Origin of the sequence: Micromonospora sp. NPDC093243 (assembly GCF_044753725.1) — a bacterium.
GTDB lineage: Bacteria > Actinomycetota > Actinomycetes > Mycobacteriales > Micromonosporaceae > Micromonospora.
Genome location: NZ_JBIVNT010000007.1, coordinates 166,404 through 391,185, shown reverse-complemented (window position 1 = coordinate 391,185; position 224,782 = coordinate 166,404). Strand labels below are relative to the sequence as shown.

General features: G+C 72.7%; 214 protein-coding genes, 2 pseudogenes and 1 riboswitch (1 of these 217 running past the window's edge). Of the genes and pseudogenes, 102 read left to right on the top strand and 114 right to left on the bottom strand.

The window, feature by feature from the left end:
- The 3 genes from ACIP9D_RS25190 to ACIP9D_RS25180 form a co-directional block, all read right to left on the bottom strand.
- Positions 1-430: the 5' portion of an HAD family hydrolase gene (locus tag ACIP9D_RS25190; protein ID WP_350873332.1), read on the bottom strand. Its footprint begins 242 nt before the window's first position; the window shows 430 of its 672 coding nt (coding positions 1-430); the start codon lies at positions 428-430; its stop codon lies off the left edge, out of view.
- 77 nt (positions 431-507) lie between these two features.
- On the bottom strand, positions 508-984 hold the full coding sequence (locus tag ACIP9D_RS25185) for a RidA family protein (RefSeq protein ID WP_350873331.1): 477 nt from the start codon (positions 982-984) through the stop codon (positions 508-510).
- A gap of 142 nt (positions 985-1,126) precedes the next feature.
- Complete coding sequence (locus ACIP9D_RS25180; RefSeq protein ID WP_350873330.1) at positions 1,127-1,387, bottom strand: YciI family protein; 261 nt, start codon at positions 1,385-1,387, stop codon at positions 1,127-1,129.
- Between the two features lie 49 nt (positions 1,388-1,436).
- On the opposite strand from ACIP9D_RS25180, the gene ACIP9D_RS25175 reads away from it, so the two are divergent.
- On the top strand, positions 1,437-2,090 hold the full coding sequence (locus tag ACIP9D_RS25175) for a Crp/Fnr family transcriptional regulator (protein ID WP_350873329.1): 654 nt from the start codon (positions 1,437-1,439) through the stop codon (positions 2,088-2,090).
- 34 nt (positions 2,091-2,124) lie between these two features.
- Here ACIP9D_RS25175 and ACIP9D_RS25170 read toward each other — a convergent pair whose 3' ends face one another.
- Together ACIP9D_RS25170 and ACIP9D_RS25165 are read right to left on the bottom strand one after the other, a co-directional pair.
- Positions 2,125-2,811, bottom strand: coding sequence for a DNA alkylation repair protein (locus tag ACIP9D_RS25170; protein ID WP_400451047.1), 687 nt, complete (start codon positions 2,809-2,811; stop codon positions 2,125-2,127).
- 89 nt (positions 2,812-2,900) lie between these two features.
- Positions 2,901-3,857 (bottom strand): helix-turn-helix domain-containing protein, encoded by a 957-nt coding sequence (locus ACIP9D_RS25165; RefSeq protein ID WP_350873328.1) that lies wholly within the window; start codon positions 3,855-3,857, stop codon positions 2,901-2,903.
- Between the two features lie 98 nt (positions 3,858-3,955).
- Here ACIP9D_RS25165 and ACIP9D_RS25160 point away from each other — a divergent pair, with 98 nt between their 5' ends.
- Entirely contained in the window at positions 3,956-5,068 is a 1,113-nt protein-coding gene (locus tag ACIP9D_RS25160; protein ID WP_350873327.1) for a saccharopine dehydrogenase NADP-binding domain-containing protein, read from the top strand.
- On the opposite strand, the gene ACIP9D_RS25155 is transcribed toward ACIP9D_RS25160, so the two are convergent.
- The gene (locus tag ACIP9D_RS25155; protein ID WP_350873326.1) at positions 4,999-5,718 is read right to left on the bottom strand and encodes an SDR family oxidoreductase; all 720 of its coding nucleotides are present in this window, start codon (positions 5,716-5,718) and stop codon (positions 4,999-5,001) included. The genes ACIP9D_RS25160 and ACIP9D_RS25155 overlap by 70 nt on opposite strands.
- A gap of 185 nt (positions 5,719-5,903) precedes the next feature.
- On the opposite strand from ACIP9D_RS25155, the gene ACIP9D_RS25150 reads away from it, so the two are divergent.
- From ACIP9D_RS25150 to ACIP9D_RS25115, 8 genes are all read left to right on the top strand, one after another.
- Positions 5,904-6,794 carry a LysR substrate-binding domain-containing protein gene (locus tag ACIP9D_RS25150; protein WP_350873325.1) on the top strand — a complete coding sequence of 297 codons (891 nt, stop codon included), beginning with the start codon at positions 5,904-5,906 and terminating at the stop codon, positions 6,792-6,794.
- Between the two features lie 116 nt (positions 6,795-6,910).
- The gene (locus ACIP9D_RS25145) at positions 6,911-7,672 is read left to right on the top strand and encodes a GNAT family N-acetyltransferase (protein ID WP_350873324.1); all 762 of its coding nucleotides are present in this window, start codon (positions 6,911-6,913) and stop codon (positions 7,670-7,672) included.
- Between the two features lie 62 nt (positions 7,673-7,734).
- Complete coding sequence (locus ACIP9D_RS25140; protein WP_350873323.1) at positions 7,735-8,463, top strand: tetratricopeptide repeat protein; 729 nt, start codon at positions 7,735-7,737, stop codon at positions 8,461-8,463.
- Between the two features lie 336 nt (positions 8,464-8,799).
- Positions 8,800-9,807 carry a LacI family DNA-binding transcriptional regulator gene (locus tag ACIP9D_RS25135; RefSeq protein WP_350873322.1) on the top strand — a complete coding sequence of 336 codons (1,008 nt, stop codon included), beginning with the start codon at positions 8,800-8,802 and terminating at the stop codon, positions 9,805-9,807.
- Between the two features lie 279 nt (positions 9,808-10,086).
- Positions 10,087-11,229, top strand: coding sequence for a multiple monosaccharide ABC transporter substrate-binding protein (gene chvE, locus ACIP9D_RS25130; RefSeq protein WP_350873321.1), 1,143 nt, complete (start codon positions 10,087-10,089; stop codon positions 11,227-11,229).
- Positions 11,230-11,311: 82 nt separating this feature from the next.
- Positions 11,312-12,850: a multiple monosaccharide ABC transporter ATP-binding protein gene (gene mmsA, locus ACIP9D_RS25125; RefSeq protein ID WP_350873320.1), complete on the top strand. Its 1,539-nt coding sequence runs from the start codon at positions 11,312-11,314 to the stop codon at positions 12,848-12,850.
- Positions 12,847-14,097: a multiple monosaccharide ABC transporter permease gene (mmsB, locus tag ACIP9D_RS25120; protein WP_350873319.1), complete on the top strand. Its 1,251-nt coding sequence runs from the start codon at positions 12,847-12,849 to the stop codon at positions 14,095-14,097. The genes mmsA and mmsB overlap by 4 nt, the downstream gene beginning before the upstream one ends.
- Positions 14,098-14,268: 171 nt before the next feature.
- Complete coding sequence (locus ACIP9D_RS25115) at positions 14,269-14,784, top strand: hypothetical protein (protein ID WP_350873318.1); 516 nt, start codon at positions 14,269-14,271, stop codon at positions 14,782-14,784.
- 3 nt (positions 14,785-14,787) lie between these two features.
- On the opposite strand, the gene ACIP9D_RS25110 is transcribed toward ACIP9D_RS25115, so the two are convergent.
- Positions 14,788-15,282, bottom strand: a complete 495-nt coding sequence (locus ACIP9D_RS25110) for a helix-turn-helix domain-containing protein (protein ID WP_350873317.1) — start codon at positions 15,280-15,282, stop codon at positions 14,788-14,790.
- 98 nt (positions 15,283-15,380) lie between these two features.
- Here ACIP9D_RS25110 and ACIP9D_RS25105 point away from each other — a divergent pair, with 98 nt between their 5' ends.
- Both ACIP9D_RS25105 and ACIP9D_RS25100 read left to right on the top strand, forming a co-directional pair.
- The gene (locus ACIP9D_RS25105) at positions 15,381-16,832 is read left to right on the top strand and encodes an MFS transporter (protein WP_350873316.1); all 1,452 of its coding nucleotides are present in this window, start codon (positions 15,381-15,383) and stop codon (positions 16,830-16,832) included.
- A 20-nt stretch (positions 16,833-16,852) separates the two neighbouring features.
- Positions 16,853-17,341: a pyridoxamine 5'-phosphate oxidase family protein gene (locus tag ACIP9D_RS25100; RefSeq protein ID WP_350873315.1), complete on the top strand. Its 489-nt coding sequence runs from the start codon at positions 16,853-16,855 to the stop codon at positions 17,339-17,341.
- Positions 17,342-17,383: 42 nt separating this feature from the next.
- Here the strand turns inward: ACIP9D_RS25100 and ACIP9D_RS25095 are convergent, their stop codons facing one another.
- Both ACIP9D_RS25095 and ACIP9D_RS25090 read right to left on the bottom strand, forming a co-directional pair.
- Entirely contained in the window at positions 17,384-18,895 is a 1,512-nt protein-coding gene (locus ACIP9D_RS25095) for a leucyl aminopeptidase (protein WP_350873314.1), read from the bottom strand.
- Between the two features lie 36 nt (positions 18,896-18,931).
- The gene (locus tag ACIP9D_RS25090) at positions 18,932-19,867 is read right to left on the bottom strand and encodes a DMT family transporter (protein ID WP_350873313.1); all 936 of its coding nucleotides are present in this window, start codon (positions 19,865-19,867) and stop codon (positions 18,932-18,934) included.
- A 246-nt stretch (positions 19,868-20,113) separates the two neighbouring features.
- On the opposite strand from ACIP9D_RS25090, the gene ACIP9D_RS25085 reads away from it, so the two are divergent.
- Positions 20,114-21,361 carry an MFS transporter gene (locus ACIP9D_RS25085; RefSeq protein ID WP_350873312.1) on the top strand — a complete coding sequence of 416 codons (1,248 nt, stop codon included), beginning with the start codon at positions 20,114-20,116 and terminating at the stop codon, positions 21,359-21,361.
- 23 nt (positions 21,362-21,384) lie between these two features.
- Here ACIP9D_RS25085 and ACIP9D_RS25080 read toward each other — a convergent pair whose 3' ends face one another.
- Positions 21,385-21,633: a hypothetical protein gene (locus ACIP9D_RS25080; RefSeq protein WP_350873311.1), complete on the bottom strand. Its 249-nt coding sequence runs from the start codon at positions 21,631-21,633 to the stop codon at positions 21,385-21,387.
- An 8-nt stretch (positions 21,634-21,641) separates the two neighbouring features.
- Between ACIP9D_RS25080 and ACIP9D_RS25075 the strand changes: the two genes are divergently transcribed.
- A complete protein-coding gene (locus ACIP9D_RS25075; RefSeq protein ID WP_350873310.1) occupies positions 21,642-22,238 on the top strand; it encodes a hemerythrin domain-containing protein in 597 nt (198 codons plus the stop codon).
- Positions 22,239-22,286: 48 nt separating this feature from the next.
- On the opposite strand, the gene ACIP9D_RS25070 is transcribed toward ACIP9D_RS25075, so the two are convergent.
- The 3 genes from ACIP9D_RS25070 to ACIP9D_RS25060 form a co-directional block, all read right to left on the bottom strand.
- Positions 22,287-23,618, bottom strand: a complete 1,332-nt coding sequence (locus tag ACIP9D_RS25070; protein ID WP_350873309.1) for an alpha/beta hydrolase — start codon at positions 23,616-23,618, stop codon at positions 22,287-22,289.
- 154 nt (positions 23,619-23,772) lie between these two features.
- Positions 23,773-24,600, bottom strand: a complete 828-nt coding sequence (locus ACIP9D_RS25065; RefSeq protein WP_350873308.1) for an isocitrate lyase/phosphoenolpyruvate mutase family protein — start codon at positions 24,598-24,600, stop codon at positions 23,773-23,775.
- The gene (locus ACIP9D_RS25060) at positions 24,585-25,046 is read right to left on the bottom strand and encodes a carboxymuconolactone decarboxylase family protein (protein WP_350873307.1); all 462 of its coding nucleotides are present in this window, start codon (positions 25,044-25,046) and stop codon (positions 24,585-24,587) included. Before ACIP9D_RS25060 ends, ACIP9D_RS25065 begins: the two co-directional genes overlap by 16 nt.
- A gap of 47 nt (positions 25,047-25,093) precedes the next feature.
- Here ACIP9D_RS25060 and ACIP9D_RS25055 point away from each other — a divergent pair, with 47 nt between their 5' ends.
- The 4 genes from ACIP9D_RS25055 to ACIP9D_RS25040 all read left to right on the top strand — a co-directional run bounded on the left by ACIP9D_RS25055 (position 25,094) and on the right by ACIP9D_RS25040 (position 29,475).
- Positions 25,094-26,482: a PLP-dependent aminotransferase family protein gene (locus ACIP9D_RS25055; RefSeq protein ID WP_350873306.1), complete on the top strand. Its 1,389-nt coding sequence runs from the start codon at positions 25,094-25,096 to the stop codon at positions 26,480-26,482.
- 95 nt (positions 26,483-26,577) lie between these two features.
- Complete coding sequence (locus tag ACIP9D_RS25050; protein ID WP_350873305.1) at positions 26,578-27,507, top strand: bile acid:sodium symporter family protein; 930 nt, start codon at positions 26,578-26,580, stop codon at positions 27,505-27,507.
- Between the two features lie 59 nt (positions 27,508-27,566).
- Positions 27,567-28,544: an aldo/keto reductase gene (locus ACIP9D_RS25045; RefSeq protein ID WP_350873304.1), complete on the top strand. Its 978-nt coding sequence runs from the start codon at positions 27,567-27,569 to the stop codon at positions 28,542-28,544.
- 136 nt (positions 28,545-28,680) lie between these two features.
- Positions 28,681-29,475: a serine protease gene (locus ACIP9D_RS25040; protein ID WP_350873303.1), complete on the top strand. Its 795-nt coding sequence runs from the start codon at positions 28,681-28,683 to the stop codon at positions 29,473-29,475.
- A 95-nt stretch (positions 29,476-29,570) separates the two neighbouring features.
- On the opposite strand, the gene ACIP9D_RS25035 is transcribed toward ACIP9D_RS25040, so the two are convergent.
- On the bottom strand, positions 29,571-29,900 hold the full coding sequence (locus ACIP9D_RS25035; RefSeq protein WP_350873302.1) for a nuclear transport factor 2 family protein: 330 nt from the start codon (positions 29,898-29,900) through the stop codon (positions 29,571-29,573).
- Positions 29,901-30,126: 226 nt separating this feature from the next.
- Between ACIP9D_RS25035 and ACIP9D_RS25030 the strand changes: the two genes are divergently transcribed.
- From ACIP9D_RS25030 to ACIP9D_RS25015, 4 genes are read left to right on the top strand one after another with little or no spacing between them, the layout of a single operon-like run.
- Positions 30,127-31,074 carry a phosphatase PAP2 family protein gene (locus tag ACIP9D_RS25030; RefSeq protein ID WP_350873300.1) on the top strand — a complete coding sequence of 316 codons (948 nt, stop codon included), beginning with the start codon at positions 30,127-30,129 and terminating at the stop codon, positions 31,072-31,074.
- Between the two features lie 40 nt (positions 31,075-31,114).
- Positions 31,115-31,810 (top strand): response regulator transcription factor, encoded by a 696-nt coding sequence (locus tag ACIP9D_RS25025; protein ID WP_350873298.1) that lies wholly within the window; start codon positions 31,115-31,117, stop codon positions 31,808-31,810.
- Positions 31,807-33,273: a HAMP domain-containing sensor histidine kinase gene (locus tag ACIP9D_RS25020; protein WP_350873297.1), complete on the top strand. Its 1,467-nt coding sequence runs from the start codon at positions 31,807-31,809 to the stop codon at positions 33,271-33,273. Before ACIP9D_RS25025 ends, ACIP9D_RS25020 begins: the two co-directional genes overlap by 4 nt.
- Positions 33,270-33,773, top strand: a complete 504-nt coding sequence (locus tag ACIP9D_RS25015; protein ID WP_350873295.1) for a hypothetical protein — start codon at positions 33,270-33,272, stop codon at positions 33,771-33,773. Before ACIP9D_RS25020 ends, ACIP9D_RS25015 begins: the two co-directional genes overlap by 4 nt.
- Here ACIP9D_RS25015 and ACIP9D_RS25010 read toward each other — a convergent pair.
- The 4 genes from ACIP9D_RS25010 to ACIP9D_RS24995 form a co-directional block, all read right to left on the bottom strand.
- Complete coding sequence (locus ACIP9D_RS25010) at positions 33,724-34,755, bottom strand: D-alanine--D-alanine ligase family protein (protein WP_350873294.1); 1,032 nt, start codon at positions 34,753-34,755, stop codon at positions 33,724-33,726. The genes ACIP9D_RS25015 and ACIP9D_RS25010 overlap by 50 nt on opposite strands.
- Complete coding sequence (alr, locus tag ACIP9D_RS25005) at positions 34,755-35,894, bottom strand: alanine racemase (RefSeq protein WP_350873293.1); 1,140 nt, start codon at positions 35,892-35,894, stop codon at positions 34,755-34,757. The genes ACIP9D_RS25010 and alr overlap by 1 nt, the downstream gene beginning before the upstream one ends.
- Complete coding sequence (locus ACIP9D_RS25000; RefSeq protein ID WP_350873291.1) at positions 35,891-36,964, bottom strand: acyltransferase; 1,074 nt, start codon at positions 36,962-36,964, stop codon at positions 35,891-35,893. The genes alr and ACIP9D_RS25000 overlap by 4 nt, the downstream gene beginning before the upstream one ends.
- Before the next feature lie 400 nt (positions 36,965-37,364).
- A complete protein-coding gene (locus ACIP9D_RS24995) occupies positions 37,365-38,285 on the bottom strand; it encodes a hypothetical protein (RefSeq protein ID WP_350873290.1) in 921 nt (306 codons plus the stop codon).
- Between the two features lie 197 nt (positions 38,286-38,482).
- Here ACIP9D_RS24995 and ACIP9D_RS24990 point away from each other — a divergent pair, with 197 nt between their 5' ends.
- The 5 genes from ACIP9D_RS24990 (at position 38,483) to ACIP9D_RS24970 (ending at position 40,726) form a co-directional block, all read left to right on the top strand.
- Entirely contained in the window at positions 38,483-39,022 is a 540-nt protein-coding gene (locus ACIP9D_RS24990) for a phosphoribosyltransferase family protein (RefSeq protein WP_350873289.1), read from the top strand.
- Positions 39,023-39,136: 114 nt separating this feature from the next.
- Positions 39,137-39,595, top strand: coding sequence for an SRPBCC family protein (locus tag ACIP9D_RS24985; RefSeq protein ID WP_350873288.1), 459 nt, complete (start codon positions 39,137-39,139; stop codon positions 39,593-39,595).
- On the top strand, positions 39,592-39,942 hold the full coding sequence (locus ACIP9D_RS24980) for a metalloregulator ArsR/SmtB family transcription factor (RefSeq protein WP_350873287.1): 351 nt from the start codon (positions 39,592-39,594) through the stop codon (positions 39,940-39,942). Before ACIP9D_RS24985 ends, ACIP9D_RS24980 begins: the two co-directional genes overlap by 4 nt.
- Before the next feature lies 1 nt (position 39,943).
- Entirely contained in the window at positions 39,944-40,387 is a 444-nt protein-coding gene (locus ACIP9D_RS24975) for an SRPBCC domain-containing protein (protein WP_350873286.1), read from the top strand.
- Between the two features lie 108 nt (positions 40,388-40,495).
- Positions 40,496-40,726 carry a DUF2188 domain-containing protein gene (locus tag ACIP9D_RS24970; RefSeq protein WP_350873285.1) on the top strand — a complete coding sequence of 77 codons (231 nt, stop codon included), beginning with the start codon at positions 40,496-40,498 and terminating at the stop codon, positions 40,724-40,726.
- 179 nt (positions 40,727-40,905) lie between these two features.
- Here the strand turns inward: ACIP9D_RS24970 and ACIP9D_RS24965 are convergent, their stop codons facing one another.
- The 11 genes from ACIP9D_RS24965 to ACIP9D_RS24915 form a co-directional block, all read right to left on the bottom strand.
- Positions 40,906-43,167: a catalase gene (locus ACIP9D_RS24965; RefSeq protein ID WP_350873284.1), complete on the bottom strand. Its 2,262-nt coding sequence runs from the start codon at positions 43,165-43,167 to the stop codon at positions 40,906-40,908.
- Positions 43,168-43,394: 227 nt separating this feature from the next.
- Positions 43,395-44,279 carry an alpha/beta hydrolase gene (locus ACIP9D_RS24960; protein WP_350873283.1) on the bottom strand — a complete coding sequence of 295 codons (885 nt, stop codon included), beginning with the start codon at positions 44,277-44,279 and terminating at the stop codon, positions 43,395-43,397.
- Between the two features lie 113 nt (positions 44,280-44,392).
- Positions 44,393-45,343: a sigma-70 family RNA polymerase sigma factor gene (locus ACIP9D_RS24955; RefSeq protein WP_350873282.1), complete on the bottom strand. Its 951-nt coding sequence runs from the start codon at positions 45,341-45,343 to the stop codon at positions 44,393-44,395.
- 144 nt (positions 45,344-45,487) lie between these two features.
- Positions 45,488-46,510 (bottom strand): DUF4331 family protein, encoded by a 1,023-nt coding sequence (locus tag ACIP9D_RS24950; protein ID WP_350873281.1) that lies wholly within the window; start codon positions 46,508-46,510, stop codon positions 45,488-45,490.
- A gap of 135 nt (positions 46,511-46,645) precedes the next feature.
- Entirely contained in the window at positions 46,646-46,933 is a 288-nt protein-coding gene (locus tag ACIP9D_RS24945) for a DUF1905 domain-containing protein (protein ID WP_350873280.1), read from the bottom strand.
- A gap of 84 nt (positions 46,934-47,017) precedes the next feature.
- Positions 47,018-47,722, bottom strand: a complete 705-nt coding sequence (locus ACIP9D_RS24940) for a dihydrofolate reductase family protein (protein WP_350873279.1) — start codon at positions 47,720-47,722, stop codon at positions 47,018-47,020.
- 121 nt (positions 47,723-47,843) lie between these two features.
- Positions 47,844-48,500 carry a spermidine synthase gene (locus tag ACIP9D_RS24935; protein ID WP_350873278.1) on the bottom strand — a complete coding sequence of 219 codons (657 nt, stop codon included), beginning with the start codon at positions 48,498-48,500 and terminating at the stop codon, positions 47,844-47,846.
- Positions 48,501-48,566: 66 nt separating this feature from the next.
- On the bottom strand, positions 48,567-50,132 hold the full coding sequence (locus ACIP9D_RS24930; protein WP_350873277.1) for a Na+/H+ antiporter: 1,566 nt from the start codon (positions 50,130-50,132) through the stop codon (positions 48,567-48,569).
- Between the two features lie 134 nt (positions 50,133-50,266).
- The gene (locus ACIP9D_RS24925; RefSeq protein WP_350873276.1) at positions 50,267-51,388 is read right to left on the bottom strand and encodes a PQQ-dependent sugar dehydrogenase; all 1,122 of its coding nucleotides are present in this window, start codon (positions 51,386-51,388) and stop codon (positions 50,267-50,269) included.
- 209 nt (positions 51,389-51,597) lie between these two features.
- A complete protein-coding gene (locus tag ACIP9D_RS24920) occupies positions 51,598-51,978 on the bottom strand; it encodes a YccF domain-containing protein (protein ID WP_350873275.1) in 381 nt (126 codons plus the stop codon).
- 76 nt (positions 51,979-52,054) lie between these two features.
- The gene (locus ACIP9D_RS24915) at positions 52,055-53,095 is read right to left on the bottom strand and encodes a cation transporter (protein WP_350873274.1); all 1,041 of its coding nucleotides are present in this window, start codon (positions 53,093-53,095) and stop codon (positions 52,055-52,057) included.
- A 126-nt stretch (positions 53,096-53,221) separates the two neighbouring features.
- Between ACIP9D_RS24915 and ACIP9D_RS24910 the strand changes: the two genes are divergently transcribed.
- The 3 genes from ACIP9D_RS24910 to ACIP9D_RS24900 all read left to right on the top strand — a co-directional run bounded on the left by ACIP9D_RS24910 (position 53,222) and on the right by ACIP9D_RS24900 (position 56,044).
- Positions 53,222-54,541 (top strand): hemolysin family protein, encoded by a 1,320-nt coding sequence (locus ACIP9D_RS24910; protein WP_350873273.1) that lies wholly within the window; start codon positions 53,222-53,224, stop codon positions 54,539-54,541.
- 56 nt (positions 54,542-54,597) lie between these two features.
- Positions 54,598-55,671 carry a hypothetical protein gene (locus ACIP9D_RS24905; protein WP_350873272.1) on the top strand — a complete coding sequence of 358 codons (1,074 nt, stop codon included), beginning with the start codon at positions 54,598-54,600 and terminating at the stop codon, positions 55,669-55,671.
- Between the two features lie 103 nt (positions 55,672-55,774).
- Positions 55,775-56,044 (top strand): GlsB/YeaQ/YmgE family stress response membrane protein, encoded by a 270-nt coding sequence (locus ACIP9D_RS24900; RefSeq protein ID WP_350873271.1) that lies wholly within the window; start codon positions 55,775-55,777, stop codon positions 56,042-56,044.
- Between the two features lie 101 nt (positions 56,045-56,145).
- Here ACIP9D_RS24900 and ACIP9D_RS24895 read toward each other — a convergent pair whose 3' ends face one another.
- The 4 genes from ACIP9D_RS24895 to ACIP9D_RS24880 form a co-directional block, all read right to left on the bottom strand.
- On the bottom strand, positions 56,146-57,495 hold the full coding sequence (locus ACIP9D_RS24895; protein WP_350873270.1) for an endo-1,4-beta-xylanase: 1,350 nt from the start codon (positions 57,493-57,495) through the stop codon (positions 56,146-56,148).
- A 344-nt stretch (positions 57,496-57,839) separates the two neighbouring features.
- The gene (locus ACIP9D_RS24890; protein WP_350873269.1) at positions 57,840-59,015 is read right to left on the bottom strand and encodes an alcohol dehydrogenase catalytic domain-containing protein; all 1,176 of its coding nucleotides are present in this window, start codon (positions 59,013-59,015) and stop codon (positions 57,840-57,842) included.
- Complete coding sequence (locus tag ACIP9D_RS24885) at positions 59,012-59,740, bottom strand: YoaK family protein (RefSeq protein WP_350873268.1); 729 nt, start codon at positions 59,738-59,740, stop codon at positions 59,012-59,014. The genes ACIP9D_RS24890 and ACIP9D_RS24885 overlap by 4 nt, the downstream gene beginning before the upstream one ends.
- A 175-nt stretch (positions 59,741-59,915) precedes the next feature.
- Positions 59,916-60,521 (bottom strand): TetR family transcriptional regulator, encoded by a 606-nt coding sequence (locus tag ACIP9D_RS24880; protein WP_350873267.1) that lies wholly within the window; start codon positions 60,519-60,521, stop codon positions 59,916-59,918.
- A gap of 110 nt (positions 60,522-60,631) precedes the next feature.
- Here ACIP9D_RS24880 and ACIP9D_RS24875 point away from each other — a divergent pair, with 110 nt between their 5' ends.
- Both ACIP9D_RS24875 and ACIP9D_RS24870 read left to right on the top strand, forming a co-directional pair.
- The gene (locus ACIP9D_RS24875; RefSeq protein WP_350873266.1) at positions 60,632-61,099 is read left to right on the top strand and encodes a MarR family transcriptional regulator; all 468 of its coding nucleotides are present in this window, start codon (positions 60,632-60,634) and stop codon (positions 61,097-61,099) included.
- Complete coding sequence (locus tag ACIP9D_RS24870) at positions 61,096-62,739, top strand: MDR family MFS transporter (RefSeq protein WP_350873265.1); 1,644 nt, start codon at positions 61,096-61,098, stop codon at positions 62,737-62,739. The genes ACIP9D_RS24875 and ACIP9D_RS24870 overlap by 4 nt, the downstream gene beginning before the upstream one ends.
- A 142-nt stretch (positions 62,740-62,881) precedes the next feature.
- Here ACIP9D_RS24870 and ACIP9D_RS24865 read toward each other — a convergent pair whose 3' ends face one another.
- Positions 62,882-64,213: a low temperature requirement protein A gene (locus tag ACIP9D_RS24865; protein WP_350873264.1), complete on the bottom strand. Its 1,332-nt coding sequence runs from the start codon at positions 64,211-64,213 to the stop codon at positions 62,882-62,884.
- A 168-nt stretch (positions 64,214-64,381) separates the two neighbouring features.
- Between ACIP9D_RS24865 and ACIP9D_RS24860 the strand changes: the two genes are divergently transcribed.
- The 4 genes from ACIP9D_RS24860 to ACIP9D_RS24845 all read left to right on the top strand — a co-directional run bounded on the left by ACIP9D_RS24860 (position 64,382) and on the right by ACIP9D_RS24845 (position 68,600).
- Entirely contained in the window at positions 64,382-66,148 is a 1,767-nt protein-coding gene (locus tag ACIP9D_RS24860; protein WP_350873263.1) for a thiamine pyrophosphate-dependent enzyme, read from the top strand.
- Positions 66,149-66,296: 148 nt separating this feature from the next.
- Positions 66,297-66,713 (top strand): GntR family transcriptional regulator, encoded by a 417-nt coding sequence (locus tag ACIP9D_RS24855; protein WP_350873262.1) that lies wholly within the window; start codon positions 66,297-66,299, stop codon positions 66,711-66,713.
- Positions 66,714-66,723: 10 nt separating this feature from the next.
- Positions 66,724-67,614: an ABC transporter ATP-binding protein gene (locus tag ACIP9D_RS24850; protein ID WP_350873261.1), complete on the top strand. Its 891-nt coding sequence runs from the start codon at positions 66,724-66,726 to the stop codon at positions 67,612-67,614.
- The gene (locus ACIP9D_RS24845; protein ID WP_350873260.1) at positions 67,611-68,600 is read left to right on the top strand and encodes a transporter; all 990 of its coding nucleotides are present in this window, start codon (positions 67,611-67,613) and stop codon (positions 68,598-68,600) included. The genes ACIP9D_RS24850 and ACIP9D_RS24845 overlap by 4 nt, the downstream gene beginning before the upstream one ends.
- A 109-nt stretch (positions 68,601-68,709) precedes the next feature.
- Here the strand turns inward: ACIP9D_RS24845 and ACIP9D_RS24840 are convergent, their stop codons facing one another.
- Positions 68,710-69,999, bottom strand: coding sequence for a PHB depolymerase family esterase (locus ACIP9D_RS24840; protein ID WP_350873259.1), 1,290 nt, complete (start codon positions 69,997-69,999; stop codon positions 68,710-68,712).
- Between the two features lie 238 nt (positions 70,000-70,237).
- On the opposite strand from ACIP9D_RS24840, the gene ACIP9D_RS24835 reads away from it, so the two are divergent.
- Positions 70,238-71,440 carry a low temperature requirement protein A gene (locus tag ACIP9D_RS24835; protein WP_350873258.1) on the top strand — a complete coding sequence of 401 codons (1,203 nt, stop codon included), beginning with the start codon at positions 70,238-70,240 and terminating at the stop codon, positions 71,438-71,440.
- Positions 71,441-71,518: 78 nt separating this feature from the next.
- Here the strand turns inward: ACIP9D_RS24835 and ACIP9D_RS24830 are convergent, their stop codons facing one another.
- The 4 genes from ACIP9D_RS24830 to ACIP9D_RS24815 all read right to left on the bottom strand — a co-directional run bounded on the left by ACIP9D_RS24830 (position 71,519) and on the right by ACIP9D_RS24815 (position 79,126).
- Positions 71,519-73,825 (bottom strand): M64 family metallopeptidase, encoded by a 2,307-nt coding sequence (locus ACIP9D_RS24830; protein ID WP_350873257.1) that lies wholly within the window; start codon positions 73,823-73,825, stop codon positions 71,519-71,521.
- 219 nt (positions 73,826-74,044) lie between these two features.
- Entirely contained in the window at positions 74,045-74,683 is a 639-nt protein-coding gene (locus ACIP9D_RS24825) for a TetR/AcrR family transcriptional regulator (protein ID WP_350873256.1), read from the bottom strand.
- A gap of 131 nt (positions 74,684-74,814) precedes the next feature.
- Positions 74,815-76,194: a glucose-6-phosphate dehydrogenase gene (gene zwf / locus ACIP9D_RS24820; protein WP_350873255.1), complete on the bottom strand. Its 1,380-nt coding sequence runs from the start codon at positions 76,192-76,194 to the stop codon at positions 74,815-74,817.
- A 139-nt stretch (positions 76,195-76,333) separates the two neighbouring features.
- Positions 76,334-79,126 carry a M14 family zinc carboxypeptidase gene (locus ACIP9D_RS24815; RefSeq protein WP_350873254.1) on the bottom strand — a complete coding sequence of 931 codons (2,793 nt, stop codon included), beginning with the start codon at positions 79,124-79,126 and terminating at the stop codon, positions 76,334-76,336.
- A 264-nt stretch (positions 79,127-79,390) separates the two neighbouring features.
- Here ACIP9D_RS24815 and ACIP9D_RS24810 point away from each other — a divergent pair, with 264 nt between their 5' ends.
- Positions 79,391-80,551, top strand: a complete 1,161-nt coding sequence (locus ACIP9D_RS24810) for a zinc-dependent alcohol dehydrogenase (protein WP_350873253.1) — start codon at positions 79,391-79,393, stop codon at positions 80,549-80,551.
- Between the two features lie 121 nt (positions 80,552-80,672).
- On the top strand, positions 80,673-81,902 hold the full coding sequence (locus tag ACIP9D_RS24805) for a zinc-dependent alcohol dehydrogenase (protein ID WP_350873252.1): 1,230 nt from the start codon (positions 80,673-80,675) through the stop codon (positions 81,900-81,902).
- A gap of 69 nt (positions 81,903-81,971) precedes the next feature.
- On the opposite strand, the gene ACIP9D_RS24800 is transcribed toward ACIP9D_RS24805, so the two are convergent.
- Both ACIP9D_RS24800 and ACIP9D_RS24795 read right to left on the bottom strand, forming a co-directional pair.
- On the bottom strand, positions 81,972-83,840 hold the full coding sequence (locus ACIP9D_RS24800; RefSeq protein WP_350873250.1) for an adenylyl cyclase: 1,869 nt from the start codon (positions 83,838-83,840) through the stop codon (positions 81,972-81,974).
- A 174-nt stretch (positions 83,841-84,014) separates the two neighbouring features.
- The gene (locus ACIP9D_RS24795) at positions 84,015-84,521 is read right to left on the bottom strand and encodes a helix-turn-helix domain-containing protein (RefSeq protein ID WP_350873248.1); all 507 of its coding nucleotides are present in this window, start codon (positions 84,519-84,521) and stop codon (positions 84,015-84,017) included.
- A gap of 184 nt (positions 84,522-84,705) precedes the next feature.
- On the opposite strand from ACIP9D_RS24795, the gene ACIP9D_RS24790 reads away from it, so the two are divergent.
- The 4 genes from ACIP9D_RS24790 to ACIP9D_RS24775 all read left to right on the top strand — a co-directional run bounded on the left by ACIP9D_RS24790 (position 84,706) and on the right by ACIP9D_RS24775 (position 89,027).
- Complete coding sequence (locus tag ACIP9D_RS24790; protein WP_350873247.1) at positions 84,706-85,029, top strand: nuclear transport factor 2 family protein; 324 nt, start codon at positions 84,706-84,708, stop codon at positions 85,027-85,029.
- A 53-nt stretch (positions 85,030-85,082) separates the two neighbouring features.
- Complete coding sequence (locus tag ACIP9D_RS24785) at positions 85,083-85,877, top strand: FkbM family methyltransferase (protein ID WP_350873246.1); 795 nt, start codon at positions 85,083-85,085, stop codon at positions 85,875-85,877.
- An 89-nt stretch (positions 85,878-85,966) separates the two neighbouring features.
- Positions 85,967-88,366, top strand: coding sequence for a PEP/pyruvate-binding domain-containing protein (locus ACIP9D_RS24780; RefSeq protein ID WP_350873245.1), 2,400 nt, complete (start codon positions 85,967-85,969; stop codon positions 88,364-88,366).
- Between the two features lie 70 nt (positions 88,367-88,436).
- Positions 88,437-89,027: a TetR/AcrR family transcriptional regulator gene (locus ACIP9D_RS24775; RefSeq protein WP_350873244.1), complete on the top strand. Its 591-nt coding sequence runs from the start codon at positions 88,437-88,439 to the stop codon at positions 89,025-89,027.
- A gap of 13 nt (positions 89,028-89,040) precedes the next feature.
- Here the strand turns inward: ACIP9D_RS24775 and ACIP9D_RS24770 are convergent, their stop codons facing one another.
- Positions 89,041-89,508, bottom strand: coding sequence for a helix-turn-helix domain-containing protein (locus ACIP9D_RS24770; protein WP_350873243.1), 468 nt, complete (start codon positions 89,506-89,508; stop codon positions 89,041-89,043).
- Positions 89,509-89,600: 92 nt separating this feature from the next.
- Between ACIP9D_RS24770 and ACIP9D_RS24765 the strand changes: the two genes are divergently transcribed.
- A complete protein-coding gene (locus ACIP9D_RS24765) occupies positions 89,601-90,314 on the top strand; it encodes an SDR family oxidoreductase (protein ID WP_350873242.1) in 714 nt (237 codons plus the stop codon).
- A gap of 205 nt (positions 90,315-90,519) precedes the next feature.
- Here ACIP9D_RS24765 and ACIP9D_RS24760 read toward each other — a convergent pair whose 3' ends face one another.
- The 4 genes from ACIP9D_RS24760 to ACIP9D_RS24745 all read right to left on the bottom strand — a co-directional run bounded on the left by ACIP9D_RS24760 (position 90,520) and on the right by ACIP9D_RS24745 (position 96,216).
- Complete coding sequence (locus tag ACIP9D_RS24760; protein WP_350873241.1) at positions 90,520-91,323, bottom strand: ABC transporter permease; 804 nt, start codon at positions 91,321-91,323, stop codon at positions 90,520-90,522.
- Positions 91,320-92,297, bottom strand: coding sequence for an ATP-binding cassette domain-containing protein (locus tag ACIP9D_RS24755; protein WP_350873240.1), 978 nt, complete (start codon positions 92,295-92,297; stop codon positions 91,320-91,322). The genes ACIP9D_RS24760 and ACIP9D_RS24755 overlap by 4 nt, the downstream gene beginning before the upstream one ends.
- Positions 92,298-92,354: 57 nt before the next feature.
- Positions 92,355-95,534, bottom strand: coding sequence for a BTAD domain-containing putative transcriptional regulator (locus tag ACIP9D_RS24750; protein ID WP_350873239.1), 3,180 nt, complete (start codon positions 95,532-95,534; stop codon positions 92,355-92,357).
- Between the two features lie 100 nt (positions 95,535-95,634).
- Positions 95,635-96,216, bottom strand: a complete 582-nt coding sequence (locus ACIP9D_RS24745) for a type 1 glutamine amidotransferase domain-containing protein (RefSeq protein ID WP_350873238.1) — start codon at positions 96,214-96,216, stop codon at positions 95,635-95,637.
- A 203-nt stretch (positions 96,217-96,419) separates the two neighbouring features.
- Here ACIP9D_RS24745 and ACIP9D_RS24740 point away from each other — a divergent pair, with 203 nt between their 5' ends.
- The 3 genes from ACIP9D_RS24740 (at position 96,420) to ACIP9D_RS24730 (ending at position 99,988) form a co-directional block, all read left to right on the top strand.
- Entirely contained in the window at positions 96,420-97,544 is a 1,125-nt protein-coding gene (locus tag ACIP9D_RS24740) for an FUSC family protein (RefSeq protein WP_350873237.1), read from the top strand.
- A gap of 123 nt (positions 97,545-97,667) precedes the next feature.
- On the top strand, positions 97,668-98,363 hold the full coding sequence (locus ACIP9D_RS24735) for an SDR family NAD(P)-dependent oxidoreductase (RefSeq protein ID WP_350873236.1): 696 nt from the start codon (positions 97,668-97,670) through the stop codon (positions 98,361-98,363).
- The gene (locus ACIP9D_RS24730; RefSeq protein ID WP_400450977.1) at positions 98,357-99,988 is read left to right on the top strand and encodes an MFS transporter; all 1,632 of its coding nucleotides are present in this window, start codon (positions 98,357-98,359) and stop codon (positions 99,986-99,988) included. The genes ACIP9D_RS24735 and ACIP9D_RS24730 overlap by 7 nt, the downstream gene beginning before the upstream one ends.
- A 91-nt stretch (positions 99,989-100,079) precedes the next feature.
- Here ACIP9D_RS24730 and ACIP9D_RS24725 read toward each other — a convergent pair whose 3' ends face one another.
- Positions 100,080-100,574: a MarR family transcriptional regulator gene (locus tag ACIP9D_RS24725; protein WP_350873234.1), complete on the bottom strand. Its 495-nt coding sequence runs from the start codon at positions 100,572-100,574 to the stop codon at positions 100,080-100,082.
- Between the two features lie 114 nt (positions 100,575-100,688).
- On the opposite strand from ACIP9D_RS24725, the gene ACIP9D_RS24720 reads away from it, so the two are divergent.
- Both ACIP9D_RS24720 and ACIP9D_RS24715 read left to right on the top strand, forming a co-directional pair.
- On the top strand, positions 100,689-101,063 hold the full coding sequence (locus ACIP9D_RS24720) for a DoxX family protein (RefSeq protein WP_350873233.1): 375 nt from the start codon (positions 100,689-100,691) through the stop codon (positions 101,061-101,063).
- A 191-nt stretch (positions 101,064-101,254) separates the two neighbouring features.
- Positions 101,255-102,322 (top strand): cation diffusion facilitator family transporter, encoded by a 1,068-nt coding sequence (locus ACIP9D_RS24715; RefSeq protein WP_400450973.1) that lies wholly within the window; start codon positions 101,255-101,257, stop codon positions 102,320-102,322.
- Between the two features lie 4 nt (positions 102,323-102,326).
- On the opposite strand, the gene ACIP9D_RS24710 is transcribed toward ACIP9D_RS24715, so the two are convergent.
- The 5 genes from ACIP9D_RS24710 to ACIP9D_RS24690 all read right to left on the bottom strand — a co-directional run bounded on the left by ACIP9D_RS24710 (position 102,327) and on the right by ACIP9D_RS24690 (position 107,075).
- Positions 102,327-102,707, bottom strand: a complete 381-nt coding sequence (locus tag ACIP9D_RS24710) for a hypothetical protein (RefSeq protein ID WP_350873232.1) — start codon at positions 102,705-102,707, stop codon at positions 102,327-102,329.
- Between the two features lie 111 nt (positions 102,708-102,818).
- Positions 102,819-103,499 (bottom strand): hypothetical protein, encoded by a 681-nt coding sequence (locus tag ACIP9D_RS24705; RefSeq protein WP_400450970.1) that lies wholly within the window; start codon positions 103,497-103,499, stop codon positions 102,819-102,821.
- The gene (locus tag ACIP9D_RS24700; RefSeq protein WP_350873230.1) at positions 103,496-104,569 is read right to left on the bottom strand and encodes a Gfo/Idh/MocA family oxidoreductase; all 1,074 of its coding nucleotides are present in this window, start codon (positions 104,567-104,569) and stop codon (positions 103,496-103,498) included. Before ACIP9D_RS24700 ends, ACIP9D_RS24705 begins: the two co-directional genes overlap by 4 nt.
- 128 nt (positions 104,570-104,697) lie before the next feature.
- A complete protein-coding gene (locus ACIP9D_RS24695) occupies positions 104,698-106,038 on the bottom strand; it encodes a hypothetical protein (RefSeq protein ID WP_350873229.1) in 1,341 nt (446 codons plus the stop codon).
- 98 nt (positions 106,039-106,136) lie between these two features.
- Positions 106,137-107,075, bottom strand: coding sequence for a superoxide dismutase (locus tag ACIP9D_RS24690; RefSeq protein ID WP_350873228.1), 939 nt, complete (start codon positions 107,073-107,075; stop codon positions 106,137-106,139).
- Between the two features lie 182 nt (positions 107,076-107,257).
- On the opposite strand from ACIP9D_RS24690, the gene ACIP9D_RS24685 reads away from it, so the two are divergent.
- The 3 genes from ACIP9D_RS24685 (at position 107,258) to ACIP9D_RS24675 (ending at position 110,115) form a co-directional block, all read left to right on the top strand.
- Positions 107,258-108,157 carry a LysR family transcriptional regulator gene (locus ACIP9D_RS24685; protein WP_350873226.1) on the top strand — a complete coding sequence of 300 codons (900 nt, stop codon included), beginning with the start codon at positions 107,258-107,260 and terminating at the stop codon, positions 108,155-108,157.
- Positions 108,158-108,306: 149 nt separating this feature from the next.
- Positions 108,307-109,050, top strand: coding sequence for an SDR family oxidoreductase (locus tag ACIP9D_RS24680; RefSeq protein ID WP_350873225.1), 744 nt, complete (start codon positions 108,307-108,309; stop codon positions 109,048-109,050).
- Positions 109,051-109,176: 126 nt separating this feature from the next.
- A complete protein-coding gene (locus tag ACIP9D_RS24675; protein WP_350873224.1) occupies positions 109,177-110,115 on the top strand; it encodes a MerR family transcriptional regulator in 939 nt (312 codons plus the stop codon).
- Positions 110,116-110,134: 19 nt separating this feature from the next.
- Here the strand turns inward: ACIP9D_RS24675 and ACIP9D_RS24670 are convergent, their stop codons facing one another.
- From ACIP9D_RS24670 to ACIP9D_RS24660, 3 genes are all read right to left on the bottom strand, one after another.
- Positions 110,135-110,434 (bottom strand): putative quinol monooxygenase, encoded by a 300-nt coding sequence (locus ACIP9D_RS24670; protein ID WP_350873223.1) that lies wholly within the window; start codon positions 110,432-110,434, stop codon positions 110,135-110,137.
- Between the two features lie 128 nt (positions 110,435-110,562).
- Positions 110,563-112,173 (bottom strand): ABC-F family ATP-binding cassette domain-containing protein, encoded by a 1,611-nt coding sequence (locus tag ACIP9D_RS24665; RefSeq protein WP_350873222.1) that lies wholly within the window; start codon positions 112,171-112,173, stop codon positions 110,563-110,565.
- A 310-nt stretch (positions 112,174-112,483) separates the two neighbouring features.
- Positions 112,484-113,959, bottom strand: coding sequence for a S1 family peptidase (locus ACIP9D_RS24660; protein WP_350873221.1), 1,476 nt, complete (start codon positions 113,957-113,959; stop codon positions 112,484-112,486).
- A gap of 233 nt (positions 113,960-114,192) precedes the next feature.
- On the opposite strand from ACIP9D_RS24660, the gene ACIP9D_RS24655 reads away from it, so the two are divergent.
- The 5 genes from ACIP9D_RS24655 (at position 114,193) to ACIP9D_RS24635 (ending at position 118,829) form a co-directional block, all read left to right on the top strand.
- Complete coding sequence (locus ACIP9D_RS24655; protein ID WP_350873220.1) at positions 114,193-114,606, top strand: hypothetical protein; 414 nt, start codon at positions 114,193-114,195, stop codon at positions 114,604-114,606.
- A 28-nt stretch (positions 114,607-114,634) separates the two neighbouring features.
- A complete protein-coding gene (locus ACIP9D_RS24650) occupies positions 114,635-115,219 on the top strand; it encodes a cell wall protein (protein WP_350873219.1) in 585 nt (194 codons plus the stop codon).
- 83 nt (positions 115,220-115,302) lie between these two features.
- Complete coding sequence (locus ACIP9D_RS24645; protein ID WP_350873218.1) at positions 115,303-116,169, top strand: MauE/DoxX family redox-associated membrane protein; 867 nt, start codon at positions 115,303-115,305, stop codon at positions 116,167-116,169.
- 35 nt (positions 116,170-116,204) lie between these two features.
- On the top strand, positions 116,205-117,374 hold the full coding sequence (locus ACIP9D_RS24640) for a peptidoglycan DD-metalloendopeptidase family protein (RefSeq protein ID WP_350873217.1): 1,170 nt from the start codon (positions 116,205-116,207) through the stop codon (positions 117,372-117,374).
- 63 nt (positions 117,375-117,437) lie between these two features.
- On the top strand, positions 117,438-118,829 hold the full coding sequence (locus ACIP9D_RS24635) for an N-acetylmuramoyl-L-alanine amidase (RefSeq protein WP_350873216.1): 1,392 nt from the start codon (positions 117,438-117,440) through the stop codon (positions 118,827-118,829).
- Between the two features lie 114 nt (positions 118,830-118,943).
- Here the strand turns inward: ACIP9D_RS24635 and ACIP9D_RS24630 are convergent, their stop codons facing one another.
- Positions 118,944-119,696 (bottom strand): methyltransferase domain-containing protein, encoded by a 753-nt coding sequence (locus ACIP9D_RS24630; RefSeq protein ID WP_350873215.1) that lies wholly within the window; start codon positions 119,694-119,696, stop codon positions 118,944-118,946.
- A 28-nt stretch (positions 119,697-119,724) separates the two neighbouring features.
- Between ACIP9D_RS24630 and ACIP9D_RS24625 the strand changes: the two genes are divergently transcribed.
- Entirely contained in the window at positions 119,725-120,222 is a 498-nt protein-coding gene (locus ACIP9D_RS24625; protein ID WP_350873213.1) for a MerR family transcriptional regulator, read from the top strand.
- A 79-nt stretch (positions 120,223-120,301) separates the two neighbouring features.
- Here the strand turns inward: ACIP9D_RS24625 and ACIP9D_RS24620 are convergent, their stop codons facing one another.
- The 3 genes from ACIP9D_RS24620 to ACIP9D_RS24610 form a co-directional block, all read right to left on the bottom strand.
- The gene (locus ACIP9D_RS24620) at positions 120,302-120,625 is read right to left on the bottom strand and encodes a TraR/DksA C4-type zinc finger protein (RefSeq protein ID WP_350873212.1); all 324 of its coding nucleotides are present in this window, start codon (positions 120,623-120,625) and stop codon (positions 120,302-120,304) included.
- Positions 120,626-121,008: 383 nt separating this feature from the next.
- Positions 121,009-121,776 carry an ABC transporter permease gene (locus ACIP9D_RS24615; protein WP_350873211.1) on the bottom strand — a complete coding sequence of 256 codons (768 nt, stop codon included), beginning with the start codon at positions 121,774-121,776 and terminating at the stop codon, positions 121,009-121,011.
- Between the two features lie 69 nt (positions 121,777-121,845).
- Positions 121,846-123,345 carry an MFS transporter gene (locus ACIP9D_RS24610; protein ID WP_350873209.1) on the bottom strand — a complete coding sequence of 500 codons (1,500 nt, stop codon included), beginning with the start codon at positions 123,343-123,345 and terminating at the stop codon, positions 121,846-121,848.
- 123 nt (positions 123,346-123,468) lie between these two features.
- On the opposite strand from ACIP9D_RS24610, the gene ACIP9D_RS24605 reads away from it, so the two are divergent.
- Positions 123,469-124,122, top strand: a complete 654-nt coding sequence (locus tag ACIP9D_RS24605) for a TetR/AcrR family transcriptional regulator (protein WP_350873208.1) — start codon at positions 123,469-123,471, stop codon at positions 124,120-124,122.
- 151 nt (positions 124,123-124,273) lie between these two features.
- Here the strand turns inward: ACIP9D_RS24605 and ACIP9D_RS24600 are convergent, their stop codons facing one another.
- Positions 124,274-124,726, bottom strand: a complete 453-nt coding sequence (locus ACIP9D_RS24600) for an Lrp/AsnC family transcriptional regulator (protein ID WP_350873207.1) — start codon at positions 124,724-124,726, stop codon at positions 124,274-124,276.
- 110 nt (positions 124,727-124,836) lie between these two features.
- On the opposite strand from ACIP9D_RS24600, the gene ACIP9D_RS24595 reads away from it, so the two are divergent.
- Positions 124,837-125,466 (top strand): LysE family translocator, encoded by a 630-nt coding sequence (locus ACIP9D_RS24595; RefSeq protein ID WP_350873206.1) that lies wholly within the window; start codon positions 124,837-124,839, stop codon positions 125,464-125,466.
- A gap of 34 nt (positions 125,467-125,500) precedes the next feature.
- Here the strand turns inward: ACIP9D_RS24595 and ACIP9D_RS24590 are convergent, their stop codons facing one another.
- The 8 genes from ACIP9D_RS24590 to shbA all read right to left on the bottom strand — a co-directional run bounded on the left by ACIP9D_RS24590 (position 125,501) and on the right by shbA (position 130,575).
- On the bottom strand, positions 125,501-126,004 hold the full coding sequence (locus ACIP9D_RS24590) for a hypothetical protein (RefSeq protein WP_350873205.1): 504 nt from the start codon (positions 126,002-126,004) through the stop codon (positions 125,501-125,503).
- 81 nt (positions 126,005-126,085) lie between these two features.
- Positions 126,086-126,244, bottom strand: coding sequence for a hypothetical protein (locus ACIP9D_RS24585; protein ID WP_350873204.1), 159 nt, complete (start codon positions 126,242-126,244; stop codon positions 126,086-126,088).
- A gap of 17 nt (positions 126,245-126,261) precedes the next feature.
- Positions 126,262-127,257: a peptidoglycan-binding protein gene (locus ACIP9D_RS24580; protein ID WP_350873203.1), complete on the bottom strand. Its 996-nt coding sequence runs from the start codon at positions 127,255-127,257 to the stop codon at positions 126,262-126,264.
- Complete coding sequence (locus tag ACIP9D_RS24575) at positions 127,254-127,802, bottom strand: hypothetical protein (protein WP_350873202.1); 549 nt, start codon at positions 127,800-127,802, stop codon at positions 127,254-127,256. The genes ACIP9D_RS24580 and ACIP9D_RS24575 overlap by 4 nt, the downstream gene beginning before the upstream one ends.
- Complete coding sequence (locus ACIP9D_RS24570) at positions 127,799-128,368, bottom strand: MauE/DoxX family redox-associated membrane protein (RefSeq protein WP_350873201.1); 570 nt, start codon at positions 128,366-128,368, stop codon at positions 127,799-127,801. The genes ACIP9D_RS24575 and ACIP9D_RS24570 overlap by 4 nt, the downstream gene beginning before the upstream one ends.
- 6 nt (positions 128,369-128,374) lie before the next feature.
- Positions 128,375-129,082 carry a hypothetical protein gene (locus tag ACIP9D_RS24565; RefSeq protein ID WP_350873200.1) on the bottom strand — a complete coding sequence of 236 codons (708 nt, stop codon included), beginning with the start codon at positions 129,080-129,082 and terminating at the stop codon, positions 128,375-128,377.
- 99 nt (positions 129,083-129,181) lie between these two features.
- The gene (locus ACIP9D_RS24560; protein ID WP_350873199.1) at positions 129,182-130,000 is read right to left on the bottom strand and encodes an anti-sigma-D factor RsdA; all 819 of its coding nucleotides are present in this window, start codon (positions 129,998-130,000) and stop codon (positions 129,182-129,184) included.
- Positions 129,997-130,575, bottom strand: a complete 579-nt coding sequence (gene shbA, locus ACIP9D_RS24555) for an RNA polymerase sigma factor ShbA (protein ID WP_350873198.1) — start codon at positions 130,573-130,575, stop codon at positions 129,997-129,999. Before shbA ends, ACIP9D_RS24560 begins: the two co-directional genes overlap by 4 nt.
- A gap of 182 nt (positions 130,576-130,757) precedes the next feature.
- Here shbA and ACIP9D_RS24550 point away from each other — a divergent pair, with 182 nt between their 5' ends.
- Genes ACIP9D_RS24550 through ACIP9D_RS24500 form a run of 11 tightly spaced genes read left to right on the top strand, consistent with a single transcriptional unit; the run spans position 130,758 to position 141,944 of the window.
- Positions 130,758-131,759 carry an ABC transporter ATP-binding protein gene (locus ACIP9D_RS24550; protein ID WP_350873197.1) on the top strand — a complete coding sequence of 334 codons (1,002 nt, stop codon included), beginning with the start codon at positions 130,758-130,760 and terminating at the stop codon, positions 131,757-131,759.
- Positions 131,756-132,526 carry an ABC transporter permease gene (locus ACIP9D_RS24545; protein ID WP_350873196.1) on the top strand — a complete coding sequence of 257 codons (771 nt, stop codon included), beginning with the start codon at positions 131,756-131,758 and terminating at the stop codon, positions 132,524-132,526. The genes ACIP9D_RS24550 and ACIP9D_RS24545 overlap by 4 nt, the downstream gene beginning before the upstream one ends.
- Before the next feature lies 1 nt (position 132,527).
- Positions 132,528-133,331 carry an ABC transporter permease gene (locus ACIP9D_RS24540; RefSeq protein WP_350873195.1) on the top strand — a complete coding sequence of 268 codons (804 nt, stop codon included), beginning with the start codon at positions 132,528-132,530 and terminating at the stop codon, positions 133,329-133,331.
- Between the two features lie 2 nt (positions 133,332-133,333).
- Positions 133,334-134,650, top strand: a complete 1,317-nt coding sequence (locus ACIP9D_RS24535; RefSeq protein ID WP_350873194.1) for an MCE family protein — start codon at positions 133,334-133,336, stop codon at positions 134,648-134,650.
- A complete protein-coding gene (locus tag ACIP9D_RS24530; protein ID WP_350873193.1) occupies positions 134,647-135,681 on the top strand; it encodes an MlaD family protein in 1,035 nt (344 codons plus the stop codon). The genes ACIP9D_RS24535 and ACIP9D_RS24530 overlap by 4 nt, the downstream gene beginning before the upstream one ends.
- Positions 135,678-136,658 carry an MCE family protein gene (locus ACIP9D_RS24525; protein ID WP_350873192.1) on the top strand — a complete coding sequence of 327 codons (981 nt, stop codon included), beginning with the start codon at positions 135,678-135,680 and terminating at the stop codon, positions 136,656-136,658. The genes ACIP9D_RS24530 and ACIP9D_RS24525 overlap by 4 nt, the downstream gene beginning before the upstream one ends.
- The gene (locus ACIP9D_RS24520; RefSeq protein ID WP_350873191.1) at positions 136,658-137,905 is read left to right on the top strand and encodes an MCE family protein; all 1,248 of its coding nucleotides are present in this window, start codon (positions 136,658-136,660) and stop codon (positions 137,903-137,905) included. The genes ACIP9D_RS24525 and ACIP9D_RS24520 overlap by 1 nt, the downstream gene beginning before the upstream one ends.
- A gap of 8 nt (positions 137,906-137,913) precedes the next feature.
- A complete protein-coding gene (locus ACIP9D_RS24515; protein WP_350873190.1) occupies positions 137,914-139,338 on the top strand; it encodes an MCE family protein in 1,425 nt (474 codons plus the stop codon).
- The gene (locus ACIP9D_RS24510) at positions 139,335-140,573 is read left to right on the top strand and encodes an MCE family protein (protein ID WP_350873189.1); all 1,239 of its coding nucleotides are present in this window, start codon (positions 139,335-139,337) and stop codon (positions 140,571-140,573) included. The genes ACIP9D_RS24515 and ACIP9D_RS24510 overlap by 4 nt, the downstream gene beginning before the upstream one ends.
- Before the next feature lie 26 nt (positions 140,574-140,599).
- Positions 140,600-141,397, top strand: coding sequence for a hypothetical protein (locus tag ACIP9D_RS24505; protein WP_350873188.1), 798 nt, complete (start codon positions 140,600-140,602; stop codon positions 141,395-141,397).
- Positions 141,398-141,413: 16 nt separating this feature from the next.
- Positions 141,414-141,944 carry a hypothetical protein gene (locus ACIP9D_RS24500; protein WP_350873186.1) on the top strand — a complete coding sequence of 177 codons (531 nt, stop codon included), beginning with the start codon at positions 141,414-141,416 and terminating at the stop codon, positions 141,942-141,944.
- Between the two features lie 17 nt (positions 141,945-141,961).
- Here the strand turns inward: ACIP9D_RS24500 and ACIP9D_RS24495 are convergent, their stop codons facing one another.
- The 3 genes from ACIP9D_RS24495 to ACIP9D_RS24485 all read right to left on the bottom strand — a co-directional run bounded on the left by ACIP9D_RS24495 (position 141,962) and on the right by ACIP9D_RS24485 (position 144,059).
- Entirely contained in the window at positions 141,962-142,363 is a 402-nt protein-coding gene (locus tag ACIP9D_RS24495) for a DUF2267 domain-containing protein (RefSeq protein ID WP_350873185.1), read from the bottom strand.
- Positions 142,364-142,465: 102 nt separating this feature from the next.
- Positions 142,466-143,731, bottom strand: coding sequence for a GAF domain-containing SpoIIE family protein phosphatase (locus ACIP9D_RS24490; protein ID WP_350873184.1), 1,266 nt, complete (start codon positions 143,729-143,731; stop codon positions 142,466-142,468).
- 10 nt (positions 143,732-143,741) lie between these two features.
- On the bottom strand, positions 143,742-144,059 hold the full coding sequence (locus ACIP9D_RS24485; protein WP_350873183.1) for an STAS domain-containing protein: 318 nt from the start codon (positions 144,057-144,059) through the stop codon (positions 143,742-143,744).
- 200 nt (positions 144,060-144,259) lie between these two features.
- Between ACIP9D_RS24485 and ACIP9D_RS24480 the strand changes: the two genes are divergently transcribed.
- On the top strand, positions 144,260-144,628 hold the full coding sequence (locus ACIP9D_RS24480) for an ATP-binding protein (protein WP_350873182.1): 369 nt from the start codon (positions 144,260-144,262) through the stop codon (positions 144,626-144,628).
- A gap of 361 nt (positions 144,629-144,989) precedes the next feature.
- Here ACIP9D_RS24480 and ACIP9D_RS24475 read toward each other — a convergent pair whose 3' ends face one another.
- From ACIP9D_RS24475 to ACIP9D_RS24450, 6 genes and pseudogenes are all read right to left on the bottom strand, one after another.
- Positions 144,990-145,184 carry a hypothetical protein gene (locus ACIP9D_RS24475; protein ID WP_350873181.1) on the bottom strand — a complete coding sequence of 65 codons (195 nt, stop codon included), beginning with the start codon at positions 145,182-145,184 and terminating at the stop codon, positions 144,990-144,992.
- Between the two features lie 185 nt (positions 145,185-145,369).
- Positions 145,370-145,498, bottom strand: a pseudogene (locus tag ACIP9D_RS24470) (MerR family DNA-binding transcriptional regulator); the annotation flags it as partial.
- Entirely contained in the window at positions 145,495-145,824 is a 330-nt protein-coding gene (locus tag ACIP9D_RS24465) for a hypothetical protein (RefSeq protein ID WP_350873180.1), read from the bottom strand. The pseudogene ACIP9D_RS24470 and the gene ACIP9D_RS24465, both read right to left, overlap by 4 nt.
- 136 nt (positions 145,825-145,960) lie before the next feature.
- Positions 145,961-147,550 (bottom strand): MDR family MFS transporter, encoded by a 1,590-nt coding sequence (locus ACIP9D_RS24460; RefSeq protein ID WP_350873179.1) that lies wholly within the window; start codon positions 147,548-147,550, stop codon positions 145,961-145,963.
- 35 nt (positions 147,551-147,585) lie between these two features.
- Positions 147,586-148,209: a TetR family transcriptional regulator gene (locus tag ACIP9D_RS24455; protein ID WP_350873178.1), complete on the bottom strand. Its 624-nt coding sequence runs from the start codon at positions 148,207-148,209 to the stop codon at positions 147,586-147,588.
- Positions 148,210-148,270: 61 nt separating this feature from the next.
- Positions 148,271-148,438: a hypothetical protein gene (locus ACIP9D_RS24450; protein ID WP_350873177.1), complete on the bottom strand. Its 168-nt coding sequence runs from the start codon at positions 148,436-148,438 to the stop codon at positions 148,271-148,273.
- A gap of 223 nt (positions 148,439-148,661) precedes the next feature.
- Here ACIP9D_RS24450 and ACIP9D_RS24445 point away from each other — a divergent pair, with 223 nt between their 5' ends.
- Both ACIP9D_RS24445 and corA read left to right on the top strand, forming a co-directional pair.
- On the top strand, positions 148,662-149,693 hold the full coding sequence (locus ACIP9D_RS24445) for a PHB depolymerase family esterase (RefSeq protein ID WP_350873176.1): 1,032 nt from the start codon (positions 148,662-148,664) through the stop codon (positions 149,691-149,693).
- A 125-nt stretch (positions 149,694-149,818) separates the two neighbouring features.
- Positions 149,819-150,943 (top strand): magnesium/cobalt transporter CorA, encoded by a 1,125-nt coding sequence (gene corA / locus ACIP9D_RS24440; RefSeq protein ID WP_350873175.1) that lies wholly within the window; start codon positions 149,819-149,821, stop codon positions 150,941-150,943.
- Between the two features lie 45 nt (positions 150,944-150,988).
- On the opposite strand, the gene ACIP9D_RS24435 is transcribed toward corA, so the two are convergent.
- Together ACIP9D_RS24435 and ACIP9D_RS24430 are read right to left on the bottom strand one after the other, a co-directional pair.
- Positions 150,989-151,174 (bottom strand): hypothetical protein, encoded by a 186-nt coding sequence (locus tag ACIP9D_RS24435; RefSeq protein WP_350873174.1) that lies wholly within the window; start codon positions 151,172-151,174, stop codon positions 150,989-150,991.
- Between the two features lie 178 nt (positions 151,175-151,352).
- A complete protein-coding gene (locus ACIP9D_RS24430) occupies positions 151,353-151,868 on the bottom strand; it encodes a 2'-5' RNA ligase family protein (RefSeq protein ID WP_350873173.1) in 516 nt (171 codons plus the stop codon).
- Positions 151,869-151,951: 83 nt separating this feature from the next.
- Between ACIP9D_RS24430 and ACIP9D_RS24425 the strand changes: the two genes are divergently transcribed.
- From ACIP9D_RS24425 to ACIP9D_RS24415, 3 genes are all read left to right on the top strand, one after another.
- Positions 151,952-152,461, top strand: a complete 510-nt coding sequence (locus ACIP9D_RS24425; RefSeq protein WP_350873386.1) for a DinB family protein — start codon at positions 151,952-151,954, stop codon at positions 152,459-152,461.
- Positions 152,462-152,614: 153 nt separating this feature from the next.
- Positions 152,615-153,040, top strand: a complete 426-nt coding sequence (locus ACIP9D_RS24420) for an SCP2 sterol-binding domain-containing protein (RefSeq protein ID WP_350873172.1) — start codon at positions 152,615-152,617, stop codon at positions 153,038-153,040.
- Entirely contained in the window at positions 153,037-155,100 is a 2,064-nt protein-coding gene (locus ACIP9D_RS24415; RefSeq protein ID WP_350873385.1) for a glycogen debranching N-terminal domain-containing protein, read from the top strand. Before ACIP9D_RS24420 ends, ACIP9D_RS24415 begins: the two co-directional genes overlap by 4 nt.
- A gap of 22 nt (positions 155,101-155,122) precedes the next feature.
- Here ACIP9D_RS24415 and ACIP9D_RS24410 read toward each other — a convergent pair whose 3' ends face one another.
- The 3 genes from ACIP9D_RS24410 to ACIP9D_RS24400 form a co-directional block, all read right to left on the bottom strand.
- Positions 155,123-155,815: a hypothetical protein gene (locus ACIP9D_RS24410; RefSeq protein WP_350873171.1), complete on the bottom strand. Its 693-nt coding sequence runs from the start codon at positions 155,813-155,815 to the stop codon at positions 155,123-155,125.
- Between the two features lie 31 nt (positions 155,816-155,846).
- Positions 155,847-156,599 carry a hypothetical protein gene (locus ACIP9D_RS24405; protein WP_350873170.1) on the bottom strand — a complete coding sequence of 251 codons (753 nt, stop codon included), beginning with the start codon at positions 156,597-156,599 and terminating at the stop codon, positions 155,847-155,849.
- Between the two features lie 105 nt (positions 156,600-156,704).
- Complete coding sequence (locus tag ACIP9D_RS24400; protein WP_350873169.1) at positions 156,705-157,211, bottom strand: DinB family protein; 507 nt, start codon at positions 157,209-157,211, stop codon at positions 156,705-156,707.
- A gap of 141 nt (positions 157,212-157,352) precedes the next feature.
- Between ACIP9D_RS24400 and ACIP9D_RS24395 the strand changes: the two genes are divergently transcribed.
- Positions 157,353-158,261, top strand: coding sequence for a DUF72 domain-containing protein (locus ACIP9D_RS24395; RefSeq protein WP_350873168.1), 909 nt, complete (start codon positions 157,353-157,355; stop codon positions 158,259-158,261).
- A gap of 80 nt (positions 158,262-158,341) precedes the next feature.
- Here ACIP9D_RS24395 and ACIP9D_RS24390 read toward each other — a convergent pair whose 3' ends face one another.
- Both ACIP9D_RS24390 and ACIP9D_RS24385 read right to left on the bottom strand, forming a co-directional pair.
- Positions 158,342-158,710, bottom strand: a complete 369-nt coding sequence (locus ACIP9D_RS24390) for a hypothetical protein (RefSeq protein ID WP_350873167.1) — start codon at positions 158,708-158,710, stop codon at positions 158,342-158,344.
- Positions 158,711-158,883: 173 nt separating this feature from the next.
- On the bottom strand, positions 158,884-159,516 hold the full coding sequence (locus tag ACIP9D_RS24385; protein ID WP_350873166.1) for a hypothetical protein: 633 nt from the start codon (positions 159,514-159,516) through the stop codon (positions 158,884-158,886).
- Between the two features lie 194 nt (positions 159,517-159,710).
- Between ACIP9D_RS24385 and ACIP9D_RS24380 the strand changes: the two genes are divergently transcribed.
- Complete coding sequence (locus tag ACIP9D_RS24380) at positions 159,711-159,881, top strand: hypothetical protein (RefSeq protein WP_350873165.1); 171 nt, start codon at positions 159,711-159,713, stop codon at positions 159,879-159,881.
- A gap of 3 nt (positions 159,882-159,884) precedes the next feature.
- On the opposite strand, the gene ACIP9D_RS24375 is transcribed toward ACIP9D_RS24380, so the two are convergent.
- From ACIP9D_RS24375 to ACIP9D_RS24365, 3 genes are all read right to left on the bottom strand, one after another.
- Complete coding sequence (locus ACIP9D_RS24375; RefSeq protein ID WP_350873164.1) at positions 159,885-160,748, bottom strand: alpha/beta fold hydrolase; 864 nt, start codon at positions 160,746-160,748, stop codon at positions 159,885-159,887.
- A gap of 163 nt (positions 160,749-160,911) precedes the next feature.
- Positions 160,912-162,171: a hypothetical protein gene (locus ACIP9D_RS24370; protein WP_350873163.1), complete on the bottom strand. Its 1,260-nt coding sequence runs from the start codon at positions 162,169-162,171 to the stop codon at positions 160,912-160,914.
- A gap of 253 nt (positions 162,172-162,424) precedes the next feature.
- Complete coding sequence (locus ACIP9D_RS24365) at positions 162,425-162,601, bottom strand: hypothetical protein (RefSeq protein WP_350873162.1); 177 nt, start codon at positions 162,599-162,601, stop codon at positions 162,425-162,427.
- A 328-nt stretch (positions 162,602-162,929) separates the two neighbouring features.
- On the opposite strand from ACIP9D_RS24365, the gene ACIP9D_RS24360 reads away from it, so the two are divergent.
- Together ACIP9D_RS24360 and ACIP9D_RS24355 are read left to right on the top strand one after the other, a co-directional pair.
- A complete protein-coding gene (locus tag ACIP9D_RS24360; protein WP_350873161.1) occupies positions 162,930-164,987 on the top strand; it encodes a DNA topoisomerase IV subunit B in 2,058 nt (685 codons plus the stop codon).
- A 53-nt stretch (positions 164,988-165,040) separates the two neighbouring features.
- Positions 165,041-167,524: a DNA topoisomerase IV subunit A gene (locus ACIP9D_RS24355; RefSeq protein WP_350873160.1), complete on the top strand. Its 2,484-nt coding sequence runs from the start codon at positions 165,041-165,043 to the stop codon at positions 167,522-167,524.
- Positions 167,525-167,678: 154 nt separating this feature from the next.
- Here the strand turns inward: ACIP9D_RS24355 and ACIP9D_RS24350 are convergent, their stop codons facing one another.
- A complete protein-coding gene (locus tag ACIP9D_RS24350; RefSeq protein ID WP_350873159.1) occupies positions 167,679-169,025 on the bottom strand; it encodes a solute carrier family 23 protein in 1,347 nt (448 codons plus the stop codon).
- A gap of 359 nt (positions 169,026-169,384) precedes the next feature.
- On the opposite strand from ACIP9D_RS24350, the gene ACIP9D_RS24345 reads away from it, so the two are divergent.
- Entirely contained in the window at positions 169,385-169,798 is a 414-nt protein-coding gene (locus ACIP9D_RS24345) for a TrmH family RNA methyltransferase (RefSeq protein ID WP_350873158.1), read from the top strand.
- Between the two features lie 67 nt (positions 169,799-169,865).
- Here the strand turns inward: ACIP9D_RS24345 and ACIP9D_RS24340 are convergent, their stop codons facing one another.
- The 7 genes from ACIP9D_RS24340 to pseB form a co-directional block, all read right to left on the bottom strand.
- Positions 169,866-170,501, bottom strand: coding sequence for an alpha-ketoglutarate-dependent dioxygenase AlkB (locus ACIP9D_RS24340; protein ID WP_350873157.1), 636 nt, complete (start codon positions 170,499-170,501; stop codon positions 169,866-169,868).
- 45 nt (positions 170,502-170,546) lie between these two features.
- Entirely contained in the window at positions 170,547-171,605 is a 1,059-nt protein-coding gene (locus ACIP9D_RS24335) for a spore coat protein (RefSeq protein ID WP_350873384.1), read from the bottom strand.
- Positions 171,602-172,330, bottom strand: a complete 729-nt coding sequence (locus ACIP9D_RS24330; protein ID WP_350873383.1) for a glycosyltransferase family protein — start codon at positions 172,328-172,330, stop codon at positions 171,602-171,604. The genes ACIP9D_RS24335 and ACIP9D_RS24330 overlap by 4 nt, the downstream gene beginning before the upstream one ends.
- An 80-nt stretch (positions 172,331-172,410) precedes the next feature.
- Positions 172,411-174,249: a class I SAM-dependent methyltransferase gene (locus tag ACIP9D_RS24325; RefSeq protein WP_350873156.1), complete on the bottom strand. Its 1,839-nt coding sequence runs from the start codon at positions 174,247-174,249 to the stop codon at positions 172,411-172,413.
- The gene (locus ACIP9D_RS24320) at positions 174,239-175,081 is read right to left on the bottom strand and encodes a hypothetical protein (RefSeq protein WP_350873155.1); all 843 of its coding nucleotides are present in this window, start codon (positions 175,079-175,081) and stop codon (positions 174,239-174,241) included. The genes ACIP9D_RS24325 and ACIP9D_RS24320 overlap by 11 nt, the downstream gene beginning before the upstream one ends.
- Positions 175,082-175,091: 10 nt before the next feature.
- Entirely contained in the window at positions 175,092-176,243 is a 1,152-nt protein-coding gene (locus tag ACIP9D_RS24315) for an aminotransferase class I/II-fold pyridoxal phosphate-dependent enzyme (protein ID WP_350873382.1), read from the bottom strand.
- A gap of 5 nt (positions 176,244-176,248) precedes the next feature.
- A complete protein-coding gene (pseB, locus tag ACIP9D_RS24310) occupies positions 176,249-177,232 on the bottom strand; it encodes a UDP-N-acetylglucosamine 4,6-dehydratase (inverting) (protein ID WP_350873154.1) in 984 nt (327 codons plus the stop codon).
- Between the two features lie 378 nt (positions 177,233-177,610).
- On the opposite strand from pseB, the gene ACIP9D_RS24305 reads away from it, so the two are divergent.
- Complete coding sequence (locus ACIP9D_RS24305) at positions 177,611-179,341, top strand: hypothetical protein (RefSeq protein ID WP_350873153.1); 1,731 nt, start codon at positions 177,611-177,613, stop codon at positions 179,339-179,341.
- Between the two features lie 118 nt (positions 179,342-179,459).
- Here the strand turns inward: ACIP9D_RS24305 and ACIP9D_RS24300 are convergent, their stop codons facing one another.
- Positions 179,460-179,969: a GNAT family N-acetyltransferase gene (locus tag ACIP9D_RS24300; RefSeq protein ID WP_350873152.1), complete on the bottom strand. Its 510-nt coding sequence runs from the start codon at positions 179,967-179,969 to the stop codon at positions 179,460-179,462.
- 100 nt (positions 179,970-180,069) lie between these two features.
- On the opposite strand from ACIP9D_RS24300, the gene ACIP9D_RS24295 reads away from it, so the two are divergent.
- The 4 genes from ACIP9D_RS24295 to ACIP9D_RS24280 are packed head-to-tail and all read left to right on the top strand — an operon-like array spanning position 180,070 to position 182,776.
- Positions 180,070-180,321, top strand: coding sequence for an acyl carrier protein (locus ACIP9D_RS24295; protein ID WP_350873151.1), 252 nt, complete (start codon positions 180,070-180,072; stop codon positions 180,319-180,321).
- Entirely contained in the window at positions 180,318-181,586 is a 1,269-nt protein-coding gene (locus ACIP9D_RS24290) for an AMP-binding protein (RefSeq protein WP_350873150.1), read from the top strand. Before ACIP9D_RS24295 ends, ACIP9D_RS24290 begins: the two co-directional genes overlap by 4 nt.
- The gene (locus ACIP9D_RS24285) at positions 181,579-182,334 is read left to right on the top strand and encodes an SDR family NAD(P)-dependent oxidoreductase (RefSeq protein WP_350873149.1); all 756 of its coding nucleotides are present in this window, start codon (positions 181,579-181,581) and stop codon (positions 182,332-182,334) included. Before ACIP9D_RS24290 ends, ACIP9D_RS24285 begins: the two co-directional genes overlap by 8 nt.
- A complete protein-coding gene (locus tag ACIP9D_RS24280; protein WP_350873148.1) occupies positions 182,318-182,776 on the top strand; it encodes a hypothetical protein in 459 nt (152 codons plus the stop codon). The genes ACIP9D_RS24285 and ACIP9D_RS24280 overlap by 17 nt, the downstream gene beginning before the upstream one ends.
- 153 nt (positions 182,777-182,929) lie before the next feature.
- On the opposite strand, the gene pseI is transcribed toward ACIP9D_RS24280, so the two are convergent.
- From pseI to ACIP9D_RS24265, 3 genes are all read right to left on the bottom strand, one after another.
- Positions 182,930-183,982, bottom strand: a complete 1,053-nt coding sequence (gene pseI / locus ACIP9D_RS24275) for a pseudaminic acid synthase (RefSeq protein WP_350873147.1) — start codon at positions 183,980-183,982, stop codon at positions 182,930-182,932.
- A 136-nt stretch (positions 183,983-184,118) separates the two neighbouring features.
- Entirely contained in the window at positions 184,119-185,276 is a 1,158-nt protein-coding gene (locus ACIP9D_RS24270) for a glycosyltransferase (protein WP_350873146.1), read from the bottom strand.
- 89 nt (positions 185,277-185,365) lie between these two features.
- Positions 185,366-186,691, bottom strand: coding sequence for a polysaccharide pyruvyl transferase family protein (locus ACIP9D_RS24265; RefSeq protein ID WP_350873145.1), 1,326 nt, complete (start codon positions 186,689-186,691; stop codon positions 185,366-185,368).
- A 305-nt stretch (positions 186,692-186,996) separates the two neighbouring features.
- Here ACIP9D_RS24265 and ACIP9D_RS24260 point away from each other — a divergent pair, with 305 nt between their 5' ends.
- From ACIP9D_RS24260 to ACIP9D_RS24240, 5 genes are all read left to right on the top strand, one after another.
- Positions 186,997-188,235, top strand: coding sequence for an acyltransferase (locus ACIP9D_RS24260; RefSeq protein WP_350873144.1), 1,239 nt, complete (start codon positions 186,997-186,999; stop codon positions 188,233-188,235).
- Between the two features lie 92 nt (positions 188,236-188,327).
- Positions 188,328-188,678: a hypothetical protein gene (locus ACIP9D_RS24255; RefSeq protein ID WP_350873143.1), complete on the top strand. Its 351-nt coding sequence runs from the start codon at positions 188,328-188,330 to the stop codon at positions 188,676-188,678.
- A 177-nt stretch (positions 188,679-188,855) separates the two neighbouring features.
- Positions 188,856-189,626, top strand: a complete 771-nt coding sequence (locus ACIP9D_RS24250) for a hypothetical protein (protein ID WP_350873142.1) — start codon at positions 188,856-188,858, stop codon at positions 189,624-189,626.
- Between the two features lie 285 nt (positions 189,627-189,911).
- Positions 189,912-190,053: riboswitch (cyclic di-AMP (ydaO/yuaA leader) on the top strand.
- A gap of 228 nt (positions 190,054-190,281) precedes the next feature.
- A complete protein-coding gene (locus ACIP9D_RS24245; protein ID WP_350873141.1) occupies positions 190,282-191,127 on the top strand; it encodes a C39 family peptidase in 846 nt (281 codons plus the stop codon).
- Positions 191,128-191,278: 151 nt separating this feature from the next.
- Positions 191,279-192,025, top strand: a complete 747-nt coding sequence (locus ACIP9D_RS24240; RefSeq protein ID WP_350873140.1) for an alpha/beta fold hydrolase — start codon at positions 191,279-191,281, stop codon at positions 192,023-192,025.
- 27 nt (positions 192,026-192,052) lie between these two features.
- Here the strand turns inward: ACIP9D_RS24240 and ACIP9D_RS24235 are convergent, their stop codons facing one another.
- The 4 genes from ACIP9D_RS24235 to ACIP9D_RS24220 all read right to left on the bottom strand — a co-directional run bounded on the left by ACIP9D_RS24235 (position 192,053) and on the right by ACIP9D_RS24220 (position 197,174).
- The gene (locus ACIP9D_RS24235; protein WP_350873139.1) at positions 192,053-193,768 is read right to left on the bottom strand and encodes a CDP-glycerol glycerophosphotransferase family protein; all 1,716 of its coding nucleotides are present in this window, start codon (positions 193,766-193,768) and stop codon (positions 192,053-192,055) included.
- Positions 193,769-193,811: 43 nt separating this feature from the next.
- A complete protein-coding gene (locus ACIP9D_RS24230) occupies positions 193,812-195,320 on the bottom strand; it encodes a bifunctional cytidylyltransferase/SDR family oxidoreductase (protein ID WP_350873138.1) in 1,509 nt (502 codons plus the stop codon).
- A 146-nt stretch (positions 195,321-195,466) separates the two neighbouring features.
- Complete coding sequence (locus ACIP9D_RS24225; RefSeq protein ID WP_350873137.1) at positions 195,467-196,285, bottom strand: ABC transporter ATP-binding protein; 819 nt, start codon at positions 196,283-196,285, stop codon at positions 195,467-195,469.
- Positions 196,278-197,174 carry an ABC transporter permease gene (locus ACIP9D_RS24220; RefSeq protein WP_350873136.1) on the bottom strand — a complete coding sequence of 299 codons (897 nt, stop codon included), beginning with the start codon at positions 197,172-197,174 and terminating at the stop codon, positions 196,278-196,280. The genes ACIP9D_RS24225 and ACIP9D_RS24220 overlap by 8 nt, the downstream gene beginning before the upstream one ends.
- A gap of 218 nt (positions 197,175-197,392) precedes the next feature.
- Here ACIP9D_RS24220 and ACIP9D_RS24215 point away from each other — a divergent pair, with 218 nt between their 5' ends.
- The 3 genes from ACIP9D_RS24215 to ACIP9D_RS24205 all read left to right on the top strand — a co-directional run bounded on the left by ACIP9D_RS24215 (position 197,393) and on the right by ACIP9D_RS24205 (position 202,158).
- Positions 197,393-197,992 (top strand): TetR/AcrR family transcriptional regulator, encoded by a 600-nt coding sequence (locus ACIP9D_RS24215; protein ID WP_350873381.1) that lies wholly within the window; start codon positions 197,393-197,395, stop codon positions 197,990-197,992.
- 167 nt (positions 197,993-198,159) lie between these two features.
- On the top strand, positions 198,160-200,223 hold the full coding sequence (locus ACIP9D_RS24210; RefSeq protein ID WP_350873135.1) for a DUF6077 domain-containing protein: 2,064 nt from the start codon (positions 198,160-198,162) through the stop codon (positions 200,221-200,223).
- A gap of 177 nt (positions 200,224-200,400) precedes the next feature.
- The gene (locus tag ACIP9D_RS24205) at positions 200,401-202,158 is read left to right on the top strand and encodes a CDP-glycerol glycerophosphotransferase family protein (protein WP_350873134.1); all 1,758 of its coding nucleotides are present in this window, start codon (positions 200,401-200,403) and stop codon (positions 202,156-202,158) included.
- A gap of 19 nt (positions 202,159-202,177) precedes the next feature.
- On the opposite strand, the gene ACIP9D_RS24200 is transcribed toward ACIP9D_RS24205, so the two are convergent.
- Positions 202,178-202,516, bottom strand: a complete 339-nt coding sequence (locus ACIP9D_RS24200) for a DUF952 domain-containing protein (RefSeq protein ID WP_350873133.1) — start codon at positions 202,514-202,516, stop codon at positions 202,178-202,180.
- Positions 202,517-202,648: 132 nt separating this feature from the next.
- On the opposite strand from ACIP9D_RS24200, the gene ACIP9D_RS24195 reads away from it, so the two are divergent.
- The 3 genes and pseudogenes from ACIP9D_RS24195 to ACIP9D_RS24185 form a co-directional block, all read left to right on the top strand.
- The gene (locus ACIP9D_RS24195; protein WP_350873132.1) at positions 202,649-202,960 is read left to right on the top strand and encodes a hypothetical protein; all 312 of its coding nucleotides are present in this window, start codon (positions 202,649-202,651) and stop codon (positions 202,958-202,960) included.
- A 516-nt stretch (positions 202,961-203,476) separates the two neighbouring features.
- Positions 203,477-204,133: a response regulator transcription factor gene (locus ACIP9D_RS24190; protein WP_350873131.1), complete on the top strand. Its 657-nt coding sequence runs from the start codon at positions 203,477-203,479 to the stop codon at positions 204,131-204,133.
- A gap of 10 nt (positions 204,134-204,143) precedes the next feature.
- Positions 204,144-205,505, top strand: a pseudogene (locus ACIP9D_RS24185) (ATP-binding protein); the annotation flags it as partial.
- A gap of 155 nt (positions 205,506-205,660) precedes the next feature.
- Here ACIP9D_RS24185 and ACIP9D_RS24180 read toward each other — a convergent pair.
- The 4 genes from ACIP9D_RS24180 to ACIP9D_RS24165 form a co-directional block, all read right to left on the bottom strand.
- Positions 205,661-206,632, bottom strand: coding sequence for a TAXI family TRAP transporter solute-binding subunit (locus ACIP9D_RS24180; RefSeq protein WP_400450935.1), 972 nt, complete (start codon positions 206,630-206,632; stop codon positions 205,661-205,663).
- Positions 206,633-206,676: 44 nt separating this feature from the next.
- Positions 206,677-207,306 (bottom strand): hypothetical protein, encoded by a 630-nt coding sequence (locus ACIP9D_RS24175; protein ID WP_350873380.1) that lies wholly within the window; start codon positions 207,304-207,306, stop codon positions 206,677-206,679.
- A 145-nt stretch (positions 207,307-207,451) separates the two neighbouring features.
- Positions 207,452-208,249, bottom strand: a complete 798-nt coding sequence (gene yaaA / locus ACIP9D_RS24170; protein ID WP_350873129.1) for a peroxide stress protein YaaA — start codon at positions 208,247-208,249, stop codon at positions 207,452-207,454.
- A gap of 9 nt (positions 208,250-208,258) precedes the next feature.
- The gene (locus tag ACIP9D_RS24165) at positions 208,259-209,878 is read right to left on the bottom strand and encodes a hypothetical protein (protein ID WP_350873128.1); all 1,620 of its coding nucleotides are present in this window, start codon (positions 209,876-209,878) and stop codon (positions 208,259-208,261) included.
- A gap of 96 nt (positions 209,879-209,974) precedes the next feature.
- Here ACIP9D_RS24165 and ACIP9D_RS24160 point away from each other — a divergent pair, with 96 nt between their 5' ends.
- On the top strand, positions 209,975-211,045 hold the full coding sequence (locus ACIP9D_RS24160; protein WP_350873127.1) for a phosphatase domain-containing protein: 1,071 nt from the start codon (positions 209,975-209,977) through the stop codon (positions 211,043-211,045).
- 51 nt (positions 211,046-211,096) lie between these two features.
- On the opposite strand, the gene glgB is transcribed toward ACIP9D_RS24160, so the two are convergent.
- The 3 genes from glgB to glgA are packed head-to-tail and all read right to left on the bottom strand — an operon-like array spanning position 211,097 to position 216,542.
- Positions 211,097-213,199, bottom strand: a complete 2,103-nt coding sequence (gene glgB / locus ACIP9D_RS24155; RefSeq protein ID WP_350873126.1) for a 1,4-alpha-glucan branching protein GlgB — start codon at positions 213,197-213,199, stop codon at positions 211,097-211,099.
- Entirely contained in the window at positions 213,187-215,283 is a 2,097-nt protein-coding gene (locus ACIP9D_RS24150; RefSeq protein WP_350873125.1) for a maltotransferase domain-containing protein, read from the bottom strand. Before ACIP9D_RS24150 ends, glgB begins: the two co-directional genes overlap by 13 nt.
- 38 nt (positions 215,284-215,321) lie before the next feature.
- A complete protein-coding gene (glgA, locus tag ACIP9D_RS24145; protein ID WP_350873124.1) occupies positions 215,322-216,542 on the bottom strand; it encodes a glycogen synthase in 1,221 nt (406 codons plus the stop codon).
- A gap of 70 nt (positions 216,543-216,612) precedes the next feature.
- Between glgA and glgC the strand changes: the two genes are divergently transcribed.
- Both glgC and pgm read left to right on the top strand, forming a co-directional pair.
- Positions 216,613-217,845 (top strand): glucose-1-phosphate adenylyltransferase, encoded by a 1,233-nt coding sequence (gene glgC, locus ACIP9D_RS24140; RefSeq protein ID WP_350873123.1) that lies wholly within the window; start codon positions 216,613-216,615, stop codon positions 217,843-217,845.
- A gap of 32 nt (positions 217,846-217,877) precedes the next feature.
- The gene (pgm, locus tag ACIP9D_RS24135) at positions 217,878-219,521 is read left to right on the top strand and encodes a phosphoglucomutase (alpha-D-glucose-1,6-bisphosphate-dependent) (protein WP_350873122.1); all 1,644 of its coding nucleotides are present in this window, start codon (positions 217,878-217,880) and stop codon (positions 219,519-219,521) included.
- A gap of 86 nt (positions 219,522-219,607) precedes the next feature.
- On the opposite strand, the gene ACIP9D_RS24130 is transcribed toward pgm, so the two are convergent.
- Positions 219,608-220,537, bottom strand: a complete 930-nt coding sequence (locus ACIP9D_RS24130; protein WP_350873121.1) for an NAD(+)/NADH kinase — start codon at positions 220,535-220,537, stop codon at positions 219,608-219,610.
- A gap of 139 nt (positions 220,538-220,676) precedes the next feature.
- On the opposite strand from ACIP9D_RS24130, the gene ACIP9D_RS24125 reads away from it, so the two are divergent.
- The gene (locus ACIP9D_RS24125; RefSeq protein ID WP_350873120.1) at positions 220,677-221,987 is read left to right on the top strand and encodes a hypothetical protein; all 1,311 of its coding nucleotides are present in this window, start codon (positions 220,677-220,679) and stop codon (positions 221,985-221,987) included.
- A 132-nt stretch (positions 221,988-222,119) separates the two neighbouring features.
- Here the strand turns inward: ACIP9D_RS24125 and ACIP9D_RS24120 are convergent, their stop codons facing one another.
- On the bottom strand, positions 222,120-223,355 hold the full coding sequence (locus ACIP9D_RS24120; protein WP_350873119.1) for a hypothetical protein: 1,236 nt from the start codon (positions 223,353-223,355) through the stop codon (positions 222,120-222,122).
- Between the two features lie 146 nt (positions 223,356-223,501).
- Positions 223,502-224,776, bottom strand: coding sequence for a glycosyltransferase family 4 protein (locus tag ACIP9D_RS24115; RefSeq protein ID WP_350873118.1), 1,275 nt, complete (start codon positions 224,774-224,776; stop codon positions 223,502-223,504).
- Positions 224,777-224,782 lie beyond the last annotated feature (6 nt).

The window sequence follows — 224,782 nt, the reverse complement described above, 5'->3', positions numbered from 1 at the left end:
TGACCCGCTCGAAGAAGGCCGGTGACGGCTTCTCCACGCCCCAACCGTGCGACGTGCCGATCACGTCCACGCAGAGGTCGAGCGCGCGCAGGATCCTTTCCGCGTGAGCTGGCTGGTTGCCGGCCAGGCCCACGAACAGGCCCTGATCCGTCAGGGAGGTCAGGCACGGTCGTGCGTCGGGGTAGAGATCTTCCTCGCCGAACGTCTCCGGCTTGTCGGCAGCTGCTCGGCGCTCGAGCTCAGTCGCGAGATCGAAATCGGGCCGGAAGGCCCGGAACGTCTCCTGATAATCCAGACCCCTGGCGATCACCGCCCCGAAGACCGCCGAAAACGTGTGTCGTGGAACGCCGAGCCACTCCGCCCAGGCGTCGAACTCGCGGGACTCGTCGAGAATCGTCCCGCCGATATCGAAGAAGACCGCGTCGATCACTTGCGTTCCTCCGTCAGGGTCGCCCTGCCGGTGGATCCTAGACGCGGGGGCGCTCTATGGCCGTCCCGCCCACGGCCTCACCGCGGCACCACAGCGATGACGTCGATCTCAATCAGCATCCCGTCCAGCGCCAGGGCGGGCACCGGGATCAGAGTCCATGCCGGCTTCCGGTCCCCCCACACACGATCGAACTCCTGTCTCACCACCCCAAACTTCTCCTCGTCGTGGTCGACGACGAGGAGGTTGAACTTCGCTACGTCCGACATCGTGGCGCCGGCGGCTGCAAGCACAGTCGCCGTGTTCGCCAGCGCTTGCCTGAGCTGCGTCCCGAAGTCCTCCGCCAGAACGCCGTCTTCGGTCTCGCCACCTTGTCCTGCTGGAAGGATCATCCGCCAGCCGGCAGGGAACACCGCAAGGTGCGAGTAGGCGTTCGGCCGAGGATCGTAGAGACCTTTGGGGTTGATGAACTTCAGTCCGTCAACTTCTCCCGTGTGAACGTCATGGGCCACGTCGTTCTTTCCCTCCGCGCCTGCTGTGAGGACGTCAGCACTCAAGGACCTGCGGTGGTCGCGATGAGTGCTTGCATCGTTACCTACCGTCATCGCGAGCTTAGTGCTCCAGCCGTGGCTGGTGGAGTCGGAGTCCGCGCAACCCGCCAATCCGCCCCCGCATCCGGCGCCGGGGACCGGAGAACTGCTATTGCAGGAACGGATGCCAGTTACGGATCTGTGCGACCGCGACGCCCGGGGTGGTGAAATAGGGGTCGGCGGCGATCAGCGCGTCAACGGACTGCCGGTCGGGCGCGTCAATGATGATCAGCGCTCCGCTGTCGTCGGCGAAGGGACCCGCCAGCCGAACGGTTCCATCGCCGTGGAGGGCGGCGAGCCGGCTGCGATGGGCGGCCCGTGCGGCCAGGCGTTCGGGGGCACTGGTGAAGGTCAACTCTACGATCCACACACGGGCACGCTAGGACGTCGGCGCCGTGCGGCGCTGTATCACTTGATACATGACTTCGTTGGATCTCATCCCGGCGCTACGAGCGCTGTCCCCGGTCGAGCTGGAGGCGGTTGCCCGGGACAGTCGCGCGGTACGGTTCGGCGCCGGGGCGCTGATTCGACCGGCCGGTGAGCAGGCGAGTGCCGTGGTCCTGCTGCTGTCCGGCACCGTGGTTGCCACCCACGCCGCACCCACCGGCGTCGAGGTGTGGCCCGATCAGTGGACGGGCCCGGCGATCGTGGACAAGTCCGCCGTGCTGGATGGCGGTACGCCCTCAACCGGGTTGGTAGCGATTACCGGGGTCACCGCGCGCCTGCTGCCTCGCATCCGGTTTCTGCGCCTGCTCGACGACGAACAGTCGGTGCGTAGGCATGTGCTCGGACAGCTCGCGCGGGACGCCATGGCCGGTCGGCAGCGGCTCGCGCAGGCCGTCACGCTACCGGCGGTCGCTCGAGTGGCTGCCTGGCTGAACGCGCAGGATCCGGCGGATCGGGTGGCCTGGCGAGGATCGCAAGAGCAGTTGGCGCGCATGCTCGGGCTGAGCCGGGTCACCATCAACCGGGCTCTGGCGCGGCTGACCGCTGCTGGCGCCGTCCGGCTGACCGAACAGGGAATTGTCATCGACGATCGCGGGCGTCTGGACTTCTTGTCGAACGATTCCTGACCGGCAGACAGTCGCCCGGGGTCGCGGATCCGTCCTACCTTTCGTGCTGCCGGCGCACCATTTCGTTGATCCAGGTGGGCGCGAACGGAGACGTGCAGCCCGGGGAGGTGGGGTAGTCCTTGAGCACTTGCAGGCGCTCACCGATGCCGATCGCGCGGGCCCGGTGCTCGGCGTGCTCGATCCCGATCTGAGCCAGGCAGTGGTTCATCGCCCACTGCAGGCGATCGGGGGCGTCCTTCATCTTCGTCTCGATGACGTCGAGCAACCCGGCGAGGTCGAGGCCCTCGGGTTTCCTCGCCACGCGTTCGGTGGTCAGCGCCCAGCCGGCACTCGCGACCACCGGATCCGGATCGGCGGACCAGGACAGGCGCAGCTCTTCGGAGTGCGGGTTCTTCTTCACCACATAGTTCACGAGCCAGTCGTGCAGCTTGGGTTTGCGCGCCTCGCGCAACATGACGTCCAACTCGTCACGCTCGAACGCCTTCGGGCGGCAGATCAGGAGCGCCAGCAGTCTCGCCGCGGTGTCATCGGTCGCCCAGAGCCGGCGCGCGAGTTCCTGCTGCGTCTTCAGCCGCTTCGCGAGCGCGCGCAGCTTGCCGAGGTTCACGCCGTGATCGTCACCGTGTTTCTCGTTCACCTCGCGTGTCTTCGGGTCCTCGAGCGCTGCCAGCTCGGCCATCACCTCGGCCACCGTCGACTCGCTGAGCGTCGTTTCGGTCACCTCAGCCTCCTGTCCGTCACATGCGATGCAGCCTACGACTTCGCCGCGCGCCAGCGTGTCCGACGCGAGGACGCCTACGCGTACGTCGATCACGATCCTGACGAGGGCCCGACGCTGCGGAAGGTGCGGCGATAGGCGTCCGGAGGTACACCGACGGTGCGGTGGAAATGTCGGCGCAGCGTCGTGGCGGTCCCCATGCCGGCCGCCTGCGCGATGGCGTCGATGCTGTTGTCGGTGTTCTCCAGCAGCTCCTGGGCCCGGCGGATCCGCTGCGTCGACAGCCAGTGCAGTGGGGTGGTGCCCGTCACCGACTTGAAGTGGCGGGCCAGGTTGCGCGAACTCATTTTCGCCTGGCGAGCCAGGTCCTCCACGGTCAGCGGACGGTCCAGCCGTTCCATCACCCAGGGAAGCACGTGGGCGAGGGGATGGTCCTCGCGGGCGGGCACCGGGGTGGTGAGGAACTGGGCCTGGCCGCCGGCACGATGCGGAGGTACGACCAGGCGGCGGGCGACGGCGTTGGCGACCGTCGAGCCATGGTCGCGGCGGATCAGATGCAGGCACAGGTCGATCGCGGCGGCCTTGCCGGCAGAGGCGAGCACGTTGCCGTTGTCGACGTAGAGCACGTCCGGGTCGACCTTCACCCAGGGATAGCGCGCTGCCAGCGCCTCGGTGTGGGCCCAGTGCGTGGTCGCGTGCAGCCCGTCCAGCACCCCGGCGGCGGCCAGCACGAACGCACCGGTGCACAGCGAGACCATCCGAGCGCCCGCCTGGTGGGCCGCCCGGACGGCGTCGAGCAGGTCGGCCGGCACCTCCGCGTCGATGTCCTCGACGGAAGGAACGATCACGGTGTCGGCGCGGGCCAGTCGGTCCAACCCGGCGTCAGGTTCCATCCGGAACCTGCCGACCCGGACCGGGCCCGGGCCGCAGACCACGAGGTCGTACCACGGGTCCGCCAGGCCCGAGGGGTCGCGGACGAAGACCTCGCAGGCCATGGCGAGCTCGAAGTGCAGCATCCCGTCGGTGGCGGCGAGCGCGATCGTGGCCATGTCCGAAACTGTACGGGTAATGGCGTTCCAGACACTAGGCCAGGGCCGGCCGCACGGAGAGGATCTCCTTGGTCGATCTTTCAAGGGGAGGAGCCGTGATGGGTTCGAATCAGACCGTGGCGGTGTTCGGTGCGTACGGGCACACCGGGCGGTTCGTGGTGACGGAGTTGCGCGATCGCGGATTCGTCCCGCTCCTCGTCGGTCGCGACGCGGGCAAGCTCCAGGCGCTGGCGACGGCCCATCCAGGGCTCGCTCACCGGGTCGCGTCGGTCGACGACCCGGCCTCGCTCGACCAGGCACTGAAGGGCGCCGCTGCCGTCATCAACTGTGCGGGACCGTTCGCCTCGACCGCGGCCCCCGTGATCGAGGCCGCCCTGCGCGCCCGGATCCCGTACGTGGATGTGGCGGCCGAGATCGAGGCCAACCTCGACACGTTCACGCACTTCGCCGAGCGCGCCCGGAGCGCCGGCGTCGCGGTGGTCCCGGCGATGGCCTTCTTCGGCGGACTCGGCGACCTGCTGGTCACGACGGCGATGGGCGATTGGACCGCGGCCGACGAGGCGCACGTGGCGTACGGACTGAGCAGTTGGCACCCCACGGCCGGGACCCTCTTCTCCGGCACCGTCTCCCGGGAGCGGCGCGGCGGCCAACGGGTCCGCTACACCGGTGGCCGGCTGGAGTACTACGTCGACGAGCGCGGTCTGCCGACCCTGGACTGGGACTTTCCCGCCCCGATGGGCCGCCGGAGCGTCCTCGGCGAGTTCTCGATGGCCGACATCGTCACCGTCCCCAGCCACCTGTCCATCCCCGAGGTGCGTACGTACATGACCACCGACGCGGCGCGGGATCTGGCCGCCCCCGACGCACCCGCGCCGACCGCGGTCGACGAGCGCGGCCGGTCCGCGCAGACGTTCACCGTCGACGTCATCGTGCGCTCCGGCGACACGCAGCGACGCGTCGTCGCCAGCGGCCAGGACATCTACGCCATCAGCGCACCGCTGGCGGTCGAGGCGGTCCATCGCCTTCTCGATGGTCGGACGAGGACGAGCGGCGTCGCCTCCGCCGGCGAGATCTTCGACGCGCCCGACTTCCTCCGCGCGCTGTCCGCGCACGTCACGCTCGAACCGCACCACGAGCCTTCTCAGGCGATCAGGGTGCCACCGTCGACGGTCACCACCGTGCCGGTGGCGTACGTCGCCCGCAGCAGGTAGACGAAAGCCTCGGCGACCTCCTCGGGCTCGCCCACCCGACCGAGCGGGAGCGCTTCGCTGAGCTGGGCGTACATCTGCTCGCGGGTGTCGTCGGGCAGCGAGTCCCAGAGCGGCGAGCGGATCACGCCGGCGGAGACGGCGTTGACGCGGATCGGGGCGAGCTCGACGGCGAGTGCGCGGACCAGCGCGTCGATCGCCCCGGTGATGCTGGCCGCCACCGACCAGCCCGCGCTCGGCCGGTAGTTGGCGGTGCCGGTCATGAGCGTGATCGACCCACCGGGCCGCAGGTACGGGACTGCCGCGTTGACGGCCGACAGGGAGCCGAAGTAGCGCAGTTCGAACGCGGCGCGGGCGGCGGTCAGGTCGAGGGCGTCCACGGACATCAGCGCGAGCGGTTCGCCGGCGGTGTAGATCAGATGGTCGAACGGGCCGAGGCCCTCGAAGAGGCGGGACACGTCGCCCGGGTTGGTGAGGTTGGCGACGTATCCCGCGGTGCCCGTCGGCAGGGCCGACAGGGCGCGATCCACGCTGCCCTGGTTGCTGGAGGCGACCACGACCTGGGCGCCCTCGCGGGCGGCCAGGGTGGCGGTGGCGAGCCCGATCCCGGAGGTTCCGCCGAGTACGACGACGCGCTGGTCGGTGAGGGCCATGGTCCTGTCCTTCCTGATCCTGTCCGATGGTGGTGGAGCCGGTTTCCACCCTGCGCCGGCCACCACACCCACGTCCAAGACCTCTTTCACCTCCTGTGATGCTCGTTGGGTATCGTCCCGGTCATACCCGGCGGGTATCGGGGAACGTCGGGAGCGAACACCGAACAGACCGGGACGGGGGCGCGGTGGACGTCGATCTGCGTAAGCTCCGCTACTTCGTGGCGGTCGCCGAGGAGTTGCACTTCGGCCGGGCCGCGACGCGGCTGCACATCGCCCAGCCGGTCCTGTCGCGTCAGATCCGGGCCTTCGAGCACGAACTGGGGGCCGAGCTCTTCGTCCGGGACCGCCGCTCCACGGTGCTGACCGAGGCCGGCCGCCAGTTGCTGGCCGACGCCTACCCGCTGCTCGCCTCGGCCGAGGCACTGCATCGGCGGGTGCACCGGGCCGCGCACGGCAGGCCGACGTTCACCATCGCCTTCATGCCCGGCATCATCGTGACCGCCGAGGCCCGCGTCATCGCCCAGCGGCACCCCGACCTGTCCGTCGGCGTTTTGCGCACCTCCTGGAACGACCAGGTCGAGGTGGTGCACGAGGGGCGGGCCGACGTCAGCTACGTACGGCTCCCGGTCGACCAGCGCGGCCTGCGCCAGCGCCCGTTGTTCACCGAGCCCCGCGTCGTGGTTCTGCCCAGCGACCACCGCCTGGCCGGCAAGGCGTCGATCGGCCTGGCCGAACTGATGGAGGAACGTCTGCTCCAGGACCCGGACGCGGTACCGGAGTGGCGTGACCTGCCGAACCGGCCGGCCGACCTCGATCCCCGCCCCCGGCCCGCGCTCAACTCGGTCGAGGAGAAGCTGGAACACGTCGCCGCGTACGGCGGGGTGGTGATCCTGCCCCTGTCGACGGCGAGGTTCTACACCCGGCCCGACGTCGTCCACCTGCTCGTCGAGGACCTTCGGCCCAACCAGGTCTGCCTGGCCTGGGCCGAGAGCAACCGGTCACCCCTGGTGCACGAGTTCGTCGACATCGCCGCGCGGCAGGCACCCGTCGGCCTTGACCGGCCGCCGAGCACCTGACGTACGACCGGGCGCAGGCGGCCGTGAGATCACCCACCGAACGGGTTCGCGCCTGGAGTGTGCCGGGTCGCCCCCGCTAGGTTGCTGCGGGCCGCGGCAACCCGAGGGAGACAGCCATGAACACCACCGCCGATCGGATGGCGGCGGCGTACTTCGACGCCATCGAGTTCCTCTGCGGGGTGACCCCGAAGGGCTGGTACGCCGAGAAGGGCACCGCCCGCGCGGCGGTGACCCAGGCCGGCGTCGCGACGCTCAACGTGGCGTACGACACGACGCCGGAGCCGGATCTCGGGTCGCTCGACGCGATGGCGATCGAGGTCGGCCGGCAGGCCGCACACTGGTCGATCATGGTGCGTGGCGAGGCGGGCGACGAGGTCGCCGATCTCGCCGCCCGGCACGGGCTGGTCGAACGCAGCGACCTGCCGTTGCTGGCCTGCGCCGCGGAGGAGATCGTGTTCCGGGCCACCGAAGCGCAGCGGAGTCTGGTGCGACAGGTCGGCGCGGTCGAGAGCGACCTCTACACCGAGGCTCTCACCCGGGGCTTCGAAGCTCCCGAGGGCGTCTTCGGCTCGCTGATGGGCGGTGGGGTGCTCGACGCCGACCGGATCACCGGCTATCTGGCCGAGGAGTGCGACCTGCCCGCCGGCACCGGGCTCGGGATGCGGACCGGCGGGGTCATCGGCGTGTTCAACATCGCCGTCGTTCCGTCGGTCCGGGGCAACGGCCTGGGCCGGGCGATCACCGAGACCGTGCTGCGCGACGGCCTCGCCGCCGGCGCGGACGCGGCCTACCTGCAGTCCAGCACGATGGGCCGCCCGCTCTACGAGTCGATGGGCTTCCGTCTCGTCGAGACCTGGACCGTGTTCCACTCACGGTGACGGGCGAGACCCTCCAGCCGTCGAACACCGTGCCTGGCTGGCACACCTGTGGGAGAGGACCCATGAACTTCAGTGACAACGTGCGCTCGGCCTTCCGGCGCGGTGAGACCGACGCCGTGGTGCGCATGAGCGAGGCCGAGATCGAGCGGGCCCAGGCGGCGGGCGACCCGGCGGGCGAGGTGGAGGCCCGGTACAGCCTGGCCCGGGTCGCCATCCGCGGCGGCGACCTGCCGGGCGGGGAGGCTCGGGCCCGGGAGGCTCTTGAGGTCGCGCTGCGCTCCGGCGACCGCAGCCTCGAGGAACGGCCGCGGCACGTGCTGGCCGCCGTGGCGCGGATGTCCGGCGATCTGTCCCGCGCGCGGGGCCTGTACCTGGACAGCATCGCGCTCAACGAGTCGCTCGGCCAGTCCAAGATTGTCAACTCGGAATATCACAACCTCGCGTTCTGCGAGCTGGGCCTGGGCAATCTCGACGTGGCGAGGAAGCTGTTCGCCGAGGGTCGCGAGCGGGTGTTCCGCAACGGTTGGACCGACTTCGTGCCGTACGTCTGCGTGGCGGGCGCCGCGCTCGGCTCGGCCGACGGCGATCACGCTCGGGCGGCGCGGATGATCGGGGTCGCGGATGCCTCGTTCGCGTCACTCGGCCAGGTCCCGGACCCGGACGACGCGGCCGACCTCGCCAGGGCGCGCGCCGCCGCGATCGAGGCGCTCGGCCCGGACGCCTTCGGCGAGGAGTACGCACGAGGACAGCTCCTCGACCCGCGTACGGCCTTCGCCGACGACCGACGCTGACGCGACGATCCGTAGGGCAGCCTCGCCGCCGGTCATGTCAGCGGTCGGTCTGCAGTCATCGGATCGCCGTTCCCCGACGGAAGCGATGTTAGCGATCACATCATGAGCCTGCCCTGATCGGAGCCCTACCCGGCGCCGCGGGCGCCGTCCCCCACCGCCCTTCCACCGTCGCGTCGCTCGGCCGGGGCTCGCCCGCGGCTGACGTAGACTGCTGGCGGTTCAGCGATGATCACCTGGCACTCGGCACCGGTGTGGTGGGCTGAGCGAGAGGGATCGGGCCGGGCCGCTCCAGTCAACGTCGACGGGCCGCGGATCGGACGTGGGCGGAGGAGTGAAATGGCCGTGCGCAGTCCGGCGATGACCGACGTTGCTCGTCTGGCCGGTGTCTCCCATCAGACGGTGTCGCGGGTGCTCAACGGGCACCCCAACGTCCGTGAGCAGACCCGGTTGCGGGTACGGGCGGCGATCGCCGAGCTCGGCTACCGTCCGAACGGCGCCGCGCGCGCGTTGGTGACCGGCCGATCGCAGGTCATCGGCGTGGTGGCGCAGAACACGACCCTCTATGGTCCGGCGTCGCTGTTGGCGGCATTGGACCAGACCGCCGCGGAAGAGGGTTTCGCGGTCAGTGTGGGCAGCGTGCGGAACCTGGACCACCATTCCATCTCGGCCGCGGTCGAGCGGCACCTGTCGCACCGGGTCGCCGGCATCGTGGTCATCGCGCCGGTGGAGTCGGCCGGTGAGGCGCTGGAGCGCCTACCCAAGGACGTCCCGCTGGTCACGGTCGACGGCGACCCGCGCCGGCCGGTGCCGTTGGTGACGGTCGATCAGGTGGCGGGTGCCCGAGCGGCGACCCAGCATCTGCTCGACGCCGGGCACCGCACCGTCTGGCACGTGTCGGGGCCGGCCGACTGGTTCGACGGCGCCGGTCGGATCGAAGGCTGGCGGGCGGCGCTGCTGGCCGCGGGGGTGGAACCGCCACCGTTGATGCCGGGGGACTGGTCCGCGGCCTCGGGTTACCGGTGTGGGCGGTTGTTGGCACGGATGCCCGAGGTCACCGCGATCTTCACCGCCAACGATCATCTCGCGCTCGGCGTGCTGCGGGCACTGCACGAGTCCGGTCGGCGGGTGCCGGACGACATCAGCGTGGTCGGCTTCGACGACGTGCCGGAGGCCGCGTACTTCATTCCGCCGTTGACAACCGTCCGGCCGGACTTCGACGCGGTGGCGCGGGCGAGTCTCCAGCTGCTGCTGGCCCAGATCGAATCGGGCACCGGCGGGGCGCCACGGCAGACCATCGCCCCGACCCTGGTCGCCCGCGGTAGCGTCGCACCGCCCCGCCACTGAGCCGCCCGGGCGCCCCGGCCACCGCCGCACCGGGGCTACCTGAGGTACGGGTTGGGCAGTAACCTCGCCCTGATTGCCGGCAACGCCGGTCAGCCGCTGCCAGCTATGTCCGTTGTGGACGGGGGCGGGTGGGGCTTCGCCGGCGGGTGCCTCCGTTACGAGACCGTGACGCCGGTATTTCGGAGTAAGTGTTGACGTGTGGCATGTGAGCGCTAACACTACCCGGAAAGGTGACAGGTGGCCCCGGTGATCGGCGGGGAGTCCAGAGAGGAGACGCCCGTGGGCAGGAAATTCCTGGTTGCTCTCGGCGGTGCGGTGTTGGCGCTCAGTCTGGCGGCGTGCAGCGGTGAGGGTGCCGGCGGTGGCGGTGACACCAGCGGTGAGAAGCCCGGCGACCTGACCATCGGCGTCTCGATGCCGACCCAGACCTCCGAGCGGTGGATCGCCGACGGCAACGCGGTGAAGCAGAAGCTCGAGGCGAAGGGCTACAAGGTCGACCTCCAGTACGCGGGTGACGACATCCCCACCCAGTCGCAGCAGGTCGACCAGATGATCACCCAGGGCGCGGACGTCCTGGTCATCGCGGCGATCGACGGTACGGCGCTCAGTGGTCAGCTACAGGCCGCCGCCGACGCGAAGATCCCGGTCATCGCGTACGACCGGTTGATCCGCGGCAGCAAGAACGTCGACTTCTATGTCAGCTTCGACAACTTCAAGGTCGGCGTCGCTCAGGCCACCGCACTGCTCGTCGGTCTCGGCCTGCAGAACAAGGACGGCTCGAAGGGCACGGCGAAGGGTCCGTTCAACGTCGAGTTGTTCGCCGGGTCGCTCGACGACAACAACACCCAGTACTTCTTCGGCGGGGCGATGGAGACGTTGAAGCCGTTCGTCGACGCCGGCACGCTGCGGGTGAAGTCGCGCCAGACCGCCATCGAGCAGGTGGCCATCCTGCGGTGGCAGCAGGAGACCGCGCAGAAGCGGATGGAGGACCTGCTCACCTCCAGCTACAACGACGGCGCTCTGGTCAACGGGGTCCTGTCGCCGTACGACGGCATCTCCCGCGGCATCATCACCGCGCTGCAGAACGCCGGCTACGGCGCCGCGGGTAAGAAGATGCCCGTGGTGACCGGCCAGGACGCGGAGATCGCCTCGATCAAGCTGATCAACGACGGGGTGCAGAGCTCGACGGTCTTCAAGGACACCCGACTGCTGGCCGACCAGGCCGTGAACGCCGCCGAGGCGTTCCTGCAGGACAAGCAGCCGCAGGCCAACGACTCGCAGACGTACAACAACGGTGTCAAGGTCGTCCCGGCCTACCTGCTGCCGATCGCGACCGTCTACAAGGACGACATCAAGGCTACGCTGATCGACTCCGGCTACTGGACGGCGGAAGAGGTCGCCGCCGGCCAGGCCAAGGGCTGAGCCGTCCACCGGGCCCGGCGGTCACCGCCGGGCCCGGTGTCATGACGTACCGCGTCCGGATCTGACGATGAGGACAGTGACCATGGACGACACCATCCTCGAGATGCGTCGCATCACGAAGACCTTCCCCGGGGTGACCGCGCTCGAGGACGTGAACCTCGCGGTGCGCCGGGGGGAGATCCACGCCATCTGCGGCGAGAACGGTGCCGGCAAGTCCACCCTGATGAAGGTGCTGTCGGGCGTCCACCCGACCGGCTCGTACGACGGTGAGATCCTCTTCGAGGGCAAGCCGATGCAGTTCCGGGGCATCCGGGACAGCGAGGCCAACGGCATCGTCATCATCCACCAGGAACTCGCCCTGGTGCCGTACCTGTCGATCGCCGAGAACCTCTTCCTCGGCAACGAGCGGCGCGGCCGCGGCGGGCTCATCGACTGGAACCGGGCCAACGCCGATGCGGCGGAGCTGCTGGCATCCGTCGGGTTGCACGAGAATCCGGTCACCCCGGTCATCCAGCTCGGGGTGGGCAAGCAGCAACTGGTGGAGATTGCCAAGGCGCTGTCGAAGAAGGTGCGCCTGCTCATCCTGGACGAGCCGACCGCCGCCCTCAACGAGGTCGACTCGGCTCACCTGCTCGACCTGTTGCGGCAGCTCAGGGACCAGGGGATCACCTGCATCATGATCTCCCACAAGCTCAACGAAATCACCGCCATCGCCGACTCGACCACCGTCATCCGCGACGGACGTACCGTCGAGACCCTCGACATGCGCGCCGACGAGGTGACCCAGGGACGGATCATCCGAGGCATGGTCGGGCGCGACCTGGACAGCTTCTACCCCGATCGGGAGTCGTCGCCGGGCGCGGAGGTGTTCCGGATCGAGGACTGGACGGTGCGACATCCGGTCCAGGACCGGATGGTCGTCGAGGGCGTCGGCCTGTCCGTGCGGGCCGGTGAGGTCGTCGGCATCGCGGGGCTGATGGGGGCTGGCCGGACCGAGCTGGCGATGAGCGTGTTCGGCCGGTCGTACGGCCGCGACGTCAGTGGACGGCTGTTCATGCACGGGCGGGAGGTCCACGCCCGTACCGTCACCGAGGCGATCGACCACGGCATCGCCTACGTGACCGAGGACCGCAAGCGGTTCGGCCTGAACCTCATCGACGACGTCCGCCGCAACGTCTCCGCCGCCGCGTTGGCCAGGCTGTCCCGGCTGGGCTGGGTGAACGGCAACGAGGAGATCAAGGTCGCCGAGCAGAGCCGGCGGGAGATGAACATCAAGGCGCCCAGCGTCATGGCCGTGGTCGGCAAGCTCTCCGGCGGCAACCAGCAGAAGGTTGTGCTGTCGAAGTGGCTGTTCACCGACCCGGACGTGTTGATCCTGGATGAACCGACGCGCGGGATCGACGTCGGGGCGAAGTACGAGATCTACACGATCATCAATCGGCTCGTGGCCGACGGTAAGGCGGTGATCATCATCTCCTCGGAACTGCCGGAGCTGCTCGGGATGTGCGACCGCATCTACACCCTGGCGGCCGGCCGGATCACCGGTGAGCTGCCGGCGGGCGAGGCGACCCAGGAAAGCCTCATGGAGCTGATGACCAAGGACAAGGAGCTCATCGGATGACCAGCACCAAGACCCCTTCGACGGAGCGCCCGACGCCCCCCGACGGCACGCCGGCCGCCGCCCTGCACACCGGGACGAGCGACCTGCGGGCCCTGGTGCTGAACAACCTGCGGCAGAGCGGGATCTACGTCGCCCTGGTCGTCATCGTCGCCCTCTTCGCGGTCCTGACCGACGGGGTGTCGCTGAGCCCCGGGAACATCACCAACGTCGTCCTCCAGTACTCGTACATCCTGGTCCTCGCGATCGGCATGGTCATCCTGATCATCGGCGGGCACATCGACCTGTCGGTGGGGTCGGTGGTGGCGCTGACCGGCGCGGTCTCCGCCGTCCTGGTGATCCAGCAGGGCTACCCGTGGTGGGTCGGCATCCTGGCCGCGCTTGTCGTCGGCGTCGCGGTCGGCGCGTGGCACGGCTTCTGGGTGGCGTACGTCGGCATCCCGGCCTTCATCGTGACCCTCGCCGGGATGCTGCTGTTCCGCGGCCTCACCCTGCGCGTGCTCGACAACATCTCGCTGTCGCCGTTCCCGGCCGAGTATCAGCGCGTCGCGGCGGGATTCCTCAACGGCCTGCTCGGCGGGCAGGGCTACGACGCGTTCACGCTGCTCATCGGCGCCGTGGCCGTGGCCGGGTACGCGGTGAGCGGCTTCCGCACCCGCGTCGCGCGGATCCGGTACCAGCAGCCCGTGGAGTCGTTCCCGCTGTTCGTCGCCCGGGTCGCCGTGGTCGGTGCGGTGATCATGTACTTCGCCTGGCAGCTGGCGCACGCCCGTGGGCTTCCGATCGTGCTGATCGTGCTGGCCGTCCTGGTGCTGGTCTACGGCCTGCTCACCCGGCGTACCGTCTTCGGTCGGCAGGTCTACGCGATCGGCGGCAATCTCTCGGCCGCGGCGCTGTCGGGGGTGAAGGTCCGCACGGTCAACTTCTGGATGTTCGTCAACATGGGCTTCCTGGCAGCGGTGGCCGGCGTCATCTACTCCTCGCGGTCCAACGGGGCGCAGCCCGCCGCCGGCAACATGTTCGAGCTCGACGCGATCGCCGCCGCCTTCATCGGTGGCGCAGCGGTCACCGGCGGGGTGGGCACGGTGGTGGGCGCGATGGTCGGCGGTCTGATCATGGCGGTGATGAGCAACGGCATGCAGCTGATGGGGGTCGACCAGTCGACGCAGTCGGTGGTGAAGGGGCTCGTCCTGCTCGTCGCCGTGGCCTTCGACGTCTACAACAAGCGCCGGGCCGGCACGGCCCGCTGAGGCTGTTGCGACGCCGCCCGTCTGAGACGGATCGCCGATGTCCTGAGTCGGCGGGCGGCGTCTGTCCGCCCGTGCTGTTACCTTGCCGGCCGTGAACGATCAGCTGACGTGGATCGACCCGATCGTCGACGTCACCGGATGGCGCCACGAGGCTGCGGATGGTGCGAGCGGGTGGAGGCCGAACTCGGCGTCACGCTGCCCGGGGACTTCAAGGAGTTGTGCCGGCGGTTCGTGCCGGGCCTCTTCATGGCGCACCTCGACCTGCTGCGACCGACCACCGATCACGACTCGACGTCGATGCTCCGGTGGTGGAACTCCATGCGGCACTGGTTGGGCGAGCGTGACGACTCCCGGGCGGACTGGTACGCCCCCTACGAGCTGTACGAGCCCGGCGTGCGCCCTGGCCTGATCGAGTGGGGTCACGACTCGGCCGGCGGTCAGTACTACTGGCTCGCGGACCGCTCCGTGGCGCCTGAGCGGTGGCCGATGGTGGCTCGGCACGACCCTCCTCATCCGTGGCACCGGTTCGACATGCCGATGACGGAGTTCGTCTACCGCATGCTCGCGGACCCGGAGTTGGCGTCCTTCTCGATGGTCACTCCGGCGTGGCGGCCGTTCTACCTGCCGTACTGGCAGCCGTTTCCCACCACCGCCGAGGAGTGGGACGCGCTCAGCGAGCCGACCTGAGGTTCACCGCCGGCCGGTCGACACGCTCCGGGCGATGAGCTCGCGCTGTGCGGCCTCCCGCTCGGCCTGCGACTGTTCGTTCGCTATCCGGACGTCGTAGGCGGTCCGCGCGGCCGCGATGTCCTTCTGGTGCGACTCCGTCCAGGTGACCAGGGCACGAATGGTCTCGTGCAGGGTCGCGCCGAGCGGGGTGAGCTCGTAGTCGACCCGCGGCGGCACCGTCGGATATACCGTCCGCCCGACCAAACCGTCGCGCTCGAGGTGGCGCAGGGTGCGGGCGAGCATCCGTTGGCTGATTCCGTCGATCTCCCGGCGCAGCTCGGTGAAGCGCAGGGTCCGGCGGTCGAGCAGGGCGATGACGAGCAGGGACCACTTGTCCGCCACCCGGTCGAGGATCTGTCGGACCTCGCAGTCCTCCCGGGTGTCCCACTGCAACACGTCGTAGTCGGCGTCGGTATCCCCGCAGTAACCGAGGGACTGGGAAGTTCCGTCTTCCATGGCTCCCGATGGTGCCCGACGATTCTGCTGGTTACAAGAAGGAACCGGCATGCACTGGAAGAACCACGTGGGTCGCCGGTCTTCGAGGGGAGTCGATGATGGCTACGCCGAGCGGTCGGATGGACGGACGGGCGTGGGGGGTGCTGTTCGTGCTGTGCGGCGCGATCTTCCTGGAGGGGATCGACGTCGCGATGCTGAACGTGGCACTGCCGGCGATCCGCGAGGATCTCGGGCTGTCCACCGGGACGCTCAGTGGAGTGGTGAGCGCGTACGTGCTCGGCTACGGCGGCTTCATGCTGCTGGGCGGCCGGGTCGCCGACCTGCTGGGTCGCCGCCGGATGTTCCTGTTCTGGCTCGCCGTCTTCCTGGTCTTCTCCGGTCTGGGCGGACTCGCCACCGAGGGCTGGATGCTGCTCGTGGCCCGCTTCGTCACCGGCGTCGCCGCCGCGTTCATGACGCCCGCCGGGCTGGCGCTGGTCACCAGCAACTTCCCGGAGGGCCCACAGCGCACCAAGGCGCTCGGGGTGTACGCCGCCACCGCCGCGGGAGGCTTCTCGCTCGGGCTCGTCGCCGGCGGTCTGCTGGTGGCAGTCGGATGGCGGTGGGTGTTCTTCGCGCCGGTCATCCTCTCGGCGGTGATCCTGCTGGCGGCCATCCCCCTGCTCAAGGAGCGCGGCGGGGCGAGGTCGCGGGCCGGCGGGTTCGATCTGGCCGGCGCGCTCAGCATTACCGGGGCGATGCTGCTGCTGGTCTACGGGGTGGTCCGCCTGGAGCACGGGGGTGACGGCCTGGGCGCCACCCTCGGGGTGTTCGCGGCGGGCGCGGCCCTGGCGATCGCCTTTGTCGTGACCGAGCGGCGATCGGCCAGCCCGCTGGTGCGGCTGGGCATCCTCCGCTCCGGGTCGCTGGTCCGAGCCAACCTCGGCGCGCTGTTGTTCCTCGGCTCGTTCGCCGGCTTCCAACTCCTGGCCACGCTGTACCTGCAGGAACTGCGGGGTTGGAGCCCGTTGCAGACCGGCCTGGCGATGCTGGTCATCGGCATCGACACGATTCTCGCCCCCACCCTCACGCCGCGGCTGGTGAACCGCTTCGGCAACGTCCGGGTGCTCTTCGGGGGGCTGTTGTCGGCCTCGTTGGCCTACGCGTTGTTCCTGCCGGTCGGGTCGGACTGGACGTACGCCGCCATGCTGCCGACCATGCTGCTGCTGGGCCTGGCCTTCTCGCTGACCTACGGCCCGCTGACCATGGCCGCCACCGACGGCATCGACGAGCAGGAGCACGGCTTGGCCGGCGGTCTGCTGTACACGTCGATCCAGTTCGGCACCGCCCTGGGCATCTCCGCCGTGACCGCGGTCAGTGTCGCCGCGAGCGACGGCGCAGACGCGACCGGGCTCGAGCTGGAGGCGATCCGCGCGGCCCTGGTCGTACCGCTCGTCGTCGCGGTCCTGGCCGCCGCCATCACCGCGGTCGGCCTCGGTCGCCGCACGGTGACCACGGCCGCCGACGTCGAGACCGCACCCGTGCCGGCAGCCACCGAGGCCTCGGCCTGACCCACCCGGGAGGTACGTCCATGGCAAGCAGGGTTTCGTCCTTCGCGGCGATCCAGGGCCAGTTCGACGACTACTTGAGCGACATCGTCTACGCCACCATGACCACGGTTGATGCCAAGGGGCGACCGCGGGCCCGGGTGCTGATCGCCGTGTGGGAGGTCGTCGACACGAGGCCGGTCGGCTGGCTGGCGACCTACCGGACTCCGGTGAAGGCGGCGCATCTCGCCGCCAACCCGCACGCCACGTTCTCCTACTGGAGTCCCCGGCAGAACGCGGTGGCGATCGACACGGTCGCCGAATGGGTCGACGACCTCGGAATCAAGCAACACGTGTGGGAGCTGTACCGCGACGGCAGCCCCGGTCGGGTCGGCTACGACCTCGGCCGGTACTGGAGGGCCGGGCCCGCCGATCCGCAGCTGCACGTCCTCCGCCTCACGCCGTGGCGTGTGCAGGTCATCCGGGGCGCCGACCTGCGCAGCAGGATCTGGCGGGCGGACAGCGTCGACTGACGGCCGGCGAACGCCGGGCACGCCGCCCGGGGATGCCACGTTTCACGAGGCATCCTGGCCACCGACCTCGATGTCCTGCGCCAACCGCACCAGGGTTCGAACCGCACAGCCGGTGCCGCCGTTGGGGGTGTAGCCGCGCGGCTCACCCTCGTGAAAGGCAGGTCCGGCGATGTCCAGGTGCGCCCAGGGGATTCCGGTAGGCACGAACTCCTGAAGGAACAGGCCGGCCACCAGGCCACCACCCATCCGGTCGCCGTAGTTGGCGATGTCCGCCACCCGCGAGTTCAGGCTCCTGCGCAAACCGGTGGGCAGTGGCATCGGCCACGCCGGCTCGCCGGTCCGGTCGGCCGCCGCGAGGATCCGGTCGCGGAAGGCGTCGTCGTTGGACATCACCCCGAAGAGTTCGTTACCCAGGCCGAACCGCATCGCAGCGGTCAGCGTGGCCACATCCACGATCGCGTCGGGGCGTTCCTCGCTCGCGCGCACCAGCGCGTCGGCGAGCACGAGACGACCCTCGGCGTCGGTGTTGAGCACCTCGACCGTTCGGCCGCCGTACATGCGCAGCACGTCACCGGGTCGCAGGGCGGACCCGGACGGCATGTTCTCGGCCAGCGCGAGCCAGCCGGTCAGGTTGACCCTCAGGCCGAGCCGGGCGATGGCCAGCACCGCGGCGAACACCGCTGCCGCCCCGGACATGTCGCGCTTCATGATCTCGTTGGCGCCGACCGGCTTCAGGGAGATGCCGCCCGAGTCGTAGGTGATGCCCTTGCCGACGAAGGCGAGACTCGTGGTCGCTTCGGGGTGCGTGTGGGCGATCCGCACCAGCCGCGGCGGACGGACCGAGCCCTGCCCGACGCCGAGGATGCCGCCGAACGCGCCCGCCACCAACGCCTCCTCGTCGAGCACCCCGACCGCCAGCCCGTACTCGTGGCCGGCCCTGACCACGGCGGCGGCGAAGCTCTCCGGATGCAGGTCGTTGGCCGGCGTGTTGATCAGGTCGCGGGCCCGGTTCAACTCCTGGCCGAGCACGGTGGCCCGGCGCACGGCGGCTTCGGCGTCGGTCCGGCCGTCGCGGTCGGCGAGGATCACCATCTTCCGGACCGGGGTCGCGGCGTGGCCGGTGGAGCGGTAGGCGGTGAAGGAGTAGGCGCCGAGCAGGCTGCCCAGCGCCATCGCCTCCACCGCCGTGTCGGTCCCGGCCGGCAGCGCCAGGGCGACCGTCTGTGCGCCGGCGAGAGTCCGGGCGGCGACCCCGGCGGCACGCCGCAGCGCTTCGTCGTCGTAGCCGTCGTCGTCGGCGGCGTCACCGAGGCCGACCGCGAGGACGAGCCCGGCCTCGACGCCGCGGGGTGCGGGGAGCTTGACCGCCTCGCCCTCGGCGCCGGTGACGCCGAAGGTGTCAAGGAGGCCGGCGAGCGTGCCGTCGAAGGCATCGGCCACCGCCCTCGCTCCGGGCGCCAACACCGGCCCGGTCGGGCCCTTGGCGATACCGATCACGATGCAGTCCGCGGGCAGCGAAGCCACGGGGGTCGTACTTACCGTCAGTGCGGTCACTGTCGTACGGTCCTCTCTTTCTCGCGAGGCGGTGGGTCAGGTCCTGGGCGCGGCCATGGCCCGGGGGTCCACCGGCGCCGGTGCCGGCGACCGATGCCGCCAACGGGTGAGGCCGACTCCGACGAGTACGACCGCCATCCCTGCCGCCGCCCGGAGGCTGAAGGCCTCGTCGAGGACGATGACGCCGAGCGCCACCGAGACCACCGGCAGCAGATAGCCGACGGTCGCCGTGTTGGTGGCGCCCTCGGCGGCGATGGTCCGGTAGGTGAGGTGGAAGGTGATTCCGGTGGCGACGACGCCCAGGATCACCACGGCGATCAGGGTCTGCGGGCCGAGCACGGGCACGGCCAGGCCGCCGGCCGGCAGGGTCAACGCGGTCAGACCGGTCGCCGCGACGAGCTGCGCCGCGGACAGTGAGATGGTGGGGATGCCCCTGCCGACCAGGTTGCGGCCCATGTACGCGAAGCCGGCGGCATAGCTGGCCGCGGCGGTGAGGACGGCGAGCGCGCCCCAGCCGACCGGCCCCGTGGTCTGCCACGGCGCGAAGATCAGCACGACCCCGGCGAACCCGAGGAGGAGCCCGGCCAGCCGGACCGGCCGCAGTCCCCGCTCGGCGCCGATCAGCACGCCGATCAGCAGCGCCCACAGCGGGGTGGTCGCGTTCAGTACGCCGGCCAGACCGGAGTCGATGCTCTGTTGGCCGATGCTGAACATGGCGAAGGGCAGGGCGTTGCAGAGGAAGGCGGCCACGACGAGGTGGCCCCAGGTCGCCCGGTTCCGGGGCAGCCGCCGGCCGGAGGTGAGGCAGGCGACCAGCAGCGCGGCCGAGCCGAGCACGCACCGACTGAGGGTCACCTGGACCGGGGTCAGCGCGTCCAGGGCCAGCTCGATCCAGAGGAAGGTCGATCCCCACAACAACGCGAGCACGCCTATCCGCGCCGACGCCCACGTCCTGCCCCTGACAGCGTTCACCGTGATCTCCTTGATCGGCCGACCTGAACGGTGCCGCGCCCGACCTCGGTAGGACAAGCGACAGATTCTGCATCTCCGTTAAGTTCCGCTACATATTGCGGGCCCGGCGACTGCCGGTTCCGCAGGTAATTCGCGTCACCCGGCCACCCGTCGTTGAGTGATCGGTAACAACCGAGGGGCACCATGGCCCGAGCCCCGCCTCCATGCCGTCGTGGAAGTTCGGTCCCTTCGCGGGGCGGTGACGCCATGGCGAGCGGAGACAGCATCGTGAGCACCACCCAGGTCCGACCCACGCGGCAGGACGCGCCCGACGCACGCGGTCCGGCCGGGGCGGCGTTGTTCGCGCTGGCGATCGGCGGCTTCGGCATCGGCACCACCGAGTTCGCCACCATGGGCCTGCTGCCCCAGATGGCCGACGAGATGCACGTCTCCATCCCGGTGATGGGGCACGGCATCACCGCGTACGCCCTGGGAGTCGTCGTCGGCGCTCCGGTCATCGCGGCCCTCGCGGCCCGGGTCCCGCGGCGCGGGTTGTTGCTCGTGCTCATGCTCGCCTTCGTGGTGGGCAACGCGCTGACCGCTCTCGCCCCGGGCGTCTGGACGCTGGTCGGCGCACGGTTCCTGACCGGTCTGCCGCACGGCGCGTACTTCGGCATCGCCTCCGTCGTGGCGGCCGGGCTCGTTCCGCCGGAGCGCAAGGGCCGGGGAGTGGGGCGCGTCATGGTCGGGCTGACCGTGGCCAACATCGTCGGCGTGCCGTTCGTCACGCTCGCCGGGCAGGTGTTCGGCTGGCGCGCCTCGTACGCGCTGGTGGCCGGGATCGGCGTCGTGACGATCCTCGCGGTCCGGCGGTGGGTACCGCCCGTGGCCGCCGTGGCCGGCGCCAGCGTCGCCCGGGAGCTGGGTGCGTTCCGCCGGGTACACGTCTGGATCGCGCTGCTCACCGGCACCGTCGGCTTCGGCGGCATGTTCGCGGTCTACAGCTACGTCGCGCCGACCCTCACCGACGTCGCGGGGATGCCGACCCGGGCGGTGCCGTGGGTTCTCGCCGTCTTCGGCCTCGGGATGACCGTCGGCGCGCTGCTCGGCGGCCGGCTGGCGGACCGGTCGGCGCTGGGCACGCTCATCGGCTCGCTCGTGGCGATGACCGCGGTCCTCGCGCTCTACGCGCTCACCGCCTCGTCACCGGTGGCCGCGGTGCTGCTCATCTTCGCGATCGGGCTGGTGTGTCAGGTGCTCGGCGCGGGGCTCACCATCCGGCTCATGGAAGCCTCGCCGGACGCGCCCGCGCTGGCGGCGTCGTCGAACCACTCCGCGCTCAACCTGGCCAACGCGATCGGGGCGTGGCTGGGCGGCGTGGTGATCGCGGGCGGCCACGGGTACCTGGCGACGGCGTGGGTCGGCGCCCTGCTGTCGATCGCCGGACTGCTGTTCGTGGGCGGCACGACGCTGGTGCCGCGCCTGGCCCGCAGGCGCGCTGCGGGTCGCGCCTGACACAGCCCCCGCCCGCGGATCACTCAGCCGGCGAGCGCCGCCTCCGCCTCCGCGAGCCAGCGCGGCGACTCCCATCGACGCGCCACCTCCGCGGTGAGCGTGAAGTGCCGCTTCGCCTCCTCCGTCTGGCCGCGCAGGCGGAACAGCTCGCCGAGGGTCAGCGCTATCGGTCGCAGCGCCACCGTGGTGCTGGAAAAGCCGGCGAGCTGCTCGCGTGCCGGAAGCAGCGCGTCGATGACAGGCTGGGCCAGATCTGCGCGGTCCAGTGCCACCGCAGTTGGTGCGCGACGTCGTGCCGGGTGACGCCAAGCGCGCGGAGGTCGTCGGCGCCCACGCCGACCTGGTGTATCGCATCCTGCACAACCACCACGAGGGGGAGGACCTGCTGCTCTGGCCGCGGCTGCACGAGCGCGGCGGGGCGGAGGCCGCAGCCATCGTCCCCACGATGGAGGCGCAGCACCACGCCATCGAGGAGGCCGGCGGCGCGGTCGCCCGGCTGCTTCCCGGCTGGCGCGCCACCGGCCGGGGCGGCGACGAGTTGGCGGACGTCCTGGAACGGCTGTACGCGGTGCTCCTGGAGCACATGGACCTGGAAGAGGCGGAGATCCTCCCGCTGGCTCAGCGGTACGTCACCGCGAGCGAGTGGAACGAACTTGGCGAGCACGGACTCAAGGCGACTCCGAAGAAGCAACTTCCGCTGACCTTCGGCATGGCGATGTACGAGGGCGACCCCGAGGTGATCAAGCACGTCCTCGCCGAGGCCCCGTTGCCGGCTCGGTTGCTCATGCCGATCATCGGACCCCGCCTCTACGCCGCCCACGCCAAGCGCGTCCATGGGACCGCCACGCCGCCACGCAGCCACGCGATCTCGCGCTGATCCGGAGCGCGGCCACCCGTCGCGGCTCGTCCGGCCGGCGGCTCCCGCTCAGAAGTCGTCGACGTTCACCGTCACCCGATGCTCGCTGGACTTCCAGTTGGGCACGTTGACCACGTCGTAACCGCCGCCGCGATGGCGCACCGCGACCGAGACGAGGCCGAGGTGCGCCGGGGTGGCCGGGATGAACACGTCCATGCCGGTGATGAAGGTCTGGCTGAAGAACTCCGGCAGGGGAGCGGACAGGTCGGTGACGCCGTCGCTGCCGTCGTCGAACGCGAAGAGCGCGATCGTCCGCTTGACGCGCGGTGTGTTCGCGGGGTTCAGGACGGACCGGCCGTTGATCCAGAGGTCGTCGCCGGCGTCACCCTGGTCACCCCACCACTCCTTCTGACGTTGGATCGTCAGCGCGGTGTGCCGGTCGCTGGTGTCGACCAGGCCGCTGAGGCCCTCGCCCGGCCGGCTGGTCGCCAGGCGTACGAACGAGTCGGACCGCAGGAACGGTTGGAAGTAGAAGTGGTGCGTCGCCGCACCGGCGCGCACGATCGCGAACTCGTAGCGGGCGGTCGCGAGTACCGGCAACGGTCCGAACGAGCCGTCGCCGGTCAGTGTCGCCCGGTGCGTGGGCCGGTTCGAGAGCCGAGCGCCCGTCAGCGGGCTGACCGGGTAGACCTCGAGCGTCGCGTCGGTGACGCCGGCGTTGCTCGGAAAGAGCACCGCGCGGCCGGACACCCGGGCGGTGCCGAAGAGCTGGGGCACGATTCGCGTCGTGTGTGGCGCCCGGCCCCGGAAGAACCGGAAGACCTCGCCGAACGATTCCGCTGACGACACGATCTGTGTGTGGGACTGCTCCGGGAAGTGCACGTTCGTCGCGTCCACGATGGCTCGGGCCGGGTCGCCCTCGCCCCAGATCGCGAGCGTCGGCACGCCACCCGGTGGTGCCGCCGCGACGCGCCCGTCCAGGTTCACGTAGTGCGCGACCCGGGCGGCCCGGGCCGGCGAGCTGGTGAGGTAGCCCTGCATGACAAAGGTGCCGAGGGAGTGCGCGAGCAGGTCGACCTTGTCGGCGCCGGTCGCCGCCAGCAGGCGGGAGATGCGCGCGTCCAGTCCCGCGTACACCTGGGGCAGGATCGTGGCGATGTTCGGTGAGTCGTACTCGTGCGCCTCGATGATGTCGATCGGGTAGCCGTTGCTGGCCAGGCGCTTGGCCTGGGTCTGGAACTGCGACGCTGGTCCGGCGCTGCCGTGCACGAAGATCACCGGGCGGTACGCGGGTGCGGCGGTGCCGGCCTCGGCGGCGGACGGTACGGCGGTGACGGCGAGGCCGGCGGCGAGCGCTGCCCCGGCCATCAGGGCGAGCACTCCTCGGCGACGAGAATGCATCGATCCTCCAGGTGGTGGACGGAGTTTCTGCACTGAGAGCGCAAGTATCTTCTCAGTGCGGAGGCCGGCGGTCCACACCTTCGCTCCGTTGGAAGAACGATGGCGGTGAGTGTGGACCGCTGCCGAAGTCGCCCGCGGCGGCTCCGGCAGCGGTTCAGCGAGGGTTGGCGAGCTCGCCGATCAGGCCCGCGAGGTGGGCGCGGGTGCTCTGGTAGAGCTGGGCGCCGAAGCTGATCCGGGCCACGCCGAGCCCGGCCAGCCGGGCGACGGTGAGCCCGTTGCCGGCGAGGATGTTGACCGGCACGCCGGCGGAGGCGACGAGCTCGGCGATCTCGGTCTCGTCGCGAAGCAGGATCGGGTAGACACAGTCGACGCCCGCCGCTCGGTAGCGGTGCGCCCGCCGGATCGTCTCAGCCGCGCGGGCGCCCGGTTCGCGGTCGGACCCGGCCAGGTGGGTGTCGATCCGGGCGTTGACCACCAGGTCGATGCCGGCCGCCGTGGCCGCGGCCCGTACCGCGGCGAGGAAGTCCGCCTGGCGCTCGGCGTCGACGAGGGCGCCGGTACGCGGATCCGAGTCCTCCAGGTTGCAGCCCGCCGCGCCGGTGGCCGCGAGGCGTTCCACCAGCTCGGCCGCCGGCATCCGGTACCCGCGCTCCAGGTCGGCGGTCACCGGCACCCGCACCGCGGCGACGATGCGACTGATCGCGTCGAGCATCTCGGCGACCGGGGTGGCCTCCCCGTCGCGGTAGCCGAGGCTGTCGGCGATCGCGGCGCTGCTGGTGGCCACCGCGGGCTGCTCGGCCGCCTCGACCAGGCGCGCCGACAGGCAGTCCCACGCGTTGGGTAGCACCAGCGGCGCGCCCGGCTGATGCATGCCGCGCAGCGCGTTTGCCCGGTCGTTGGCGGCCGCGGCGGGGTCGCTGGTCTCCCGATCCTGCGCATCGGGAGACCAACGACTGGGCGGGGTCACGACAGTGGCCACGGCCGGGCGGTGGCGCCGAGCAGGTTCCAGGCGTTGATCACGGTGACGGCCCAGATGAGTTCGGCGAGCTCCGTCTCGGTGAAGTGCTCGGCCGCCTGCGCGATCGTCTCGTCGCCCACCGGTGCCTCGCTCAACCGGGTCATCGCCTCGGTCAGCGCCAGGGCCGCCCGCTCCCGGGCGGTGAAGAACGGGGTCTCGCGCCAGACGGGCAGCGCGTGCAGCCGGCGGGGATCCTCTCCGCCAGCGGTCGCGTCGCGGGTGTGCGTGTCGACGCAGTAGGCGCAGCCGTTGATCTGCGACGCGCGGGCCCGGACCAGTTCCAGCAGACCGGCCTCCAGCTGGGTGCGGCGGGCCGCCGCGTCCAGGGCGTTCATGGCCTTCTCGATGTGCGGGGCGAGGTCGCCGACGGCGACGCGGACGGGGACTTCGGTGCTCACGTTGCTCATGACGACGACGGTACGGTCAAAGTGGCACCCTGTTAGGCTCCAATACTGTGACTGTTGATTGGGCCAATTCTGGCGTCGACCTTCACCTCGACCTGGATCCCGCCGTCGGTCGGCGGCTCGGCCTGGAACGGGCGCTGCGCGAGGCGATCCGGTCCGGCCGGCTCGCTCCCCAGACCCGGCTGCCCTCGACCCGGGTGCTCGCCGCCGAGCTGAAGCTGGCCCGCAACACCGTGGCGGCTGCCTACGAGCAGCTCGTCGCCGAGGGTTATCTCGCCGCCCGTACCGGGTCGGGCACCACTGTGGTCGGCGTCCCCCGGCCGGCGGGCCCGGTCACGCGCCGCGTTCCGGAGCGGGCACCGCGCCTCGACCTGCGCCCCGGCAGCCCCGACGTGGCCACCTTCCCCGTCGACGCGTGGCTTCGCGCGACCCGTCGTGCCCTGGCCGGCGCGCCCGCCTCGGCCTACGACTACGCGGACCCGCAGGGCCGCATCGAGCTGCGCTCGGCACTGGTGGAGTACCTGGGGCGTGCCCGGGGCGTTCTCGCCGACCCGACGCGCATCGTCATCTGCTCCGGGTACGTCCAGGCCCTCTCGCTGCTGGCCGGCGTCGTCGGCGGGGCGATCGCCATGGAGGACCCCGGCCTCCCCTTCCACCGCGACGTCGTACGCCATGCGGGCGCCGACGTCCTGGCGCTGCCGGTCGACGCGCAGGGCGCGCGGACCGACCTGCTCGGGTCGGGCGGCCTGGCCGCGGCGCGGGCGGCGGTGCTCACCCCGGCGCACCAGTACCCGACGGGCGTGACGATGCAGCCCGGGCGGCGCCACGCGGCGGTCGCCTGGGCGCAGGAGCGCGACGGGCTGATCGTCGAGGACGACTACGACGGCGAGTTCCGCTACGACCGGCAGCCCGTCGGCGCGCTGCAGGGCATGGCCCCCGAGCACGTCGTCTATGTCGGCACCGCGGCGAAGACGCTGGGACCAGCCCTGCGGCTGGCGTGGATGATCCTGCCCGAGCGTCTGGTCGAGCCGGTCACCCGGGCGAAACGCCTCACCGATCTGCACACCGAGACCATCGGCCAGCTCGCGCTCGCCGACCTGATCACCGACCACGGGTACGACCGACACATCCGCGCCTGCCGGCTGCGCTACCGCCGGCGCCGAGATCTGCTCATCGAGCGCATCGGCCGCCGCCACCGGCTGCACGGCGTCGCTGCCGGCCTGCACGCCCTCATCCAGCTGCCCGACGCCGGCCCCACCGAGGACCGGGTAATCGAGCGAGCGGCCGCGCAGGGCCTGGCCCTCAACGGTCTGCGTGCCCACTGGCACGTCCCCGGCGGCGTCGACACCCGCGGCATCATCGTCGGCTACGCCACCCCGGGCCAGGCCAGCTACCCCGCCGCGCTGGACACCCTGGCCCGGGTGTTACGGGCGAGCTGACCGCGCCGGCACGGTCGACGGGTCGGCGGCCGGCGGTCGTGCCGAGCCGGATGGGGGATTGTGGGGGCGTTACCGGGTGGTAACGATGTGGTGTCATGGACTCGGCCCTGACCCTGATCGGTCTGCCCATCGCCCTCGGCATCATCATGCTCGGCCTGGGTCTCGGGCTGACCACTGAGGACTTCCGTCGGGTGGCCCAGCATCCGAAGGCCGCCGTCATCGCGCTGGTGTGCCAGGTGGTGGTGCTGCCGGTGATCTGTTTCGGCCTGGTGCTCGCCTTCGATCTGGCACCGGAGCTGGCCGTCGGGATGATGCTGCTGGCCGCCTCGCCCGGCGGCACCACGGCCAACCTCTACAGCCACCTGTTCGGCGGGCACGTCGCCCTGAACATCACCCTGACCGCCATCAACTCGGTGATCGCCGTGTTCGTCCTGCCGATCGTGGTCAACCTGTCGGCGGCCCACTTCCTCTCCGACGCGACGAGCATCGGCCTGCAGTTCGACAAGGTGCTGCAGGTGTTCGCCATCGTGCTCGTCCCGGTCGCGATCGGCATGCTGATCCGGGCCAGGGTGCCCCGCGTCGCCGAGCGCCTGAACCGCCCGGTGCGGATCCTGTCCGTGGTCGTGCTCGTCGCGGTGATCGCCGGCGCCGTGCTCGGCGAGCGCGAGAACATCGCCGACTACTTCGTCTCGGTCGGTCTGGCCGTGCTCGCGTTCAACCTGCTCAGCCTCGCGATCGGGTACGGGGTGCCGCGGGCGGCCGGGGTCGACCGGAGGGCCGCGACGGCGGCCGGGTTCGAGATCGGCATCCACAACAGCACCCTGGCCATCACGATCGCGCTCAGCCCGGCGCTGCTCAACAGCACCCAGATGGCCGTCCCGGGCGCCGTCTACGGCATCGTCATGTTCTTCACCGCCGCGGCCTTCGGCTATCTGGTGACCCGCGGCGGCGGCCGGCCCGCCGGCACCGAGGCGCCCGGCAGTCGTTCCGAGCAACTTCCGCCGCAGCGGCACGACCTGGTGTAGCGGAGCACGGGTGGCAGCGGCGACTGCCGGACCGCCGGGGGCGCGCTAGCGTTGCCGCCATGCGTACCACCACGCTCGGCGAGAACGGCCCCGAAATCGGCGTGATCGGCCTGGGCTGCATGGGAATGAGCCACGGCTACGACCTCAAGGCCGCGCGGGACGACGACACGTCGATCTCGGTCATCCGGCAGGCGCTCGACCTGGGCGCCACGCTGATCGACACCTCGGACGTCTACGGTCCGTACACGAACGAGCGTCTGGTCGGCCGGGCGCTGGCCGGTGGTCACCGCGACAGGGCCGTGCTGGCCACCAAGGTCGGCCTGGTGGTGACGTCGCCGACCGGTGGACCGGGCAACTCGCCGCGGATCGCGCCCAACGGCCGCCCCGAGCACATCCGCGCGTCGATCGACGAGAGCCTGCGGCGACTCGGCACCGAGCACGTCGACCTCTACCAGCTGCACCGGGTCGATCCGCAGGTGCCGATCGAGGAGTCCTGGGGGGCGATGGCGGAGGTCGTCGCGGCGGGCAAGGCGCGGCAGATCGGCCTCTCCGAGGTGAGCGTGGAGCAGATCAGGCGCGCGCAGTCGGTGCACCCGGTGGCCTCCGTGCAGTCCGAGCTGTCGCTGTGGACCCGCGACCCGCTGGCCGAGGTGGTGCCGTACTGCGCGGAGCAGGGCATCGCCTTCCTGCCGTTCTCCCCACTGGGTCGCGGCTTCCTCACCGGCCGCTTCACCTCCTTCGACGACCTGCCCGAGGACGACTTCCGCCGCGGCCTGCCGCGTTTCCAGCAGGAAGCGCTGCGCGCGAACCTGGGCATCGCCGCTCGGGTGCGGGAGATCGCGGACGGTGCCGGTCGGACCCCCGCACAGGTCGCGCTGGCCTGGGTGGTCGCGCAGGGCCGGTACGTGGTGCCGATCCCCGGCACCAAGACGCCGAAGTACCTGCTCGACAACGTCGCGGCCGGTGACCTCGAACTCGGCCCGGCGGAACTGGCCGAGCTGGACGCCCTGCCCGCCCCGGAGGGCAGCCGCTACTAGGACGGCAGCCGACTTCCATAACGTCGGGATACGACCCAGAGGATATGCCCAGTCGATCCATTGATCTCAATATGATGTCCGCAATCTTGAAGCAGGTGCGCACCCGAGGCGTGCCGGTCCTGATGCGGAGGAACGTATGGTTCGCTGGCGCACCCTCACCGGCCTGTTGGCCGCCGCGTTGGCTGCGGTGACCGCGGGCAGCCTCACTCTCGCGGCGCCCGCCGCCGCGGCCGACCCGACGGTCACGCCGAACGTCGTCGGCGGCACCCGCGCCGCCCAGGGCGAGTTCCCGTTCATGGTGCGGCTCTCGATGGGCTGCGGCGGCGCCCTGTACAGCTCGCGGCTGGTCCTCACCGCGGCGCACTGCGTGGGTGCCACCGGCGCCAACACGAGCATCACCGCGACCCTCGGAGTGGTCGACCTTCAGTCGTCGAGCCGGATCACCGTGCGCTCGAACTACGTCTACCGGGCCCCCGGCTACAACGGCAACGGCCGGGACTGGGCGCTGATCCGGCTGGCCACGCCGGTCACCGGGTTGAGCACGCTGAAGATCGCCAACACCACCGCCTACGACAGCGGCACCTTCACCGTCGCGGGCTGGGGCGCCGCCCGGGAGGGTGGCGCGCAACAGCGTTACCTGCTCAAGGCCACCGTCCCGTTCGTCAGCGACTCGGCCTGCAACTCGTACTACGGCGGCCAGATCATCGCCGCCGAGGAGATCTGCGCCGGCTACGCCAGCGGCGGAGTGGACACCTGCCAGGGTGACTCGGGCGGTCCGATGTTCCGCCGCGACGCCAGCAACGCCTGGATCCAGGTCGGCATCGTCAGCTGGGGCAACGGCTGTGCCCGCCCCAACTACCCGGGCGTCTACACCCAGGTGAGCTACTTCGCCTCGGCGATCGCCTCGGCCGCCGCGAGCCTCGGCGGCTGACCCGTACGACCGATCGGGCGGCCCGGCTGGTCACCAGCCGGGCCGCCCGCGCGTCTCGTCACCGGCGCGGCCGGACGGCGTGACCGGCGCGCCCGTCAGCCGATGCGCAGGCTCGCGATCAGGCCGTCGCGCAGTTGGACGTTCATCGGGCCGGTGCCGTTGTAGCCGTTGCCGGTCACCGTGAGGGTGACGACGTAGCTGTCGGCGTCGGGCCCGGGCTCGATCGCGACGAGGTCGAAGTGCGACTGCACGCCGATGTTGTCGCTGCCGTCCCAGTCGCGTACGCCGTCGCGGCCGCGGAACTCGCGGCCCCAGTCGTTGAGGTACGCGTCGTCGGTGAACGCTTCGACGAAGGCAGCCGAGTCGCCGCGGTTGGTCGCCTCGATGAGGGCCCGGATCGCGGGAGGCAGGTCGGTGGTGGTCATCAGCCAATCCTGCCCTGACTCGGTGACGGGGGATCGCGACCGGTCCCGCGGTCACCCGACTTGATCGGCGGCCGACCGGAAACTGTGACAGAACGAAGACAATTCCCGGACGGCACCCGGACGTGCCCGACCGAGGATGGCCGGTATGCAACCCGGATCGCCGCACTCACTCGGCCGGCGGCCCGTGCCGGCCCCGCCCGCCGCGCGACGGCTGCCATCCGGCCGGGTGGCCGCGTACCCCGGGCGACCGTTGCTCGGCGCCGCGCTCTGCTACCTGATCGCCCTGGGACTGACCTGCCTCTTCTTTCTCTTCACCCGGGTCGGTCAGTGGCTGGACGGCCTGCTTCTGCCGCGCGCCGAGCGGGGTGGCGGCTACCAGCAGCAGACCGTGCTGGTGGGTCCGGCCAAGACGGTGCTGGCCCACTTCGGCAACCCGCTGCTGCTGGCTGCCCTGCTCGGCGCGGTGCTGCTGGTGGCGCTTCTCCGCCGGCGCCCGGTGGCCGGTGTGGTGGCCGTCGGCCTGGTGCTCGGCGCGGTGGCGGTGGCCGGTGCGGCCAAGTCGGTGCTGCCTCGGCCGGATCTCCAGGTGCAGAGTTCGACCACCCACAACAGCTTCCCCAGCGGCCACGTCGCCGCCGCGACGGCGCTGCTGCTGGCCTTCATGCTGGTCCTGCCCGGGTGGGCGCGCCGGTGGCTCGCGGTACCCGGCGCGGTGGGTGTCTCCGTGGTCGCCTCGGCCACCATGATCGCGGGGTGGCACCGCTTCAGTGACGCGTTCGGCGGCGTCCTGCTGAGCGTGGCGTTGTTCTGCCTGGCCGCTGCCGTGCTGGAGCACCGGCGGACCGCGGCCGCGCTGGAACACCGGCGGGCCGGCGGTGGCCCGCGCGGTGGCGTCGAGCCGGACGGTGCGGCCGGATCCTCCGGCGAGACCGAACCGCAGGGCGGGTCGTTCGGTGGCCGGGTGCCGGGCGGGCTGGTCGAGGCGGCGGTGGGAGTGGTCGTGCTGGTCTGGGCGCTTCTGGCGGTCGGGCCCGGCCTGACCGAATCGGTCGACCGCGGGCCGCTCATCGCCATCGTGGCGGTGACCGGGTCGACGACGCTGGCCGTGGGCTCGGCGGTGCTCCTGCTGGGCGCGGGGGAGGGATGGCGCGGCCGGCCCGATGTACGAAAATGAGGAGAATGCGAGCTTTTCCCGTGGTGCGATACTTGGCGACATGTCCCGAGTCCTGTTGATCGAAGATCACCAGACGGTGCGTGACGGGCTCCAGCTGGCGCTGACGCGACAGGGACACACGGTGGTGGCCGTGGCGACCGGCGAGCAGGGGCTGGAGCGGCTGCACGCGGCCCCGTCCGACGTCGTGATCCTCGATCTCATGCTGCCCGGGATGGACGGGTTCGAGGTGTGCCGTCGGATCCGGGCCCTCGGCGACCTGCCGATCATCATGCTCACCGCCCGCAACGACGACATGGACGTGGTGGCCGGCCTGGAGGCGGGCGCCGACGACTACGTGGTCAAGCCGGTGCAGGCCCGGGTGCTCGAGGCGCGGATTCGCGCGGTGCTGCGGCGGACCAGCGGTGAGTCGCGGCGGGCCGGCGGCGAGAAGTCCGGCCCGGAACAGCACGCTGTCCTGACCATCGACCGGGAAGCGCTGGTGGTCAGCAAGGCCGGGGTCCCGGTCAGCCTCGCGCCGACCGAGCTGCGCCTGCTGCTCGAACTCTCGCACACCCCGGGCCGGGTGCTCAGTCGCCAGCAACTGCTGGAGGCCGTGTGGGAGCACGGCTACCTCGGCGACTCGCGGCTGGTGGACGCCTGCGTGCAGCGGCTGCGCGCGAAGATCGAGGACGATTCGTCGGCGCCGGTCTTCGTCCAGACGGTGCGCGGCTTCGGATACCGGTTCGGTCCGCTGTGAGCGGTTGGCGCCGCGCCGCCGCCCGGGCCTCGGGCCTGCGGCTCCGGCTGCTGCTGGCCTTCGCGCTGCTCGGGCTCACCACCACGGCGGTGGTCGCCAGCGGCAGCTACTTCCAGGCCCGGCGGGTCATCCTGCAACAGGCGCAGGACGCCGCGGTGGTGTCACTGACCAACGAACTCGCGACGATCTACCCACTCCACAAGCTTCCGCCCACCCAGCGCGACCTCGACATGCTCGCTCAGCGTCTCTCCGGCCGGGACGGCTACGCGGTGGTCTTCTACCACGACCTGCGAGCGCAGGGCCTGACAGTGGCGGACCCGCTCACCCCGGAGCTGCGGCAGGCGGTCCGGAACGGCCGTGTCGCCTGGCAACGGGTCTCCCGCGACGGAGAGCCCGTTCTGCTCATCGGCACCCAGCTGCGAATCGACCGGTCGGGCGGCGCGTCCAGGCCGTCCGGGATCGAGGTCTACACCGTGCGCAGCCTGGTTCCGGAGCAGCAGAGCATCGACCGGCTCGCCACCCTGGCCTGGGTGACCGGTGGGCTCTCCCTGGCCCTCGCCGTGCTGCTGGCCCTGCTCGCCGCCCGCGGCGTGCTGCGGCCCGTACGCGAGCTGGGTCGGGCGGCGCAGCGGCTCGGCGAGGGCGACCTGACCACCCGGCTGACCGTGCGGGGCAGCGACGAGCTGGCCGACGTGGCACGGACCTTCAACGACACCGCCGGAACGCTCGAGAGGCAGGTCGGTGAGCTGCGTCGAATGGAAGCCGACGCCCGGCGCTTCGTGGCCGACGTGTCGCACGAACTGCGTACGCCGCTGGCCGCGATGACGGCCGTCACCGATGTCCTGGACGAGGAGGCCGACCGGCTGCCCGGGGATGCCGGTCGGGCCGCCCGGCTGGTCAGTGAGGAGACGCAGAACCTGACCCGGTTGGTCAACGACCTCATCGAGGTCAGCAGGTTCGACTCCGGCACGGCGCGACTCGCCCTCGACGACATCGACGTGGCCGCGGCGGTGACCGCGACCCTGCGGGCACGGGGCTGGATCGACCGGGTGCACGCGGAGCTACCACCGGGGATCATCGCCCGGCTGGATCCGCGTCGGCTGGACGTGATCGTCGCCAACCTGGTCGGCAACGCGTTCCGGCACGGCGCGGTACCGGTGACGGTGCGGCTGCACGCCGAGCCGGACTGGATCGTCATCGAGGTCGCCGACCACGGGCCGGGGTTGGACCCTGACGTGCTGCCGCATGTCTTCGACCGGTTCTACAAGGCGGAAACCGCGCGGACCCGCTCCGAGGGCAGCGGTCTGGGCCTCGCCATCGCGTGGGAGAACGCGCGGCTGCACCGGTCCGCCGGGCAGCGGGGCAGCCTCGTCGCCGGTAACGCGTCGACCGGCGGTGCGGTGTTCACGCTCCGCCTGCCACGCGCGGCGGCGGACCAGGCGGCCACCGGAGGCGTACGGTGACCGGCCGGCGGGCGACCCGGGCGCTGCTCGCCGGCGGCGCCCTGCTCGCCCTGCTGTCGGCCAGTTGCGGGGTCCGGCCCAGCGGGGTCATCAACGGCGGCCCCGCACCGGTCGGGCAGTCCGCCGGGGTGGGCGTCTACCTGGTCCGGCACGGCGAGCTGGAGCTGACGATGCGCCAGAGCGGGGCGCAACCCGCGCCCGCCGAGACGCTCAAGTTGCTCGTGGCCGGTCCGGACGAGGCCGAGCGGGACCAGGGGTTCACCAGTGAGGTCCCGGCCGACCTCCTCCCGGTCGCCGCGGTGACGGCGACGACCGATCCGCCCGGCCTCGCGGTGACGATGTCCGGCGCGGTGACCACGCTGTCGGCGACCGCGGTAGACCAGATCGTCTGTACGGTGACCGACGCCGTGGCGGCCAACGGTCAGGGCGCGGTGTACTCCCCGGTGACCCTCATCGGGCCCGACGGGACCCGAGGGCCCCGGCGCTGCCCGATAAAGTGACCGGTCGGCGCCGGCCGCGCTCGGCCAGCGCGCCGCTGATCAGGATGTCGAGCAGGGCGGCGAACTCGACGCCGGCCTGCTGCCAGATCCGCGGATACTGCGATGCACTGGTGAACCCGGGGAAGGTGTTGACCTCGTTGACGATCGGCTCGGGAGATCCCGCCGCGGGCAGGAAGAAGTCGATCCGGAGCAGCCCGCGGCAGTCCAGGGCGTGAAAGGCACGGACCGCCCGGTCCTGCAGCAGTTCGGTGGTGGCGGGACCGAGCGGGGCGGGGATGTGGAACACCGCCCCGCCGTCGTACTTGGCGTCGTAGTCGAAGAAGTCACCGCCGGTCACGCTGATCTCCAGGGGCGGCCCGGCCTCCACCCGGCCGTCGGGGTGCTGCAGGACCGCCACGTCGATCTCGCGTCCGATCGCCGCCTTCTCGACCAAGACCTTCGGGTCGAGAACCCGGGCCTGGCGCAGGGCCGTGGGCAGCTGCGCCCAGTCGTCCACTCTGGTGACGCCGAGGCTGGAGCCGGCCCGGGCGGGTTTGACGAAGACCGGCAGGCCCAGCCGTTGCCGGTCGGCCGGGGTGACGTCCTCGCCGGCTCGCAGGGTCACGCCGGGGCTGACCCGCAGGCCCTCGGCGGCGAGGAGCTTCTTGGTGACGGCCTTGTCCATGCCGGCCGCGCTGGCGAAGACCCCGTTGCCGACGTACGGCACGCGGAGCCATTCCAGCAGCGAGGCGACCGTGCCGTCCTCGCCGTACGGGCCGTGCAGGGCCGGGAAGACCACGTCCTGGGCGCCCAGCACCCGCATCGCCGGGGCGAGCGGTGTGGCGCGGCCGTCGACCTGCCACCCGCCGTCGAGGCCGATGAGCACCTCGGTCACCTCGTAGCGGTCGCGGTCCAGCCCGGCGAGGATGCTCGCCGCCGATCGGCGCGACACCTCGTGCTCGCCGCTCTGCCCGCCGTAGAGCACAGCCAGTCGGGTTCTCATCAGGTCTCCGCCTTCTCGTGAAGATGTACGCGGGCCACCCGGGCCCCGACGCCCGTCAAGATCTCGTGCGGGTTGGTGCCCGCCCACCGCGCCCACTCGGCGACCGTCGGCGCAGCGTGGCCATCCTGCTCGGGGGCGAACACCACGACCGGGTCGCCGACCGACACGGGCAGGTCGCCGACGTCGACCACGCACTGGTCCATGGCGATGCGGCCGACGACCGGGCACCGCCGGCCGGCGAGCCACACCTCGGCGCGGCCCTGCGCGGCCCGGGGCAGGCCGTCGGCGAAGCCCAGCGGCAGCAGGGCCAGCGTCGTCGGACTCCCGGTGACGTACTCGGGTCCGTAGGAGACGCCGGTGCCGGCCGCCACCCGCTTGACGTTGACCACGCTGGACCGCAGCGTCATCGCGCCCCGCAGCCCGAACTCACCGGGCCCGGTCGCGCCGAACGGGTCCACTCCGTACAGGGCCACCCCGATCCGGCAGAGGTCGAAGCGGGCCGCCGGCGCGCGGAGCGCTGCCGCCGAGTTGGCCAGGTGGACGAGGTCGGGGTCGAGGCCGGCGCGCCGGGCGAGCCGCAGCGCCTCCTCGAAGGCCACCACCTGCCGGGCCAGCGCGGGGCTCCCCGGTACGTCCGCGTCGACCAGGTGCGACCACACCCCGCGGACCCGGACCCCCGCGTCCCGTTCGTACTTGCGGGCCCAGCCGACCAGTTCGGGCCAGTCGTGCTCGCCGGCCCCGTTGCGGGACAGCCCGGTGTCGACCTTGAGCTGCACCGTCGCGGGCACACCGAGTCGGTGGGCCGCGTCGGCGACCGCGTGCAGGTGGGTCGTCGTCGACACGCCGACGTCGACGTCGGCGGCGACCAGCGCGCGGAAGTCCTCGTCGGGGTGGTGCAGCCAGCTCAGCGTCGGTGCGGCGATGCCTGCCGCGCGCAGGGACAGCGCCTCGGCCGCCGAGGTCACCCCCAACCAGCCGGCGCCGGCGTCCAGCGCGGCCCGGGCGACCATCGGCGCGCCGTGGCCGAAGCCGTCCGCCTTGACCACGGCCATCAGTTCGGTACCGGCCACCGCGGCGATCGTCCGCACATTGCCCGCGACCGCCTCGAGGTCGACCACCGCCTCGGCCAACGCGGTCATCGGGCCGCCGCCACGGGCCGTGGGTTCGACCGGCGTACGCCGGGAAGGTCGAACAGCCACGGCGCGGGGACCGCCGTCAACCCGCGGTGGATGGCCAGGCTCAAGCCGAGCACCAGCCCGGTCAGCACCGCCGGGTATCCGACCGCGACCAGGAGCTGGCCGGTCCGGTCGAGCCCGGAGAGCGGCCCGAGGAGCAGCCCGTGCAGCAGGGCCAGGACCGGCATGTGGATGACGTACACGGGCAGGGTGTTGCGGCCGAGCGTGGCGAGCGGCCGGCTGAGGGCGGGCCACCGGGCCAACCGGGCGGCGGCGGTGATGCCGAAGGCGACCGCCACGACGGAGACCAACGGCCACACGCCGAGCGACTGCTGGGCGCCGGTCGCGGCCGTCGCGGCGAGGGCGAGGGTGTAGGCGGCGGTGGTCAGCAGGAGCCGGCGCCGGGTCGCGGTGGCCGCCCACCGTTCGATCTGTGGTCGCAGGTAGAGGCCGGCGAGGAAGAAGACCAGGTTCTGGTAGAAGCCGGCACGGTTGCCGGGGGTGGCGAGCAGGCCGGCGGCGGCGACGGCGGAGAGGGCCGCGGCGGGGGCGAGGACCAGCGGGCGGGGGACCCGGCGTACGGCCTTGGCGACGGTGAAGTAGAGCGCCAGGGCGTACAGGTACCAGAGGTTGGAGGGGGTGATGGTGAGCTGTTCCAGCAGGCCGAGGGGGGACGTGGCGCGGTCTGTCGGGAAGTTTGGGGCCGCGGCGAGGATCGCGGTGTGGATCAGCAGCCAGGCGGCGTACAGGTAGAGGAACTTGGCGATCCGGTTCCGGGCGACGACCCGCCAGGGACGCTGGACGGCGTTCGCCGCGAAGAGGCCGGAGATGACGAAGAAGAGCGGCATCCTCAGCGGCAGGAACTGCTCGCCCAGCGCGCCCCACAGCCCGGGCACCGGTACGCCGAGGTGCCAGTCGATCTGCAGGTAGTGCTTGACGACGACGTGCCACCCGACGACGAGGATGATGCAGAGGCCCTTCGCGGCATCGGCCCACTGGGCTCGCTGCGGCTGCCCCTGGACCGGGCCCGACACGGCCCGCTGTCTGCGGTGGCGGAACCGGACGCGTGGCGCCTCGGGTGCCTGCTCGGCGGGCCGTGCGGCGAGGGTTGACGGCTGTCGGATCACCCCTCAGAAGTTGTCAGCCGCATGTCCGCACCCGATCCACGAATTGTCACGGGCCGGTAATGGACCTGGCCGGCCGGGTCAGGGTGGACTGTCACCTCGCCAGCAGTGACCATAGGTAGCTGTTCGGATGCGATGAGCTACGCCGGGGGGCTCGTGCTTCCCCGGCCCCTACCGCCCCACGAGCGACGACCGACGCACCGCGTCCTGAGGAGGCACGTCCGTGACCGGAGCCGGTACCCAGACGCAGTCGACCCCGACGGAGCGGCCCGGTGCGGCGCCGGCCAGTGGCCCTGGGCGGCCGCCCCGGTTACCTGTTCACGAGACTGCGCAGCGCCCCGACCGCCGCCCGGTCGCTGACCTCGGCGTAGATCTTCTTGTCGGGATAGACCATGACGACGGACGGGCACGCCTGGTCGTCGCCCTTCAGGGCCTTGTCGAGCAGCTTGCGGCCGGTCGCCACCTCGTACACCCGAAGGCGCCACCCCGCCCGCAGCAGCGTCACCGTCTCCGGCTTCGGGTCGTCGTACTTGCAGCGGCGGATCGTCGAGCCGGTGCTGACCCGATCCAGGCAGGCGACCATCTGCACGTTCTTCGGGTTCTCCGACGCCCAGGTCTGCTCTGCCCGCTTCGACAGGCCCTCGGAGTAGTAATAGGTGCCGTCCTGGAAACGGATGTCCCCGCCGCCCATGCCGTCCGCGACGAGCAGGACCACCGGGTGCGGCGCCTTGCCGGCGCGCTTCGGTGACTGCGGGTAGTAGACGTCCTCGTCACAGACCCGGTTCAGGTCACGGATCTCCGTGGCGGCGTCCGCGCTGGCCGCCGGCCCCTTCGGCGCGGGCGGCTCGCTCTCGGCGGGCTCGGCGCTGGCGGTCGGGCCACCGCCGGTCGTGGGAGACAGCGGGGCCTCGGACACCGGGCTGGACGCGGCGGTCTTCGCGGAGCGCAGCAGCAGGAAGCCGCCGCCAACGCCGATGCCGGCCAGCAGCAGCACCGCCGCCACGGTCACCGCGGCGATGAGCGCGGTGTTGTAGCGGCGGGTGGGCGACGGCGGGGCGGTGGCCCACGGGACGCTCGCCGGTGCGGGACCGGGAGTCGCGCCCGGGGTGGGAGCCGGCTGCGGGTTCGGCACGGAACCGGGCGTCGACGCCTCGGGGACGGGTGCCGCCGCCGGCACCGGTACGGGGTCCGGCGTCGGGGTCGCGCCAGGTTCACTCCCGGTGCCGGTCATGCTGGTGTCCTCTTCTCGATCAAGGGGGAGCGCGACTGTATCAAGTCCGAGCAGCGAGAACTGACCCGTTATCGGGGCTCGGCGGCCGTCCGCCGGGCGGACGGTCCGGTTGCTGGTGTCCACAATGGACGGTTTCGGGGCGAGCGCCGGACAAGCGAGGCGAGCAGGCGCGCCTCGGCGTGTCAGGATGTCGTTCCGTGAACCTCGATGAGCTCGCCCGCCAGGTCCATGCCACGTCCCGGTTGACGGGTCGCTTCGTCCTCCGCTCGGGGCGGGTGGCCGACGAGTACTTCGACAAGTACCAGTTCGAGGCGGATCCGGTGCTGCTCGACGCACTGGCCGGGCGGATGGCGGCCCTGGTGCCGTCCGACACGCAGGTGCTCGCCGGGCTCGAGATGGGTGGCATCGCGGTGGTGACGGCCCTCGGTCGGCACACCGGCCTGCCGTGCGCGTTCGTCCGCAAGGCGGCGAAGCCCTACGGCACGGCACGGCTGGCCGAGGGCGCGGACGTGGCCGGGCGCCGGGTGCTGGTCGTCGAGGACGTGGTGACCTCGGGCGGCCAGGTGGTGATCTCGACTGGGGAGCTGCGGCGTCTCGGCGCCCGGGTCGACGCGGCCCTCTGCGTGATCGACCGGCAGGAGGGCGGGGCCGCGGCCCTGGCGGCGGCGGGCATCTCCCTGCGGGCCCTGCTCACCCGGGCCGATCTCACCGCCCACGCCGAGCATCCGACGGCCTGAGGCGCGGGTCGACGGCCGGGCCTGACTGCTGATCCAACCTGCAACCAAAGGTTGCGCATCGCGGCATGACTGCGGTAGCTTTACGCAACCAAAGGTTGCGAAAGGTTGGTCAACATGGAGCACGGATCCATCGAGCGCGACATCCACGTCGACGCCTCGCCCGAGGTGGTCTTCGAGGTGGTCAGTCGGCCCGAGCACATGCGGGAGTGGTGGCCCGACGACGCGCGGTTCGAGCCGGTCGTGGGCGCGCCCGGGGAGCTCGTGTGGCGCGACGCGGCCACCGGCGAGACCACGAGCGTCGCCCTCGCCGTCGTCGAGGTCGACCCGCCGAAGCGGTTCTCCTTCCGGTGGTGCTACTCGGAGCCGGACCGGAGCGGGCACTCGTTGCTCGTCACCTTCGACCTGGTCCCCGCCGGCGCGGGGACCAGGATCCGGATGACCGAGACCGGGTTCCGGGAGATGGGCTGGGAGATCGCTCGCCTCGAGGAGCAGTACCGAGACCACGAGAGCGGCTGGGAGCACTACATGGGCGAACTGGGCGGGTACGTCGCGCGGCTGGTCGCCACCTCATGAGCACGGCGGTCGACGATGACCTCTGGTCGGCGATCGGCGACCCCATCCGGCGCACGATGATCGACCTGCTGCTGGCCGGGGGACCGGGCACGGCCACGTCCCTGAGCGAGCGACTACCCGTCACCCGCCAGGCCGTCTCGAAGCATCTTGCCGTCCTGGACCGGGTCGGTCTGGTGCACGCCGCGCCGGCCGGTCGCGAGCGTCACTACCAGGTCGACGAGGCGCAGCTCGCCCGCGCCGTAGCCCAGTTGTCGGCGGTCGGCGCCACGTGGGACGCCCGACTGCGCCGGATCAAGCGGATCGCCGAGGCGATCGAACGCGACCGGACCAACAGCGAAGGAGAATGAGATGGTCGACATCCTGCACCGGGTCGGCGTCGTCGCTCCGCTCGACGACGTCTATCGAGCAGTGGCAACTCCCGAGGGCATCGCCGGCTGGTGGACGACCGACACGGTGGGCAGGAGCGAGGTCGGCGGGCGGCTGGCCTTCCGGTTCGGCGACCTCGGTGGCTTCGACATGGAGGTCCTCGAGCTGGACCCCGCCGGCCACGTGCGGTGGCGGGTCACCGACGGCCCCGGGGAGTGGATCGGGACCGAGATCGACTGGCGTCTCGACCAGCGTGACGAGTACACGGTCGTCCAGTTCAAGCACGAGGGCTGGCGCGAGCCGGTCGAGTTCATGCGGCACTGCAGCACGAAGTGGGCGACGTTCCTGATGAGTCTCAAGGAGCTGGTGGAGACCGGGCGCGGCAGGCCGGCGCCCGACGACGTCAAGATCGGCGACTGGCACTGACCTCCACTGTGTCCGTTCGTCGGCTCGTCCGGCGGCGGCTGCGGGTTTGGCCGACGGGACTCGGGGCAACGTATCCACTGGACAGTCAGACGCAGGGAGGAGCCGGCGATGGCCAAGGGCGACGTCGAGACGTACCAGCAGGACGGGCAGTGGAAGAACCGGCCCGAGGGCAACGAGCGGGCCAGCAGCACCCACGACGGCAAGGCGGACGCGCAGGCCCACGGTCGTGAGATGGCGGCCGACCGGGGCGTCGAGCACGTGATCAAGAAGCAGGACGGCACGATCGGGGAGAAGAACACCTACCCGCGCAGCCGCGACCCGCGAGACATCGAGGGCTGAGACCCTCCTGCTCACTGACCTCTTCGGCCCGCGCGCCGGAGAGGTCAGTTGGCGTTCCGGACCGGCCGCGCCGGGCGAGCGGGCCCGGCAGGGCGACGCGCAGGACCATGGTTGGCAGACGGCGATCGACCTCCCCGGGGCAGGCCGGGGAGGTCGATCATCGATCAGGGCGGACCGCGTCAGGCAGCCGGAACGGGGAACCGCTCCCACACCCGGTGGGCGGCCATCAGCTGGTGAACCGCGGTGAGGACGTCGCTGCCGGAGTCACCGGCGACGACGCCCGGCGTACCGGCCACCCCCGCCCGCTCCAGCACGGTCACCCCGGCACCCCAGGCGCCGATCGCCTTGGCGTGCCGCCAGCACTCCTCGACCAGGAGCAGGACGCGGGGATCCACCGCCGGTGAATTCGCCGCGCCCGCCTTCTCGTCGCGCGCGGGCGTCGCATCCGGTGCCGGCGCCGGTGCCGCGGCCAGCAGGAGCGCGTCGAACTCGACGGACCGGCCGGTGGCGAAGGTCCGCTGCACGGGCAGGTCACCGACCATGCCACCGTGCGGGGCGACCAGGAGCGGCACCATGCCGGCGGCGAAGACCGCACGGCGCACCTCGCTGACGCCGTCGAGGTCGGCGTCGGCGTCGACGACGATGCCGACGACCCGACCGTCGGACGGCCACTCCCGGCCGAGCTGCGACAGCGCCGGGCTGGGCGCGGCGTCGGCCAGCGGCACGGTCGGCTCCGGCGCGGGCAGGCCCAGGCCGGTGGCGACCTGCGCGCAGAGCACCGGGTCGATGTTGGCCAGGCACTGCAACTGACGTTCCTTGATCGCCTGGTGGTAGCACTTGCCGAGTTCGAAGGTGTAGGCGCGGATGATGTGCTCCCGCTCGACCGGCGACATGCTCTGCCAGAAGAGCCGGGCCTGGCTGAAGTGGTCGTCGAACGAGGCCGGGTTGGCGCGGATCTTCGGTGCCTCCGCCACCTTCACCGGCAGGTCGGCGAACGCGTTGTCGCCGTCGCCGGCCGGGAACGGGTTGCCGCCGTCGAGCGAGTTCGGCCGGTAGGGCGCGACGCCCGCGTGGACGGCGTGCTGGTGGAAGCCGTCGCGGAGCATGTCGTTGACCGGGGCGTGCGGGCGGTTGATCGGGATCTGCGAGAAGTTCGGCCCGCCCAGCCGGGTGAGCTGCGTGTCGACGTACGAGAAGAGCCGGCCCTGCAGCAACGGGTCGTTCGTGACGTCGATCCCCGGGGGCAGATGGCCGAGGTGGAACGCGACCTGCTCGGTCTCGGCGAAGAAGTTCGTCGGCGTACGGTTGAGCGTCAACCTGCCGACCGGCTGCACCGCGGCCAGCTCCTCCGGCACGATCTTCGTCGGGTCGAGCAGGTCGATCCCGGCGAAGGTCTCCTCCGGAGTGTCGGGGAAGACCTGGATGCCGAGCTCCCACTCGGGGAACGCGCCGGCCTCGATCGCGTCGTAGAGGTCGCGGCGGTGGAAGTCCGGGTCCATGCCGCCGAGCATCTGCGCCTCCTCCCAGGTCAGGGAGTGCACGCCCAGCTTGGGCTTCCAGTGGAACTTGGCCAGCACCGTCTCTCCGGCGTCGTTGACGAGCCGGAAGGTGTGCACTCCGAAGCCCTCCATCGTCCGGTACGAACGCGGGATGCCGCGGTCGGACATGTTCCACATCGTGTGGTGCTGCGCCTCGGTGTGCAGGGAGACGAAGTCCCAGAAGGTGTCGTGCGCGCTCTGAGCCTGCGGGATCTCCCGGTCCGGATGGGGCTTGGCGGCGTGGATGATGTCGGGAAACTTGATGGCGTCCTGGATGAAGAAGACCGGCATGTTGTTGCCCACGAGGTCGAAGGTGCCCTCGTCGGTGTAGAACTTCGTCGCGAAGCCACGGGTGTCGCGGACGGTGTCGGCCGACCCACGCGAGCCGAGGACGGTGGAGAACCGGACGAAGACCTCCGTCTCCCTGCCCTTCTTCAGGAAGCCCGCCTTCGTGACGGTCTCGCCGGTGCCGTAGCTGGTGAACACGCCGTGCGCTCCGGCGCCACGCGCGTGCACCACGCGCTCGGGGATGCGCTCGTGGTCGAAGTGGGTGATCTTCTCGCGCAGGTGGTGGTCCTGGAGCAGGACCGGTCCGCGTGGCCCGGCCTTGAGCGAGTGGTCGGTGTCGCGTAGCCGGGCCCCCTGCGAGGTGGTGAGGAAGGCGCCCTGCTGACCGTTCGCGGTGGTGGGCGCGCCGGTCTCCGCTCCGGTCGGCGTCCGCGTCTGCGGAGCGCCCTGCTCCTCCTTCGGCGGCAACGGGTCGTGTGGTGCGGTCGGCTCATCGAGGCTCGGCGGGGCGCTGCCGGGTGCGCCGGGAACCTCCGGGGTCAGGGCATCGGCCACCTTCCCCGCGGCGTTCTCCACGACATCCTTGATGGCCTTGGCGGGCTTGCTGGAATCCACGGGTCGATCCCTCCACGGTGCGACTACGAGCAGGCCCAGAAGGCCCTACCCTGAGCCGGACCGGCGAAACGGGTGGATCCGGCGTTACGCCCTATTCGTCGCGGAGGCGTCGGCGGACCGACGCTGACCCGCCGCGACGGTTAGTCGCCTCGGGCGGCTCCGGCCCCGCGGCCCGCCACGACCGCGCGGGGCGGCGTGCGAGCTGCGGGGCCGCCACGCTCGGCGGTTCAGCGATCGAGCAGCTCCGCCACAACCCGGTTGAACTCCGCCGGCTCCTCCACGTGCCCGAAGTGCCCGCTCTGCTTGAGCACCACCAGGCGCGAGTCCTTGATGCCCTCGTGCAGTTGTTCGGCCCACCGGACGCCGCAGATGAAGTCGTGCGCCCCCACGATCACCACGGTCGGCACGACGATCTCGTCGAGGCGGTTCCGCACGTCGAACGGCGTCGGGTCCTGCGCCCCGGCCGGCTCCGCCCAGACCCGCACCGCCGCCTGGAACGGGGCGAACTCGTCGCGCCGGCCCCAGAAGTCCGCGAAGTAGACCGGCACGGCGGCGCGTAGGCCGGCGGTCAGGGTCTCGTCGTCGGTGGCGGTCACGGCCTGCTGGAACGCGGCCGGGATCGCGGCGGCCTCCGGCTGGTCCGGGTACCGCTGCGGGTACGCGGCCAGGCCCGCCATCGCCTCGCCCCAGAACTCGGCGCCGGTGACCGGGGAGGTGTCGTACAGCGCGAGACCGGCGACCCGGTCCGGATGGTCCAACGCGTACCGCTGGACCACGAAACCGCCGTGCGAGTGCCCGAGCAGGTAGACCCGGGGCGCGCCGAGGTGGTCGACGACGGCGTCGAGGAACCGGACGTACGTGTCGAGCCGGTAGTCGGCCCGGTCGGCGAGCCGCCCCGAGGCGCCGGTGCCGACCGGCTCGACGTAGACCATCGTGAAGTGCTCTTCGAGGCCGGACATCCGCAGGTAGGCCCATTCGATGCCGGGGCCGCCGGAGTGCACCACGCACACCGGGCCGGTGCCGGCGACGTGGTAGACCTGCCGAACGTCGCCGACGGTGAACTCGTGCACACCCGAGGCGAGCGCGTCGGCGTCGTGGCTGGTGGAACCCATTGACTATCTCCCGATCCGTTGCCCCGCGCGGCGCCTGTCCGCGCGGGTGACTGGCGATGACAGGGACCGGATGCGTCGCAGGCGCGGAAAGTTCGCTCGCCGCGAGGGTTTTTTCAGGCGGCCGGACGGGCGACCGCCCGCGGCGGCGCCGGGTGGAAGAGGGTGAGCTGCCGGACCCGCCCCTCCCGCAACACCTGCAACCAGAGCGCGCCGGGCGGGCAGTGGCCCGGGTCGTCGGGCGGGCTGATCAGGTCGGTCTCCCAGATCAACACGTCGCGGCTGGCCACCACGTTGCGCAGCCGCTGGCGTACCCCGTCCGTCAGGTCCTTCTCCATGCCGCGCAGGGCGAAGTCGGTGCCGCCGCGCAGCCCGGCCGCCGGCACGATCATCTCGGCGTCGGGGCACCAGTTCTCGCGTACCACCCGGTCGAACTCGCCGCGCATGGCCGCGCCGAGCATGTCGCGGCCCTCATCCCACCGGGCCTCGGCCGCCGCCGCCGTGTCGGCGTGCGCCGCTGTCGCCGTCGCCCGCAGGCCGCCGGCGAGCGCGCGGCGGGCGTGGCTGAGGCGGCTGCGGACGGTGCCCACCGGCACCCCGCACACCGCGGCGATCTGCTCGTAGGAGGAGGCGTCGCTGAAGTGGCGCAGCAGGGTGACCAGCCGGTCGGGCTCGGAGAGCTCTCCGATGGCGTGCCACACCCAGTCGCGCAGCGCGCCCCGGTCGAGCGCCTCCTCGGGGGTGGGGGTGCCGGCGGGTCCGGCGAACCATTCCGGGTCGGCGACCGGGAGTGCCCGGGGCCCGCGCAGCGACATCCGGGCGTTGTTGCGGACGACGGCCTTCAGCCACGGGCCGATCGCCGTCGGATCGCGGAGCTCGCCGATCCGGCGCAGCGCGGCCACCATCGCGTCCTGCACCGCGTCGTCGGCGTCCGGACCGTAGCCGAGCAGGCTCAGCGCGACCGCCCGCATCTCGGCCTCGTGTCGCGCCAGCAGCACGCCGAGCGCCGCCGCGTCGCCCGCCTGCGCGAGCAGGACGAGATCAGCGTCGCCTTCCGCCACGCCCATGGTTCTCTCTACCCGTTCCCGATCGACATGCCCCCGGACTGCGTCGACCGGTTCCCGATCGTCCGGTCGACGGCGTCGCCCGTGGAAGGGTACGTCGGGGGCGACCCGGCGGCGGGCGGTCGGGTCAGAGCGCCGGGTGGCAGATCAAGCGGGGATCACGTACGGGAAGGTGTCGGAACGCGCGTCCTTGGTCGTTTCCGAGGTGAGGCCGGAGGTGATCGCGGTGTTCAGCACCATGGAGAACATCACCTCGGGCGGGTTGTCGGCCATGGTGCGCCCGTTGCGGACCGCGAAGCCGTAGTTCGCCGGCGTCCCGACCTGGTACGACAGCAGGTCCGGGTAGACCTGCCGGGCCACGCTCCAGCCGTACGCGTCCGGGTCCGTCGCGGTCCCGTTCGCGGCGACCACCCGGGCCACCGTCGCGGCGATCCCCTGGGCGTCCGCTCGCAGGTCGTCGCAGGGGTGCCGGACGTTGGCCGGGTCGGAGAAGTCGGTGTCGGTCGGCCAGAAGATGGGCCACATCATCGGGTGCCCGGCCCGGTTGATCTGCCGCCACCCGCCCGCGTCCGTGGCCAGCATGGTGCGGCACCAGACGCCGATCTGGATGCCGTCGCGCAGCATCGGCTCGTCCCGCGAGATCTCCAACACGATCGACTCGACCGTGGTGCCGGCGAAGCTGTTCTTCGCCTTCTCCGGTCGCCATTTCGAACGGTCGAGCTTGGCCCCGTCCTTGAACGCGGCGTTGACGGTCGCCAGCTGGTCGAGGTCGATGTAGAAGGGGTCGTTGATCCGCCCGGCCCAGACGCGCAGGTTGGTGCCCTCCGCCATCTCGCCGGTCCGCCCCTGCAGGAGCATCGTGCCCGTCGCGCCGTCGTCGCGCGCCTCCGCGGCGGTGAGCGCGTGCACGGTCAGTGACTGCTGCCCCGAGCCGTCCGGCTCGCCGAAGGCGACCCGGTAGGTCAGCTCCTCCAGCTCGGCGCCGTTGAAGTGAATCTTGAACTCGTACCGCGCTTCGTGGTGGAAGCCGCGCTTGATGTCCGCCTTCGTCACCGAGCTGTTGACGTCCATGACGAGCACCGTGCCGCGTTCGCCCTCGAACACGAACAGGTCGTCAATGAAGAGCTGGCCGCTCTTTGCGGCGAGGGGGGTGTCGAGATGGTGCGACATCTGGCCACTCCAGGCTGTTCCCGGCTTTTCGGACTATCCGAACATAGCGGCTCGCCCCGCCGCGCTCGCATCGTTGGCCGAATTCCGCCCCCCGCCCCGCGGGCGACCGTTGGCCCGATCCCGCCGAGGGTCTGGTCAGACGTCCACGGTCAGGTGGACCAGCACCACGTCGCCGACCTCGAGCCCTTCGGCCCGGCGTACCGACGTCCGCAGCGGCACGACGTACCGCCCGTCCTTCGGGTACAGCGACGTCTGCCATCCGGTGTCCCCGATCCGGGCGGCGACCGGAATCATGCCCCAGCCGTACGTCACCGACCCGGACGCGGCTTCCAGCTCACCGCTCTGCGACTCGGGGACGGTGACGAAGTGCCACGGCGCCGGCCCCCGCCAGAACCAGATCTCGCCGCTGAACTCCAGCTCCATCCGGTCAGGATAGGAGGCGGCCGTCGGTGCCGGTCGATGTGCTCCGGTCCGCCGGCCTCTCTCCGACGACGAGATCGGGGCGCGTCACCCGGTGATCTTCGTCGGGCCACCTCCGGAGCCCCGGTCGTCCAGCACCAGCGGGGCGCGCCCGCCCACCGCGTACCGGATGTGGGTGACCTGCGGTGTGGGGATGACGCGGGTCGGCGTCAGCTCGATCGCCTCCTTCTCGCCCAGATCGAGGTCGGCGTCGAGGAGCCGCAGACCCGTGCCGAGCACGACCGGTACGACGTGCAGCTCCAGTTCGTCCAACAGGCCCGCCTTCAGCACCTGGCGGACCAGGCTGCCGCCGCCGGCCACGGCGACGTCCCGGTCGCCCGCGGCGGCGCGCGCCTGCTCGACGGCGCTGGCCACGCCGTCGGTGACGTAGGTGAAGCTGGTGCCGCCCGCGCGCAGCAGCGGCTGGCGGGGGCGGTGCGTGACGACGAAGACCGGCGCGCGGAACGGCGGCTCCTCGCCCCAGGGCACCTCGCCCCCGTCGGCCATCCGCCGCCCCATCACGTACGCACCGGCCGCGCCGAACGACTCGGCGACCACGTCGGAGTTCGTGTCCCGCTCTCCGCCGGCGAAGCCCTGCCGCTCGCGCCACGCCATCGCGTGCGTGACCCAGCGGGTGATCCGGAAGAATCCGGCGCTCTCGGCCGACTGCATCCAGTCGCCGTCCCCGGTGTGCCGTGGGCCGGCGTAGAACCCGTCCACCGACACCGACAGCTGTGCGGTCACCTTCGTCATCTCGGATCGTTCCCCTCGGTCGGGCGGCACCCGGCCGGGTGCCCGCTCACCGGGTGGTCGGCGCTGGCCGGGGGATGCCGACAGGAGATTGATGTGACGGCGGTCACATCATCCGACGCGGCTAGGCCAGGCGCCGGGCCAGATAGACGACGTCCGGCTCGCCGCGGGTGACCGTGACCGGGTGGGTGGTGACCGGGCCGATCACCGCCGCGAGCCGGGCGGCGTACGCCGGCGCCGCCGCCGCGCTCCAGATGGCCAGCACGCCACCGTCGCGGAGACGGTCGCGCAGCAGGGCGGTGCCGTCCTCGTCGTACAGCGCGTCGTTCTGCTGGAACACCGTCCAGTCCGGGCCGTTGTCGGTGTCGAGGCAGATCGCGTCGAAGAGTTCGGGGGTGTGCCGCAGCCAGGTCACCAGATCCTCGTTGACCACCCGTACCCGGGGGTCGTCGAGCGCGTTCGCGCTGAAGGCGGCGAGTTCGCACCGGTGCCAGTCGATGATCGTTTTCTCGATCTCCAGCACCACGATCTCCGCGGGCAGCGCGGACGCGGCCGCCTCGGCCAGCGAGAAGCCCACCCCGAGCCCGCCGATCAGCAGCCGGGCACCGGGCCGTAGTAGGCGCAGCGCTTCCCGTACGAGCAGTCGCTCCGACGCGCCGGCGCGGGTGTCCATGAGGAACACCCCGTTGCTGATGATCTCGTAGTGGCCGGCGCTCTCCCGAAGGACCAGCTCGCCACGCGTGGTGAGCGCGCGATCGACCACGGTAGCCGCTTCCCCCATCGCGCCAACGTACGTCAGCCCGGGGCGAGGTGGCACGGGGTTTCCCGGGCTCACTCGCGGTCGTGCTCAGTCCGGTGTCTCGCGTCGGGTCAGGCGGATCTCCTCGATGTCCAGTCGGCTCTGCACCTGGCGCAGCACGTCGTCGTCGATGCGCCGCTCGTCGCGGAGTGCAACCACGGTGGCGCGCTTGTGCGCCAGCACGGCCAGGCGCAGCGCGGTGTACTGCTCGTCATACCGCAGCGCCGGCTCGTCGTCGGCCTCGCCGCGGGTGGCGCGCAGCAAACGCAGGCGCTTGTCGAACTCGCGGCGCAGCCGGTCGACGACCTGCGGATCGGTGTCGAGGTCGGCGGCGAGTTGCGGCAGCGCGGCGAGCGCGGACTCGGTGGCGACCCGGTCGGCCAGGTGCCGCTCCTGCTCCGTGGCGGCGTCCTGGGGCAGCCGGGCCCAACGGACCACGCCCGGCAGCGCCAGGCCCTGGAGCACCAGCGTCGCCACGATCACCCCGGCGGTCACGAACACGATCGTGTCGCGGTCGGGAAAGGGTGCCCCGGAGCCGAGGGCCTGCGGTACCGCGAGCGCGGCGGCCAGCGACACCGCGCCCCGGAACCCGGCGAGCCCGCTGACCACCCGGGCGCGCGCGCCGACCCGGCGCAGCCGCTGCTGCGGTCGCCGGTCCAGCAGGCGGATCAGGTACGGCGTGGTGAAGTGCCAGGCGAAACGGGTGCCGATGACCGTGGCCGAGACGGCGGCGACCGCGACCAGCCCGCGGGTCAGGTCGAAGCTGGTCAGGCCGCGGACCGCCGACTGCACCTCCAGGCCGACGAGGACGAAGAGCGCACCGTTGATCATGAATGCGGAGAGCGACCAGAAGCCCTGCCCCTGCTGGCGGGTGTCCGCGCGCACCTCGCGTGGTCCGGCCTGGCTCAGCCAGAGCCCGCTGACCACCACGGCCACCACGCCGGAGGCGTGGATCGACTCGGCGGCCAGGAAGGCGCCGAACGGGGTCAACAGGGTGATCAGGTTGTCGTGCAGCGGGTCGTCCAGATAGCGGCGGATCCGCACCAGGAGCCAGGCGCTCGCCGCGCCGACCAGCGCTCCGCCGCCGTACGCGAGCAGGAAGAGCCAGCTGACGTGCGGCGGGCTCAGCTGCTCCTGGCCCACGGTGATGCCGACGGCCAGCCCGTAGATGACCAGGGCGGTCCCGTCGTTGACCAGGCTCTCGGCCCGCAGCACGGTGACCGTGCTCCGGGGCAGCGCACGGGCGAGCACCGTGACCGCCGTCGCGTCGGTCGGTGCCACGGCCGCGCCGAGCACCCACGCCGGCCCCCACGGCAGCCCGAGCGCGTGCGCGGTCGCCGCGACCGCCCCGGCCGTCGCGATCACCAGCAGGGTGCTCATCAGCACGATCACCCGTAGGTTGTTGCGGATCTCCCGCAGCGAGGTGCTCAGGCTCTCCCAGAACAGCAGGGCGGGCAGGAAGAGCAGCAGCACGATCTCGGGAGGCAGATGCACCTCGCGTAGCGCGGGCACGAACCCGAGCAGCACACCGCAACCGAGCAGCAGCACCGGCGGGGCGACCCGCAGGCGTCGGGCCAGCACGCTGGACACCAGCAGCGCCAGACCGATGACCACGACGAGTTCGAGACCGAGCAGGACCTACCTCCACGGGGCGGCGGACCCCACCATCATCGCCGGTGTTGATCGGGCACGGTGCCGATCGGGCACGGCGCCGGCCAGCCAGGTTGTCGCCGGCGCCCCCGGCGGGACTAGCGGGCCGGGAACCGCAGGATGCGGTCGTCGCCTTCGCGGACGTCACCCCGGCCGTCCGTGTTGGAGGTGGTGACCCAGAGCGCCCCGTCCGGCGCGACCTGCACCGTACGCAGCCGCCCGTAGCGCTCCGCGAGCTGCGCCGACGGATCACCGACCCGGTCGCCGTCGAGCGGAACGGTCCAGAGTCGCTCGCCGCGCAGGGCCGCCACGTACGCCGTGTCGCCCGCGATGGCGATGCCCGACGGCGAGGCCTCCCGGACCGGCCAGGTGACCAGCGGATTGGTGTACCGCCCGCCGTCCGTGTCGCCCTTGCCCTCCACCCGGGGCCAGCCGTAGTTGCGGCCCGGCTCGATGCGGTTCACCTCGTCCAGCTCGTTCTGCCCGAACTCGGTGGCGAAGAGCCGGCCCGTCGAGTCCCAGGCCAGGCCCTGCACGTTGCGGTGCCCGAGGCTGTAGACCGGCGACCCGGCGGTCGGGTTCCCCGGTGCCGGAGCGCCGTCCGGCGTCAGGCGCAGGATCTTGCCGTTGGGGCTGGCGGGATCCTGGGAGCGGTCGGTCTCACCGGCGTCCCCGGTGCCGACGTAGAGCATCCCGTCGGGGCCGAACGCGATGCGTCCGCCGTTGTGGAATCCGGCCTTGGCGATGCCGTCGAAAATCACCTCGGGCTGCCCACCGTCCAGGCGAAACCGGACGATGCGGTTGTCCCGCTCGGCGGTGAAGTAGGCGTAGACCAGGTTGTCCGTGGCGAAGCCCGGCGAGACGGCGAGCCCGAGCAGCCCGCCCTCACCCCCCGCCGCCACGCCTGACACCTGGTGCACCTGCCGGGGCGCCGCACCGCCGAGCGCCAGCCGCAGCACCCGGCCGGTCTCCCGCTCGGCGATCAGGGCGTCACCACCGGGCAGGAAGGCCAACCCCCAGGGCACGTCGACGCCCTGTGCGACCTGCTCGCCCGCGTCGAGGTCGGGCTTCCCGGCCGGGGCGCTGGCCGCGTTGCTGGTGGCGGGGCCGGTCGGGGAGGACGGAGCCGGGTCGCCACCGTCGCATCCGGCGGCGGCGCCCACCGTGAGCAGCGCGGCACATGCCCAACGCCAACGGTTGCCTGCCCTGATGCCTGCCATGCTCATCCTCCGAAGCTGATGGGTGGGGTCGGTCCCGGCTCGCGCGATCCGTCCGTTGCCCCGTCTAGATTGCCCGACGTTGATCGGTGCCGCCGAGCGCCGGCGACGCCAAGATCCGCGCAACATCCCGTTGGTTGCTGCCTTTCACGGCTCGGAAGGCGACATCTTCGGGGAAGTTGCGCGGATCTTGCGTGCGCGCACCCGGCGGGCTAGGGCGCGTCGATCACCTCGCGGCCGAGGGGCCAGAACGCCGCCGGGACGAGCTTGAAGTTGGCGATGCCGAACGGGATCCCGATGATCGTGATGCAGAGCGCGATGCCGGCGACGATGTGGGACAGCGCGAGCCACCAGCCGGCCAGCACCACCCAGAGGACGTTCGCGAGACCCGAGCCGACCCCGGCGCCCGGCTTCGGGACCAGGGTGCGGCCGAAGGGCCAGAGCGAGTAGGACGCCAGGCGCAGCGACGCCACCCCGAACGGGATCGTGACGACCAGCAGGAAGCAGATCAGCGCCGCGATTCCGTACCCGATGGCCAGCAGGATCCCGCCGCCGAAGATGAGCCACAGCACGTTGAGCAGAAAGCGAATCACCCTCTCAGCATGACCACCGTCCGCCACCGGTCGCCCGGTCGGTGAGTCCGTGCGCCCGTCCCCCGGCAACCCGCGCTCAGAACGCGAGGATGGCCGTCATGGCGGCGTAGCTGGCCAGCAGCAGGACGCCTTCGAAGCCGAGTCGGCCCCAACCGCAGGTCTGGCGGATCAACAGGCCACCGAGGAGGACGGCGGTCATGAAGAGACTGGTGGTGGTGGCGAGCAGTTCGTCGTCGCCGGCGGTGTGATAGATCGACCCCTGCCGGTAGGCGAGGTCGCCGGCGACGAGGGTGAGCACGTCGAGGATGTTGCCGCCGAGGACGGCCGCGATGGCCAGGGTGACGGCGCCGCGGCGGACGGCCGCGATGGCGGTGACCGTCTCCGGTAGCGCGTTGACGATCCCCATGAGCACGCCGCCGACGAACCCGGTGGTGAGGCCCGTGACGTCGACGAGGCTCTTGGCGGCGAGCGCCACCAGCCAGCCGCCGGCGGCGACGAGCAGCCCGACCACCGCGAAGCGGCTCCACAGCCACCGTGGCGAGTGCCGGTTCAACGGGCTCTCGTTGTGCGGGACGTCCGGCTGAGTCTCGGCGGTGGCGATCGCCTGCCACATCGGCTGCGCGCCGGCCCGCCGGATGAGGACCAGACCGCCCACGTAGGTGCCGACCAGCACGGCGGACATCGGGTCGACCCCGGCGACGGTGGTCTCCGGGATGTAGCTGGCCAGCAGCGCGAGGGCGAGCAGGGCGATGAGAAGGCAGCCGGAGAGCAGGTTCGACAGCGAGGCGGCGGCGTGCTCGAGGTTGACCCGCCGGTGAAAGGCGTCGGCGACGGCGACGGCGGTGGTCTGGGCGGCGATGCCACCGACGGCGTTGCTGTAGCCGAGGCCGGCCTCGCCACTGCCCGCGGCGACGATGGTCATGATGATGCCGGACAGACCGGTGACGACGCCGAAGAACACCACGCCGAACAGCGCCTCGCCCCAGCCGGTGCGGTCGGCCAGGGCGTCGCCGAGGCCGGCCAGCCGGATGCTGCCGGCGACGGTGATCGCACCGGCCAGCGCGAACACGGCGATGCTCCACGGCAGGGGCCAGGGCAGGCTGGTCGGGTCCGGCACCGGCCGGGGATTCCCCGATCCGGGCGGGTGATGCCTCGATGTGCCCGATGGTCCGTTCGGGGCATGGCTGCCGCCGTTACGGTTGATGCTCCGGAGGGTCCGGGCCAGGGAGGCGTCGAACAGGCCGTGGGCGGCTATGGCGTGCAGGTCGCGCTGGTGCTCGTGTTGGTGCTGGTGAACGCGGTGTTCGCGGGTAGCGAGATGGCGCTGGTGTCACTGCGCGAGGGTCAGTTGCAGCGCCTGGAGCGTGCCTCCCGGGGCGGACGGGTTCTTGCCCGGTTGGCGCGCGACCCGAACCGGTTCCTGGCCACCATCCAGATCGGGATCACGCTGGCGGGCTTCCTGGCCTCCGCGGCGGCGGCGGTCTCGCTCGCCGCGCCGCTCGTCGATCCGCTCGGGTTCCTCGGTTCGGCGGCGAGACCGGTGTCGATCGTGCTGGTGACGGTCGTGCTGACCTTCATCACCCTCGTCCTGGGAGAGCTGGCGCCGAAGCGGATCGCCCTGCAGCGCCCCGAGGGGTGGGCGTTGCTGGTCGCCCGACCCCTGGACGCGCTGTCGACGTTCTCCCGCCCGGCGGTCTGGCTGCTCGGCCGGGCCACCGACGTCGTGGTCCAGTTGACCGGCGGTGACCCCCGCGCCCGGCGTGAGGAGGTCACGACCGAGGAGCTGCGGGACATGGTGGCCGCGCAGCGCAGCCTGACCCCCGAACACCGGATGATCATCAGCGGCGCGTTCGAGGTCGCCGAGCGGATCCTGCGGGAGATCCTGGTGCCCCGCCGGGAGGTGGTCACCCTGTCGGCGTCGCTCTCCGCCCGCGAGGCCCTACGGGAGCTGGGCGGCTCGGGGCACACGAGGGCGCCGATCGTCGGGCGTGGTGGCCTGGACGACACGCTCGGCGTGGTGCATCTGCGCGACCTGCTCGACGCCGGCGGGCCGGTCGGCGAGCGCGCGCATCCGGCCCTCTACCTGCCGGAGACCCTGAAGGTCACCGAGGCGATCCGGGAGCTGCGCCTGCAACGTCAGCAGTTCGCCCTGGTCGTCGACGAGCGAGGCTCCATCGACGGCATCGTCACGATGGAGGACCTCATCGAGGAGATCGTCGGTGAGATCTACGACGAGACCGACCGCGACGTGCAGGCGGTCGTCCGGGCCCCCGACGGGTCGCTGCTGCTGCCCGGCGGTTTCCCCGTGCACGACCTGCCCGACGTGGGCGTCGAACTCGACGAGGAGACCATCGAGGGGGGCGACTACACCACGGTCGCGGGCCTCGTGCTGACCCACCTCGGCCACATCCCGAAGACCGCCGGGGAGGTTGTGCAGTTGCCCGGGTTCACGGCGGAGGTGACCGAGGTGACCGGCCGCGCCATCACCCGTGTCAGGCTACGTCCGGGCTCGTCGGCGGCGGCGGACGGTGGCCGGGACGACGAGGACCGGGCCGGCTCCTGACGACGCCGACACCGGGGGCGGCGACGGGTCCGGAAGGCGACAGGAAGGGGCGGGCGATGTGGCCAGGCGCGGGAAGCGTACGGAGGCTGCGCGCCGGGGTCGGCGCGGTGGCGATCCTCGCCGGCGTGGCGGTGCCCGGCCGGGCGGTCGCGGAGCCGTCGCCCGCTCCGGCCCCGGCGACCCCGGTCTGCGAGCTGGGTGATCGCCGGCTGGCCGAGATCTCCGGGATGGTGGCCACCGACGACGGGTTCGTCATGATGAACGACGGCGCCGACGACGAGGCCCGCCGCCGCATCTTCTTCCTGGATTCCGCCTGCGCGGTGGCGCGGGCCGTGCCGTACCCCTCGCGGCCACGGGACACCGAGGATCTCGCCGTCGGCGCGGACGGCACGATCTGGGTGGGCGACATCGGTGACAACGACCGCACCCGGCAGACCATCGCGGTGTGGCGGCTCGCCCCGGGCGCCGACCGACCGGTGCTGTACCGGATGTCCTACCCGGACGGCGCGCACGACGCCGAGGCGCTGCTGGTGACCGGCGACGGCCGGCCGGTGATCGTGACCAAGTACTCGGCCGTGCTCTACACCCCGAGCGCCGCCCTGCGGCCCGGCGCGACGGTGCCGCTGACCCGGGTCGGGCAGGTGCGGCTGCCTACCACCACGACCAGCAACCCGTACGGCGTCCTCGGTCGGTCCTCGGTGACCGGTGCGGCGACCGCCTCGGACGGGCGCCGGGTGGTGCTGCGGACGTACGCCGACGCGTTCGAGTTCGACGTCACCGGCGGCGACGTGATCACCGCCCTGACCACCGGAACCCCGCGGATCACGGCCCTGCCCGACGAGCCGCAGGGCGAGTCGATCTCCTACAGCCGGGACGGGCGTTCCCTGTTCACGGTCTCCGAGGCCGCCGTGGCCGGCACGCGGCCGGTGATCCTGCGATACCCCCTGGCGGAGCCCGCGCCGGCCGCTTCGCCGGGCACTCCGACACCGGCTGCCGGCACGGCGGACGACGGCCACAGCAGCGACGGCGGCCTCGGCACCGCCATGGTGGCGGCCGGTGGATTGGGGCTGGCGGTGCTCGTCGCCGGACTTGTCGCGGTGACCCGGTCGCGTCGCGCCGGGCGGCGGTAGCCGGCCTCGGCCGCCCGGATTTCGCGAGCGGTACGCGGGTTTCGGAGCATGTTGCCCAGGGCAATGATCGGGCCGTCAACACCCCTCGGAAGGGACGGCTCTCGTGGAAGTCACCGGCATCTTCACCGCCATCATCATCGGTCTGATCATCGGCGCGTTGGGTCGGCTGGTCGTACCGGGCAAGCAGAACATCCCGATCTGGCTCACCCTGCTCATCGGCGTGCTCGCCGCCATCCTCGGCACCGTCGTGGCCGGTGCGCTCGGCGTCGACGACACCAGCGGCGTCGACTGGATCGAGCTGATCATCCAGGTCGTCTTCGCCGCGATCGGCGTGGCCATCGCCGCCGGCGCCTACGGCCGCCGCCGCGTCTGACGGCGCGACCGGGCCAGCCGGCACCGGGCGGGGGCACCGCGCACGAAACGGGGCGGCGACGGGAAACCGTCGCCGCCCCGAACCGCGCGCGGGCTTGGTGGTCAGGACGCGGTGCAGGAACGGACCTGTGGGCGGGTCCAGGTGCCGTTGGCCATGGTGGTGAAGCCGAAGACGTTGCCGCTGCCGTTCGACCGCATGGTCAGGACGTTCCCGCTGGTGTCCCAGCTCGGGGTGCCGTTCCAGGTGGACGAGATCTTCTGCGGCGGGGTGACGGCGACGACCACCGTCCAGTTGCTCGCCCCGCTGACCGTCACCTCACTGTTGAAGCGGTCGCTCCAGCGGGTGGCGTCGCGCAGGGTCGCGGTGCAGCCGCCGCCCGGTGGCGGGGTCGGCGGTCCGGTGGTCGGCGGGGCCGAGCCGCCGTTGAGCGCGGCGAGGACCGCGTCGTACGCCGGCTTCTTGGCGCCGCTGCCGGTGAAGAGCAACGGGTTCTGCGAGGCCCGCCACGAGTCGGTGTCCCGGATGCCCCAGACGGTGATGCCGGTGCAGCGGGAGACGGCGAGGCAGTCCTGCACGACGTTGCGGTAGGTGGCCGCCGGCGCGCCCTCGATGTCCAGCTCGGTGATCTGCACGTCGACGCCGAGCGCCGCGAAGTTGGACAGCGTGGTGCGGTAGTTGCCCGGGTAGGGCGAGCCGCTGTTGAAGTGCGACTGGAGGCCGACGCAGTCGATGGGCACGCCGCGCTGCTTGAAGTCGCGTACCAGGTTGTAGACGGCCTGGGTCTTGGCGTGCGTCCAGTCGTCGGTGTTGTAGTCGTTGTAGCAGAGCTTCGCGCCCGGGTCGGCGGCGCGGGCGGCCCGGAACGCGGCCTCGATCCAGTCGTTGCCGGTGCGCTGGAGGTTGGAGTCGCGGCGGGCGCCGGAGCTGCCGTCGGCGAACGCCTCGTTCACCACGTCCCACGCCACGACCTTGCCGCGGAAGTGGGTCGCCACCTGGGTGACGTGGTTGAGCATCGCCTGCCGCAGCGCGCTGCCGGACATGTTCTGCATCCAGCCGGGCTGCTGGGAGTGCCAGGCCAGGGTGTGACCGCGCACCTGCATTCCGCGGCTGCGGGCGTGGTTGACGATCTGGTCCGCCGCGCCGTAGCTGAACTGGCCCTGTTGCGGCTCGGTGGCGTCGATCTTCATCTCGTTCTCGGGGGTCACCGAGTTGAACTCGCGGTTCAGGATCGTGGCGTAGGTGTTGTCGCTCAGCTTGTTCGCGGCGACCGCGGTGCCGAAGTACCGGCCCCGTTCCGCCGCCGACGCGCCCAGGGTGGTCCCGGCGCTCGCCGTGCCCGGCAGGAACGCGGCGGTGGTCACGGCGAGCAGACCTGCGGCGGCGAGGACGACCGCCGTACGCACTGGGGGACCGGATCTCGGACGAATGTTCCCCTGGCACCTCTCGATCATGATTGTCCCTTCTCTGGGAACCAGGCCGGGCCGTGGGGGCGGCGGCCTGGGGTGGTGGTGGCCGGGTCGAGACCGTCGAGCTGACCGCACCCGGGACGGGGTGCGCACCCTCGGAACATCGACCCTGGTGGATGTGGAGTATGGCAGCGGAGCGCATAGACGAGCAAGAATTTCCGGAAAATTAACGAGAGCTAAGTCGCTGCTCTGGCCAACATGGAGCGAGAACTGCCAGTTCGGGGGAGCTAGCCAGCTGACAACGGCGGAGACGCGATCAGTGATCGCCGGCCGATGAAGTGCTGTGAGTCGCGGATGTTCCGGAACTGTTCCGCAACGCCAACACCCGGCTACGGGTGCAGCACCGCCTTGATCACGCCGTCCTCGCGCCGGTCGAAGCGGCGGTACAGCTCGGGCGCCGCCGCGAGCGAGGCGTGGTGGGTGACGACGACGCCGGGTCGGGCCCGGCCGGAGACCACCAGGTCACGCAGTCGAAGGGTGTAACGGCGGTCGTGGGTACGACCGAACCGGACCGACACGCCCTTGCTGAACAACGTTCCCCACGGCGCGGTCAGGTCCTCGTGCCCGCTCGCGCCGGGAGCCGGGTGCGGGTCGTTGTCCGGGTACACCCCGGCGACGCCGATCGCGCCCGTCGGGTTGACCAGCCGGGCCGCGTCCGCGATCACCTGGTCGGGGCGCTCCCGCTCGGGACGCTCCCGGTCACGGGCCTGGAACCCGACCGCGTCGATGACCTTGTCCACTCCGCCCAGCTTCTCCTCGCCGAGTGGCAGCCCGGCCCGGGCCCGGTCCGCGCGGATCTGCTCCACCGGGTCACCGTGGCGGAAGTCGACAGGCGTCGCCCCGATCTCACCGGCCTTGTCCAGGCGGGCGTCCACCCCGTCGACGCAGTAGACCGCGCGGGCACCCAGGATCGCCGCCGAGTACGCGCTGAGCAGACCGATGGTGCCGGCGCCGAACACGGCCACCGTGTCGCCCGCCTCGACCCCGGCAAGGGTGGCGGCCGCGTGCCAGCCGGTGACGAACGCGTCGGCGAGCAGTACGAAGTCGTCCTCACGGGCGTCGCCGGGCTCGCCCGGCAGGCGTACGCAGTTCGCGTCCGCCCACGGCACCCGGAGCAGGTCGGCCTGGGCGCCCCGGTAGGGGCCCATCCCGGCATAGCCGTACGCGGCGCCCGGCCCCTCGGCCCGGGCTCGCAGACAGGCGGCGGAGAGCCCTCGGGCGCACATCGGGCAGGTGCCGCAGAAGAGGTGCGTCGGGATCACCACCCGCATGCCGGGCCGGATGGTCTGCACCGCACCGCCCACCCGTTCGACCACGCCCAGCGGCTCGTGACCGAGCACCAGGCCGGCGTTCGCCCCGGTGCGCCCGTCGTACATGTGCAGGTCCGTGCCGCAGAGCGCGCTGGAGGTGATCCGGATCAGGGCGTCGGTCTCCGCCTCCAGGGTCGCGTCGGGCACCTCGTGCACCCCGACCCGGCGGACGTCCTCGTAGACGACGGCTCTCATCCGTGCCTCCCTCGCTCTGTGGTCACGCCCCGCCGGGCCAGTCCCACGGCGACGACCACGACCGCGACCACCAGCGCCGCCGCGAGCGCGGGCGCCCACCTCGGTGCCACCGTCAGCGTCAGCGCGCCGAGCACCGCGCCGGCGAAGAGCCCCAGCAGCCGGGAGATCCCGCCCGCGCCGACGGTGATCCGATGCGGGTCGAGCACCGCGCCACGGACCACCTCGGTCAGCGAGCCGGTCAGGTACGTGGTCGCCGCACCGCGGATCCCGGCGCTGAGGGTGATCACGCTCTGCACCCCGCTCGCCGCCGACGCCACGCCCAGCAGCGCCAGACCGAAGGCGTATCCAGGCCGCCCGCCGGTGCCCCACCAGCCCGCCGCGACGCTGGCCAGCAGCACCGACTGGACCACCGCCACCCCCGCGGTACGCCGACCCCAGCCCGACCCGAGCCGGCGCAGCGGCAGCGTTCCCCCGGCCACGCCCAGCGCGTAGCCGCCGACGGCCGTGGCCCCGCCGGCCATCAACTGCGTCTTCGTCGTGGCGACCGCGTGGCCGAGTTGCACCAGGTTGCCGGTGATCACGCTGGCGAAGAAGCCGCCCAGTCGGGTCACGCAGAACACGTCGATGCAGCCCGACGCGGCGGCCAGCACCACCAGCAACCGGAGCACCACCGGCCGGGACAGCGCGGGACCGTCGAGCTGCCCGGCGCTGACCGGTCCGGTCACCCGGTCCGCTCTGTTCCTCGTACGACTGCCTCCCCACCGTCACCCACCGTGGCGAAGGGCTTCTTCCCGGGCGTACGCCGTTCATGCCGCCGGGGAGGAGGCGGGAAGCCCGCGCGAACGCCCGGTGCGCCGTCGCAGCCGCCCCACCGTCGCCGGGTCGGCCGTCGGGCGCGGCTCAGGCGACGGGAGCGCCGGTCGAGGCGGGGGCGACCGCGTCGAGCGCGGCGCGGACCGTGTCGATCAGCGAGCGCTCGGGGTGCTCGTACCAGTGCTGGACGGCGACCCGCACGGTGGTCAGGAAGGTCGACGCCAGCACCCGGGACCGCAGCGTCACGTCGGCGCCGGTCAGCCGGAGCGCGAGCTCCGCGGCCACCTCACGCTCGATGGTCGCGTACGCCGCCACCTGGTGGGCGGCCAGGCCGGGGTGCCCGCGCAGTTGGCGGCGGCGGGTGAGCCAGGACGGGTCGGCGTCGTGGAACGCCTCCTCGGTCAGGCGTAGCGCCGCCCGGGTCAGCGCCGGCCACGGCTGCTCGTCGGTCGGCTGCTCGCGGATCAACTCCAGCATCCGGCTCAGCCGCATCGTGTCGCCGTGGAAGAGGGCCTCCTCCTTGCTGGAGAAATAGTTCGAAAACGTACGCCGGGAGACGTTCGCGGCATCCGCGATCGCCTCGACCGTCATCCGGTCGAGCCCCTCTTCGATGGCGAGCCGCAGGGCCGCCTCGTGCAGGGCGAGGCGGGTGGCTGCCTTCTTGCGTTCCCGCAGCCCCGTGGTCTCGTCCATGGCTCCCAAGGGTACGTGGCCGTGATGGAGTTCTCAACGAGCAAACTTGCCCGATGGGCAAGATTGGCAGATGATTGTTTGAGGCAACCATCTCGGCTCGGGGAGGGAACGTGGACGAATCCGTACGGGACCTCGGTCTCCGGCTGCACGGTCTGCTCAACGGCGTCCGACTGATCAAGCAGCGTCGGGCCGACGAGCGGCCGGCTGTGCCGTCCGGCCTGGTCGGCATCCTTCTGCAGATCGACCGGCTCTCCACCGGCTGCCACGCCCGGGAGCTGGCCCAGCGGACCCGGCTCGACCCGTCAACCGTCAGCCGCGCCGTCGCCGCCCTGGTCGCGCACGACCTGGTCCAGCGGCGACCCGACCCGGACGACAGGCGGGCCAGCTTCCTGTCGCTCACCCCGGCCGGCCGGGCCGCGCTGACCGACACCTTCGACTGGTACGGCGAGGTGCTCGACCGGGCGCTCGTCGACTGGACTCCCGGCGAGGTAACGGCGCTCAGCGCCGCGCTCGACCGGTTCACCCGCGACATCGAGATCGCCCTCGGAAACCACGACAACCTGGAGGCAGCGCGATGAGCGCACCCACCACAACCGTCGGCGCCGCGCCGATGACCCACCGGCGGACGCTGGAGGCTCTCAGCGGCCTGCTGCTGGTGCTCTTCGTCGCCATGCTCAGCAGCACCGTCGTCTCGACGGCACTCCCCAAGATCATCGGCTCGCTCAACGGGTCGCAGACCCAGTACACCTGGGTGGTCACCGCGACCCTGCTGACGGCGACGGCCACCACCCCGATCTGGGGCAAGCTCGCCGACCTGTTCAACAAGAAGTCCCTGGTGCAGATCGCCATCGTCGTCTTCCTGCTGGGCTCGGTCGTCGCCGGCTTCTCGCAGAGCGCCGGCCAGCTCATCGCCGCCCGCGCGTTCCAGGGCATCGGCGTCGGCGGGCTGCAGGCCCTCGTCCAGGTGGCGATCGCCGCGATGATCCCGCCGCGCGAGCGCGGCCGGTACAACGGCTACCTCGGCGGCGTGATGGCCGTCGCGACGGTCGGCGGCCCGCTGCTGGGCGGCCTCATCGTCGACACGTCCTGGCTCGGCTGGCGTTGGTGCTTCTTCGTCGGCGTGCCCGTCGCCCTCGTCGCGCTGGTCCTGTTGCAGGCCACCCTTCGCCTGCCCACCGTGCGCCGGGAGAATGTGAAGATCGACTACCTGGGCGCGACGCTCATCGCCGCCTGCGTCAGCGTGCTGCTCATCTGGATCTCGTTCGTGGACAGCTCGTTCGCCTGGGTCTCCTGGGAGAGCGCGGCCATGGTCGGCGGCTCACTCGTCCTGCTCGCGCTGGCGGTCTGGGTCGAGTCCCGGGCGGCAGAGCCGGTCGTCCCGCTGTCCGTCGTCCGGGAGCGCACCACGGCGCTGGCCATCCTCGGCAGCCTCGCGGTCGGCATGGCCATGTTCGGCGGTGCCGTCTTCCTCGGCCAGTACTTCCAGATCGGTCGCGGCTACAGCCCGACCGAGGCCGGCCTGCTCACCATTCCGATGATGGCCGGCGTCCTGCTCTCCTCGATCGTCGCGGGTCGGCTGATCACCAAGAGCGGGCGGATCAAGCCGTACATCGTCGGCGGCTCGATCCTGCTCGTCGCCGGCTTCGCGCTGCTCGGCACGATCGACCACGAGACCTCGCTCTACCTGGTCGGCGCGGCCATGTTCATCGTCGGCACCGGCGTCGGCATGACCATGCAGAACCTCGTTCTCGCCGTGCAGAACACCGTGGCGCTCAAGGACATCGGCGCGGCCAGCTCCACCGTCGCGTTCTTCCGCTCGCTCGGCGGCACCATCGGCGTCTCGGTGCTCGGCGCCGTCCTGGCCCGCCGGGTCAGCGACCGGATCACCCACGACCTCGCGGCGTCCGGGATTCCCGCCGGGGGCGGCTCGGGCGAGACCAGCAGCCTGAACCTCAACGCGCTGCCCGAGGCGGTGCAGCACATCGTGCGCGCCGCGTACGGCGACGCGACCGGACACATCTTCCTGATCTCCGCCGCCATCGCCGTCGTCGGTGTCATCGCCGGTCTCCTGCTCAAGCCGGTGACCCTGCGGACCAGCCTCGACCTGCCCGACGCGGCCCGCTCGGCGGCCGTCGCCGCGGACGCGGTCGACGGGGCGCCCGCGCTCGACCAGGTCCCCGTCGAGGGGACGCCCGAGGGCGTAACCACCCGCCGCTGACCTGCGACGCACCACCCGGGGCCGCCACCGTCGTCAGACGGCGGCGGCCCCGGCCGTTTTCGGGCGGGTGCCCGGCGGCCCGCAGCGGCGGTGCCGGCCCACTCGGGTGGCGCAGGCGGGACCTCGGCCGGACCGTCGGTGCTCAGTCCATCGGGGTGGGCGGCTCGCCCTCGTGCCAGCGAGCGCGCCAGGCGACCTCGTGCGCCTCGTGCGCGGTCTTCTCCTCGAGGATGGCCGCACGCAGGGCGCGCCGGGAGTCCGCGAAGACCACCGCCTCGATCGTCACCAGCGCCACGCAGATGGCGGTGAGCAGGGCGAGGGCGGCGAGCGCGGGCAGCTCACCGCCGATCGGCAGCGCGACGGCCAGGATGACCAGCACCCCGATCCGGGTCCACGAGACGGTGTGCAGGGTGCGCAGCTGGAACGCCAGGTCGGCCGCGAGGTAGAGCATCACCCCACCGAAGAGCATCGGTACGGCGGGACCGTGGGCCGGCTCGCCCACTCCGCCGGCCGGGTCGGTGATGACGCGGATGACCTCCTCGGCGCCGATGGCGAACAGGATCACGCCGGCGATCATCGGCAGGTAGAGGTAGGCGTAGGCGTCCCGGGCCATCGCCACCCGGGGGCCGTTCTTGGCCGCGTGCAGCGCGATCCGGGCGGCCGGCCCGACGAAGTCGAAGTGCGCCCACCACAGGGCCGCGGTGAAGATGATCCCGAGCATGGCTGCCGGGATCGCCTGCCAGGTGACCGGCTTGCCGAGCAGGTTGCCGCCGACGCCGACGGAGATGACCGACTCACCCAGCGCGATGATCAGGATCAGGTCGTAGCGCTCTGTCCAGTGCTCTGCGGAGGGGAGTTCCCAGCCCCAGGTGCCGGCGAGGAGCCCGCTGCCGTACTGGATGATGACGACCGCGACCCACAGGCCGTCGCGGACCAGCGCCGCCAGCCCCGGATCGTCGAGGTGCTGCGGAAGCACCGCGGCGACGATCAACAGCACCGTGGTGACCGCCATCTCCGGCACGAACTGGAGCATCTTGCGACGTGAATTCGCCTTTCCCCGTACCGCGTGCAGGTAGAGCAGCAGATGGACGAGGCGGATCGCCACGTAGCTGACCGCGACCAGCATGGGCCCGGCGCCGCCGTGCTGCGGGTGCTCGAACGCCTGGGGCAGGGCCAGCGCGAAGGTGAAGAGCGCCGCCATGCCGAGGACCATCGCCACCGGGACGAAGCCCTCACCGAGCCGGACCCGGCTGGCGACGACGCTGTGCACCACCCAGCACCACCAGAGCACGGCGAGCACCAGCAGCGCGTGCAGCAGCTCCCGGGGGGTGACGTTCGCCGCGGTGGCCCGGGTGATGATGAAGAACGAGACCACGAAGACCAGGTCGAAGAAGAGCTCGAACTTGTCGGCGCGGGTGCCCGGGGCGATGGGCACGGCCGGCCCCAACGTCCCCCGCCACCGGTAGCGACCCACCGGACGAGTCTCCCAGCGCCGGCGCGGGTCGCGGGCCGAATCGCTACCGACTGCGTCCCGCCGCCCCGGCTGGCCGGCGCCGTCCCGTTCTTGCGTCCTCGTGGGGTTTGCCCGCGACGACGACGGGTAGCCGCCGTCGCCCGGGCACCCACCACCAGGAGGAATGACGTGCAGGAGATCGTTGGCGAGAGCCTGGCCCGCCGGCTCGTGGAGTGGGGGGTCGACACCATCTTCGGGCTGCCGGGCGACGGCATCAACGGCCTGATGGAGGGCTTTCGCCGGCAGCGGGAGAAGCTCCGGTTCATCCTGGTGCACCACGAGGAGGCGGCGGCCTTCATGGCCACCGGTTACGCCAAGGCGACCGGCCGGCTCGGCGTCTGCTGCGCCACCTCCGGGCCGGGCGCCATCCACCTGCTCAACGGCCTGTACGACGCCAAGCTCGACCACGTGCCGGTGCTCGCGATCACCGGCATGCAGGAGACGTCCGTGCTCGGTACGCACTACCAGCAGGAGGTGCACACCCAGCTGCTCTTCCAGGACGTGGCGTCGTACAACCTGATCGTCACCAACCCGCAGCAGGTGCCGGGCGTGGTGGACCTGGCCATCCGCGACGCCCTCGGCAAGCGGACCGTCGCGCACCTGACCTTCCCCAACGACCTCCAGGTCGCCCCGGCCTCCGCCGATCCCTACCGCAACGTCGGCCCGGGCAAGCCGCCGATGAGCGCGGCCGGCATCGCGTACCCCCGGCTCTCGCCGGACCCGGCGGAGATCTCCCGGGCGGCCGAGGTTCTCCGGCAGGGCAGCAAGATCGCCATGCTGGTCGGGGTGGGGGCCCGCGGCGCGCGGGAGGAGGTGCTCGCGGTGGCCGACGCCCTGGGCAGCCCGATCGTCAAGACGCTGCCGGGAAAGATGGTGGTGCCCGACGACCATCCGCTCACCACCGGCGGTCTCGGCCTGCTCGGCACCCGACCCAGCGAGGAGCTGATGGAGGAGTGCGACACGCTGCTCATGGTCGGCACCTCCTATCCGTACGCCCAGTACCTGCCCAAGCCTGACCAGGCCCGGGTGGTGCAGATCGACGTCGACCCGGGCCTGATCGGCATGCGGCTGCCGGTGACCGCGGGGGTCTGCGCGGACGCCCGGCTGGCGCTGCGGCACCTGCTGCCCCTGGTCCAGCACCAGCCCGACCGGTCGTTCCTGGAGAAGTACCAGCACAAGACGCAGGCGTGGCGCCGTGACATGGCCAGCCTGCAGGATTCGCGGCGGCACCCGATCGCCCCGCAGTACCTGATGGCCTGCGTGGACGAGGCGGCGACCGACGACGCCATCCTGACCAGCGACTCCGGCACCATCACCACCTGGTCGGCACGGCACTGGACGATTCGGGGCGGGCGGGAGTACTACCTCTCCGGCAATCTGGCCAGCATGGCTCCCGGCCTGCCGTACGCGATCGCGATGCAGCACGCGTACCCCCGCCGGCAGGTCATCGCGTTCGTCGGGGACGGTGGGTTCGCCATGCTGATGGCCGAGTTCCTCACCGCCGTGCGGCACGAGCTGCCGATCAAGGTGGTCATCAACAACAACAACGCCTACGGCGAGATCCTCTGGGAGCAGATCATCCTCGGCTACCCGGAGTACGCCGTACGGCACCGGCAGCCGGAGGGGGACTTCGCGGCCTGGGCCCGGGCCTGCGGCGCGTACGGCGTCAAGGTCACCGACCCGAAGGCGGTGCCCGCCGCGATCCGGGACGCCCTCGCGCACCCGGGGCCGGCGCTGGTGGACTGCGACGTCAACCCGAACGAGCCGCCGATGCCCGGCAAGATCCGCTACGAGCAGGCGAAGTACTTCACCGAGGCCTTCCTGCGCGGGCAGGGGCACCGGCTCAGCACCCTCGCCTCGGTCGCTCGCGACAAGATCAACGAAATGCGGTCCTGACCGGCGACCGCGCCGCCGGGCGGCGCGGCGCGAGGTTGCTGGTCGACACGCGGCGGGACGCGCCGACAAAGCCCTTGACAGCGACTCTCCTCGAGGCGATGCTTCGACTTGTCCTACTGCCGTAGGACAATAGAGAGGATCATCTCGAGTGATCGAGTTTGTGCTGGACAGTCGGTCCAAGGTGAACACCTACATGCAGCTGGTGCAGCAGGTGAAACAGGCGCTGCGGGTCGGCCTGTTGGTGCCGGGCGACCAGCTGCCGAAGGTTCGCGAGGTCGCGCAGTCGCTGGCGATCAACCCGAACACGGTGCTCAAGGCGTACCGAGAACTGGAGATCGAGGGCCTGGTGGCCGGCCGACCCGGGATCGGGACGTTCGTGGAGCGCACCCTGGCCGGCGCGTCGCTGCCCAACCAGGCCGAGCTGCGCGCCGACCTGGAGGCCTGGCTGCACCGCGCGCGGGCGGCCGGGCTCACGCCGGAGGACGTGATCGCCCTGGTGGAGACCACCATGCGGGCCGCACTCGCCGACGACACACCGCAGAAGGAGTCCGCGCGAGCGGAATGAGAGGACAGAGATGGACGTGGTCCTGGAGGCCGACCAACTCGGCAAGCGGTACGGAAAGACCTGGGCGTTGCGGGACTGCTCGCTACGCCTGCCAGCCGGGCGGATCGCCGCCCTCGTCGGCCCGAACGGCGCCGGCAAGAGCACGCTGCTGCACCTGGCGGTCGGCCTGCTCCGGCCCGACGCGGGGGCGGTCCGGGTGTTCGGCGGCTCGCCCTACAACAACACGGAGAGTCTCGCCGACATCGGGTTCGTCGCCCAGGACACCCCGCTGTTCCGGGACTTCACCGCCGCGGAGCTGGTCACCGCGGGCGAGAAGCTGAATCGGCGGTGGGACGGAGCGCTGGCCCGTAACCGGCTGGCCCAGCTGGGCGTCCCCCCCGACAAGCCGGTCGGCAAACTCTCCGGCGGCCAGCGCGCGCAGGTGGCCCTCGCGCTCGCACTGGCCAAGCGCCCCCGGCTGCTGCTGCTCGACGAGCCGGTGGCCAGCCTGGACCCGCTGGCCCGGCGGGAGTTCCTCCAGTCGCTGATGGGCAGCGTCGCCGACGCCGGCACCACGGTCCTGCTCTCCTCGCACCTGCTGGCCGACCTGGAACGGGTCTGCGACTACCTGATCGTGCTGAACGCCGCCCGGGTGCAGCTCGTCGGCACGGTCGACGAGATCGTCGCCGGCCACCGGCAGCTCATCGGCCCCCGGCACGACGGTGGCCCGCTGGGCGGGGTCGCGGCGGTGGTCCGGGCCAGCCACACCGACCGGCAGTCCACGCTGCTCGTCCGCACCGACGGGCCGATCACCGATCCGTCGTGGACGGTCCGCGAGGTCAGCCTGGAGGACCTCATCCTGGCCTACCTGGCCGACGGCGACACCACGGCGAGCCACACCGAGTGGGGGGTACCGGCATGATCTGGCTGGCCTGGCGGCAGCACCGCAAGCAACTGCTGTTCACCCTCCTCGGGTTCGTGCTCCTCGCCGCCGTGATGATCCCGATCGGTGTGGCGATGCGGAGCACCTTCGCCGATCTCGGGCTGCCCGCCTGTGTGCGCGACCTGGCGCGGGCCGACGTGGCGCCGGCGACGGTGGAAGCCTGCGAGGCGGGATTCCGCCGGTTCACCAACCGGTACGGCGCCCTGAACCTGGTGGCCGTGCTGCTCGTCATGCTGCCGATGCTGGTCGGCCTCTTCTGGGGCGCGCCGCTGGTCGCCCGCGAGGTGGAGCAGGGCACGCACCGCTTCGCCTGGACCCAGGGGATCAGCCGGCGGCGGTGGGTCCTGGTGAAGTTCGGCTTGGCCGGCGCGGTCGTGCTGACCGCCGCGGTCGGCTACGGGCTGGGCATGTCGTGGTGGGTCGACCCGCTGACCCGGGCCGCTCACGAGGGCCGGCTCGGCTACATCGTCTTCGACCTGCAGGGCATCGTCCCGATCGGCTACACCCTCTTCGCGGTGGCGCTCGGCATCTTCGCCGGCACCCTCTGGCGTCGGATGCTGCCCGCCATGGCCATCACCCTGGTCGGCTATGTGGGCGTACGGGCGGCGGTGGCCGTGCTGGCGCGACCCCACTACCAGCCGGCCCGCACGCTCACCTTCCCGGTGACGGGAACCGGCGAACCGATTGGCGACCGCGGCAACTGGATCCTCTCCAGCGGCGTCCGCAACCCCGACGGACAGATGGTGGTGAGCGACACCCGGATGCAGTGCCCGCCAGGCGCCCTGGGGCCGACCGGCCGGGGCTGCGGAGCCGAGCTCGGCGTCGAGCCCGGCGCCTACAACTGGCAGCTGTACCAGCCGGCGGGGCGGTTCTGGCTGTTCCAGGGCATCGAGGCCGGCATCTTCGTGCTCCTGGCGCTGGTGCTGGTCTACGTCGCGGTCCGGGCGATCCGCCGCATCGCGTAGCGCGGACCGACCGAAGGCGGCACCCGGTTCGGGTGCCGCCTTCGCGGCTTGCCGTCCACCCGGGCGGGGGCCGGAACGTCCGGCCGACCCACCGCCGCGCGCCGATGGGTCAGGCGACCGCGCAGTTCGCGCCGTTCAACGTGAACGACGCCGGCCGCCCGGCGTCGCCGGTGTGGGTGGCCTGGAAGCCGATGTTCACCGACGCGAGGGGCGCGATGGTCCCGTTGTAGGAGGCGTTGCGGGCGGTCACCGCGCCGCTGGTCGGAGCGTACGAGGCGTTCCAGCCGCTGGTGATGCTCTGGCCGCCGGGCAGGGTGAAGGCGAGGCTCCAGCCGTTGACCGTCGTGGCGCCGATGTTGGTGATGGTCAGCGAGGCCGTCAGTCCGCTGTTCCAGGCGTTCACCGCGTACGCCACCCGGCAGGCCCCGCCGCCCGGCGGAGGAGTGGTCGGCGGTGGTGTGGTGGGCGGCGGCGGGGTGGACGTGTCCAGGCCGAAGAAGCGGATCGCCTGGGCGGCGTCGACCGGCAGGTTGTGCGAGACACCCTGCATGCTGATCGCCTCGACCGGCGCCGTGCCACCGCTACCGCCGTAGCGGGTCCGGGTGTAGCCGGGCTGCGGGGTGTCGGTGTACGTCGGCGTCTGGCCGAGACCGTGCAGGTTGGTCCACTGCTTGATCTCCTCGGTGAAGTTCGGATAGCGCAGCGTCTCGTCGTTCGTACCGTGCCAGAGCTGCATCCGTGGCCGCTCGCCGGTGTATCCGGGGTACGCGTTGCGCACCAGGTCGCCCCAGGCCTGCGGGGTCCTCACGACCTGGCCGTTGGCGCACTCGCTGTTCCATTCCGAGCCGTTCGTGGTGGCGAAGCAGCCGAACGGCACGCCGGCGAAGGCGGCGCCGGCGCTGAACACGTCGGGATAGAGCCCGAGCAGGACGTTGGTCATCATCGCCCCGGACGACACGCCGGTGGCGAAGATCCGGTCCGGGTCGACGTCGTACCGCTGCCGGACGTGGTTGACCATCGACATGATCCCCACCGGGTCGCTACCTCCGTCCCGGCGCAGGGCCTGTGGCGACGAGACGTCGAAGCACTGGCTGCTGCGGGTCACCGACGGATAGATCACCAGGTAGCCGTAGCGGTCGGCCAGGGACGCGAACTGGGTGCCGGAGTGGAACGCCGGCCCGCTGCCCGTGCAGTAGTGCACGGCGACGAGCAGCCCCGGCCGCGGCGCGACCCGGTCCGGCACGTAGAGGTACATCCGCAGGTTGCTGGGGTTGGTGCCGAAGCTGGTCACCTCCGTCAGCGACGCCGCCGACGCCGGCGCGGTGGCGGTCACCGCGGCCAGCAGGGTGAGCGCGGCGGCCGTCAGGGCGGCGCCGAGCAATCTGAGCCTGACTCTCATGGGGGTTCCTCCGAGGGCCGAATGGGGCGAGGGTGCGACCGAGGCTGCCCGGTAGCCCGATCATGTCCGGCTCAGGAACATCCACAAGTATGGATACCGCTATCCGGTCCGGCAACCCACTCGGGCCGGCGCCGCTCACCGTCGGGTCGGGCCGGAGCCGGGCCCGTGTCGGCCCGAGAACCTGAACGTCCGTGGTAGAACTGACCGCGATGGGGGAGCAAATCGTATCAAGACGGACATGCTGATCCGAGCCGGGATCCGGGGCCTGGGGGACAGCACGAGCCCTCGCGAGGCCACCGTCCTGGAGCTGCTCTTCGACATCGTCTATGTCTTCGCCCTCGCCCGTCTCGCGGGACGGGTCGCGGACGACCTGACCATCGTCCGGCACACGCTGCTCTCGGAGGCCGGCCAGACGCTGCTGTTCTTCACCGCGATGTGGATGATCTGGTCCCTCAACGCGCTGATGGCGAGCACGTTCGACCCCCGCCGCACCGACCTTCAGGTGGTGCTGCTCGCCACGATGTTCGGCACGTTGATCCTGGCGGTCTCGTTACCGCAGGCGTTCGGCGAGCGAGGCGTGGTCTTCGCCTGCACGTACGTGGTCATCCAGATCGGTCGACCGCTCTACCTGACGCTCGCCCTGCGTGGTCACCCGATGTGGCCGGGGCCGGCCCGAGTGCTGTGCTGGCACCTGGCGACCGGGGTGTTGTGGGTGGGCGGCGCGATCAGCGGCGGCACCGGCCGCGGCGTGTTCTGGACCGTCGCCCTCGCCATCGAGGTGCTCGGCGCCGCCACCAACTGGCCCACCCCGATCAGGGCGATCCGGCGTGGCGGCGTCAGGATCGCCTTTCCGCACCTTGCCGAGCGGTACAACCAGTTCTTCATGATCGCCCTGGCGGAGGTGATGGTGGAAACCGGCTTCGCCGTGAGCTTCCCGGGCCTCTCGATCGAGCGGACCGCCATCCTGGTCGCCGCGTTCCTGGCCGTGGTCGCGTACTGGCGGATCTACTTCTACCACAGCGGGCAGATCCGGGCGGCACCCGCCAACTCCGGCAGCTCGGCCGGCGAGGAGCTGCAACTGTCCCAGTGGGCGAGCCTGAGCCTGCTGCTCATCGTCGGCGGCATCATCTGCACCGCGGTCGGCTTCGGGCAGGTCGTCGAGGACCCGGACCCGCCGATCGACTGGGCGTTGGTGGTCATCATCTTCGGCGGTCCGGCGCTGTTCCTGATCGGGCGGGCCTTCCTTGCGCCGCCGAGGAACGGCAGGCGGCGTTCGTATGTGCTCTTCGTCGGTGTGCTGGCGTTGGGCCTGGCGGCGCCACCCATGGTGCTCATGCGACCGCTCGCCGCGGTGGTCACCGCGGCGCTGATCCTGGTCGCGGTCGCCGTCTACGACAGACTGACCTACCGGCGTGCGCCGGAGACCAACCCGGCGCTGTAGCCGACGCGCGGACCCCGAACCCCGCCACCGAGCCGAACAGCCGGTGACGGGGTCGGGACGTGACCGGTCAGCCGGGCGTCACCCCGCGCGGCACTGGCCGGACGCCGCGCCGGAGACGGTGTTCGGCGCGCCGAGGTCGACCGGCGCGGGGCTGTTGCCGGAACAGTGCAACGTGGTGACCTCGTTACCGGCGACGATGGGCGCGGTCGTGCCGGTGACGTTGCCGGAGAGCAGCATCGCACCGGTCACCTCGGTCCCCACCACCGTGACGTGGTCGGTGGTGCCGGTCACCGTGACCGCCCCGCGCACGGTGGTGTTCAACAGCTCGACGGCGTCCGCCCCGGTCGCCGCCACGCTGCCCGAGATCGAGGACCGCTCGGCGACCAGTGCGGCACCGGGCCGGACGACCACCGCCCCGGAGACGGTCGCCCCGCGCAGGCAGGTGACCCCGGAGGTCACCACCAGCGCACCCGAGTGCCGGCCGGAGATCACGTCGCTGCACGCCGGCGGCGACGGGATCAGCGTGGCCACGAATTCCTTCGCCGGGCCGATGTTGCCGACGGCGTCGATGCCCCGGTACTCGATGGTGTGCCGGCCGTAGCCGGGGGTGCGCGTGGCGAACGGCGACACCGACAGGCCGCCCGAGCCGAGGTTGCCGTAGACCAGGCCGTCGACGTCGGTGCCGGTGGCCGTGAACAGGAAGGGCGCCTGCGCGTCGGTGGGCCAGCCGTAGTAGTTGTGCCACCCGTCGCGGTCCAGGCGGAACTCCGGGGTGACCTGGCCCTGGCCGTCGTCCGTGCCGGTCAGCTTCATGCCGAACGGGCCGTTGTACAGGTACTCGGTGGGCCTGCCGGGCCTGGTCGTGGTGAGCAGCGGCTCGGAGAGGTCGTAGTCGACCTGCGGCCGGGTCGCGTCGACCGTCCAGCTGCGGGTCAACGACTCGTGCGTCACCGGGTCGCGCACCGTGGCCGTGAGCTGGTGGGCGCCACCTGCCAGATCCAGCGCGGCCAGCTCCAGGTCACCGTCGTGGCCCGGGTTGGCCACCGGCCGGTCGTCGAGGGTCCAGCGCACCGCCGGCACCCGGTCGGTGGGGTGGTTCGCCTGCACGTACACCGTGTCCCGGGCGCCGACCGCGCGGTCGGTCGCGGTGGCCGCGGTGATCGCCAACGGGCCGGCGGTCGGCGGGGTGCTCAGCGCGGTGTCGACGGTCCACGTCCGGCGCTGGGTCAGCGCGGGCGAGTCCCGGATCGCCGGATCGCGTACGAACGTGGTCGGGTCGGTCACCGTCGCGGTGACGGTGTGCGTCCCGGCGGCGAGGCGCAGCGCGCGAAGGTCGAGGCTGCGGGCGTTACCCGTGCCCGGTACGGCGGCGCCGTCGACGGACCAGGTGACGCTCAACTCGTGGCTCACCGGGTGCAGAGTCTCCACCCAGACGACCCGGTCGGCGCCGATCGGTCGGTCGGTCGGCGTGGCGTCCTGCAGGATGCCGACCCGGGCGGCGATGCGTTGGGTCATCCGCTCCCGCGCGACCTGGTCGAAGTAGAAGCCCAGCGACTTCATCATCGAGTGCTGGCTCGGTCGCCACACGCCCCGCTGCAGGTACATGCCGCCCTCGTAGCGGCCGATCGTGCCGCCGGACTCGCTCGGCTCGCCCAGCCAGCGCCACCACTTGGCCTGGGTGTCGCGCATCTGCTGCTCGGTGAGCACGGTGTGGTGCACGGAGGAGGGCTCGCCCCCGGTGTACGTGTCGCCGGCGACGCCACGGGCGTAGTAGTCGTACTCGTCCTGTAGGCCGCCGAGCGAGTGCCCGATCTCGTGCGGGCTGATCAGCGCGGAGAGCGCATTGCCCCCGGAGGCGGTGGCGTTGGTGCCGCCCGCGCCGCCGTAGGTGTTGCTGTTGGCCAGCGCGATGAGCTGCCGGTTGCCCGGGTTGGTGCCGGTCGCCAGGTTGGCGTAGGTGTTCGCGGCGGCGCCGTCGACCGACAGCAGGCGCTGCACGCTGTTGGGGTTGCAGCCGCCCCAGAAGCCCATGTCCAGCACGGTGTCCCGCTGCGGATCGGTCAGCCCGGGGTCACAGTCCACGCCGGACTCCGCGGAGGCGATCTCCACGGCGTAGACGTTGAAGTAGCTCCGGTAGGACTTGAACGGCTCGATCGTCCACAGCGTGTTGAGGTGCTTGTCCACGTGCGACCGGAACGTCGGCAGATCCGCCTCGGTGTAGCCGTCGCCCAGCAGCACCAGGTTGAACCGCTTGGCCGGATCACCGGTGACCTGGATCGGCACCACGGTGGCGCTGCCCACGTCGGCCGCTGACGCCGGTGGCGCGGCCACCAGTCCGACGGCGAGCATCGCCGCCACACACAGTCCAGCTCTGATCTTCCGCATGCGCCCCTCCGTCCGTCGGACGCCGGGCCTGTCGCCGGCCGCCCGTCGGGACGCCCCGCACCGGTCACGGCGTCCGCCATCGACCGCGATCATCCGGACGGTACCCGGGCGGCGGCTGGTCGGACAGCCCCGTCAGATCGCGGCTGGCGCACCCGTACGCCGATCGCGGAGGCCGGTGCGGGGCACACCGTCCATACCGGACGACGGTGGTGTCGCTCGTCAGGCGGTGAAGGTCTCGATGTAGCCGATCGCCGCGTCGGTCGCGGCCTGCAACGGCGTCGGTGAGCGTCGGACCTGGGTGAGCAGCAGACCGCCCTGGACCGCCGCGAGCAGCGCCGTGGCCAGCTGGTCGGGGTCGGCGTGCGCGACGAGCGCGCCGCGCTGGCGCATCCGGTGCAGCCCCTCGCGGATCGGCGCCTCCCAGCGGTCGAAGGCCGCGGCGAGGTCGGCGCGGATCGTCTCGCAGGTCTCGACCAGTTCGCTCGCCAGCGAGCCGACCTCGCAGCCGCCCGCGCAGTCGCGCTGCCGTTGCACCTCGACCGTGGCGGCGCACCACGCCCGCAGCGCCTCGATGCTGTCCAGCCGGTCGAGCAGTGGTTGCTGGCCCTGGAGGGTCCGCTCGATCTGGTGGCGGATGACGGCGCGCACCAGCTCGTTCTTGTCGCCGAAGTAGTGGTAGATCTGCGAGGCGCTGACCCGGGCCGCCTGCTGCACGTCGGGGATGCTGGTGCCCGCCACGCCCTTGGCGAACATCAGCTCCGCCGCGGTCGCGACGATCCGGTCGCGGGTGCGGCGGCCCGCGGCCGTGAGCCGGGGCGCGGCCGTCGCCGAACCCACGGGGGCTGCGGCGTCGGTCATCGTCCCAGCGTAGCGCCGGTGTGTGGGTCCGTTCCCGGGTGCGGCGTCGCCGTGCGCGCGGCGGGCCGCGGGTGGGTCGGGCGGGCGGGCCCGCGGCGCTGCGGACCCGCCCACCCCACCGACCCGCGACCTCAACGCAGGGTCGGGGGGTGCCATCCGCCGGCCATCGCCTCCGCGTCGGCCGGACCCCAACTGCCCTTGGGGTACGACGCGACCGGCTCGGTGAGGTCCAGGACCGGCTCGACGATCCGCCACTCCTGCTCGATGGCGTCCTCGCGGGCGAAGCGCAGGTGCCGCCCGTCCAGGGCGTCGTCGATCAGCCGCTCGTAGGCCTCGCGGCGATGGCCGAGCGCCGCGTCGAAGTCGACCGGCAGCTCGACCGGTCGGGACGCCACCTCGCCGCCGGGATCCTTGGCCTGGATCGACAGGGTGATCCCGTCGTTGCGGCCCAGCCGGAAGCGCAACAGGTTCGGCTGCGTGCCGGCCCCGTCGGCGGCCGGGACGAGATCGCGCTGCGGCGTCTTGAACTCCACCACCACCTCCGTGGCGGTGCCCGGCATCAGCTTGCCGGTGCGCAGGTAGAACGGCACCCCGGCCCAGCGGGGCGAGTTCACCCGCAACCGGGTGGCCACGAACGTCTCGGTGCGGGAGTCCGGCGCCACCCCGGGCTCGTCGGTGTAGCCGGCGTACTGCCCCCGGACGGTGGACTCCGGCGACAGCGGCTCGACCTGGCGCAGCACCCGGACCTCCTCCTCGCGGAAGGCGTCGTCGCCGGCCCCGGTCGGGGGTTCCATCGCGAGCAGGGCGACGACCTGGAGCATGTGGTTCTGCAGCACGTCCCGGGTGGCGCCCATCCGGTCGTAGAACCCGGCGCGACCCTCGGTGCCGAAGCCCTCGGCGAGGGTGATCTGGATGTTGTCGATGTGCTCGGCGTTCCAGAGCGGCTCGAAGAGCCGGTTGGCGAAGCGGAAGACCCGCAGACCCTCCACGGACTCCTTGCCGAGGTAGTGGTCGATCCGGAAGATCCGCTCCGGCGCGAAGGCCGCCCGCAGGGCGTCGTTCAGCTCGTACGACGATGCCAGGTCGTGGCCGAACGGCTTCTCGACGACCACCCGACCGCGCGCGGCCAGCCCGACGGCGGCCAGGCCGTCGACCACCGCGCCGAAGACGGCCGGCGGGATGGCCAGGTAGAAGAGCGGCCGCTCGGCGGTGCTGAGCGTCTCGGCGAGGTGCTGGTAGGTGGCCGGGTCGGCGTAGTCACCGGAGATCATCGTGAGGTTCCCGGCGAGCCGGTCGAAGGCCTCGTCGTCGACGCGGTCGTTCGCCTCGACCACCGACTTGCGGGCCGCCGTGATCAACTGCTGGTCGTCCCAGCGCGATCGGGCCACCCCGATGACCGGCAGGTCCAGCCGACCGCGTCGGGTCAGCTCGTAGAGCGCCAGGAACAGCTTCTTGGCGACCAGATCCCCGGTCACGCCGAAGAACACGACAGCGTCTGAGCGCAGGTCCATGGCTACGATCACCTCATCTTGGAATCAGCTTTCCAAGAGTGCGGCGCGCGTGCGACGGCGTCCATCACCCGAGGCGTGAGCTGCACGACACGGATCGGCGGTGGCCCGACCGGGTTGGCCGGACCACCGCCGGGGCAGGTCAACCCACCACTGACCGCAGCGGAACCCGGGCATCCCGCAGGGCACGGACCAGGTCACCGAGGAAGGGATGCTCGTCCACCTGGAGTCCCGTCGGGTTCGGAATCACCAGGTAGGCCGAGCCGCCCGCCACGGACGTGCGGGCCGCGCCGGTGAACCGTTCGACGACCGACCGGGTCCGGGCCAGGTCGGCGCTGGCCACCTCGATGGTGATCGGCCGCCACTCGCCGCCGAGATCCGCCGCGACCGGTGCGGCCGCGGCCCGGGCGCGGGCCGGATCGACCCCCGGCGCGGTCGGTGGTGCGCTGCGCTCGCCCGCGCCGACCGTCGCCGGGTAGAGCAGCGCGTTGGCGACCAGGTGCAGCCCGTTCTCGTTGTAGGCCCGGAAGAGCGGGTTGAACGCGAACAGCACCGCCCGGCCGGAGCCGGTCGGCTCGTCGACCACGGCCGCCGTCCCGCGCAGCGCGTCGACGCCGACGGTGTAGCCGTTGGCCCAGAAGGTGTCGCCGGTGGGATAGCTGAGCACGTTCGTGCCGGTGGTGCTCCTGCTCAGAATGGGGTCGCTGTTGTTGAACTCGAAGTCCTCGGCCGGTCGGCCGGCCGCGACCGGGCTGTCACGGTCGACGTCGACCCGCAGGTGCGAGCCGAGCACCTGGTAGCCGGCGGGCTTCGCCACCTCGGTGGTGGAGGTGAGGCCGGCGGCCCGGGCCAGCCGGGTGCCCTCGTTGCGCAACCCGAGGTAGGTGTGCCCCTGGGCGATCCAGGCGCGCAGGTTGGCCTGCCCGGCGGCGGTGAGCCCGCCGGTCGGGTTGTTGCCGTCCGGCACCAGCAGCACCGTCCGCCCGGTGAACGCCGCGGTGTTGTCGTTGATGTCGGCCGTGGTCACCGGGGTGAGGTCGAGGCCCCACCGCTCGCCCAGCACGTACCGGGCCTCGCCGTGTGACCCGGAGGTGGTGGAGATGCCGGCGCCCTGGAACAGCCCCACGTCGGGCAGTTCCAGCCGGGTGCCGGTGGCCGGCCCGCCCGGCGTCAGCGTCACCCCGAGCGACTCGGCGAGGTCGTCGACCGTCCGGGTCAGCCTGGTCGCGGCCAGCCGCACCACGCTGGTCTCCAGGTCACGCACCAGCGGTACGCCCCGGCCGAGCAGCTGGAAGGTGAACTCGGCCGCGGCGGCCGAGTCCAGCCGGTAACCGTACGAGCCCCAGGGCCAGGCGGCGGAGGTCCTGCCGCCGGAGATCTCGCGTACCAGCTGGGCCTTCGGCCGCACGTCGTCCCCGGTGTAGATGGTCGGCACGCCCATCAGCAGCGGGTTGCTCCAGGACGAGACGTCGTAGAAGTAGGGGAACGGGGTGTAGGGGTCCTCGCCCATGATCGCCTGGATCCAGTGCTTCTGCGGCTGGTCCATCGGGATCCAGTACGCGCCCTTCGGCACGGTGACGTTTGTGGCGCTACGCCCGCCGAAGACGCGCGCCGTCGGCACCCGGGTCGGCCGCGTCACCTCGTAGACCTCGACGTCCATCCGGCGCAGCCGCTCGACCAGCTGCCGTACGTCGGCGAGCTGCCGGTCGGGCAGCAGGAAGTACGACCGGATCTTGATGTCCGGCACCGGGAACTGGACGGTGTTGGTGGGCTGGACCACCTCGTTCGGCTCCAGCGCGCCGGCCCGGCCCTGGGCGAGCGCGTCCGTCCAGATCCGGTAGTAGTCGGTCAGCACCTCGTGCTTGTTGGCGGCAGCCCAGCCGAGGGTGGACCACTGGGTGTGGAACTGCTGCTGGACCCGGTCGGCGACCGCCGACGCGCTGCCCTTCTCGAAGGTCATCCCGGCGGCACCGAAGCCGGCGGCCGGCACGGTGTCGCCGTAGCCCATGAAGAAGAGGTCGTAGGTCGAGTAGTTGAAGTAGCACTCGGTGGTCACGGCCCCGCCGCACGCGCCGTTGTAGCCGAAGCCGGCCTTGTTGGCCTCGCCGATCCGGTTGATCCAGTCGACGGCCTCGCCGGCGATCTCGTGGTGGATCGGGTCGGCGTTGGGCGGGAAGAAGTACTGCCGCCCGGTCATCTCGTGGGCGTCGATGAAGACCTGCGGCGGGTAGCGCCGCATGAGCTCCAGCTTGCTGTCGGTCTCCTGCTGGGTGCGGGCGAACCAGTCCCGGTTCAGGTCGAAGCCGAACTCGTTCTGCCGCCGGTTGGCGTCGCGGCCGTCCGGGTTCTGGGTGGGCACGATGATCGTGACCAGGTTCTCGTTGCGCTCGGCGACCTGGCAGGACAGGCCCGCGGCCAGCTCGTACAGCGTCTTCAGCGCCGCGTCGGCGCCGCTCTTCTCGCCGCCGTGCACGTTGCCGGCGACCCAGACGATGGCCGGGCGGTCGGCTGCGGTCTCGGCGGCCTCCCGCCGGCTGGTGCGGCGCGGGTCGCGCAGCTCCCGGATGTCGTCGGCGATCGACCGCAGCGCGGCGGGCCGGACGTTGCGCTCGTGCGACACGACCGCGTACGGCAGGGGCTGGCCGAGCACGCTGCTGCCCAGCACACCGGTGACCACCCGGTTGGAGGCGGTGTCCACGGCGCCCAGGTAGGTCCGGATCTCGTCGTTGGTCACCACCCGCTCCTGCCCGACGCCGAGCGGGAAGCCGAGCACGGCCTCCGGGCTGGGCACGGTGGACAGTCGGGCGGTGGGGTCCGTGCTGCACGACCGGGGAGAGGGTGGCCGGGCCGCGGCCGGCGCGCCGCCCAGCAGCGGCGTCGTGCCGACCAGGAGCGCGATCGCGGCGGCGCTCGCCAGCCGGCGTGCGGGGATCATCCGGAGTGGACGCTTCGACGGGGCCATGCAGGTTCCCTTCTCGGGAATGGCACACATTGATCAGAGCCTATGACCTGCGGTTTTGCCGGTCAAGATCTCGTTGACGGCGCGCTGCCGGCGCGATGCCCGCCCGGCCGATCGCGACACGGCAGGCCGTGGGCGTGCGCGCGGTTTGCGGGCGCCGGTCGGGGGCACCCGGCGGGGAGCCGCGGTGGCCGGTGATCACGGCGAACCGGCGCGGCAGGGCTGCCGAGAGGGGCGAATGTGAAGGCCGTGGTGTGGCAGGGCGCCGCCGAGCTTCGCGTGACCCAGGTGCCCGACCCGCAGCTGCGCAACGAGCAGGACGCCATCATCCGGGTGCGCAAGAGCGTCACCTGCGGATCCGACCTGCGCCTGCTGGGCGGGCATGGCCCGTTCCTGCGGCGCGGCGACGTCCTCGGCCACGAGTTCCTGGGCGAGGTGGTCGAGGTCGGTCCGCGGGTGCGCAGGCACCGCGTCGGCGACCGGGTGGTGGTCTGCTCGTTCATCTCCTGCGGCCGGTGCTGGCACTGCCGGCAGGAGGACTACTCGCTCTGCGACAACGCCGACACGGAGGCGACCGGATACATCGCCCCGGGCGGCTGCTACGGCTCCTCGCCCGCGCTCGGCGGCTTCGCCGGCAGTCACGCCGAGTACGTCCGGGTGCCCTACGCCGACCAGGGCGCCTTCAATGTCCCGGACGGGGTCAGCGACGAGCGGGCGCTCTTCGCCTCCGACTCCGCCCCGACCGGCTGGATGGGCGCCGACCTCGGCGGCGTCAAGCCGGGTGACGTGGTCGCGGTCTGGGGCGCGGGCGCGGTGGGCCACCTGGCGGCGAGCGCGGCGGTGCTGCTCGGCGCCGAACGGGTGATAGTGATCGACCGGCTGGACGACCGGCTGGCGATGGCCCGGACCCACCTGAACGTGGAGACGCTCAACCATCGGACCCAGGATGTCGGCGGTGAGCTGCGGGAACACAGCGGCGGGCGAGGCCCCGACGTATGTATCGAGGCGGTCGGCACGCAGGCGCCCAGCACCGGGCCGCGGTCCTGGTGCGACCGGGTCGGACGCCGGCTGCGCCCGGAGCCGGACCGGCCGGTCGCGGCCCGGGAGGCGATCCGCCACTGCCGCAAGGGTGGCAGCGTCTTCCTGCTCGGCGGCCACGCCGGACCGGTGGACAGGTTTCCGCTCGCGGCGGTGGTGGACAAGGGCCTCACCCTGCGCGGCGCCCGGCAGCACGGGCAGCGCTACATCCCGATGCTGCTGGAGCGGATGGCCCGCGGCGAACTGGTCACCGAACATCTCGCGACGCACACCATGCCGCTCGACCAGGCCCCGCAGGGCTACCAGCTGTTCCAGAACAGGCTCGACGGTTGCGTACGGGCGGTCTTCGAACCGGTCGAGTGAGCCCTCCCGGCTCTGCGCCGTTTGTTGGGCGACGGCAGGGGTAGCCGCCGGGAACAGAGCGGGAACCCGGGTAGGCCGGCGCCCAGAGGACCGCCTCGTGCTCCGAGGGGGAGACCTGTCGATGAAAGCAGTCGTGTTCCACGGCCCGGGTGACATCCGTCTCGACACTGTCGCCGAGCCCAGGATCGAGCAACCGACCGACGCCGTCGTACGCATCACCACCGCGGCGATCTGCGGCACCGACCTGCATTTCATCCGAGGCACGGTGCCCGGGATGAAGCCCGGCAGAATCCTCGGGCACGAGGGCGTGGGAGTGGTCGAGGAACTCGGTCACGACGTCCGCAACCTCAAGCGCGGCGACCGGGTGCTGATCTCCGCCGTCCTCGGCTGCGGCTCGTGCGCCTACTGCCGTCGCGGCTACTTCGCGCAGTGCGACGACATCAACCCGTACGGCCCCCGGTCCGGCACCGGTTCCTTCGGATCTCCCGACCAGCAGGGCCCGTTCAACGGCCTCCAGGCGGAGTACGCCCGGGTTCCGTGTGCGCACACGAACCTGTTCCGGCTCCCGGATTCGGTCTCCGACGCGCAGGCCATCCCACTGTCGGACATCTACCCCACCGGCTACTTCGGCGCGGTCATCGCCGATGTGTCGGACGGCAACGTGGTGGCGGTCTGGGGCTGCGGGCCGGTGGGACAGTTCGCCGTCCTCTCCGCGTTCCAGCGCGGCGCCGCCCGGGTGATCGCGGTCGATGGTCACGCCGACCGGTTGGAACGGGCCCGGACGCTCGGCGCGGAGGTGGTCAACTTCAACGAGGTCGACCCGGTTGAGGCGATCATGGAACTGACCCTCGGCATCGGCGTCGACTGTGCCATCGACGCGGTGGGCGTCGACGCGGAGAGTGCGAAAGCCGGGCCCGCCGCCGCTGCGGCCCGCCAGGCGGACGAGCGGCACCGCGAGGAGTTGCGGCGGATCGCCCCCGAGACCAACCAGCAGGACGGACGCTGGAAGCCCGGCGACGCGCCGAGCCAGGCCCACTTCTGGGCGATCGACAGCCTGGCCAAGGTCGGGACCCTGGGCGTCGTCGGGGTGTATCCGGCGACCGACACGTCCTTTCCCATCGGCACCGTGCTGAGCCGCAACCTCACCGTCAAGGCCGGGAACGGCAACCATCCTCGCTACATCCCGCGGCTGTTGGCCATGGTCGAGTCCGGCCTGGTCGATCCGGCGAGGATGTTGACGCAGCACGAGCCGTTGAGCGATGCGCTGGCCGCCTACCGCGAGTTCGACCTGCGCAGCCCCGGCTGGCTCAAGGTGGCGCTGGAGCCCAGCCCGGTGCTGCAACGGGCCTGAGCGGGCCGGATCCGACGAGGTGGGCCGGAGCTTCGAAAGCTCCGGCCCACGTCGGTATGGCGGGACGTCCTACGAGACGGGGTACTCGGCCAGGTAGACCGGTGCGCCGACCCGGTTCATGTCGGCCGCCTCGCCCACGCCGTTGACCACGTGGTCGATCGTGCCGGCGCTCAGGTTGACCGTCATGATGTGGTGCAGCCGCACACCTGGCCGCTCCGGCACCTCGAAGCCGTTCTCGGTGTGGATCGACGGGTTGTTCTGGTTGAAGACGTAGACGCCGCCGCCGTAGAGCGTGTGCTTCCGCACCCGGTCGCCGACCTTGTACCCGGCCCAGCCCTCCACGTCGCCGTTCATCCAGTCGGCCTGCGTCGGCGGGTCGTACGGCAGCTCGTTCTGGTAGAGGATCGTCGTGCCGTCGTCGCCGTTCCAGACCGTGTTGTAGCGCTGGAAGTGCTCCACGAATAGGCCGGTCGCCGTCACGTGGTCGCCGTTGATGACGGCACCGTAGCGACCGGTGTTGGTGCGCCAGCGCTCGGTGTCGCCGTTGACGCCTTCGGTGAAGCCCTCCACCCCGTGGTCACCGCGCCAGACCCAGGTGTGGTCGATGAGCACGTTGTCGCTGTTGACCTCGAGCGCGATGTTGGTCCGGCCGATGTGCGGCCCGCCGACGCGGAAGTACACGTCGGAGAGGGTGGTCGGGTTCGACGGGGTGCTGGCGTTGCGCCCGTGCTTCTGGCCCACCCGCAGCAGCACCGGCGACTCCCGCAGGCCGGCGTCGATGGTCAACCCGGCCACGATCACCCCGGGCACGCCGGCGACCTCGAGCGGCACCGAGCCGTTCACGGCGGTGAGGGTGGTGTGGCCCAGGCCGAGGAGCACCGTGTTCGGGCGCTTGACCTCGATGCTGCGCGCGATGTCGTACACCCCGGGGGTGAACAGCAGGTGCTTGCCGCGGGCGAGCTGGCTGTTGATGACGCGTACCGAGTCGGACGGCCTGGCCACGAAGAAGTCGTCGATCGGGATGGTGCGGCCCGGCGTCATCCCGTCGGCCCAGGAGACGCCCCGGCTGTCCCGCTGCGCGGCGGGCACCCGCACGTTGTACCTGCCCTTGCCGTCCACGAAGAGGTAGGGCTTCTCCCGGCTGAGCGGGGTGCTGTCCAGGGTGGTGTACGGCGGGTCGGGGAAGCCGGCGTCGTCCGGGGCGCCGACGACGCCCGCGAAGACCTGGTTCCACACCCCGTTGGACCAGCTGGCGACCTCGCTGTTGCGGGTCAGCCACTGCTGCTGGGAGCCGTTGGTGGTGGCGGGCAGCCGCGAGTCGGCGATGAAGCCGCCGCTGGCGTACTGCGGGCCGGCGGTGCAGTAGTCCATCAGGGAGAGTCCGCCGCCGTTGATGTTCAGCCGGCGCATCGACACCGCCTGCGAGACGGCCCAGAAGTTCGCCGAGGACCGGCAACCGTCCTGCCCCGCCGCGTTGATGGTGAGCGAGAGGTTGGACAGCGTGCGCCAGAAGTTGACCAGCGCGATGCAGTTGCCCGTGCCACCGCCCTCGAGGCAGCGGTTGTAGACCTCGATCTTGCCGTTGATCTGGACGTCGGTGGGGGACGCGCCGAGGCCGGCGACCTCCGTGTAGTAGCCGACCTTGATCTGCAGCGGCTGCTCGGGGGTGCCGTAGCTGCCCGGCTTGAACAGGTAGGCGTACCGCTCGGTGCCCATCTCGTTGCCGACCTGTCGGGCGTGCGTCGCGTCGAGCGTCGCCTGGATCTCGCTGACCGGCATGCTCGGGTCAAAGATGGTCACGTTGGGTCCGAAGTCCGGCGGACCGTGCCGGGGCGGGGTGGCGGTCGCCGCCGTGCCCGTCGTGCTGACCGCGGTCGTCAGTACGACGCCGAGGATGAGCGCCCGGCCGAGTCGCCGAACGCCGAGGGACTGGGTCATCCGGTTCGTCCTCTCCGCCGCGCCGGAGAACGGGCTCCGGACGCGGTGACGTGGGGTGGGGGAGCGCGCTGTGAGAGCGCTCTCCGATCCGTCCGACTTGTATCACGCGGTAATAAAGGGATCGGCATGTTTCTACCCGGTAAACCGCCGAGGCGCTACGGCCCGGGCGGTCAATCACTCGGTCGGTGGCTGCTCCGGAACCACGCCCGCGTAGCGGGTACGCATGATCTCGCTCGCCGCGGGGCCGGCGGCGAAGACGAAGTTCTCCGGATCCAGCCGGCGCCCGGTGGCCCGGTCCACCACGACCGGCTCGACCTCGGCGCCGGTTTCCCGGTCGACCAGGATCATGCTGCGCTGCTCGGGCTGGAGCCGGGAGTTGCCCCAGGCGGCGAGCGTGACGATCACCGGGCGCAGGCTGCGCCCCAGCTCGGTGAGGACGTACTCGTAGCGGTCGGGGTGGGTCTGGTAGCGGCGGCGCTCCAACAGCCCGTTGGCGGTGAGCGTCCGCAGCCGGCTGGTCAGGATGCTGGAGGAGATCTTGAGGTTCTCCTGGAACTGCTCGAACCGGGTATAGCCGTCGAAGGCGTCGTGGAGGATCAGGAGGGTCCACCACTCGCCGACCACGCCGAGCGTCGCGGAGAGCGGGCACTCCCGGTCCTCAAGCCGGATCTTCCCTGCCATGGGCTGCCTCCCCGAGTAGGTGCTAATGTCGAAGCGACTCACTTCTAGTTCAGCAGTAACTGTACGACGCCGTCGCGTGTCCGTCCCGCGCTGCCCATGGAGAGGAAGAGGCCATGACCCTGGCGGATCGAGACCCGCTCGGTCGCCCCGCCTGACCGTCCCAACACCGCCAAGGAGCAGCAGCATGACCACCGCACCCGACCTCATCCGCCGCTACTTCGAGCTGGCCGGCCAACCCGACAAGGATGCCTACCTCGCCCTCTTCGCCGACGACGCGGTGGTCGAGGACGAGGGGAAGACGTACCGGGGCATCGAGGAGATCCGTGTCTGGCGCCGTGAGGTGCCGCTGGTGTCGTACGAGATCACCGACGTGCGGGACACCCCGGAGGGCACCGTGGTGACCGCCACCATCACCGGCGACTTCCCCGGCAGCCCCTTCGCCGGGCTGCGGTTCCGCTTCGAGGAGTACGACGACAGCCACGTCCGGCGGCTGCGCATCGCCCCCTGACGGGCTGGCCGGAAGTGAACCCGCCCGCGCGCGGCCCGGGTTAGATTCCGCCAGTGGACCCCCGAACCGGTGCGATCGAGGCCTTGAAGACGGATCCCGAGACCGTCTCGCTTCGCCGGTCGCTGGAGGTCTACTACGGCGACCCGGCCCGCGAGGCGGCCATGGACGCCTTCTACGCGCGGTTCGTCCGGCCCGGTGACCTGGTGTTCGACGTGGGCGCGCACGTGGGTGACCGGGTCGGCAGCTTCCGCCGGCTCGGCGCCCGCGTGATCGCCGTGGAACCGCAACCACCCTGCGTCCGGGCCCTGCGGGCGATCTATGCCCGGGATCCCGGGGTGACGGTGGTCGAGGCGGTCTGCGGTGGCCGGGCCGGGCGGATCCCGTTCAACGTCAACTCCGCCAATCCCACGATCTCGACAGCCTCGCCGCTCTTCATCCGCGCGGCGGACGGCGCGGCCGGGTGGGCGCACGAGCGGTGGGACGCGCGGATCGAGGTCGACTCCGTCACCCTCGACGGCCTGATCACCGAGCACGGCGCACCCGCCTTCGTGAAGATCGATGTCGAGGGCTTCGAGGACGCGGTGCTCAACGGTCTGACCCGCCCGCTGCCCGCGCTCTCCTTCGAGTTCACCACCATCGAGCGCGAGGTCGCGCAGCGGTGCCTGCGCCGGCTGACCGCGCTCGGCGTGCACGCCTACAACGTCGCGCTGGGCGACACCATGGCGCTGGCCTCCGGGCAGTGGATGTCGGCGGCGCGGATGGCGGCGTACCTGCGTTCGCTGCCGCACGAGGCGAACTCCGGCGACGTCTACTGCGTGTCCCGCTCCCACCCCCGGCGCCCCGACTGAGCAGGCGCCCGGGGTTCGCATTGCACTTGCATCGTAAAACGCGTACCGTGTTTCGCGATGCACTTGTATTGCAAAGAAGGGGCACCCTCATGCACGTGATCGCACTCTCCGAGCTGACCGGCGGGATGATCGACCTGGTCGGCGGCAAGGCGGCCGGGCTGGGGGAGCTGATCCAGCTGGGTGAGCGGGTGCCCGAGGGCTTCTGCGTCACCACCACCGTCCACCAGGCGGGGGTCCTGCCAGAGGCCGAGATCGAGGCCGCGTACCGGCAGCTCGGTGGCGGTCCGGTGGCGGTTCGCTCCAGCGCCACCGCCGAGGATCTGCCCGACGCCAGCTTCGCCGGGGTGCAGGACACCTTCCTCGGCGTCGAGGGCGTGGCCGAACTCCTCTCCGCGATCGAGAAGTGCTGGCACTCGCTGCACGCCGCGCGGGCGGTCGCCTACCGCGATGCCCACGACATCGACCACCGGGGCGTACGGATGGCCGTGGTGGTGCAACGCATGATCGAGCCGGCGGTCGCGGGGGTGCTGTTCACCGCCAACCCGGTCACCGGTCGCCGGACCGAGATGGTGGTGGAGGCCGCCGCCGGACTGGGCACGACCGTGGTCGACGGCACCGCCGACGTCGACCGGTACGTCCTCGACGGCGCCTCGGGGCCAGAGCGGGGGGTGCTTACCGCAGCCCAGCTCGGCGAGCTGCGCCAGGTCGGCGAGCGGCTCCAGCGCCACCTCGGCAGCCCGCAGGACGTCGAGTGGGCGTACGACCGGCAGGGCGAGCTGTGGCTGCTGCAGTCGCGACCGATCACCACCCTCTTCCCCCTCCCACCGGCCAGCGACGACCCCGAGCCCCGCGTCTACCTGGAGTTCGGCCACGTGCAGGGCATGCTCCAGCCGGTCACCCCGATGGGCATGTCCACCCTGAAGTCGCTGGTGGCGGGGATGTTGGCCGGGTTCGGACTCAAGGTCGAGATCACCGACATCGGCGGGCGGCTCTACGGCGACCTGACCGACCTGGTCCGTCGCCCCGCCACCCGCAAGCGTCTGGTCAGCCTCATGGCGGTGGACTTCGGCCCGCGCGCCCAGGCGGTGATGGAGCAGGTGCTCGCCGACCCCCGCTTCGCGCCGCGCCCCGGCGGTCGATCGGCCGGGGCCGGTGCCGCTCCGAGCGCGCGCACCGCCGTCCGGGCGCTCGCCGGGGTCACCCGGGCGCTGGCCCGGCCCGACGCCGCACGGACCCGGTTGTTCCGGGAGATCGAGCGGCTCGAGACGGGGTCGGCCGCTCCGGACGGGCTCGACACCGCCGCCGACCGGCTGCGGTTCGTGCAGGAGCAGGACCCGACGGCGAGCCCGGACGACATCGTCTGGCCGATCGTCGCCGGCATGTTGGCGGCCACGCTTCCGGCCCGGCTGCTGCGCGGGGTGGCCAGCGAAGACGAGATCAACACGGTGCTGGGCGGCATGCCGCACAACGTCACCATCGAGATGGACCTGGCCCTGTGGGGGGTCGCCGAGCGGGCCAGGGACCACCGGGATCTGCTGCTCGGCACCCCGCCCGCGGAACTCGCCGCCCGGTACCGGCAGGGGGCGCTGCCCGACATCGGGCTGTCGGCGTTCCTGGACCGCTACGGCCACCGCGCGGTCGCCGAGGTCGACCTCGGGGTGCCACGGTGGGACGAGGATCCGACACCGGTCCTCGCGATGATCGCCAACTACCTGCGGCTCACCGACCCCGAGCAGGCGCCCGACCGGCGCTTCGCCCGGGCGGCGTCCACCGCCGAGGCCACCCTCGACCAGGTCGTCGCGCGGGCCCGCCGCCGACGGCCGGTCCGGGGTCGCCTCGCCGGCTTCCTGCTGCGCCGGGCGCGGTCGCTGGCGGGCCTGCGGGAGGCCGGCAAGTTCGGTGGCCTCTACCGGCTGCGCGAGGTGCGCCGGCAGTTGCTGCTGATCGGCGCCGAACTCGCGGACGGTGGCCTGCTGGCGCAGCCGGCGGACATCATGTTCCTCACGCTCGAGGAGGTGGCGACGGCCGTGCACCAGCACGCCGACCACCGGGGCGCCGTCGCCGCCCGCCGGGCGGTGCACCAGCGGGAGCTAAGCCGAAGGACGGTGCCGGTGGCCGTACTCTCCGACGGCACCGACCTCGAGGCGGTCCTGCCGGCGGCGGCTGCCCCCGACGGGGCGCTGCGCGGTGTCGGCGCCGCGGCCGGGGTGGCGACCGGCCGGGCGCGGGTCGTCCGCGACCCGGCCACCGCCCACCTCGAACCCGGCGAGATCCTGGTCGCGCCCACCACCGATCCCGGCTGGACGCCGCTCTTCCTGACCGCCGCCGGGCTGGTCACCGAGACCGGCGCGGTGATGGCGCACGGCCCCACGGTCGCCCGCGAGTACGGCATCCCCGCCGTCATCTGCGTCCCCGGCGCCACCCGGGCGATCCGCACCGGGCAGATCATCACGGTGGACGCCGCGGCCGGGACGGTGACTCTGGGCTGACCCGGCACGCCGCCCGCCGCGGGCCGCGACGATCACGACCCCACCACCTCGTCATGACAGCATGGGAGCCATGCCCAAGAAGGTCGACCGCCACGAGCGCCGCACGCTCATCGCCGACGCGTTGATGCGGGTCGCCGCGCGGCAGGGCATGGAGGCGGTCAGCCTGCGCCACGTGGCGAACGAGGCGGGAGTGTCGCCGGGCATGGTCCAGCACTACTTCCGCACCAAGGACGAGATGATGGCCTTCGCCATGACCGTGGTGCGGGAGCGCAACCAGGCCCGGGTCACCGAGGCGATCAGCCGGCTGGGGGAGCAGCCGGCGCCGCGTTCGCTGCTGCGGGCGATGATCACCGCGGTGCTGCCGTTGACCGAGGAGTCGCGCATCGACGGGCGGGTCGCGCTGGCGTTCCTCGCCTACACCGCGGTACGCCCCGACGCCGCCGCCGGCATCGGCGCGGACACCCAGGAGATGCTCGGCTTCATGGCGGGCCTGCTCCCGGGCCCCGACCGGGACGGGCGCGCGGCCGGCCTGCTGGCGCTCATGGAGGGGCTGGGCGTCTACCTGCTCGGCGGGCACTACACCGCCGAGCAGGCGCTCGCCGCGTTGGACGCGCAGCTCGACATCGTCTTCGCCGCGCCCGATCTCGCCGAGGCCCGCTAGCGGGGCCGACCGGTCAGCACCCCGCCGAATAGGCCGGCGCGAACACCACCTGCTCCGGCGGGACCACCGCGCCGGTGTCGTCGACGAACGCGACCCGTACCGGCCGCTCGCCGTCGGCCGTCCGCCGCAGGATGGTCGGCCCGCCGGCCAGTGGCCGGTTCTCGTCGCCCCACTGCTGGAGCGCGGCCAGCACCACCCGCAACTGCTCGCCGGCGGGGGTGAGGTGGTAGCTGTGCCGGGTCCGGGTGCCGGGCTCGTGATAGGGCCGCTTCTCCAGCACACCCTGGTCGACCAGGCTGGTCAGCCGGCCGGTGAGGATGTCGGGCGCGATGCCGAGGCGGTCGCGGAAGTCGGCGAAGCGGGTCACCTCGCCCAGCGCGGCCTCCCGAAGGATGAGCAGCGTCCACTTGTCGCCCACCGCCTGCAACGCGCGGGCGATCGAGCAGTACTCGTCGAATTTCCCGGTTCCGGCCACCGCCATGCCGTCCAGTCTACCGCTGGGTTGCAGTTTCCTACTCAGGTCGTCTAGCTTTGGCTTTCCAACCCAGCACCATCCGCTCGGAGGAGACATCCGTGGAGATCCGCAACTCGGTCGCCCTGGTCACCGGCGCCAACCGTGGCCTGGGGCGACACATCGCCGCCCAACTGCTCAGCCGGGGCGCCACCAAGGTCTACGCCGGCGCTCGTAACCCGTCGTCGGTGGACCTGCCCGGGGTGATCCCGCTCGAACTGGACGTCACCGACCCGGCCTCGGTCGCCAAGGCCGCCGCAGCGGCACCCGACGTGACGCTGGTCGTCAACAACGCGGGAGTCAGCACCCACACGCCGCTGATCACCGGTGACGCGGCCAACATCAGGCTGGAGATGGAGACGCACTTCTTCGGTGCGCTGGAGGTGAGCCGGGCGTTCGCGCCGGTGCTCACCGCCAACGGTGGCGGCGCGGTGCTCAACATCCTGTCGGTGCTCTCCTGGGCCCATTTCCCGGGCTACGGCGGCTACAGCGCGGCCAAGGCGGCGGCGTGGGCGATGACCAACGTGATCCGGCAGGAACTCGCCCCGGCCGGCATCGACGTGACGGCGCTGCACGTCGGCTACATGGACACCGACATGGCGGACTACGTCGACAAGTCGAACAAGGTCGACCCTGCGTGGGTGGCCGGCCAGGCCCTGGACGGCATCGAGTCCCGTGCTCTGGAGCTGGTCCTCGACGAGACCAGCCGCAAGGTCAAGTCGGCCCTCGCCGGCGGCCCGGAGCTGCTCTACCCCGGGCTGCCCAGCGCGGCCTGACCGGCGGGCGCGACGACCTCCCGGCGGCGGTCTCCGGCCGGGGTCTCCGGCGGCGGCGGCCCCCGGTGGTGCGCCCCGGCGGCCGCCCCCCATTGCGGCGGCCGCCGAGGGCGGCGGCCCGATCGACCGCGATACCTCAGCGGCATATCGATGCCGTTGAGGTATCGCGGTCGTCAGGGTTTCCTGCCGGCCGAGACCCGCACGGTCAGCGGCTCAAAGCCCGGTAGCGGCGGACGGCGAGTGGCGCGGCCAGCGCGATGAGCAGCACCGGCCAGCCGACCGCCAGCGGCAGCGGATGCTGCGCCGCCCACGAATCGCCGCCGATGCCGGGGTTGCCGAACAGCTCCCGGGCCGCCGCCACGGTGGCGGAGAGTGGGTTCCACGCCGCGATCGCGCCGAGCCAGTCCGGCATCAGGTCCGGGGCGACGAAGACGTTGGAGAGCGCCGTGAGCGGAAACGCGAGCGGGAACACGATCACCCCGACGGTGTCCGGATTCGGCACGAGCAGACCCAGCAGGATGCCGATCCAGGTCAGCGCCAGCCGCAGCAGCAGGATCAGACCGACCGCCACCAGGGCCTCGCCGAGTCCGTTGCGCCACTGCCAGCCCACCAGCAGGCCGCAGACCACCAGGGTGGCCAGCTCCAGCACGGCCCGGGTGAGGTCGGCCGTGGCCCGTCCGGTGAGCAGGGCGGACCGGGCCATCGGCAGTGAGCGGAACCGGTCGACCACCCCCCGGTTCGCGTCCAGGGCGATCCCCGACGCGGTGGCCCCGAGACCGTAGAGCATGGTCATCACGAAGACGCCGGGCAGCAGGAACTCGCGGTAACTGCCCTGTCCGGGCACCGCCATCCCGCTGCCGAAGACGTAGCCGAAGACCAGTACGAACATGATCGGCAGGCTGAAGTAGAGGATGATCTCCTCGGGCGAGCGGACCACGTGCCGCATGTTTCGCCCGGCCATCACCCAGCCGTCAGCCACCGCCCAGCGGAGCCGGCCAGCCGTCGTCATGCCGCCACCTCCGTCCGGTCGCGCCGCTCGACGTCGTGCCCGGTGAGCCGGAGGAACGCCTCGTCCAGGGTGGGCCGGCGCAGCATCACGTCCTCGACCGCGACCGCGGCGTCCTGAAGGGCCCGCATGGTGTCGGCGAGCGCCGCGATCCGGTCGACGACGGGCGCGCCGAGCTGGCGGATCTCCGGGTCCACCGTCACCGGCGCCCCGACGATCCGCTCCACGATGGCCGCTGCGACGGGCAGCTGCGCCGCGTCGCGGACCACCAGCTCGATCCGGTCCGTGCCGATCCGCGCCTTCAGCTCGGTCGAGGTCCCCTCGGCCACCACCCGGCCGGCGTCCACCACCGAGATCCGGTCGGCGAGCTGGTCCGCCTCCTCCAGGTACTGGGTGGTCAGCAACACGGTGGTGCCGTCGGCGACGAGCGAACGGACCGCGTCCCAGACGCCGTTGCGGCTGCGCGGGTCCAGCCCGGTGGTCGGCTCGTCGAGGAAGAGCACCCTCGGTGTGGTGACCAGGCTGGCGGCGAGGTCGAGCCGGCGACGCAGCCCGCCGGAGTACCCGCCGGCCGAGCGGTCCGCGACGTCGGTCAGCCCGAACTGGTCGAGCAACTCGTCGGCCCGGCGTCGGGCCACCCGGGCCGGCAGGTGCCGGAGCCGGCCGAAGAGCACCAGGTTCTGCCGACCGCTGAGGATCTCGTCGACCGCGGCGTACTGCCCGGCCAGCCCGATCAGGGCACGGACCCGGTCGGGGTGCCGGGCCACGTCGTACCCGGCCACCCGGGCACGGCCGGCGTCGAAGCGCAGCAGGGTGGCCAGGATCCGCACCGCGGTGGTCTTGCCCGCGCCGTTGGGGCCGAGCAGCCCGCAGACCGTGCCGGCCGGCACGGTCAGGTCGAACCCGGCGAGAGCCGGCGTCCGCCCGTACGTCTTGCGCAATCCCTCGGCCAGCACGGCCGATGTTTCGTTGGTCATGCCGGCAGCGTCGCCGGACGCGCTGACCGGTCGCGCACCATCGGCTGACGGCCGCCGTCAGCCGGCCGCCAGCAGCGCCACCGCCTGCTCCCGACCCAGCCCGGCGCCCCGGGCGAAGGCCCGATCGAAGGTCACGTCGCCGATCCGGGCCCGGGCCGCCGCGGCCACCGGCGTGCCCTGGGCGGCGCCGGCGGCACCGGTGTCGCTCAACAGCGCCGACGCCGCGCCGAGCAGCAGCGCGGCCCGCTCGCCCTCGCCGCGCCGCAGCACCGGAGCGACCAGGCCCTCCACCGCGGCGCCGACGGTCGGCACGTCCCACACCCCGACGGTCGCACCGATCACCTGCTGGTAGCGGGCCCGGGCGGTCGGCGCGTCGCCGAGCGCGTCGGCGATCTGCCCGAGCGCGACCAGGGCCGCCAACCGGACCACCTCGGCGCCGAACCAACCGGCCGGACACTCCGCCACCGCCTGCTCGCAGAGGTGCCGGGCCCGCGCAAGGTCGCCCCGGCGGCGGGCGATCTCGCCGAGTCCCAGGTGAGCCGCGGCGACCAGCTCCGGGGCGCCGGCCGCCTGGGCGACCGCCACCACCCGCCGGTAGTCGGCGCCCGCACCGTCCAGGTCACCGACCCCGAGCCGGCCGTCCGCCCGGGTACGCAGCAGTTCGGCCAGGTCGAGGGTGGAGCCGAGCTCGTCCGCCAGCAGGAGGGCCTCGGCCATCGGCCCGGTGGCCGCCGCCGGGTCGCCGACCCGGTAGGCCGCCTCCGCGATGGTGCTCAGCACCAGGATCATGCCCCACCGGTCACCCAGGGTGCGGAACCCGTCGAGGGCGACCGCCAGCTCCGCGCGCGCATCCGGATAGCCGCCGTCGAGCAGCCGCACCATCGCGACGCCGAGCGACCCCAGCGCCCCGCTCCACGGGTCGTCGCCGAGCAGCACCTCCCGGCTCTCCGGGAGGTCCAGCATCGACCGCCGCTCCGCGGACGGGGGACCGGCGGCCATCCCGGAGAGGTAGAGCAGGAACGGGTGCCGGGGTGGCCGGCCCAGGCCCCACAGGATGTCGCTGGCCCGGCTGAGGTGCGGGCGGTCCGCCCCGATCGCACCCACCCCGGTGACCAGCAGGCAGAGCGCGTACTCCTCGGCGAGCCCGGGCGGCGGCCCGTCCAGCTGGTCGACGAGCCGGCCGGCCAGCTCGGCTCCCTCGCCGCGCAGGCCGCGCAGCCACCAGTAGAACGAGAGGGCGGCGACCAACCGCAGCGCGGTGCCGGTGTCGCCGTCGGCCGCCGCCCGGCGGAGCGCGGCGTGCAGGTCGTCGCGGTCCGCGTCCAGCCGGCGCAGCCACTCCAGCTGGCCCGCGCCGCGCAGCCCACGATCGCCGGCCCGAGCCAGATCGAGGAAGTACTCGGCGTGCGCCCGGCGCAGCCGGTCGGCCTCGCCGGCCTCGGCGAGCTCCTCGACGGCGAACGCGCGCACCGTCTCCAGCATCCGGAAGCGACCGTCGGCGGCGTCCACAAGGGATTTCTCCGCCAGGCTGGTCAGCACGTCGAGCACGTCCGCGCCGAGCGGCGCGCAGACCCGCTCGACAGCGGCCGGATCGGGGTTACCGGCGAAGACGCCGAGTCGGCGGGTCAGCCGCCGCTCGGGCTCGTCCAGCAGGTCCCAGCTCCACCGCACCACCGCCCGCAGCGTCTGGTGCCGCGGCTCGGCGATCCGGCTGCCCCGGTTCAACAGCCGGAACCGGTCGTCGAGCCGGGCCGCGACCTCGCCGACCGGCAGCGCCCGCAACCGGGCCGCGGCCAGCTCGATGGCGAGCGGCAGGCCGTCGAGGGTACGACAGATCCGCAGCACCGCGGCCACCGTGCCGCTGTCGACCGTAAAGCCCGGCGCCACATCGCCGGCCCGATCGGCGAAGAGCCGCATCGAGGCGTACCCCCGCGCCTGCTCCGGCGGGGCGGCCTCGGGCGGCACCGGCAGGCCGAGCAGGGGGCAGAGCACCTCGCCGGTCACGCCGAGCGGTTCCCGGCTGGTGGCCAGGACGCGGAGCCCGGGGGCGGCGCCGAGCAGGCGGGCGGTGAGCCGGGCCGCGTCGGCCACCACGTGCTCACAGTTGTCGAGCACCAGCAGCAGCCGTCGGTCGGCGAGCGCCATGACCAGCCGGTCGGCGCCGTCGCGTGGCCCGCCGGGTCGCCGCAGCGCCCCGTCGCGCAGGTCGAGCGCGGCCAGCACCGCGGGGGCCACCGCCGCCCCGGCGGGTACGGCGGCGAGCTCGACCAGGCAGACCTCCCCGCCGTGCCGCTCGGCGGCCTCGATCGCCAACCGGGTCTTCCCGGCGCCACCCGGGCCGTGCAGCGTGACCAACCGGGCCTCGCCGAGCAGCGCACCGAGCCGGCGCAGCTCGTCCACCCGGCCGACGAAGCTGGTCAGCTGGTGCGGCAGCGGGGGCAGCCGGGGCGGAGTCGCCGCGGCGCGTGGGTCGACCTCGTCGCGCAGCAGGGTGGTGTGCAGGGCCACCAGCTCGGCCGACGGGTCGCTGCCCAGCTCGTCGGCGAGTAACCGGCGAAGCTCCGCGAAGACGGCGAGCGCCTCGGCCCGCCGGCCGTCGGTGTGCAGCGCGCGCATCAGTTGACCGTGCAGCCGTTCCCGCAGCGGGTGGGCGGCGACCAGCTCCCGAAGCTCCGTCACCAGCGGCTGGGCGTCGCCCGCCGCTTCCGGCTCCGCCACCGTCAGCCGGAGTTCGGCCTCGATCCGGTCCTCGATCGCGGCCAGCCGGCGGTCCATGAACCGGGCCGCCGGGGCCGCGGCGAAGGGCACGTCGGCGACGTCCGCCAGCGGCTCCCCGCGCCAGAGCGCGAGCGCCTCCCGCAGCAGTTCGGCGGCGTGGCGCGGCTCGCCGGCCGCGAGCGCGGCCCGTCCGGCGTCTGCCAGCCGGTTGAACCGGTGCGCGTCGACGTCCTCCGGGTCGACCGCGAGCCGGTAGCCCGCCGGGTGGAACTCGACCGGGTCGACCGGTCCGGTGGTGAGCACCTGGCGCAGCCGGGACACCTGCGACTGGAGCGCGTTGGCCACGCCGGCCGGCGGCTCGCCGCCGTACAGCCCGTCGATCAGGCGTTCCCGCGGCACCATCCGGCCGGCATCGAGCAGCAACAGCACCAGCAGCGCGCGCAGCCTCGGCCCGCCGACGGCCAGCCGCTGCCCGTCGGCGGAGCACACCTCGGTCGTGCCCAGGATGCCGAACCGCACGGCGTCGATTGTCGCGCACCGGGTCACCGGCGGTCCGCGCGCGGACGAGCGCCGGCCCCGGACCGGGGGAGTGGCGGCCCGGCCCGGCCGGCGCGTCGGATCAGGCGGTGGTCATCCGGCCGGTGTGCCAACCCTCGGCGAACTCCTCCACCAGCTTGGCGCAGAACGCCGGCAGGTCGTCCGGGCGGCGGCTGGTGACCAGGCCGTTGTCGACCTGGACCTGCTGGTCGACCCACTTTCCACCCGCGTTGCGGATGTCCGTCCGCAGGCTCGGGTACGAGGTGACCGTGCGGCCGTTGACCATGCCGGTCTCGACCAGCGACCACGGGCCGTGACAGATTGCCGCCACCGGCTTCTCCTGTTGGAAGAACGCCCGGACGAACGCCATCGCCGTGTCGTTCATCCGGAGCCGGTCCGGGTTGACCGTCCCGCCGGGCAGGATGAGGCCGTCGTAGTCGGCGGGGTCGGCCTGCTCGACCGGCCGGTCCACCGGGTAGCGGTTCGACGGGTTGATGTCGTGGTTCATGGCCTGGATCTCGCCCGGGTGCAGGGAGATCAGGTGGACCTCGGCGCCGGCCTGCTCGACGGCGTTGCGGGAGCTGGTGTACTCGACGTCCTCCACCCCGTCCGTGGCGAGGACCGCGATCCGCTTGCCGGACAGCGGGCGCTGGTTGTCAGCCATGGCGAACTCCCTTCGCGGCGCCGACGCCGACGGTGGCACCTGGTTAGTCCGTTCCCGGTGGCCTTCCCGAGGCGGGCAGGCGCAAACGAGACGGGCGCGGTGATGATTCATCCGGTCGACACCGGGTAGGTGCCGCCGTGGCCTACGCCGGTGCGCGGGGAAGTGACCGCGATTCGGCCGGTGCCAGTGCCCACGGCGACGGGGTGACGGCGACTCTCGCGCAGGCGCGGCGCCGGACGACCAGGACGCTGCGCGACCGGTTGCGACGGGTACGTGCCGGTGTCGGGCTGGCCGTGCAGGCCGGGCTGGCGGCCGGCCTGTCCTGGTGGGTGGCCGACAGTCTGCTGCACATCGCGCAGCCGGTCTTCGCGCCGGTCTCCGCGGTGATCGCGCTGGCCGCGTCGGCGGGCCAGCGGCTACGCCGCACCGTCGAGCTGATCGTCGGGGTATCCGTCGGCGTGCTCATCGGTGACCTGCTGATGTTCCTGTTGGGGGCCGGGGCGTGGCAGCTCGGCCTGGTCGTGGTGCTGGCGATCGTCGTGTCGGTGCTCGTCGGCGGCAGCCCGGCGGTGGTGGTCCAGGCGGCCGCGACCGCGGTGCTCATCGGCACGCTCAGCCCGTCGGTGCCGAACCTGGAGATCCCCCGGTTCTTCGCCGCGCTCGTCGGCGGGGCGGTGTCGCTCGTGGTCACCGCCGTGCTGCTGCCGCTGAACCCGCTGCGGGTGATCAACCGGGCGGCCGTCCCGGCACTGGACCTGCTGATCGCCCAACTCGACGCCACCGCCGAGGCGCTGATCCACCGGGACGCCGCCGCCGTGCAGACGGCCCTCGACCGGCTGCGGGACAACAAGAGTGAGATGGGCGCCTTCACCGAGGCCGCGCAGGCCGCGCGGGAGGCGAGCACTCTCTCCCCGGTGCGGTGGGAGAGCCGGGAGGGCCCGGTGGGCCGGTACGCGCAGGCGGCGGAGCCGATCGACCGGGCGATGCGTAACAGCGGCACCCTGATCCGCCGCACCGTGACGTTGATCGAGGACGACGAGCCGGTGCCCGACGCCCTGCCGGAGGCGGTGTCGGCGCTGGCGGAGGCGGTGCGGGTGCTGCGCCGCGAGTTCACCACCGCGGACGAACCGGACGAGGCGCGGGAGCAGATGTGTCGGGCGGTCGCGGCAGCGGGTCGGGCGTACCGGGCCGGCGTCGGGTTCTCCGGTTCGGTCCTGGTCGCCCAGGTCCGTACCACCGCCAGTGACCTGATGGTGGCGGCCGGTCTCGACCAGGACGCGGCCAACGGGGTGGTCCGGCACGCCTTCGGCCCGTTCCAGGCGGGTTGACACCGCCCCGCCGCCGGGTGCCGACTGTCCCGATCGCCCGGCGGCCGGGTCCGGCGAGGTCGGTGTGGAGTCGACCGGAGCGGGAAGCCTCAGGCGTTTCCGGTTGGCGAGGGCTGGAGGGACATGGGCGCCAGGACCGTCGTGGTGGTGGGTGGCACCAGCGGGCTCGGTCTCGCGGCCGCCCGGCTGCTCGCGGTCGAGGATCGGGTGGTGGTGTTGGGCAACGTGCCGGACGAGATCGACGCGGCGGTCGGCGAGCTGGGCTGCGACGGCGGTGTCTGCGACACGTCCTCCTACGAGCAGGTGCGGGACGCCTTCGCGCAGGTGGCCGACCGGTATGGCACGATCGACGCGGTGGCCCTCTGTGCCTCGATGTGGGCCGGTGGGGACCTGGCCGACCTCACCCCGGAGCGCATCCGGCGGGCCGTCGAGGTCAACGCGCTCGGCACGACGTACGTGTTGAAGGAGGCGCTGGACCATCTGCACCGGCAGGGCTTCGGGAATGTGGTCTATGTCGGGGCGATGGCGGTGACGCAGCCCCGCCCCGGCATCCCCGTCTACCGGGCCACCAAGAGCTACGGCGCCAGCCTGATCGAGTCGGTCGCCGAAGCGCAGCACAGCAACCGGGTCAAGGTGATGCAGCTGCATCCCGGGCCGATGCCGACCCGGTTGCAGGAGCGGGTCGGTGACCAGTTCCTCGACGAGGTGTACGCGCTGCCCGAGCAGGTCGCCCCCGAACTCGTCCGGCTGCTCCGGCTGGCCCCCGACGACCTCTACGTCTCCGGTGAGCGCGTGCTGCGCGCCGACGGGCGGTGGTGACGCCCGGTGGCACCACCGCCGAGGCCCCGGTCTCGGCGTGGGCGCCGCTGAAGACGGCGGTCTACCGCAACCTCTGGCTCGCCCTGCTCGCCGCCAACGTCGGCACCTGGATGCAGACGGTCGGCGCGCAGTGGCTGCTGATCGACGAGCGGAACGCCTCGACGCTGGTCGCCCTGGTGCAGACCGCCAGCCTGCTGCCGGTCCTGCTGCTGGCGCTGCCGGCCGGCGCGCTGGCCGACACGTTCGACCGCCGTAACCTGCTGATCTCGGTGCAGCTCTTCCTGGTCGTGGTGGCGGTGGGGCTGACCCTGCTCACCGCGACCGGCCGGATGCCGCCGGCGCTGCTGCTCACGCTCACCTTCGCCTTCGGCGTGGGGCAGGCGCTCACCCTGCCGGCCTGGGCGGCGGTGATCCCGGAACTGGTGCCCCGGGAGCAGTTGCGGGCGGCCTCGGCTCTCGGCTCGATCAGCGTCAACGTGGCGCGGGCTGTCGGCCCTGCCGTGGCCGGCGTGCTGATCTCCCGGGCCGGCGTCGCGCCGGTCTTCGGGCTGAACGCGGTGGCCTTCGGAATCTTCGCGGTGGCGCTGGTCCGGTGGCGACCGGGGAACGCCCGGGCCGTCGAGGTGCCCGAACGGTTCACCGCCGCGCTGCGCGCCGGCGGGCGGTACGTGCGGCACTCGCCGATCGTCCGCCGGCTGCTCCGGCGCGCGCTGGTGTTCCTGGTGCCGGGCAGCGCGTTGTGGGCGCTACTTCCGCTGGTGGCCAACCGGCGGCTCGGTCTGAACTCCAGCGGGTACGGCATGCTGCTGGCCGCGCTCGGGGTGGGCGCGATCGTCGGCGGCGTGCTGCTGCCGTGGGTCCGGACCCGGCTGTCGGCGAACCAGTTCCTGCTGGTGGCCGGGGTGCTCTACGGCGCGGCGCTGATCGTGGTGGCGACGGTCGAGGTCGTGCCGGTGGTGCTCGTCGCCCTGCTGCCGGCCGGCCTGGCGTGGGTGGTCGTGCTCGCCAACGTCAACGCCGAGATGCAGCTCTTCCTGCCCGGCTGGGTGCGGGCCCGCGGCCTCGCCGTCTACCAGGTGGTGTTCGCCGGCGGCCAGGCGGTGGGCGCGTTCGCCTGGGGTCTGCTGGCGGACCTCGCCGGGCTGGTCGACGCGCTGATCGTGGCCGGGGTGTTGATGCTGATCGGCTCGGTGACCTCGCAGATCTGGCCGCTGCCCGAGCTGCGGGGGGTGAACAAGGACCCGGCGACCTACTGGCCCCGGCTGCGACTGGCGCACGAGCCGGATCCCCGGGTCGGGCCGGTGCTGGTGGTGGTCACCTACCTCGTCCGGCGGGACCGGGAGCAGGAGTTCCTCGACGCGATGGACCTGGTGCGCGGCTCACGGCAGCGCACCGGGGCGATGCGCTGGGGGCTGTTCCGCGAGGGGGAGGCCCCGGACCGCTTCGTCGAGGTCTACCTGGTGCCCTCCTGGGACGAGCACCTGCGCCAGCACGGCGGGCGGTTGACGGGTGCCGACCAGGAGGCGGAGGACCGTGCCCGGCGTCTCGCCGAGGGCGAGCCCGAGGTCCGCCACCTGCTGCCGGCGGCGGCCGGGCCGGCATTGGCCGATGGCGCGACGCCGTGAGCGACGCCCGGCGGCAGCGGTCACCGGCCGCGCCGCCAGGTGATCGGCGTTCCTGACGCGTCCACCTGCGGACGCGCCGACTGCCTCGTGGTCAGCTGCGGCGGTCGCCCGGGCACGGTGCGTCCGGGTCGACGGCCCGCCCGATGCGCCGGCCGATCTCGCGCAGTTGGCGCTGCTGGGCTCTCGTCAGCGGGTCGACGGCGAGCCGCCGGACCTCCGCCACGTGCCCGGGCGCGGTCTCGATGACCTTGGCCCAGCCCTGCTCGGTGAGGACGGCCAGGGTGTAGCGCCCGTCGGTCGGGTCGGGCGTGCGTCGTACCCAGCCTCGGCGCTCGAGTCGGCCGACCACCTGGGACAGCCGAGAGAGCGACCCTTCGGCGAGCACCGCCAGCTCGCTCATCCGCAACGTCCGGTCGGGAGACTCGGAGAGCCCGGCCAACACCTGGTACTCGAAGTGGCTGATCCCGGCGTCGCGCTGCAACTGGGCGTCGAGCGCGGCCGGCAGCCGGATCAGCACGCTGACCAGCGCGAGCCAGGTCTGCCGCTCCTCGGCGTCGAGCCACCGTGGTTCCCGCGACGTCTCCATCGGTCCAGCATAACTTCACGTATGAAGTGACCGACGCTCTGCGTCACTTGCACCTTGAAGTAAATCCGGCGTAGGTTCCGCTTCACGCTTCAAGTGACAACAGGGTGGAGCCCCATGAACATCGTCTTGTGGATCATCGCGGCCGTGCTGGCCGTCCTCTTCCTCGGCGTCGGGCTGATGAAGCTCATTCAGCCGAAGGAGAAGCTGGTCGCCTCCGGCCTGGGTTGGGCGGAGAACTACCGCCCCGAGACGGTCAAGATCATCGGTGGTCTGGAGGTGCTCGCCGCGGTCGGGCTGATCCTGCCGGCCCTGCTCGACATCGCACCCGTGTTGGTGCCGCTCGCCGCGCTCGGTCTGGTGATCACCATGGTCGGCGCGATCGTCGTGCACGGGCGCCGCCGGGAATACCCGGGCCTCGCGGCCAACGTCGTGCTGCTCGTACTCTCGGCCGTGGTCGCCTGGGGCCGGTTCGGCCCGTACTCCTTCTGACCTCGGCCGGCGGCGGCCAACCGCCGTAACGCAGGCGAGTGACCGGCCCTTCCGCCCTGAGAACCCCACTGCGGAAGGGTCGGCACGGGAGCGTTGTTGCAGGTCAGTGGCAGCTGCAACGTTGTCGCGCAGGCACCCGGGCGCCTAATGTGACCGGCGGTGAACGGACCTCCCGACGGTTGGGGGAACGGGTGCACGACCACGAGCACGCGCACATCCCAGATCCCCACGGATCCGACCGGCGGCACCGGCACGACGGCCCGTTCGGCCGCGGGTGGCACCGGCTGCGGCACGTCGTCGTCCCGCACTCGCACGACTCCGGGTCCAAGGTCGACCCCGCGCTGGAGGCCTCCCGGGACGGACTGCGGGCATTGTGGATCTCGCTGGTCGGGCTCGGCGCCACGGCCGCCGCCCAGGTGGTCATCGTCGTCCTCTCCGGCTCGGTCGCCCTGCTCGGCGACACGCTGCACAACATCGCCGACGCGCTGACCGCCGTGCCCCTCGGCATCGCGTTCCTGCTGGGCCGGCGGGCGGCGACCCGCGCCTACACCTACGGCTACGGCCGGGCGGAGGACTTGGCCGGCATCGTCATCGTCGCGGTCATCGCCGGCTCGGCGATCTTCGCCGCCGGGACCGCGGTCACCCGGCTGCTGCGACCCGCCGAGATCGACCATCTGCCCTGGGTGGCCGTGGCCGGCCTGGTCGGCTTCGCCGGCAACGAGCTGGTGGCCCGCTACCGGATTCGCGTCGGCCGGCGGATCGGCTCCGCCGCCCTGGTCGCCGACGGCCTGCACGCCCGCACCGACGGCTACACCTCGCTCGCGGTCGTCGCGGCGGCCGGCGGCGCCGCGGTCGGCTGGCACTGGGCGGACCCGGTGATCGGCCTGGTCATCGCCATCGCCATCGCCTTCGTACTCAAGGACGCGGCGCGCGAGGTCTACCGGCGGCTGATGGACGCGGTCGACCCGGGTCTCGTGGACCAGGCGGAGACCACCCTGCGCGCCGTCGACGGGGTCCGGGACGTGGCCGCGGTCCGGCTGCGGTGGATCGGCCATCACCTGCACGCGGAGGCGGACCTCGTCGTCGACGGCACCCTCACGCTCACCGCCGCGCACGAGATCGCCGCCGACGCCGAACACCAGCTCACCCACACGGTGCCCCGCCTGACCAGCGCCACCGTCCACACCGACCCGCACTCGCACCCGGGTGCGCACCACCACGGCGACCTCTCCCACCGGCGCCGCCAGCCCCAGCACTGAGCGGTCAGGGCCGGGCGGGTGACCGCGCGGGGTACGCCGGTCGCATCCACGGGGCCAGCCGGGCGGCCGCCCCGACCAGGGCGGCCGCGAGCAAGGTGATCACCGCCTGCCCGATTCGCCCCGGCGTGACCCCGGGCGTGGCGTCCAGCACGTAGTTGGCGTAGGCGTTCGCCGCCGAGTCGCTGACCAGCACGGCGCAGCCGAGCCACAGGCCCGCCGTCCGGCGCGTCCACAACAGCGCCGCGGCCAGCGGATCCAGCACGGTCAGCGAGGTGAAGTAGAGCGCCAGCCACGCCGGCAGCGCGGGATACGGCCGCAGCCCGCCGGTGAACAGCTGGACCAGATGCACCACGGTGCCGTAGGCGAAGACGAGCACGGCCGCCATGAGCATGAGCCGAACTCGGCGTGGCACGCCTGCCCAGCGGCCGCTCACCATCCGGCCATTATCCGCCCGCACCAGCAGGCAGGCTGCCCGCCGTCCGGGTCGGCTCGGCCGTCAGGCGAAACGTTCGGTGGTCACGGGTACGAGTCCCCGCAGCCGTACGACGGAGGTCAGCTCGTGCAGGACCGGCCCGATGGTGTGGTCGGTGGTGGTCGCCAGCAGCGAGGTCAGGTCGAGGGCCCAGGCGATGTCGCGACCGACCCGGCGCAGGGTCCAGCTGTGCTCGTCTCGGCCGACCCGCCGCCGACCACCGGGTGCCGGGTCGCTGGCCCCGTGACCGGCCGTCGGCCGCCAGCGCGCGGCGAGGTCCGTCAACCGATCCACGGGTAGGTCGCCGGCGAAGAGAACCCGGTAGACCCGGCGCTCGTGGAAGCCCTCGGGAACCTCGGCGGGGCCGAGTCGCAGCGGCGTGCTGGCGGGGAAGCTCTGCTGGTCGCGGAAGTGGCTGCGCAACGCCGGTTCGGCCGGCAACGGCCCGCCGCCGAGCTGGCCATGGACCTCATCCGCGCCGTCGCGGGTGACCGGGACGACCCGGGCGCGCAGCCGCGGGTCGGCGCGCATGCCTCGGCTGACCGACGTGGCGCTCCGCCAACCGGCATCCGGCGCCCAACCCGCACTGCGCAGCCCCGACGTGGTCCAGTCGACGGCGTGGGCGAACTCCTCGACCACGATCGTCTCGGCGGCGGTCCGACGCCCGGGCGCCGATGAGAGGATCACGTAGTAGTCCACGGTCACCTCGGCGGTACCGGAAGCACCGCGCCCTCCTCGGCCGACCGGTGTGCCAGCTCGATCAGCGCGACGGTGTCCACCGCGTCGCGCGGGTCGACCGGCATCGGCCCGCCGTCCCGCAGCGCCGTCGCCACCTGCTGGTAGAAGCTCTGGTACCGGCCCGCTTCGGTGGGCACCGGCCGGAGGTCGCCGTCCACGCCGAGCCGCCCGTACCGCTCGGGCGGGACCTCGCCCCAGCCCGGCGTGCCCGGCCGACCGCCGTCGCGTAGCGCCTCCTCCTGCGGGTCCAGGCCGTACGTGGTGTAGCCGGCCCGGTCACCGAGGACCCGCAGCCGAGGCCCGAGCTGCGGGGTGACCGCGCTCATCCAGAGGTGTGAGCGGACCCCGGCGGCGTGGGTCAGCGCGACGAACGCGTCGTCGTCGACCTGCGCACCCGGCCGGCGGCGGTCGACCTCCGCGTAGACGCTGTGGACCGGGCCGAGCAGCTGCACGGCCTGGTCGATGAGGTGGGCGCCCAGGTCGAAGAGGCCGCCACCGGCCTCGTCCGGGGTGGCGCTCTCCCGCCAGCCCGGTTTGATGGCCGGACGCCAACGCTCGAAGCGAGACTCGAATCGGGTCACCTGTCCCAACGTGCCCTCCTCGACGAGGCGGCGGGCGGTCAGGAAGTCGCCGTCCCAGCGGCGGTTCTGGAAGACGGTCAGTGGTACGCCGAGGCGGGCCGCCTCGGCGACGAGATCCCGGCTCTCCGCGGCGGTGGCGGCGAGCGGCTTGTCGACCACCACCGCCAGCCCGGCGGCCACCGCCGCCCGCGCCATCGGTACGTGCAGCCGGTTGGGCGTCGCGACCACGATCAGGTCGAGCGCCTCGGGCGAACGCCACAGCAGGTCGACGTCGTCGACCAGGCGGGCTTCCGGGTGGTCGTGCCGGACCTGCTGACGTCGCTCAGGATCGCGGGTGACCACGGCGTGCAGGCGCAGGCCCGGCGTCGCGGCGATCAGCGGGGCGTGGAACACCCGACCAGCCAGTCCGTAGCCCAGCAGACCCACCCGCAACGGCGTCTGCGTCTTCCCCGCCATGTCGCCCTCCGTCTCCCGGTCGGCGCTCGGGTGCAGCCGATTCCGGTGGCACCGAATCTACGCGGCCCCCGGACGACGGCGACCCGGCATGGTGAAGATCACCGGGCGTCCACCCGGCGGGGGAGCGGTCACAGCCGGTCGTACTGCTGACGGAGCAGGGACTCGGCGGCGGTGACGTCGTGCGAGCCAGCGCCGCCGGCGGTGACGAGCAGGACGATGTCGTCGCGCTGCGCGACGGCGTGCACCTCGGGAAGGCTCACGTCGTCACCGCTCGGGCCGGCGAACGCCGTCGCTCCGGGCACGGACGTCAGAGTGACCTCCCCCGGGGCACGGAGGCTCCGTTCCAGGTCGGCGTAGGACGTCGCGAACTCCTCGGCGAGCGTCGGTGTGTCGAACTGGAGCAGGACGACCGTCATCGCCGCGGAGTTCGGCTCGATCCAGGCCGCGCTGGCCGCGTGCCGTACCTCGGCCAACTGCGTCACGAGTAGCAGCGCCCCGGGGTCGCGGTCGAGCGAGACGATCCGGGTGAAATCAACCCGGTCGTCGGCGGCGGGACCACGGCCGGGCGTCGCGTCCTCCGGGGGCGCGACCAACCGGGCGGCGAGGCCGCCGGCGGCGTCGCCCGGTTGCGCGGGCGGATGAGCGAGTTTCCATCCCACCACCCCGATCAGGGCCACGGCGGCGACCAGTGCGACCGTCACGACGCCGATCCGTAACGGGCGGCGCCACCGCGGCACCGCTCTCCGCGGGTACGCGCCGGGCGCCGGCAGGGTCCACACGATCGGCTCCGGGACGCTCTCCGCCGGCTGGCCGTGCTCGACGCGGCCCGGCGCAGAGGCGTCCGACGGTGCGGAAGTCGTCGGGTTGGTGGCTTCGGGCTCGTGCCCCGGATCGGCGGCCGGTTCCGCGGCGGTGGCCGCCGGCGTCGCTCCCGCCGCGGTGGTCGTCGCGACCCGCAGGGGCGCGGCCAGCAGGGCGGCGACCGCTCCGGCCAGCAGCAGCGTCCCGGCCAGTCCGAGCCAGGTGCCCTGGAGGTAGTCGGTGCTGGGCCGGTCGGCCACCGGAAAACCGCTCTCTCGCACTGCGGCGCCGCTCGGTAGGAACGTCAGCGCCACCAGTGCCAGGGTCGTCGCGCCGAGCGCCAGCCGGAGGAGATCGCGCCACTGCGGGCGTAGCCACGCGAGGACGAGCAGTGCCAGCAGCCCGAGCCAGCCGACGTACAGCGCGACCAGGGAGCCGGTCAGGTCGGTCAACGCGTACGTGCGCACCTCGGTCGACGGGGCGTCGCGGCCCAGCAGGAGGTGGACGACGTCCTGCCCGGAACGCACCGTCACCCATGGCCGGTAGTGGGCCGCGCCGATCGTGACCAGGCCGGCCAACGCCATGATCACTGCCCGTACCCAGTTCTTGTCGGATCGAGCGGCGGGGGCTTCCGGGGCGACGCCGCCCGGCCCAGCGTTGTTGATCACCAACGGATTATGGCAAGCGCGTGGACGCGCACTCCGCCGGGCGGCCGAGGATGAGCGGCCCGGGGGGGCGCGCGGGCCGCGCACCCCCGGGCCGGCGGTCAGCGCGGCGAGACCGCGACCGCGGTGTACGGGGTGGTCGGGGTCGGCGTCGTGGTGAAGCGGGCGTTGGGCAGGTAGAGCCGGCCGAGCGCCTTCGCCACTGTGGTGGGCACGTCGAAGCCGGGGTCGGTGATCGTCCCGGTCAGCGTGCCGGCGGTCCCGGCGCGGTTCAACTCGACCACGGCGATCTGGTTGAGCCGGTTCTGCACCACGTACAGCGTGCGGCCGACGAGCAGCAGGCCGTCCCCGTTGAGGAAGCTCTGGCCGGGCACGTCGACCGCGGTGGTCGCCCCGGTGGCCGGGTCCACCCGGAACAGGATGCCGGTGTTCGACTGGACCACGATCAGCGCCGAGCCGTCCGGCGTGCGGGCGATTCCGTTGAGGTTGATCCCGGTGCCCACCTGCTGGAATTCGCCGGTCAGCGGGACGGTGGTGAAACCGTCGGCCGGCGGCAGGGCGCCGTGCCGGCCGAGCGGCACCCGGTAGAGCACCGGCTTGTTGGAGTCGGTGAACCAGGCGGCGCGTTCGGTGAGCACCACGTCGTTGACGAAGGTCGGCGCGCTGGCGAACTGGTAGCGGGCCAACACCGCGCCGGTGCGGCTGTCGATCACGCGGGCGTCACCAGCCGCCCCGCCGGAGACGAAGAGCCGGCCGCGCCGGTCGACCTTGAGGCCGAGCGAGGGCGTTCCGGTGGCCGGGCTGATCACCCGGCCGTCGCCGTCGAGCAGGTCGGCCCGGTAGATCGCGCCGGTGGCCCGGGAGCCGAAGTAGGCGTACCGGCCGGCGGCGGCGATGCCCTCGGGCTGGAACCCGTCGGGCAGGGCGATGACGGTGGGCTTCGGAGACGTGCCGTGCGCCTGGGCCGGCGTCGCGGCGACGGTGGCCAGGAGGGTGGCGGTCAGGGCGGCGGAGAGCGCGGTCCTGAGGTGGGTGTTCACTGTGCTCCTTCCGGTCGGCGGGCAGGTCTCCGACGCGATGGTGACGGGGAGCCGAGCCAGCCAAGATCAGTGGGGCCAGGACCCTCCCCACTGTACGGTCACCACCAGGGAACGGCCGGGCTTGCGTTGCCGGTGGGGGAACAGCCGGCGGCGGCGGCGGGCCTACGTGGTGTCATGGGCGGGTGGAACTACGTGAGATGCGGGCGTTCGTGGTGGTCGTGGAGGAGGGGAGCCTGTCAGGTGCCGCCCGTCGGCTGCACCTGAGCCAACCCGCGCTCTCCCAACTGATGAACTCCCTGGAGCGGCAGCTCGGCCAGCAACTGCTGGTGCGCTCCACCACCGGGGTTCGGGCCACCGAGTCGGGCATGACGCTGCTGGTGGAGGCGCGGGCGGTGCTGGCCCGGCACGACCAGGCGGTGGCGGCCGTGGCCCGGCACAGCACGGTGGCCGGTGGGCCGCTGCGGCTCGGGATCCCGCTGGAGCTGCCCACCGGGCTGCTCACCCGGCCGCTCGCCGACCTCGGCGAGGCCTACCCGGACACCCGGGTCCAGGCCCTGCACATGTCGACCGCGGCGCAGATCGTCGCGCTGCGGGCCGGCGAGATCGACGTCGGTCTGGTCCGGGAGCACCCGATCGGCCACGACCTGGACGCCGTGCTGGTGGTCGAGGAACGGCTCGGCGTGCTGCTCGCCGCCGACCAGGCCGCCGCCCTGGCCGGGCCCGACGGTATCCGGCTGGACGCCCTCAGCGGCCTGGACTGGCTCGGCTTCCCGCGCTCCGGCAGTCCCACCTGGTACGACGAGATCACCGCGATCCTGCGCAGTCACGGCCTCGATCTGGGGCCGGTCGCCCCCGAGGGGCAGGAGCTGATTCCCGAGGTGAAGCTCGCCGCAGTGACCGCCGGGGCGGCGTTCGCACTGGCACCGCCCGCCTGGTCACCGCCGATCCCGGAGTCGGTGACCTGGGCGGCGCTGGCGGGGCACCCGATCGTCCGGCGTACCTGGGCGGCGTGGCCAGCGAACTCCCGTCGGCGGGATCTCGGTCACCTGATCGCCGCGCTGGAGTACCACGGGCCGCGGTGAGGGCCCTGCCCCGGACGCTTATGCCGGCCATAAGCCATTCCAGCAGCCGACCGGGAAAGTTCCCGCCGCCGGACGGCTTGCACCCACCGGGTCGGGGCGGTCCCGACCGGAGCTGTTGCTCCGAACGCACGAGATGGGTGTGAGGGAACATGAGCGAGCTGCAGGGCAGGTCCGCGCTGGTGACCGGCGGCAATAGCGGCATCGGCCGGGCGACCGCGATAGCGCTGGCCCGGCTGGGCGCCCACGTGGTGATCTCCGGCCGGGACGAGGCCCGGGGTAACACGGTGGTCGAGGAGATCCGAGCGGCCGGTGGCCGGGCGGACTTCCTGGTGGCTGACCTGCGGGACGAGGCATCGGCGCGGTCCCTGGCCGCCCGGACCCGGGAACTCGTCGGCGAGCTGGACGTGCTGGTGAACAACGCGGGCATCTACCCCTTCGGGCCGACCGAGCAGACCAGCGAGCGGGACTTCGACGCGGTGTACGGCCTGAACGTCAAGGCGCCGTACTTCCTGGTCGCCGAGTTCGCGCCGGAGATGGCGAAGCGCGGCCGGGGGGCGATCGTCAACGTGAGCACGATGGTCGCCGAGTTCGGTGCCGCCGGGATGTCGCTGTACGGCTCGAGCAAGGCCGCGTTGGTGCTGCTCACCAAGTCCTGGGCCGCCGAGTACGGCCCGCAGGGTGTCCGGGTGAACGCGGTCAGCCCCGGACCGACCCGGACCAGCGGCACCGCGGGGATGGGAGACGATCTGGACCAGCTGGCCGCGATGGCGCCGGCTGGCCGGCCCGGCTCGGCGGAGGAGATCGCCGAGGCGATCTCCTACCTGGCCACCGACCGGTCGAGTTTCGTGCACGGTGCGGTCCTGCCGGTCGACGGTGGCCGCGTCGCCGTCTGAGCCGGTCGAGCACCGGGCGGGCCCGCTCCCCGCGACGGCAGGGGGTGGGCCCGTCCTCGACCGCGGCGGATGCTGGTTGGCGCGGGAGCTTGCATCTCCCACCGGGGGAGAGGCGAGGGTGAACGCATGGACGGCGACGCGCGCTACTCGATCGGCGAGCTGGCCCGGCGGACCGGGCTGACGGTGAAGGCGATCCGTTTCTACTCCGACCGCGGGATCCTGCCGCCGTGCGAGCGCACCCCGGCCGGCCACCGCCGCTACGGACTCGAGGCGGTCGCCCGGCTGGACCTGGTGCGTACGCTGCGCGACCTCGGAGTGGACCTACCCACCATCAGTCGGGTCCTGGACCGGGAGACCTCGCTCGCCGAGGTGGCCGCGGCGCACGCCGACGCGCTCGCCGTGCAGATCCGGACGCTGCGGCTGCGACGCGCGGTGCTGACCGCGGTGGCCCGACGCGGACCCACCGATGAGGAGATGAACCTGATGCACAAGCTGGCCAAGCTCTCCGAGGACGAGCGACGGCGCCTGATCGGCGAGTTCCTCGACGTCGCCTTCGGCGGCCTGGACGCCGACTCGGCGTTCGCCGGGTTCAGGCGCTCGATGACCCCCGAGCTGCCCGACGATCCCGAGGCGGAGCAGGTGCAGGCCTGGATCGAGCTGGCCGAGCTGTCCCAGGACCCGCAGTTTCGCGCCCGGATGCGGCAGGTGGCCGAGCAGTACGCCGCCGACCGGGCCCGCGACGGCACGCCGGGGGTACGCCCCGACGCCGTGGCCGTGGTCCGCGCCGAGGTCCGGCCGGCGCTGGCGGCCGGCGTCGACCCGGACTCGCCGCAGGCCGACGCCGTCCTGGCGGCGATCCTGGCCCGGTACGCCCGGCTCTGCGACCGCCCCGACGACGCCGACCTGCCCCGCCGGCTCCTGGCCCGGCTCGAAACGGCGAGCGACCCGCGCCGTGAGCTCTATGTGCGGCTGCTCTCGGTGGTCAACGGCTGGCCGCAGACGGAGAGCCTGGCGCCGGTCTTCGACTGGTGCATCCGGGCGCTGCGGGCCCGGCTCGGCAGCTGACCGCCGGATCGCCGCGCCGTCAGACGCCGAGGCCGCCCAGCACGGTCATCTCCTGGCCGGCGAACTCGCCGGTGAGCAGCGGCATGGCGCGGGCGATGGCCTCCTTGGTCTCGGGCAGCTGGAGCGAACGGTCGTGGTGCTCCTTGGACTCCCAGATCTCGCTGACCAGGATCTGGTCGGGGTCGGTCTCCGACGCGCCGACCGCGTAGAGGTGGCACCCCGCCGCCCGCAGACCGTCGACGCCTTCGAGCAGGAGGGCCACCACCTCCGCACGGTGGCCGGGCCGGGCCCGCATCGAACCGAAGTAGCCGTACGCCATGACACGTCCTCCCGTCGCGCGGACCCGGCGTCCGCTGCCGACCACTACCCTTGCGCCCCGGTACGACAGGATGCCGCGCGAACCGCCGAGGCGGCGCGAGAACCCGTGCTCGCCGCAGCCCGGGCCCGTCAGAGCCGGATCTCCCGGCCGGCCCAGCGCGATCGCAGCCACCGGTCGTGGCTGGCGACGACGATGGCCCCGGGGCCCGGGCCCAGCGCCTCCTCCAGCTCGTCGCAGAGCCGAGGCGAGAGGTGGTTGGTCGGTTCGTCGAGCAGCAGCAGCTCGGGCGGGTCGGCGACCAGCAGGGCCAGGGCGAGCCGGCGGCGCTGGCCGACGGAGAGGTCGCCGACCGGCTTGTCCAGGTCGTCCGGGTGGATCAGCCCGAGCGAGTTCAGCGGTACGGCCTCGGCGCGATCGGCGCCCAGCGACCGTTGGTAGGTGTCCCGGACGGTGCGCTCCGGGGTGTCGAACCGGGTGCCCTGGGCCAGCAGGCCGACCCGCAGTCCGGGTCGCCGGCGTACCTCGCCGGTCGCGTCCAGTCGCCCGGCCAGCACCGCGAGCAGGGTGGACTTTCCCGCGCCGTTGGCGCCGGTAACCAGGAGGCGGTCGGTGGCGGCCACGTCCAGCCGGTCGAGCGTCAGCCGGCCGGGCACCCGCAGCTGCCGCACCGAGAGCAGCGGCCCGCCGTCGTCGTCGGCCGCGGCGAGCGCCGCGGCGCGGAACCGCAGCGGCTCCGGCGGCTGGGGGACCTGGTCGCGCTCCAGCTCGTCGAGGCGTCGGGCCGCGTTGCGTACCCGCCGGGAGATCTGGTGCTGCACCCGGCCGGCGGTGTGGCCGTACCCCATCTTCTCGTTGTCCCGGCGGGCCCGACCCGGCGCCACCCGGTGCGCGGTCTCGCCGACGGCGAGACGCAGCTCGGCCAGCTCCTCCTGCTCCTCGGCGAAGCGCCGCCGCCAGCGCTCCCGCTCGGCGCGCTGCTCGCCCAGGTAGGCGGTGTAGCTGCCGCCGTACCGGGTCGGGCCGTCGACCGCCGGGTCGAGGTCGATCAGGTCGGTGCAGACCGCGTCGAGGAAGGCCCGGTCGTGGCTCGCCAGCACGACCGCCCCGGGCAGGTCGCGCAGCTGCTCCTCCAGGAACGCCGCGGCGGCGTCGTCGAGGTGGTTGGTCGGCTCGTCGAGCAGCAGCGCCGCGGGCCGGCGCACCAGCAGGGCGGCGAGCGCGAGCCGGCCACGCTGCCCGCCGGAGAGCGAGCCGAGCGTACGGTCGGGTGCGGTCCCGCCGAGGCCGAGCCCGGCGAGGACGATCGCGGCGCGCCGGTCGGCGTCCCACGCCTCGTGCTCCTGAGCCCGGTCGAGCCGTTCCCCGTACGCGGTGAGCAGTTCGGTGTGGGTGGGGGAGTCCTCGGGCGTCTCGGCGAGGGCCTGGCTGATCCGGTCGAGCGCGGCGAGGTCGGCGCGAGCCTCGCGCAGCGCGTCGTCGAGCACGTCGGCGATCGTCGACCCGGGGTCGAACGGCATCTCCTGGTGCAGGTGGCCGAGGTCCGCGGGGCGGATCACGGTGCCGGCGTCCGGTTCGTCCGCCCCGGCCAGCAGCCGGAGCAGGGTGGACTTGCCGACGCCGTTCTCGCCGATGAGGCCGATCCGGCGGCCGGGGGCGGCGGTGAGCGAGACGCCGTCGAGCACCCGTCGGGTGCCGAGGGTACGGACAAGATCATGTGCGAGCAGCGCGGATGGAGGCATGTGCGAGACCTTGACGGGAGTGCGGGCGCGCCCGGGCGCCCGGCGGCAGACGGGAAGGAGACGACGAATTGGCCCCGGCGGCGCTCGCGCGCGCGTGCCGGCGGCCGATCAGATCCGGGGCTCACCCGGAGATGTCGTCGTCACCCGCCATGTCTGGTCTCCTCTTCGGTGATCTGCGCATCGACGATAGCAGGGCAGCCGGTCCGGCCCTGGACGACGAGCGGCGGGGTGCGGACCTGGGAGGTCCGTACCCCGCCGTCACCGAGCGACGACCGCGGCGACCCGGGCGGCACCGGGCGCGCGGGCCGGCTCAGGGGTTGGTGATGCCCAGCGAGTAGCTGCCGGAGCCGCTGTAGGCGTGCACCTCGAACCGGTAGTAGCCGGCCGTGCCGGTGTAGCTCAGCGTCTCGTCCGGGGAGGGGGTGTACGCCCCGGCGACGTCGACCCAGCTGGCGCCGTTCCACTTCTGCAGGTAGAGGTCGAAGTCGGCGCCGGTCGGGCCGTCGAGGCAACCGCGGTGGGTGCCGGACACCGACGAGTAGTAGTAGCTGCCGTTCGGCTGGATCGCGCTCTGGCCGGAGGAGACCGAGCCGGTGTAGGTCGACTCGTAGCCGGTGCATCCGGTGGGCGGCGGAGGCTCACCGCCACCGCTGGTACGCAGCGTCAGGCCGTACGCGGAGAGGATCTCGTTGACCGGCTGGAAGTAGGTGGTGCCGCCGGAGGTGCAGTTGCCGGAGCCGCCGGAGGTCACGCCCTGGGCCTGCTGGCCGGAGAGCCACGAGCCGCCCGAGTCGCCGGGCTCGGCGCAGGCGTTGGTGCGGGTCAGGCCACTGACCGAGCCTTCCGCGTAGTTGACCGTCTGGTTCTTGGCCTGGATCGAGCCGCAGCGCCAACCGGTGGTCGAGCCGGAGCGGCAGATGGCCGCGCCGACCGCCGCCTCGGTGGAACCGGCCACGGTGACGTTGCCGCCGGAGTAGTTGTTCACCCAGGGCTGCGGGGTCCAGTTGGAGTTGGTCTGCACCCAGGCGTAGTCGTTGCCGGGGAACGACGAGCCGCGGAAGGTGCCCTGCGCGACCTGGTTGTAGCCCTGGGTCGCGGTGCCGGTGGTGCCGCAGTGCCCCGCGGTGACGAAGCCGCCGGTCACCGAGAAGCCGACCGAGCAGCGGCCACCCATGTAGTACGCGTCCCCGCCCCGCACGTCGTAGTAGGTGCGCGGGGCCTCGGTGGTGCCGACCACCCGGACGGCGGCGGTGTCGACCCGGCTCGCCCGGACGAAGGCGGTGGCCGCGCGGGTGTCGCCGCGGGCGAGCACGGCCACGGTGTTGGTGGCCACGTCGACGTACCAGCCGGGGACCGCGGCGGCGGGCGCCTTGGCGGCGTGCCGGTCGAGCGTCGACTTGATCCGGTCGAGTTCGGCGCCGCTACGCGTGACGACTCTCGGCTGCGCGCCGGCGGCCCGGACCCGGTCGGCCGCGGCCTGGTCGGTGACCGCGACAACGAGCGCGCCGTCGGCAAGCCAGCCACCGGCGTACGCGTTGCCGAGCGACCGGCGCAGGGCGGCGTCGGTGCGGCTGCCCTTCTCGTCCTTCGCGATCCGGTCGCGCACCTGCTCTGCGGTCAGGCCGAGGTCGCGCTGCATCGCGGCGAGCATCGGCGACGACGTGGTGTCGGGCCCGGCCGCGACACCGGGGCTGCTCGGCGCCGCGGCGGCGGGGGACGCCACTGCGGTGAGGGCACCGACGGGCAGCAGGATGGCTGCTGCCGCGGCGGCGAGGCTTCGTCTCATCCGTGCCTCCTTGCGGGTGGCCGCGGCATGGGTGGGTTCGCCGCGGGCAGGTCAGCGTCAACCTATGCGCAACCGATCGAGCTGTCTCTATACCAGCTGGCTCATACCACGGCGCGGCGCCGGATTCGGTTGAAGGAAATCTTCGTCGCACTGATTGACTTCGATGGTTTGTAACACAACAATCTCCGTCTATATCCATCACTGTCAATTGTTGTCTTCGGAAGGAGGCACCCATGGCAGCTCTGCGAGGCGAGGTGTCCTGGTTCTGCTGCGGCAGCGCCTGGGGCCCGTGCGGATCCGCCGGCGGCGGCGCCTGCGGCACCTGCAGATCGGGCAACTACCAGCACGCCTGGCCCAACACCTCGGACGCCTGCCTGGCCATCACCCGCCCCGACGCCTGCGGCGTCACCGGGATGAGCCGCCGCGGCTGCGGTTTCCGGCACTACACCACCAACCTGTGCAACGGCGCTCGGATCGGCACCACGATCGCCGACTGCGGGCCGCAGACCGACCTGTTCTGCGGCGAGCGCACCTGCTGCGGCTCGGCCTGTGGCAGCAACCGGATCATCGACCTGACGCCGGCGGCGTACAGCGTGATCGCCAGTCTCTCCACCGGGCTGCGGCCCTGCTCGGTCGACACCGTCTGAACGGGAGGGCGCCACCATGCACCAGAGGATGGACCGCCGACGGCTGCTCGCCACCGCCGCGTTGGGAGGCGTGGTCGGGGCCACCGGGCTCGGCTCGCTCGCCCCCGAGGCGGCCTTCGCCGCCGAAGCGACGGCAGTCGGGCCGGGCCTGCCGGACCCGAACTTCGCCGAGGGGCGGATCAGCAAGATCTCCGGCAGCATGCTGCTGGTCACCGGCTCGGACACCGTCCTGCACTCGATCCGGATCACCGACGGCACGAGCATCTGGAAGCTGCACCCGACCACCTTCGACCGGGTCGCCGTCGGTGACGGGCTCTACGCCCGGGGCGTACGCCTGCCCGACGGCACGCTCGCCGCCGACTCGGTCTGGGTGAACATCGTCAACCTGCACGGGCACATCGCCTCGGTCGGCCGCAACCTGCTGCACCTCGACCACAAGGGCCAGCGGATCGTCGCGCACGTGGTGCCGGACCGCTCCGCCGCCGTCTACAACGGCACGCCCGCGGTCAGCGACATGTCGCTGCTGCGGGTGGGCCGGCACGTCCAGGTCCTCGGCGCCTGGCACCCGGACACCAACGAGATCGACATCGCCACCGTCTACGCCGCCGCCTGACCGCGCGACACCCGGGCGGCGCGGAGCCAGACGGCCGCCACCGCCCGGGTGCCGCCCGGCCGACCCAACCGAGGGGAGAACCCATGATCGAGATGATCGCGGCGCTGCAACCACTGGTCGTCGGCGTGGTGCTGCTCTGGTCCGCCCGCGTCAAACTCCTCAACCGACACGCCGCCGCGACCGTCGAGCGCTCGGTGCTTCCCCGCCTGCTCGGGCAGCGTCGGGCGCTGCCCGCGTACCGGCTGCTCGGCGGGGTCGAGCTGACCCTCGGCGCGCTGCTCCTCCTGCCGCCCGTGCTGCGGCTGGAGGCGGTCGCCGCCGCCGTGCTGGCCGTCGGCTTCCTCGGCTACCTCGGCTACGCCCGCCGGGCCGCGCCCACGTCCTCCTGCGGCTGCCTGAGCGCCCAGGCGACCCCGATCTCCGGGCGCAGCCTCGTCCGGGCCGGGGTGCTGGTGGCGGCGGGTGGACTGGGCGCGCTGGCCAGCGGCGGCTGGCTCGCCGCGCTCGCCGGACGGCCGGTGTCCGGCGCGGTCGTGCTGCTGGTCGAGCTGGCGGCGGTGGCCGCCCTCTCGCCGGAGCTGGACCGGGCCTGGCTGCTGCCGCTGCGCCAACTGCGCGTCCGGCTGACCCACCCGCTGCGTGGCGGCTCCGGCGTGCCACTGCTCGCCAGCGTGCAGCAGCTCCAGCTCAGTGAGGCCTACCGGCGGGTCGCCCCGCTGCTCCGCTCCGACGTGCGCGAGCACTGGGACGACGGCGGATGGCGCTTCGTGGGGCACGCCGCGCGCTACCAGGGCCGGGCGGTGACCGCGGTGTTCGCCGTGCCGCTGGTCGAGCCGGCGCCGGAGTCGGTACGGGTCGCCGTGGTCGACGACGCGACCGGGCACACCCTGCTCAGCCTCGCCGGTCAACCGCCGGCCGCGGGCCCGCACCTCACCGTCGTGCCGGCCTGACCAACCCAACCGCGAAGGAAGAGAGGTCGCCGAAGATGCGCACCCGACGATGGGCCGGCGGCGCTGCCCTGGCCCTGCTGACGCTGACCGGCCCGGTCGTGGCGGGGCCGGCCACCGCCGCACCCGCCGCCCCGCCGCCTTCCACCGCAACCCTCACCGACGCCGTCACCGACCGGCTGCGCGGGCCGGCGCTTGCCGGGCAGGCGGACCCGCAGACCCGGGTCACGGTCAGCCGGAGCGGCGCCGGGTGGGCGTTCGGCACCGCGGTGGCCCTGGCACCCCACCGGGTCGGCGCCCACCCGACCGGCGCGGTCTTCGTCGCCCGTGCCGAGCCCGGCGGCTGGCGGGTCGCCTTCGACGGCGAGGCGGCGTTCGGCGCGCTGGCCGCCGAGTCGCCCCTGGTGACGCGCGAGGAGAAGCGGGTCTTCGGCACCGCGCCCGCGCCGCTCTACGCGGGCGGGGACTACCGCACCGGGATGGCGCTGCCGTTCGCGGTCGGCCAGACCTGGACGCTCAGCGGCGGCCCGCACGGCTGGGGCGGCAGCGAATCGCCGTACAGCTCGATCGACCTCGCCGGCGGCGACCAGGTGGTCCGGGCCGCCCGGGCCGGCACCGCGTACACCATGTGTCAGGGCTGGATCCGGGTCATCCACGACCGGGGCTACGCGACCGACTACTACCACCTGTGGAGCAACATCGCCGTCAACGGGGCGAGTGTCGCGCAGGGCGCCTTCCTGGGTTACACCGGCACCGACGTCACCTGCGGCGGGGCCGCCTCCGGCCGGCATGTCCACTTCGGGCTCCGGCAGAACAACAGCTACGTCCCGATCGCCGGGCACGACATCGGCAAGTGGGCGTTCGCCAACGGTGGCGCGGCCTACCAGGGCGGGGCCCGACACGGCTCGGCGTGGACCGGCGTCGGTGGCGCGATCTACAACCACGGCGCGCTCGGCCTCAACCAGGGTGTGGTCGACGCCAACGGCGGCGGGTCGCTGACCCGGCGCGCCGGTCCGGGCACCGGGTACGCCGCGCTCGGCTCGCTGGCCGACGGCGGCACCGTCACCGTCTCCTGCTCGGCCAACGGCACCTCGCACACCGGGCGCTACGGCACCACCGCGCTCTGGGACCGGCTCAGCGACGGCAGCTGGGTCTCCGACGCGTACCTCTGGACCGGGGTCAACGGTCCGATCAACGGCTGGTGCTGACCAGCGTGACCCCCGGTCGGCCGCCGGCGCACACCGGCGGCCGGCCCCAGGAAGGAGTGGCACATGCCCGCAGCACCTCCCGCCCGCCCGGCCCGGCTCCTGCTCGGCGGCCTGCTCGCCCTGACCACCGCCCTGACCGGCCAGCTCGCGACCGCCTCGCCCGGTGCCGCCGACCCGGTCCGGGCGGCGGCCCCGGACGGACCGCTGACCGCCGCGTTCGACACCGCCGCCGACCGCTACGACGTGCCCCGCGACCTGCTCGTCGCGATCGGCTACGCGGAGACCCGGCTGGACATGCACGCCGGTGAGCCCAGTGCCGCGGGTGGATACGGGCTGATGCACCTGGTCCGCAACCCGCGGCTGCGCACCCTCGACGAGGCGGCCACCCGCACCCGCCTCGACCCGGCCGTGCTGCGCAGCGACCCGGCGGCGAACGTGCTCGGGGCGGCCGCCGTGCTGCGCGGGTACGCCGACCAGGCCGGCCTCACCTCAACCGACCGCGACGACGCCGGCCGGTGGTACGGGTCGGTCGCCCGCTACGGTGGCGCGAGCGACCCGTCGGTCGCCCGGCTCTACGCCGACGCCGTCTACGGCCTGCTGCGCACCGGCTTCAGCTCGGAGCGGGGCGTGGCGGTGGCCGGTCAGGCGGTCGTCCCGCACCGGGGGCCGCTGGAGCGGGCCGCCGGACCGGCGGACGTCGGCACCCTCAGCACCGACTACCCGCCCGCGGCGTGGGCGCCCGCCAGCACCAGCAACTACACCGTGGCCAGCCGGCCCACCAGCCACCCGATCCGCTACGTCGTCATCCACATGACGCAGGGCTCGTACGCCGGCTCGATCAGCTGGTTCCAGAACCCGGCCGCGAAGGTCAGCGCGCACTACACCTTCCGCTCCTCCGACGGCGCGGTCACCCAGTCGGTCCGGGAGAAGGACATCGGCTGGCACGCCGGCAACTGGACGTACAACACCCAGTCGATCGGCATCGAGCACGAGGGGTACGTCGACAACCCGGCCTGGTTCACCGACGCGATGTATCGCGCCTCCGCCGCGCTCACCCGCAGCCTCACCGCCGAGTACGGCATTCCCCGGGACCGGGCACACATCATCGGGCACGTCGAGGTGCCCGGCGCGACCCACACCGATCCGGGACCGAACTGGAACTGGACCTACTACCTGCAGCTGGTCAACGGGGTCACCGGCATCGGCTCCGGCACGGTGGACACCTCCTCGGCCAACCTGAACGTCCGCTCCGGGCCGGGCGCCAGCTATCCGGTCGTCGGGACGGTCGCCGACGGCGCCACGGTCAGCATCTACTGCCAGGCCGCCGGCAGCACGGTCACCGGACCGTACGGCACCACCAACGTCTGGAACCGGATCGGCACCAACCGCTACGTCTCCGACGCGTACGTCTACACCGGGCAGAGCGGCTACATCCCCGGCGTGCCCCGCTGCTGACCTGCCCGCCGCCCCGGCCGAGCTGGCCGGGGGCGGCGGACAGATCGCTGGTCCCGGTCGGCGCGGACCGGGACCAGCGGGCGGATTCGCGAAACTCGGCCCCTCGGGGTCGCGCTACGGCCGCCGTGCCGCGGCGAGGACCATCGGCACGGCCAGGAAGAGCCGATCCCGTTCGGCCCGCTGGCGCTGCTCGGCAGCCCACCGCGCGGCCCGGTCCGGTGCGACGGCGCCGCTCGCGGCGGCGACCTCGGCGAGCCCGAGCAGCATCGGCAGCATCACCGGGTCGGTGAAGACCCCGGTGTGCACCTCGACGACGGGCGCGTCGAAGCCGGCGTCCAGCAGCAGATTGCGACAACGGCGAGCGACCCGCGGGCTCGTGATGGCGTCCGCGCGGGCGTGCAGGACGGCTCGGGTGAGGTCCGCGTCGTCCGCATCGACGATCAGCGCGTCCCAGTCCTGGCCGAGCAGCACGACCCGCCCGCCCGGGGCGAGCACCCGGTGCGCCTCGGTCACGGCCGCGACCGGGTCTGGCAACTCGTGCAACACCTTGTCCGCCCGGTAGCCGCTCACCGCACCGTCGGCCAGCGGCAGGCCGAGGACATCGCCGACGCGCAGGTCCACCCCGGGCCACCGGTCGCGGGCAGCGGCAACCATCCGTTCGTCGCGATCCACCCCGATGGGTCGGGCGCCACGCGCGGCCAGCTCCGCGACGGCCCGGCCGGTTCCACAACCGACGTCGACCACCACGGCGCCCGGGAGGGGAGCCAGCAGGTCGTACGAGCGTGCGCGCAGGGCCGCTGCGCCGGGAAGCTGGTCGGCGACGTCCAACAGACGGATCATCCGGTCGGTGCCGGAGTGCGTTGACATGGCCGCCAGCCTGCGACTTAATGCCGACATGACGTCAAGCCCGGCCCAGCTGACCATCGGGCAGGCGGCGGCGCGGCTCGGGTTGCCCGCCCACGTGTTGCGGCACTGGGAGTCCGTGGGCCTGCTGTCCCCGGCCCGTACCGGCACCGACCGCCGCCGGTACGCGCCCGACCACCTGCGCCAGATCGCGATCGTCCTACGGGCGAAACAGGCGGGACTCAGCCTCGACGACATCCGCGCCGTGGTGGAGAACGCCGATCCCGCCGCACGCCGGCAGGTGCTGGCCCGACACCGCGCCGACCTCGCCGAGCGGCTCGCCCGCACGCAGGCGTCGCTGCGCCTGGTCGACGCGGTGCTCGACTGCGCCCACGAGGATCTCGCCACCTGCCCGCACCTGCAGGCGACGCTCGCGGCCCTGGTCGGCGAAGCGGACGGTGCCGCCGCGCCCGGCAACGCCTGCGCGCAGCACGCCGACGGTCCGGCCGGCGCGGGAGGCTCCGGCGGCGCCACCAGGGCCGACCTGTAGGTCAGCGGCGCCCGTCCCGGGCGTGCGGCATTCGCCGCGGGGGGCCGCCGTGCCCGTGCCGGCACGGCGGCCCCGCCACTCAGCGGCCCTGCTTCTGTTGGCAGGGCACGCAGAAGCGGGCCTGTGGCCGGATCTCGAGCCGTTCCGCGGGGATGTCGCCCTGGCACCGCTCGCAGACGCCGTAGCTGCCGTCGGCGATGCGGCGCAACGCGCCGGCGACCTCGTCGAGGCTCTGCCGGGTGGCGGCGATGAGCGCCGACTGGGTGTGGTCCTGGCCCGGGTCGCCGGTGTCGGCAGTGAGCTCGGTGAGTCTGGCCGTCTGGGCCTCGAACTCCTTGGCGAGGGACGTTCGTAGATCGGCGAGCCGGTCCCGCTCGGCCCGTTGGTCGATGCCGCTGCTCATGGTGGATCTCCTTGGGAAAAAGAAAAAGGGCCGAAGCGGAAAGCTTCGCCCTTGGCGTCCGTTGCGGTGGTAAACGGATTCGCCGGTGGGCCACGGCCGGTCGGGACGAACGTTGCCAGCTCTCGGGTGACCGGGGCGGGCACGAGGCGTCCACCGGCGGACGGGCAGACCCGCAGCGAGACGGAGGCCGACCGGTGGGCAGCGTGAACCGCCGTCAGCGTCGTGACGGTGGCGGCATTCGGACCGGCCAGTAGCATCCGCCCACCATAGGCGGGCCCCGGCGGAAAGCCAACGAGTTCCGCGCCCCGCGGCCTCCGACCGTCCGCGTGGACCGGGCTGCCGGCGCCGGGCCGACGGCCGGATCGACGCGCGCCGGTCCGGTGCTATCCGGCCAGGGCCGGCACCGGCTCTGCGCGACGCAGCCGACCCCGGGCCACCAGCTCGACGGTGATGACGACCGCGACGGCCTCGACGGCCAGGAGCCCGATCAGGACGAAGAGCTGCGTGATCCCGGCTGCCAGCGGGCTCGCCCCACCCAGCAGCACGCCGACGAACGCCCCGGGCAGGGTCACCAGGCCCACCGTGCGGGTCTGGTCCAGCGCCGGTATCAGCGCCTGGGCGGCGGCCGACCGGCACACCAGCAGCACCGCGTCCCGGGGCAGGAGGCCGAGCGCGAGCGCCGCCTCGACCTCGCCCCGCCGGCCGATCAGCTCGTCGAGGGCCCGCCGGCCCGCCAGCGACGTGGCGGTCATCGCCCCACCGATCAGGATGCCGGCCACCGGGATGACCGCGATCCCGCGCGCCGGCACCAGGCCGGCGACGAGCAGCCCCGCCACGACGGCGAGGCTGCCCGCGACGATCGGTGCCCCGGCCCACCAGCCGCGCGCGCCGCTGGTGATCCGCCGGCCGGCGGTTCCGGCCGCGACCACGCACATCAGGACGACGAAGCCGGCCGTCGCCCAGAGCGAGGCGACGATGGCGGCGATCAGCAGCGACACGGCCGTCAGCTGGGCCGCGGCGCGGCCCGCGGCGACCAGGATCTGCCGGCCGTGTCCAAGCCGCCCGAGCGTCGCCACGGCCGCCGCGGTGGCGGCCAGCGCGGCCATCGCCACCCAGAGTTTCGGCCCGAGCACCAGCATCGTCGAGGACATGCCGCCAGTCTCCCCACACGCCGACCGGTCCGCCCGGGGCGGTGCCCCAGGCCGGCTCGGGCGGTGCGGTCAGTTGGCCGGCGCGGGGCGCAGCGGGGCGGGAATGTCCAGCCCGGCGGCGCCGAGCACGTCCTCCGCCTCGACCTGGGCGGGCGTCACCACCGGGCGCGCACGGCGCGGCAGCCCGACGAGGACGAGCACCGCGGCCAGCGCGGCGACGGCCGCGGCCACCGCGAGGAGCACGACGTACTGCGACACCTGCGGCAGCGGCACCGGCAGGCCCGGCACCGGGTTCCGGCTGAGCATGGTCACCACCAGCGCGCTGGCGACAGCGCTCCCGACCGACCGGGCGATCGAGTTGACGCTGTTGGCGATGCCGGTCTCGGCGGGCGTGACGTGCGCGACCAGCAGCGCCGGCAGGGCCGCGTAGCCCAGCGTGACGCCGTTCAGGACCAGGAACGCGCCGAGGATGAGCTGCCAGGTCGCGGAGTGCAGGACGGCCAGCAGGAGGAAGCCGCCCGCGGGCAGGATCAGGGCGAGCGCCAGCGTCGGCTTGGCGCCGTACCGGGCGACGAGGCGGCCGCCGAGCGGTGCGGTGATGACACCGCTGAGCGTGCCCGGCAGCAGGTAGACCACGCTGGTGGCCAGCACCGTCGCGGCGAAGCCGTAGCCGGCCAGGGTCGGGGGCGTCTGCACGAACGCCGAGACGGTGAGGAACCCGACGAACATCAGCGCGCCGAGCAGCAGCCCGGCGAGGTTGGCGATGGCCAGCGGGCGGTGGCTGAACATGCGCAGGCTGACCAGCGGCTGGTTGACGCGCCGTTCCACCAGGACGAAGAGGGCGAAGGCGGCGACCGCCGCCGCGAACATCCCGAGCACCCGAGCCGAACTCCAGCCCCAGTCGTTCCCCTTTTCCAGTGGGAGCAGCAGGAGGACCAGCGCGGCGCCGAGCAGGCCGGCCCCGGCCCAGTCGATGCGGCCGGTGGCGGAGGGCCGACGACGGGGTACGACCAGCCAGGTGGCGACCAGCCCGACCACACTCAGCGCGCTGGCGAGCCAGAACACGGTGTGGTAGTTCCCGCCGTCGCCGACCAGCAGACCGGTGGCGACCAGGCCGAGGCCGCTGCCGACCGCGACCGCGCCGCTCACGATGGCCATCGGGCCGGTGAGCCTGGTCGGCGGCAGTTCGTCCCGCAGCATGCCGATGCCGAGGGGGAAGAGCGCGTAGCTGACGCCCTGCATCGCGCGGGCGAGCAGCAGCAGTGGCAGGTTGTCGGTGGTGGCGGCGAGCAACGAACCGGCCAGCACGACGGCGAGCACGCCGAGCAGCACGACCCGCCGGCCGCGCAGGTCGCCGAGCCGGCCCAGGACGGGCGTCAGCACGGCGGCGGCCAGCAGGTTGACGGTGAGGACCCAGCTGACCGCGCCGGCCGTCGAGTGCAGTGCGACCTGGATCTGACTGAGGATCGGCACGACCATCGACTGCAGGACGGTGAGCAGCAGCACGCCGTAGGCGGCGACCGGCAGCAGCAGCCGGGAGGCGGGCCGGTGATCGACCGGGTTCGACATCGTGATGACTCACTTTCGCTTGGCGACGCGCCAAAGCTAGGCCGGGCGAGCTGCCTTTTCAACACGGCGTCAAAAAAACTCGACGTGACGTCGACTACGTTTGACGCGAGGTAGAGTAGCGGCATGGCAGCTTCCGGAGGCCGACGCGGTCCCACCAAGGGTGATCAACGCGAGCGGGCCTTGCTCGATGCCGCCGTGGAGCTGCTGCGGAACCGGCCGGTGGCCCAGATCACCATCGACGAGGTGGCCGCCGCGGCCGGCATCACCCGCTCCGGCTTCTACTTCTACTTCGAGTCCAAGCAGGCCCTCCTCGCCGAGGTGTGCGCTCAGACGGGCGGCACGTTCGACCAGGAGATGAGGGAGTGGCTGGAGTCGGACGGCCTCGACCGCGCCGCGCTGCGGCGGGGGTTCGCGAGCGGGCTGAAGCGCTGGAAGGTCGACGGGCGCTGGCTGAGCGAGGCTTTCCTCTCTCCCGACCCCGGGCCCGACGTGCTCGCCGTTCGGGAGAAGGCGCTCGCCACCGGGTGCGGCGCGATGCGGCGGCGCATCGAGCGCGACGCCCGCTCGGGCCGTACCGTGCCGGCGCGGCCCGAGCTGCTCGCTTTCATGGTGGTCAACCTGCGGTTGCTCATGTTCGCGCAGGCCTTCGCCCACCCAGACGAGCAGTCCGACGACGACCTGCTGGACGAGCTCACCGATGCGACCCTGCGACTGCTCTACGGCGTCGTGCCGGCAACCGCGGACGACCCCGCCGGCGCGGCGGCCGGACGCCGCTGACCGGCCCGGCTCGCCCGGAACCACCTACCTGCGCGACACCCGCGCGGAACCCGACAGGTTGGTGGCCGGGCTCGGCCTCGCCGACGCCGGCCAGCTCGCCGAGCGGATCTGGCTGGTCGTCGAGGCGCTCGTCATCGCCGCCCGCACCCCTTCAGGCGGGTAGCGGACGCTCGGTGACGACGTTCTTCATGACCAGGGTCGAGGTCAGCCGCTGCACCCCGGGCAGCGTGGCGAGAACGTCGTCCTCCAGGCGCTGGTAGGCGCCGAGATCGGCGGTGACGATCCGCAGCAGGTAATCGGGGTCGCCGAAGAGCCGTTGCGCCTGCACCACGTTCGGTATCCGGGCGACCGCAGCCTCGAAGCCGAGCAGCGTGTCGCGGTCCTCCTGCCGCATCGTGACGAAGAGCAGCGCCTCGAAGGTGAGACCGAGCGCCGCGGGGTTCACCACGGCGCGGTAGCCCCGGATCGTGCCGGCTCGCTCCAGCTCGCGCAGCCGGCGGTGACAGGGGGAGACGCTCAGCCCGACCCGGGCCGCCAGGTCGGTGACGGTGAGCCGGCCGTCGGACTGCAGCTCGGCAAGAATCTTCCGGTCGATCCGGTCCATGTGGCAGATCCTTCTCAAGGGGCGGGGCATTGAGGGCAAAGTTGGAACCACTTCCCGGCCGATGACGCATAGCGTTTCCACCACGAGCCTCATCGATGGAAGAGTTTCCCATGGCCGTCACGTCGCTGCTCGCCTTCTGGGCGGTGGCCCTCCTGCTCATCGTCGTTCCCGGCGCGGACTGGGCGTTCACCCTCGGCATCGCGCTGAAAGGCGACCCGGTGGCCCCGGCGGTCGGGGGCCTGGTGCTCGGCTACACCGCGATGACGCTGGTGGTCGCCGCCGGCGTCGGAGCGCTCGTCGCCGGTACGCCGCTGGCCCTGACGGCGCTCACCGTCGCCGGTGGCCTCTACCTGATCTGGCTGGGGGTCGGCACTCTCGCCAACCCGGCCGGTCCCGCCCCGACGGCTGCGCAGCCGGACGGGCCCGAGCCGCGCGGACGACGGTCCACCCTGCTGCGTGGGGTGGGGGTGAGCGGCCTGAACCCGAAGGCGCTGCTGCTCTTCCTCGCCCTGCTGCCGCAGTTCACCGATCCGGAGGGGGGCTGGCCGATCGCGGTGCAGCTCGGCGTGCTCGGGCTGATGTTCACCCTTTCCTGTGCCGCGTTCTACGCGATGATCGGGCGCCTCGCCCGGGCCGTGCTGCGCACCCGACCCGTCGCCGCCCGGGTCGTCAGTCGCCTGTCCGGTCTCGGCATGGTGGCCGTCGGCGCCGGTCTCCTGCTCGATCGCCTGCCGGACTGAGGCCACCTGGGCGGCCGACAGTTCCTTCCCGGCACTACAGCTGGTGCAGGAAGAGCAGGCCGAAACCGGCGGCGAGCACGGCGCACCCGCCGACGGTGATGACGCGCAGCCGGGTACCCAGGTCGGCGTCCCAGCCCTCGACCGCGCCGGAGGCGCGGCGGAAGAGCGGAGTGGCGGCGCGCCCCACCCCGAAACCGAGCCCGGCGAGCGCGGCGACCTGCAGGCGTTGACCGCCGAGGAGGACCGCGACGGCGAGCACGTACGGGGCGGTGGCCGAGACGTACGTCCGCACGCCGGTGCCGAGCTCGAAGCCGAATCGCAGCGCCCCGCGCGAGGGGTTGCGCCGCAACACGTCCTGCGGCACCTGACGGGCGTTCTGCGGCATGCGGATCGTCACCACCCCGGTCTCCCGCAGCAGCCCGAGCAGCGCCACCCCCACGATCGCCCCGTACCGCCAGGCCGGCGGCAACGGCGCCGACAGCCCGGACAGCGCACCGAGGACCAACCCGCTGAGCAGGCCGCCGGCGATGAGCCCCACGACGAACAGGGTCAGCAGTTTCCCCTGCGGATTCCGATCTCGCCGCCCGGGCGAGGCCAGCGCGTACGCGCTGTTGCGCGTTCAAACCGAGCCGGAGAGGGTGTAGCCGGCCAGCCCGCCGAGTACCGCCCAGGTGAGCGGGTGCCCGTACGCGGCGGCGAGCATCGCGCCCACGGCGAGCACCAGGCCGGGGGCGAGCGGGTCGGTGGCCCAGCGGCGCACCGGTGGAACGCGCCGCACGGGTGACGGCTGACCCGTCACACGGCGCCGCCGGTGAGCGTCCGCCAGCTGCTCTCGCCCACGATGCCGTCGACGGTGAGCCCGTTCTGTCGCTGGAAGTCCCGTACCGCGGCGTCGGTCGCCGAACCGAAGACGCCGTCGACGCTGAGCCCGTGGGCGTGCTTGTTGAGCTGCCGCTGCACGGCCCGCACGACGTCGCCGTTGTAGGGGTAGTGCACCACCACCGTCCGGGAACCGACGGTCTTGGTCACCGTGATGCCGGTGGCCGAGACGGTGAAGACCAGCAGGCGCCAGGTCTGTGCGTCGACGACGCCGCTCGCCGGAATGCCCTTGGCCGACTGGAACTGCTTCACCCGGGTCTCGGTGCCGCTGCCGAAGACCGCGTCCTTGGTGGTGCTGTGGCCCCGCGCGGTCAGCAGGTACTGCACGGTGTAGACGTTCGCGCCGCTCTGGCCCCGGCGGGTGCTGGGCCAGTTGACCGAGGTGAGGCACCCGCAGTCGGTGTTCCAGCGACAGATCGACCGGACCCAGCCCGAGCTGGTCTTCCGGTAGCCGTCGTGACAGCGCCGCTCGACCGAACAGGCGCAGGCGCCGCAGGCGCCCTGGTAGCGCCACAGCCAGCCGTCGTACGTGCCGGCGTAGCACTCGTTCGGGCGCAGCTTCCAGGTGGTGCCGTCGTTCTTGTGGAAGCCCGCGTACGTGCCGCTGGTGTTGCAGGCGGCGGCGAAGATCGGGCTCGGACCGCAGCCGGGCGAACAGTTCTGGTCGCTGGCGTACGACGGGCAGCTGCCGTAGATGTCGTATCCGTCGGCGTAGGCGCGGCGGGCGGCCGGAAAGACGCTCAGCGCCGCCATGCCCACCGCGGTGCCGGCCTGCAGCAGCGTGCGGCGGGACAGCGCCCACGACTCGGTGAGCCGGCTCCGGGCCCGGCCTGCTGGCGGGCGCCGCCGGGACGCCGTGCCGGTGCCCGGGTCCGTCCCCCGCAGCGCGGGCACGGTGTCGAGAGTGCTCACCGCGAGCCTCCCCGCTGGATCGGGTGGACGGTCGGCGCGGCTGCGCCGCCGGACGGGTGGTCGACCTGGTCGAGCAGCTGCCGCAGGGCTGCCTGGGAACCGACGGCTTCGGATCGCCGGACGTGCCCGGTCGCGTCGACCACGACCGCGAACGGGGTGGCGATGGCGTCGTAGCGGTCGAACAGGTCCGCCTGTTCGCCGAGGACCGTCACCGGCAGGTCGGCCGGATGAGGCGGGGCGGCCTCCCGGTAGAGGACCCGGAGCACGACGTCGGGCCGATCGGCCTGTTGGGTGGCCTCGGCGAGCAGGTGGTCGCAGGTCGAGCAACCCGGGTCGAGGAAGAGCAGGACCAGGGTGGCCGGGGCGGGCGGCGCCAGCTCGCCGAACCGGGGCGCCGGCGAGCCGGGCCGCAGACCGACGGACCCGGGACGGGCGACGCTGCCGTTGGCGAGCGCGTGCACCTGACGGACCAGGCCGGACACCACGAGGGCCAGCAGCAGGATCGCGATCCAGCTCAGGATCAGCGCGCTGGTCTGGAAACTCATCCGGGTACGCCTCCTCGTCCCACCCGGGTGGGCGGGTGCTGCGGGGTCGGCTGGTGCATGGCGGCAGGCAGATGCGCCAGGAGCGCGGTGAACGTCGCAGCGGCGAGCAGGACCACCGCGAGCGCGGCGTCGGCCCGCCACAGCGGCAGCACCGTGCCGGAGAGCAGCGACCCGATCAGGGCCGTGCCGGCGAGCGTGGCCGCGCGGGCCACCACCCAGCCGCTCATCGGCACCTCGACCCGTGAGCATCCGCAGGGGACGGCCCGCCCGGTCGACCGCATATGGAGGCCGTAGCCCGCGTACGTGGCGAGGAGCGCGGCGCCGCCGGCCAGGACGACGCCCAGCAGCCGGCCACCGTCGTCCCGGAGCAGGGCGAGCACGCCGGCCGCGCCGAGCAGCCCCTCCGCCGCGATGACGACCGCCGCGACGGCGGCCGGCGCGGGAACCACCCGGTGTGCGGCCAACGCCGTCGCCAGCGCCGCCGGTCTCGACAGGTGCTCACCGACGGCGACGAGAAGGGTGAGCAGAACGGTGTACGCCGCGACGCTGGCGACCAGGGTGGACACGGCGCCTCACCTGGCCGTCTGCACACGTAGCCGGCCCACCAGCTCCGGCACCTGGTCGACCACCGTGTCGGCCAGCGGTAGCACGGTCAGCCAGGTGTCCGTCGCGGCGAGGACGAAGTAGGGCCGGCCGTCCGAGAGAGTGTCCCGGAAGAGTTCACCGGCCCCGGTGGCCAACCCGCGCCACGTCGGCAACTGTCGGGTGCGCTCGGCGGTGAGCGGCGTCATGTCCAGCAGGCCGAGGCCGGGTACCTCCTTGATCACGGCTGCCGCCGCCGCGAACCGGCTGCCGGCCCGGGCGTTGGGCTGCACGACGAGACCGTCGTCGTGCTCGACGATCCGCAGCGTCCGCAGCATCGCGAGCAGATCGTTCGTGGTGGCGCCGTAGATCTGGGTGAGGAAGCAGTAGCGCCGCCCGCGCCACGCCGCCACCAGCCGCTCCTCGTCGAGCCGGATCTGGGCGTCGTGCGACCGCACCCGGGTCGTCATCAGGGTGCCACCCTGGTAGCTGAGCACCTCGTCGAAGCCGGTGGCACCCAGCGCCTCCGCCAGGTCGTCGACGAGGCCGACCGAGCCGGCCGTGAACTCGTGCGCCCGGCCGGCGACGGTCAGCTCGACCACCGAGGTGAACGGCGCGCTGAAGTCGAGTGAGCCGCTGAGCAGGAAACGCCGGCCGTCCATGGCGCGATGTGCGACGGGACCCTCCGTGGCTGCCATCCCCACCTCCCCCCTGAAGGTACGGCACAGTGGTGCCCGTCACATCATCCGAGAATGCGAATGTCCCTGACAAGCCCGGTCGACCCGGGCGACGGCCGCTCAGCCGAGCGGGATGCCGGTGGGCAGCGGCAGCACGGGCAGCGAGGGCAGCGGCAGGGTCGGCGGGTCGCTGTCCCGGTCCGATGTGGGCAGTGGCAGCGGTGGCAGGGGGAGCAGCCCGGGCAGGCCCGGACCGCCCGACGACGGCGCCGGCCCGGGCGCGGAGGGCGTCGGCGCGCCGCTGTGGCTCGGCCTGGGAGCCGCGGTCGAGGGGTGGGGCGTCGGGGCGCCGGCCGAGGGGGCCGGCGCGGGCGGCGGAGCCGGCAGCGCGGCGAGCAGTTCGCGGTCCAGCGCGTCGAGCTCGGCGCGCAGCCGTGCGGCCACGGCCGGATCGGTCACCCCGGCGAGATCCCGGTGGGCCTGCTCGATGAGGTGCCGCGCCTCGTCGAGCTGGCCCGCCGCGACCGCGTCGCGAGCCTGGGCGATGCTGTCCTCGACGCCGCGTACCTGTGCCTGTTCGGGGTAGAGCACCCGGGTCAGCGACCAGAGCGGGCTGCTCGGACCGGCGTGGCGGCTGCCCACCCCGAGCCCGGTCGCGATCACCAGGAGCGTGACGACGGCGGCGGCGAGGCGCAGCGCGCCCCGGGTGACGGGCGTCGGTCCGGCGGCCGGGACCGGCGGTCGGACCTCCTGGCCCGCCTGGATCAGCCGCTGCTCACGGTCGCCGTCCACATCGTTGCGCCAGGCGGCCAGCATCGCCGCGACGTCGTCACCGGCCGGCCCGGGCTCGCCCCGGCTGAGCGCGTCGAGGAGCTGGTCGTCCCGGGCGATCGTGGCCAGGTCCAGCTCGTCACCGCCGGCCCGGGTCTGCTCCGTCATGCCGCCACCTCGTCGAGTGAGTCGCCGGCCAGGGTACGGAGCCGAGCCAACGCACGGGACTGGGCCACCCGGACGGCGGCGGCGGACAGGCCGACGATGGCGCCGACCTCGTCGGCGGAGAGACCGACCGCCACCCGGAGCACGACGATCTCCCGTTGCGCCTCCGGCAGGCGCTCCAGCAACCCCGACAGCCGGCGGGCCAGGTCGGTGGCGACCGCCCGCTGCTCCGGGCCCGGCTCCGCGTCGGGGGTCTCCGGAGGTGGGTCGGTGGCGGTCAGCGAGGCCGCTCGGACCGCGGCCCGCTGCGCGTCGGCCACCTTGTGCCCGGCGATGGCGTAGACGAAGGCGGAGAACGGGACGCCCTGCTCGCGGTAGCGGGGCAGGGCGTGCAGCACGGCGATGCAGATCTCCTGGGCGACGTCGTCGGCCGTGGTGTACGCGCCACCGATCCGGCCGAGCCGGGCCCGGCAGTAGCGGACCAGCCCGGGGCGGACGTCGGCGAGCAGCATCGCGGTGGCCGTCCGGTCGCCCTGGGCGGCCCGGCGGACGAGCTGGGGCTCGATCGTGGTCGTCATCGCGTGGCGGGGCACCTTCGTTACCGGCCGGTTAACGGCACGCTATCGAGCCGGCCGCCGATTTGCCTAGCTCACTCTGCGTCACGTGACTGTGCCGCAAAGAAGTGTGTTGCATTCGGACCCTCCGGCGCGATGTCCCCAGTAACGAGTCGGAACGGGAGTCGACGAGAGGGGAGGGAACCATGGGTGTCGAGGTGGCCGTGCGCGGCTTGACCAAGTCCTTCGGCGGGCAGCCGGTCTGGTCCGACATCAGCCTCACCCTGCCGGCCGGCGAGATCTCGGTGCTGCTCGGTCCCTCCGGCACCGGCAAGTCGGTGTTCCTCAAGACCCTGGTCGGGCTGCTCCGCCCGGACCGTGGCTCGATCGTCATCGAGGGCCGTGACCTGCCCCGGCTCTCCGAACGCGCGCTGTACGAGGTACGCAAGCTCTTCGGCGTGCTGTTCCAGGACGGCGCGCTCTTCGGCTCGATGACCATCTACGACAACGTGGCCTTCCCGCTGCGCGAACACACCCGCAAGACCGAGGCGGAGATCCGGGCGGTGGTCGGCGAGAAGCTGGACATGGTCGGCCTGGTCGGCGCCGAACGGAAGCTGCCCGGGGAGATCTCCGGTGGCATGCGCAAGCGAGCCGGGCTGGCCCGGGCGCTCGTGCTCGACCCGCAGATCATCCTCTTCGACGAGCCCGACTCGGGGCTGGACCCGGTGCGCACCGCGTACCTGAACCAGCTCATCATCGACCTCAACCAGCGCACCGACGCGACGTTCCTGATCGTCACGCACGACATCAACACCGCCCGGACGGTGCCGGACAACATCGGCCTGATCTACCACGGTCACCTGGCCATGTTCGGCCCGCGGGAGATGCTGCTCTCCAGTACGGAGCCGGTGGTCCGGCAGTTCCTGAACGCCCAGCGGGTCGGCCCGATCGGGATGGCCGAGGAGAAGGACGCCGAGGAGCTGGCGGCGGAGGCGCAGGCGGGCGTCGAACTGCCCCCGCTGCCGCCCATCCCGCTCCAGCTGCCGCCGTCGGACGGCCGGCCCCGGCGGGCCGAGCGCCCGGCGGGGCAGTGGTGCCGCGAGCAGGGAATCACCCCGCCGCCGGGCTCCTTCGCCGGTGCCGAGGCTCCGCCGACGGAGCCCGACCGAAACTCCGCCGAGCTGGCCGGCAAGGGCGGTACCCGGTGAGCGCCCCGGTCAGCGCGGTACGCCGGTCCGGCGAGTTCTTCGCGTTCTGCCTGGACACGCTGCGGGCGCTCGGTCGCCGGCCGGTGCAGGTCCGGGAGTTCGTCCAGCAGGCCTGGTTCATCAGCTCGGTCTCCATCCTGCCCGCCGCGCTGGTGTCGATCCCGTTCGGCGCGGTCATCGCGCTCCAGCTCGGCTCGTTGGTCCGCCAGCTCGGCGCGCAGTCGTTCACCGGTGCGGCGTCGGTGCTCGCGGTCGTCCGGGAGGCCGGCCCGATCGTCACCGCGCTGATCATCGCCGGGGCCGGCGGTTCGGCCATCTGCGCCGACCTCGGCTCGCGGAAGATCCGCGAGGAACTGGACGCCATGCAGGTCCTCGGCATCGACCCGATCCAGCGCCTGGTGGTGCCCCGGGTTCTCGCGTCCATGCTGGTGGCGGTGCTGCTCAACGGGCTGGTCAGCGTGGTCGGGGTGGTCGGCGGCTACACCTTCAACGTGGTGTTGCAGGGCGGTACGCCGGGTGCGTACCTGGCCAGTTTCCAGGCGCTCGGGCAGCTGCCCGACCTGCTGGTCGGCGAGGTCAAGGCGCTGCTCTTCGGCGCCACCGCGGCGCTGGTCGCCTCGTACCAGGGGATGAACGCGAAGGGCGGCCCGAAGGGGGTCGGCGACGCGGTCAACCAGAGCGTGGTGATCACGTTCATGCTCCTCTTCGCGCTGAACTTCATCGTCACGGCCGTGTACTTCCAGGTCGTACCGCAGAAGGGAAGCTGACGTGACGGTGCTGCGACTCCTCGACGACCTGGGCGGTCAGCTCGCCTTCTACCTGCGTGCGTTCGCCTGGACGCCGCGTACGCTGCGCCGCTACCGGCGCGAGGTGGTCCGTCTGCTCGCGGAGATCAGCTTCGGCACCGGCGCGCTCGCCGTGCTCGGCGGCACGGTCGGGGTGATCTGCTTCCTCACCTTCTTCACCGGCACCGAGGTGGGATTGCAGGGCTACCAGGCGCTCAACCAGATCGGCAGCAGCGCCTTCACCGGCTTCGTGTCGGCGTACTTCAACACCCGGGAGATCTCGCCGCTGGTCGCCGCGCTGGCCCTCTCGGCGACCGTGGGCTGCGGCTTCACCGCGCAGCTCGGCGCGATGCGGATCTCCGAGGAGGTGGACGCGCTCGAGGTGATGGGCGTGCCGTCGCTGCCGTTCCTGGTCACCACCCGGATGATCGCCGGCTTCATCGCGGTCATCCCGCTGTACGTGGTGGGCCTGCTCGCCAGCTACCTGGCCACCCGCACCATCGCGGTCTTCTACTTCGGGCAGTCGGCCGGCACCTACGACTACTACTTCCACCTCTTCCTGCCGCCGGGCGACGTGCTCTGGTCCTTCGGCAAGGTGCTGGTGTTCAGCGTGATCGTGGTGCTGGTGCACTGCTGGTACGGCTACACCGCCAGTGGCGGGCCGGCCGGGGTGGGCGTCGCCGTCGGGCGGGCCGTCCGGTTGGCCATCGTCGCGGTCAACATCGTCGACTTCTTCCTGTCCCTGGCCATCTGGGGCGCGACCACCACCGTCCGGATCGCGGGGTGAGCATGAGACATCGCATCCTCGGCATCGTCTTCGTCGCCGCGCTGACCGCGGCGCTGACCGGGTCCGTGCTGCACTACCGGAAGGCGTTCACCCCGGTCGCCTGGGTCACCCTGCACGCCGACCGCGCCGGGTTGCAGCTGGGCGACGGCGCCGACGTCAAGGTACGCGGCGTGCTGGTCGGCGAGGTGCGCTCGGTGCGCAGCGCGGGCGACGGCGCGGTGCTGCGGCTGGCGCTCGACCCGGCCACCATCGGCCGGATCCCCGCCGACGTCACCGCCCGCCTGCTGCCCAAGACGCTCTTCGGCGAACGCTACGTCGAGCTGGTCCCGCCCGCCGGCGGCGCCGCCGCGCCGATCCGCGACGGCGCCGTCATCGACCAGGACCGCAGCAGCACGGCCGTCGAGCTGGAGCGGGTGCTCGACGAGGCGCTGCCGCTGCTCCAGTCGATCCGACCCGACCAGCTCGCCGCGACCCTCGGCGCGCTCGCCACCGCGCTGGAGGGGCGCGGTGAGCAGCTCGGGGCGAACATCGAACGGCTCGGGGCCTACCTGCGGCAGCTCAACCCGGCGATGCCCACCATCGCCGAGGACGTCCGGAAGCTCGCCACCGTGCTGGACAGCTACGACGCGGCGCTGCCCGACCTGCTCGCCCTGCTGCGCGACGTCAGCGTCACCGCCCGCACCGTCACCGATCAGCGGACCCAGCTCGCCGCCTTCCTCGCCGACACCACCGGCACCGCCGAGGTCGCCACGGGCTTCCTCGACCGGCACGGCGACCAGCTCATCCGGCTCGGCGCGGTCAGCCGGCCGGTGCTGGAGCTGCTCGCCACCTACGCCCCCGAGTACCCGTGCCTGGTCGACGGTCTGGTCGCCCTGCAACCCCGGGTCGAGGAGGTCTTCGCCGGGGGACGGATGCACATCACCCTGGAGGTCACCCGGGACGGCGGGCCGTACCAGCCGGGCCGGGACGAGCCGGTGTACGGCGCGCGCAACGGTCCACAGTGCTACGGCCTGCCGCACCCGAAGGTCCCGGCCCCCGAGCACCCGGTCAACGACGGCTACGACTACTCCGGCGCCCGCCCGCGCCCGCTGCTGCCGGTCGGCGTGCCCGGCAAGCAGCCCGCTGTCCCGGCCGGGGCCGCCGTCCCCGCCGGCGACGGCGCCTCCCCGGAGATGGGCCAGGCCGGCACCGGCGAGGAGCGGGCTCTGGTCAAGCCGCTCGTCGGCGCCCTCACCGGCACCCTGCCGGCGGAGGTGCCGGACATCGCGGTGCTGCTCTGGGGCCCGCTGCTGCGCGGTGGGGTGGTGAACGCCCGATGACCGGCAGGACCGTGGCGCCACTGGTCAAGCTGTTGATCTTCGCCACCGTGACGGTGCTGCTCACCGCGCTGCTCGCCCAGACCCTCGGCGCCTTCTCGCCCGGCGGAGTCGACTACCGGGCCCGGTTCACCGACGTCACCGGGCTGCTCCCCGGCGACGACGTCCGGGTCGCCGGCGTCCGGGTCGGCACGGTGCGCGACATCCGGGTGGTCGACGACACCGTCGCCGAGGTGTCCTTCACCGTCACCGCCGACCTGCCGGTGGCCACCGGCGTGCGGGCCACCATCCGCTACCGGAACCTCGTCGGCCAGCGGTACCTGGCGTTGACCGAGGGGCCGGGGGACGGCCGTCCGCTGCGCGAGGACGGACTGATCCCGCTGACCCAGACCACCCCGGCGCTGGATCTCACCACCCTGTTCAACGGCTTCCGGCCGCTGTTCACCGCGCTGAGCCCGGCGGACGTCAACACCCTCGCCTACGAGATCATCCAGGTGTTCCAGGGCGAGGGCGGCACCGTCAGCAGCCTGCTGCAACGGACCGCGTCGCTGACCAACACCCTGGCCGACCGGGACGCCGTCATCGGCCGGGTGATCACCAACCTCAACCAGGTGCTGGCCACCCTGGCCGGCCGGGACGCCGAACTAGGCCGGACGATCGCCCAGATGCAGCAGTTCGTCTCCGGCCTCGCGGCGGACCGCACCGCCATCGGCGACGCGCTGGTCAACCTCGGCGAACTCACCGACGTGACCGCCGGGCTGCTGCACGAGGCGCGCCCGCCGCTCGCCGCCGACGTGCGCGCCCTGGGCGACCTCGCCGGCACCCTCGACCGCAACGCCGCCGTCATCGACGGCACGCTGGGCCGGCTGCCGGAGCGGTACGAGTCGCTGACCCGGGTCGCCTCCTACGGCTCCTGGTTCAACTTCTACCTCTGCGACTTCGACGGACGGGTGGCGGTCGCCGGCCACGCCCCGCTCAACCCGGCGACCCTCAGCGCCCCGGCCGCCCGCTGCGCCACCGGAGGAAGCCGATGAGACCTTTCCGGGAACGCAATCCGGTCGTCGTCGGCGCGGTCGGGCTGGCCGTGATCGCCGCCGTCCTGCTCGGCGCCTTCCAGCTCGACCGGCTGGCCGCGCTCACCGGCCGCTCCTACCAGGCTGCCTTCCACGACGCGAGCGGCCTCGTCGCCGGCAACGAGGTACGGGTGGCCGGGGTCCGCATCGGCGCGGTCACCGCGGTCGAGCTGGCCACCGGCCCGCAGCCCTACGTGCGGGTCCGGTTCCGGGTCGACGACGACGACGTCCGCCTCGGCCGGGACACCGGCGCCACCATCCGGATCAAGACCGTGCTCGGCCAGAAGTACCTCGCGCTGACCCCGGCCGGACCGGACAAGCTGCCCGCGGACGGGCAGATCCCGCTGGAGCGCACCGCCGCGCCGTTCGACGTCGTGCAGGCGGTCACCGGCCTCGCCGACACCCTCGACCAGGTCGACACCGACCAGCTCGCGGCGGCCTTCACCACGCTCTCCGAGACCTTCGCCGACACCCCCGGCAGCGTCAACTCATCCCTGGTCGGGCTCTCCCGGCTGTCCCGGACGGTGGCCGAGCGGGACGCGGAGCTGCGGGCGCTGCTCGGTCGGGCCCGGCAGGTCACCGACGTGCTCGCCACCCGGGACGAGGAGTTCCGCCGGCTGGTCGCCGACGGCGAGGCGCTGCTGGCCGAGGTGAGTCGCCGCCGGGACGCCATCCACCGGCTGCTGGTCGGCACCGACGAGCTGGCCACCGAGCTGTCCGGTCTGGTCGCCGACAACCGCACCCAGCTCGAACCGGCGCTGCGCAAGCTGCGCGACGTGGTCGCCGTCCTGCAGCGCAACCGCGACGAGCTGGAGCAGACCGTCCAGCGGATGGCGCCGTTCGTCACCGCCTTCGCCAACGTCGTCGGCAACGGCCGCTGGTTCGACTCCTACCTCAGCGGCCTGCTCCAGCCGTACGTGCCGACGGGAGGTCGCTGATGCCCGGCCCGATCCGACGCTGGCGCCGCCCGGTCGCCGCCGCAACCGTGCTGCTGACCGCGCTCGCCGCCGGCCTGGTGCTGTGGCGTCATGAGTCGCCGCAGCGGCGGGTGGTCGCCTACTTCACCCGGGCCGTCGGGATCTACCCCGGCTCCGACGTCCGGGTGCTCGGGGTGCGGGTCGGCGAGGTGGAGTCGGTCACCCCGCAGGGCCGGGTGGTCCGGGTGAGCATGCGCTACGACCCGCAGGTGAGCGTCCCCGCCGACGCCCAGGCGCTGATCATTCCACCCAGCGTGGTCAGCGACCGGTACGTCCAGCTCGCCCCGGCCTTCGCCGGCGGCGTCGCGCTCCGCGACGGCACCGAGATCCCCGCCGAGCGCACCGCCGCACCGATGGAGATCGACGACATCTACCGGGCGCTCGACGACTTCAACCGGGCGCTCGGGCCGCAGGGCGCCAACGCCGACGGCGCGCTCAGCGACCTGCTGGCCACCGGGCGGGCCAACCTGGGGGGCAACGGCGACGAGCTGCACGACACCCTGGCCGAGCTGTCCCGGGCGCTCGACACGCTCGCCGACGGCCGGCAGGACCTGTTCGGCTCGGTGGCCAACCTGCAACGGTTCACCACCGCCCTGGCCCGCAGCGACCAGCAGGTGCGCGGCTTCTCGCAGCAGCTCGCCGACGTCGCCGAGCAGCTCGCCGGGGAACGCGACGAGCTGGCCGCCGCGTTGCGCAACCTCGCCGCCGCGCTCGCCGACGTCACCGCCTTCGTCCGGGGCAACCGCGACGAGCTGACCGGCAACGTCGCCGCGCTCGCCGACATCACCGGGGTGCTCGTCCGCCAGCAGAAGGCGGTGATCGACATCCTCGACGTGGCGCCGCTGACGGTGAACAACCTCGCCCTGGCGTACAACCCCCGCTCGGGCACCCTGGACACCCGCGACAACGTCATGGGCCCGTACGACCCGGCCGGATTCGTCTGCTCGCTGATCGTGGACCAGCTGCCCGGCGCCGAGGTCCCCGAGACCTGCAAGGCGCTCGCCCAGACCCTGCACGCGCGGGGCCTGCCGATGACCGACCAGCTTCGCAAACTCCTCAAGCTGCCGCCCGGCGCCCCGAAGGGCCCTACCCCACCGGTAAAGCCTCCGGTCCCCTCCTCCGGTGGACCGGGCCCCGACGGGGCGCCGGGCGGCCCCGACCTCACCCGCGACCTGACCCTCGGCGGCATCCTGCGAGGTGTGGCATGAGGTGTGGCGTGAGGAGACGGCTGGCGCGGGCGTTGACGGGCGCGCTCGTCGTACTGCTGCTGCCCGCCGGGTGCGGCCTGCCGGAGCTGGCCGACCTGCCGCTGCCCGGCGGCGCCCCGGCCGGGGACGGCTACACGGTGACCGCCGAGTTCACCGACGTGCTCGATCTGGTGCCGCAGGCCGCCGTCAAGGTCGACGACGTGACGGTGGGTAGCGTCGAGAAGATCTCCCTCGCCGGATGGACCGCGCAGGTCCGGCTGCGCATCGACCGGGGGGTGCGGTTGCCGGGCAACGCCACCGCCGCCGTCCGGCAGAGCAGCCTGCTCGGCGAGAAGTACGTGACCGTGGCCGCGCCGGCCAGCGGAGCCGACGCCGGTCGGCTCGGCGACGGCGACGTCATCCCGCTGTCCCGCACCCGGCGCGGTGCCGAGGTCGAGGAGGTGCTGGCGGCGCTGGGCCTGCTGCTCAACGGCGGCGGGCTGGCCCAGTTGCGCACCATCACCAGCGAACTCGGGCAGGCCCTCGACGGGCGGGAACCGGCCGTCCGCGACGCGTTGGGCCAGCTCGACACCTTCGTCGGCGGGCTGGAGCGGCAGAAGGCCGACCTGGTCCGGGCCATCGAGGCGCTGGACCGGCTCAGCGACCGGTTGAGCCGGCAGCGGCAGGTGGTCGGCGAGGCGCTCGACTCCCTCGCCCCGGGCCTGACGGTGCTGGCCGAGCAGCGCACCGAGCTGACCGAGGCGCTGACCGCGCTCGGCGAGCTGGGCCGGGTCGGCGCCGTGGTGGTCAACCGCAGCCGCGACGACACCCTGGCCAGCGTACGGGCGCTGCAACCGATTCTGGAGCAGCTGGCCCGGGCCGGCGACAACCTGCCGAAGTCGCTGGACTTCATGCTGTCGTTCCCCTTCCCGCCGAACGTCACCGGCGCGATCGTCGGCGACTTCGTCAACCTGGCCGTCACCGCCGATCTGGACGCCGCCAGCATCCTGGCCAACCTGGTGGCCGCCGCGCCGACGCCCGCGGGGCCGGCGGCGCGACCGGGCGGGACGGGTCCCGGTACACGGTCGCCCGCCGGTGGCGGCACCCCTCGTCCCCGCCCGGGCGGCGACCCCGACGGTGGCAGCCGGCCCGGGTCCGACCTGCCGCTGCTGCGCTGCCTGCCCGACCTGAAGGACTTCCCGGCGACCTGGAAGCCGCCGAAGGACTGCCTGCTGCCCAAGGGCTGCGAGCTGCTCAAGCCGGGCTCGAAGGTGCCGCTCGGCGGGTTGATCCTGCCCAAGGGACTCGTACCACCGGGCACCGCCTTCCCGGCCGGCACGGAGCTGCTGCCCGGCACGGTGCTCACCGCGCCGTGCGTGCTGCCGGTGACCGGCGCGGTGAGCGGGTTGATCGGTGACCTGACAGACGTGCTGGGCGGAGGGCTGTTGCCGTGATCGGACGTACCGTCAAGCTCCAGGTCCTCGCGTTCGTCGTGGTGAGCCTGCTCGGCATCTCCTACGTCGGCGTCCGCTACGTCGGGCTCGGCGACCGGCTGCTCGGCGGCAGCTACCTCGTCCACCTCGACCTCGCCCGCGCCGGCGGCATCTTCGCCAACGCGCCGGTCACCTACCGGGGGGTGCCGGTCGGCCGGGTCACCGCCGTGGACCTGCGCGACGACGGCGTTCGGGCGCAGCTGCGGATCCGCCGGGAGGTACGGGTTCCGAGCGCGCTGCGGGCCGTGGTGACGCACCGCTCGGCGGTCGGCGAACAGTACGTCGACCTGCGGCCGGAACGCGACGGCGGACCGTACCTCGCCGACGGCGCGGTGATCCCGGCCGAGCGCACCGGGGTGCCGCTCGCCCCGGAGACGTTGCTGACCAACCTGGACGCGCTGGTCCGGTCGGTGGACCCGGACGACCTGACCGTGCTGATCAGCGAACTGGGCGCCGCGTTCGAGGGCAACGAGCAGGCGTTGGCCCGGATCCTCGACGCCGGTGACGCGCTGCTCGCCGACGCCACCGCCCGGCTGCCGGAGACGCTGGCGCTGATCCGCGACGGGCGTACCGTGCTGAGCACCCAGGCCGAGTCGGCCGAGGCGCTGCGGCGCTGGTCGGCGGGGCTGGCGGCGCTGGCGGAGACCGTCCGCGACGCCGATGAGGACCTGCGCCGGCTGCTCGCCGACGGCCCGCCCGCGGGTGCGGAGCTGCGGGCACTGCTGCGCGGGCTGGATCCGACCGTCGGCACGCTGCTCGGGAACCTGGTGACCGTCAACGGGATCGCCGCCCGCCGACTGCCCGGGATCGAGCAGCTGCTGGTGGTCTACCCGATCGCGGTGGCCGGTGGCTTCACCGTCACCCCGGGCGACGGTACCGCCCACTTCGGCCTGGTGCTCAACGTCAACGACCCGCCGTCCTGTGTGTACCGCGGCGGGGGCACCCGCTGCACCGACCGGGACCGGGCGGCCGGCGGGAACGTCCGTGGCGCCGGCAACGCGCCACGACCGGCCGGGCGGGAGCCGGCCCCGCCGCCGACGGGCGGGCCGGCCGCCCCGGGCGGATACGACCCGGCGACCGGCCTGGTGCTCGGCCCGGACGGCCGGCCGTTGCAGTTCGGCGGCACCGGCGGGCAGTACCGCACGGCGGGGGAGCAGTCGTGGAAGCAGCTGTTGCTCGCCGGGGTGACGCCGTGACCGGCGTCGGAGAGGAAGGTGGCGGCATGCCGATCCGCAGGGAACGGACGCTCCGGGTGATCAAGGGCGCGAAGAGCGGCGGCCCGGCGCAGCGCCGGGTGGTCACCCGTCGGCTGCCCGCGCCGGCCGGCGGCATCGAGGAGGTGCTGGGGCGGCTGGACCGGGAGCCGGTGCAGGACCCGACGGAGGTTGCGGACCTGACCGTCGTCGGGGATCCGGCCGAGGTCGAAGACCTACCGGACCCCGACGACGAGGGCGCGATCGGCGACGGCGCGACCGCCGACGGACCGGACGGTGCTGCGGAGCCGACCCGCGACGCCGAGGCGCCGGCCGGGACGGGCCGCCGTCGAGCCCTCGCCGGCCTGCTCGTGGTGCTGCTCGCCATCGCCCTCGCCGGCGCCGGCGTCTACGGGCACCGCTGGTACACCGCCCGGGCCACCGAGCAGGCCCGGCAGGCCGCGTTGGCCGCCGCCCGGCAGGCCAGCGTCAACTTCGTCTCGGTCAGCGCGGCCAGCGTGGACCGCGACCTGCAACGGATCACCGCGGGCGCGACGGGTGACTTCAAGGAGGAGTTCACCCGGGGGCAGGCGCAGGTCCGCACCGCCGTGGTGGAGAACAAGGTCGACTCGCAGGGCACGGTGCTGCGCGCCGGCCTGGTCTCCGGCGACCGGCGGCGGGCGGTCGCGCTGGTGGCCGTCGACGCCACCGTCCGCAACGTGAAGGCGCCCGACGGCCGTGCGTCGCACTACCGGATCCAGCTGGACCTGGTGCGCGACCGGGACTCGGGCGCGTGGCTCGTGGCGAAGCTCCAGTTCGTCGGCTGATCGGAGGAGGTTCTCGATGCGTACCCCCGCACTCCTGCGCCGCGGCCGCGCCGTGCGCGCCACCCGGCGACCTCGCCGGGTCCGGCTGGTGCCGGCGCTGGTGGCTGCCACGCTGCTCGCGGCCGTCGCGGCCGGTCTCGCCTGGTATGGCGACCGGGCCGCCGAGCGGCGTGACGCCGCGGTACGGCAGGCGTTGGCCACCGCGCCGGCCGCCGCCAAGGCGATCTTCTCGTACGACTACCGGACGTTCGACGAGAGCGTGGCGAACGGGCGGACCTTCGCCACCGGCGCCTTCGCCGAGGAGTACGCGCGGACCACGGTGACCCTGAAGGAGACGGCCGGCAAGCAGCAGGCGGTGGTGTTGGCCGAGGTCTCCGCCACCGGGGTGGTCAGCGCGGAGACCGACCGGGTGGAGTTGCTCGTCTACCTCAACCAGTACCGCCGCAACGTGAGTACGGCGGGGGAGAAGGTCGACCAGAACCGGGTGGTGCTCACGCTGGTGCCGGTCGACGGCGAGTGGAAGGTCTCCCAGGCCACCGCCATCTGAGCACCGGGTGCGGGCGCTCAGCCGCCGCCGCGCCTGTCGTAGCGACCCGCCGAGTCGGTGAGCTGCCAGAACTCCTGCGGCAGCTGGGTGACGATGTCGTCGTACGCGCCGGGTGGGAGGGCCTCCCGGAGGGTGTCGAAGACGGCCCGCACCCCGTCCCGGGCCGCTGCGGCGTCCACCTCGGCGCGCCCGCCCACCTGTGAGATGAAGGAGTTGAAGCTGAACCGGCCGGTCTCACCGGGTGGCCCGTACGCGTATCCGCTCAGCTCCTCGGGGAGCTGAGCGGCCAGGTCCTTCGCCTCACCCCCCTCGATCCGCTCGGCCAGTGTGGTGAGCGTGGCACGCGTGATGGCGGTCGCCTGCTCGGCCGAGGTGCGCAGGCGCTTCGCCACCGAGTCGATGAACTCGCTGTTCTCCACCTTCGCGGCCTTTCTCTGCGAGGAATAGCGGCGTCTACCCGCCTGTCGGGAGGGCAAACGGTCACCACGGCCCGCGACGCGGGGCTGGGAACTCGCCGGCGCTCAGGCCGCCGACCCCTCCTCGGTGCGGTGTACCGCGAGTACCGCGACGTCGTCGATGGCCGCTGCCTCGTCGAGCAGCGCCGCCATCGCCGTGGTGCACATCGTGTCGGCGGGCGCGCAGGTCAGTGCCGCGCGGAGCAGTTCGACGCCGTCGTCGAGGGGCCGGGTGCGTCGCTCGACGAGCCCGTCGGTGTAGAGGAAGAGGCAGCTGCCGGGCGGCATGGAGATGCGGGTGCTGTGCCGGGGCGCGTTCCGGTAGGCGCCGAGGGGCAGGTCAGGGGCGACGACGATCAACCGGGAGGCCTCGTCCCGCTCCGTGAGGATCGGCGGCAGGTGTCCGGCGCTGGAGAGGGTGAGGTCGCCGGTGCTCGGGTCCAGGACGGCGTAGAGCGCGGTGGCCATGACGTCGGGCTCGAAGAGCTGCACCTTGCGGTCGAGACGGGTGAGCACGTCGGCCGGATCGTCGGTCTCCAACGCGTAGGCGCGCAGGGCGCTGCGGATGCGGCCCATCACCACCGCAGCGCGCAGGCCGTTGCCGGCGACGTCGCCGATGGCGAAGCCGATCTGCCCGGACGGCAGGGCGAAGAGGTCGTACCAGTCACCGCCCACGCCGACCGCGGCGCCGGGCACGTAGCGGGCGGCGACGTCCAGCCCCGGCACCGCCTGCGGTCGGGCCGGCAGCAGGCTGCGCTGCAGGGCCACCGCGGCGGCGCGGTCCAGCCGCGACAGCCGGGCCTGGGTGGCGAGGCTGGCCCGGTCCGCCACCAGGCGGAGCAACTCGACATCGTCGTGGGTGAACCGTCGCGGGGTCAGCGTCCCGACGTGCAGCACGCCGATGACCTGGGTGCCGTCGAGCATCGGTACGCCGAGGACGGAGACCACGCCGCGGGTGAGCAGGATCGGATTGAGGACGTTGGTGTGGTCCACGCGGTCGAGCATGACCGGCTCTCCCCGGGCGGCGACGGAGCCGGCGAAGCCGCGGCCGACCGGCAGCCGGACACCCTGCCGGACCTCCTGCTCGAGGCCGCTCGCGGCGGTCGCGACCAACTCGGTGCCGGTGGGATCGACGAGCAGGATCGCGGCGGTGTCGGCCTGGAGCAGGTCCCGGGTCCGCTCCAGCAGTTCGTCGAGCAGATCCTCCACGCCCAGCTGGGACAGCGCGGCATCGGTGATGGTCTGTAGCCGGCGGAGTTTCTCCTCGCTGCCGGCCCGTGACACGTCGCCGCTCATCACCATCGCATCCTCGACCCGGCGGACAGCGTCCATGCCGCGACCACTACCGGCTGGCCGGCGTGGCGAGATGCTCCCACACACCGGTCATCCGCAGGAGTTGACGGACCATACCTTGGGCACCGGTCACGTGGTAGGGCTTGCCGTGTTCGTCGGCGAGCCGCCGCCCCTTGAGCAGGGCGTTTATCCCGGCGGAGTCCAGGAACGTCACCCCACCGAGATCGACGATGATCGCGGGGGCGTCCTCCTGTGCCGCGGCGGCGACCGCGCGCTCCAGGTCGTCGACGGTGGAGAGGTCGACCTCGCCCCGCACGGCAATCGTGGCGGCGTCGGCCGTGCGGTGGCTGGACAATGACAGCGGCACGCCGAACTCCTCCTCTCGCGTCCCAGGACCGGACGGTCGTGCTGACTTTATAGTGAGGCACCGGCACCTGCGGCGACTCGGGCGCGCAGAGCTGCTGGGGGCTAGGCTCCGGCGGTGAGGACGTTGTGGATGTGACATCAGCCGATCAGCCGGATGCGGATCCGGCTGCGGCGACGATACGCGGTGTCACGCCGCACGGCGTGGCTGACGTCCGCCACCGGGTGACGCGTGCGGCCCTGCGTGCCGGCCTGACGCCCGAACGCGCGGAACAGTTCACCATCGCGGTGAACGAAGTCGTGATCAACGCGATTCAGCACGGTGGCGGCGCCGCCGACGTCACCCTCACCCCCGGGCCGGGCACGGTCACCGTCACGGTCCGCGACAGCGGCGGCGGGATCCCGGCGCACGTCGCGCCCCGGCTGCCGACGCCGCACACCCTCGGGGGGCGCGGGCTCTGGCTGGTGCAGCAGCTCTGCCAGGACGTCACGGTCCACACCTCCGATGCCGGTACCGTCGTCACCTTGAGCGTCACCGCCGCGCCGGACGTGACATCGGAGCGACTCGACTAACGGGCCGCTGCGTACGTCGGGCCGGCGGGTGCCGCGCCCGAACGGGCGCTCGCCCGGGGGTCGCAGCCTGCGCCCTTCCTCGTTCCTCGTCGACGGCATCGCGCACGATGTCCCGCACCGCCGCCGGGGCAGGCGCACCGGGCGCGCGCCCGGGATTGCGACGATCCCGATCGGTATCCAGCTCTCGACCGGACGCCCGCATCCGCCCGGGCGAACCGACCTCGGCACCACGGGCCGGCGGCAAGGACAGCTCGTCGGTGACGATCGCGACCGCGGACGCGGCGGGCGTACCCGCGGGCAACGGGAGCCCGTGCGGTCGGGCCCGCCGGCCGCCGAAACCCGCTGTGGGCGGGCGGTGGAGTCAGCGGATCGAGGCGTCCAGTCGGTCCAGGGCAGTGAAGGTGACCAGGCCCAGGAGCGCCTGGGTAGCCAGCGCGGGGTCGTGGTCGGCGGCGATGCCGACGGCGAGCGCCACGCCGATCAGGACGAGTTTGCGCAGTGGGACAGCCCGCTCCCGCGCGGGCCGGGGATCGGCTGGTGGACAGGGCATCTGCATTTCGAGACTCCTCTCGGCGCAGCTCGACATGCCACTCAGCCTAGGTACGGGCAGTTGTTGCCCCCGCGGGGTCGAGCCCGGCGTGCGACCACCTCGGACGTCGTCGCAGCGGCCGCCGCTCATCGTGCCCCGACGCCGACGTGGGGAACGGGATCGGGCAGGCCGGCTGGGCGGCGCACTCCGGTCGGATGGAGCCGGTGCCCGCCCGGGGTGCGCCGCGGCTCGGCGAGCAGGCCGCGACGTTCGTAGTAGCGCAGCGTCTGCGGGTTCACCCCGGCGGCGTCGGCCAGTTGGCCGCTGCGCAGGCCATTCACCGGGGCATCCGGCTGAGCGCCCGGGCGGCGAGCGCGTCGAGGACGTCGACGTACGCCGCCGGCACGGCGACGTCCACCTGCACCGCTCCCTCGACCGGCCGGACGGTGAAGGAGAAGAACGCGCAGCAGCTGCTTTCCCGGTCCGCCAGGTCCCGGGCGGTGGGACCCTCCGCCGGGTCGAGCCACCACCGCAGCCGGGTGGGCGCCAGCCGGCGTTGCTCGCGCAGCGCGAAGGTGAAGAGGTCGTCGAACTCGCTGAGCCGCACCGGACGCTCCGCGGTGGGCAGGGTGCACGCCGGCGGCACCCATTCGTCGTGCCGGGTCATCCTTCGACGGTAAGCCCGTACCCGGGTACCGGATGCAAGCCGGCCGGCCGCGCGACGGTCGTCGCGTGGCCGGCCGTGGCGAAAGGGGGTTCCGCGGCGCGGTGCCGGCGCCGCGGAACCCGCTTCCGGCCGGGTCTCAGTGCGAGACGCCGGCCGCCTGCGCGGCGGCTTCCTCCTGGGCCCGCCGCTCGTCGCCGCTGAGCGTGTGCAGCGGCTTCTCCTTGATGAAGATGACCACCACCATCGCGAGCAGGGCCAGCGGCGCGCCCACCAGGAACAGGTCGGCGGTGGCCGTGCCGTAGACGCCCTGCACGATCCGCAGTACCGGCTCGGGCAGCGTGGCGAGGTCCGGAACCTGCGTCCCGGAACCCCCGCCGGCGGCCGCGGGGCCGAGCTTCTCGGCCATCAGATCGGTGATCCGGTTGGCCAGGACGGCGCCGAGCACGCTGACGCCGATCGCGCCGCCCATGCTCCGGAAGAAGGTCAGCATGGAGGTGGCTGCGCCCAGCTCGTGGGCGGGCACGTCGTTCTGCGCCGCCAGCACCAGGTTCTGCATGAGCATGCCGACGCCGATGCCGAGCACGGCCATGTAGATCGACAGGACGAAGACGCTGGTCTGCGCGTCGATGGTGCCGAGCAGCACCATCCCGGCCGTCATGATGCCGCCCCCGGCGACCAGGAAGATCTTCCAGCGGCCGTACTTGGTGATCAGCTGACCCGCGACGGTCGACGAGACGAGCAGCCCGAAGATCATCGGCAGGCTCATCAGGCCGGCCACCGTCGGCGACTTGCCCAGCGAGATCTGGAAGTACTGCGACAGGAAGACCGTGCCGCCGAACATGGCCACGCCGACCAGCACGCTGGCGACGGTGGCCAGCGAGACCGTGCGGTTGCGGAAGATGTCCAGCGGGATGATCGGCTCGGCGGCCCGGGACTCGACGAACACCGCCACCGCCAGCAGCACGAGACCGCCGGCCACCATCAACGCCGTCCAGCCGGACGCCCAGGCGAAGTGGTGACCCGCCAGCGACGACCAGACCAGCAGCAGCGAGACGCCGGCCGTGATCAGCGCCGCGCCGAGCCAGTCGATCTTCACCTGGCGGCGGACGACGGGCAGGTGAAGCGTCCGCTGGAGCAGCACGATCGACAGGATGGTGAACGGGACGCCGATCAGGAAGCACCAGCGCCAACCGAGCCAGGAGGTGTCGACCAGGACCCCGCCGATGAGCGGTCCGGCGATGGTGCCGACGCCGAAGACGGCGCCGAAGATGCCGGCGTACCGGCCGAGTTCCCGCGGCGGGATCATCGCGGCCATGACGATGGTGGCGAGCGCGGTCATGCCGCCGGCGCCGATGCCCTGCACGATCCGGCTGAGCAGCAGCACCTCGACGTTCGGCGTGAAGCCGGCGATCAGCGAGCCGATCACGAAGAGCGCGAGGGACGACTGGATGAGCAGCTTCTTGCTGTAGAGGTCGGCCATCTTGCCCCAGAGCGGCACGGTCGCCGTCATGGCCAGCAGTTCGGTGGTGACGATCCAGGTGTAGACGGTCTGGCTGCCGTTCAGGTCGGCGATGATGCGCGGCAGCGCGTTCGCCACGACCGTGGAGGCGAGGATCGACACGAACATGCCGACCATCAGGCCGGAGAGGGCCTGCAGGACCTCGCGGCGGGACATGCGGGCCGGGCCGACCTCGACGGGATCGGCGGGCACGGTTGATGCGGACATCGTTTCCTCAACTTGTGGCGGGAGCGGTCAGGGGGTCAGGTCTTCGGGCCGGGATCGGCCAGTCCGGCGGCGAGCGCGTCGAACGCCTCGTCGACCAGGTCGGCGAGGGACCGGGTGCCGCCGGCGGCGGCCCAGCGCAGCATGGCGGTGCGGAACGCGGCGCCGGTGACGGTCGTGAGCAGGGTCGGGAAGCCGTGCTCCGGGGATACGCCCACCCGGCCGGCCACCACCTCGATCATCGCCCGCTCCGCCTCGGCGCCCACCGTGACCAGGCGCGGCAGCAGAGCCGGGTGCTGCGCGACGACCGCCATCCGCAGCAGCCACAGCTCACGGTCGGCCTGCATCTCGTCGATGACCTCGGTCATGGCGGTCCGGATGGCGGCGAGGGCGGGCACCCCCGGCGGCACCTCGGCGACGCGCGCCACGAACCGGGCGCTCTGCATGGCATGGTCGCCGATGAGCGCGTCTTCCTTGCTCGGGAAGTAGTTGAAGAAGGTCCGGGACGAGACGTCGGCGGCGGCGCTGATCTCCTCCACCGTCACCTGCTCCAGCCCGCGCTCGGCGACCAGCCGCAGCGCGGCGGTGGCCAGCGCGGCCCGGGTCTGCCGCTTCTTGCGGTCCCGCAGACCAGCCGCGGCGGGGGAGGGGTCGAAGTTCACCGGGTAACCCTAGGAACGATCTTTCAGTCCGTGCAAACTTTCGCGTCGCGAAGTGAGCAGACTAACCGCCGGGCGGCTCCTGCTCGGTCCGCGCGGTGTCCGGCGCCCGGGCTTCCTCGTCGGTCAGCGCGTCGTCGTCGTGCTCGGTGAAACGCTCCGGTTCGCGGCGCTCGGTCCGTCCCGGGCGGTCCCGGGCGGGTGCGTGCTGCTCCTCGGGACCGGATGACACTGGGGGTGGCCTCCCCGCGTTCGGCGGTGCCCGGCGGCCTGCCGGCGTGTTCCGGATACCCGTCGCCGCAAGTCCGACACACGGGCCCGGCCGGCGGTCACGGTGGCCCGACGACATCCCCGCAGGGCGGGTTGTGTGGCCCGCACGCATATGGACTGTGATGTATGTCTCGGTACCGTCGGCGCACGCCGGCGTCGCCGGTGCCGGGCGACAGGAGTGGATCATGAGAGTGTGGTGGAAGGCGCTGGCCGCCGCCGTCGGCCTGCTGCTGGCCGTGCCTCCCGCGAGCGCCGCGCACGCGGCCGGCACGCCGTACACCGTGCCGCCCGTCGCCGGCTCGCTGAACACGTACAACGTCTCCGCGGTGTACGTCGCCGGGGTCTCCTCGGGCGGGTACCTGGCCACCCAGCTCCAGGTGGCCTACTCCGGGCGGATCCGCGGCTCGGCGATCTTCGCCGCCGGCCCGTACTACTGCGCGCAGAACACCGTCAGCCAGGCGCTCTACGCGTGCGGCGACAACATCTACCCGACATACCTGGCCAATCTCGAGACCTACACCCGCACCTGGGCGTCGTACGGCTGGATCGACCCGGTGGCCAACCTCGCGTCCCGTCCCGCTTACGTCTTCCACGGCAACTCCGACAACACGGTGAAGAAGTCGGTCACCGACGACCTGGTCCGCTACCACCAGCGCTTCGGCGCCAGCGTGCAGTACGACAGCGGCTCCGCCGCCGGCCACGCCTGGGTGACCCCGTACGGCACCGGCGGCTGCACGGTGACCGCCTCGCCCTTCCTCAACGACTGCGGCACCGACCCGCAGGGGGCCTTCCTGCGCAAGCTGTTCGGCTCGGTGCAGGCGCCGAACACCGGACCGCTGCGCGGCACGCTCACCCGCTTCGCCCAGAACACCTTCGCGGTCAACGGCTGGGCCAACGGCATCAGCATGGACACCGCCGGCTTCGCGTACGTCCCGGCATCGTGCGCCGCCGGCCAGTCCTGCCGGCTGCTGGTCGCGCTGCACGGCTGCCTCCAGGGGTACGGCAAGGTCGGCACCGCCTTCGTCGACCGGGCCAACCTCAACCAGTACGCCGACACCAACAACACGATCGTGCTCTATCCGCAGGCCACCACCTCGGTCGCGAACCCGAACGGGTGCTGGGACTGGTGGGGCTACCTCGGCGCGACCAACTACCCGATCAAGGGTGGCGCGCAGGTCGAGACGATCATGAACATGGTCCGCCGGCTCGACGGCTGAGCGCCACCGCGGTGCGGGTTTCGGCCGGGGCGGAACGGGGATGCAGCCGCCCCCGGTGAACCCGGCCGCGCATCGGCCGGTCGGTGACGCGCGGCCACCCCACCGGGACGTCCGGGGAGGTGATCATGGTCGACAACGATCCCCGCCCGGAGGGCGGCTTCGGCCGCCAGTTGGACGAGCACGAGGTCAGCCCGAGTGGACGGGAGCCGGAAGAGCCGGCGACCCCCTTCGGCGGTCTGATCGACAGTGCCGTCTACACCGGAGGGCGCCGGCGCGCGTCACCGTCCAACCTCGCCGACACCTACCGCTGTCTGCAGGAACTGACCGACTCGATGGCCTGGATCGGGTTGTACCGGCCGGACAGCGATCAGATCATCTCGCTCGCACGCGAGTTCCGGCTGCACGACCTGGCCGTGGAGGACGCGATCAACGCGCACCAGCGGCCGAAGCTGGAACGCTACGGGGACACGCTCTTCGTGGTGCTGCGCGCGGCCCGCTACCTCGACCAGCGCGAGGAGGTCGAGTTCAGCGAGCTGCACCTCTTCATCGGCCCCGGGTTCGTCATCACCGTCCGGCACGGCGAGGCGCCGCAGCTGTCCGCCGTGCGGCGGCGGCTTGAGGACGAGCCGGGAATGTTGGCCCGGGGTCCCCAGGCGGTGCTCTACGCGATCCTCGACCAGGTGGTCGACGGGTACGCCCCGGTGGTGGCCGGTCTGGAGAACGACATCGACGAGATCGAGACGGAGGTCTTCGGTGGCGACCCGAACGCCAGTCGGCGGATCTACGGGCTCAGCCGCGAGGTGATCCAGTTCCAGCGGGCGGCGCGCCCGCTGCTCGGGGTGCTCGGCGCGCTCGCCGCCGGCTCCGGCAAGTACGGCAGCGACGAGGAGCTGCAGCGTTACCTGCGGGACGTGACCGATCACCTCACCCAGGTGGTGGAGCGGGTGGACAGCTTCCGGCACCTGCTGCAGAACATCCTCGCCGTGAACGCCACCCTCGTCTCGCAGCAGCAGAACGAGGAGATGCGCAGCCTCACCGCGGCGAGCTACGCCCAGAACGAGGAGCTGAAGAAGGTCTCCTCGTGGGCGGCGATCCTGTTCGCCCCGACCCTGATCGGCACCGTCTACGGCATGAACTTCGTGCACATGCCGGAGCTGCGGTGGCGATTCGGCTATGTCTTCGCGGTCGGGTTGATGGCGCTCGTCTGCGGCACCCTCTATCTGATCTTCAAGCGCCGCGGCTGGCTCTGACCCGCCGCTGCCAGCCGGTAGGTCCAGGATCCGAACGGGTTCGGGCTACTCGAAGCCGCGCAGGATGTGCCGCTCGTACTCGGTGTCGTCCTCGTCGGTGCCGATCCGGCCGAGCATGGCGGCAGCGCCCCAGATCGCCAGGGGGGTGGCCGGCCCGGTGGTGCCGCCGCCCTGAGGGTCGTCGGTGCTCCGGCTCCGTTCGATCGGTGGCGCGCTGCGCTGAGCCTGCATGGCACTGCCTCTCTCGTCGCAGCCGTGCCCGTTGGGCGGGGCGGCCCCGCGACAATGCGGATCGCACGCCGGCCAGCCCGCGGTCGGTGTGACACGGCTCACTGCAACCATCGCATGCCAGGGTGCGTGGGCACACGCGGTTTCCCATTACCCGACTCTTCTCCAGCTCACGCCGTGTTCAGGGCAGCGGGCAGGAGATGCCCCGGGCGTGGTCGGTGAGCGCCGCGCCGACCACGGTCGCCTCCACCGGCAACACCTCCAGGCAGCGCCGCACCGCGGCGGCCATCAACGTGTTCGGTACCCGCATCGACAGCGTGCAGTGCGGTACCCACCGCCCCGGCTGGTAGTGCTCGACCAGGGTGATGCCGGCCGCGGCGAGCCGGGCGTGCACCTCCCGGTGGTGGGCGAGCAGCTCGGCGGTGGGCGTCGCCCCGAGCCAGAGCACCCGGCCGACGAACTGCCCGGCGTGCTGGAACGACAGCCGCAACGGCGCGGCGACCACCGTGTCGCGCAGCGCCGCGCTGACCCGCTCGGGGTCGAAGCTTGGCGCCACCGCGAGCGAGACGTGCGGGCGGTGCCGCTGTTCCAGCAGGGAGCGCATGCTCTGCACACCCTCGGATTCCAACGCGTCCCACAGCACCCGGATCCGCCGGGTGGCGTCGGTGTCCAGGTAGAGCTCCAGCGCCGCAACCACATGATCACGGTAGCGGTCAGGTTTGACCGTTGCCGGTGGCGGTACCTCTGCCGGCGAGGGCGATTACAGGAGGCGTGACCCGAGTGGACGTGAGTGATCTGCTGACCGAGACATACGACCGGCTGCCCGATCTGGTCCGCGCGGCGGTCGACGGGCTCAGCCCGGAGCAGCTTCGGCAGGCTCCCGGGCCGGGCGCCAACCCGGTGGGCTGGCTGGTCTGGCACCTGACCCGGGTCCAGGACGACCACGTCGCCGACCTGATCGGGACGGAGCAGGTCTGGGCCACCGGCGACTGGGCCGCGCGCTTCGGTCTCACCAGCGATCCGGCCGACACCGGCTACGGGCACACCGCCGAGCAGGTGGCCGCGGTCCGGCCGGAGAGCGCGCGGGCGCTGCTCGACTACTACGAGGCGGTGCACTCCCGGACCCGGAACTTCCTGGCCGGTCTGCGCCCGGCGGACCTGGACCGGGTGGTCGACGAGGCGTGGGATCCACCGGTGACCCTCGGCGTTCGGTTGGTCAGCGTGGCCGACGACGATCTTCAGCACGTCGGACAGGCCGCCTACGTCCGTGGCCTCGTCGAGGCCGGTTGACCGCTCCCGGGCACCGACGTCGGCCGGCTGGTCGTTCCCGCAGCACCGAGACGAGGAGGGGCGGGTGCCGCCCGCCCGCTTCGGCCCACCCGGTTCGGGTGAGGCCGCCTCACCCCCGCCGGTGCGACCCTGCGAGGACGAGGGGAGGGGAGCATGGCGAGCACGGCGCGGGACTATCTGCAAGGGCTGGCGCCCGGCCGGCGACCGGAGCTACCGGAGCGGACCGCCGGGTCGCTGCGGCTGGACGCGCACGACAACGGCCACACCGAGCACTGGTACCTCACCGTCGCGGACCAGCACGTCGAGGTGAGCCGGTCGGCCGAGGGCGCCGACCTGGTGGTCCGGGCCGACCGGAGGGTCTTCGACCAGATGGCGGCCGGGCAGACGCACGTCTCGAGCGCGCTGCTGCGCAACGACCTGACCGTGCAGGGCGACATCCGGCTGCTCATGCTGCTCCGGCGGATCTTCCCCGGTCCGCCGGACGCCCGGCACCCGCGCGAACTCGGCCGGCAGCGCACAGCCGGGGCCGAGCGCAGCGCCGGGGCCGAGCGCAGCGGTGGGCGGGACGAGCGATGGTGACGCAGCAGCCGGTGTGCGTGATCGCGGGGAACGCCTTCGCGGTCAGTGACACGCAGGGTGACATGGAGGTCGACCCGCGCCACCCGATCGGCGTCTTCTCGTTCGACACCCGGTTCCTCTCCCACTGGGTGCTCAGCGTCGACGGGGAGCGGCTCAACGCGCTCTCCCGCGACGACATGACCTACTTCGAGACCCGGTTCTTCCTGGTGCCCGGAAAGGCGAGCCACTACGTCGACGCGGACGTCTCGCTGATCCGGCACCGGTCCATCGACGACAGCTTCAACGAGCGGATCACGCTGCTCAACCACTCGGCCGAACCGGTCGAGCTCAGCGTCCGGCTGGACATCGGCAGTGACTTCGCCGACACCGCGGAGATCCGGCAGCCGCGCCAGCGCACCGTCGTCGTCACCGCGGATCAGGAGCGACGCCAGCTCCGGCTGCGCTACCAGCGGGAGCGCTTCACCCGGGAAGCCATCGTGACCAGCACCGCGCCGGTCGACGTGGACCAGGGCGGGATGACGTTCCGGATCCGGGTCGAACCGGAGGGCAGCTGGGTCACCGACCTGCACGTCGGGATGACGATTCATGGCGAGGGTGGGCGGGACCTACGGGCCAGCCTGGAGTCGCACCGGGACATGGTGCGCCGTGGCATGCGCGAGGACGTGCAGGAGTGGCTGGACCGGGCGCCGCAACTGATCACCGAGCGCAGGGAGTTGGCGACCTCGTACGAGCGCAGTCTCACCGACCTGGCGTCGCTGCGGTACGTGCCGCTGGTGAACCCCGGCTCGGTGCCGATCGGCGGCCTGCCCTGGGCGATGGCGCTGTACGGGCGCGACAGCCTGCTCACCTGCCTACAGAGCATCGCGTTCACCCCAGAGCTGACGCCGGCCACACTTCGCATGCTCGCCAATCTGCAGGGCGGCCGGCTCGACGACGAGCATGACGAGGAGCCGGGCAAGATCCTGTCGGAGCTGCGCTACGGCGAGTCGGCCGCGTTCGGTGACCGGCCGACCTCCCTCTACTACGGCGCGGCCGACACCACCCCGCTCTTCGTGGTGCTGCTCGACGAGTACGAGCGCTGGTCGGGCGACGCCGAGCTGGTGCGGGAGCTGCGGCACCCGGCCCGGATGGCGCTGGACTGGATCGACGACTACGGCGACATGACCGGCGACGGCTACCTGCGCTACCAGACCCGCAACGACCGGCACGGCACCGTCAACCAGTGCTGGAAGACCTCGCCGGACGCGATCAGGTACGCCGACGGGCGGACGCCCGGTCTGCCCCGGGCCACCTGCGAGCTGCAGGGGTACGCGTACGACGCGAAGCGGCGCGGAGCGCGGCTGGCCCGGGAGTTCTGGGGCGACCCGGCGTACGCCGACCGGCTGGAGCGGGAGGCGGCGGAGTTGAAGCGGCGGTTCAACCGCGACTTCTGGCTGCCGCACCGGGAGTACTACGCGCTCGCCCTGGAACCGGACGGGACACCGGTGGACGCGCTGTCGTCCAACATCGGGCACCTGTTGTGGAGCGGGATCGTCGACGACGAGAGCGCGCCGGCCCTCGCCGCGCACCTGGCCGGCCCGGAACTCTTCACCGGCTGGGGAGTGCGGACCCTGGCCGCCGGGCAGCACGCCTACAACCCGGTGGGCTCGCACCTGGGGGCGGTGTGGCCGTCGGACAACGCGCTGATCGTCGCCGGGCTGCGCCACTACCGGCAGGACGCCGAGGCCGCCAAGATCGCCGCGGGCATCTTCGACGTGGCGCACACGCTCGGCGGCTCGCTGCCGGAGCTGATCGCCGGCTACGAGCGGGAGTTCACCAAGTATCCGGTCCAGCTGCCGGCCGCCGGCCGCCCGCAGTCCTGGTCGGCGGGCGGGCTGCTGATGCTGCTCGGCGCGCTGCTCGGGCTGCGGCCGATCGGGGAGAACCTGCTGGTGAACCCGCACCTGCCGCCCGGTTTCGGGGGGATCGAGCTGCTGGACATCCCGGGCCGCTGGGGGCACTCCGACGCGTACGGGCGGGACCGTGCCGCCGCCCGGGAGAGTCGACCCCGGCTTCGCTGACCAGCGGCGGCAAACCGTCGGCTCAGCGGATCGGCCACAGCGGCGCGGCCACGTCGTACCCGGCGGAGATCTCCTCAGCGATCGCCGGATCGTCCGCCGCGAGCAGCGCCGCCTCCAGCACCCGGGCCGGCGCGCCGCTGGCGTGCCAGGCGCGTACCGCCCGCGCCCAGGGCCGCCGGTCGTCAGGCTGCCAGTACGCGAGATGCTCGGCCAGATGCCGGGCGGCGGGCTGGCCGCCGTCGCCCGCCCACGTCGACAGGTACGGCCGGAGGTCCACCCCGGTGGCGCCTATCGCGGCGAGCACCTCGGCCACCTCGACCGGCGCCGGAAAGTCGCGGAGCGTCCGTCGCCACCAGGCGTCCAGGTACGCCTCGATCGCCTGCTGCTCGTCCGTGGGCCAGCTCCGCCAGTGCTCCCCGACCGTGCTCAGCAGCTTGTCCGGCACCAGCGGGTCGTCGAGCCGGCCCGCGGCCAGCAGCTCCAGCAGCCGGGGCAGGAAGTAGCGCAGGTCGGCCAGGTCGCCCCAGGTCGTGCCCGCCTTGCCCGCGTAGCGGCACAGCTGCTCGGCGGTCAGCGCGCGCAGCGGCGCGCCGAGCAGCGCGGCCACCTCGTCCGGGCGGACGCAGTGCGGGCAGTGGGCCGTCCGGGTCGGCCGGGGATGTCGACCGAAGGCCGCGTACAGCTGTCCGACCGCCCGGTCGAGCCCGGTGCTCATCCGGGCAAGGTATCAGCCCGGCCCGCCCCGGTCAGCCGCCCGAACGACCGTCGGTGGCAGGGGTCTTCGGCCCGGCGCTCGGCGGCCGCCGTTCGCCGTTGCCCGGCTCGTCGGGACGCCCCGGCGGCTCGTTCGGCGGCTTGGTCGGTCGGGCGCTCGGGTGGGCCGGAACCGCCGGCCGGTCCGAGGGCTTGCCGTGGGAGGGTTCGTCGGCGAGCACCTGGTCGCAGTAGTCGGCCACCCGGCCCGGGCCGCCGGCTGCGTTGACCAGGCCGGTGAAGGCGGGACTCTCCAGCGCCCGGCCCCGGTCGTCACCGCTCTTTTCGCGGTAGGCCCGGCAGAGACCGACGACGGCCGCGGCGGGAGTCGGCCGGCCAGCAGTGCCCGGACCCGCTTCCGGCCCCGGGTTGGCGCCGGAGGAGCCCTGACCGGGTGAGGCGGATGGTGCGGGAACGGTGGTGGTGGGCTGCGGTGGCCCGCCCGGCAGCGTGCCGGTGGCGGCGAGCGCGACCCCGCCGGTAGCGGCGAGGGCGAGCGTGGCCAGGGCGGCCCGCAGTCCCATCCGGACCGTGCTGGCCCGCCTGCGTCGCGGCGGGTCGGCGGGCGCGGCGAAGGCGTGGTGGAACGCCTGCACGGCGGCGTGCTCGCCGTCGAGCTCACCAGGGCGCGGCGCGGCGCGTAGGGCCGTCAGGAGCAGCACGAGCGGGCGCAGGCCATCGTGGTCAACGACGGGACCGCCGAGCAGGCGCTCGACGGTCTCCGGGTCCATCCGGTGTGCATTCATCTCGTGTCCCTCAGCGCCGCGCGCCGGTGGGACGTCACATCGCACCCGGTGGCACCGGCTCCGGGGAGCGGAGCCGGCGGCGTTGGCCGGGTCTGGATGCGGGGATCAGCCCATCGTCTTGGCGCCGTCGATCGACTCGCGCAGGATGTCGGCGTGCCCGGCATGCTGGGCGGTCTCGGCGATGACGTGCAGCAGCACCCGTCGCACGGACCAGCTCGCCCCCGGCTCGAACCACGGGGCCACCGGCAGCGGGTGCGCGGTGTCGAGGTCGAGCGTGGCGACCAGTTCGTCCGTCCGAGCGGCCACCCGGGCGTATTCGTCGAGGAGGCCGGCGAGAGTCTCACCCTCCAGCACCTGGAACTGCCCGACCCAGTCCACCGGCTCGGACTGCATCGCCTCGGCGCCGCCGACCGCGAACCGCAGCCAGCTCTGCTCGGTGAGCGCCACGTGCTTGACCAGGCCGCCGAGGCAGAGCTCGCTGACCGTGGTGCGGGCGGCGGCCTGCTCGTCGGTGAGCCCGTCGACGGTCTGACGCAGAAAGCCGCGGTGGCGGCGGAGCGACTGCGTGAGATCGGCCCGTTCGCTGGTGCCGACCTGCTCGGAGATGGTCATGGACGCCGCCCTTCATGGAGTTGGACCACGCCGAGCCTAGGACCGGGCACCGACATTTCGGTGTCCCGCGCGGCGGGCAGGCCGGGGCCAGCGCCGGCGCACCGGTTGCCGATCCGGGCCGAAGGGGGTGAACTGAATGACATGGGTGTGATTCGGGTGGGCACGTCGTCCTGGGCCGACCAGTCGCTGCTGCGCTCGGGCTGGTACCCCCGCTCGGTGAACACACCTGCCGGCCGGTTGCGCTTCTACGCCGAGCGCTTCGGACTGGTCGAGGTGGACACCTCGTACTACGCGGTGCCGGCGCCGGAGACCACCCAGGGCTGGGTGGACGCCACCCCGGCGGAGTTCACCTTCGACGTCAAGGCGTTCAGCCTGTTCACCGGGCATCCGACGCCCGTCGCCGCGCTCCCGCGCGACCTGCGGCCCGCCGGCGGCCCGACCCGGATCCGCCGTCGTGACCTGCCCGCCCCGGCGTACGACGAGCTGTGGGCCCGGTTCCGCGCGGCGCTGGACCCGATCGCGGCGGCCGGCAAGCTCGGCGCCGTGCTGCTCCAGTTCCCGCCGTGGCTCGCCCGCGGCGCCGCCGCCGAGCGGCGCATCGCCGAGCTGGCCGAGCGGTGCCGTCCGTGGCGGGTCGGGGTGGAGCTACGGCACGGGTCCTGGTTCGACGGCCGGTCCGCCCTGGACACCCTGGAGTTCCTGCGCACGCACGAGCTGAGCCTGGTCTGCGTCGACATGCCGCAGGGGCATCCGTCGTCGGTCCCGCCGATCCTGGTCGCCACCGCGCAGCCGGCGGTGGTCCGGTTCCACGGGCACAGCGACGCCTGGGAGAGCGGCGACAAGCAGGAGCGGTTCCGCTACGCCTACGGCGACCGGGAGCTGCGTTCCTGGTCCGAGCTGCTGACGGAGCTGGCCGGCCAGGCCGACGAGCTTCACGTGCTGTTCAACAACTGCTGTGCCGGGCAGGCCCAGCGGGACGCGGAGCAGCTGGCGGCGCTGCTGGCCGGCGCCGGCCACGCTCGTCCCACCGCGGCCGGCGCCGCGAGCTGACGGCGGCGTCGCCCGGCCCCGCCCGCGACCGTCCGGGATCGACGGTCGGGTGTCCTGGGCCGGACCGCTCCCGGCTGCCCTCAGGTGGTGCGGCGGCCCCGGGCGCGGAAGGCGTCCTGGGCCCGCTCGTCGATGTCCGCGTCGTCCGGGAAGGACCGGGTGGGCGGCGTCGGGTCGGGCGGTGCCCCCGGCCCGGCCTCCGTCAGCCGGGTGGGCTCGACCGAGCCGAACCCGTGCCGACCCTGCGGCCCGGACGGCCCGGCGGGCGCTCCGGCCCGGCGTTCACCGCGTCGTCCCTCCGGCACCGCGGTTTCCTCGCTGCCCTCGTCCAGCGGCGAGTCCTCGTCCGAGCCCCAGGGCGGCTCCGTGTCGTAGACGTCCCGGGTGCCCCACGGGACCGTCACCTCCGGATCGCGCGGAGTCCCACTGCGTCCCTTGTCCGCCGTCATGTCCACCTCGCTGCTCGGTCCGCCGCTACCGGCGCTGATTGCCCGTCACCGCGCCGGTCATGCCCGCCGAGCCGCGAGGGCGGACGCCGGTCGCGTCGGGCGCGCCGGTTGCCGGCGGACGCTGGCCGGCACCCCACCTGAGGAGTCGGCGGGGTGCCGGTTGCGCCGGCCGTTCAGCGGCCGGACATCGCCATCGGCTTCTTGGCCGCCATGCCCAGGCCGGCGACCTTGGCCACCCCCTTCGGCGCGCTGATCAGCCCACCGGCCCTGCCCAGCATCCCGCGCCACATCTGGCCCGGCTTCTGCTGCTCGCTCATGTACGCGGTCACCACCACCAGCGCGCCGGTCATCGCCGGGACCGCCCACTGGAGCAGCTTCATCTGCCGCTGGTTGGCGGCGACCTTGCTCGGCGTCTGGTGGTTCGGCTCGGTGATGCCGTCCACCGGCGGTCCACCGGCCTTCTCCAGCCGCATGCCGAGCAGCCGGCTGTAGCCGGTGATCGCGAGCGCGCCGACGGTCAGCGCCGTCTTGATCGTGCTGGCCCGGGCCACGCCGGCCTGGCTGGCCACCCGAGGGCTCTCGGTGACCAGTTCGCCGACCGCCCCGGCCAGGTGCGCGCCGATGGCGGCCGCGTTGACCGGCGTCCACCGGGACCAGCCCATCGAGGCGACCGGGAGCCGCTGGGTCGCGTCACTGATTTTCGCCGCCGCGCCGTTGACGCCGAGCGCCCCCATCAGGGAGCCGCCGAACCAGGCCGCCAGACCCAGATCGTGCATCGAGCGCAGTGCGGTATGCCGTTCGGACATCTGATCCCCTTCCGCCGTGTCGGGCGGTGCGGCATACCCACCGCCCGCGCGGCTAACCCCGTCCCTCACCCGCCGAGACCTCCGGGCAGGGGACAGGCGGGACAGCCGGCACGTACGGGTCGTAGCGGCGGCGGCAGGAGTCGTCCGGGCCTGCGGGGGTAGAGCAGTCCGCAGCCACGAGGAGGGGGAACGGGATGAGCCAGCCCGAGGAGAGCCGGGAGAAGACCCCGGAGACCGACGCGGTGCTGATGCACCCGGGCAACGACCCGAAGCGGAGCACCGCCGAGGTGCCGCCGCGACGGGACCACGGGGAGATCCGGGTGGAGCGGGACGGGGAGTTGGTACCGCTCGATCCGGAGGAGTGAGGTCTAGCGCCGCCGCGGCAGGCCGGCGGCGAAGGCGGCCACCCGCCCGGCCAGCGGCGTCGCGGCGCGTACCCAGGTGAAGTGGTCCAGCGGGGCGCCGGCGTCCGCCGCGGTGTAGTGCTCGCGGAGCACCGGGGCCGCGGTCAGCTTGGCGCAGAGGTGGTCCATCGTGGCGTGCGGCGTGTACTGGTCGTCGTCCACGCTCACCGCGAGCACCGGGAGGCGCAGCCCGCGCACCGCGGCCTCGGCGTCCACCCCGTCGAGCCGGGGGAAGCGCCCGGTCCGCGCGGTGTGCGCCCAGTCCCGGATGACCCCGCGCGCCTGCCGGCCACCGAAGCCCCAACCCGGCCAGACTCCGAGCAGCGCCGCGGTGGCGGCGATGCCCTGGGTGTACGGCAGTACGCCGTACCCCCGCCGGCCCGGATAGCTGCGCCAGTGGGGGAGGCCGACGGCCACCAGCGCCAGCCCGTCCACCGCGTCCTGGCCGTGCAGCGCGAGGTGCAGCAGCGCCGCCTGGCCGCCGAGCGAGTGCCCGAGCAGCAGCCGGGTCCGCCCGTCCAGCCGGGGCTTGAGCGCCGCCAGCACGGCGCCGACGTCGCCGGCCAGTTCGGCGTAGCCGTAGCGGGACCGCCGGCTCGGCGCCGGCGTGCTGGCCCCGGTGCCACGCAGGTCGGCGACGACCACGGCCAGGCCGGCCGCGCGCAACGCGGCGGCCAGTGGCCGGTAGTAGCGGGCGCGCACTCCCATCGCCGGCCAGACCAGCACCACCGGCGCGTCCGGCTGGTCCGGCTCGGGATAGACCTGCACCCCGATCCGCTCGCCGTCGACGTCGACGAACTCCTGGGTGTACTCGGCGGCTTCGCTCACCGGCTCAGCGTACGACGGGAAGCTACCGACGGGTAGCTCCGCGTGGCGCTGCCTTAGTCGACCGCCCGGTCGCGCCGGCGTGCCTGGACGCCCCGGTGCCGGCCGACGCGTGACCGTACGACGAGGACCCCGCCGGCTCGGCGGGGCCCTCGTCGTACCCGGGTCAGGAGACGGTGATCGACCCGTTGCTGGCGCGGACGCAGGAGACCGCGCGGGCGGGCGTGGTGGCGGCGCCGGTCAGGCACTGGCCGAGGACCTGGTGCCCGGTGGCGTTCGGGTGCCAGGATTCCTGGCAGGTCTGGAAGTAGGTGGCGCAGGTGTTCGCGATCTTCTGGATGGCGATCTTGTCCTTGCCGCTGAGACTGGTCACGAAGGTGCCGTTCGGCGGGCTGTCCTGCAGGCGGATGGGCGTGGCCAGCGCCCCGCTCGGGCTGGTCGCGTTCTCGCAGAGCCGGGCGCCGTCGAAGGCCCGCTGCACGTTGAGGTAGACCAGGTCGTCGGCGGGGAACTCGGCCGCGAGGGTGTCCCGGGTGGACTTCACCAGGGTGCCCAGGCCCTGCGAGAAGCGGTGACCGGGAGCCAGGCTGGCCCGGTGGATCGGGCACCCGGCGGCGTAGCGCTCGGCGCCGAGCGCCCGGAACTTGTCCCGGGTGTCGTCCCGGCTGTCCTCCTCGTGGAAGCTCGAGTAGAGCTCCAGCGGCAGCGGGTTGGTGTAGTCCTGGAAGACGATCCGGTGCTGGCCGTCCGCGTCCACCTGGTCCAGGGTGGTCAGCAGCTGGCGTACCGCGGCGGTGGTCTCCGCGGTCGCGGCGCTGAACTGCGCCGCGGTGGCCAGGTCGGCGTCGCTGCACGGCTCCTGCGGTACCGGGCCGTTCAGGTACGCCCAGAACTCCCACCAGCCCGTCCAGGCGTCGGCGATGAACCGGTTGGCGCACTTCTCGGCCACGTTGCCGAAGGTGAACGAGCTGTTGTTCGAGCCGAGCCCGAGCAGGACCAGGTCGATGTCGTTGGTCTGCGCCACAGCGCGGAGCTGGTCGAGCTGGGCCGCCACCTGACGGCCGTTGGTCCGCGCCGACGACGCGGCGGCCATGTCGTGCGGCTGGCCGCCCGAGCAGGCCAGGTTGAACCGGTTCTGGATGCCGGGCAGCGTCGCACGGTGCAGCGAGGCGTTGGCCGAGCGGTGGCAGAAGTACGCGTTGCTGTTCGGCGCCGTCCAACCAGGGAAGCCCTGGGCGACGCCGTTGACGTCCACCACCGGGGCGTACGCCCCGGCGCCCTCGCCGCTGATGAAGCTGTCCCCGAGGGCGATCGCGGCGGTGGGCAGCGCGGCCGAGGCCGGGGCGGGCAGCGCCACGGCGGTCGACAGGGCGGCCGTGGCGACGGCGAGCGCCGCCAGCAACGTGGTACGGCGGAACCTGGACATACGTCTCCCATCCGTCCATCGAAATATGAAAGATTCTCCGGAGAGCGCGATCAGATCACCCGCTGCTGACGGACGTCAATGGTTCGTCACGGAATCTTTCGATGACTGACACATCCGCCCGGAGCGCTGGCGGCGGCTCCCCGCCGCATCGCGGGAGACAGCGTGGGGACGCTGTGGCGTCGGCATCGATTCCGGGCGCGACCCGGCACCGGGCCGCCGTAGTGCGCCCCGGGTTTCGGCGGACGGGGTCGGGTCAGGCGGCGCGGTGGAACCGGGCGCGCCAGCGGCGTACGCCCGAGCCGTCGGTGATCTCCTCGACCCGCAGCGGCGTGAGCCCCGATCCGGCGAAGGCGTCGACCTCCGCCCGGGTCAGCGGCCACGGCGGGGCCACCGGCGGCTCCTCGTCGTCGGCCCGGCCGGCGGCGACCACCAGCAGCGTGCGATCTCCCGCCGCCCGCCAAAACGCCGGTCAGCGTAGCGGCCGGCGGCCGGCGTGATCGTCCCCGCGGACGGCCCGTGACCGGGCGGTGGTCGCCTGTGCCGGAATCCGGGGAGCACGACCGGCGTTGCACCCCTGGGCGCCGCACTCCGCGCCGGTCAGCCACGTTCGCGGCCGGGCGTTCACGTCCGGACGCGGCGGGTCGCGCGGGGTGCCACGGGCTTGTCGGGGCATCGGGCTAGGCTCGCTGCGGCGCGCCGCGCCGGCGAGGCCCGCCGGTGAGCGGCACCACACCGCCGAGACCGGGGAGTACGACCAGTTGACCGCATCGCCTGAGACCCTCTACGGGGCCGACGACCTCACGCACCTCGAGGGGCTGGACGCCGTCCGCAAGCGCCCCGGGATGTACATCGGCTCCACCGACAGCCGTGGCGTGGGTCACCTAGTCAACGAGATCCTCGACAACTCCACCGACGAGGGTGTCGCCGGTCACGCCACCAAGGTCGAGGTGACGCTGCACGCCGACGGCTCGGTGCAGGTCGACGACGACGGCCGGGGCATCCCGACCGACGTGCACGCCAAGTCCGGCATCTCCGGCGTCGAGCTGGTGCTCACCCGGCTGCACGCCGGTGGCAAGTTCGGCGGCTCCGGCTACAAGACCTCCGGTGGGCTGCACGGCGTGGGCGCCTCGGCGGTCAACGCGCTCTCCCGCCGGTTCGACGTGACCGTCCGCCGCGCCGGCAAGACCCACTCGATGTCGTTCCGGCACGGCGTGCCCGGGATCTTCGACGGCGACGGCCCGGACGCCGCGTTCACCGCCGGCCCCGGCCTGCAGGTGGTCGGCGGCATGAAGCGCGGCCAGCGCACCGGCACGTCCATCCGCTACTGGTACGACCCCCGCTACTTCGAGACCGGCGCCGCGCTGGACACCGACGCGGTCCGCACGAAGCTGCGCAACACGGCCTTCCTGGTCCCCGGCGTGAGCTACCTGCTGCGCGACCACACCGGCGAGGCGCCGACCGAGGAGCGCTTCCACTACCCCAACGGCCTGACCGACATGGTGGAGTTCCTCGCCCCCGCGGGCGACCGCCCGGTCTCCGGCACCCTGCTGGTCACCGGCGAGGGCAGCTACCGGGAGAACGCCGCCGACGCCAACGGTGTCATGCAGTCCAACGTGCAGCGCCGGGCCGAGATCGAGGTGGCCTTCCGCTGGGGCACCGGCTACGAGCGCACCGTCGAGTGCTTCACCAACACCATCCGCAACGCGCACGGCGGCACCCACCGCAAGGGCTTCGAGCGGGCCCTGGCGCGGACCCTCGCCGAGGCCGTCCGCAACACCCGCGGCCTGCTCAAGGCCAAGGAGGAGCCCCCCACCCTGGACGACGTCCTGGAGGGGATGACCGCGGTGGTGCACGTGCGGATCCCGGAGCCGCAGTTCACCTCGCAGACCAAGGACGAGCTCTCCACCGCCGGCATCACGAAGGTGATCCAGGGCGTGGTCGAGCAGCACCTCAAGGCCTGGCTGGAGGACCGGAAGACCAAGGCCGAGGCCCGCACGGTGCTGCAGAAGATCGTCGACGCGGCCCGGGTGCGGCTGACCCAGAAGCAGCAGAAGGACGCCGCCCGGCGCAAGACCGCCCTGGAAGGGGCGTCGATGCCGGCCAAGCTGGTCGACTGCCGCGCGGCGGGCATCGAGCGCAGCGAGCTGTTCATCGTCGAGGGCGACAGCGCCCTGGGCACCGGGCGCCTCGCCCGTTCCTCGGAATACCAGGCGTTGCTGCCGATCCGGGGCAAGATCCTCAACGTCCAGAAGGCCAACCTGCAGCAGGTGCTCGACAACGCCGAGTGCGCGGCGATCGTGCAGGTGCTCGGGGCGGGCTCTGGCCGCACCTTCGACCTCTCGGCGCTGCGCTACGGCCGGGTCCTGATCATGGCGGACGCCGACGTCGACGGCGCGCACATCCGTACGTTGCTGATCACGCTCTTCGCCCGCTACATGCGACCGTTGATCGAGGCGGGCCGGCTCTTCGCGGCGATGCCGCCGCTGCACAAGATCACCACCAAGGGGCGTAACCCGCAGACGATCTACACCTACACCCAGGCCGAGATGGAGGCGACGGTCCGCAAGCTGGAGAAGGCCGGCAAGCAGATCGTCACCCCGATCCCGCGCTTCAAGGGTCTCGGTGAGATGGACGCCGACGAGTTGTGGGAGACCACGATGAACCCGGCGACCCGGGCGGTGCGCCGGATCACCCTCGACGACGTCGACGCCGCCGAGCGGATTCTCGACCTGCTGATGGGCGAGAAGGTCGAGCCCCGCCGCAACTGGCTGATCGACTCCGCCGACCGGGTCGACCGGGAGGCGATCGACGCATGAGCGAGGGCAGCGTGAACGGAAGCACCCGGTCCGGTCGAGGGGAAAGCTGAGTCATGGCACGCCGCAAGGAAACCAAGGTCGACCTCTCCGCGTTCGACCAGGCCGGCGCGCGGGTCTTCGACAACCCGCTGGTCACCGAGGTCTCCGACTCCTACCTGGAGTACGCCTTCTCGGTTATCCACTCCCGTGCCCTGCCGGACGCCCGCGACGGCCTGAAGCCGGTGCACCGGCGCATCCTCTGGTCGATGTACGAGCAGGGGCACCGCCCCGACCGGGGCCACGTGAAGTCCGCCCGGATCGTCGGCGACGTGATGGGCAAGTACCACCCCCACGGCGACACGGCCATCTACGACGCGATGGTCCGGCTGGCACAGGACTTCTCGCTCAACGCGCCACTGATCGACGGGCACGGCAACTTCGGCTCGCCCGACGACGGCCCGGCCGCGTCGCGTTACACCGAGGCGCGGATGTCCCGCGAGGCGATGCTGCTCGTCGGCGAGCTGGGCGAGGAGACCGTCGATCTCGAGCCGAACTACGACGGCTCGCTGACCCAGCCGACCGTGCTGCCGGCCGCCTTCCCCAACCTTCTGGTCAACGGCGCGTCCGGGATCGCGGTCGGGATGGCCACCAACATGATCCCGCACAACCTGGGTGAGGTCGTGACGGCGGCCCGCTGGCTGATCAACCACCCGGACGCCCCGCTGGACAAGCTCATGGAGTTCGTCCCCGGCCCCGACCTGCCCACCGGTGGGCTGCTGCTCGGCCTCGACGAGGTCCGGCGGGCCTACGAGACCGGGCGGGGCGTGGTCCGGATGCGCGGCAAGGTGGAGATCGGCCCGCTGGAGGGCAGCCGGGGCCGGCAGGCGATCACCGTGGTCGAGCTGCCCTACGGCGTCGGCGCCGAGAAGGTCATCGCGGCGATCACCAACGAGGTCACCAAGACCAAGCGGCTCACCGGCATCGCCGACGTCAAGGACCTCACCGACCGCGAGAGCGGCACCCGGCTGGTCATCGAGTGCAAGGTCGGGGTCAACCCGCAGGCGCTGCTCGCCGACCTCTACCGGCTCACCCCGCTGGAGCAGTCCTTCGGCGTCAACAACCTGGTGCTGGTCGACGGGCAGCCGCAGACCCTCGGGTTGAAGGCGCTGCTGGAGGTCTTCCTGGCGCACCGCTACGAGGTGGTGACCCGTCGCACCGCCTACCGCCGCCGTAAGCGCGAGGAGCGGTTGCACCTGGTCGACGGTCTGCTGATCGCCCTGCTCGACATCGACAAGGTGGTCAAGCTGATCCGGGCCAGCGAGGACGCCCAGGCCGCCAAGGACGGCCTGATGCAGCGGTTCAAGCTCTCCGAGATCCAGGCGACCTACATCCTGGACACTCCGCTGCGCCGGCTCACCAAGTACGACCGGCTGGAGCTCGAGTCCGAACAGGAGCGGCTGCGTCGGGAGATCGCCGAGCTGAGCACCATCCTCGACGACCCGAAGGTGCTCCGGAAGGTGGTCTCCGACGAGCTGGCCGCGGTGGCGAAGCAGCTCGGCGCGCCTCGCCGCACCACCCTGGTCGACGGTGACCTCAAGGAGGTGCTGGCCGCGTCCGTGCCGGCCGGCCCGCTGGAGGTCGCCGACGACCCGTGTCAGGTGATCCTCTCCGCGACGGGTCTGGTCGCCCGCACCGCGGCCGAGTCCGAGGAGTCCGCCGAGGGGCGGCGCCGGCACGGCCGGGTCAAGCACGACACCGTACGTGCCGTCGTGCACTCGACCGCCCGGGGTCGGGTGCTCCTGGTGACCAGCGCCGGCCGGGCTTTCAAGATCGACGTGCTGCCGCTGCCGGTGCTGCCGGAGCAGGCCGGCACGGTGTCGCTGCGCGGCGGGATGTCCGCCGCCGAGCTGGTGCCGCTGGAGCCGGGCGAGACCGTGGTGGGCCTGGCGCCGCTCGGCCCGGGCGCGGACGGCTCGCCGGGTCTGGCGCTCGGCACCCGGCAGGGTGTGGTGAAGGTCTGCTCGCCGGATTGGCCGGTCCGCTCCGACGAGTTCGAGGTGATCGGCCTCCGCGAGGGTGACGAGGTGGTCGGGGCGACCTGGCTGACCGACGGCGCCGAGCACCTCACCTTCATCACCTCCGAGGCGTCGCTGCTGCGCTTCCCGGCCACGCTGGTCCGCCCGCAGGGCATCCGGGGTGGCGGGATGGCCGGCATCAACCTGCCCGGCGCGGCCCAGGTGGTCTTCTTCGGCGCGATCCGCACCGACGATCCGAAGCACGGTGAGCCGATGGTGGTCACCTCCACCGGGGCGACGGTCAAGGTGACGCCGTTCGCGGCCTACCCGGCGAAGGGGCGGGCGACCGCCGGGGTGCGCGCCCAGCGCTTCCTCAAGGGCGAGACCGACGTGGTGGTCGGCTGGGTCGGTGCGCGCCCGGTCGGTGCGACCGCCAACGGCGAGCCGGTCGAGCTGCCGGCGGCGGACCCGCGCCGCGACGGCTCCGGCTTCGCCGTCATGCTCGGCCCCACCGTCATCGGCCACCAGGTCGAACGCGACTGATCCCCCCCCCGCCCCCCCGCACCGCCCCCCGCACCGCCACGGCGCCCCGGACCGACTGGTCCGGGGCGCCCGCTGTCTGGCGTCGATCATGAAGTTATTGCCGTGACACGCCGGCGCCGAGGTCAATAACTTCATGATCAACTAGCAGGGTGGGTCAGAGTTCGGGTTCGGGGCCTCGGCGGGAGGCGGGGGTGGTGTTCCGGAGGCGGGCGATCAGGCGCATGCCGTGGTAGATCACCAGGGCGGCGGCGGTACCGAGGGCGATTCCGTTGAAGGACAGGTCGCCCGCGGTGAGGGTGTAGTTCGCCGCGCCGACGATCACCGCCACGGCGGCCGTCATCAGGTTCACCGGGTCGTGGAAGTCCACCCGGCTCTCGATCCAGATCCTCGCGCCCAGGATGGCGATCAGCCCGTAGAGCGCGGTGGTGGCGCCGCCGAGGACGCCGGCCGGCACGGTGAGGATCAGCGCGCCGAACTTCGGGCTGAGCCCGAGCAGCACCGCCGTCAGGCCGGCGATCCAGTAGGCGGCGGTGGAGTAGACCCGGGTCGCCGCCATCACGCCGATGTTCTCCGCGTACGTGGTGGTGCCGGACCCGCCGCCGGAGCCGGCGAGCACGGTGGCGAGACCGTCGCCCAGGAACGCCCGGCCCATGTCCCGGTCGAGGTTGCGACCGGTCATCGCCGCGACCGCCTTGACGTGCCCCGCGTTCTCCGCGATCAGCACCAGGACCACCGGGACGACCAGCACCACGGCCCGCAGGCTGAAGCTCGGCGCGTGGAACTCGGGCAGCCCGACCCAGGCGGCCTCCCGCAGCCCGGTGACCGCCGCCGGGTCCAGCTCGCCCAAGGCGAGCGCGAGCAGCCAGCCGACCAGCACGCCGAGCAGGATCGACAGCCGGGCCAGGAAGCCGCGGAAGAGCACGGTGGCGAGCAGGATCGCGGCGAGGGTGACCACCGCGATCAGCGGCTGCGCCTTCACCCCCGTGCCACTGCCGCCGCCGTCCCACGCGACCGGGGCCAGGTTGAGCCCGATCAGCGCGACGATGGCGCCGGTCACCACCGGCGGCATCAGCGCGTCGATCCAGCGCGACCCGGCAAACTGCACCACCAGCCCGACCACGGCCAGGGCCGCGCCGGCGACGAGGATCGCGCCGAGCGCCGGGCCGATGTCCCCACCGGCCTTCGCGGCGAGCACCGGCGCGATGAAGGCGAACGACGAGCCGAGGTACGACGGCAGCCGGTTGCCGGTGACGAGCAGGAACAGCAGGGTGCCCAGCCCGGAGAAGAAGAGGGTGGTGGCCGGCGGGAAGCCGGTGATGAGCGGCACCGTGAAGGTGGCGCCGAACATCGCCACCACGTGCTGCACGCCGATGCCGAGCGTGCGTGGCCAGGAGAGCCGCTCGTCGGGGTGGACCACGTCGCCGGGGTTCACCGCGCGACCGTTGCCGTGCAGCGACCACGGGGACCAGCGGGATCGGGACTCGGTCGGGGGCAGGGTCACGGGTACGCCCTTCGCGTCGGGGGAGAGGGACGGGGCGGGAGACCCTGGGCGTTGTTTCTAGCACGACCCCGCACCGCCACCCGCCCGCGGTCGCCGGGCGATCGAGAGGACCCGGCCGCCGGCCCATTCCGAGACGCCATCGCGGAGAGACGGGCGTCTACAATCAACCAGCCTGTTCTCGTCGATGGCCCGGGTGCGCCGCGAAGCACCTCACAGATGACCGATCTCTCCTGCGGTGGAGCCGCCTACGCGGCGTGAGCGCCGCCATCCGGGTCCGGCCTCGGCGCGAGCTTCGCTCGGCCCGCCGACCCCGCCCACATCGCTGCTGGCACCATCTCGTCGCCGCTCCGCTCTGGCCGATGCACGGCGCCAATCTGGGCACCCTGCTGCGCACCTGCGACGCCGTCGGCGCCTGCCTCGCCGTACCGCCGTTCCGCTGGGTCGACGAGGCCGTGGCCCGTGGAAACACGCTGCGCCGACCCGGCTGCGTGCACCGGGTCGGAAGCCCGCTGCGCTGGCTGGCCGCCGAGCGGGCCGCCGGCAGCCGGATCCTCGGCGTCGAACTCGCCGACGAGGCGGTCCGCCTCGGCGACCTGCCGGCGGCCCGGGGTCGCACCGTGGTCGTGCTCGGGCACGAGGCGACCGGCATCCCGCCCGAGGCGCTGGACTGCCTGGACGCCGCCGTGGAGATCCCGATGGTGGGGCACGGGCACAGTCTCAACGTCGCAGTGGCCGGCTCGCTGGTCCTCTACAAGCTCGCCGGCCTGCTCTGACCGCGGCCCGCCCGGCCGCCGCCCGCGCAGCGAAGCGGCACGCCCGGGCCGCGAAGCGGCGGAGCGGTCAGGCGACGCCGACCGGCCGGAACTGCACGCTGACCCGGGGGCCGACCGGACGCGCGGTCTTGGGGATGGTGTGCTCCCAGGTGCGCTGGCAGGAGCCGCCCATCACGATCAGGTCGCCGTGGCCGAGGGGGAAGCGCAAACTCGCCCCGCCGCCGCGCGGGCGCAGCAGCAGCGACCGGGGTGAACCGAAGGAGACGATCGCCACCATGGTGTCGCTGTGCGCCGACCGGCCGATGGTGTCGCCGTGCCAGGCGACGCTGTCGCGCCCGGAGCGGTAGAGGCACATGCCGGCGGTGACGAACGGCTCGCCCAGCTCGGCGGCGTAGTGCCGGGTGAGTGCCGCCCGCGCGGCGGTGAGCACCGGGTGCGGCAGTTGCCGGTCGCCGTCGTACCAGCAGAGCAGGCGCGGCACGTCGACCTCGGTCTCGTACATCGTGCGGCGCTCGGCGCGCCAGGGCACCTCGTGCAGCAGGGTGTCGAGCACCTGATCGGAGCCGCGCACCCAGCCCGGCAGGTGGTCGACCCAGGCGCCCCGGGTCAGCTGCTGGCGACGAAGCCCGCCCGGCAGCCGCGCCAGGGACGGCCCGGCGTCGGTCAGGTCGAGCATCGACGGCTGGTAGGCGGCCGGCGTCATGAGCCCACCCTAGCAGCACTTTCGTACAACCGTACGACCGGCGTTTCAGCCGGTCACGGCGGCTCCGCGCAACGTGTCCAGCACGGCGTCGACAACCCGGCCGCGGCCCTGCCCGTCGACCGTCGCCCACGCGCGGGCGGCGAGCGCGGCGCGCCGCTCGGGGGAGGCGAGCAGGCCGTGCACGGTCCGTGCCGCGGCTGCCCGTGCGGTGCGCCCGGGTAGCCCGCCGGCGGCCAGCTCGGGCAGCTCACCCAGCCCGGCGACCAGGCCGTGCCGGACCACCCGGTGGTACGACTCGCGCTGGTTGTCGACCACGCAGACCAGCGCCGTGGGGGCGCCGAGGCAGCAGAGTTCCCAGGTGGAGGTGCCGGCCGCGCTGACCACCAGGTCCGCCGCCCGGATCAGCGCCGGCAACTCGTCGGTGGGCGGGACGGGGCGTACGAGCTGCCCGCGTCCCGGGGCGAGGTCCTCCAGCTCCGCCTCGATCTCCGGGCGGCCGACCACCACGGTCAGCTCCATCGGGTGGCCGGTGGAGAGCAGCACCCGGGTCAGCACCGGGGCGGCGCCGACCGCGTCGGTCCCGCCGAAGAAGGCGAGCACCCGGGGGCGGCCGGACACGGTGGGGGATGGGGGCGCCGGCGGCCGGGCGGTCACCACCGAGTCGCGCAGCAGGGCATAGGTCGTACCGGCCAGCAGCCGGCCGGGCAGCTCCGGGGTCGCCGCGCCGAAGTTCTGGTCCAGGTAGAGGTCGGCGTCCTGGCCCCGGCTGTCGCCGTCGATGATGGCCACGGTGCGTACCCCGGCGGCGCGCAGCGCGCCCGCCCCGGCGGGGTCCAGCTCGTAGGAGTCGAGGACCATGACGTCCAGCCGGTGCCGGCGGGCCGTCTCGACCAGCTCCGCGGGGGTCGCCGGGCCGGGGTGCAGCGGGATGCCGCGCGCCGCGAGCTGGGCGGCCGCCCAGCCGACCCCCTCGACCGAGCCGAACATCTCGACCCGCGCGCCTCGGGCCAGGAACTCCTCACCCAGCGCCAGCGACCGGACCAGGTGGCCGACGCCGCGACGCGGCCCGGCGTCGCAGCGCAGCCCCACCCGTACCGTGTTCAGGACTCCTCCAGCTGCTTCTGGCGTACGTCGGCGTTCAGCGCGCGCAGCGCGGGCTGCCCGTCCAGCCAGTCGGCGAGCTTGGCCAGTGGCACGCTGACGTCACCGAAGTGGTCGGTCACCGCCCGCACCAGGGCCCAGTCCCGGTCGGTGTCGAGGGTGAGCCGCAGCCCGGAGCGGTCCGGGGTCAGCGTCACGCCGAGCACCCGGAACAGCTCCGGGTGGGTGTACGCGTACGAGGTGACGTGCACCCGGTGGTGGTCGGTGGCGAGCCGGTCGAGGGTACGCAGCGCCTCGGCGCGGATGATCTCGACGTCCAGCCCGCGGGGCAGGGTGCGGGCGATCGAGGTGCTGGCGTAGTCCAGCCCGGGCACCGCCCGGTAGACCGATGCGACCAGCGTGATGATCTCCGGGTCGAGCAGCGGGCAGTCGGCGGTGAAACGCATGACCGCGTCCCCGGGGTGCGCGTCCAGCGCGCCGATGAACCGGGCGAGCACGTCGTCGACCGGTCCTCGGTGGCACGGCACGCCGAGCCGGGCACACTCGGTCGCCACCGCGTCGTCCACGCTGTCCGTGCTGGTGGCCACCACCAGGTCGGCGAGCACCCCGCTGTCCTGGGCGGCCCGGACCACCCGGCCCAGCACGCTGCGCCCGGCGAGCGGGCGCAGCACCTTGCCGGGCAGCCGGGACGAGCCCATCCGCGCCTGCACCACGCCCACGATCCGCAGCCCGTCGGTGTGCGTGGCCGTACCGCCCGGCCGCGCTCCGGCACCCGGCGCGGCGGTGGCGCCCGACCTCGTCGCGTCGGTCACTGCTGCTCCTCCTGCTTCGGCGTCAGCGCCTCGCGGGCCCGGCGCTTGGCGGCCCGGGCCCCCCGCTTGGCCAGCCGGGCCGGGGTGATCGCCAGCCGGCCGACCCGGTAGCTCAGCGAGCCGCTGAGCAGGTTGATCGTGGCGTCGGCCCGGCGCAGCGCCCGCTCCCGCGAGGTCAGCAGGTCCTCGGTCCACTTGAGCAGCGCGGCGAGCCGGGTCAGCTCCTCGCGCTGGCGTAGCCACGCCTCGCGCAGCTGCTGGTAGCTGCGCGGCCCGCCCGGTGGGTCGGTCGGCTCGACCGCCTTCAGCTCGGTGGCCAGGGTGACCCGCCCTTCGGCGTCCAATCCGCGCAGCGCGGCGGTCACCGCGGCCTCGGTCTCCACCGCCGCCGAGACGGTGGCACGGTCCAAATCGCGTCCGGCGAGCCCGCCGAGCACCACGGTCAGGCCGGCAACGTCCAGGGTGGACGCCCAGGGGTGGGCGTAGCCGCCGGTGAGCAGGGTGGCGGCGAACCGCCACAGGCTGCGGGCGAGTACGACGTCGCCCGGCAGCGGCTCGCTCGCCCGCCAGCTCGGGTCGAGCACCGCGTACCCGCCGTCGAAGACCACCGTGTTGTCGGCGCCGGCCAGCGCGACCGCCCCGGCGAGCCGACCGTCCGGGTCGGCGTGCCCGGCCAGCCACTGCGCGTATCCGTGCAGGAGCCGCCGCAGCGCGTCCAGGTCGCGTCGCAGGCTGGCGTCGAGCAGGAGGGTGCGCAGCAGCCGACCCTCGGGGACCAGCTGCCCGTCGAGCGCGGCCAGATCCCGGTACGCCGCCTCCCGGCTGGCGAAGGGGGCGGCCGTCACCTCGCTGCGTCCGGCCGCGGCGGTCACCCGCCACTGCCAGCCCAGCGGTCCGTCGACCACCTCCAGGACCTCGGCGCCGGGCGGTCCGGTCTGCACCATCGCCACCGGCAGGTCGACCGGCGCGGCGGCGGCCGGGGTCACGTCCAGCGGGGTCACGTCGTTCGTCCGGCGAGCGAGCACCAGCCAGCCCGGGGCGAGCGCGGCGGCCTGCCCGGCGTGCAGGGCGTCGACCGCGAGCCGGGCCGGGTCCTGGAGCACCATCGCGGCGGCGGAGCCGTCGGCGCAGGCGCCGTGCAGTACGGCGTCGAAGAACCCGGACGCGGTGCGCCACTCCAGCTGGTCGGCGTCGAGCAGCGCGGTCGCCGCGCCCGCGTCGGGAAATCCGGCGAAGGCGGGCCCGGGCCGGAGGCCGACCTCGGTGAGCCGCTCGCGCAGCTGCGCCCGGTTCGCCGGGCGCTCGGCGTCCAGCACGCCGGGGAGGCTCCAGGCGGCGTCGTCGCGCCGGGCGTACCAGGGGGCGGTGTCGACCAACCGGTGCAGCCCGATCGGGTTGTCCACCCGCAGCAGCAGGGTGCCGCCGGGGCGCAGCGCGCCGGCCAGCCGGGCGAGCACACCGCCCCAGCCCAGCCGGGCGCCCTCCACCGACTCGATCGGATCCAGGCCGGCGCCGGCGATCACCACGTCGTAGCGCTCGTCGTCGGGGAGCGCCGCCGGGCCACCCACCATCACCCGCGCGTTGCGCGCTGCCAGCGCCACCCCGTCCGGGTAGCTGCGCAGCAGGCAGGTCACCTCGGCGTGCCCCAGCCGGTCGAGCAGCGCGGGATCGTGCGGCCCGGCCAGCAGCACCCGGGCGCCGGCCGGCACGATCCGGGCGGCCAGCGCGGCGAGCGGACCGCCGTCGACGAGGCGCTTCTCCGGCAGATCGGACCAGGCCAGCATCTCCCCGCCCGGTAGCGCGATCCGGTCGGCGGCCGCCGTCTCAGTGGTCAACTCGTTCCTCCTGGAGGTTCGCCCACCCGAGCAGCTCGCGCAGCTCGGCCGGCGTGCAGCGGTGGTCGGTGCCCAACTCGGCGCGGGCGATCGCGACGGCGGTCGGCAGATCCACCGACTCGCCGTGCAGCTCCGGCCACTGGCGGCGGATCCGGGCGGTCCCGCCGAAGGTCGGGTCCTCGTTGGCGAGCACCATCGGGTCACCGTAGACCGCCGGCTCGCAGCCGGCGGCGATGCCGTAGAAGATCGCGCTGGTCAGCCGGTTCGACGCCACCCGGCGGTGCCGGCGCAGCTCGGTGAGCTGCTTGTCGAGGAAGTACGGGTCGGTGTCCCGCCACCAGTGCCCGCGATAGCCGTGGCAGATCACCCGGAAGCCGGCGTTCTCGTAGAGGCGGCGTACCCGGCGCATGCCGAACTCGTGCCAGTAGAGGCAGACCGTGACCGGGCCCGGCTCGGTGTCCCGGATTCGGGCGATCAGCTCCTTGTGGTCGCCGCGGACGTGCTGCCCCTCCCAGCCGTGAAACGGGTACCAGATGGTGCCCTCCCGCTCCGCCTCCGGTGGGTCGTCCGGCCGCATCGCGAGCAGGTACGCGAAGGGCGCGCCGATCACGACGACGTTGCGCCGGCCGACCGACCAGGCGCGCCGGCGGGTCTGCTCCGACCAGAGCAGGCTCGGCGTTCCCTCGGCGTAGGGGTGGCCGGGGGCGAGCCCGTCGCCGATGTTCCAGCCGTGCTGCACGTATCCGTTGATCCGCGGCGGGTGGCCGTCGCCCAGTCCGGCGTAGCGCGCCAGCACGTGGGCGTGGCCGTAGAAGTGGTTGGCGTGGTGCATCAGCGTCCCATCAGGCGGCGACGGGCCTCGCCGGGCGGCCGCGCAGCGCCGCGCCCAGCGCGTCGATGACGCGGTCCTGGTCGGCGTCGGTCAACGTCGGGTAGAGCGGCAGCGAGAGCTGCTGACGATAGAACGACTCGGCGACCGGGCAGGATCCGCGCCGGTAGCCGAGGTCGGCGAAGGCCGGGTGCCAGTGCACCGGGATGTAGTTGACCTGCACGCCGATGCCGGCCGCGCGCATCGTGTCGTAGACCTCGCGGCGACGTCCGTCGAGCACCCGGATCGGGTAGAGGTGCCAGGCCGGCTCCGCCCAGGAGCGGCGCCCCGGGGTCAGCACGCCGGTCAGGTCGGCCAGGGCCTCGTCGTAGCGGGCCACCAACTCGGCCCGGCGGGCGAGGAATGCGTCGAGCCGGCGCAGCTGGCTGCGGCCGAGCGCGCAGAGCACGTCCGGCAGCCGGTAGTTCAGCCCGAACTCGTGCACCTCCTGGTGCCAACCGCCCTCGTCCGGCCAACGCAGCTCGTCGCGCTCGCGGACCAGCCCGATGTTGCGGAACCGGCGGGCCCGCTTGAGCAGATCTGGGTCGGGCGCGGCGACCGCGCCGCCCTCGGCGGTGGTGAGGTGCTTGGTCGGGAAGAACGAGAAGGTGGTCAGGTCGGCGAGCGAGCCGACCGGCCGGCCCCGGTAGGTGGCCCCGATGGAGTGCGCCGCGTCGGCCAGCAGCAGGGCGTCCGAGCCGGCCATCGCGGTGCGCAGCGCGTCGTAGTCCGCCGGGTGGCCGGCGTAGTCCACCGCCGAGACCACCTTCGTGCGGGAGGTCGTCGCGGCGGCCACCGCTGCCGGGTCGAGGGTGAAGGTCTCCTCCTCGACGTCGGCGAAAACGATCTTCGCGCCGAGCAGGGCGGCGCTGCTGGCGGTCGCCACGAAGGTCATCGGCGGGACGATCACCTCGTCGCCCGGGCCGACGCCGGCCGCCGCGTACGCCACGTGCAGCGCCGCGGTGCCGTTGGAGACCGCCGCGCAGCCGGCCCCGCCGGTCACCTTGGCCAGGTCGGCCTCGAAGCCGTCGACCTGCGGGCCGGTGGTGAGCCAGTCGCCGCGCAGCACCTCGGCGACGGCCTGGATGTCGTCCTCGGCGACCGAGTGCCGGCCGTACGGGAGCATCGCCATCACGCGGTGAGGCCGAGCATGGTGCGCAGCTGCTCGACCGTGAGCCACTCGTCGTTGGTGTCCGACTGGTAGGCGAAGCCGTCCGGCACCGCCTCGCAGTCCACCGGCGGCTCGTAACCCCAGCCCGCGATGGTGGGCTGGACGATGTAGCGGTCCTTGGCCCGCAGCGTCCGGCGGCTGTCGTCCGGCGCGATCATCTCCTCGTGCAGCTTCTCGCCGGGCCGGATGCCGATCTCGTGGGTGGTGGCCTCCGGGGCGACCGCCTCGACCAGGTCGAGGATCCGCATGCTGGGGATCCGCGGCACGAAGAGCTCGCCGCCCTGCATCTGGTCGAACGAGTCCATGACGAACTGGACAGCCTGCTCCAGGGTGATCCAGAAGCGGGTCATCCGCTTGTCGGTGATCGGCAGGCTCTTGCCCTCGGCGGCCAGCCGGCGGAACAGCGGGACCACCGAGCCGCGGCTGCCGACGACGTTGCCGTAGCGGACCACCGCGAACCGGGTCGGGTGGTGGGCGGCGTAGTGGTTGGCGGAGACGAAGAGCTTGTCGCCGACCAGCTTGGTCGCGCCGTACAGGTTGATCGGGCTGGACGCCTTGTCGGTGGAGAGGGCGACGACCTTCTTCACGCCGGCCTCGATCGCCGCGTCGACCACGTTCTGGGAGCCGGTGATGTTGGTGGCGATGAACTCCGAGGGGTTGTACTCGGCCGTGTCCACCTGCTTGAGCGCTGCGGCGTGCACCACGTGGTCGACGCCGTGCATCGCCCGGGTCAGCCGGTGCCGGTCCCGGATGTCGCCGATGAACCAGCGCAGCCGCGGGTCGTCGCCGAGTTGCTGGCGCAGCTCGTACTGCTTGAGCTCGTCGCGGGAGAAGACCACCACCCGGGCCGGGTCGGCCTCGGCGAGGATGTGTCGGAGGAAGGTCCTGCCGAAGGAACCCGTTCCCCCGGTGATCAGAATGGACGATCCATTCAAGTCACTCAATTTGGTGCTCCCGTGATCGTGGATGAAACGGCGGCCCTCGGCCGGCCGACCGGACCGAGACGCTAACCGCGGCGGGTTAACGGGCCGACGCTCGCGGGTTAACCACGGACCCTCGGGCCGTGAATGGCGGGCACCCGGCCGGCGAACACTTCCCCGCAGCTCAACCACGGGCTGACCGGGCCGGATCAGGCGGCTACAGTGACCGCGCGTACGCGACGCGGCCCGCGATCCGGGCCTGGTGTCGCACCCGTTCCGCGGGCCAGACGTCGCGGTGTCGCGACCGGCCAACCCCAGTGCAGAGCAGCCCGGCCCCTTCCGCCGCGCGTACCGGAGCAAGGTCCGGCGCCGGCGGGTGGCCGGTGACCCCAGGAGGCGGCGATGGCATCCGGCACCGACGTGATGGAGCGGGCGGCGACCCCGAGCGGCGCGCCGGCCGGCTCGCGCCGGCGCTGGCTGGTGCCGCTGCTGCTGGTCGTCGGGTGGCTGCTCGGGGTGGCCTGGCGGATGTGGCTGGGCCGGCACATCAGCCTGCCGATCGCGCACACCGACGAGGACAGCTACCTCAACACGGCGCGGGCGCTCGCCGGTGGGCCGGGCGGTTTCAGCAGCGAGAACGAACTGCTGCGCCGGGTCGGCTATCCGATGCTGATCTCCCCGGCCTTCCTCGGCGACTGGGACTTCACCCAGAGCTACCGGCTGGTGCAGCTGATCAACGCGATGGTGAACGCGGCCCTGCTCCCGCTGGCGTACCTGCTCGGCCGGCGGCTGCTGCGCCTGGACCGCGGGCCGGCGCTGCTGGCCGCCGCGGTCGCCGCCACGCTGCCGGCCACGGCGTTCTACGCGAACGTGGCGATGATCGACACCGTGATGGCGCCGCTCGTGGTGGCCTGGCTGCTCGCCGTGCACCGGTGGATCGAGCGACCCGGCCCGCTCGCCGCGGCGACCGTCGGGCTGCTGGTCGGCGCGTTCCACCTGCTGCACTCCCGGGGTCTGGTCATCGTGGTGGTGCACGCGGGTCTTGTGCTGCTGCTGCTGGTCCGTCGCCGGATCACCCCCGGCGCGGTGCTCGCCGCGCTGCTGCCGGTGCTCGCTCTGGCGCTGGTGAACGAGGCCGGGATCCGGCTGCTCGGCGAGAAGGTCTACCTGCTCGGCAACGAGCCCTCCGGCGGCACCGTGCAGGCGATCGCCTCCGGACCGGGTCTGGTACGCCTCGGCGCGGCGGTCGGCACCCAGCTCTGGTACGTCGTGGTGATCACCTTCGGGTTGGCCGGTGTCGCCTGGGTGGGCGCGCTGCGGGAGCTGCGCCGCCCCGAACGTGGGCCGGCGGCGCGGTGGACCCTGGGCGTGGCCCTGGCCACCACGGTCGGGGTCGCCGGTGGGGCCTCGGTGATCCTCGCGGGCATCACCGACAAGCCGCTGGACGCGATCTACGGGCGCTACGTGCAGATGCTCGCCCCGTTCTGGCTGCTGGTCGGGCTCGGTGTGGTGCTCACCGCCGGCTACCGGGTGGTGCTGCGCCGCACGGCGGTGGCGGCGGCGCTGCTGGTCGTGGGTGCCGCCCTGATCGGTGCCCGGCTGGCGTACGTCGAGAGCCGGGGCCACAGCCTGCGCTACGGCGGTTTCGGCGCTCCGGACCTCTTCGCGCTGACCGGCGGCTGGCGGGAGTTCCGCCCGTTCACCGGCGCGCTCGTCGGCGTCGCCGGCTGCGTGCTGTTGGTCGCCGCGGCACGGCTGCCCCGGCTGCGGGTGCCCCTGCTGGTGGCGCTGCTCGCGGTGAACGTCGGCACCATGCAGGTGATCTCGCACCGGATGATCCGGCCGATGGTGGCGGCGACCGCGCCGACGCCGGCGGTCGCGGACCTCGGCATCCACCCCGGCGAGCGGGTGTACGCCTCGACCGGGGTGCACTACATCCTCCGGTTCAACCTGAGCCACCAGGTGACCTGGACCGACGTGCGGTGGTTCAGCGACCGCCCGCCGGCCGCGGCCGAGGTGGTCTTCACCCGCTGGGCGCCCGGCGAAGCCGACGACTGGCCGGGCGAGCAGTACGGCTTCATCCGGCTCGGCGGCAACCCGCAGCAGCACTGGGCGGCCTGGCGGCGCGGCTGAGCGCGGCGGCGCCGTCCGGCCGTTTTCCGCCGTGCGGGTCATTTCCGAGCACTTCAGTTAACGACGGGTGTCTGGCCGGTTAATGGCGCGCGGACAATTGTCGAACGGCCCGGACAATTCAGCGCCGCCGACGGTTCGAGCGGTCCAGGGAAATCGGGATGACGGTGATTTCCCGGCCGTCGGAAACCTCCGTCCGTGGCGTGCCCTCGACGAATCGGAACCGACGGTTCATCTGCCGCACGACGGTGTTGTGCCCGAGCACCTCGCCGTCGAGGCGGTCCAGCCCGAGATCGTCGAACGCGTGGTCCACCGCCGCGCGCATCACGGCCAGCCAGGCGGGCAGCGTCTCGCCCCGGGCGGCCAGGCCGTCGGCGTCGAGATAGAAGCCCCAGGAGCCGGTCGGTGGCTCGCCCCACCGCAGGTCGAAGAAGGTGACCACGCCGCACGGCACCCCGTCGTGCAGGTACATCAGCACCCGCCGGGACGGGTCGGCGCGCACCGCCGACCACCACCGGGCGTGCTCCTCCGCGGTGATCTCGTGACTGGTCTTGCTGACCTGCCGGTTGGTTTCCTGATTACGCCAGGACAACATCAGGTTAACGTCGTCCCCGGTCGCTTCGCGCAGCACGTGCCTCTCGCTTTCCCTGGTGTTTCCCGCAATCGTCTGAGCACCCTACCCGGCCCCGGGAAATGTGATGTCCATTCGCCGGGCCTGTACACTCCGGCGCATGAACGAATTGAGTCGCGCGCAGATCCGCGACCTCATGGCGCAGGTGCTCAAGAACCAGGGCAAGGTGCTGCCGGAGGACGACGCGGCGGATCTGCGGGAGATCGGTTTCCGCTCCCTGGACTTCTCCGAGCTGGCGCTGCGGGTCGAGGACGAGACGGGCGAGGAGCTCAACTTCGACGCTCCCGGGCTGCGTCGGATCTCCACCGTCTCCGACGTGCTCGACTTCCTCGTCGAGCTCCAGCGGCAGTGACCGTCGCGACCTCTCGCGCCGGGTCCACCGCGCACCCGGAGCCGGCCGGCATCGACAACCGCATCGTCGTCGGCGGCACCCCACTGACCTGGCGGGCGCTGCCGGAGTTGACGCTGCCCGCCCCGGCCGCGGTGCTGGCCCACGGCGCGCGCGATGCCCTCGCCGCGGCACGCCACCACGCGACGCACGGCACCGAGCTGCTGCTCAGCGGCGCCGGCCGGGTCGACGCGGCGCTGCGGGCCGAGCTGCGCGACGCCGGCTTCGCGCTGACCGAGCTGGTCGACGGGGAGCCGCGCGACGAGGCCCCGGCTCGGGTCCGCGCCGCCGACCCGGGTCGGCTCTGGCTGCTCACCTCCGGCTCCACCGGCCGGCCCAAGCGGGTCGGCCACACCCTCGACTCGCTCACCACGGTGCGGGGCGAGCAGCCCGCCCGGACCTGGCTCTGCCCGTACGCCCCGGGCACGTACGCCTGGTGGCAGGTGGTCACGCTGTCGCTGACCCAGCCCGGCCAGCACCTGGTGGTGGTCGAGCAGGACCAGCTCGACGACTGGCCGGCGCTCGCCGCCGCGCACGGTGTGGACGCCGCCTCCGGTACGCCGACGTTCTGGCGCCGCACCGTCTACCGCGACGCCGCCGCGCTGGCCCGGGTGCCGCTGCGCCAGATCACGCTCGGCGGCGAGCCGGTCGACCAGGCGATCCTCGACCAGTTGCGGGCCCTCTTCCCGGCCGCCCGGCTCTCCTGGATCTACGCCTCCTCCGAGGTCGGCGCCGCGATCGTGGTGCACGACGGCCGGGCCGGCTTCCCGGTGGAGTGGCTCGACCGGATCGTGCCCGGCCGGCCGGCGCTCAGCGTGCGCGACGAGGAGCTGGTGATCACCTCGCCCTACCACGGTGCCGGGCTGGACGGTGCGGTCCGCACGGGCGACCGCGTGCAGGTGGTCGGCGACCGGGTCGTCATCACCGGCCGGCTCGACGCCGACGAGATCAACGTCGGCGGGAGCAAGGTCTCCGCCGGGCTGGTGCGGGACGTGCTCACCGCGCACCCGGGAGTGGTCTGGGCCCGGGTGACCGGGCGGCGGGCCCCGATGCTGGGGCGGATGGTGGTGGCCGAGGTGGTCCCGCAGCCGCGCGCCGACGCCGAGCCGCCGGACGAGGCGGCGCTGGTCCGCTGGTGCGCCGACCGGCTGCCCGAGCACGCCGTACCCCGCCGGATCCGGATGCTGACCGAGATCCCCGTCAAGGAGACCCTGAAGAGCGATGTCTGACCGCGCCGAAACCCCGATCGTTCCGCCCAGCTCCATCGTCCTCGTCTCCGGCGGTTCACGCGGGCTCGGGCTGGCCATCGTCACCGACCTGCTCGAGCAGGGCCTCCGGGTGGCGGCCTTCGCCCGGACCGTCACGCCGGAGCTGGCGAAGCTCGCCGCCGAACACCCCGACCGGATCCACGTCGGGTCGGTCGACGTCACCGATTTCGCGGCCGCCCAGTCGTTCGTCCGCGAGGTGGAGCAGCGGCTCGGGCCGATCGACGGCCTGGTCAACAACGCCGCTGTCGGGCAGGACTCGCTGCACGTACACACCGCCACCGGTGACATCGCGCGGATCATCGAGACGAACCTGACCGCGCCGTTGCAGCTCACCCGACTGGTGATCCGGCGGATGCTCGGCCAGGGGCTGCGCGGGCGGATCGTGAACGTCACCTCGATCTGCGCGCAGCGTGGTTTCCCGGGACTGGTGGCGTACTCGGCCACGAAGGGCGGGATGGACGCGGCCACCCGGTCGCTCGCCCGCGAACTCGGCGGCCGGATGCTGGTCAACGCGGTGGCGCCGGGCTTCTTCGCCTCGGAGATGTCCGCGGTGCTCGGCCAGACCCAGCTCGACCAGATCGTGCGCCGCACGCCGACCGGTCACCTGACCGAGCCGGAGGAGGTCGTGCCGGTGGTCCGGATGCTGCTGCGCGAGCAGACGAACATCAACGGCCAGGTCATCGTGGTGGACGGTGCCGCCTCCATCTGAGCTGGAGCGGGCCGTGCTGCCCCGGCCGCCGGCCGGGGCAGGGCCGCGTCCGGTGCCGGCGCTGGTGGCGGGGGCGGAGCGCTACCTGCGGGTGGGCACCGCTGCCGAACTGGCCGCGGCGCTCACCCGCAGCCACCTCGACGACGGCCGCTGCGTCGGCTGGTACGGGCCGCCGACCCCCGGCTGGCGGGTGGCGATCGACGCCGAACGGGCCGACGCGCCGGTGCCGGTGGCGCTGGCGCGACGCTTCGGTGCGGCCGACTTCTGGGCCCGGTGGACCCGGGCCGAGTGCTACTGCAAGCTGGCCGACGTGCCGGTGGTGGCCTGGTGGCGCCGGCACGGGCTGGGCACACCGGCGCAGAGCCCCGCGGTCTGGCGGACGCTGCGCCTGGCCGACCTGGTGGTCACCGTCGCCTTCGCGCCCGAGCCGGACGGCTGCTGATCTCCCGATCTCCCCCGACCCGGTGGGGCGGGGGAGATCGGCGCGGGTGCGGCGACGTCACGGCGGCCGGCGGGTGTGGACCCCCGACGTCACCGACCCGAGCCGCGCGCCGCCGGCGAGGGCGACGCGCGACGGACCCGGCCAGCCTCACAGTCAGATCAGGTCCCAGCTCAGCGGGGTGCCGCGGGGGACGTCGGTGGCGAAGGTGCGGCCGAGCACCCGGTCGATCTCGACCGGCGGCAGGCCACCCGCCGGCCGGATGGAGCGGACGTTGTGCTCGGTCACCGGGTCGCCGGCGCGGACGTCCTCGACGACGAACAGCGAGCGACGGAAGCGCAGGCCCTCCCGCTCCGCCGGCGTGGGGCCGATCGCCGTGCCACCGAGTGCCGCGTACGCCCGCTCCGACTCGATCACCAGCGCAGCCAGCTCGTCCGGGTTGAGCGAGAAGTCCGAGTCGACCCCGCCGTCGGCGCGGTCCAGGGTCACGTGCTTCTCGATGAAGCAGGCACCGAGCGCCACCGACGCGACCGGCACCCCGATGCCGGGCGTGTGATCCGACAGCCCGACCGGCACGCCGAACGCGTCGGCGAGCACGGGGATCCGGCGCAGGTTGCTGTCCTGCGGCGGGGCCGGGTAGGAGGCGGTGCAGGCGAGCAGGATGATGCCGCCGGCGCCGCCGTCCCGGGCGGTGCGCACCGCGGCGTCGATCTCGGCCATGGTGGCCATCCCGGTGGAGATCACCATCGGCTTGCCGGTGCCCGCGACGAGGCGGATCAGCGGCAGGTCCACCAGCTCCGAAGAGGCGATTTTGTACGCCGGCGCGTCCAGCGACTCCAGCAGCTCCACCGCAGTTGCGTCGAAGGGGGAGGAGAAGACGGTCAGGCCGTGCTGCCGGGCCCGCTCGAAGATCGGGGCGTGGAACTCGTACGGGGTGTGCGCCTTCTCGTAGAGCCGGTAGAGGTTCTCGCCGCCCCACAGCTCGTGCCCGCTGGAGATGCGGAACGCCGGGGTGTCGACGTCGATGGTGATCGTGTCCGGGCGGTACGTCTGGAGCTTCAGCGCGTGCGCGCCGCTCGCCGCCACCGCGTCGACGATGGCCAGCGCCCGGTCCAGGTCACCGTTGTGGTTCCCGGACATCTCGGCGACCACGAAGGGTCGCTCCCCGGCACCGACCGCGTGCGGTCCGATCTTCAGTGTCGCCGTCATACCGACCTCTGCTCACCTGCGTCCGCACCAGTGTGCGGTCCTGTCGTCGTCGTCCACCGGGTGCGGGGACGACCTGGAAAACCAGGGCGCCGGGAGCCGAAGCGGCTCCCGGCGGGGATGCTGACCCGGGGTGCGGTCACGGGTTGCGGCGGCCCGCCAGCGCGTCGTTCCGGACGGTGTCCGTCGCCCCGCTTCCCGGGTCGTCGCCGGCGGATCCGCCCGCGGCCTCGTCCGTGGCCCGCCCGCTCGGGGCGTCGCCGGCTGGCGGGGCCGGGCGGCGCAGCCGGCCCGCCACCCGGTGGGCCTGGCGCAGCGCCGCGTACGCGAGGTAGTCGTTGCGCCCGACCAGCCGGTGCTTCAGCCCGGTGATCCCGGCCGGCGGCGGGTAGCCGGCCGCCGGCAGGTACCGGCGGTAGTGCTCGGCGACCCGCTGGAAGAAGGCCCGGCGCAGGTGCGGGTGCAGCCGGTCGTCGTTGCCCACCACCACGAGGTAGTGGTTCACCATCAGCTGGAACAGCTCGGTCTGCAACTGCTCGTCGGGGTGCCGGCGGCGCACCCAGTCCATCAGCCGCTCGTACTGGTCGAAGGCGTCGAAGTGCCGACCGCTGCGGGTCGAGGTGATCGCACCGAGCCGGCCCTGGCGGTAGAGATAGCAGATCCGGTCCAGCACCGAGATCTTCTCCGCGCCGATCAGCAGCGGGTGGCTGAACGGGATGTCCTCGTACCAGCCGGGGAAGAAGCGCAGCTCCAACTCGTCCAGGAAGGCCCGGCGGACCACCTTGTTCCAGGCGGTGTGCTGCACCCGCAGCAGCTGCGGCTGGTCGGCCAGGCGCACCACGCCGGAGATCCCGTGCAGCAGGTGGCTGCTCGCGTCGACCTCGCGCCGGCCGTCCTCGTGCACCCGCAGGTGGTCGAGCATCAGCACGTCCGGTTCGTGCTGGCGCAGCCGGTCCAGCACCGCCGGGATCGTGCCCGGCGGCAGCCAGTCGTCGCTGTCGACGAACCAGACATACCGGCCGGCGGCCACCTCGAGGCCGGCGTTGCGGGCCAGCCCCAGGCCGACGTTGCTGCTCAGGTGCACGGTCCGGATTCCGGACCGGCCGGCGGCGTACGACCGGAGCATGTCCCCGCAGCGGTCCGGGGAGGCGTCGTCCACGGCGATCAGCTCGACCGCGCCCGCCTCGCCCGCCGGAATGTCGGCCCGGATCGACTCGAGGCACTGGTACAGGTACGCCTCGACGCCGTACACGGGCACGACGATGCTGAGCAGCGGTGGCGGGGACTCGTTGACCACGCCGCCACCTTCGACCCCGCGGGTGGACGGACCCGGAACCGGACGTGGCCGACGAAGGTGGAGTTTCTGAACAACCGCCGAGCGGCGGGTTAACGGTTGAGGATGCGCCGCACCGGGCCGCCGACCACCCGCTTGACCCGGGCCCGCAGCTGCTGTTCCTGGAGGGTCTCGACCTCGCCGCGCAGCTCCTGGTTGCGGTCGCGCAGCCACCGCACCCGCTCCAGCAGCACGTCGGCGTCGGTGGCGTCGGCCGGGCGGACGGCGGGCGGGAAGGTGGTGGCGCGCACCTGCTCGTCGAAACGGGTGGCGCTGTCCCCGTCGGCGAAGGCGTGCCCCAGATTGTGCTTGGCGAGGAAGGCGAGCATGGTCTCGTAGCGGGCCTTGTGCCCGTTGTTCATCGCCGTGTAGTCGGCCTCCGCGTACAGGTCGGCGGCGTCGACGTCGGCCGACACGTCCTTCATCACCCGATGCGGGATGTCGAAGTACCGGGCCAGCTCCAGGGTGCGCGAGTCGTGCGCGAAGAGGTAACCGGGCGTGCCGGCGATCAACGCGGTGATGGTGCCGTGGATCCGGGTGCCGAAGGCGAAGTCGAACCCGGAGAGGTAGTCCATCCAGGTCCAGGGGTCCACGAACATCCGCACCTTGTCCTCGGTGAAGAGGGGGTGCGAGGTGTGGATCGGGATCGCGCTCTTCTTGCCCCGGTCCTCCGGCGCGTCGCCGTAGAGCAGGGTGCCGAGGGTCTTCAGGTCCTGCGGCAGGTAGCGCAGGTTCGGGTACCGCTGGTGGTGCGCGGTCACCACCTTCGCCATCGACTTCACGTACGGCGAGATGGTCAGCGCGACCCGGTCGTGCGGCTCCAGGGTCTCCTTGCGCTTCTCCACCCGCAGGCTGTCGCCGTGCAGGAACATCGACGGGCAACCGATCACGTCGACCGCGGAGAAGCCGAGGGTGCGCAGGTAGCTCTCGGTGATCTCGCCCCGCACACCGATGCTGTGCGAGCGGTCCAGCACCGCGCGGACGAAGCGGCTCACCACGTCGTCGATCGGGCGCAGGTACTCGCGGTCGCCCTTGACGTCGGTCTGTACGCCCACCCCGAGCACCACCACCGGGATCTTCAGCCGCTCGATCAGCTTGGTCATGGTGACGATGCGGTGCGCGTAGCTACGCCGGAACGCGTTGGCGAGCGGGATGACGTACACGTCGAACTGCTCGTTGATCTTGTCGGCGTCGCGCAGGTCGATTTTGAACTCGGTGGAGGTGATCTCCGCCGTCGCCGTTCGGAGCAGCTTGTGCGCGGCGTGGCTGAAGACCAGGTTGCCGTTGTTCTCGCCGATCCAGTTGCTTTCGAAGGTCTCCTCCGGCGAGTAGACGTCGAAGGGGCCCTTCTTGGCCCGCATGAGGATCCGCTGGTGCATCGGTGGCTCCACCTCTCGTCCGTCCGCGGCGGCGTCCGACTCCGGACACCGGCCCCGACAGGGTTGGGGAGGCGGTACGTCCGACACCTCCAGGCCCCGAGATATTAGGCCACGCGACAGCGAACGAACACCCACGCGTCACCCTCGTCCACCCGGCTGGACGGCGTCCACCGACCGGGCGGGTAGGGTGCCCGAACGGACGGCGCTGACCGGGAACCACCGCACGGCGGCGGCCTGCGCCGCCCACCGGACCGCTGGGAGGAGAGGTACGTGCTGGTGACGCCGCGCAGGGTGGAGGGCCGGCCATGACGGGCGCACCGACGAGCGTGGCGCCCGGCCGGAGCGCACCGGCCGGCCGGCTGCCCTCCCTCACCGGGCTGCGCTGGATCGCCGCGCTGCTGGTCTTCGGTTTCCACGCCGGCACCATGCGGATCATCGCCGAGCCGGACTACCAGGGCGTGGTCAACAAGGTGTTCAGCCTCGGCCTCTCCGGGGTGCAGTTCTTCTTCATCCTCAGCGGGTTCGTGCTGGTCTGGTCGTACCGGCCCGGCGAGCGCCGGCGGGACTTCTGGCGCCGGCGGGTCGCCAAGATCTACCCCAACCACCTGCTGCTCTGGGCGCTGGTGCTGCTGGTCGGGCTCTGGTTCGCCGACCCGGTCAACCCCTCGGCGGCGGTGCAGAATCTGCTGCTGATCCAGGCCTGGAACCCGACGCCCGGCTACTTCTACAGCGTCAACACGGTGAGCTGGTCGCTCTCCTGCGAGTTCTTCTTCTACCTCTGCCTGCCGCTGGTGCTGCCCTACCTGCGCCGGGCGCGACCGTGGCTGCTCTGGGCGGTCGTGGTGGCCGTGCCGCTGCTGATCCTGGCGCTCTGGCCGGCGCAGGCGCTGGTGCCGGAGGCCGATCGCTGGTGGTTCACCCAGATCTTCCCGCCGGTGCGTTCGCTGGAGTTCTGGATGGGCGTGGCCGCCGCCGAGTTGATGCGCCGCGGTCGGTGGCGGGGTCCCCGGCTCACGCCGGCCAGTGCCCTCTTCGTCGCCACCTGGGTGGTCGCCGCCGCGTGGGTCCGCGCCGAACTCTGGGCCGCGCTGCTGTCGGTGGCGTACATCCTGGTCATCACGGCGGCGGCCGACGCCGACGTACGTGGCCGGCGCTCGCCGTGGCGGTCCCGCCCGATGATCTGGCTCGGCGAGGTGTCGTTCGCCTTCTATCTGGTGCACGTCTTCGTGATGATGACCGTGCTGCGGCTGACGGGCGACTGGGGCGTCGGGCTGCCCGGCTGGCGCGGACCGGCGGTGGTGCTCGGCTTCCTGCTGCTGAACCTGGTGCTCGCCGGGCTGCTGCACCGCTACGTCGAGATGCCGATGATGCGCCGGCTCGCGCCGCGCCGGCGGGCCCGCCCGGCCGACACCGCGCCGCCCGCCGCGCCGAGCGCCACGGTCACCGCGCCGCCCGCCGCGCCGCCCGCCACGGTCACCGTTCCGGCGCCGCGCGCGGGCGACGCGGCCCCCGCCGACCAGCCGGCGTACGTCGAGTCGCGCTGAGGCCGTCCACCCTGGTCAGAGCCCTCGGCGCGGCGTCGGCGACACGCCCGTCACCCGATGCGACCCAGCGGCGCCGACGGTAGCGTGGTGCCGTGCCTTCCGTCGCGCTCACCTGTCCCCTGTGGTGGGTCGCGCGATGGGCGGCCCGGCTACTGGCCAGCCTCGCGGTCCTCGGCGCCCTGAGCCTGGGTGCGTCGGCCACCGACGCGCCGGCGCCGGTGGTGGCGCCGGTGGCCGGCCCGGTCGCGGGGCACCACGCCGGCGCCGACGACGCGCTGGCCGCCGAGCAGCGGGTTCCCACCGGCGTTCTGCCCTCCGCAGTGGCCGGTCCGGCCGCACCCCCGCCGGCTGGCACCTCGACCGTGGTGGTCGCCGCGGCCGCCCAGTCGCCGCTCTCGGCCGCGCCGGCCGCCCGGGCTCCCCGGGCCCCACCCGCCGCCTGATCCCACCCGGGCGAGCCGCCCGCCGCCGCGCCTGTCGAACCTCCCCGCCGCGCCCGCTCGGCGAACCGATCCGGCCTGTTCCGCTGTCCCAGCTCGAGGCAGCCCGACAGTGGCCCGCGATCACGCCGGAAGCCCCGCGGTTCCGCACCCGCCTCCGCTGCCCGTTAGGTGCCGTCAATGGAGAAGACCGTCCTCTACCAGTTCCTGATCGAGGTGCCGCAGGCCGCCGCCATCTGGTCGGTCCTGCTGGTGCTGGCCCTCACCGTGCTCACCGTGCTGGTCGCCCGTCCCGAGCGCGACCGGCCGGACGACACCCCGCCCGCCGTCCCGACCGAGCGGGAGCTGGCCGCGGCCGACGCCGCCGACCTGCGCCGCTACGCCGACGAGGTGACCGTCGCGGCTGCCGGGGCCGCGCAGACCGCCCGGCGACGGCGCGCGGACTGGCTGGCCGCTCAGGCCGAGGCCGAGCGGGCCTGGACGGCGTACGACGAGGCGGAGACCGCCGCCCGGCGGTTCGCCGGCGCTGGCGCGTTCGGTTCGCCCAGGACACCGCACACCCCCGCCGAGTACGCGGCCCGGGAGCGGCACCTGCACCGGTCCGCCACGGCGGCGCACTGGCGCGGCGAGCTGACCCTGCGGCAGCTCGGCGACGTGCTGGCCCACCGCGACGGCTGGGATCCCCGGCGGCACCCGGTCGAGCAGGAGGTGCTGCTGGCCCGGGTGATCCGGGACGGCAAGCTGGCCGAGCACCGCGCCGCGGCGCAGCGGGAGCGGTCGGCGTGGCGGGACGCCGAACTGGCCGCCGAGTCGGCCCGGACCCTCGCCGCCGAGGCTTGTGCGGCGGCGGCCCGGCTCCGGCCGGCCCGGGTGCCGGCGCCCCGCCCGTCCGAGGCCACCGGCGCCGCGCGGGCCACCGTCGGGCGCTGGCGGCCGGCCCGGGTGGGCTGATCCGGCGATTGTTCCGTGACCCCGGCCACAGAGCGCCGGAAACGGTCAGCCGGAACAGTCCGCACCAATCTCGCGGGGGTTCCGAGGCCGTTGTCGTCGACCTGTCCGATTGTCGCCCTCCGGTGCCGGCAGAACTGCTCGTCCCATTGAGTCACGCCAGTGTCCGTACGCGCAAAAAAAATTATCATGATCGACGTTTACGCAGGTGGGTAAGGGTTGGCAGGGCCCATACCTACCAGTAATGTCGGCCCGTCCGGTGCGGTAACCGATCGCAAGAGGCGACGCCGCGCCGACCCGCCTAATCGAGTTCCACGAGCCGGGGACCCACATGCAGTTCCGGGGTGAATCCGCGAGCCACGGCCCGCGGTAGGGCGATCTTCCCGCCCGAATCCGTCAGCTAACCCGGTCGGCGGTGTCGGAAGGAGTTCCATCCTCGTGTCATCCGCTCCCACCCCTTGGTCGTCCCCACCCCTCCACGGCACCGCGGTGCCCGCGCTCGCCCGCCCCGTAGCGGCGAGCTGACCCCGGCACCCGCGTCTCCCGCCCGGCCACCCGGGCGTTCCCCTGAGCGGTCCACCACCCGCGGACGAGATCCGCGCGGTCCTGCCTGCCTGTCCTCGGACGCGGGCACGGTGCGTCGCTCTTCCCCTCAGTCGTGGAGGATCCCGTGAAGCACACCCTCAAGCGTCAGCTCCGTCGTCTCGCCACCCAGCGCCCGTTGCAGGTCGCCGCCGCGTCCGCCGCGGCGTTGGTGCTCGCGTCCAGCGCCGGCGCGATGCTGCACAACGGCGACGACAAGCCCGCCACCCAGCACGCCTCGGCCTCGGTGGCCGAACTGCGCAGTGACAGCGTCGCCTCCCGGGGCGACGCCCGGACCAGCCCCTCGACCAGCAGCTCGCCGTCGACCGCCGCGCCGTCGGCCGCCAGCCCGGCGCCCGCGGTCAAGAAGGCCGTCGACCCCGACCTCACCCGCAAGCCGGAGCCGCCGAAGCCGCCGGCGAGCAAGATCCTGGACTACGACTACCAGGCCCAGACCACGTACTTCTACTGCGGCCCGGCCGCCACCCGCAACGCGCTCAGCGCCGCCGGGATCGAGCGCAGCCAGGACGCCCTGGCCACGCAGCTGGGCACCACCGAGATGGGCACCAACTCCGCCGAGGACACCACCCGGGTGCTGAACGCGGTGGTCAAGGGCGACCCGTACCGGACCCGGATGTTCCCGGGCGCGCCCAGCCCCGCCCAGATGGACCGGCTCCAGGCCGACGTGGTGGCCGCGGTCAGCGACGGGCGCGGCGTGGTCGCGAACATCGTCGGCGACGCCACCGACGTCGACGGTGGGTGGCACTCCTTCTCCGGCGGGCACTACATCGCCGTGGTCGGCTACCGGGACAACGGCCGGACCGTGAAGATCGCCGACTCGGCGAACCCGGCGGTGCCGTCGTACTGGATCACGACCATCGACCTGGCGAACTGGATGGCCACGCGCGGCTACTCCGCCTGAGCAACGCAACAGGACATCGGGCGCCGGCTCCCTCAGGGGGCCGGCGCCCGCTGCGTTGGTAGGCGGAATCCCTGTCGGATCCGCTACCTCCGGCTGCCCTCCGCCGACCGGGCACTCGCCCGGCAGCCGGGCCGGTGGCACACTGCGGACCATGGTCGATGACACCGGTACCCGCGCCGACCGCCAGCCCGTCCTGCTGCTGCTGCACGGGCTGGGCGCCACCGGCGAGGTGTGGCTGCCCTGGGCGCCGCTGCTCGAGAGCCGGTGGGCCGGACGGTGGCTCGCCCCGGACCTCGCCGGGCACGGCTGGTCACCGCCGCTGCCGGCGTACTCCTTCGACGCGCTGGCCGAGCGGGTCGCCGCCGCGCTGGCGCCGGGCGACCGGTTGGTCGTGCTGGGGCACTCGTTGGGCGGCGTGGTCGGGCTGGCGCTGGCCGCCAGGGCCACCGGGTTGCCCGTGGACGCGGTGATCGGCCTCGGCATCAAGGCCGTCTGGTCCGAGGCCGAGCTGGACAAGGCCGGCGAGCTGGCGACCCGACCGGTCACCTGGTTCGCCAGCCGGGACGAGGCCGCCCGCCGCTACCTGCGGGTCTCCGGGCTGGCCGGGCTGCTGCCGCCGGACCACCCGGTGACCGAGGCCGGGTTGCGCCAGGTCGACGGGCGCTGGCGGCTGGCCATGGACCCGGGGGCGTTCGCGGTGGGCAAGCCGGACCTGCCCGCCCTGCTGGCCGGGACCGACGTGCCGGTGCTGCTCGCCCGGGGCGAACACGACCCGATGGTCACCGACGCGCAGCTCAAGGAGCTGGGGGTGCCGGTCGCCACGCTGCCCGGGCTCGGCCACAACGCCCACGTCGAGGATCCGGCCGCGGTGCTGGCGTTGGCCGACCCGTACCGCTGAGCCGCCCGACGGGCGCGGGCCGGCGGCTCAGGCGGTGGGGGAGAGCGGCAGCGCGTCCGGCTCGACCGGCAGCCCGGCGCGCGGGGACGGTGGGCTCCAGCCCGGTTCCAGCTCCCGCCGGGCGGCGTCCAGGAACGCGTCGGCGTACGACTCGGCGGGGAAGTCACCGAGGTAGCGCCGCCGGGTCACCCAGCGCTCCGGCGCCATCGGGTCGGCGCCGAGCAGCCGGTCCAGCACCTCGTCCAGGTTGGCCATGTCCCGGCGCAGCACGTAGCCCGCGCCGGCCAGCGGGAACCGCTCGGTGAACCGGTCGCCCTCGCCGCCCATGTCGGTCACCGCGAACGGCTTGCCCGAGTAGAGGTAGTCCGAGATCACCCCGGAGACGTCTGAGATCAACGCGTCGGAGCGGTTCACGCACTGCACCAGGGTCAGCTCGCGGCTCGCGGCGGCGCCCCAGATGTGCGGCCGCCCGGTCCGCGCCCGGTCCGCCGACAGCAGCTCGGTCAGCCGGCCCAGCTGCCGCGCCGAGGCCGGGTTCTGCGCGGTGTACGGGTGGGCGCGCAGGATGACCGTCACGCCCCGGTCGAGCAGCCGCCGCAGCAGCGCCTCGGCCACCGGCAGCGAGCAGTAGTCCGCGTCCGCGTGGTGCCCGGTCCAGGTCGGGGTGTAGAGCACCGTCCGGGGCGCCTCGGCGGGCAACGGCTCCGGGCGTACCTCGATCGACTCGACCTGCGGGCGGCCCACCACCACGAACTTCTCCGCCGGGATGTCCACCCCGGCCCGGGCGTACCGGTCGATCGCCGCCGGCCCGGCCACGAAGATCCGGTCGAAGATCGCGGAGACCGGGTTGGCACTCGGCGCCTTGTCGCTGTCGCCGTGGTGCAGCTGCACGTGGGTCAGCTGGGTGAACCGGATGAGGTGGGCGTTCTTCGCGCCGTGGTTGACGTAGAAGGCCACCTTCAGGCTCGGCACCAGCACCTCGTCCATCGCCCGCAGGGTGGGGCAGTAGACGACCGGGGCGGTGGTGGCCGCGGCGACCGGCGCCAGGAACTCCGGCTCGCGCACCAGCACCAGGAACGGCCGGCCGATCCGCTGCAGGTACGGCAGCCACATGGTGACCTGGTACTCCGAACCGGGCGGGGCGGAGAAGTGCAGCACGAACTCCGGCTGGTGCCGGCGCAGCGCCCGGCCCACCGCCCCGCCGCCGGCCGGCGGACGGAACCGCCGCCGGGCCAGGTCCAGCGCGACCGCCCCGGCGCCCGCGCCGACCAGCAGGGTCACCGCGAGGGCGACCAGGGCCGGCAGGGTCGCCGCGGCGCTCAGCGCGAGCACGGCGAGCAGCCCGAGCAGCGCGCCGCCGAGGTGCGTGGCGACCAGCGGAGCCCAGGACCGCACCGGCAGGTTCGCCGCCCGGATCTCCAGGTTGCCGGCCTGCCGCAGCGGCCCGACGAGCAGCACCAGCCCCAACAGCACCAGGGCGGTGGCGGCCAGCGCGGGGTCGAAACCGGCGTCCAACCGGCGGGCGTACCCGACCAGGACGGCGGCGGCGATCAGCGTCGTCTCGGCGGCGGTGTCCGCGCTCGGGCGGATCCGCCGTTCCGCGGCGGCCGCGGCGAGGGCGGCCACCGCCAGCGCCAGCCCCCAGCCGGTCGCCCCGGTCAGGGCCACGACCAGGAAGGCCAGCACGGCCAGCCCGATGCTCAGGCACCGTGCGATCAGCTTCCGGACCAGGTCACCACGCATGTCGCTCCGTTCACCGCCGTCGGAGGTCAGCAGTCGTCGGCCGTCAGCCGACGCTCGCCGTGGCGGCGTCCGCCGCGGCCGGCGTCGGCTGGGCCGGCACCGCCGGCGGCGCCTCGCCCGGCGCCCGGCGTACGTCGATGACCTGCCCGGTGAGCTCCGAGATCAGCACGTCCAGCGAGGCCTGGGCGACGGTCTCGGCGGCGAGCAGGGTGTGCTCCGGCTCCTCGCCGAACGCCTTGGTGCGCATCGGGGTCGCGGTCCGCTCGGGGTTGATGCAGTTGACCCGTACGCCGAACTCCGCCCACTCGTCGGAGAGCGCCTGGGTGAGGTTGACCAGCGCCGCCTTGGTGGAGGAGTAGAGGGCGTACTGGGCCCGGCCCCGGGTGTAGGAGCTGGAGGTGTAGAGCAGCAGCTGGCCCTTGGTCTGCTGCAGGTAGGGCAGCGACTGGCGGGCGGCGATGACCGGCCCGACGAAGTTGACCTGGAGCACTCGGTCCATGGTCTCCTCGTCCATCTCGGTCAGGGCGCCCTTCTCCAGGATGCCGGCGGTGACCACCACGTGGTCGATCCGGCCGGTCGCCTCGAAGGCGGTCTTCAGCGCCGCCTCGACGTCCTCGGTGCGCTCCACGTGGGTGCCGGTGCTGGAGCGGCTGAACGGGAAGACCTGCGCGCCGTAGCGGCGGGCCAGCTCGGCCAGGTCGTGGCCGATGCCGTAGCTGCCGCCGAAGATCACGATGGTCCGGCCGGTCAGCTCCTCGGTGTAGCTGCGGTGGTCGGTGACCCGGGGGGCCTGCGCGGCGGCGAGCTGGAAGAGCTTGTCCGCGAGGTGCACGTCGACCGGGTGGGTGACCTTGATGTTCTCGTCCGAGCCGTCGATCACCTTGATCGGCGTGCCGGGCAGGTAGCGCAGCACCACACCGCAGTCGTCGGTGGCGGCGAAGTTCGGGTCACCCTCGGCGCGCCGGTAGGCCTCCCGGATGGTGCCGGAGCGGAACGCCTGCGGGGTCTGGCCACGGCGCAGCGAGGAGCGTACCGGGATGTCGGTGATGCACTCGTTCTCGTCGACCTGGATGATCGTGTCCGCCGACGGGATGGCCACGTCGACCGCGGAGTAGCTCCAGAGCGCGTTCACGCACTCGCGGACGATCCGGCCGCTGACCAGGGGCCGCACCGCGTCGTGGAAGAGGATGTTGCAGTCGCCCTCGCCGACCGCGTCCAGCGCGATGCGGGTGGTGGCGTTGCGGGTGTCGCCGCCCTCGATCACCTTGGTGACCTTGCGGAAGCCGGCCTTGTCGACGATCTGCTGGGCGTCGGGGACGTGCCCGGTGGCCATCAGCACGATGATCTCGTCGATCTCCGGGGCGGACTCGAAGACGGCCAGGGTGTGCTCGATGATCGGCTTACCGGCGATCTTCAGCAGCTGCTTGGGGATGCCGAGCCCGAGCCGCGTTCCGGTGCCGCCGGCCAGCACCACCGCCACTGTCCGCGAGGGCCGCCATGGCGCCGGGTTCTCCGGTGCGGCGTCCGGGCCAGTGGTGTGGTCCTGCGTCATTGCCGATCCTCACTTCCGGGGGGGGGTTAACGAAAGGTTCCGCCCAGGCGGCGACCGGATGAACCTTAACGCGCGACGCGCCCCGCCCCAATGCCGCGGCGGGCCGGACAGCACCCGTGTCGGGTGCGTCCGGCCCGCCGCCCAGGTCACTTGCGGTTGGCGAACGCCTCGTAGGCCCGGATCACCTCGTCGGTGGGCCCGTCCATCCGCAGCACGCCCGATTCCAGCCAGATCGTCCGTTCGCAGGTGTCCCGCACCGAGGAGAGCTGGTGGCTGACCAGGAACACCGTCCCGGCGCCCTCGCGCAGCTCGCGCACCCGCTGCTCGCTGCGCTTGCGGAAACCCTTGTCGCCGGTGGCGAGCGCCTCGTCGATCAGCAGCACGTCGTGCTTCTTCGCCGCGGCGATCGAGAAGCGCAGCCGGGCGGCCATGCCCGAGGAGTACGTGCGCATCGGCAGCGAGGCGAAGTCGCCCCGCTCGTTGATCCCGGAGAACTCGATGATCCCCGGGGCCTCCCGCTGCACCTCGGCCGGGGACATCCCCATCGCCAGGCAGCCCAGTGTCACGTTGCGCTCGCCCGAGAGGTCGTTGAGCAGCGCCGCGTTCACGCCGAGCAGCGAGGGCTGGCCCTGGGTGAAGACCGCGCCCCGGTTCACCGGCAACAGGCCGGCGATGGCCCGCAGCAGCGTCGACTTGCCCGAGCCGTTGCTGCCGATCAGGCCGATCGCCTCGCCCCGGTACGCGGTGAAGCTGACCCCCTTCACCGCGTGCACCTCCCGGATCTCCGGTGCGGAGGTGCGGGTGACGATCCGGCGCAGCGCCGCCACCGGGCTGGTGCCGCCGCCGGCGCCCTTGTGCACCCGGTAGATCACATGCGCGTCGTCCACCACCACCGTGGGGATCCGCTCCCGTACCTGGGGCAGCGTCACCGTCGCGTCGTTCGACGCCTCGTACTGGTCAACCACGGCCGTACTCCTGTTCGCCGCGCCAGAAGTAGAGGTAACCCCCGACGCCCATCACGATCGCCCAGCCCGTGGCGACCAGCCAGAGCTGGGGCAGGGACGAGTTGAGCACCGGCGCCTCCTCCAGCAACGCGACCCGGGCCAGCTCGATGTAGACCAGCATCGGGTTGAACTCGACCAGCCGGGTGGCCCAGCCGGGCAGGTTCTCCTCGAAGAGGGTGACGCTGTAGAGCACGCCGGAGCCGTACATCCAGGCGCGCAGCACGAAGGGCATGACCTGCCGCAGGTCGGCCAGCTTCGCGCCCATCCGGGCCACCGCCATGGTGAGGCCGGCGTTGAAGACCGTCTGGAGCAGGATCGCCGGCACCAGCAACAGCCAGGCGAAGGTGATCGGCTCGCCGGTCACCAGCACGATCGCGATCAGCACCACCAGCGAGCCGAGCAGCTGCTGGAACTGGGTGACGGTGACCGCCAGCGGCAGGCTGGCCCGGGGGAAGTGCAGCGCCCGGATCAGTCCCAGGTTGCCGCTGATCGCCGTCGTGCCGTTCTGCGCCGCGGTCTGGGTGAAGTTGAAGATGAACAACCCGGTGCAGAGGTACGCGATGAAGTTCGGGATGCTCTTCTGCTCCAGCACCAGGCCGAAGATCAGGTAGTAGACCGCCGCGTTTGTCAGCGGGGTGAGCACCTGCCAGAGCTGGCCCAGCTTGGCGTTGCTGAACGAGGCGACCAGCTTCGCGTTCGCGTACGTGGCGATGAAGTGCCGGTAGTGCCAGAGTCGCCGGCTGTACTCGCCCAGGGACGGCGGCTCGTCGGCGACCCGCAGTCCGTAGCGGGCGGCCAGCTGCGCCTGGGTGAGGCCGGAGTCGGGATCGGCCAGCGCGGTGTTGGCCATGGATTTGGCGCTCCGATCTTTCGGTTCAACGGGATGCGCGCGACGATGGTGTCGGACGTGGCCGCGTGCGGGGGAGCGCCGCCTCGTCGCTGCGTGGACACTAGTCCGAAACACGTCGGGACGCAACCGTACCGTCGTTGCGCTACTCTGGTCGCCGTGACGTGCGGAAAGAGTCCCAGGTGACGACCGAGAAGAGGCGCGCGCCGGCTGGCGCGGCGGTGCTCCGCGACGACATCACCACGGCCATCCGCCGCGCGTTGATGCAGGAGTTGGCTGCGGTCGGCTACGGCCGGCTCTCCATCGAGGCGGTGGCCCGCCGGGCCGGCGTGAGCAAGACCGCGATCTACCGGCGTTGGAGTTCGAAGCCCGACCTGGTGCTCGAGATCGTCGCCGCGGCGGCGCAGGGCAAGGTGCCGGCGCTGGACACCGGCAGCCTGCGCGGCGACCTCGCGCTGCTCTTCCAGGTGGTGTCGCGCGCGCTGCGCCACCCGCTTGCCTCGCAGATCATCCCCGACCTGCTCGCCGAGGCCGCCCGCAACCCCACCATCGACCAGACCCTCCAGCAGGTGCTCCGGGCCCGCCAGCAGGAGATCGGCGGCCAGTTGGTCCGCCGGGCCGTGCAGCGCGGCGAGTTGCCCGCCGACGCCGACCCGGAGGTCGCCGTCGACCTGATCGTCGGCCCGCTCTACTGGCGGCTCGCCGTGGCGCGCACCCCACTCACCGACAGCTACCTGGACAACCTGGTCGAGGCGGTCGCCGTCGGTCTCGGCGCGAAGAGCGGTGTGCCGCACCAGCGGGAGACTGCGGTGGGGACGTGAATTTCCGGTTGCCGGCCGGCCGCCGCAGGACGAACACGCGCGTACGGAACCGGTAGGCTGCACCCGCCCATCCGGACACCCTCCGTGTCGATGCCAGGGAAGTCCGACCCTGAGCGCCTACGGAACGACGACAAGGACGGCTCGTGACGCAAGTCAAGGACGCTGTTGTGACGCCCGCGTCGGCGGAGCCCGGAACGGGCCGGAACGCCGTGCCGCGGCAGGGTCTGACCCGACTGGTCAGCGCCGGGCTCGCGGCCGCACCGGCCCTGCTCACCGACGCCGCGGTGCTGGCCTTCGCGCTCTGGACGGTGCTCTACCACGCCGCCTTCATCTTCAGCCTGGCCCCGTCGGTGACCTTCAAGATCTGGCTGGTCGGCTGCGTGCTGGTGGCCGCCGTGGCGCTGCTGCGGGCCCGCCGCCGGGCGGTGTCCGCCGCTCCGGCCGCCGACTCGCCGGCCGCCGCGTCGCCGGCCCCCCTCCCGCGCCGGTGGCTGGCCGTGGTGCTCACCGCCGCGGTCATCGCCGCGGTCACCGCCGGGCTGGCGGGCGTCAGCGCCGGCGACGGCATCTCCTGGTGGATCCCGGCGGCGGCCGGCGCGATCGCCGCGGTCGGCGGCATGCTGCTGCTGCGCCGCGCCTGGCTGGCCACCCCGCAGCCGGTCCCGGCCGCCCCCGCGCCCACCACGCTCCAGTCGACGTACGCGCTGGTCATCTCCGGGCTGGTCGCGATCTCCTCGTTCTTCCTGGCCCGCAACACCCCCGACGACGTCTACTACGTCGGCAAGTCGGTCTGGGTCGCCGAGCGTGACATCGTGCCGCTGCGGGACTTCCTCTTCACCGAGAACGTCGCGCACGCGATGGGCTCCCAGCCGCCGATCGCCTCGATCGAGGTGTTCGCCGGCGCGCTCGGCCGCGTCATCGGCATCCACGCCGCCTCGGCGACCTGGTACGTGCTGCTGCCGATCATGGCGGTGCTCGCGATCCTGGCGCTCTGGCGGCTGGTGCACCGGTGGGCGCCGCGCCGGCCGATGCTCGCCTTCACGGTGGCGGTCGCCTTCCTCTACCTGGTCGCCGGTGGCGACGCCGCGCTCGGGACCTTCCACCTGCCCCGGCTCTACGAGGGCAAGGGCATGTTCGTCTCGGCGGTCATTCCGCTGATGTGGCTCTACCTGACCGAGTGGTTCGACACCCGGTCTCGCCGCAGCCTGCTGCTCATCGTGGCGCTGTCGATCACCGCTGTCGGCCTCACCACCACCGCCGCCATCATCCTGCCGATGCTGGCCGGGGCCGGCGCCTTCGCCATGCTGCTGGTCGGTCGCTGGAAGGACGCGCTGATCGCCGGCGCCGCCGCGGTGGCGTACCCGGTCGGCTCGGTGGTCGTCTCCCAGCTGGTGTTCCCCGCCGTGGCCGCCACCGGCGCGGACGCCGCCTTCTTCGACGCCGAGTACACCTACCGGCGCACGCTGATGGTCGGCGTGGTCGGGGTGGTCTGCGGCCTGGCGCTCTGGTGCGGCCCCTTGCTGGCCCGCCGACGGACCCCCGCGCTGCTCGCGGCCGGCGCCACCCTGGCGCTCAGCGTGCTGCTCGTCCCGGGTGTGCTCGAGGCGTTGAGCGCGGTCAGCGGCATCTCCGTGGTGCTCTGGCGGGTGCCGTGGCTGCTCGCCCTGCCGACGCTGATCGGGCTGCTCTGCACGGTCGACGTGCCCGCGCCGGCGCGGGCGCTGCGCCGGGTGGCGAGCGTCGGCATCGCCGCCGCGATGGTCGCCTCGTTCGCCCTCTTCGCCACCCCGATGTGGTCGCCGCAGAGCTGGGTGGAGGTGCACGACCGGCCCACCTGGAAGCTGCCGCAGCAGCGACAGGGGATCGCCTTCTGGATCAAGGACCTGGACCGACCGGACGGGCTGGTCCTCGCCCCGTCGGTGATCATGCGGACCTCGCTCGTCGTCACCAGCCGGGTCCGGGTCGTCCTGCCCCGCGACTTCTACCTGGTCGAGTACGACCTGAACTCCGACTTCGCCAAGGATCGGCTGCTGCTGTCTCGGTTCGCCGACGGGCGGACGCAGCCCACCCGGGCCGAGCTGGAACCGGCGTTGCAGCGGCTGGATGTCGGCACCATCTGTGTCTACAACGGCAACACCTACGCCCGGGAGATGGCTCCGCAGCTCGGCTACACGGAGTTCGCCAAGCGTCGGGCGCCGGGGGCGGTGACCTGCTTCCGGCGCGACGGCTGAGTTCGGCTCGCCGCCTCCGGCCACACTGGAGGCGGCGTTGGCCGTCTTTGACCGGTATGGGACGGGATACCCGAGCGACGCCCGGCTGTCCCTTCGCGTTAAGGTCGCAGTCACCTGCGGGCGGCTCGTGATCGATCAGAACCGGGCCCGTCGTCGATCTCTAGGGGAGCGTACTCGTTGTTCGGCACGTTGACAGGACGGATCGGGGTGGCCGCTCGCGGCGCGCTGCTGGTGCTGTCCTACCTGGTCATGCTCGTTGCCGGCGCCCTGGGCTGGGTCGCCGTCTTCGCCGTCGCCGGGCTGGCCGCCGTCCTCGGCGAGTTCGCCCTGGCCCGCTGGTCGCCGGCGTCGGCGACACTGCTGGAGAAGGTCGGCCTGCACGGGTCGTACCGGCAGCTGACCCGGGACCTCGCGGCCGTGCTGCTGGTGACCGTGGAGGTGGCGCTCAGCGGCGCCGAGTTGACGCTGCTGCTGTTGCTGCCCGCAGCGGTCTGGGTGATCTCGGTCTTCGCCGGCGCGCTCTCCACGATGATCGATCGACGTAACCCGGTCTCGGCGCTGGTCCGCAACATCGAGCTGGGCCCGATGAAGTCGGCCCCCCGCCCGCCGGCCTGGGCCGCGGCGGTCGCCGGTGACCGGATGCCCCTGATGAACGTGCTGCTGGTGCCGGCCGCGGTGGCCGCCGCCGTGCAGGACGACGTGACCCCGTTCTTCGTCGCCGGTGCGGTGGCGCTGGCCGCCACCGCGCTCGTCGGCGCCGTCGTCGCGCTCACCTGGCTGCGCGGCCGGGGCACCGGGCAGGGTCCGCTGCTGCCCGCCGTGCAGCGCTGGCTGGACACGCACCGCCCCGAGGTGGCGCTCTACTTCGCCGGGCCGGCCAAGGACGTCTACCAGGCGAACATGTGGCTGGCACCGACCGAGGCGCTCGGCCAGCGCGCGGTGGTGCTGATGCGCAGCCGGGAGGCGTTCTTCGAACTCGCCGACACCCGACTGCCGGTGATCTGCGTGCCGGCCGGGGTGGACTTCATGAACCTCGAGCTGGGCAGTGTGCGGGCGGCGCTCTACGCCGCGAACGTCGGCGCGAACATCCACATGCTCCGGGAGCCGGGCATGAAGCACGTCTTCGTCGGTCACGGCGACAGCGACAAGCAGGCCAGCGTCAACCCCTACAGCAAGGTGTACGACGAGGTCTGGGTCGCCGGCCTCGCCGGCCGTGAGCGGTACGCGCGGGCCGGGGTGGGCGTGCTCGACGCCGACATCGTCGAGATCGGACGTCCGCAGCTCGCCGGCGTGCACACCTTCGGCGCCGAGTCGATCGACCGGCAGTTCACCGTGCTCTACGCGCCCACCTGGGAGGGTTGGCTCGACGACGACCCGTACCACACCTCGCTGGTGCTGATGGGCGAGCGGATCGTCAAGGGGCTGCTGGCCACCACGCCGGGGGTCCGGCTCATCTACAAGCCGCACCCGCTGACCGGTTCCCGGTCCAAGGATGCCAAGGCGGTGCACGACCGGATCGTGGAGCGGATCCGGGCCGCCGGTGGGGACACCGACGCGAACTCGCTGGACGGTACCCGGCACCTCGTGGTAACCGGCCGCGTACCGGCGCTCTTCGACTGCTTCAACCAGACCGACCTGCTGATCAGCGACGTGTCCAGTGTGGTCTCGGACTTCGTGCAGAGCCAGCGGCCGTACGTGGTGGCCAACCCGGGCGGGCTGCCGGAGGACGAGTTCCGCCGGGAGTACCCGACCTCGCGGGCGGCGTACCTGCTCTCGGTGGACTGCGGCGAGCTGGAGAAGATCGTCGCGGTGACCCGGGCCGGGGACGACCCGATGACCGAGGCCCGCCGAGAGCTGAAGACCTACCTGCTGGGCCCGGCCGAGGCCAACCCGATGGACCGGTTCCAGGAGGAGATCGCCCGGCTCTGCCGCTGATCCAACCGTCCGGCGGTGGTCAGCCCAGCAGGGCGGCCACCGCCTCGGCGACCGGGGTGTCCACCGGCAGCGCCGCGGCCGCGACCACGGCGGCCACCGGCAGCGGACCGTACAGGTGCGGGAAGAGCTGCCCGCCGCGCGACGGCTCCCAGCGCAGCCGGTCGCCGAGCCGATCCGGGTCCACGGTGAGCAGGGTGAGCCCGGTGGCCCCGGCGAAGTGCCGTCGGGCCGTCTCCACCACCTGGTCGGCGCCGGAGAGGTGGATGAAGCCGTCCTGGCGGTCCACGGCCGAGCCGGCCAGGTGCCCGGCCGCCCGGGCGTCGTCCCACTCGGTGGTCGGCAGCAGTTTGTAGATCACCTCGGCAGCGTACGTGGGGTCCGGCCGCGCGGGCCGGCGCGGGCCGCTCCGGACGGTTTCGGCGGTACCGGCCCGGCCGTCCGCCCCGGGCCGGCATGCTCACAGGTGGAGCGGGTCGCGGAGGGATGGGCGATGGCGAGCTACGACGACGACTGGACCGACAGCCAGCGCGCGCTGTACGACGAGTGCTACCAGGCCGGCGGTGACTGGGCCGAGGATCCCGACACCCCCTCGGACGACGTGCAGCACGTGATCAACCTGGCCGAGGCGGACGACGACGCTCTCGGCGACTCCGAGATCGACTTCCCGCCCCTGGTCGACGCGGTCACCCAGGCCACCGGGGAGAACGTCACGAGCGTCCCGGTCAGCCACGAGGACCCGGCCTTCCGGGGCTTCGTGGACGGCGTCCGGGACGCCACCGCGGAGGACGTCTTCGGCCTCTGACCGGGCACCCGCCCCGCGCCGACCATCCGGCCGGCCGCACCCGCACCGGCTTGCGTCGGTCCGCGCTGCCCCGCGCCGGCCGCAGTTCCCGACTCCCGCGCCGGCTTCCCCCGGCGCCGGCTCCGGCCGGGGACGTCTCGCCTGCCCTTTGCTCTGCTTCAGCGGAGGCGACAGTCAGGGCCCGTCACTGTTGCCCCCGCTGAAGCAGAGCAAAGGATGTGAGCGGAGGCGTCGGGGCTGGGCCGACCGGGGCGAGGCCGGGGACGAGCAGGGCCGTGCGGCGGAGGGCGAGCAGAGGCCGATCCGGGCGCCAGGGGAGGCGCCGACCGAGGGTGCGGCAGAGGACGACCGGCGGGGTGGCAGAGGGCGAGCAGCGCCCTGCCCGGGAGGCCGGCGTCGGTCGGACGCGATGGTCTGGGTGCTGCGGCGGGGGAGCCTCAGCCGGGCGGCCCTCCCGTCGGGGCCGCGCTTCTGCCACCATTCGCAGGACGACGGTTCGACGGATGGGGGGCACGGGTGCGGATCCTGCTGGTCGAGGACGACCGTCGGGTGGCCGCCGCGCTGTTGTCCGCGCTCACCCGGCGCGGCTACGAGGTCGAGCACGCCGCCACCGTCGGGGCGGCGCTCTCCGCCGCCCCGTGCGACCTGGTGCTGCTCGACCTGACCCTGCCCGACGGGGACGGCACCGACCTGTGCCGGGAGCTGCGCCGGCGCAGCAGCCAGCTGGGCATCATCGCGGTCACCGCGCGGGGCGAGGAGCGGGACCGGGTGCTCGGCCTCCGGCTCGGCGCGGACGACTACGTGGTGAAGCCCTTCTCGATGGTGGAGCTGCAGGCCCGCATCGAGGCGGTGCTGCGCCGCGCCGCGCACGCCGTGCCGGAGCGGAACCTGATCGAGGCCGGCACGGTCCGGATCGACGTCTCGGCCCGTACGGTCACGGTCGACGGCCGCGCGGTGGCGCTCACCCGCAAGGAGTTCGACGTCCTGGTCTCGCTGGCCCGCCAGCCCGGGGTGGCGGTGCCCCGGGACCGCATCCTGCTCGACGCCTGGGGCACCACCTGGACCGACCGGCACACCGTCGAGGTGCACGTCGGGTCGCTGCGGGGCAAACTGGGCGACCCCGGCCTGGTGGAGACCGTGCGCGGCGTCGGCTACCGGCTGCGGAGCGAGTGAGGAGGGGCCGGTGCGTCGTCGGCTCGTGATCAGCTACCTGCTCCTGATGGTGCTGGTCCTCATCGCGCTGGAGACCCCGCTCGCGCTCACTCTGGCGACCCGGGAGACCGATCGGGTACGCGCCGACCGGCTCGCCGACGCCACCCGGTTCGCCTCGCTCGCCGGGCCGGCGCTGCGCGGCGGTAGCCCCGGCCCGCTCGACAGCGAGCTGCGCAGCTACGACGAGCTGTACGGCATCGGCGCGGCGGTGGTCGACCGGGACCGGCGCACCGTGGTCTCGTCGGCGAGCTGGCAGCGCGCCGTGGGCACCACCGAGGCGCAGGCCGCCGCCCTGGCCGGCCAGCAGTCCAGCGGCCCCGAGTCGGTGTGGCCCTGGGTGGACGGGCCGATCGTGGTGGCGGTACCGATCAACGACGGCGGCGAGGTGCTCGGCGCGGTCGTCACCGTCACCCCGGCTGCCGCGGTACGCCGCACGGTCACCACCTGGTGGCTGCTGCTGGCCGGGATCGGTCTACTGGTCGTACTGGCCTGCGTGCTGACCGCGTTCGGGCTGGCCGGTTGGGTGCTGCGCCCGGTCACCGAGCTGGACGCGGTCACCCACGAGATCGCCGAGGGCGACCGTGGCGCGCGGGTGCAGCACCAGCTCGGGCCGCCCGAGCTGCGCCGGCTGGCGGCCAGCTTCAACAACATGGCCGACGTGGTCTCCGACGTGATGGACCGGCAACGCGCGTTCGTCGCGCACGCCAGCCACCAGCTGCGCAACCCGTTGACCGCGCTGCGGCTACGGGTGGAGGAGTTGGGCCCCAGCCTGACCGACCCGCAGGGGCGGACCGAGCACCGGCTGGCCCTGGAGGAGACCGACCGCCTCGCGCTGGTGCTCGACGCGCTGCTCACCCTCGCCCGGGCCGAGCGGGAGGAGAACGAACGGGTCACCGTCGACGCCGCCGAGGCGGCCGAGTCGCGGGTGGCCGCCTGGCAGCCGTTGGCCCGGCACCGGTCGGTCACGCTTCGACTGGTCACCTCCGGCGCACCGACGTACGCCTGGACCGTGCCGACCGCCGTGGACCAGGCCCTCGACGCCCTGATCGACAACGCGGTCAAGTTCAGCGGCGCCGGCGGGGAGGTCACGGTGACCGTCGCCCGTCGCGACGGCGGGGTCGCGCTGGAGGTACGCGACACCGGCCCCGGGATGACCGAGAGCCAGTTGGGGCAGGCGACCGAGCGGTTCTGGCGGGCGCCGGACGCGCAGAACGTGGACGGCGCGGGACTGGGGCTGACCATCGCCGCGGTGCTGGTCGACGCCTCCGACGGGCGGCTGACCATGCGTCCGGGCGAGCCGCGGGGCCTGGTCGCCGGCCTCTGGTTCCCGGCGCCCGACGAGCCGGCCGCCGGGCCCGACGAGCCGGTGACCGGGGACGACGAGTCGAGGTGCGGGTCCGGCGGGCCGGGGGCTGGAGTCGGCGGACTGGGTTCGGGGGCCGACGAGGCGGACCCGCCCGCGCCGGACCGGCTGCCGGCCGCCGCCGGTTAGGGCTTCGCCGCCCGGTACCAGGCGGCGGCGCCGGGATGCAGCGGCAACGGCGAGGTGGCGATCGCCGATCGCGGGCTCATCCGTCCGGCCGCCGGGTGCGCCTCGGCCAGCTCCGAGCGGCGCTCCATCAGCAGCCGAGTGACGTTGCGGACCAGTGACTCCGGCAGGCCGGCGCGGACGATCAGGAAGTTCGGGTCGGCGACGGTGGTGACCGGCGCGACCCCGTACACCGAGCGCGGGATGTCGCGGGAGACGTAGACCTCGCCGTAGCGGGCCCGCAGCGGCTCGGTCCACGCGCCGAGGTCGATGATCCGGGTCGGGCTGCCGCCGGCCAGGTCCGCGATGCCCCGCACCGGCAGCCCACCGGAGAAGAAGAACGCGTCGATCCGGCCGGCGCGCAGCGCGGCCACCGAGTCGTCCAGGTTGAGTCGGGCCCGACGGACCCCGCCGTCGCCCAGGCCGGCCACGTCCAGCAGGCGGGTCGCGGTGATCTCGGTGCCGGAGCCGGGCGCACCCAGGGACACCCGCCGCCCGCGCAGGTCGTCGACCGTGTGCACCGGCCCGGCGGCGGAGGTGACCAGGTGCAGTTGGTCGTCGTAGACCCGGGCGATCGCGGCGACCCGCGGGTCCGCGTCCAGGCGGGCCGGGAGCACGTCGGCCTGGGTGAAGCCCAGCTCCGCCTCCCCGGCGGCGACCAGGCGGACGTTCTCCGCCGAGGCGGGGGTGACCACGACGCTGGCCCGGACGCCGGGCAGTTCCCGGTTGAGGATGGCGGCCAGCGACTCGCCGAAGGCGTGGTAGACCGCGGTCGGGCTGCCCGTGGCGATGCGGATCTGCACCGGATCGCGGGGAGCCTCCCGGCAGCCGGTCAGGCCCAGGCCCGCCGTCAGCAGCACGGCCAGCAGCGCCGCGGGCGGGGCGGCGCGCCACCGGACGGGACCGGGCCGGGTAGGACTCACGCGGAGCACTCTGCGCCGGACAGGTGCCCGGCCGCAACCCCCGCGTCGGTCGATCAGGCCGGCTCGCCGGCCCGGGCGGGGGCCAGCGTGCTCCGGTGCAGGATCAGGGCCCGATCCGGGCCGTCGGCCACGCTGACCAGGAAGCAGCCGGTGCCGGGCCGCAGCGTGGCCGAGACACCGAGCAGGGTGGCGCTGCGGATCAGCACGGCGGCGAGTTCCCGGTCGGTGAGCCGGACGCCCAGGATGTGCCGGCGGACGTGTCGCCCACCGGCCAGCAGCGCCGACCGCCAGGCCGCCTCGGCGAGCCGGGGCACCCAGACCCGGCGGGCGGTGGACGCGCCGGGCACCGGCGCGGCGAGCAGCTCCCGGCGCCCCTGCCGCCAGCCGACCTCCAGCAACCGCGCGTAGCCCACCCGGTGTTCCCGCCGCACCCGGAGGCGGTGCACCTCGTAGCGGCGGCGCAGCCCGCCGACCGACACCTCGTGTTCGACGGGGACGTCCAGCCGCTCCAGCAGTTGCCGCATCCGCTGCGCGGCGTCCTCGCGGTTGAACTCCACGACGGGTGCCGGGTAGTGCGCCGCGCCGCGCTGCGGTCGCAGCTCGGCCGGGCGGGGCATGCAGCGCAGCAGGCAGGCGGCCTCGAAGGCGTCGGCCAGGGTCAACCAGTCCAGCGGGGGCGGCATCGACGGCCGGTCGGGCCGGTCGAGCAGGGCGGGTTCACGGGCCAACGGTCGCTCCCTTGTCGGAGTCGGGGTGCCCCTACCGTGACGGTTAAGCCCGACGGGCGAAACCGATCCGGCCCAGCCTTGAGGAAATCTTGCGGCTGCCTCAGAGCTCGGTGACCACCACGTCGACCTGCCGTGGCCGCCCGGCCGGCGCCGGCTGCTCCACGACGGTGTACTTCAAATCCCGCAGCGCGTCGAGCAGCTGCTCGGCGGTGCGCGGTCGGGCCCCGGCGAGCAGCAGGTCGCGGACCAGTCGCCCCTTGGTCGCCTTGTTGAAGTGGCTCACCACCGAGCGGACGGGAACCCCGTCGACCTCCCGCTCGTGCAGCACCCGGACGGTCACCGTCCGGGCCGCCAGCTCGCCGCGCGGGGCCCAGGTGGCGGCGTACGCGCCGGAGCGCAGATCCAGCACCGGCCGGTCGCCCGCCGCCGCGGTCATCGCCGGGGCCAGCGCCCGCCGCCAGTACGCCGACAGCGCGCCCGGGCCGGGCAGCTTCGCGCCGATCGGGCAGCGGTAGGGCGGGATCCGGTCGGTGAGCCGGACCGCGCCCCAGAGCCCGGAGCTGATCAGGATCGACCGGCGGGCCGCCCGCTCCGCGGCCGGTGGCAGCGAGCCGAGGTCCAGCGCCTCGTAGAGCACCCCGGTGTAGATCCGCGCGGCCGGCGCGGTGGCCGCCACGGCCAGCCGTGCGTTGCGTCGCAGCTCGTCACGCTGGCCCTCGCTGAGCCCGAGCGCCGCCCGGGCCGCCGCCTCGTCCGGCCCGCCGCAGAGCGTGACCAGCGCGGCCAGCACCTCCTCGCGGGCCGGGTTCAGCTCCGGCAGGGCGAGCCGGGACAGGTCCAGCCGCCGGCCGGTGCCGGCGTCGGCCTTCCCCTCCGACGGCGGCAGCAGGATGAGCACCGGTGAAATCTACCGCCACGGCCGCACGGGGATCTCCGGGTGGTACACGCGGTAGCCGCCGATCTCGCGTACCGGGGTGGCGTCGAGGCGGTCGCCGAGCAGCCGGCGCAGCCGGAACTCCGCCACCGAATCGATCTTCACCACGTAGCCGGGCCGGTCGGCCCGCCCCACCTGCCGCCAGTACGGCGGGTACCGGTTCTGCCCCGGGCTGAGGTTGTCGGCGAGCACCCCGCAGACCACCTCCTCGGCGGTGTTGAAGACCAGCCGGTTGCAGGTCCAGTAGTCCCCGTACACCTCGCGTGGCCCGTCGGCGCGCAGCGCGGCGGCCAGCTCCCGGGCCCCCCGCTCCTCCTCCCGCGCCGCCGCGACGCCGGCGCCCGCGAAGAGCACGGTGGCCGCCACGGCGGTCGCGGCCAGTCCCGCCAGCAGGGCGGTCGCCACCGCGCCGGCCAGCCGGCCGAGCGCGCCCACCGTCCCCCGCCAGCAGGCGACCGCCGCCAGCCAGAGCGGCCAGAGCACCGCCGGTAGCGAGATCTGGAGCACCGACAGGTAGCGCGCGTTGCTCAGCGGGTCGGTGGCGGCCAGCGGACTGCGCACGTACGACAGCAGGGTGAGCGCCGCGCCGGCGACCAGCGCGAGGTGGGTCACCGGGCCGATCCGCCGCTCGGGCGGCCCGCCCGTGGCGCGTCGGTACGCGACCAGCGCGAGCGCCGTCGCGATGACCAGCAGGAGCGGGTAGAGCACCCCGAACCACTCCTGCCACCTCGCGCAGCCGTCGACGGGGCAGAGCCCGGTGGCCAGCGGCACCCCCTCCAGCAGTCCGCCCCGCACCCGCGGCGGCCACCCCGGCACCGGGCCCTCACCGCTGCTGATCCGTCTCAGCACCGACAGCGAGTCCTCCCCGGGCGGGGCGTAGAGGTTGTCCCGGATCATCGGGGCGACCCCCACGACGAAGCCGGCCAGCAACAGCGCCCCGGCCCAGCCGAGCAGCTCCCGGCGGGCCGCGTAGACCAGCAGCAGCCCGGCCACCGCGAGGTACGGCACGATCAGCCAGTCGGACCAGACGGACACCCCGGCCAGCAGGCCGAAGAGCCCGACGGCCAACCGGCGGCGGCGGATCGTGCCGGCCGCCAACCCCACCGCGATCAGCAGCATCAGCAGCACCGCCGCCTTCACCTCCGGCCGGCCGCCGACCACGGTCAGCTGGTCCCGGACCACCCGTTCCGGGCCGACCGCGAGCAGGCCGACCACGAGCGTGGCGAACCACGGTGAGCAGATCCGCCGGGTGAGCCGGTAGATCAGGTAGAGGAAGAGCGCGTAGAGCACGAGCATCGGCAACCGCAGCACCGGCCAGCTCGGCCCGGCCACCGCGATCAGCGGCGCGGCCAGGTAGGACTCCAGCATCCCCATGTAGCGCTGGCCGTAGAGGAAGACCGGGTGCGACCGGCCCTGCGCGATGTGCAGCGCGGCCAGCCCGAAGGTGGCCTCGTCGCTGTTCGACGCCGGCACCGTCAACAGGGTCAGGACCAGCCGGTAGCCGACCCCGGCCAGCCCGAGCAGGAGTGCGACCAGCGCCGGCCGGTCGAGCCGTGGACGCCACCGCCCACGATGCTGCACTGGTTGCGACACGACCACGCCCCCGTCGTCGTCCCGACCGGAGTGTTTCACGGCCTCGGGGGCGGCCGGGGTGGATCGGGGCAGACCGCCCGGCGAAGATCGCCTCGCATGGCCGTGGCCGCGTTGGTGTGGCAGGGTTGCAGCGTGTCACCCACTCCCGCCGGCCAGCTGGCCGTCCCGCGCCTGCACCGCGCGGCGCGGATCGAGGACGCCGTGCACCAGCTCGTCGAGCGCCGACTGCGGCGCACCGGCTGGCGGATCAACATCGTCGCCTACACCGGCTACGGCTCGCCCGGCTGGGTACGGGTGATGTGCCGGGTCTTGCTGGGCCGCCCCGACACCCGGCAGCGGGGCCGGCTGGAGAAGGTCCGTGGCTGGCGCAGCTTCACCACCCTGCCCGCCAAGTACGTCACGGTGTTCATCGAGGCCGGCGGGGTGCGGCACGAGGCGCAGGCGGACCGCAGCGGCTTCGTCGACACCATGGTCAAGGCCGACCTGCCGCCCGGCTGGGGCACCGTCCGGCTGACCGTGCCGGACGCCGAACCGGTCGACGCGCCGGTGCGCATCCTCGACCCGGACGTCCGCTTCGGCATCCTCTCCGACATCGACGACACGGTGATGGTGACGGCGCTGCCCCGGCCGCTGCTCGCCGCGTGGAACACCTTCGTCCTCGACGAGCACGCCCGCGCGGCGGTGCCCGGCATGGCGGTGCTCTACGAGCGGCTGGTCACCGCCCACCCGGGCGCCCCGGTCTTCTACCTCTCCACCGGCGCCTGGAACGTCGCGCCGACGTTGACCCGGTTCCTGTCCCGGCACCTCTATCCGGCCGGGCCGCTGCTGCTGACCGACTGGGGCCCGACCGCCGACCGGTGGTTCCGCAGCGGCCGGGAACACAAGCGGGCCACCCTGGCCCGGCTGGCCCGGGAGTTCCCCGACGTCCGCTGGCTGCTGGTCGGCGACGACGGTCAGCACGACCAGGAGATCTACCGCGAGTTCGCCGCCGCGAACCCGGAGAACGTCGCCGGAGTGGCGATCCGCCGCCTCTCGCCGACCCAGTCGGTTCTGGCCGGTAGCCTGCCCGGCCCGCACGACCTGCCGTCGGCGGTGGGGCAGAAGTGGCTCTCCGCGCCGGACGGGGCGGGCCTGTGGCAGCTGCTCCGCGACGCCGGCCTGGTCTGACCTACGCCGAGGGCACGCGGGCGGCGGCTCGGGCCACGCCACCCGCGCGGCTCAGTCGCGGCGGAGCCAGACGACGCCGAGCGGCGGCACCTGCAGCGCGGCTGAGGCCACCATGCCGTGCCACGGCACGTCCTCGGCGTGCACCTCACCCAGGTTGCCCACCCCCGACCCGCCGTAGTGGTGCGCGTCGGTGTTGAGCACCTCCTGCCAGGCACCACCGGCGGGCAGGCCGATCCGGTAGTCGTGCAGCGGCAGGGCGGAGAAGTTCGCCACGCAGACCAGCGTCGAGCCGTCCGGGGCGATCCGGACGAACGACACCGTGTTGTTGGCGACGTCGTCACCGGCGATCCAGCGGAACCCGGCCGGCTCGGTGTCCTGCGCCCAGAGCGCCGGGGTGGCCCGGTAGAGCCGGTTCAGGTCGGCGACGAGGCGCTGCACGCCGGCCCGCGCCGGGTCGTGCAGCAGGTACCAGTCGAGCCCGCGCTCCTCGCTCCACTCCCGGTCGTCGGCCAGCTCGCAGCCCATGAAGAGCAGCTGCTTGCCCGGGTGCGCCCACATGTACGCCAGCAACGCCCGTACGTTCGCCAGCCGCTGCCAGGTGTCGCCGGGCATCTTCGCGGCCAGCGAGCCCTTGCCGTGCACCACCTCGTCGTGGCTGATCGGCAGCACGTAGTTCTCGCTCCACGCGTACGCCAGGGAGAAGGTGAGCTGGTGATGATGGTGCTGGCGGTAGACCGGGTCCTTCGAGGTGTAGAGCAGGGTGTCGTGCATCCAGCCCATGTTCCACTTGAAGCCGAAGCCCAGCCCGCCGGCGGAGGTGGGGCGGGTGACCCCGGGCCAGGCGGTGGACTCCTCGGCCACCATCACCACCCCGGGGTGGTGCTTGTAGACGGTCGCGTTCGCCTCCTGCATGAAGGCGATCGCCTCCAGGTTCTCCCGACCGCCGTACCGGTTGGGCGCCCACTGGCCGTCCTGCCGCGAGTAGTCCAGGTAGAGCATCGAGGCGACCGCGTCCACCCGCAGCCCGTCGACGTGGAACTGCTCGCACCAGTAGAGCGCGTTGGCCACCAGGAAGTTGCGCACCTCGAGGCGGCCGAAGTCGAAGACGTACGTACCCCAGTCGGGGTGTTCGCCGCGGCGCGGGTCGGGGTGCTCGTAGAGCGGGGTGCCGTCGAAGCGGGCCAGCGCCCACTCGTCCTTCGGGAAGTGCGCCGGCACCCAGTCCAGGATCACCCCGATGCCGGCGCCGTGCAGCCGGTCGACGAGGTGCCGGAAGTCGTCCGGGTCGCCGAAGCGGGAGGTGGGGGCGAAGTAGCCGGTGACCTGGTAGCCCCAGGACCCGCCGAAGGGGTGCTCCATCACCGGCAGGAACTCCACGTGGGTGAAGCCCAGCTCGGTCACGTACTCGGTGAGCTGCTCGGCCAGCTCCCGGTAGCCGAGCCCGGGCCGCCACGAGCCGAGGTGCACCTCGTAGACGCTCATCGGCTCCTGGTGCGGCTGGCGCCGGGCCCGCCGCTCCAGCCAGGCCGCATCGGACCACTCGTACCGGGAGTGGTGCACCACCGAGGCGGTGGCCGGCGGCACCTCGGCGTACGCGGCGAGCGGGTCGGCCTTGTCCCGCCAGCGGCCGTCCGCGCCGAGCACCCGGTACTTGTACCGGGCGCCGACCCGGGCGTTCGGTACGAAGATCTCCCACACCCCGGTGGAGCCGAGCGAGCGCATCGGCCACCCGTCGTCCGGCGCCCAGCCGGTGAAGTCACCGACCACCCGCACACCGCGCGCGTTCGGCGCCCAGACGGCGAACGCCACCCCCTCGTCGAAGACCCGGGCGCCGAGCGCCTCCCAGAGCCGCTCGTGCCGGCCCTCGCCGATCAGGTGCAGGTCCAGCTCGCCCAGGGTGGGCGGGTAGCGGTACGGGTCGTCGTGCACGACGCCGTCCGCCTCGACCCGGTAGTCGAGCGCGGTGCCCGGCACGACGGTCTCGAAGATCCCGACGTCGTGCACCCGCTTCATCGGGTGGCGCTCGCCGTCGACCAACGCGGCGACGTCGCCGGCGCCCCGGCGCAGGGTGCGGATGGTGGTCCGGCCGTCGGCGGGGTGCGCGCCGAGCACCGCGTGCGGGTCATGGATCTCACCGGCGATCAGCTGGTCCATCGGGCGTCGTCCTTCTGGGCGGGAGCGGTCGGGGCGGTGCCGCCGGAGAGGTCGTCGGGGACGGCTTCGACGGTGAGCTCCGCCGGGCCGGTCGGGGCGGGCTCCGGCACCTCGGGCGGGACCGGTCGGCGCACGGTGAGCACGTGCGCGGGCTGCAGGTACGGGTCGAGCCGCACCGCGTTGCGCTGCCCCCAGTCGTAGCTGGTCCCGGTCAGCTCGTCGTGCACGGTGAACCGCTCGTGCCAGTCGAAGCCGAGCGCCGGCATGTCCAGCGTCGTGTTGCCCCACTGCACGGTCCGCGAGTCGAACGAGCAGACCACGATGACCGTGTTGCCGGTCTCCGGGTCGCGTTTGGACCAGCAGAGCAGCGCCGGGTTGTCGATGTCGTGGAAGCGCAGGTTGCGCAGCCGGCGCAGGGCCGGGTTCTCCCGCCGGACCCGGTTGAGGTCGGCGATGAACGGGGCCAGCGAGCGCCCCCGCGCCTCGGCGTCGGCCCAGTCCCGGGGACGCAGCTCGAACTTCTCGTTGTCCAGGTACTCCTCGGCGCCGGGGCGGGCCACGTGCTCGAAGAGTTCGTAGCCGGCGTACATGCCCCAGGAGGGGGAGAGCAGCGCGGCCAGCACCGCCCGGATCTTGAACATCGGCGGGCCGCCGTGCTGCAACGACTCGTGCAGGATGTCCGGCGTGTTCGGCCAGAAGTTGGGTCGCATGTAGTCGGCCGCCGCGACGAGTTCCTCGCAGTACTCGCGCATCTCGGCGGCCGTCGTACGCCAGGTGAAGTAGGTGTACGACTGGCTGAAGCCGATCTTGCCGAGACCGTGCATGATGGCCGGCCGGGTGAACGCCTCGGCCAGGAAGAGCACGTCCGGGTCGACCTGCTTGACCTCCCCGATCAACCAGTGCCAGAAGTCGAACGGCTTGGTGTGCGGGTTGTCCACCCGGAAGATGCGGATGCCCTCGCCGACCCAGTGCAGCACCACCCGGAGGATCTCGGCCCGGATGCCCTCCGGGTCGTTGTCGAAGTTCAGCGGGTAGATGTCCTGGTACTTCTTCGGCGGGTTCTCCGCGTACGCGATGGTGCCGTCGGCCCGGGTGGTGAACCACTGGGGATGTTCGCGCACCCAGGGGTGGTCGGGCGCGCACTGCAACGCCAGGTCCATCGCCACCTCCAGGCCCTGCTCGGCGGCGGCGGCGATGAAGGCGCGGAAGTCGCGCGCCGTACCCAGGTCGGGGTGGATGGCGTCGTGCCCGCCCTCGGCGGCGCCGATCGCCCACGGCGAACCGACGTCGTCCGGCCCGGCGGTGAGCGAGTTGTTGCGGCCCTTGCGGTTGGCCCGGCCGATCGGGTGGATCGGCGGCAGGTAGAGCACGTCGAAGCCCATCGCGGCGACACCCGGGAGCCGGTCCGTGGCGGTGGCGAACGTGCCGGAGCGGGCCGGCGCGTCGGCCGTGGCCGGCACGGCGCCCTCGGAGCGCGGGAAGAACTCGTACCAGGCGGAGAAGAGGGCCCGCTCCCGGTCCACCCAGAGCCGGTGCTCGTCGCCGGTGGTGACCAGCTCCCGCACCGGGTACGCCCAGAGCAGCTCGGCCAGCTCCAGCGCCGGCGTGACCCGACGCGGCAGCGGGCGGGCGGTGTCGCGCAGCGCGGCGGCGGCCGCGGCCACCCGGTCACGCTCGGCGGCCGGCACCAGCGCGGTCGCGGCGTCGAGCACCCGGGCGCCCTCGGCCAGGTCGTTGGCCAACTCCGCCGGCCCCTGCCCGGCGGCGATCTTCTTGGTCACCGCGTTCTGCCAGGTGAGGTACGGGTCGGCGAACGCCTCGACGTGGAACGTCCAGGCGCCCACCGCGTCCGGCCGGATGCCGGCGTGCCAGCGGTCCTGCCCGGGCTCGCCGGGGCGCATCCGGGTGAACGGCCGGGCGGCGCCGTCCGGGCCGCGCCAGACCACGTTGCAGCCCAGCGCGTCGTGGCCTTCGCGATAGGCCCGGGCCGCGACCGGCACCCACTCACCGACCACCGCCTTGGCGGGGTAGCGGCCGCACGAGACGACGGGGGAGACGTCTTCGATCGGGAACCGTCCAGTCACCCCGCCAACCTACTGCGTGTGATCCGCTTCCGCGCGGCTCAGCCGGCCGCTCCCACCGACCGGTAGACCTCCACGGTCCGCGCCGCGATCGCGTCCCAGGAGAAGTGCTCGACCGCCCGGCGCCGGCCGGCCAGGCCGAACTCGGTGATCCGTTTCGGGTCAGCGAGCAGCTCGTTCATCCGCGCGGCCAGGTCGGCGACGAAACGCTGCGGGTCCAGCGGCCGGCCGGACCCGTCGCCGGCCTGCTCGATCGGAACCAGCAGGCCGGTCTCGCCGTCGGCGACCACCTCCGGGATGCCGCCGGTGGCGGTCGCCACCACCGCCGTCTCGCAGGCCATCGCCTCCAGGTTGACGATGCCCATCGGCTCGTAGACCGACGGGCAGGCGAAGAGCGTGGCGTGCGTGAGCACCTGGATCACCTCGTGCTTGGGCAGCATCTCGGCCACCCAGACGACCCCGGAGCGGTTCGCCCGCAGCTCGGCGACCAGACCCTCCACCTCCGCGGCGATCTCCGCGGTGTCCGGCGCGCCGGCGAGCAGCACCAGCTGGGTGTCCGTCGGCAGCTCGCGCGCGGCGCGCAGCAGGTAGGGCAGCCCCTTCTGCCGGGTGATCCGGCCCACGTAGACCACGCTGGGCAGCGCCGGATCGATGCCGAGCCGGTCCAGCACGTCGGTGCCCGGATCCGGCGCGTACTGCCGGGTGTCGATGCCGTTGTAGACCACCCGGACCCGGGCCGGGTTCACCGCCGGGTACGCGGTCAGCACGTCACGCCGCATCCCCTCACTGACCGCGATGACCGCGTCGGCGGACTCCACCGCCGTCCGCTCGCACCACGAGGAGAGCTCATAGCCTCCGCCGAGCTGCTCGGCCTTCCACGGCCGCAGCGGCTCCAGGCTGTGCGCGGTGACCACGTGCGGCACCCCGTAGAGCAGCTTCGCGGTGTGCCCGGCCAGGTTGGCGTACCAGGTGTGGCTGTGCACCACGTCGGTGCCGGCGCAGCCGGCCGCCATCTCCAGGTCCACACCCATCGTGCGCAGCGCGGCGTTCGCGCCGGTCAAGCCCGGCGGTTCGGCGTACGCGGTGACCCCCGGCTCGGTGCGGGGCGCGCCGAAGCAGTGCACCCGGACGTCGGTGAGCCGACGCAGCTCCCGGGCCAGGTACTCCACGTGCACCCCGGCTCCGCCGTAGACCTCCGGTGGGTACTCGCGGGTGAGCAGATCGACGCGGAGCTGTCCGGTGGCCGGGGAGGAGTCGGTCATGCCCGCACCCTAGTGCAGAAGTGTGCCCGTACGAGTGGTGAAGTCGGACGGCTATGGATAGCGTCTGAGCATGGCTGCCAAGGTGCTCGCGATCGTCCTGGCCGGCGGAGAGGGCAAGCGCCTGATGCCGCTGACCACGGACCGGGCCAAGCCGGCCGTCCCGTTCGGCGGGATGTACCGCATGGTCGATTTCGTCCTCTCCAACCTGGCCAACGCCGGCTATCTCAAGATCGTCGTGCTGACCCAGTACAAGTCGCACTCACTGGACCGGCACATCACCAAGACGTGGCGGATGTCGACCCTGCTGGGCAACTACGTCACCCCGGTGCCGGCGCAGCAGCGCCGGGGGCCGTGGTGGTTCGCCGGCTCGGCGGACGCCATCTACCAGAGCTTCAACCTGATCAACGACGAGCAGCCCGACTACGTGATCGTCTTCGGCGCCGACCACATCTACCGGATGGACCCCCGGCAGATGGTGGAGGACCACATCGCCTCCGGCGCGGCGGTGACGGTCGCCGGGATCCGGCAGCCGCTGTCGACGGCCGACCAGTTCGGCGTCATCGAGGTGGGCGAGGACGGCCGGCGGATCCGGGCGTTCCGCGAGAAGCCCGCCGACGCGGTCGGCCTGCCCGACGCGCCTGACGAGATCTACGCCTCGATGGGCAACTACGTCTTCACCACCAAGGCGCTCTGCGAGGCGGTGGAGCGCGACGCGGCCGACAAGACCAGCAAGCACGACATGGGCGGCAGCATCATCCCGATGCTCGTCGAGCGGGGCGAGGCGAACGTCTACGACTTCCGCGACAACGAGGTGCCGGGCAGCACCGACCGCGACCGCGGCTACTGGCGCGACGTCGGGACGCTCGACTCGTTCTACGACGCGCACATGGATCTGATCAACGTGCACCCGGTCTTCAACCTCTACAACTTCGACTGGCCGATCTACACCGAGCAGCCGCCCTGGCCGCCGGCGAAGTTCGTGCACCAGTGGGGGGAGCGGGTCGGCCGGGCGGTCGGCTCGATGGTCTCGCCCGGCGCGGTGATCTCCGGCTCGCTGGTGGAGAACTCCGTCGTCTCGCCCAAGGTCAAGGTGCACTCCTGGGCGCACGTCGACGGCGCGGTGCTCATGGAGGGCGTCGAGATCGGCCGGCACGCGGTGGTCCGCCGGGCCATCCTGGACAAGAACGTCTTCGTTCCGGAGGGCGCCGAGATCGGCGTCGACCTGGAGAAGGACCGGCAGCGCTACACCGTCTCCGACAACGGCATCGTGGTGATCGGCAAGGGTCAGCGCGTCGAGCCCTGACCGTTTCGCAACTTCCCGAGGAGGACCCCGCAGTGACGCACGCCCGTGCCGGCCAGCCGGCCGAGCCCGCCGACCTGGTCGACGTGCCCCGGTTGGTGACCGCCTACTACGCCGAGCACCCCGATCCGCAGGACCCGGCGCAGCAGGTCTCCTTCGGCACCTCCGGTCACCGGGGGTCGAGCCTGCGCGGAGCGTTCAACTCCGACCACATCGTCGCGGTCACCCAGGCGCTCTGCGACTGGCGGCGGGAGCACGGCGTCGACGGCCCGCTCTTCCTGGGCCGAGACACCCACGCGCTCTCCACTCCGGCCACGGTCGACGCGCTGGAGGTGCTCGCCGCCAACGAGGTGACTGTGCTGGTGGACAGCCGGGACGGCTACACCCCCACCCCGGCGTTGTCGCACGCCATCCTCACCCACAACCGGGGTCGGACCAGCGGGCTCGCCGACGGCATCGTGATAACCCCGTCGCACAACCCGCCGGACGACGGCGGGTTCAAGTACAACCCCACCCACGGCGGGCCGGCCGACACCGACGTGACGAAGTGGATCCAGGACCGGGCGAACGCCATCCTCGTCGGCGGGCTCGCCGAGGTCCGGCGCGTCCCGTACGCCCGGGCCCGCGCCGCCGAGACCACCGGGACGTACGACTTCCTCGCCAGCTACGTCGACGACCTGCCGGCGGTGCTCGACCTCGACGCGGTGCGGGCCGCCGGGGTCCGGATCGGCGCCGACCCGCTCGGCGGGGCGAGCGTGGCCTACTGGGGCGAGATCGCCGAGCGGCACCGCCTCGACCTAACCGTGATCAACCCGACCGTCGACCCGACCTGGCGGTTCATGACCCTCGACGGCGACGGCAAGATCCGGATGGACTGCTCGTCGCCGAACGCGATGGCCTCGCTGATCGCCGCCCGCGCCGACTACCAGGTCTCCACCGGCAACGACGCGGACGCCGACCGGCACGGCATCGTCACCCCCGACGGCGGGCTGATGAACCCGAACCACTACCTGGCGGTGGCGATCGGGCACCTGTTCCGGACCAGGTTGCAGTGGGGTCCGGCGGCGGCGGTCGGCAAGACCCTGGTCTCCTCCTCGATGATCGACCGGGTCGCCGCCGACCTGGGCCGCCCGCTGCTGGAGGTGCCGGTCGGCTTCAAGTGGTTCGTGCCCGGGCTGCTCGACGGCGCGGTCGGCTTCGGTGGCGAGGAGAGCGCCGGCGCCTCGTTCCTGCGCCAAGACGGGGGCACCTGGACCACCGACAAGGACGGCATCCTGCTCTGCCTGCTCGCCTCGGAGATCATCGCGACCACCGGCCGGACGCCCAGCGAGCACTGGACCGAGCTGGCCGAGCGTTTCGGTGCCCCGGCCTATGCCCGCATCGACGCCCCGGCGACCCGGGAGGAGAAGGCGGTGCTCGGCAAGCTCTCCCCGGAGCAGGTGACCGCCACCGAGTTGGCGGGCGAGCGGATCACCGCCACCCTCACCACCGCTCCCGGCAACGGCGCGCCGATCGGCGGGCTCAAGGTGACCACCGAGTCCGGCTGGTTCGCGGCGCGTCCGTCCGGCACCGAGGACGTCTACAAGATCTACGCCGAGTCGTTCCAGGGGCCGGAGCATCTGACCCGGATCCAGCAGGAGGCGAAGGACCTCGTCGCCGAGGTGCTCAAGCAGGCCTGAGCGAGGCGCGGCGCCGGCCTCCGCCTTGTGCCGGCGGCGCCGGCCTGCCCGAAGCCTGTCGAACTGCTCCAGATTTGAACCGCGGCTCAGCGGGGTGGGGGCAGTTCCCGCCGGCTGAGCTGCTCGCGTAACCCCTCCGGCAGCAGCTCGCGTAGCTGTTCGGGGAGCAGCGGCAGGTCCAGCAGGCTGAGTTTCAGCGCGTTACGTTCCTGGTAGCGGCGCGGGTCGAGACGGACCACCAGCCCGGCCTCGCGGCGGAAGCTGACATCCAGGGTCCCCTCGGTCGCCGCCTCCCGGATCACCACGCCGTCCATCTCCACGGCGACCGGCGCGGAGTCCGGCTCCAACTCCAGGCGGATCTTCTCGTCGGGGGAGAGCACCACCGAGCGGGAGATGCCCGCCATCGGCGCGGACGGGGTGACCACCACCGCCTGCGCCGCCGGGGAGACCAGCGGGCCGCCGGCGGCATAGCTGTACGCGGTCGAGCCGGTCGGGGTGCTGATCACCAGCGCGTCGCAGCGGTAGTAGCCGTAGCGCTGCCCGTTCACCGCCAGGGTGGCGTTGACGAAGCCGCCACCGGGATGGCGGACCAGCGCGACGTCGTTGAAGGCCACGATGTTGTCGCCGCACACGTCGCAGACCAGGCAGCTGTGCGCCTCCACGGTGAAGTCGTGGTTGCTCAGCCGGTCCAGGGCCGCGGGCAGCTCCGGCGGCTCCACCTCGACCAGGAAGCCGAGCCGACCCAGGTGTACGCCGAGCACCGGCTTGGGGTCACGGACCACCAGCCGGAGCGCGCCGAGCATGGTGCCGTCCCCGCCGATGCTGATCAACGCGCTGACCCGGCGGGGCAGCTCGTCCTCGGGTAGCGCCTCGACACTCGCCGGCACCCGGTGCCGGTCCGCCGAGCGCACGGCGAGGCCCTTGCGGTGCCGAGCGGCCCAGTCGGCGATGATCCCGACGATCTCGGTGACGTCCCGCGTCGGGTGCAGCACCAGCCCGAGCAGGGTGCGGTTCATGTCTACCCCCGGGCTTGAACGATTCGACCTCGTAACTGGCATTTTGTCGCATCGTTGAAAGGGTTGCTGATGAACGAGCGGGCTGGTGGAGTCAGCTCTGCTCCCTAGGGGTGGCAGCGGAGCCGGGAGGCGATTCAACGTGCGTGCGCTGATAGAGCGCGGGTGGCTGTTCGCGGAGCGCCGCAGGCGGCTCGAGCGGAAGATCGCCCTCTACAACGAGCCATTGTCCCGCGCCGAGATCGAGCGGATCCAGGTCGAACGCTTCAACAAGATCTGGGCGTACTGCTTGACCCGGGTGCCGTTCTACCAGTCGTGGCGGAAGGAGCACGGTCTGCCCACCGGCATCTCTCGGCCGTCGGATCTCCGCCACTTCCCGACCCTGGACAAGGATCTGCTGATAAGCCGCTCTGCCGAGGTCTTCGCAGGAGGTTCGTCGAAGCAGGCTTACAGCACCGGAGGGAGCACCGGCCAGCCCACCCGGTTCCCTCGGGGGCCGGGCGAGTCGACCGATCGGTGGGCGAACAACTACCTCGGGCGGGCTTGGCGGGGAGTTCGGCCGTTCGAGCCACAGATCCTGCTCTGGGGGCACTCGCACCTGTTCGGCGACGGGATACGTAGCCGGATCGCTCGGGTGCAGCGTGGTGCTGCCGACCGACTGGTGAACATCACTCGGCTGAACGCCTACGACCTCAGCGATCCCGCGCTTCGAGGACACTACGAGGCGATCCGGTCCCGCCGTCCCGTGTTGCTTGTCGGATACACCTCGGCAATATTCAAAGTCGCCCGCTACATCGAGCGCAACAGGCTGCACCTCGGTGACATGAGTCAGCTGCGGGCGGTGATCCTCACCGCGGAGACGGCCAGCGACGCGGACATCGCGATGATCGAGCGGGTCTTCGGAGCAAGTGCGGTCATCGAGTACGGCGCCGCGGAGACCGGCCTGGTGGCAATGTCCCGTGATCAGGCACGACCCATCCAGGTGATCTGGGACAGCTTCATCTGCCTCGTCGCCGATGACAGTTCGCTCGCGGTCACCACCCTCGACGACCGCTTGTTTCCGCTGGTCAACTACTCCATCGGGGATCGGGTCGAGTCAGCTGATGCCGTCGACGGCAACGCCCTCGAGTTCCGCTCGGTCCTCGGCCGACGGCAGGAGATCGTCCAAGTCGCCTCGGCGCACGGGACGCTCGACCTATCACCGATCCTGCCGGTGCACATCCTCAAGACCTACCCGGGAATCGTCGGCGTCCAGTTCCGCCAGGAGCGACCTGACGCGCTGCACATCTATGTACAGGCCGACCACGAGCTTGATCTGGGCGCGGTGAGCCTGTACTTCGCGCGGGAGTTGAGGAAGGACCATCCCGATCTTCGCGCCGACTCGATCACGTTCCACCAGGTCGCCGACCAGGCCCGCACCCGTGCCGGTAAGCACGCCCTGTTCGTGTCCTGATCCGAGGGAGCACCTTCCAGCACGACCGCCACGACAACGCCGACGAACCCGAGCGGCACCGAACGCACCGTGGGCGACGGAGCCCCTCGTTCCTGCCGCCATGGTGTCCGCTCGATTTCCTGCCTGCCGACCTCACCTGTCGATCAGATGGGCGGGCGGTGCCGGCTGACGTTGCTGATCCGAAGTGACCGCCCTGGGCCGGTGGGACCCACGCCTGCGGTATCGACGCGTCACCGCGGCCAGCAGGAGGACCCCGGCGACCAGCATCTCCGCGACGGCCGTCGCGCCAGCGGCGCCAGTCGGGCCGAGCGTCGCCGCCTGGATGAGCAGTGCGCCGCCCAGGAGTAGACCGATCAAGAGAGCTAGACGGGTCGCGGCGCCGTATTTCCCGTCGCCGATGCGGTTGAGCGTGAAGGCGCGGTTCATGGTGGTGAACGGGAGGGCGAGCGCCAGCAGTTGCAGCCAGAGTGCCGACCCGGGGATCGGCAGCGCAAGCAGACTCGTCGTGAGCCATGGCGCGGTGGCGATGACACCAGCGGCGATGACGGTCGCACCGATGACGGCGATTGTCTCGCTCTCGCGGCCAACCGCTTCGGTGGGCCCGAGGTTGTGTCGTCGTCGGGTCCGAATCGCCATGGGCACCCGGAGTCCGCTGAATGTGACGGCGACCAGCGCCTGGTAGATATTGACCAGGGCACCGAAACAGCCCACGACCTGAGGGCTCGCGACCAGGGAGAGAGCGACCGTGCTGGCTCGGCCGTTGAACGCCTCGGCGAGGCTGTAGGTGAACAGTGGCCGGCTCAACCGGAAGGCGCGTCCGGCGGCCCGCAACGACAGTCCACTCCACATGGGAGGTGCGGCGGTCGGCCCCCGGCAGGCCAGGATCTCCGTGGTGAGCAGGTAGGTGGCGGCGCCAACCAGCAGCGCGGTGGTCAGCGGCGTGCCGGCGACCAGCAGCACCATGGAAAGGAGTCGGGTGGCGGTTATCGCTGCGGAAGCCGCGATGAAGCGCATCTGCCGCGCGAGGTCACCGAAGCGCAGGTCGGCGAGGCTGTTGAAGATCATTACTCCGCCAGCGCTGATCAGGGCCGACAAGCCGTATCCCTCGTCGACATAGAACGCGGCGATCAGCAGGGTGGCGGTGGCCATAGCCGGTACCGCCACCAATAGCCGCTGGCTGTGGGCCGCGCGACGTTCCTCGTCATTTCCGGACACGTACAGCAAGGATGATCCGCCCATGACCAGGTTCGCCACCCAGGTCAGCGCGGCCGTCATGACGCTGTAGGCCGCGATCTCGGCGGTCTGGCCCTGCCGCGCGCTGTACGCGAGTATTCCGGCGTTCAACAGCCCGCTCACCAGGCTGGACACCGACGCCACGATGGTGTTGGACCGTACCCCCGCCCGGCGGCTTCCATGGGACCGGACAGACTCGGTGGGCTCGGAGAGCCCCTGATCCGGAGTCAACCGTTCCTTCAATCGTGGTCCTTTCACGGCGGCGCGGCACCGGCCGCCGTTCAGCGATCGTCGACGACGGTCAACCTGATCCGGTCGAGGATGTTCGGCCCCGCGGACTCGGCCCGCCAGGACCGATAGGCCTGCCCCGCCGCGCGGCGAGCCTCGATTCGTTCCCCCGGCGTATGCCGGGCGAACTGGTCTATCTGGCGGGCCAGGGTCGCCGCCGTGACATCGCTCAGGACGGCTCCACCGCCCTCTTGGAGCACCGGGCTCCAGGGTGTCTGGTCTGAGCAGATGACCGGGCACGACGCGGAGAGGCTCTCGGCGATGACGTGGCCGAAGTTCTCTCCCTGGGTCGGGAAGACGAACAGGTCGTACCGCGCGAAGGTGGACCGAACCTCGTGGGGTGCGAGTTCCCCCCGGTAGGAGAACGTCACGGATTCTGGCAACCGCTGGGCAAGACGCTGGCATTCGGCCCAGTACGATGTGTCCTCAAGCGGACCGTAGACATCGAACACGACCGGCCGCGTCACCAGTGCGAGCGCCTCGATCACCGTCGACAGGTTTTTGATCGGGCTGATGCGACCGATGAATACGAGCCGTGGGGGCCCGTCGATATCGTTCGGTGGGATGGGCTCCGGCGGAAGTGACACCTCGTTGCGGCGGATCTCGACCCGGGCCCACGGGAAGACGTTTCGGATCAGCTGCGCTTCGTGCGGGCTGGTTGCGTGCCAACGCACTCCGAGTCGTTTGAGAATGGGTCGCCAAACGCGCAGGAACAATTTCTTCTTCCGGCTCTTGACGCCGAGCGCGCTCGCCGCCACTTCGCCTCTCGGAGCGACGACTATCCGTTGGACCCGGATGATGCGCGCGTGCGCCGCCAGAATCGGCAGAATCGACGACGTCGCCCAGAGGCTGTTGACGTAGAGAAGGTCGAATCTGGTCGACCGGAGCATCTTCAGCAACCCGTACCACTGGCGGAGACGACGTGTGTCGAGGTAGTAGATCCGTGCCTGGCCCCGTTGCGTCCAGCGACCAGAGAGCCCGGGATACGCCTCTGTCGAGCCGAGGTCGCGATCCCTCGTCACCATGGTCACCTTGATCGCCGGCGATACGACGTCGAGTAGTTGGGCGACGGATCGAACTGGGCCTCCGGCGCGGAATCCCGGTTCGAAGAAGTCGCATGTCAGCAGCACGGAGTAGGGCCGTACGGGGGTCGATTCCGCGGGCTGTGCGATGTCTCGCCGGTCGTGCACCGTCGGGAGGAGATCATGAATTCCATTCGCGGCTGCTGGGGTGCTGGTTTCGCGCAGCACGTCGAAGGTTTCAGCCACGCTCGG

Coding starts and splice junctions, on each gene's coding strand:
- ACIP9D_RS25175 (WP_350873329.1), top strand. CDS start 1,437: ATGACTTCGTTGGATCTCATCCCGGCGCTACGAGCGCTGTCCCCGGTC.
- ACIP9D_RS25165 (WP_350873328.1), bottom strand. CDS start 3,857: ATGGCCACGATCGCGCTCGCCGCCACCGACGGGATGCTGCACTTCGAG.
- ACIP9D_RS25160 (WP_350873327.1), top strand. CDS start 3,956: ATGGGTTCGAATCAGACCGTGGCGGTGTTCGGTGCGTACGGGCACACC.
- ACIP9D_RS25155 (WP_350873326.1), bottom strand. CDS start 5,718: ATGGCCCTCACCGACCAGCGCGTCGTCGTACTCGGCGGAACCTCCGGG.
- ACIP9D_RS25145 (WP_350873324.1), top strand. CDS start 6,911: ATGAACACCACCGCCGATCGGATGGCGGCGGCGTACTTCGACGCCATC.
- ACIP9D_RS25140 (WP_350873323.1), top strand. CDS start 7,735: ATGAACTTCAGTGACAACGTGCGCTCGGCCTTCCGGCGCGGTGAGACC.
- ACIP9D_RS25135 (WP_350873322.1), top strand. CDS start 8,800: ATGGCCGTGCGCAGTCCGGCGATGACCGACGTTGCTCGTCTGGCCGGT.
- mmsA (WP_350873320.1), top strand. CDS start 11,312: ATGGACGACACCATCCTCGAGATGCGTCGCATCACGAAGACCTTCCCC.
- mmsB (WP_350873319.1), top strand. CDS start 12,847: ATGACCAGCACCAAGACCCCTTCGACGGAGCGCCCGACGCCCCCCGAC.
- ACIP9D_RS25110 (WP_350873317.1), bottom strand. CDS start 15,282: ATGGAAGACGGAACTTCCCAGTCCCTCGGTTACTGCGGGGATACCGAC.
- ACIP9D_RS25105 (WP_350873316.1), top strand. CDS start 15,381: ATGGCTACGCCGAGCGGTCGGATGGACGGACGGGCGTGGGGGGTGCTG.
- ACIP9D_RS25100 (WP_350873315.1), top strand. CDS start 16,853: ATGGCAAGCAGGGTTTCGTCCTTCGCGGCGATCCAGGGCCAGTTCGAC.
- ACIP9D_RS25085 (WP_350873312.1), top strand. CDS start 20,114: ATGGCGAGCGGAGACAGCATCGTGAGCACCACCCAGGTCCGACCCACG.
- ACIP9D_RS25070 (WP_350873309.1), bottom strand. CDS start 23,618: ATGCATTCTCGTCGCCGAGGAGTGCTCGCCCTGATGGCCGGGGCAGCG.
- ACIP9D_RS25060 (WP_350873307.1), bottom strand. CDS start 25,046: ATGAGCAACGTGAGCACCGAAGTCCCCGTCCGCGTCGCCGTCGGCGAC.
- ACIP9D_RS25050 (WP_350873305.1), top strand. CDS start 26,578: ATGGACTCGGCCCTGACCCTGATCGGTCTGCCCATCGCCCTCGGCATC.
- ACIP9D_RS25045 (WP_350873304.1), top strand. CDS start 27,567: ATGCGTACCACCACGCTCGGCGAGAACGGCCCCGAAATCGGCGTGATC.
- ACIP9D_RS25040 (WP_350873303.1), top strand. CDS start 28,681: ATGGTTCGCTGGCGCACCCTCACCGGCCTGTTGGCCGCCGCGTTGGCT.
- ACIP9D_RS25035 (WP_350873302.1), bottom strand. CDS start 29,900: ATGACCACCACCGACCTGCCTCCCGCGATCCGGGCCCTCATCGAGGCG.
- ACIP9D_RS25025 (WP_350873298.1), top strand. CDS start 31,115: ATGTCCCGAGTCCTGTTGATCGAAGATCACCAGACGGTGCGTGACGGG.
- ACIP9D_RS25010 (WP_350873294.1), bottom strand. CDS start 34,755: ATGAGAACCCGACTGGCTGTGCTCTACGGCGGGCAGAGCGGCGAGCAC.
- alr (WP_350873293.1), bottom strand. CDS start 35,894: ATGACCGCGTTGGCCGAGGCGGTGGTCGACCTCGAGGCGGTCGCGGGC.
- ACIP9D_RS24995 (WP_350873290.1), bottom strand. CDS start 38,285: ATGACCGGCACCGGGAGTGAACCTGGCGCGACCCCGACGCCGGACCCC.
- ACIP9D_RS24985 (WP_350873288.1), top strand. CDS start 39,137: ATGGAGCACGGATCCATCGAGCGCGACATCCACGTCGACGCCTCGCCC.
- ACIP9D_RS24980 (WP_350873287.1), top strand. CDS start 39,592: ATGAGCACGGCGGTCGACGATGACCTCTGGTCGGCGATCGGCGACCCC.
- ACIP9D_RS24975 (WP_350873286.1), top strand. CDS start 39,944: ATGGTCGACATCCTGCACCGGGTCGGCGTCGTCGCTCCGCTCGACGAC.
- ACIP9D_RS24970 (WP_350873285.1), top strand. CDS start 40,496: ATGGCCAAGGGCGACGTCGAGACGTACCAGCAGGACGGGCAGTGGAAG.
- ACIP9D_RS24960 (WP_350873283.1), bottom strand. CDS start 44,279: ATGGGTTCCACCAGCCACGACGCCGACGCGCTCGCCTCGGGTGTGCAC.
- ACIP9D_RS24955 (WP_350873282.1), bottom strand. CDS start 45,343: ATGGGCGTGGCGGAAGGCGACGCTGATCTCGTCCTGCTCGCGCAGGCG.
- ACIP9D_RS24950 (WP_350873281.1), bottom strand. CDS start 46,510: ATGTCGCACCATCTCGACACCCCCCTCGCCGCAAAGAGCGGCCAGCTC.
- ACIP9D_RS24945 (WP_350873280.1), bottom strand. CDS start 46,933: ATGGAGCTGGAGTTCAGCGGCGAGATCTGGTTCTGGCGGGGGCCGGCG.
- ACIP9D_RS24940 (WP_350873279.1), bottom strand. CDS start 47,722: ATGACGAAGGTGACCGCACAGCTGTCGGTGTCGGTGGACGGGTTCTAC.
- ACIP9D_RS24935 (WP_350873278.1), bottom strand. CDS start 48,500: ATGGGGGAAGCGGCTACCGTGGTCGATCGCGCGCTCACCACGCGTGGC.
- ACIP9D_RS24925 (WP_350873276.1), bottom strand. CDS start 51,388: ATGGCAGGCATCAGGGCAGGCAACCGTTGGCGTTGGGCATGTGCCGCG.
- ACIP9D_RS24905 (WP_350873272.1), top strand. CDS start 54,598: ATGTGGCCAGGCGCGGGAAGCGTACGGAGGCTGCGCGCCGGGGTCGGC.
- ACIP9D_RS24895 (WP_350873270.1), bottom strand. CDS start 57,495: ATGATCGAGAGGTGCCAGGGGAACATTCGTCCGAGATCCGGTCCCCCA.
- ACIP9D_RS24890 (WP_350873269.1), bottom strand. CDS start 59,015: ATGAGAGCCGTCGTCTACGAGGACGTCCGCCGGGTCGGGGTGCACGAG.
- ACIP9D_RS24880 (WP_350873267.1), bottom strand. CDS start 60,521: ATGGACGAGACCACGGGGCTGCGGGAACGCAAGAAGGCAGCCACCCGC.
- ACIP9D_RS24870 (WP_350873265.1), top strand. CDS start 61,096: ATGAGCGCACCCACCACAACCGTCGGCGCCGCGCCGATGACCCACCGG.
- ACIP9D_RS24850 (WP_350873261.1), top strand. CDS start 66,724: ATGGACGTGGTCCTGGAGGCCGACCAACTCGGCAAGCGGTACGGAAAG.
- ACIP9D_RS24845 (WP_350873260.1), top strand. CDS start 67,611: ATGATCTGGCTGGCCTGGCGGCAGCACCGCAAGCAACTGCTGTTCACC.
- ACIP9D_RS24840 (WP_350873259.1), bottom strand. CDS start 69,999: ATGAGAGTCAGGCTCAGATTGCTCGGCGCCGCCCTGACGGCCGCCGCG.
- ACIP9D_RS24835 (WP_350873258.1), top strand. CDS start 70,238: ATGCTGATCCGAGCCGGGATCCGGGGCCTGGGGGACAGCACGAGCCCT.
- ACIP9D_RS24830 (WP_350873257.1), bottom strand. CDS start 73,825: ATGCGGAAGATCAGAGCTGGACTGTGTGTGGCGGCGATGCTCGCCGTC.
- ACIP9D_RS24825 (WP_350873256.1), bottom strand. CDS start 74,683: ATGACCGACGCCGCAGCCCCCGTGGGTTCGGCGACGGCCGCGCCCCGG.
- zwf (WP_350873255.1), bottom strand. CDS start 76,194: ATGGACCTGCGCTCAGACGCTGTCGTGTTCTTCGGCGTGACCGGGGAT.
- ACIP9D_RS24815 (WP_350873254.1), bottom strand. CDS start 79,126: ATGATCCCCGCACGCCGGCTGGCGAGCGCCGCCGCGATCGCGCTCCTG.
- ACIP9D_RS24805 (WP_350873252.1), top strand. CDS start 80,673: ATGAAAGCAGTCGTGTTCCACGGCCCGGGTGACATCCGTCTCGACACT.
- ACIP9D_RS24800 (WP_350873250.1), bottom strand. CDS start 83,840: ATGACCCAGTCCCTCGGCGTTCGGCGACTCGGCCGGGCGCTCATCCTC.
- ACIP9D_RS24795 (WP_350873248.1), bottom strand. CDS start 84,521: ATGGCAGGGAAGATCCGGCTTGAGGACCGGGAGTGCCCGCTCTCCGCG.
- ACIP9D_RS24790 (WP_350873247.1), top strand. CDS start 84,706: ATGACCACCGCACCCGACCTCATCCGCCGCTACTTCGAGCTGGCCGGC.
- ACIP9D_RS24780 (WP_350873245.1), top strand. CDS start 85,967: ATGCACGTGATCGCACTCTCCGAGCTGACCGGCGGGATGATCGACCTG.
- ACIP9D_RS24775 (WP_350873244.1), top strand. CDS start 88,437: ATGCCCAAGAAGGTCGACCGCCACGAGCGCCGCACGCTCATCGCCGAC.
- ACIP9D_RS24770 (WP_350873243.1), bottom strand. CDS start 89,508: ATGGCGGTGGCCGGAACCGGGAAATTCGACGAGTACTGCTCGATCGCC.
- ACIP9D_RS24760 (WP_350873241.1), bottom strand. CDS start 91,323: ATGACGACGGCTGGCCGGCTCCGCTGGGCGGTGGCTGACGGCTGGGTG.
- ACIP9D_RS24755 (WP_350873240.1), bottom strand. CDS start 92,297: ATGACCAACGAAACATCGGCCGTGCTGGCCGAGGGATTGCGCAAGACG.
- ACIP9D_RS24745 (WP_350873238.1), bottom strand. CDS start 96,216: ATGGCTGACAACCAGCGCCCGCTGTCCGGCAAGCGGATCGCGGTCCTC.
- ACIP9D_RS24735 (WP_350873236.1), top strand. CDS start 97,668: ATGGGCGCCAGGACCGTCGTGGTGGTGGGTGGCACCAGCGGGCTCGGT.
- ACIP9D_RS24725 (WP_350873234.1), bottom strand. CDS start 100,574: ATGGAGACGTCGCGGGAACCACGGTGGCTCGACGCCGAGGAGCGGCAG.
- ACIP9D_RS24720 (WP_350873233.1), top strand. CDS start 100,689: ATGAACATCGTCTTGTGGATCATCGCGGCCGTGCTGGCCGTCCTCTTC.
- ACIP9D_RS24710 (WP_350873232.1), bottom strand. CDS start 102,707: ATGGCGGCCGTGCTCGTCTTCGCCTACGGCACCGTGGTGCATCTGGTC.
- ACIP9D_RS24700 (WP_350873230.1), bottom strand. CDS start 104,569: ATGGCGGGGAAGACGCAGACGCCGTTGCGGGTGGGTCTGCTGGGCTAC.
- ACIP9D_RS24680 (WP_350873225.1), top strand. CDS start 108,307: ATGAGCGAGCTGCAGGGCAGGTCCGCGCTGGTGACCGGCGGCAATAGC.
- ACIP9D_RS24675 (WP_350873224.1), top strand. CDS start 109,177: ATGGACGGCGACGCGCGCTACTCGATCGGCGAGCTGGCCCGGCGGACC.
- ACIP9D_RS24670 (WP_350873223.1), bottom strand. CDS start 110,434: ATGGCGTACGGCTACTTCGGTTCGATGCGGGCCCGGCCCGGCCACCGT.
- ACIP9D_RS24665 (WP_350873222.1), bottom strand. CDS start 112,173: ATGCCTCCATCCGCGCTGCTCGCACATGATCTTGTCCGTACCCTCGGC.
- ACIP9D_RS24660 (WP_350873221.1), bottom strand. CDS start 113,959: ATGAGACGAAGCCTCGCCGCCGCGGCAGCAGCCATCCTGCTGCCCGTC.
- ACIP9D_RS24655 (WP_350873220.1), top strand. CDS start 114,193: ATGGCAGCTCTGCGAGGCGAGGTGTCCTGGTTCTGCTGCGGCAGCGCC.
- ACIP9D_RS24650 (WP_350873219.1), top strand. CDS start 114,635: ATGGACCGCCGACGGCTGCTCGCCACCGCCGCGTTGGGAGGCGTGGTC.
- ACIP9D_RS24645 (WP_350873218.1), top strand. CDS start 115,303: ATGATCGAGATGATCGCGGCGCTGCAACCACTGGTCGTCGGCGTGGTG.
- ACIP9D_RS24640 (WP_350873217.1), top strand. CDS start 116,205: ATGCGCACCCGACGATGGGCCGGCGGCGCTGCCCTGGCCCTGCTGACG.
- ACIP9D_RS24635 (WP_350873216.1), top strand. CDS start 117,438: ATGCCCGCAGCACCTCCCGCCCGCCCGGCCCGGCTCCTGCTCGGCGGC.
- ACIP9D_RS24630 (WP_350873215.1), bottom strand. CDS start 119,696: ATGTCAACGCACTCCGGCACCGACCGGATGATCCGTCTGTTGGACGTC.
- ACIP9D_RS24625 (WP_350873213.1), top strand. CDS start 119,725: ATGACGTCAAGCCCGGCCCAGCTGACCATCGGGCAGGCGGCGGCGCGG.
- ACIP9D_RS24620 (WP_350873212.1), bottom strand. CDS start 120,625: ATGAGCAGCGGCATCGACCAACGGGCCGAGCGGGACCGGCTCGCCGAT.
- ACIP9D_RS24615 (WP_350873211.1), bottom strand. CDS start 121,776: ATGTCCTCGACGATGCTGGTGCTCGGGCCGAAACTCTGGGTGGCGATG.
- ACIP9D_RS24610 (WP_350873209.1), bottom strand. CDS start 123,345: ATGTCGAACCCGGTCGATCACCGGCCCGCCTCCCGGCTGCTGCTGCCG.
- ACIP9D_RS24605 (WP_350873208.1), top strand. CDS start 123,469: ATGGCAGCTTCCGGAGGCCGACGCGGTCCCACCAAGGGTGATCAACGC.
- ACIP9D_RS24600 (WP_350873207.1), bottom strand. CDS start 124,726: ATGGACCGGATCGACCGGAAGATTCTTGCCGAGCTGCAGTCCGACGGC.
- ACIP9D_RS24595 (WP_350873206.1), top strand. CDS start 124,837: ATGGCCGTCACGTCGCTGCTCGCCTTCTGGGCGGTGGCCCTCCTGCTC.
- ACIP9D_RS24575 (WP_350873202.1), bottom strand. CDS start 127,802: ATGAGTTTCCAGACCAGCGCGCTGATCCTGAGCTGGATCGCGATCCTG.
- ACIP9D_RS24565 (WP_350873200.1), bottom strand. CDS start 129,082: ATGGCAGCCACGGAGGGTCCCGTCGCACATCGCGCCATGGACGGCCGG.
- ACIP9D_RS24560 (WP_350873199.1), bottom strand. CDS start 130,000: ATGACGGAGCAGACCCGGGCCGGCGGTGACGAGCTGGACCTGGCCACG.
- shbA (WP_350873198.1), bottom strand. CDS start 130,575: ATGACGACCACGATCGAGCCCCAGCTCGTCCGCCGGGCCGCCCAGGGC.
- ACIP9D_RS24550 (WP_350873197.1), top strand. CDS start 130,758: ATGGGTGTCGAGGTGGCCGTGCGCGGCTTGACCAAGTCCTTCGGCGGG.
- ACIP9D_RS24535 (WP_350873194.1), top strand. CDS start 133,334: ATGAGACATCGCATCCTCGGCATCGTCTTCGTCGCCGCGCTGACCGCG.
- ACIP9D_RS24530 (WP_350873193.1), top strand. CDS start 134,647: ATGACCGGCAGGACCGTGGCGCCACTGGTCAAGCTGTTGATCTTCGCC.
- ACIP9D_RS24525 (WP_350873192.1), top strand. CDS start 135,678: ATGAGACCTTTCCGGGAACGCAATCCGGTCGTCGTCGGCGCGGTCGGG.
- ACIP9D_RS24520 (WP_350873191.1), top strand. CDS start 136,658: ATGCCCGGCCCGATCCGACGCTGGCGCCGCCCGGTCGCCGCCGCAACC.
- ACIP9D_RS24505 (WP_350873188.1), top strand. CDS start 140,600: ATGCCGATCCGCAGGGAACGGACGCTCCGGGTGATCAAGGGCGCGAAG.
- ACIP9D_RS24500 (WP_350873186.1), top strand. CDS start 141,414: ATGCGTACCCCCGCACTCCTGCGCCGCGGCCGCGCCGTGCGCGCCACC.
- ACIP9D_RS24490 (WP_350873184.1), bottom strand. CDS start 143,731: ATGGACGCTGTCCGCCGGGTCGAGGATGCGATGGTGATGAGCGGCGAC.
- ACIP9D_RS24475 (WP_350873181.1), bottom strand. CDS start 145,184: ATGCAGATGCCCTGTCCACCAGCCGATCCCCGGCCCGCGCGGGAGCGG.
- ACIP9D_RS24465 (WP_350873180.1), bottom strand. CDS start 145,824: ATGACCCGGCACGACGAATGGGTGCCGCCGGCGTGCACCCTGCCCACC.
- ACIP9D_RS24460 (WP_350873179.1), bottom strand. CDS start 147,550: ATGTCCGCATCAACCGTGCCCGCCGATCCCGTCGAGGTCGGCCCGGCC.
- ACIP9D_RS24445 (WP_350873176.1), top strand. CDS start 148,662: ATGAGAGTGTGGTGGAAGGCGCTGGCCGCCGCCGTCGGCCTGCTGCTG.
- corA (WP_350873175.1), top strand. CDS start 149,819: ATGGTCGACAACGATCCCCGCCCGGAGGGCGGCTTCGGCCGCCAGTTG.
- ACIP9D_RS24435 (WP_350873174.1), bottom strand. CDS start 151,174: ATGCAGGCTCAGCGCAGCGCGCCACCGATCGAACGGAGCCGGAGCACC.
- ACIP9D_RS24420 (WP_350873172.1), top strand. CDS start 152,615: ATGGCGAGCACGGCGCGGGACTATCTGCAAGGGCTGGCGCCCGGCCGG.
- ACIP9D_RS24410 (WP_350873171.1), bottom strand. CDS start 155,815: ATGAGCACCGGGCTCGACCGGGCGGTCGGACAGCTGTACGCGGCCTTC.
- ACIP9D_RS24405 (WP_350873170.1), bottom strand. CDS start 156,599: ATGAATGCACACCGGATGGACCCGGAGACCGTCGAGCGCCTGCTCGGC.
- ACIP9D_RS24400 (WP_350873169.1), bottom strand. CDS start 157,211: ATGACCATCTCCGAGCAGGTCGGCACCAGCGAACGGGCCGATCTCACG.
- ACIP9D_RS24395 (WP_350873168.1), top strand. CDS start 157,353: ATGGGTGTGATTCGGGTGGGCACGTCGTCCTGGGCCGACCAGTCGCTG.
- ACIP9D_RS24390 (WP_350873167.1), bottom strand. CDS start 158,710: ATGACGGCGGACAAGGGACGCAGTGGGACTCCGCGCGATCCGGAGGTG.
- ACIP9D_RS24385 (WP_350873166.1), bottom strand. CDS start 159,516: ATGTCCGAACGGCATACCGCACTGCGCTCGATGCACGATCTGGGTCTG.
- ACIP9D_RS24380 (WP_350873165.1), top strand. CDS start 159,711: ATGAGCCAGCCCGAGGAGAGCCGGGAGAAGACCCCGGAGACCGACGCG.
- ACIP9D_RS24370 (WP_350873163.1), bottom strand. CDS start 162,171: ATGTCCAGGTTCCGCCGTACCACGTTGCTGGCGGCGCTCGCCGTCGCC.
- ACIP9D_RS24355 (WP_350873160.1), top strand. CDS start 165,041: ATGGCACGCCGCAAGGAAACCAAGGTCGACCTCTCCGCGTTCGACCAG.
- ACIP9D_RS24345 (WP_350873158.1), top strand. CDS start 169,385: ATGCACGGCGCCAATCTGGGCACCCTGCTGCGCACCTGCGACGCCGTC.
- ACIP9D_RS24340 (WP_350873157.1), bottom strand. CDS start 170,501: ATGACGCCGGCCGCCTACCAGCCGTCGATGCTCGACCTGACCGACGCC.
- ACIP9D_RS24320 (WP_350873155.1), bottom strand. CDS start 175,081: ATGCACCACGCCAACCACTTCTACGGCCACGCCCACGTGCTGGCGCGC.
- ACIP9D_RS24315 (WP_350873382.1), bottom strand. CDS start 176,243: ATGCTCCCGTACGGCCGGCACTCGGTCGCCGAGGACGACATCCAGGCC.
- ACIP9D_RS24305 (WP_350873153.1), top strand. CDS start 177,611: ATGGCATCCGGCACCGACGTGATGGAGCGGGCGGCGACCCCGAGCGGC.
- ACIP9D_RS24295 (WP_350873151.1), top strand. CDS start 180,070: ATGAACGAATTGAGTCGCGCGCAGATCCGCGACCTCATGGCGCAGGTG.
- ACIP9D_RS24285 (WP_350873149.1), top strand. CDS start 181,579: ATGTCTGACCGCGCCGAAACCCCGATCGTTCCGCCCAGCTCCATCGTC.
- pseI (WP_350873147.1), bottom strand. CDS start 183,982: ATGACGGCGACACTGAAGATCGGACCGCACGCGGTCGGTGCCGGGGAG.
- ACIP9D_RS24265 (WP_350873145.1), bottom strand. CDS start 186,691: ATGCACCAGCGGATCCTCATGCGGGCCAAGAAGGGCCCCTTCGACGTC.
- ACIP9D_RS24260 (WP_350873144.1), top strand. CDS start 186,997: ATGACGGGCGCACCGACGAGCGTGGCGCCCGGCCGGAGCGCACCGGCC.
- ACIP9D_RS24250 (WP_350873142.1), top strand. CDS start 188,856: ATGGAGAAGACCGTCCTCTACCAGTTCCTGATCGAGGTGCCGCAGGCC.
- ACIP9D_RS24240 (WP_350873140.1), top strand. CDS start 191,279: ATGGTCGATGACACCGGTACCCGCGCCGACCGCCAGCCCGTCCTGCTG.
- ACIP9D_RS24235 (WP_350873139.1), bottom strand. CDS start 193,768: ATGCGTGGTGACCTGGTCCGGAAGCTGATCGCACGGTGCCTGAGCATC.
- ACIP9D_RS24230 (WP_350873138.1), bottom strand. CDS start 195,320: ATGACGCAGGACCACACCACTGGCCCGGACGCCGCACCGGAGAACCCG.
- ACIP9D_RS24220 (WP_350873136.1), bottom strand. CDS start 197,174: ATGGCCAACACCGCGCTGGCCGATCCCGACTCCGGCCTCACCCAGGCG.
- ACIP9D_RS24195 (WP_350873132.1), top strand. CDS start 202,649: ATGGCGAGCTACGACGACGACTGGACCGACAGCCAGCGCGCGCTGTAC.
- ACIP9D_RS24175 (WP_350873380.1), bottom strand. CDS start 207,306: ATGCCGCCCCCGCTGGACTGGTTGACCCTGGCCGACGCCTTCGAGGCC.
- ACIP9D_RS24160 (WP_350873127.1), top strand. CDS start 209,975: ATGGCCGTGGCCGCGTTGGTGTGGCAGGGTTGCAGCGTGTCACCCACT.
- glgB (WP_350873126.1), bottom strand. CDS start 213,199: ATGGACCAGCTGATCGCCGGTGAGATCCATGACCCGCACGCGGTGCTC.
- glgA (WP_350873124.1), bottom strand. CDS start 216,542: ATGACCGACTCCTCCCCGGCCACCGGACAGCTCCGCGTCGATCTGCTC.
- glgC (WP_350873123.1), top strand. CDS start 216,613: ATGGCTGCCAAGGTGCTCGCGATCGTCCTGGCCGGCGGAGAGGGCAAG.
- ACIP9D_RS24130 (WP_350873121.1), bottom strand. CDS start 220,537: ATGAACCGCACCCTGCTCGGGCTGGTGCTGCACCCGACGCGGGACGTC.